At 71.8% G+C, this 166,229-nt stretch carries 151 protein-coding genes and 8 pseudogenes; 87 read left to right on the forward strand and 72 right to left on the reverse strand.

Going from position 1 to position 166,229, the window contains the following annotated elements; genetic code table 11:
* Nucleotides 1-92: 92 nt before the first annotated feature.
* The 3 genes and pseudogenes from ACWC21_RS18440 to ACWC21_RS18450 all read left to right on the forward strand — a co-directional run.
* Nucleotides 93-779 (forward strand): annotated as a pseudogene (locus ACWC21_RS18440) (universal stress protein); the annotation flags it as partial.
* Nucleotides 780-810: 31 nt separating this feature from the next.
* Nucleotides 811-2,169, forward strand: a complete 1,359-nt coding sequence (locus ACWC21_RS18445) for a nicotinate phosphoribosyltransferase (protein ID WP_450882988.1) — start codon at nt 811-813, stop codon at nt 2,167-2,169.
* Nucleotides 2,153-2,440, forward strand: a complete 288-nt coding sequence (locus ACWC21_RS18450) for a DUF1876 domain-containing protein (RefSeq protein WP_450882990.1) — start codon at nt 2,153-2,155, stop codon at nt 2,438-2,440. The genes ACWC21_RS18445 and ACWC21_RS18450 overlap by 17 nt, the downstream gene beginning before the upstream one ends.
* Nucleotides 2,441-2,555: 115 nt before the next feature.
* Here the strand turns inward: ACWC21_RS18450 and ACWC21_RS18455 are convergent, their stop codons facing one another.
* Nucleotides 2,556-3,182 carry a CBS domain-containing protein gene (locus ACWC21_RS18455; RefSeq protein WP_450882992.1) on the reverse strand — a complete coding sequence of 209 codons (627 nt, stop codon included), beginning with the start codon at nt 3,180-3,182 and terminating at the stop codon, nt 2,556-2,558.
* Between the two features lie 149 nt (nt 3,183-3,331).
* Between ACWC21_RS18455 and ACWC21_RS18460 the strand changes: the two genes are divergently transcribed.
* Nucleotides 3,332-4,207, forward strand: coding sequence for a universal stress protein (locus ACWC21_RS18460; protein ID WP_450882994.1), 876 nt, complete (start codon nt 3,332-3,334; stop codon nt 4,205-4,207).
* A gap of 3 nt (nt 4,208-4,210) precedes the next feature.
* Complete coding sequence (locus ACWC21_RS18465) at nt 4,211-6,610, forward strand: glycoside hydrolase family 65 protein (protein WP_450882996.1); 2,400 nt, start codon at nt 4,211-4,213, stop codon at nt 6,608-6,610.
* An 11-nt stretch (nt 6,611-6,621) separates the two neighbouring features.
* Here the strand turns inward: ACWC21_RS18465 and fdhF are convergent, their stop codons facing one another.
* The 3 genes from fdhF to ACWC21_RS18480 form a co-directional block, all read right to left on the reverse strand.
* A complete protein-coding gene (fdhF, locus tag ACWC21_RS18470; protein ID WP_450882998.1) occupies nt 6,622-9,309 on the reverse strand; it encodes a formate dehydrogenase subunit alpha in 2,688 nt (895 codons plus the stop codon).
* Nucleotides 9,306-10,991 (reverse strand): NAD(P)H-dependent oxidoreductase subunit E, encoded by a 1,686-nt coding sequence (locus tag ACWC21_RS18475; RefSeq protein WP_450883000.1) that lies wholly within the window; start codon nt 10,989-10,991, stop codon nt 9,306-9,308. Before ACWC21_RS18475 ends, fdhF begins: the two co-directional genes overlap by 4 nt.
* A gap of 192 nt (nt 10,992-11,183) precedes the next feature.
* Nucleotides 11,184-11,939 (reverse strand): dienelactone hydrolase family protein, encoded by a 756-nt coding sequence (locus ACWC21_RS18480; RefSeq protein WP_450883001.1) that lies wholly within the window; start codon nt 11,937-11,939, stop codon nt 11,184-11,186.
* A gap of 270 nt (nt 11,940-12,209) precedes the next feature.
* On the opposite strand from ACWC21_RS18480, the gene ACWC21_RS18485 reads away from it, so the two are divergent.
* A complete protein-coding gene (locus ACWC21_RS18485) occupies nt 12,210-13,175 on the forward strand; it encodes a D-2-hydroxyacid dehydrogenase family protein (protein WP_450883003.1) in 966 nt (321 codons plus the stop codon).
* Nucleotides 13,176-13,355: 180 nt separating this feature from the next.
* Complete coding sequence (locus ACWC21_RS18490) at nt 13,356-14,432, forward strand: NAD(+)/NADH kinase (protein WP_450883005.1); 1,077 nt, start codon at nt 13,356-13,358, stop codon at nt 14,430-14,432.
* A gap of 51 nt (nt 14,433-14,483) precedes the next feature.
* Here the strand turns inward: ACWC21_RS18490 and ACWC21_RS18495 are convergent, their stop codons facing one another.
* Nucleotides 14,484-15,143: a YceI family protein gene (locus ACWC21_RS18495; protein WP_450883007.1), complete on the reverse strand. Its 660-nt coding sequence runs from the start codon at nt 15,141-15,143 to the stop codon at nt 14,484-14,486.
* A gap of 345 nt (nt 15,144-15,488) precedes the next feature.
* Here ACWC21_RS18495 and ACWC21_RS18500 point away from each other — a divergent pair, with 345 nt between their 5' ends.
* Complete coding sequence (locus tag ACWC21_RS18500; protein WP_450883271.1) at nt 15,489-17,573, forward strand: molybdopterin cofactor-binding domain-containing protein; 2,085 nt, start codon at nt 15,489-15,491, stop codon at nt 17,571-17,573.
* 19 nt (nt 17,574-17,592) lie between these two features.
* Entirely contained in the window at nt 17,593-18,048 is a 456-nt protein-coding gene (locus ACWC21_RS18505) for a (2Fe-2S)-binding protein (protein ID WP_450883009.1), read from the forward strand.
* Nucleotides 18,049-18,169: 121 nt separating this feature from the next.
* On the opposite strand, the gene ACWC21_RS18510 is transcribed toward ACWC21_RS18505, so the two are convergent.
* Both ACWC21_RS18510 and ACWC21_RS18515 read right to left on the reverse strand, forming a co-directional pair.
* Nucleotides 18,170-19,078 carry a serine hydrolase gene (locus ACWC21_RS18510; RefSeq protein ID WP_450883011.1) on the reverse strand — a complete coding sequence of 303 codons (909 nt, stop codon included), beginning with the start codon at nt 19,076-19,078 and terminating at the stop codon, nt 18,170-18,172.
* Nucleotides 19,079-19,101: 23 nt separating this feature from the next.
* On the reverse strand, nt 19,102-20,100 hold the full coding sequence (locus ACWC21_RS18515) for a LysR family transcriptional regulator (RefSeq protein WP_450883013.1): 999 nt from the start codon (nt 20,098-20,100) through the stop codon (nt 19,102-19,104).
* 81 nt (nt 20,101-20,181) lie between these two features.
* Between ACWC21_RS18515 and bla the strand changes: the two genes are divergently transcribed.
* Nucleotides 20,182-21,102: a class A beta-lactamase gene (gene bla / locus ACWC21_RS18520; protein ID WP_450883015.1), complete on the forward strand. Its 921-nt coding sequence runs from the start codon at nt 20,182-20,184 to the stop codon at nt 21,100-21,102.
* Between the two features lie 74 nt (nt 21,103-21,176).
* Here the strand turns inward: bla and ACWC21_RS18525 are convergent, their stop codons facing one another.
* Nucleotides 21,177-21,371: a DUF2795 domain-containing protein gene (locus tag ACWC21_RS18525; RefSeq protein WP_450883017.1), complete on the reverse strand. Its 195-nt coding sequence runs from the start codon at nt 21,369-21,371 to the stop codon at nt 21,177-21,179.
* A 312-nt stretch (nt 21,372-21,683) separates the two neighbouring features.
* On the opposite strand from ACWC21_RS18525, the gene ACWC21_RS18530 reads away from it, so the two are divergent.
* From ACWC21_RS18530 to ACWC21_RS18550, 5 genes are all read left to right on the forward strand, one after another.
* Complete coding sequence (locus ACWC21_RS18530) at nt 21,684-22,229, forward strand: hypothetical protein (protein WP_450883019.1); 546 nt, start codon at nt 21,684-21,686, stop codon at nt 22,227-22,229.
* A gap of 92 nt (nt 22,230-22,321) precedes the next feature.
* Nucleotides 22,322-22,486 (forward strand): hypothetical protein, encoded by a 165-nt coding sequence (locus tag ACWC21_RS18535; protein ID WP_450883021.1) that lies wholly within the window; start codon nt 22,322-22,324, stop codon nt 22,484-22,486.
* Nucleotides 22,487-22,671: 185 nt separating this feature from the next.
* Entirely contained in the window at nt 22,672-23,148 is a 477-nt protein-coding gene (locus ACWC21_RS18540) for an SRPBCC family protein (protein ID WP_450883023.1), read from the forward strand.
* A 155-nt stretch (nt 23,149-23,303) separates the two neighbouring features.
* Nucleotides 23,304-24,272 carry a pyridoxal-phosphate dependent enzyme gene (locus tag ACWC21_RS18545; protein WP_450883025.1) on the forward strand — a complete coding sequence of 323 codons (969 nt, stop codon included), beginning with the start codon at nt 23,304-23,306 and terminating at the stop codon, nt 24,270-24,272.
* 262 nt (nt 24,273-24,534) lie between these two features.
* A complete protein-coding gene (locus ACWC21_RS18550) occupies nt 24,535-24,939 on the forward strand; it encodes an SseB family protein (protein ID WP_450883027.1) in 405 nt (134 codons plus the stop codon).
* A gap of 38 nt (nt 24,940-24,977) precedes the next feature.
* Here ACWC21_RS18550 and ACWC21_RS18555 read toward each other — a convergent pair whose 3' ends face one another.
* The 4 genes from ACWC21_RS18555 to ACWC21_RS18570 form a co-directional block, all read right to left on the reverse strand.
* Nucleotides 24,978-25,376, reverse strand: a complete 399-nt coding sequence (locus ACWC21_RS18555) for a MarR family winged helix-turn-helix transcriptional regulator (protein WP_450883029.1) — start codon at nt 25,374-25,376, stop codon at nt 24,978-24,980.
* A gap of 74 nt (nt 25,377-25,450) precedes the next feature.
* A complete protein-coding gene (locus tag ACWC21_RS18560; RefSeq protein WP_450883031.1) occupies nt 25,451-25,801 on the reverse strand; it encodes a VOC family protein in 351 nt (116 codons plus the stop codon).
* Between the two features lie 116 nt (nt 25,802-25,917).
* Nucleotides 25,918-28,230: an ABC transporter permease gene (locus tag ACWC21_RS18565; protein ID WP_450883033.1), complete on the reverse strand. Its 2,313-nt coding sequence runs from the start codon at nt 28,228-28,230 to the stop codon at nt 25,918-25,920.
* Entirely contained in the window at nt 28,227-28,934 is a 708-nt protein-coding gene (locus tag ACWC21_RS18570) for an ABC transporter ATP-binding protein (RefSeq protein WP_450883034.1), read from the reverse strand. The genes ACWC21_RS18565 and ACWC21_RS18570 overlap by 4 nt, the downstream gene beginning before the upstream one ends.
* Nucleotides 28,935-29,073: 139 nt before the next feature.
* Here ACWC21_RS18570 and ACWC21_RS18575 point away from each other — a divergent pair, with 139 nt between their 5' ends.
* On the forward strand, nt 29,074-29,922 hold the full coding sequence (locus ACWC21_RS18575) for a sensor histidine kinase (RefSeq protein ID WP_450883036.1): 849 nt from the start codon (nt 29,074-29,076) through the stop codon (nt 29,920-29,922).
* Nucleotides 29,919-30,599, forward strand: coding sequence for a response regulator (locus ACWC21_RS18580; protein WP_450883038.1), 681 nt, complete (start codon nt 29,919-29,921; stop codon nt 30,597-30,599). The genes ACWC21_RS18575 and ACWC21_RS18580 overlap by 4 nt, the downstream gene beginning before the upstream one ends.
* Before the next feature lie 33 nt (nt 30,600-30,632).
* Here the strand turns inward: ACWC21_RS18580 and ACWC21_RS18585 are convergent, their stop codons facing one another.
* From ACWC21_RS18585 to ACWC21_RS18600, 4 genes are read right to left on the reverse strand one after another with little or no spacing between them, the layout of a single operon-like run.
* Nucleotides 30,633-31,667: a LacI family DNA-binding transcriptional regulator gene (locus ACWC21_RS18585; protein WP_450883040.1), complete on the reverse strand. Its 1,035-nt coding sequence runs from the start codon at nt 31,665-31,667 to the stop codon at nt 30,633-30,635.
* Nucleotides 31,664-32,569, reverse strand: coding sequence for a carbohydrate ABC transporter permease (locus tag ACWC21_RS18590; protein WP_450883042.1), 906 nt, complete (start codon nt 32,567-32,569; stop codon nt 31,664-31,666). The genes ACWC21_RS18585 and ACWC21_RS18590 overlap by 4 nt, the downstream gene beginning before the upstream one ends.
* Nucleotides 32,566-33,540, reverse strand: a complete 975-nt coding sequence (locus ACWC21_RS18595) for a carbohydrate ABC transporter permease (protein ID WP_450883044.1) — start codon at nt 33,538-33,540, stop codon at nt 32,566-32,568. Before ACWC21_RS18595 ends, ACWC21_RS18590 begins: the two co-directional genes overlap by 4 nt.
* Nucleotides 33,537-34,853 carry a sugar ABC transporter substrate-binding protein gene (locus tag ACWC21_RS18600; protein ID WP_450883046.1) on the reverse strand — a complete coding sequence of 439 codons (1,317 nt, stop codon included), beginning with the start codon at nt 34,851-34,853 and terminating at the stop codon, nt 33,537-33,539. Before ACWC21_RS18600 ends, ACWC21_RS18595 begins: the two co-directional genes overlap by 4 nt.
* 230 nt (nt 34,854-35,083) lie before the next feature.
* On the opposite strand from ACWC21_RS18600, the gene ACWC21_RS18605 reads away from it, so the two are divergent.
* From ACWC21_RS18605 to ACWC21_RS18675, 15 genes are all read left to right on the forward strand, one after another.
* Entirely contained in the window at nt 35,084-37,111 is a 2,028-nt protein-coding gene (locus tag ACWC21_RS18605; RefSeq protein ID WP_450883048.1) for a beta-galactosidase, read from the forward strand.
* A 139-nt stretch (nt 37,112-37,250) separates the two neighbouring features.
* Nucleotides 37,251-38,810, forward strand: a complete 1,560-nt coding sequence (locus ACWC21_RS18610; RefSeq protein ID WP_450883050.1) for a glycosyl hydrolase 53 family protein — start codon at nt 37,251-37,253, stop codon at nt 38,808-38,810.
* A 193-nt stretch (nt 38,811-39,003) separates the two neighbouring features.
* Nucleotides 39,004-39,291, forward strand: a complete 288-nt coding sequence (locus tag ACWC21_RS18615) for an ArsR family transcriptional regulator (protein ID WP_450883052.1) — start codon at nt 39,004-39,006, stop codon at nt 39,289-39,291.
* Between the two features lie 61 nt (nt 39,292-39,352).
* Nucleotides 39,353-40,384, forward strand: a complete 1,032-nt coding sequence (locus ACWC21_RS18620; RefSeq protein WP_450883054.1) for an SMP-30/gluconolactonase/LRE family protein — start codon at nt 39,353-39,355, stop codon at nt 40,382-40,384.
* Nucleotides 40,385-40,461: 77 nt separating this feature from the next.
* Complete coding sequence (gene crcB / locus ACWC21_RS18625; RefSeq protein ID WP_450883056.1) at nt 40,462-40,923, forward strand: fluoride efflux transporter CrcB; 462 nt, start codon at nt 40,462-40,464, stop codon at nt 40,921-40,923.
* Nucleotides 40,920-41,300: a DUF190 domain-containing protein gene (locus ACWC21_RS18630; protein ID WP_450883058.1), complete on the forward strand. Its 381-nt coding sequence runs from the start codon at nt 40,920-40,922 to the stop codon at nt 41,298-41,300. The genes crcB (ACWC21_RS18625) and ACWC21_RS18630 overlap by 4 nt, the downstream gene beginning before the upstream one ends.
* Nucleotides 41,297-41,662, forward strand: coding sequence for a fluoride efflux transporter CrcB (crcB, locus tag ACWC21_RS18635; protein WP_450883060.1), 366 nt, complete (start codon nt 41,297-41,299; stop codon nt 41,660-41,662). The genes ACWC21_RS18630 and crcB (ACWC21_RS18635) overlap by 4 nt, the downstream gene beginning before the upstream one ends.
* A 75-nt stretch (nt 41,663-41,737) precedes the next feature.
* The gene (locus ACWC21_RS18640) at nt 41,738-42,574 is read left to right on the forward strand and encodes an undecaprenyl-diphosphate phosphatase (RefSeq protein ID WP_450883062.1); all 837 of its coding nucleotides are present in this window, start codon (nt 41,738-41,740) and stop codon (nt 42,572-42,574) included.
* 131 nt (nt 42,575-42,705) lie between these two features.
* Nucleotides 42,706-43,437, forward strand: coding sequence for a FadR/GntR family transcriptional regulator (locus tag ACWC21_RS18645; protein ID WP_450883064.1), 732 nt, complete (start codon nt 42,706-42,708; stop codon nt 43,435-43,437).
* Nucleotides 43,434-44,870, forward strand: a complete 1,437-nt coding sequence (locus tag ACWC21_RS18650; protein WP_450883066.1) for an amino acid permease — start codon at nt 43,434-43,436, stop codon at nt 44,868-44,870. Before ACWC21_RS18645 ends, ACWC21_RS18650 begins: the two co-directional genes overlap by 4 nt.
* Before the next feature lie 46 nt (nt 44,871-44,916).
* Nucleotides 44,917-45,936, forward strand: coding sequence for an asparaginase (locus ACWC21_RS18655; protein ID WP_450883273.1), 1,020 nt, complete (start codon nt 44,917-44,919; stop codon nt 45,934-45,936).
* A gap of 767 nt (nt 45,937-46,703) precedes the next feature.
* Nucleotides 46,704-48,116 (forward strand): aspartate ammonia-lyase, encoded by a 1,413-nt coding sequence (aspA, locus tag ACWC21_RS18660; RefSeq protein WP_450883068.1) that lies wholly within the window; start codon nt 46,704-46,706, stop codon nt 48,114-48,116.
* A 49-nt stretch (nt 48,117-48,165) separates the two neighbouring features.
* Nucleotides 48,166-49,104, forward strand: a complete 939-nt coding sequence (locus ACWC21_RS18665; protein ID WP_450883070.1) for a glutaminase — start codon at nt 48,166-48,168, stop codon at nt 49,102-49,104.
* Between the two features lie 114 nt (nt 49,105-49,218).
* On the forward strand, nt 49,219-50,625 hold the full coding sequence (mptB, locus tag ACWC21_RS18670) for a polyprenol phosphomannose-dependent alpha 1,6 mannosyltransferase MptB (protein ID WP_450883072.1): 1,407 nt from the start codon (nt 49,219-49,221) through the stop codon (nt 50,623-50,625).
* Nucleotides 50,622-52,004 carry a glycosyltransferase 87 family protein gene (locus tag ACWC21_RS18675; RefSeq protein ID WP_450883074.1) on the forward strand — a complete coding sequence of 461 codons (1,383 nt, stop codon included), beginning with the start codon at nt 50,622-50,624 and terminating at the stop codon, nt 52,002-52,004. The genes mptB and ACWC21_RS18675 overlap by 4 nt, the downstream gene beginning before the upstream one ends.
* 59 nt (nt 52,005-52,063) lie before the next feature.
* Here ACWC21_RS18675 and ACWC21_RS18680 read toward each other — a convergent pair.
* Nucleotides 52,064-52,882 (reverse strand): annotated as a pseudogene (locus tag ACWC21_RS18680) (D-alanyl-D-alanine carboxypeptidase family protein); the annotation flags it as partial.
* A gap of 86 nt (nt 52,883-52,968) precedes the next feature.
* On the reverse strand, nt 52,969-54,117 hold the full coding sequence (rho, locus tag ACWC21_RS18685; RefSeq protein ID WP_450883076.1) for a transcription termination factor Rho: 1,149 nt from the start codon (nt 54,115-54,117) through the stop codon (nt 52,969-52,971).
* A gap of 471 nt (nt 54,118-54,588) precedes the next feature.
* Between rho and ACWC21_RS18690 the strand changes: the two genes are divergently transcribed.
* Nucleotides 54,589-55,488 (forward strand): hypothetical protein, encoded by a 900-nt coding sequence (locus tag ACWC21_RS18690; protein ID WP_450883078.1) that lies wholly within the window; start codon nt 54,589-54,591, stop codon nt 55,486-55,488.
* Nucleotides 55,489-55,534: 46 nt separating this feature from the next.
* On the opposite strand, the gene ACWC21_RS18695 is transcribed toward ACWC21_RS18690, so the two are convergent.
* Nucleotides 55,535-55,942, reverse strand: a complete 408-nt coding sequence (locus ACWC21_RS18695) for a nuclear transport factor 2 family protein (RefSeq protein ID WP_450883080.1) — start codon at nt 55,940-55,942, stop codon at nt 55,535-55,537.
* Between the two features lie 70 nt (nt 55,943-56,012).
* Here ACWC21_RS18695 and ACWC21_RS18700 point away from each other — a divergent pair, with 70 nt between their 5' ends.
* Nucleotides 56,013-56,576, forward strand: a complete 564-nt coding sequence (locus ACWC21_RS18700) for a PadR family transcriptional regulator (protein WP_450883082.1) — start codon at nt 56,013-56,015, stop codon at nt 56,574-56,576.
* Nucleotides 56,577-56,581: 5 nt separating this feature from the next.
* Entirely contained in the window at nt 56,582-57,316 is a 735-nt protein-coding gene (locus ACWC21_RS18705; RefSeq protein WP_450883084.1) for a class I SAM-dependent methyltransferase, read from the forward strand.
* Nucleotides 57,317-57,578: 262 nt separating this feature from the next.
* Here ACWC21_RS18705 and ACWC21_RS18710 read toward each other — a convergent pair whose 3' ends face one another.
* From ACWC21_RS18710 to ACWC21_RS18740, 7 genes are all read right to left on the reverse strand, one after another.
* Nucleotides 57,579-58,253: a nuclear transport factor 2 family protein gene (locus ACWC21_RS18710; RefSeq protein WP_450883086.1), complete on the reverse strand. Its 675-nt coding sequence runs from the start codon at nt 58,251-58,253 to the stop codon at nt 57,579-57,581.
* A 91-nt stretch (nt 58,254-58,344) separates the two neighbouring features.
* Complete coding sequence (locus ACWC21_RS18715) at nt 58,345-59,313, reverse strand: acetylxylan esterase (protein ID WP_450883088.1); 969 nt, start codon at nt 59,311-59,313, stop codon at nt 58,345-58,347.
* A gap of 96 nt (nt 59,314-59,409) precedes the next feature.
* A complete protein-coding gene (locus ACWC21_RS18720) occupies nt 59,410-59,988 on the reverse strand; it encodes an Rv1733c family protein (RefSeq protein ID WP_450883090.1) in 579 nt (192 codons plus the stop codon).
* A 327-nt stretch (nt 59,989-60,315) separates the two neighbouring features.
* A complete protein-coding gene (locus tag ACWC21_RS18725; RefSeq protein WP_450883092.1) occupies nt 60,316-60,786 on the reverse strand; it encodes a MarR family winged helix-turn-helix transcriptional regulator in 471 nt (156 codons plus the stop codon).
* A gap of 31 nt (nt 60,787-60,817) precedes the next feature.
* Complete coding sequence (locus ACWC21_RS18730; RefSeq protein WP_450883094.1) at nt 60,818-62,107, reverse strand: vWA domain-containing protein; 1,290 nt, start codon at nt 62,105-62,107, stop codon at nt 60,818-60,820.
* Complete coding sequence (locus tag ACWC21_RS18735; protein ID WP_450883096.1) at nt 62,104-63,372, reverse strand: AAA family ATPase; 1,269 nt, start codon at nt 63,370-63,372, stop codon at nt 62,104-62,106. Before ACWC21_RS18735 ends, ACWC21_RS18730 begins: the two co-directional genes overlap by 4 nt.
* Nucleotides 63,373-63,433: 61 nt before the next feature.
* On the reverse strand, nt 63,434-64,828 hold the full coding sequence (locus ACWC21_RS18740; protein ID WP_450883098.1) for a hypothetical protein: 1,395 nt from the start codon (nt 64,826-64,828) through the stop codon (nt 63,434-63,436).
* A gap of 327 nt (nt 64,829-65,155) precedes the next feature.
* Between ACWC21_RS18740 and ACWC21_RS18745 the strand changes: the two genes are divergently transcribed.
* Nucleotides 65,156-65,977: a putative protein N(5)-glutamine methyltransferase gene (locus ACWC21_RS18745; protein ID WP_450883100.1), complete on the forward strand. Its 822-nt coding sequence runs from the start codon at nt 65,156-65,158 to the stop codon at nt 65,975-65,977.
* Here ACWC21_RS18745 and ACWC21_RS18750 read toward each other — a convergent pair.
* Complete coding sequence (locus ACWC21_RS18750) at nt 65,949-68,027, reverse strand: SpoIIE family protein phosphatase (RefSeq protein WP_450883102.1); 2,079 nt, start codon at nt 68,025-68,027, stop codon at nt 65,949-65,951. The two genes, ACWC21_RS18745 and ACWC21_RS18750, sit on opposite strands and share 29 nt — an antisense overlap.
* Nucleotides 68,028-68,230: 203 nt before the next feature.
* On the opposite strand from ACWC21_RS18750, the gene ACWC21_RS18755 reads away from it, so the two are divergent.
* A complete protein-coding gene (locus tag ACWC21_RS18755; RefSeq protein WP_450883275.1) occupies nt 68,231-68,602 on the forward strand; it encodes a hypothetical protein in 372 nt (123 codons plus the stop codon).
* An 18-nt stretch (nt 68,603-68,620) separates the two neighbouring features.
* Here ACWC21_RS18755 and ACWC21_RS18760 read toward each other — a convergent pair whose 3' ends face one another.
* The gene (locus tag ACWC21_RS18760) at nt 68,621-69,031 is read right to left on the reverse strand and encodes a tautomerase family protein (RefSeq protein WP_450883104.1); all 411 of its coding nucleotides are present in this window, start codon (nt 69,029-69,031) and stop codon (nt 68,621-68,623) included.
* 167 nt (nt 69,032-69,198) lie between these two features.
* Here ACWC21_RS18760 and ACWC21_RS18765 point away from each other — a divergent pair, with 167 nt between their 5' ends.
* Together ACWC21_RS18765 and ACWC21_RS18770 are read left to right on the forward strand one after the other, a co-directional pair.
* Entirely contained in the window at nt 69,199-71,214 is a 2,016-nt protein-coding gene (locus tag ACWC21_RS18765) for an FAD-dependent oxidoreductase (protein ID WP_450883106.1), read from the forward strand.
* 42 nt (nt 71,215-71,256) lie between these two features.
* Nucleotides 71,257-71,817, forward strand: coding sequence for a PadR family transcriptional regulator (locus ACWC21_RS18770; RefSeq protein ID WP_450883108.1), 561 nt, complete (start codon nt 71,257-71,259; stop codon nt 71,815-71,817).
* 12 nt (nt 71,818-71,829) lie between these two features.
* On the opposite strand, the gene ACWC21_RS18775 is transcribed toward ACWC21_RS18770, so the two are convergent.
* Nucleotides 71,830-72,369, reverse strand: a complete 540-nt coding sequence (locus tag ACWC21_RS18775) for a hypothetical protein (RefSeq protein WP_450883110.1) — start codon at nt 72,367-72,369, stop codon at nt 71,830-71,832.
* Nucleotides 72,370-72,873: 504 nt separating this feature from the next.
* On the opposite strand from ACWC21_RS18775, the gene ACWC21_RS18780 reads away from it, so the two are divergent.
* Nucleotides 72,874-73,578, forward strand: a complete 705-nt coding sequence (locus ACWC21_RS18780; RefSeq protein WP_450883277.1) for a glycoside hydrolase family 75 protein — start codon at nt 72,874-72,876, stop codon at nt 73,576-73,578.
* 56 nt (nt 73,579-73,634) lie between these two features.
* Here ACWC21_RS18780 and ACWC21_RS18785 read toward each other — a convergent pair whose 3' ends face one another.
* From ACWC21_RS18785 to ACWC21_RS18835, 11 genes and pseudogenes are all read right to left on the reverse strand, one after another.
* Entirely contained in the window at nt 73,635-74,045 is a 411-nt protein-coding gene (locus ACWC21_RS18785) for a PTS-dependent dihydroxyacetone kinase phosphotransferase subunit DhaM (RefSeq protein ID WP_450883112.1), read from the reverse strand.
* Entirely contained in the window at nt 74,038-74,646 is a 609-nt protein-coding gene (gene dhaL, locus ACWC21_RS18790; RefSeq protein ID WP_450883114.1) for a dihydroxyacetone kinase subunit DhaL, read from the reverse strand. The genes ACWC21_RS18785 and dhaL overlap by 8 nt, the downstream gene beginning before the upstream one ends.
* A 44-nt stretch (nt 74,647-74,690) precedes the next feature.
* The gene (gene dhaK, locus ACWC21_RS18795) at nt 74,691-75,683 is read right to left on the reverse strand and encodes a dihydroxyacetone kinase subunit DhaK (RefSeq protein ID WP_450883116.1); all 993 of its coding nucleotides are present in this window, start codon (nt 75,681-75,683) and stop codon (nt 74,691-74,693) included.
* A gap of 319 nt (nt 75,684-76,002) precedes the next feature.
* A complete protein-coding gene (locus tag ACWC21_RS18800) occupies nt 76,003-76,941 on the reverse strand; it encodes an extracellular catalytic domain type 1 short-chain-length polyhydroxyalkanoate depolymerase (RefSeq protein WP_450883118.1) in 939 nt (312 codons plus the stop codon).
* 58 nt (nt 76,942-76,999) lie between these two features.
* Nucleotides 77,000-78,418, reverse strand: a complete 1,419-nt coding sequence (locus tag ACWC21_RS18805; protein ID WP_450883120.1) for a glycoside hydrolase family 30 beta sandwich domain-containing protein — start codon at nt 78,416-78,418, stop codon at nt 77,000-77,002.
* 14 nt (nt 78,419-78,432) lie between these two features.
* Nucleotides 78,433-79,506, reverse strand: a pseudogene (locus tag ACWC21_RS18810) (arabinofuranosidase catalytic domain-containing protein); the annotation flags it as partial.
* Between the two features lie 57 nt (nt 79,507-79,563).
* The gene (locus ACWC21_RS18815) at nt 79,564-80,493 is read right to left on the reverse strand and encodes an alpha/beta hydrolase family esterase (RefSeq protein ID WP_450883122.1); all 930 of its coding nucleotides are present in this window, start codon (nt 80,491-80,493) and stop codon (nt 79,564-79,566) included.
* Nucleotides 80,494-80,547: 54 nt separating this feature from the next.
* Nucleotides 80,548-81,501, reverse strand: a pseudogene (locus ACWC21_RS18820) (arabinofuranosidase catalytic domain-containing protein); the annotation flags it as partial.
* Nucleotides 81,502-82,140: 639 nt separating this feature from the next.
* The gene (locus tag ACWC21_RS18825; protein WP_450883124.1) at nt 82,141-82,317 is read right to left on the reverse strand and encodes a hypothetical protein; all 177 of its coding nucleotides are present in this window, start codon (nt 82,315-82,317) and stop codon (nt 82,141-82,143) included.
* Nucleotides 82,318-82,386: 69 nt separating this feature from the next.
* Nucleotides 82,387-82,749: a hypothetical protein gene (locus ACWC21_RS18830; RefSeq protein WP_450883126.1), complete on the reverse strand. Its 363-nt coding sequence runs from the start codon at nt 82,747-82,749 to the stop codon at nt 82,387-82,389.
* Nucleotides 82,750-82,982: 233 nt separating this feature from the next.
* Nucleotides 82,983-83,672: a WHG domain-containing protein gene (locus ACWC21_RS18835; protein WP_450883128.1), complete on the reverse strand. Its 690-nt coding sequence runs from the start codon at nt 83,670-83,672 to the stop codon at nt 82,983-82,985.
* Between the two features lie 166 nt (nt 83,673-83,838).
* On the opposite strand from ACWC21_RS18835, the gene ACWC21_RS18840 reads away from it, so the two are divergent.
* The gene (locus ACWC21_RS18840) at nt 83,839-84,294 is read left to right on the forward strand and encodes an RpiB/LacA/LacB family sugar-phosphate isomerase (RefSeq protein WP_450883130.1); all 456 of its coding nucleotides are present in this window, start codon (nt 83,839-83,841) and stop codon (nt 84,292-84,294) included.
* A 233-nt stretch (nt 84,295-84,527) separates the two neighbouring features.
* Here the strand turns inward: ACWC21_RS18840 and ACWC21_RS18845 are convergent.
* Both ACWC21_RS18845 and ACWC21_RS18850 read right to left on the reverse strand, forming a co-directional pair.
* Nucleotides 84,528-85,235: pseudogene (locus ACWC21_RS18845) on the reverse strand (cytochrome b); the annotation flags it as partial.
* 71 nt (nt 85,236-85,306) lie between these two features.
* Nucleotides 85,307-85,672, reverse strand: a complete 366-nt coding sequence (locus ACWC21_RS18850) for a DUF6479 family protein (protein ID WP_450883132.1) — start codon at nt 85,670-85,672, stop codon at nt 85,307-85,309.
* 85 nt (nt 85,673-85,757) lie between these two features.
* On the opposite strand from ACWC21_RS18850, the gene ACWC21_RS18855 reads away from it, so the two are divergent.
* Together ACWC21_RS18855 and ACWC21_RS18860 are read left to right on the forward strand one after the other, a co-directional pair.
* Complete coding sequence (locus ACWC21_RS18855; RefSeq protein ID WP_450883134.1) at nt 85,758-86,135, forward strand: four-helix bundle copper-binding protein; 378 nt, start codon at nt 85,758-85,760, stop codon at nt 86,133-86,135.
* A 204-nt stretch (nt 86,136-86,339) separates the two neighbouring features.
* Nucleotides 86,340-87,518, forward strand: coding sequence for an acyl-CoA dehydrogenase family protein (locus ACWC21_RS18860; protein ID WP_450883136.1), 1,179 nt, complete (start codon nt 86,340-86,342; stop codon nt 87,516-87,518).
* A gap of 171 nt (nt 87,519-87,689) precedes the next feature.
* Here ACWC21_RS18860 and ACWC21_RS18865 read toward each other — a convergent pair whose 3' ends face one another.
* The 7 genes from ACWC21_RS18865 to ACWC21_RS18895 form a co-directional block, all read right to left on the reverse strand.
* Nucleotides 87,690-89,024: a phosphoribosyltransferase family protein gene (locus tag ACWC21_RS18865; RefSeq protein WP_450883138.1), complete on the reverse strand. Its 1,335-nt coding sequence runs from the start codon at nt 89,022-89,024 to the stop codon at nt 87,690-87,692.
* A gap of 100 nt (nt 89,025-89,124) precedes the next feature.
* Nucleotides 89,125-89,421 carry a hypothetical protein gene (locus ACWC21_RS18870; RefSeq protein WP_450883140.1) on the reverse strand — a complete coding sequence of 99 codons (297 nt, stop codon included), beginning with the start codon at nt 89,419-89,421 and terminating at the stop codon, nt 89,125-89,127.
* A 458-nt stretch (nt 89,422-89,879) separates the two neighbouring features.
* Entirely contained in the window at nt 89,880-90,065 is a 186-nt protein-coding gene (locus ACWC21_RS18875; protein ID WP_450883142.1) for a hypothetical protein, read from the reverse strand.
* Between the two features lie 73 nt (nt 90,066-90,138).
* Nucleotides 90,139-90,558, reverse strand: coding sequence for an avidin/streptavidin family protein (locus tag ACWC21_RS18880; RefSeq protein WP_450883144.1), 420 nt, complete (start codon nt 90,556-90,558; stop codon nt 90,139-90,141).
* 13 nt (nt 90,559-90,571) lie between these two features.
* Nucleotides 90,572-91,414: a universal stress protein gene (locus ACWC21_RS18885; RefSeq protein ID WP_450883146.1), complete on the reverse strand. Its 843-nt coding sequence runs from the start codon at nt 91,412-91,414 to the stop codon at nt 90,572-90,574.
* 185 nt (nt 91,415-91,599) lie between these two features.
* Complete coding sequence (locus tag ACWC21_RS18890; RefSeq protein WP_450883148.1) at nt 91,600-92,448, reverse strand: STAS/SEC14 domain-containing protein; 849 nt, start codon at nt 92,446-92,448, stop codon at nt 91,600-91,602.
* 103 nt (nt 92,449-92,551) lie between these two features.
* Nucleotides 92,552-93,181, reverse strand: a complete 630-nt coding sequence (locus tag ACWC21_RS18895) for a protein-L-isoaspartate(D-aspartate) O-methyltransferase (protein ID WP_450883150.1) — start codon at nt 93,179-93,181, stop codon at nt 92,552-92,554.
* Between the two features lie 376 nt (nt 93,182-93,557).
* Between ACWC21_RS18895 and ACWC21_RS18900 the strand changes: the two genes are divergently transcribed.
* From ACWC21_RS18900 to ACWC21_RS18920, 5 genes are all read left to right on the forward strand, one after another.
* The gene (locus ACWC21_RS18900; protein WP_450883152.1) at nt 93,558-94,439 is read left to right on the forward strand and encodes an oxygenase MpaB family protein; all 882 of its coding nucleotides are present in this window, start codon (nt 93,558-93,560) and stop codon (nt 94,437-94,439) included.
* Between the two features lie 177 nt (nt 94,440-94,616).
* Nucleotides 94,617-96,179, forward strand: a complete 1,563-nt coding sequence (locus ACWC21_RS18905; RefSeq protein ID WP_450883154.1) for a phytoene desaturase family protein — start codon at nt 94,617-94,619, stop codon at nt 96,177-96,179.
* A 66-nt stretch (nt 96,180-96,245) separates the two neighbouring features.
* Nucleotides 96,246-97,358 (forward strand): NAD(P)H-dependent flavin oxidoreductase, encoded by a 1,113-nt coding sequence (locus ACWC21_RS18910; RefSeq protein WP_450883155.1) that lies wholly within the window; start codon nt 96,246-96,248, stop codon nt 97,356-97,358.
* Nucleotides 97,355-98,905 (forward strand): acyl-CoA synthetase, encoded by a 1,551-nt coding sequence (locus ACWC21_RS18915; protein WP_450883156.1) that lies wholly within the window; start codon nt 97,355-97,357, stop codon nt 98,903-98,905. Before ACWC21_RS18910 ends, ACWC21_RS18915 begins: the two co-directional genes overlap by 4 nt.
* Nucleotides 98,906-98,974: 69 nt before the next feature.
* Nucleotides 98,975-100,471 carry an acyl-CoA synthetase gene (locus ACWC21_RS18920; protein WP_450883158.1) on the forward strand — a complete coding sequence of 499 codons (1,497 nt, stop codon included), beginning with the start codon at nt 98,975-98,977 and terminating at the stop codon, nt 100,469-100,471.
* A gap of 32 nt (nt 100,472-100,503) precedes the next feature.
* Here the strand turns inward: ACWC21_RS18920 and paaK are convergent, their stop codons facing one another.
* Nucleotides 100,504-101,799: a phenylacetate--CoA ligase PaaK gene (paaK, locus tag ACWC21_RS18925; RefSeq protein ID WP_450883160.1), complete on the reverse strand. Its 1,296-nt coding sequence runs from the start codon at nt 101,797-101,799 to the stop codon at nt 100,504-100,506.
* A 155-nt stretch (nt 101,800-101,954) separates the two neighbouring features.
* On the opposite strand from paaK, the gene ACWC21_RS18930 reads away from it, so the two are divergent.
* Complete coding sequence (locus ACWC21_RS18930; RefSeq protein WP_450883162.1) at nt 101,955-102,797, forward strand: alpha/beta fold hydrolase; 843 nt, start codon at nt 101,955-101,957, stop codon at nt 102,795-102,797.
* A 6-nt stretch (nt 102,798-102,803) separates the two neighbouring features.
* On the opposite strand, the gene ACWC21_RS18935 is transcribed toward ACWC21_RS18930, so the two are convergent.
* Complete coding sequence (locus ACWC21_RS18935; protein WP_450883164.1) at nt 102,804-104,414, reverse strand: acyl-CoA synthetase; 1,611 nt, start codon at nt 104,412-104,414, stop codon at nt 102,804-102,806.
* 180 nt (nt 104,415-104,594) lie between these two features.
* On the opposite strand from ACWC21_RS18935, the gene ACWC21_RS18940 reads away from it, so the two are divergent.
* From ACWC21_RS18940 to ACWC21_RS18965, 6 genes are all read left to right on the forward strand, one after another.
* The gene (locus ACWC21_RS18940; RefSeq protein ID WP_450883166.1) at nt 104,595-105,395 is read left to right on the forward strand and encodes a crotonase/enoyl-CoA hydratase family protein; all 801 of its coding nucleotides are present in this window, start codon (nt 104,595-104,597) and stop codon (nt 105,393-105,395) included.
* 19 nt (nt 105,396-105,414) lie between these two features.
* Complete coding sequence (locus ACWC21_RS18945) at nt 105,415-106,356, forward strand: Zn-ribbon domain-containing OB-fold protein (RefSeq protein ID WP_450883168.1); 942 nt, start codon at nt 105,415-105,417, stop codon at nt 106,354-106,356.
* Nucleotides 106,353-107,402, forward strand: a complete 1,050-nt coding sequence (locus ACWC21_RS18950; protein WP_450883170.1) for a thiolase domain-containing protein — start codon at nt 106,353-106,355, stop codon at nt 107,400-107,402. The genes ACWC21_RS18945 and ACWC21_RS18950 overlap by 4 nt, the downstream gene beginning before the upstream one ends.
* Nucleotides 107,399-108,565, forward strand: coding sequence for a thiolase domain-containing protein (locus ACWC21_RS18955; protein WP_450883172.1), 1,167 nt, complete (start codon nt 107,399-107,401; stop codon nt 108,563-108,565). The genes ACWC21_RS18950 and ACWC21_RS18955 overlap by 4 nt, the downstream gene beginning before the upstream one ends.
* 81 nt (nt 108,566-108,646) lie before the next feature.
* The gene (locus ACWC21_RS18960) at nt 108,647-108,889 is read left to right on the forward strand and encodes a DUF397 domain-containing protein (RefSeq protein WP_388790984.1); all 243 of its coding nucleotides are present in this window, start codon (nt 108,647-108,649) and stop codon (nt 108,887-108,889) included.
* A gap of 113 nt (nt 108,890-109,002) precedes the next feature.
* On the forward strand, nt 109,003-109,500 hold the full coding sequence (locus ACWC21_RS18965; protein WP_450883175.1) for a hypothetical protein: 498 nt from the start codon (nt 109,003-109,005) through the stop codon (nt 109,498-109,500).
* A 5-nt stretch (nt 109,501-109,505) separates the two neighbouring features.
* Here ACWC21_RS18965 and ACWC21_RS18970 read toward each other — a convergent pair whose 3' ends face one another.
* Both ACWC21_RS18970 and ACWC21_RS18975 read right to left on the reverse strand, forming a co-directional pair.
* Nucleotides 109,506-111,479, reverse strand: a complete 1,974-nt coding sequence (locus ACWC21_RS18970) for an N-acetylmuramoyl-L-alanine amidase (RefSeq protein WP_450883177.1) — start codon at nt 111,477-111,479, stop codon at nt 109,506-109,508.
* A 253-nt stretch (nt 111,480-111,732) separates the two neighbouring features.
* Nucleotides 111,733-112,890 (reverse strand): aminoglycoside phosphotransferase family protein, encoded by a 1,158-nt coding sequence (locus ACWC21_RS18975; protein ID WP_450883179.1) that lies wholly within the window; start codon nt 112,888-112,890, stop codon nt 111,733-111,735.
* Between the two features lie 262 nt (nt 112,891-113,152).
* Between ACWC21_RS18975 and ACWC21_RS18980 the strand changes: the two genes are divergently transcribed.
* Complete coding sequence (locus tag ACWC21_RS18980; protein WP_450883181.1) at nt 113,153-114,646, forward strand: DNA-binding protein NsdB; 1,494 nt, start codon at nt 113,153-113,155, stop codon at nt 114,644-114,646.
* Between the two features lie 12 nt (nt 114,647-114,658).
* Here the strand turns inward: ACWC21_RS18980 and ACWC21_RS18985 are convergent, their stop codons facing one another.
* Complete coding sequence (locus tag ACWC21_RS18985; RefSeq protein ID WP_450883183.1) at nt 114,659-116,098, reverse strand: PP2C family protein-serine/threonine phosphatase; 1,440 nt, start codon at nt 116,096-116,098, stop codon at nt 114,659-114,661.
* Nucleotides 116,099-116,604: 506 nt separating this feature from the next.
* Here ACWC21_RS18985 and ACWC21_RS18990 point away from each other — a divergent pair.
* Entirely contained in the window at nt 116,605-117,018 is a 414-nt protein-coding gene (locus ACWC21_RS18990) for an SsgA family sporulation/cell division regulator (RefSeq protein ID WP_450883185.1), read from the forward strand.
* Nucleotides 117,019-117,107: 89 nt separating this feature from the next.
* Here ACWC21_RS18990 and ACWC21_RS18995 read toward each other — a convergent pair whose 3' ends face one another.
* Nucleotides 117,108-118,133, reverse strand: coding sequence for a Gfo/Idh/MocA family protein (locus ACWC21_RS18995; protein WP_450883187.1), 1,026 nt, complete (start codon nt 118,131-118,133; stop codon nt 117,108-117,110).
* 74 nt (nt 118,134-118,207) lie between these two features.
* Nucleotides 118,208-119,302: a baeRF3 domain-containing protein gene (locus ACWC21_RS19000; protein ID WP_450883189.1), complete on the reverse strand. Its 1,095-nt coding sequence runs from the start codon at nt 119,300-119,302 to the stop codon at nt 118,208-118,210.
* Nucleotides 119,303-119,485: 183 nt separating this feature from the next.
* Here ACWC21_RS19000 and ACWC21_RS19005 point away from each other — a divergent pair, with 183 nt between their 5' ends.
* The gene (locus ACWC21_RS19005; protein WP_450883191.1) at nt 119,486-120,265 is read left to right on the forward strand and encodes an alpha/beta hydrolase; all 780 of its coding nucleotides are present in this window, start codon (nt 119,486-119,488) and stop codon (nt 120,263-120,265) included.
* A gap of 55 nt (nt 120,266-120,320) precedes the next feature.
* On the opposite strand, the gene ACWC21_RS19010 is transcribed toward ACWC21_RS19005, so the two are convergent.
* A complete protein-coding gene (locus ACWC21_RS19010; RefSeq protein ID WP_450883193.1) occupies nt 120,321-121,904 on the reverse strand; it encodes an alpha/beta hydrolase in 1,584 nt (527 codons plus the stop codon).
* 270 nt (nt 121,905-122,174) lie between these two features.
* Between ACWC21_RS19010 and ACWC21_RS19015 the strand changes: the two genes are divergently transcribed.
* The 3 genes and pseudogenes from ACWC21_RS19015 to ACWC21_RS19025 all read left to right on the forward strand — a co-directional run.
* Entirely contained in the window at nt 122,175-122,876 is a 702-nt protein-coding gene (locus ACWC21_RS19015) for a chaplin (protein ID WP_450883194.1), read from the forward strand.
* Nucleotides 122,877-123,127: 251 nt separating this feature from the next.
* Complete coding sequence (locus tag ACWC21_RS19020; protein WP_450883196.1) at nt 123,128-123,982, forward strand: GNAT family N-acetyltransferase; 855 nt, start codon at nt 123,128-123,130, stop codon at nt 123,980-123,982.
* A 65-nt stretch (nt 123,983-124,047) separates the two neighbouring features.
* Nucleotides 124,048-124,392, forward strand: a pseudogene (locus ACWC21_RS19025) (GNAT family N-acetyltransferase); the annotation flags it as partial.
* Between the two features lie 88 nt (nt 124,393-124,480).
* On the opposite strand, the gene ACWC21_RS19030 reads toward ACWC21_RS19025, so the two are convergent.
* Nucleotides 124,481-124,744 carry a GlsB/YeaQ/YmgE family stress response membrane protein gene (locus tag ACWC21_RS19030; RefSeq protein ID WP_450883198.1) on the reverse strand — a complete coding sequence of 88 codons (264 nt, stop codon included), beginning with the start codon at nt 124,742-124,744 and terminating at the stop codon, nt 124,481-124,483.
* 223 nt (nt 124,745-124,967) lie between these two features.
* Here ACWC21_RS19030 and ACWC21_RS19035 point away from each other — a divergent pair, with 223 nt between their 5' ends.
* A complete protein-coding gene (locus ACWC21_RS19035) occupies nt 124,968-126,416 on the forward strand; it encodes a hydrolase (RefSeq protein WP_450883200.1) in 1,449 nt (482 codons plus the stop codon).
* Nucleotides 126,417-126,455: 39 nt separating this feature from the next.
* Here the strand turns inward: ACWC21_RS19035 and ACWC21_RS19040 are convergent, their stop codons facing one another.
* A complete protein-coding gene (locus ACWC21_RS19040; protein WP_450883202.1) occupies nt 126,456-129,179 on the reverse strand; it encodes a glycoside hydrolase family 2 protein in 2,724 nt (907 codons plus the stop codon).
* Between the two features lie 149 nt (nt 129,180-129,328).
* On the reverse strand, nt 129,329-130,513 hold the full coding sequence (locus ACWC21_RS19045; RefSeq protein ID WP_450883204.1) for an ROK family transcriptional regulator: 1,185 nt from the start codon (nt 130,511-130,513) through the stop codon (nt 129,329-129,331).
* A 129-nt stretch (nt 130,514-130,642) separates the two neighbouring features.
* Here ACWC21_RS19045 and ACWC21_RS19050 point away from each other — a divergent pair, with 129 nt between their 5' ends.
* Complete coding sequence (locus tag ACWC21_RS19050) at nt 130,643-132,097, forward strand: APC family permease (RefSeq protein ID WP_450883206.1); 1,455 nt, start codon at nt 130,643-130,645, stop codon at nt 132,095-132,097.
* A gap of 72 nt (nt 132,098-132,169) precedes the next feature.
* On the opposite strand, the gene ACWC21_RS19055 is transcribed toward ACWC21_RS19050, so the two are convergent.
* Both ACWC21_RS19055 and ACWC21_RS19060 read right to left on the reverse strand, forming a co-directional pair.
* The gene (locus tag ACWC21_RS19055; protein WP_450883208.1) at nt 132,170-132,607 is read right to left on the reverse strand and encodes an SPW repeat protein; all 438 of its coding nucleotides are present in this window, start codon (nt 132,605-132,607) and stop codon (nt 132,170-132,172) included.
* Between the two features lie 61 nt (nt 132,608-132,668).
* A complete protein-coding gene (locus tag ACWC21_RS19060) occupies nt 132,669-133,280 on the reverse strand; it encodes a sigma-70 family RNA polymerase sigma factor (protein ID WP_450883210.1) in 612 nt (203 codons plus the stop codon).
* A gap of 105 nt (nt 133,281-133,385) precedes the next feature.
* Here ACWC21_RS19060 and ACWC21_RS19065 point away from each other — a divergent pair, with 105 nt between their 5' ends.
* On the forward strand, nt 133,386-134,426 hold the full coding sequence (locus tag ACWC21_RS19065; protein ID WP_450883212.1) for a MerR family transcriptional regulator: 1,041 nt from the start codon (nt 133,386-133,388) through the stop codon (nt 134,424-134,426).
* A gap of 32 nt (nt 134,427-134,458) precedes the next feature.
* Here the strand turns inward: ACWC21_RS19065 and ACWC21_RS19070 are convergent, their stop codons facing one another.
* Both ACWC21_RS19070 and ACWC21_RS19075 read right to left on the reverse strand, forming a co-directional pair.
* On the reverse strand, nt 134,459-135,832 hold the full coding sequence (locus ACWC21_RS19070) for a cryptochrome/photolyase family protein (RefSeq protein WP_450883213.1): 1,374 nt from the start codon (nt 135,830-135,832) through the stop codon (nt 134,459-134,461).
* 70 nt (nt 135,833-135,902) lie between these two features.
* Nucleotides 135,903-137,432 carry an SDR family oxidoreductase gene (locus ACWC21_RS19075; RefSeq protein WP_450883215.1) on the reverse strand — a complete coding sequence of 510 codons (1,530 nt, stop codon included), beginning with the start codon at nt 137,430-137,432 and terminating at the stop codon, nt 135,903-135,905.
* Nucleotides 137,433-137,618: 186 nt separating this feature from the next.
* On the opposite strand from ACWC21_RS19075, the gene ACWC21_RS19080 reads away from it, so the two are divergent.
* Nucleotides 137,619-137,795, forward strand: a complete 177-nt coding sequence (locus ACWC21_RS19080) for a hypothetical protein (RefSeq protein WP_450883217.1) — start codon at nt 137,619-137,621, stop codon at nt 137,793-137,795.
* 301 nt (nt 137,796-138,096) lie between these two features.
* Here the strand turns inward: ACWC21_RS19080 and ACWC21_RS19085 are convergent, their stop codons facing one another.
* Nucleotides 138,097-139,155 (reverse strand): acyl-CoA dehydrogenase family protein, encoded by a 1,059-nt coding sequence (locus ACWC21_RS19085; protein WP_450883219.1) that lies wholly within the window; start codon nt 139,153-139,155, stop codon nt 138,097-138,099.
* A 129-nt stretch (nt 139,156-139,284) separates the two neighbouring features.
* Here ACWC21_RS19085 and ACWC21_RS19090 point away from each other — a divergent pair, with 129 nt between their 5' ends.
* From ACWC21_RS19090 to ACWC21_RS19120, 7 genes are all read left to right on the forward strand, one after another.
* Entirely contained in the window at nt 139,285-139,635 is a 351-nt protein-coding gene (locus ACWC21_RS19090; RefSeq protein ID WP_450883221.1) for a YciI family protein, read from the forward strand.
* Nucleotides 139,635-140,825, forward strand: a complete 1,191-nt coding sequence (locus tag ACWC21_RS19095) for an RNA polymerase sigma factor (RefSeq protein ID WP_450883223.1) — start codon at nt 139,635-139,637, stop codon at nt 140,823-140,825. Before ACWC21_RS19090 ends, ACWC21_RS19095 begins: the two co-directional genes overlap by 1 nt.
* Before the next feature lie 32 nt (nt 140,826-140,857).
* Nucleotides 140,858-141,115 carry a hypothetical protein gene (locus ACWC21_RS19100; RefSeq protein ID WP_450883225.1) on the forward strand — a complete coding sequence of 86 codons (258 nt, stop codon included), beginning with the start codon at nt 140,858-140,860 and terminating at the stop codon, nt 141,113-141,115.
* Between the two features lie 73 nt (nt 141,116-141,188).
* Nucleotides 141,189-141,563 (forward strand): BlaI/MecI/CopY family transcriptional regulator, encoded by a 375-nt coding sequence (locus ACWC21_RS19105; RefSeq protein WP_450883226.1) that lies wholly within the window; start codon nt 141,189-141,191, stop codon nt 141,561-141,563.
* A complete protein-coding gene (locus ACWC21_RS19110) occupies nt 141,560-142,480 on the forward strand; it encodes a M48 family metalloprotease (RefSeq protein ID WP_450883227.1) in 921 nt (306 codons plus the stop codon). Before ACWC21_RS19105 ends, ACWC21_RS19110 begins: the two co-directional genes overlap by 4 nt.
* Before the next feature lie 121 nt (nt 142,481-142,601).
* Nucleotides 142,602-142,994: a VOC family protein gene (locus ACWC21_RS19115; RefSeq protein WP_450883229.1), complete on the forward strand. Its 393-nt coding sequence runs from the start codon at nt 142,602-142,604 to the stop codon at nt 142,992-142,994.
* 71 nt (nt 142,995-143,065) lie between these two features.
* A complete protein-coding gene (locus ACWC21_RS19120; RefSeq protein WP_450883231.1) occupies nt 143,066-144,136 on the forward strand; it encodes an adenosine deaminase in 1,071 nt (356 codons plus the stop codon).
* Here ACWC21_RS19120 and ACWC21_RS19125 read toward each other — a convergent pair.
* Together ACWC21_RS19125 and ACWC21_RS19130 are read right to left on the reverse strand one after the other, a co-directional pair.
* On the reverse strand, nt 144,118-144,633 hold the full coding sequence (locus ACWC21_RS19125) for a mycothiol transferase (protein WP_450883233.1): 516 nt from the start codon (nt 144,631-144,633) through the stop codon (nt 144,118-144,120). The two genes, ACWC21_RS19120 and ACWC21_RS19125, sit on opposite strands and share 19 nt — an antisense overlap.
* Before the next feature lie 102 nt (nt 144,634-144,735).
* A complete protein-coding gene (locus ACWC21_RS19130; RefSeq protein WP_450883235.1) occupies nt 144,736-145,650 on the reverse strand; it encodes a LysR family transcriptional regulator in 915 nt (304 codons plus the stop codon).
* Nucleotides 145,651-145,761: 111 nt separating this feature from the next.
* Between ACWC21_RS19130 and mgrA the strand changes: the two genes are divergently transcribed.
* Both mgrA and ACWC21_RS19140 read left to right on the forward strand, forming a co-directional pair.
* Nucleotides 145,762-146,751, forward strand: coding sequence for an L-glyceraldehyde 3-phosphate reductase (gene mgrA, locus ACWC21_RS19135; RefSeq protein ID WP_450883237.1), 990 nt, complete (start codon nt 145,762-145,764; stop codon nt 146,749-146,751).
* 124 nt (nt 146,752-146,875) lie between these two features.
* The gene (locus tag ACWC21_RS19140) at nt 146,876-149,557 is read left to right on the forward strand and encodes a LuxR C-terminal-related transcriptional regulator (protein ID WP_450883239.1); all 2,682 of its coding nucleotides are present in this window, start codon (nt 146,876-146,878) and stop codon (nt 149,555-149,557) included.
* Nucleotides 149,558-149,644: 87 nt separating this feature from the next.
* Here the strand turns inward: ACWC21_RS19140 and ACWC21_RS19145 are convergent, their stop codons facing one another.
* A complete protein-coding gene (locus ACWC21_RS19145; protein ID WP_450883241.1) occupies nt 149,645-150,865 on the reverse strand; it encodes a metallophosphoesterase in 1,221 nt (406 codons plus the stop codon).
* A gap of 268 nt (nt 150,866-151,133) precedes the next feature.
* Here ACWC21_RS19145 and ACWC21_RS19150 point away from each other — a divergent pair, with 268 nt between their 5' ends.
* On the forward strand, nt 151,134-151,685 hold the full coding sequence (locus ACWC21_RS19150; protein ID WP_450883243.1) for a hypothetical protein: 552 nt from the start codon (nt 151,134-151,136) through the stop codon (nt 151,683-151,685).
* A 2-nt stretch (nt 151,686-151,687) separates the two neighbouring features.
* On the opposite strand, the gene ACWC21_RS19155 is transcribed toward ACWC21_RS19150, so the two are convergent.
* Entirely contained in the window at nt 151,688-152,464 is a 777-nt protein-coding gene (locus ACWC21_RS19155) for an alpha/beta fold hydrolase (RefSeq protein ID WP_450883245.1), read from the reverse strand.
* 111 nt (nt 152,465-152,575) lie between these two features.
* Between ACWC21_RS19155 and ACWC21_RS19160 the strand changes: the two genes are divergently transcribed.
* Nucleotides 152,576-153,406, forward strand: a complete 831-nt coding sequence (locus ACWC21_RS19160) for a helix-turn-helix domain-containing protein (RefSeq protein ID WP_450883247.1) — start codon at nt 152,576-152,578, stop codon at nt 153,404-153,406.
* A 147-nt stretch (nt 153,407-153,553) separates the two neighbouring features.
* On the opposite strand, the pseudogene ACWC21_RS19165 reads toward ACWC21_RS19160, so the two are convergent.
* Nucleotides 153,554-153,673: pseudogene (locus ACWC21_RS19165) on the reverse strand (site-specific integrase); the annotation flags it as partial.
* Between the two features lie 140 nt (nt 153,674-153,813).
* Here ACWC21_RS19165 and ACWC21_RS19170 point away from each other — a divergent pair.
* The 9 genes and pseudogenes from ACWC21_RS19170 (at nt 153,814) to pflA (ending at nt 162,709) form a co-directional block, all read left to right on the forward strand.
* Nucleotides 153,814-154,212, forward strand: coding sequence for a nuclear transport factor 2 family protein (locus ACWC21_RS19170; protein ID WP_450883249.1), 399 nt, complete (start codon nt 153,814-153,816; stop codon nt 154,210-154,212).
* 106 nt (nt 154,213-154,318) lie between these two features.
* Nucleotides 154,319-155,200 carry an alpha/beta fold hydrolase gene (locus ACWC21_RS19175; RefSeq protein WP_450883251.1) on the forward strand — a complete coding sequence of 294 codons (882 nt, stop codon included), beginning with the start codon at nt 154,319-154,321 and terminating at the stop codon, nt 155,198-155,200.
* 411 nt (nt 155,201-155,611) lie between these two features.
* The gene (locus ACWC21_RS19180; protein WP_450883253.1) at nt 155,612-156,817 is read left to right on the forward strand and encodes a COG4705 family protein; all 1,206 of its coding nucleotides are present in this window, start codon (nt 155,612-155,614) and stop codon (nt 156,815-156,817) included.
* Between the two features lie 260 nt (nt 156,818-157,077).
* Nucleotides 157,078-158,016: an ABC transporter ATP-binding protein gene (locus tag ACWC21_RS19185; RefSeq protein ID WP_450883255.1), complete on the forward strand. Its 939-nt coding sequence runs from the start codon at nt 157,078-157,080 to the stop codon at nt 158,014-158,016.
* Nucleotides 158,013-158,852 (forward strand): ABC transporter permease, encoded by an 840-nt coding sequence (locus tag ACWC21_RS19190; protein ID WP_450883257.1) that lies wholly within the window; start codon nt 158,013-158,015, stop codon nt 158,850-158,852. The genes ACWC21_RS19185 and ACWC21_RS19190 overlap by 4 nt, the downstream gene beginning before the upstream one ends.
* A gap of 27 nt (nt 158,853-158,879) precedes the next feature.
* Complete coding sequence (locus ACWC21_RS19195) at nt 158,880-160,154, forward strand: sensor histidine kinase (RefSeq protein WP_450883259.1); 1,275 nt, start codon at nt 158,880-158,882, stop codon at nt 160,152-160,154.
* On the forward strand, nt 160,154-160,822 hold the full coding sequence (locus tag ACWC21_RS19200) for a response regulator (protein ID WP_450883261.1): 669 nt from the start codon (nt 160,154-160,156) through the stop codon (nt 160,820-160,822). Before ACWC21_RS19195 ends, ACWC21_RS19200 begins: the two co-directional genes overlap by 1 nt.
* A gap of 40 nt (nt 160,823-160,862) precedes the next feature.
* Nucleotides 160,863-162,002, forward strand: a pseudogene (locus ACWC21_RS19205) (pyruvate formate lyase family protein); the annotation flags it as partial.
* Nucleotides 161,999-162,709, forward strand: a complete 711-nt coding sequence (pflA, locus tag ACWC21_RS19210; RefSeq protein WP_450883263.1) for a pyruvate formate-lyase-activating protein — start codon at nt 161,999-162,001, stop codon at nt 162,707-162,709. The pseudogene ACWC21_RS19205 and the gene pflA, both read left to right, overlap by 4 nt.
* A gap of 22 nt (nt 162,710-162,731) precedes the next feature.
* On the opposite strand, the gene ACWC21_RS19215 is transcribed toward pflA, so the two are convergent.
* Both ACWC21_RS19215 and ACWC21_RS19220 read right to left on the reverse strand, forming a co-directional pair.
* Nucleotides 162,732-163,037: a hypothetical protein gene (locus tag ACWC21_RS19215; protein ID WP_450883265.1), complete on the reverse strand. Its 306-nt coding sequence runs from the start codon at nt 163,035-163,037 to the stop codon at nt 162,732-162,734.
* Nucleotides 163,038-163,128: 91 nt separating this feature from the next.
* Entirely contained in the window at nt 163,129-163,524 is a 396-nt protein-coding gene (locus ACWC21_RS19220; RefSeq protein WP_450883267.1) for a VOC family protein, read from the reverse strand.
* Nucleotides 163,525-163,784: 260 nt separating this feature from the next.
* On the opposite strand from ACWC21_RS19220, the gene ACWC21_RS19225 reads away from it, so the two are divergent.
* Nucleotides 163,785-165,068, forward strand: a complete 1,284-nt coding sequence (locus ACWC21_RS19225) for an MFS transporter (RefSeq protein WP_450883279.1) — start codon at nt 163,785-163,787, stop codon at nt 165,066-165,068.
* A gap of 97 nt (nt 165,069-165,165) precedes the next feature.
* Nucleotides 165,166-165,642: a hemerythrin domain-containing protein gene (locus ACWC21_RS19230; protein ID WP_450883269.1), complete on the forward strand. Its 477-nt coding sequence runs from the start codon at nt 165,166-165,168 to the stop codon at nt 165,640-165,642.
* The last annotated feature ends 587 nt before the right edge of the window (nt 165,643-166,229 follow it).

The raw sequence follows: 166,229 nt of genomic DNA on the forward strand, positions 1-166,229 counted from the left end.
GCGACAGGGCGGTGGCCGAGAAGTGGGCCCGCGCGGCCAGTTGCCGGTAGCTGGGAGTCCCCGCCTTGTGCCGCAGGGCGCGTAAGTCATGGGCGTCCGGCCTGGTCGCCGCCGCCGCGGAGCGTGCCAGGAAGAGTGCTCCCACGGTGCCGCTGTCGAGCGAGGTGCTGCCTGCGGACGCGGCCTCCGCCCTGGTCGACGAGGGACGCAACGCCTTCGCGCTGGTGCTCGGGTCGCGAGGGCTCGGAGACCTCGCCGGAATGCTCCTGGGATCGGTCAGTCTGGCCGTGGCGGCGCGAGCGGACTGCCCCGTCGTCGTGGTGCGCGGCGCGACGGAGCACCGGCACGACCGGTTCGGGAGCGTCGTCGTCGGTGTGGAGGACGGAGCGGGCAGTGGCACGGCGGTGCAGTTCGCCTTCCGTGAGGCCCATGTGCGGCAGTGCCGGCTGGTGGCGGTGCACGCCTGGAGCGCACCGATCGGCACGCTCGCCGCACCTCGGGCACCGGCGTGGGCCCTGGAGGCCCCCAAGCGCCCGCCGGCGCAGGTGCTCGACGACGCGCTGCGCGGCCCGGCGGAGCGGTACGGCGGCACTCGGGTGACCCGAGAGGTGACCGAGGGACCGGCACGCCGGGCACTGCTGGAAGCCGCGTCCGGAGCGGACCTGCTGATCGTCGGCGCCCGCAGACGACAGGGCCACCCGGGCCTGCAACTGGGCCTGATCAATCACGCGGCCCTCCACCACGCACCGTGTCCGGTCGCGGTCGTTCCACAGATATGACGCCGTTCCACGTGGCAGGGAGGCGACACCGGTGTCCGATGCGACGACCACCGATCTGTACGAGGTGACGATGGCCATGTCCTACCTGCGGGAGGGCATGACCGGTCCGGCGACGTTCAGCCTCTTCGTCCGCGACCTGCCCCCCGAGCGGGGCTTCCTGGTCGCCGCGGGCCTGGAGTCGGCCCTGGACCACCTGTCCGCCCTTCGTGTCGGCGCCGAGGACGTCGCCGCCTTCGCCGCCGCGCTGCACCGGCCGCCGGGGGATCTGGAACCGCTGCGCGGCCTGGAGTTCACCGGCCGGGTGCGGGCCGTACCCGAGGGCCGGATCGTGCTCGCGGGGGAGCCCCTGCTGGAGGTGACGGCGCCTCTTCCGCAGGCACAGTTGGCCGAGACGTATGTGCTCAACCTGCTCAGCCACCAGACCCTGATCGCGTCCAAGGCGGTGCGCTGTGTGCTCGCGGCGGCCGGGCACCCGGTCGTGGACTTCTCCCTGCGGCGCACCCATGGCCCGCAGGCCGGTTTCCAGGCCGCCCGGCTCGGTGCGATGGCCGGTTTCGCCGGGACCAGCAACGTGGCCGCGGCCACTGCTCTCGGCATACCCGCCGTGGGCACCATGGCCCACTCCTTCGTGGAGGCGTTCGCCACGGAGGAGGACGGGTTCCGCGCCTTCGCACGGGCCCATCCCGGCCCGGTGACCCTGCTGGTGGACACCTACGACACCGAGGCGGGCGTCCGCGTCGCGGCGCGTGTCCTGCGGGACCTGGACCGCGGGCCCGGCTCGGCCGTACGACTGGACAGCGGCGACCTGGGAGCCCTGGCGGTCCGCGCCCGGGCCGTCCTCGACGACGCCGGCCTGCCGGACGTACGGATCACCGTCAGCGGTGGTCTCGACGAGTACGCCGTGGACGACCTGGTCCGCTCCGGAGCACCGATCGACACCTATGCCGTCGGTACCCGCGTCGGGGTCTCGGCCGACGCACCGTACCTCGACTCCGCGTACAAGATGGTGTCGTACGAGGGCCGGCCCGTGATGAAGCTCTCCTCGGCGAAGGTCACAGCACCGGGCCCGAAGCAGGTGTTCCGCCGCCCCGGGTACAGCGATGTGATCGGGCTCGCCGACGAGGAACCGCCCGACGAGGGCATGCCCCTGCTGGAGACCGTGATGCGCGGCGGGCGGCGCACCGGCCGGAGGTCCACGCTCGACGAGTGCCGGGGGAGGCTCGCCGCGGACCTGGGCGGGCTGCCGCCGGCGGCCCGTCGGATCCGGGCGCCGGTCGCGCCCCGCGCGACGGTCTCCGAACGGCTCGGCCTGCTCGCGGCCGATGTCCGGCGGCGCATCGAGAGCACAGGCAGCCAGACGGAGGAGAGAAGCGATGTCGCACACGGCTGAGTGGAAGGTTCGCCTCCACCTCTTCGAGGACGACGAGGGAACGACGAAGGCACACGTGGTCCTGGACACCGGCACCACGGCACTCACCGGCCACGGATCCGCGCACTGCCACCCGGCGGACGCGAACGTGCCCGAGATCGGTGACGAACTGGCGGCGGGCCGGGCGATGGTGGATCTCGCGCACCAGTTGCTGAACGCCGCGGAGCGGGACATGGAGGGCACGGGGGCGCCCCGGAGGAGTCCCCGGCAGGCCGCCGGATGGCCCCTGTGACATCAGAGCGGAGCCGACCGCCGGGTGCCGTAGCCCTGGTCCGTGCACCATTCTGACGGCCGGTCCGGCCCGGGCCGGCGCTCCGGCGAGCCGGATTCGGCGGGGACCGCGCGGATCACCGGGTGGTTGCGGGCCCGCCCGGTTCGGTGTCCTTGCCGACGAGCCGTGCCTCGACGCCCACCACGCCCTCCACCGCGCGGACGAGGCGCTCCGCGACCCAGACCAGCGAGGTGTCCTGGACCTGCCCGCGGAGCATCACGACCCCGTCGTGCACGGACACGTGAATGGTGTGACCGAGGGCCGGGAACAGGTAGGACACCACGGTGCGGCGCACCTCCTCCTCGATCTCCTCGTCCGGCCGCAGGAACACCTTCAGCAGGTCACCGCGGCTGACGATGCCCTGCAGCCGGTCCTCGTCGTCGACCACGGGAAGCCGCTGCACGTGCCTGGCCGCCATGATCCGCGCCGCCTGGGCCAGGGTGGTGCCGGGGCGGACCGTGACAGCGGGGGCGCTCATCAGTTCCTCGGCGCGGCTGAGACCGCGGCCGGGGGGCTCCTCCACGGGCAGCAGGTCGGCCTCGGAGACCACACCGACGACCCGCCCGTCGCCCTCCACGACGGGCACGGCACTGATCTTCCACTGCCCCATCGCCCGCACGATCTCCCTGAAGCGCGCATCACGTCCGACGGCCACCACGGGCAGCGTCATCACATCGCTCACGATGTGCGGAGTGTCGGGCATGTCTCCAGCATCACCGCGGCCGCGCGTACCGCAATCGGGCAGAAGACCCCCGTCCGGGGGCCGGCCCGTATGTCGCGGCGGTTCGTCGGCGGTGCGACGGTATTCACAGGGGGCGCTCGGCAACCGGACGGACAAGGGTGGTGGCGACGATGGAACTCCCGCTGGTCGTGGGTGTCGACGGATCGGACTCCAGTCTGCGGGCGGTCGACTGGGCGGTGGACGAGGCGGCACGGCACGGGGTGCCGCTGCGCCTGGTCCACGCCTCCCTCTGGGAGCGGTACGAGGAAGCCCTGCCGTCCTTCGGCACCGACCGCCCGGCTGAGGAAGTCATGGCCCAGCACATCATCGCCTCCTGCACGGAACGCGTCGGACTCCGCGATCCCGAGGTGAAGGCGTCGGGCGAGGTGGTGCCCGAGGACGCCGTCACCGCGTTGCTGAGGACGGCACCCGAGTCGTTCGCCCTGGTCACCGGCTCTCGTGGGCGCGGCAGGATCGCCGGGCTGCTCCTGGGGTCGGTCAGCCTCGCGGTCGCGGCTCGTGCCGTGTGCCCGGTCATCGTGGTCCGTGGCGCGGAGGCCGGCACACGGGGAACCCTCGGCCGGATCGTGGTCGGCACCGGCGACCCGGCCAAGGGCGTGGAGGCCGTGCGGTTCGCCGTCCGCGAGGCCGAGGCGCGCGGCTGCGCCCTGACGGCCGTGCGGGCCTGGCGCATTCCCGCCGACGCGCCCCTGAACCACATGCTGATCGCCGACGCCGCCGCCCGGTCGCACGAGGAGCAGGCCTCCGCCGTCCTCGACGACGCCCTGCGAGAGGCCCTGCCGGAGCACCCCCGGGTGGATGTCCACCGCCACCCGGTGGAGGGCCCCGCCCATCGGGTCCTGCTGGAGGCGTCCGCCGACGCCGACCTCGTCGTCGTCGGCGCCCGGCGGCGCCGCGGTGACTTCGGGCTGCAACTGGGCAGGGTCGCCCACACGCTGCTGCACCACTCGCAGTGCCCGGTCGCCGTCGTCCCTCAGCAGGTCTGAGGGATGTCGGAGTGGACATGGGAGTGGGCGGGCTACGACCCCGCCGCGGAGCGGCTGCGTGAGTCGCTGTGCACGCTCGGCAACGGCTACTTCGCCACGCGGGGAGCGGTACCGGAGAGCCGGGCGAGCCTCGTGCACTGCCCGGGCACCTACGTGGCCGGGTGCTACAACCGCCTGGAGTCGACCGTGGCGGGGCGGCGGGTGGTGAACGAGGACCTGGTCAACCTCCCGAACTGGCTGCTCCTCCGTTTTCGCCTGCGCCGCGCCGGGGGAGCGTGGGGCCAGTGGTTCTCCCCGGACCGGCACGTCCTCCTCGACCACCGGCACACGCTGGACCTGCGCCGTGGCACGCTGACCAGGGCCTTCCGCCACCGGGACGACGACACGGGTGTGCTGCGTGTCGAGCAGACCCGCCTGGTGCACATGGGGGACCCGCACCTCGCCGCGCTGCGGACGGTGTTCACGGCCGAGGACTGGTCGGGGGAGATCGAGATCGAGTCCTGCCTCGACGGAGACGTGATCAACGGCAACGTGCACCGCTACCGCGCCCTCGAACGCCGCCATGTGGACCGTGTGCGGACGGCGGCGCGGGAACCCCACACCGTCTGGCTGAAGTGCCGGACCAGCGCCTCGGACATCGGTGTCGCCCTGGTCGCCCGGACGGTCGTGGCCGGCGCCGCCGTGGTGGCTTCGGAGCTCCGTCCCGGCCGCCGTCGCGCCGTCCACCGCCTGGTGGTCCCGGTCACTCCCGGCCGGCCCGTCGCCGTGGAGAAGACCGTGGCGCTGCACACCTCACGCGACACGGCGATCAGCGACCCGCTCGCGGAAGCCGCCGACCGGGTGTCCACGGCGGCCGGCTTCCCAGCCCTGCTGGAGTCCCACGTCGCGGCCTGGGAGCGCTTGTGGCGGCGCGCGGACATCCAGGTACCCGGCCAGGCCGGCCGCGTCCTGCGCTTCCACCTCTTCCACGTCCTGCAGACGCTGTCACCGCACACCGCGGACCTGGACGTGGGTGTTCCGGCCCGGGGACTGCACGGCGAGGCGTACCGCGGTCATGTCTTCTGGGACGAGCTGTTCGTCCTGCCGTATCTCAACCTGCACTTCCCGGAGGTCTCCCGGGCGCTGCTGGACTACCGCTACCGGCGCCTGCCGCGGGCCTGCCGGGCGGCCGCCGTGATCGGGCGGGCCGGGGCGATGTACCCGTGGCAGAGCGGCAGCGACGGTCGCGAGGAGACCCAGGAGTGGCATCTCAACCCGCACTCGGGGCGCTGGCTGCCCGACCGTTCGCGGCTCCAGCACCACGTGGGTTCGGCGGTCGCCTACAACGTGTGGCAGTACTGCGAGGCCACCGGGGACACCGAGTTCCTGCACACCAAGGGGGCGGAGACGCTGCTGCAGATCGCCCGTTTCTGGGCGGACCTCGCGTTCTTCGACCCCGCCACGGACCGCTACCGCATCCGGGGCGTCGTCGGCCCGGACGAATACCACGACGCCTACCCGGGTGCCGCCCTGCCGGGACTGGACGACAACGCGTACACCAACGTGATGGCCGCCTGGGTCCTCGCCCGCGCCCTGGACCTCCTGCGGCGTCTTCCCGTCTGGCGCCGGGAGGAACTGTTCGACCGGGTGCGCCTGGACGGCGACGAACTCCCGAAGTGGGACGAGGTCTCCAGGCGGCTGCGGGTGCCCTTCCACCGGGGCGTCATCAGCCAGTTCGAGGGCTACGACGACCTCGCCGAGCTCGACTGGGAGGCCTACCGGGCACGCTACGACAGCATTCGGCGGCTGGACCGGATCCTCGAGGCCGAGGGTGACACGGTCAACCGCTACAAGGCGTCCAAACAGGCCGACGTACTCATGCTCGGCTACCTTTTCTCCCCCGCCGAGCTGCGGCGCCTGTTCCGGCGACTGGGGTACGACCTGGACGACGACATGTGGCGCGGAACCGTCGACTACTACCTCCGGCGCACCAGCCACGGCTCCACGCTCAGCGGACTCGTCCACGGCCTGGTACTCGCCAGGGCCAGACGAGCCGAGGCGTGGCAGTACGTCCAGGAGGCCCTGGAGGCCGACATCGCCGACATCCAGGGCGGCACGACCGGTGAGGGCATCCATCTGGGGGCCATGGGCGGGACCCTCGACCTCGTCCAGCGCGGTCTCACGGGACTGGAGACCCGCGAGGACGCGCTGTGGCTGGACCCGGTGCCGCTCCCCGCCCTCTCCGAGTACGGCTTCTCGCTGCGCTACCGCGGTCACTGGGGGGTCGGCGTCCGGCGCCGGAGCGGGCAGCTGGAGATCGGAGTGCCCGACTCGGAGGAGTCACCGATCCGCGTGGTACTGGCCGACCGGGCCGTCACGGTCGCACCCGGGGAAACCTGCACCCTCTCGCTGCCGGAGCACTGACCGGCACCCGGTCACCGGGCCGTCACGCGCACCGCCGTGACCTTGTACTCGGGGCAGGACGTGACGGTGTCCGCGTGGCCGGAGGTGAGGCGGTTCACCCCGCTCGTGGGGAAGTGGAAGGAGCAGAAGACCTGGCCGGGGGCCATCTGCTCACTGACGTGTGCGGTGAGCCGGGCTCGGCCGTGCCGGCTCTCGACGCTGACCCGCGCGCCCTCCCGCACGCCGTACCGGAGGGCGTCGTCGGGGTGGAGGTCGAGGAGGTCGACCGGGTCGAGCGCGAGGTTGCCGCCTCGCCGGGTCATGCTGCCGGAGTTGTAGTGGGCCCAGCGCCGCCCGGTGACCAGGAGCAGTGGGTAGTCGTCGTCGGGTTGTTCACCGGGCGGGAGGTAGGGGGCCGCGGTGAGGTGAGCCCTGCCGTCCGGGGTGGCGAACCGTTCCACGTACAGTTTGGCCTCACCCGGGCGGCCGGGGTGGGTACAGGGCCACGGCACGGCGCCTTCCCGGTCCAGCCGTTCGTGGGAGAGGCCGGCGAAGAGGGGTGCGACCCGTCCGCACTCGGCCAGGGCGTCCGCGGGAGTGGGGCAGCCGAGGTCGGCGCCCATGGCCGCGGCCATGGCACGCACGGCGTCGAAGTCGCTCCTGGCCTCCCCGGGCGGGGGTACGGTGGATCGGACCCGCTGGAAGCGGCGGTCGAAGTTGACGAACGTGCCGTCCTTCTCCAGCCAGGACGCGACCGGCAGGACCACGTCGGCACGGCGGGCGGTCTCGGACAGGAACAGTTCGCTGCACACCACGAGGGGGCAGGCGGCCAGGGCTTCGGCCACCTTGTTCGTGTCGGGGTCCGTGGCGCAGACGTCCTCACCGATGACCCACAGAGCCCGCAGCCGCCCCGCCCGCGCGGCGGCGAACATGCCGGGGATACGCAGTCCGGGCCGCTGTGGAACCGGAGCGCCCCACACCGACCCGGCCCGGGACCTGGCGGCGGGGTCGGCCACCCTCCCGTAGCCGGGCAGCAGGTCGGGCAGCGCGCCCATGTCGGAGGCGCCCTGGACGTTGTTCTGGCCGCGCAACGGGTTGACGCCGTACCCGCGTCCTGTGCCCACGGCGCCGCGCAGGATCGCCAGATTGGCCAGCGACCGGACGCCGTCCGTACCGTGCAGATGTTCGGTGACGCCCAGACCGTAGACGATCGCGGGCTGCCGGGCCCGCCCGTACAGCCGGGCCGCGGCGACCAGGTCCGGGGCGGGCACGTCGGTGATGTCCGCGACCCGGTCGGGCGGGTAGTCCCGGAGCAACTCGGTGAGCTCCGGCAGGCCGGTGGCCCGGTCGCGCAGGAACTCGTCGTCGGCCAGCCCTTCGGCGAGCAGGACATGGGCGAGTCCGTGGAACAGCGCGACGTTGGTCCCGGGCCGGGGCCGCAGGTGAACGTCGGCGTGCCGGGCGAGGCCGACGGCGCGGGGGTCGGCGACGACGAGCCCGGCTCCGTGCAGGACGCGCCGGAGCAGCCGCGCCCCGACCACCGGGTGGGCTTCCACCGGGTTGGCGCCTACCACGAGCAGGCAGTCGGCCCGTTCGACGTCGTCGAAGGTGTCGGTGCCGCCGGAGAAGCCGAAGGAGGCGGTCAGTCCGGCGGCGGACGGGGAGTGACACAGGCGTGAGCAGTTGTCGACGTTGTTCGTGCCGATGACGACCCGCATGAACTTCTGGACGAGGTAGTTCTCCTCGTTGGTGGCACGCGCCGAGGAGATCGCCGCCACGGCGTCCGGGCCGGCGGTCTCGACGGCCGCGCGCAGTCCGCGCGCGGCATGGGTGAGCGCCTCCTCCCAGCCCACCGGTTCCAGGCGGCCGTCACGGCGCAGCAAGGGCCGGGTGAGCCGTTCGGGAGAAGTGAGGTATCCGTGGGCGAAGCGGCCCTTGACACAGGCATGCCCTTGGTTGACCGGGCCGTCCCGGGCGGGCAGTACGGCCGTGACCCGGCCGCCCGAGGTGACGACGTCCAGGGCACAGCCGACACCGCAGTATCCGCACGTCGTACGGGTCGCAGCGGGCCGGTGGGCGGAGGTGAGCCCGCGCCCCGGCCCCGGTGCGGTGATCGCACCGGTGGGGCAGGTGTCGATGCAGCCGCCGCAGGCCACGCAGTCCGACTCGGCCCAGGGGCCGCCGGTGCCGGGCGCGACCACGGTGTCGGCGCCCCGGCCCACCAGGGTCAGGGCGAAGGTGCCCTGCACCTCGGCGCACATGCGGACACATCGTCCGCAGGCGATGCACAGGTCCCGGTCCAGCTGGACGTACGGATGGGAGTCGTCCCCGCCGCGGCCTCCGGCGCCTTGTGCCGCGTCCGGTGCGATGCCCAACGACTTGCAGACGTGAGCCAGTTCACTGGAACTGTGCTCGGTGAGCGCCCGGCGTGGCAGGGCGGAGAGGATGAGTTCCACGGCGTCCCGGCGCAGCTGCCGGAGACCGCCCGTGGCGGTTTCGACGCACGCACCGGACCGGGCCGGTGTCACGCAGGCCGCCACGACCGTGCCCTCGACCCGCACCAGACAGGTCCGGCACGACCCGGCCGCGCTCAGCCGGGCGTCCGAACAGAGCGAGGGCAGTTCGATCCCGGCCGCCCGCACGGCGGAGAGGAGCGAGGCTCCCTCGGGAACGGCGACGTCCGTGCCGTCGACCTTGAGCTCGATCTCGCGCATGGTCATGGATCCCATCCCGCCGGCCGGTCTCCATAGGCGCGGGCGAGGCTGCGCACCGCGGCCGGGATGCGCCGCCCGAAGGCACACAGGCTCGCCTCGGCCAGAACATGTGCGAGCCGCCCCCATTCGGGGCCGGGCGGGGTGTCCCCGGACGCCAGTTGAAGGCCGCGGCGAGAGCCCACACGACAGGGGGAGCAGGCGCCGCAGCTCTCGGCCACGGCGAAACGCCAGATGTGGCGCAGCACTTCTTCGGGTGCCACCCGCTGGTCGAAGGCGACCAGTCCGGCATGCCCGAGCGCGGCGCCCCGGGCCGCGAGGCCGGCGGTCGTCAGCGGCACGTCCAGGGCACCGGGACCGAGGAATCCGCCCAGCGGCCCGCCTACCTGCAGCGCGGTCAGCTCGCCGCCGTCCTTCAGACCGCCGCCCAACTCGGTGACGACATGCAGCAGCGGAGTGCCCAGCTCCACCTCGTACACCCCCGGCCGGGCGAACCTCTCCGACAAGCAGACCAGCTTCGTCCCGGTCTCGCTCCGAGCGCCGCGTCGGGCGTACGCCGCACCGCCCCGGGAGACGATCCACGGCACGGACGCGAGGGTCTCGACGTTGTTCACCACCGTCGGCGCGCCCCACAGCCCGCGCTGGGTCGGGTAGGGCGGGCGGGGCCGGGCGCACCCGCGGTCCCCTTCCAGGCTCGCGATCAGAGCGGTCTCCTCACCCGCGACATAGGATCCCGCGCCCCGTACCACGTCCACGTCCACGGAGATGTCCGTACCGTGCACGGACCGGCCCAGGTGTCCTTCGGCGTACGCCTGCCCGACCGCCTCCCGCAGTCGTGCCAATGCCCGCGGGTACTCCGAACGCACCAGCACCACACCCCGGCCTGCCCCGCAGGCGAAGCAGGCCAGGGCCAGGCCCTCCAGCACCCGTTCGGGTTCCGCCTCCATCAGCAGCCGGTCGGCGAAAGAGCCCGGGTCCCCCTCGTCCCCGTTGGCGACGACCACGGTGCCGGGTGCCCGGCCGGCCGCCGCCCACTTCCCGGCCACCCCGAACCCCGCGCCGCCGCGTCCGCGCAGCCCCGACACGGCCACCTCCGACTGGACGTCGTCACAAGTGCCGGACGTCACGACCCGAGGCCACACCTGCCATCCGGGCTCGCCGGCCAGTACTCCGCCGAGCAGCACCGGATCGCCGGTGTCGTCCGCCGCCGGAATCTCCGGGGCCCGGGGAGGCTCACGCCCCGCGAGCTGACCGGACAGTGTCGGACCGGTGCGAGGTGCGGCACCGTCGAGCGCCGCGGGACCCGCATAGCAGTACCCGAGGCAACGAACGGTCTGCAGCGACGTCTCCCCGTCTGCCGACACCGTGCCCGTAGTGACACCCAGCTCCTGCTCGACGTCGGCGAGATGCCGTCCGCCCTGCGCCGCGAAGCACGCCGTCGCCTCGCACACCCGGACGTGGCGGCGGCCGTGCGGGGCGGCCAGGTCCGCGTAGTAGTCGGCCGGTCCGAGCCCGGCGGCCGCGGGTAGACCCATACGGGCGGCGACGGCCGGCGCCCAGGCTTCGGGACCGTCCGCCGTTCGGGCCCGGGTCTCGGCCAGCGACTCGATCAGCCGGGCTCCTGGCCGTCCACGTCGGTCGGCCAGGGCCCGGAACGCGTCGAAGCGGTCCGCGGGGCCGGCGGGAACCATGCCCTCATCGTGGAGTCGGTCACCGAAGGTCGCAATCGCGGCCCCAGGCGCCCGGACCCGCCGCACGTCACTCTCGGTAGCCGACCGTGAAACGGCGGTCGAGGTGCCGCGGGTGACCGATCCCGTCCATCAGGGCGCCGGCGCCTTCGGGCCCGGTACCACGCCAGGCACGTCTCACCCACGTCCGGGGAGTCAGAGGGTGCGGCCGAACAGGTCCAGCAGCACGGTCCAGTGGAGTTCGGCGGCCTCGGCGTCGAAGCGGTCGGTGTCGGCCATGGTGTAGCCGTGTGCGGCACCGGCGTAGACGTCGCTGTGATGCCGGACGCCCGCCTCGGTGAGGGCCTTGTCGAGGCGTTCGATCTGCTCGGGCGGCATGGAGGGGTCCTGGTCGGCGTGGCCGAAGTACACCTCCGCGGTGATCCGGCCGGCGAGCAGGTGGGGGCTGTCGGGAGCGTCGGTGGCCAGGCCCGCGCCGTGGAAGCCGGCCGCGGCGGCGACCCTCTCCGGGTGGGTGCCCGCGGTGAGCAGGGCCAGCCGGGCGCCCAAGCAGTAGCCGGACACGCCGACCGGTCCGGCGGCGGCCTCGGGACGCGCGGCCAGCCAGTCGAGATACGCGGCGGCGTCGCGGGCCACCATGTCCCCGGTCAGCGCACCCGCGACCGGGACGATCTGCTCGAACAGAGCCGGCCGGTCGGCATCGCTGATGAACTCGGGCAGGGCGAACACCGGCGCCCGCCCGTGCCGGTGGAAGACATTGGGGACCAGCACCGTGTAGCCCGCTCCGGCGAGCCGGTCGGCCATCGCCCTGAGCTGCGGGCGCAGACCGAAGGCGTCCATGTACAGCAGTACGGCGGGGTGGGCGGCGCCGTCGTCGGGGTATGCGAAGTAGGCGTCGGCGGTGCCGTCCCGGGTGGGGACGTCGACGGCGGTGCCACGTACGGCGGTCATGTGGATCTCTCTTTCCGGTGTGCTGGTTCGGTGGTTCGGCCGGTGTGGACGCTCGGTGCGGTGACGGCGTCGAAGACGTGGGGGGACGTTCCACCGATGGTGCTCGGTCGGATGGTACGACCTTCGGGAAAGCGCTGGGTCAAGAGCGGCCGCCCGGGGGACCGACCGGACCGCAGCGTGGGAGGTGGCCGCCGAACCGCTCGCCGGCCCGGCCGCCGACCGCGTGCGACGCGAGCCGAACGGGTACGCGTGCCCCGGCAGAATGATCGTATGACCATCAAATGTGCTGTGCTGGACGACTACCAGGGCGTCGCCCTGTCCCTGGCGGACTGGAGCGCCCTCGCCGACGAGGTCGAGGTGCGCACGCTCCGCGAACACATCACCGACCGGGACGAGCTCGTGGCCGAACTCGCCGACTGCGAGGTCATCGTGGCCATGCGGGAGCGCACCCCCTTCGGCGCCGACCTCCTGCGCCGCCTGCCCCGGCTGCGTCTGCTGGTGACCACCGGTATGCGCAACGCCTCCATCGACCTCGCCGCGGCGGCGGCACAGGGCGTGACCGTCTGCGGGACGGCGAGCAGTTCCACCCCGCCCGTCGAACTGACCTGGGCGCTGCTCCTCGGTCTCGCCCGGCACGTCACCGACGAGAACCGGGCCCTGCGCGCGGGCGGCCCCTGGCAGTCCACCGTGGGCCAGGACCTCGACGGCCGGACCCTGGGCCTGCTCGGACTCGGCAAGATCGGCACCCGGGTCGCCCGCGTCGCCACCGCGTTCGGCATGGAGGTCCTCGCCTGGAGCGAGAACCTCACCGCGGAACGGGCGGCCGACGCCGGCGCCCGACTCGCCTCCGGCAAGGAGGACCTGCTCCGCCGCAGCGACTTCGTGTCCGTCCACCTCGTCCTGTCCGACCGCACCCGCGGCCTGCTCGGCGAGCCGGAGCTGCGCGCCATGCGCCCGCACGCCTTCCTGGTCAACACCTCCCGCGCACCCATCGTCGACCGAGCGGCACTCCTGCGCGCGTTGCGGGAGGGCTGGATCGCCGGGGCGGGACTCGACGTCTTCGAGTCGGAGCCGCTGCCCGCCGACGACCCCCTGCGTTCCCTGCCGAACGTGCTGGCCACCCCGCACCTCGGCTACGTCACCGACCGGAACTACCGCACCTTCTACACGCAGGCCGTGGAAGACATCACCGCCTTCCTCGCCGGTACTCCCGTCCGGCTGCTGACGGGCGGCTGAGCGGCCCGTTCCAGGGGGCCGGCGCCGCCGCGGTCCAGCTCGTCCCGGCAGCCGGTGCGCCGGGCGGTGGGTCGTCCCACGGCAGTGCCAAGACCCCCGGGCACACCGGCGGCGTGGCATCCGCGGCGGTGCGCCGCCTACGGTGTACTGAAGGCCGTTCCTGGGTTTCGGGAGGCAGACGTGACGGTGAGCCGACTCGGGTTGGTCGTGCACGGTGGGCGTGAGAGGGCCGCGGAGGCCGCCCGTACCGTACGCGAGTGGTGTGCCGAACACGGCGTGCCGTGCGCGGACATCGACGTGTGGCGGGACGGCGGGCGGCACAGCGCCCGGGAGGAGGTCGACGCCGCCGGTGATCCCGACCTCATCGTCACGCTGGGCGGCGACGGCACCTTCCTGCGCGGCGCACGGCTGGCCGCCGAGCACGACGCCATGGTCCTCGGCGTCGACCTGGGACGGGTGGGCTTCCTCACGGAGGTGCCGCTCGCGGAGGTGCGCGAGGCCCTGGACGCCGTACGGGAGGACCGGGTCGACGTGGAGAGCCGCATGCTGCTGACCCTGCGCGCCTCGTGCCGGCTGAAGGTGCCGGCGGATATGGAGGCGCTGCTGCGGTACGGTCGTGGGCCGCTTCTGCCGCCTCCCCGGGTGCGCACCGACTGCCGGGTGGACGACGAGTGGGGCATCCCCCTGGACGTCTTCGCGCTGAACGACGTCGTCGTGGAGAAGCTGTCGAGGGACCGTCAGGTGTCGGTCGGGGTCTATGTGTCCGGCCGGCTCCTGGCGTCCTACTCCGCCGACGCCCTGCTGGTGGCCACCCCGACCGGCTCCACCGCCTACAGCTTCGCCGCCGGCGGACCCGTGGTCTCGCCGCGCGCCGAGGGGCTGGTGTTCACGCCGGTCGCCCCGCACATGGCGTTCGACAGGTCGGTCGTGACCGCCCCGGACGAGCCCGTCGGGCTGCGTGTGCTGGAGCGGTCGGGGCGGGCCGCGGTCAGCATCGACGGCCAGCTGCGCGGCGTACTGGACCCGGGGGACTGGATCGGCGTGTACGCGGCGCCGCGGCGGCTGCGGGCGGTCCGGCTGGGCCCGATGGACTTCTACGGCCGTCTGCGCGAACGGATGAACCTGACCGACGCCCCGGCCGCGGTGGCCGACGGCAGCCCTCCACCGCTGTGGTCGGTGACGACCCCGCCGCCCGGGGACCTGGCCCATCTGACGTTGCTCACCGATCCGGGCGCCCACGGCCCGGACCCGTGGTGATCCTCGGGTCCGGGCCGCCCAGGGCGCCCGTCGACGGGCGCCGGCCCTCCGTCAGCCGACCGGCGTGGAGCGGATGGCGGCGATGTCGAACTGCAGGCGTACCTTCTCGCTGACCATGGCTCCGCCCTCGGCCAGTCTGGCGTTGTACGTCAGGCCCCATTCGGAGCGGTTGATGGTGGTCGTGCCGTCGAATCCGACCCGCTCGTAGCCGAAGGGGTCGGTGACCCGTCCGATGTAGGTGAGTTCCAGGACGACGGGACGGGTGGCGTCCCTGATGGTGAGGTCGCCGGTCATGCGGTAGACGTCGGTGCCCGCGAGTTCGACGGCGGTGCTGGCGAAACGCATACGCGGATAGGCCGCGGCGTCCAGGAAGTCACGGCCCACCAGGTGGGCGTCGCGTTGTTCCACGCCGGTGTCGACACTGCCGGTGGACAGTACGATCTCCGCCTTCGAACGCGCGGGATTCCGCCCGTCGAAGTAGAGCCGGCTCTGGTACTCCGTGAATGCCCCGCGCACCGTCGTCACCATGGCGTGCCGCACGGAGAAGCCGATCCGGCTGTGCGCCGGGTCGATCATCCACTCTCCGGTCAGCGCCGCCAACGTCGGATCCGGCAGCCCGGAAGCGGCGAAACCCTCTGGTTCGGCGGTGAGTTGGGAGGCCGTGGCGGAAGCCGAGCGGCGCAGGGACGCACCGCGGTTGAACAGGTTCATGATTCACCTAGTTACTGCACCGAAGATATCCCCGCAAGCCATTCCCGGGGTCATCGGCGGTCAGAATCCGTACCGACAGGCTTATACGCCAACACATCACGGCCGATTACCACGGCATCCACACATGCCCGCCACCAAATCGCCAAGGGGCGTGTGGTGTGAATTTCCCGCATTTCGTCGGTGACGTCTTTTCCCGGCGCCCACCCGGCCCTCCCGAGGATCCGCAGACCGGCGCAGGCAACCCCGAACGGTCCGGAGACCTCATACCAGTCGACGAAAGCGCCGCACCGAAACGGAACCTGTAAGGAGCGCCTGTTGGCCCGTCAGTTGTCCCGTCGCAGGTTCATGGTCTACTCGCTCGCCGCGTCCACGCTGACCGTCGCGGCCCCCCTCGCCTGCGACGCGTCACCCGCGGAAGGCGCCGAGCCCGTCCGCGGGCGGTCCGACGTCCTCGTGACCGGTACCGACGAGGAGATGCTGGTCCTCGAGGTCACCGAAGCCAACAAGGTCGTCGTACGGCTGCCCCGCGTCGAGGTCGGCCAGGGCGTCACCACCGCCGTCGCCATGATGATCGCCGAGGAGCTGGACGCCCGGCTCGACGACGTCGATGTACCGCTCGCCGACGCCCGGGCCAAGGGCAACCAGTACACCGGCGGTTCCAGCTCGGTCAGTTCGCTGTACGGCCCGGCCCGCGAGCTCGCGGCCACGGCGCGCGCCAAACTGGTGACCGCGGCGGCCAGGCGCTGGCACCTCCCCGCGTGGTCGCTGCACACCGAGGACACCACGGTGGTCGCGCCGGACGGGCGTTCGGCCACCTTCGGGTCCCTGACCGCGAGCGCCGCCCGGATCCACCGCCCGGCCGTCTCCAGCAAACCCAAGCCGGCCTCGCGGCACCGGGTGATCGGCCGGCCCACCACCCGTATCGACGCGCGGGACATCGTCACCGGCAGGGCGAAGTACGCCGGAGACCTGACGGTGGCCGGAGCGAAACCGACCGTGGTGGCCCGGCCGCCCACGCTCGGCGGCAAGGTGGTGTCCGTCGACGACCGGGTGGCCCGCGCGATGCCCGGTGTGCACGCGGTCGTCAGGGCCGCCGGTGGGGTCGCCGTGGTGGCGGAGACCTTCCATCACGCCTTCCAGGCCAGGGACGCCCTGCGGATCACCTGGGCCCCGGGTCCGCTCGTGGCGCTGTCGGACGCCGGCATCCGCTCGCGGCTGCGGGCCGCCGTGCCCCGGCAGGGCACCCCGCCGCGCGGTTCGACGCAGGTCGAAGGGGAGTTCGAGTTCGCCTTCGTCAGTCATGCGCCGATGGAGGTGCTGACGGCGGTGGCGGACGTGCGTGCCGACCGCGCCGAGATCTGGTTCTCCTCCCAGACACCGATGGACGCCCGGGAGAGCATCGCCTCGGCGGTCGGGCTGCCCAAGGGGAAAGTGCGGGTCCATGTGATCCGCGGCGGCGGTTCGTTCGGCCGGCGGCTGAACTACGACGCGGCGATCGAGGCGGCCCTCGTCTCCAAGGCGGCACGCCGACCGGTGAAGCTGATGTGGAGCCGTGCCGACGACATCCGGCACGGCAGGATGCGCCCGGCCAGCCACCACCGGATCCGGGCCAGCCACGCCGGGGGCAGGGTGGTGGCGTTCACCCACGACATGGCTTCGGTGAGCGAGGCGTACGAGGGGCGGGGACTGTCGGCCCAGGGCGGGAGGGCCCCGGTCGGAGCCCGCACAGCCGGCCCGCTGCCCAGCGAGAGCGGCCTGTACCACTTCGGCCGCGTCTCCGGGAACTCGGGCTCGGTCGAACTGGCGATGCCGCTCGGCGCGTGGCGGTCGGTGGACTCCGGGACGATGCGCACCGCGGAGGAGGTCCTCGTCGACGAGGTGGCCGCGAGCCTGGGCAAGGACCCGGTCGCCTTCCGGCGGGCCACGCTCCGGAACAAGGCCGTCGAAGCCGTACTCGACAAGGTCGCCGCCGCCGGGGACTGGGGGCGGACCATGCCGGCCGGGCGGGCGCAGGGTGTCGCCGTCCACGAGGAGTACGGCTCGTGCGTCGCCTGCCTGGCCGAGATCGACGCCACGGACCCGAAGAACCCCCGGGTGACCAAGGTGGTGATGGCGGCCGACGTCGGAATCGCCGTCAACCCACGGGGACTTCAGGCCCAGCTCATGGGCACCGCGATCGACGGCATCTCCACCGTCCTCCAGGCCGGCCTCCACATCGACCGCGGCGCCGTCCGGGAGAGCAGCTACGCGGACTTCCACTACGCCCGCCAGCGGCACTCCCCGCCGCACTTCGAGGCGCACGTCATGCCCTCCCGGCGGGAACCGGGTGGTGCGGGGGAGCTCGGCGTTCCGGCCGCGGCCGGTGCCGTGGCCAACGCCTACGCCCGGGCCACCGGTACCAAGCCCCGCCGCTTCCCCCTGAACTTCTGACACTTGCGAGAAGGTGCCGATGCCCTCCTACTCCTTCGTCCTCAACGGCGAGCCCGTCACCGTCGAGGCACCCGCCGGCATGCCCCTGCTGTGGGTGCTGCGGGACCTGCTGCACGTCACCGGACCCAAGTACGGCTGCGGTGTGGGCGTCTGCCGCGCCTGCACCAGTCATCTCGACGGCGAGGAGGTCCAGCCCTGCGTCGTGCCGGTCGCCGACTGCGCGGACCGCGAGGTCACCACGATCGAGGGCCTGGCCGTCGGCGACACCCTGCACCCCGTGCAGCAGGCCTGGCTCGACCGCGACGTCGCCCAGTGCGGTTTCTGCCAGCCGGGCCAGATCATGGCCGCGGCTGCCCTGCTGAAGAGGACGGCCGACCCGACCGACGCCGACATCGACCGGATCGAGAACGTCTGCCGCTGCGGTACGTACTCCAGGATCCGCGAAGCGATCAAGAAGGCCGCGGCGGGCAGCTGACAGCTGTCGGCCATCACACCCGCGACGAGCTGGGCGTGCCACCACGCGCAGTTCGTCGCGCCGTGGGTGGCCGCGCGGGCCGAGGACCGGGACGATGGCCCGCCCGTCGACCGGTGACGCCTCAGCGGCGCAACGCCTCGAAGGCCTGCCGGGTGGCGACGCCGATCGCAAGGTCGATGTCGGGTGCCAGGTTGGCCCGCCGGTCGGAGCGGGTGAGGGCGGCGACGGCCACCCGGTCACCGGATTCGGCCTCCACCACGCCCGTCTCGTGCCGCAGATGCAGGAACGTACCCGTCTTGCCGCTCACCCGGACGGTGTCCGCGCGCAGTTCGCTCGCCATCCGGTGCGCGAAGACCTGCAGCCCCATCAGCCGGCGCAGTTCCGCGGCCGCGTCGCCATGGGCGATCTCGTCCCGCCAGACGCGCTGCAGGAGGGTGACGAGCGCCGCGGCGGAGCCCAGATTGGCGTGCGCCGGGTCCAGCGTCTCGATGGTGTACCGCCCGGAGCGCTCGTCGCGGATGGCGAGCTCCAAAGCGAGTGAGAAGTCGTTGCCCGCGGCTCCCGCGGCGCATCGGTACATGTGGTCGAACCGGTGCCGCAGCCGAATGCCGCCGCATCCCCAGGCGTCCAGCCGGGCGTCGACGTCAGCCACCGGGACCAGGTCGAGCAGCGCGTCGGCGGCGGCGTTGTCGCTCACCGAGAGCATGAGGAAGACCAGGTCGGCGACGGCCACGGTGGCCGGGTGCCGGAAGGCCGCGAGCCCGGTGGGCCCGACGCTGCTCGTGGCGGGGTCGACGGTCACCTGCCGGGCCGCGTCGAGTTCCCCGGCCGCGATCCGGTCCAGCACGACCAGCGCCAGCGGGACCTTGGCGACCGAGGCGAGGGGCACCGGCTCGTCGACGTCGAAGCCGAGTTGCTCACCGGTGTCGACATGGCGGGCGAGGAACGAGCCGCGCACACCGATCTCCGCCCAGTCCGCGGCGATCGCCTCGGCGACCGCGAGGAGGGCCGCGTCGTTCCCGACGGGCACCGGACGGTGGGGTGGCCCGGCGGTCATCCGCGTGCCGCCAGATGTGCCGAGGCGCCCTCCGCGGACGCGCCGAACGACGCCTGCCCGCCTACGGCACCGACCGCGGCCGCCAGCAGTGCCACCAGCCAGTGCGGCACGGCCGCCGCGTCCTGACGCCGGGTCGACGCCGGCCGATAGCCGCGGTGCAGCGACGCGTCACCCAGCGGCGCCCAGTCCGCCCCGTGCCGGCGGGCGAACGGCTCCGCGCACAGCAGCGTCACCCGTCCTGCGAGCGTCTCGGCGAGCGCGGTGGCGGCCGGCCCGGCCGGACGGATCACCCCCTCCGGGAGTCCGGCCCTGGCCGCCGCACGACGCAACCGGTCCTCCGCGTAGGGAACCTGCTCCTCGGCCATGGTGAGGACCGGCATCGCGGCCCGCCTCTCCCGTGCCCCGCCACGACCGCGTGGAGGCCGCAGATCCTCCAGGTGGACCGAGCGCGGCCGGGGCCGTTGCCGGGCCTCGGCTCCCTCAGGACGCGTTCCCTCCGGCGCGTTCGGCGGTGCGGACGCCAGACCGAGCGGCACTCGGAGGGTGGCGTTCTCCGGGGGAACGCGCAGCAGCGCATACGCCAGGGACCCGGCGGCCAGGCCGGCCGCCCGCTCGTCCGGGGCCAGTTCCAGCACGCCCAGCGGAATGCCGTGCTGCGTACCGGCTCGGATGACCCGCGCCAGCGCCGCCGGACCGCAGTCCGCGGGCACACCCACGGCGCGTACCGCCGACTGCCGGGCGGATTCCGCGACGTGGCGCAAACGCTGCGCCCGGTCCAGGACGTCCCGCGCGTACGGCAGGAGGAGCCGACCGAACTCGGTGACCGTGACCTGGCGCCGGGAACGGTCGAACAGCAGACCGCCGAAGTGCTCCTCCAGCGTCCTGACGCGCCGGCTCAGCAGCGGCTGCGCGATGCCGAGCCGGTCGGCCGCCCGGGAGAAGCCGGCCTCGTCGACGGCCGCCACATACGCCTCGAGATGAGCGAGCAGGTCCACCCTGCATTCATATCAACTAGTTATGGAGCGTTGAAAGTTCACTCTTGGACATGGAAGGGGTCCGGCTGTTTCGCTGTGCGCATGACCAATGCCACCCCTTTTCCACGACGTGGCCTGCTCAAAGCCGGCTTCGCCGTGTCGACGGCCGTACTCGCCTCCGCCGCGTCGGCGCCGACCGCCTCGGCCGCACGGGGGCCCGGAGCGCGCGGCCCCGAGAGAGAGCTGGTCGACCTCGAGCAGAAGTACGCGGCGCGCCTCGGCGTCTACGCGCACAATCTCCGTACCGGGCAGATGGTGTCCCACCGGGCCCGGGAGCGGTTCGCGATGTGCTCCATGTTCAAGGCGTTCGCCGCGTCGGCGATCCTCCGCGATCATGATCGCTGTGCGCCGCTGGACAAGGTGATCCACTACCCGCCGGCCGACGTCGAGCTCAGCAACTGCCCGGTCACCGAGAAGCACGTCGAGACCGGCATGACGGTCGGTGACCTGTGCGCCGCCGCGATCCAGTACAGCGACAACGCGGCGGGAAACCTCCTGCTGCGCGAGATCGGCGGTCCGGCCGGGCTCACGCGGTTCTTCCGCTCGATCGGCGATCCGGTCAGCCGGCTCGACCGCTGGGAGCCCGACCTGAACGCCGCCGTCCCGGGTGACCTGCGCGACAGCACCACACCGGAGGCGATCGGCGGCGGCTTCGCGCGGCTGACGTTGGGTCGGTCCCTGCCGGACTCCGCCCGCGAACAGTTGCTGACCTGGCTGAAGGGCAACCGCACCAGCGACGAACGATTCCGTGCCGGGCTGCCGCGGAACTGGGTCATCGGCGACAAGACGGGTACCGGTGACTACGCCACCGCCAACGACATCGGCGTCGCCTGGACCACCAGGCAGACACCTCTCGTGCTGGTCGTGCTGTCGTCGAGGGCCACAGCGGACGCGGCGGTGGACAACGCGCTGATCGCCGATACGGCGCGCGTGCTCGCCCGCACGCTCGCCCCCGGGGAGTGAGGTCCGGGAACTGAGGCCAGGCAGCACACGGCGGCCGGAGACCGAGGCCCCGGCCGCCGTGTCCCCAGGTGCTGTCATTCGTTTTCGAACACGGCCTTGCTGACTTCGGCCGGGTTCTGGAACTCCTTCTTCCCGAGGTGGGAGATGCGCTCGGTGATCTCCTTCGGTGCGTGGTTCTTCTCCGCCACCTTCCGGAGCTGGTCCCGGTCGGCCGGGTACTCCGCTCCGGACAGGGCTTTCTGCAGATCAGGGGGCCTGACAGCCGCCATGGTTCCTCCAGGCGGTGCGATGTGCAGCCTGTGCCGACTGTTGTGCGACACCGGCGTCGGAGGGGACACCGGACTGCCCAAGTACTCACCCCGCACGGAGGCGATTCGGGCTTTTCGGGTCGCGGGAAGACAGCGGGTGCTGGGCGACGCCTTATGGCGCGCCCGGGGCGGCGCAGGCCGCAGCCGGCGGGTCGGCGACCGTGCTGCTGCCTCAGGGCTTCCCGCACATCGGGCACCGACCGGGATTCCGGCACCGGATGGGTACCCGGGGCGTCGGCCGGAGAAGTCACCCGGTCGGAAAAGGAGGCTGCGGTGAGCACCAGCGACATCCCCGGCGGGAGCGCGACGAGTGCGGGGCGGTCCGGTTCGCTACGGGTGGACCTGCTCGGCATCTACCTCAACGACCATCTGGCGGGGGCGACCATCGGCACCCGCCGCGCCCATTACGTGGCCCGGGCCCACCACGGCATGCCGCTGGGACGGGTGCTGCAACCGCTCGCGAACGAGATCGCGGAGGACCGCAGGGACCTGCTGGCCATCATGGGCCGGCTCGGGGTGCCGGCGCGCCGGTACAAGGTCCTGGCGGGGGCCGCGGCCGAATGGGCGGGGCGGCTCAAGCCCAATGGACGCGTCGTGCGCCGTTCACCGCTCACGACGGTCGTCGAGCTCGAGTTCCTCCTGCTGGGAGTCGAGGGCAAGGCGGCCTGCTGGCGGATGCTGCGTCCGCTGGCGGACACGGAGGAGCGCCTCGACCCGCGGCAGCTGGACGAGCTGCTCGAACGCGCCGAACGGCAGCTGCGCACGCTGGAGGAGCTGCGCTTCACCGCAACGCAGGAGGTCTTCCGGGGCCGCGGGTGATCCGGTGTCCCCCGTCGGGTCCCGGGTACTCACCGCACCGCAGGCAACACGAAGGCGCACAGAGCGCAGGTACGAGTGAGGAGATCCCCGGCATGACCGTTCCCGAGGAGAACCGCCCGAAGACGGACGCCACGGACGAGGTGGTCACGGAGTCGGCGCAGGACGAGCGGCGTCGCACCTCCGGACCGTCCAGCCGCACCATGCGGGAGGCGCTGGACGAGGCGGGAGTCGACCGGGACGACTTCGCGGACAAGTAGGACAAGTAGTAGCTCAAGGAGGCTCTCCCATGGCGCACACCAGCGTTTCACCGATCCAGGAGGAACTGGACCGCTGACGGCCCCACGGACAGCTGTGATCGGAGCGGTCACAGGGGTACTCGAACGCCGGCCGACGAAAGGCGGCCCCTGGTCGTCATGACCGACCGACGAAGGAGGTAGCACCCATGAGCACGGTGAAGGAAACGGTGGAGGTAGAGGTCCCTCTCCACACCGCCTACAACCAGTGGACGCAGTTCGAGCAGTTCCCGCAGTTCATGGAGGGGGTGGAGGAAGTCAGGCAACTCGACGACCGCCACAACCACTGGACCACCAAGATCGGCGGAATGAAGCGCGAGTTCGACACCGAGATCGTCGACCAGCTTCCCGACGAGCGGATCACCTGGCGCACCACCACCGGTGACACGCGGCAGAAGGGAATGGTCCGCTTCGAGCGCCTGGACGATACGCACACGCGCGTGGAGCTCGTCATGGACATCGAGCCCAGTGGCATGGTGGAGAAGGGCGCGGACGCGCTGGGCATGATCGACCGGCGGATCAAGGGAGACATGCGCCGTTTCAAGGACTACATCGAGCACCGTGGCGGCGAGAGCGGATCCTGGCGCGGGCGCATCAAGCCCGGCGACCCCGGCCAGACGCACTGAGGCCGGGCAGGAAGCACTCACGGCTGGGCGCTGCCGGATCCCCGCGCGAGGAACGGCTGGACTTTCCGTCTAGATGCTGGACAATGATTCCAGTCCGGCGTGGCCGGGCATCCGCCGGCCACAGTGGCCGGCAGCGCCCAGAACGGAGTACCTCCATGCCCGACACCCCGCCCGTCACCCTGTACGACGTCCAGGACGCCGCCGCACGGATCAAGGGCGTCGCCCACCGGACACCCGTGCTGCGCTCACGGACCCTGGACCGGCTGGCGGGCGCCGAGGTCTTCGTCAAGTGCGAGAACCTCCAGCGGGTGGGCGCCTTCAAGTTCCGCGGCGCCTACAACGCCGCCTCCCGGCTCGCTCCCGAGCATCTGGCCAAGGGCATCGCCGCCTACTCCTCCGGCAACCACGCCCAGGCCGTCGCCCTGGCCGCCCGTGAGCTCGGCACCACCGCGGTCATCGTGATGCCCGAGGACACGCCCCGCGCCAAGCTCGAGGCGACCGCCGGATACGGCGCGGAGATCGTCACCTACGACCGCTACACCGGTGACCGGGTCGCGATCGGGGAGGCCCTCGCCGCCGACCGCGGGCTGGCCCTGATCCCGCCGTACGAGCACCCCCACGTCATCGCCGGGCAGGGAACGGCGGCCCTGGAGCTGATCGAGGAGGCCGGCGAGCTGGACGCACTGGTCGTGCCGGTCGGCGGCGGCGGACTGATCGCCGGCAGCGCGACCGCCGCCAAGGGACTCCTGCCGGGCATCCGGGTGATCGGCGTGGAGCCGGAGGCCGGTGACGACACCAAGCGGTCCCTGGAGGCCGGGCGGCGGGTATCCATTCCCGTGCCGCGCACCATCGCCGACGGCCAGGCCGCGGACATCCCCGGCGAACTCACCTTCTCCATCAACCGGCGTCTGCTCGAAGGCATCACGCTGGTCGGCGACGACCAGATCCGCGAGGCGATGAGGTTCGCCTTCGAGCGTCTGAAGACCGTCGTGGAACCGAGCGGCGCGAGCGCCCTGGCCGCCCTTCTGTCCCACCGCGTGGATCCGCTGCCCCGCCGGATCGGTGTCATCCTCTCCGGCGGCAACATCGGCGCCCAGCGGTTCGCCGAACTCCTCGGCGGCTGAGCGCCCCGAAAAGGAGCGGGCGGGGCGCCCGTGCGGGGAAAACGTCGGAGGAAGCACTCCAGGGCTTGCCGTCCGCGTCGCCGACCACCGCGCCGGCCTCCCGGGCACGGTCTTGATCGCGGGACACGGTTCACCATCCCGTCACCCACTCGGCGCCGTCCGTCCGGCATGCGGCGCGGCCGACTGGGTACGCGCCCAGGACCGCGCCCGGGGCCGAGCGGCTCCGGGCGGCCGTAAGACCGCCGCTAGCAGGGGATCTGCCATGGAGACACCCGCGTACGACGACATGCCGACACCGGCCCAGCGGGCACTGGACGCGCTGGCCGAGAACGCCGAGGACTCGGTCGCGCTGCACACGCTCGCCAGCAGCGACGTGCTGCTCCCCGTGCCGGACGACGCCGCCGCCGAGGACGCCACCGACCCCTCCGCGGTGGCGCTGCCGGTCCTGGAGCGGCCGGGGGACAACCCGGTCGTCCCGGTGTTCACCTCGGAGACGACGATGGCCGAACTGCTGCCCTTCGTCTCCCGCTACCGTCTGGTGCCGCTGGGCGCGCTCGCGTCCCAGTGGCCGGCCGACGACATCTCGCTGACCATAGACGGCAGCTCGGAGCACAGCCTGACCCTCACCTCCGAGGGGGTGCGCACCCTGCTCGCCCGGTCCGCGTAGCGGACTGCTTCGGCGGCCGGGACGATCCCGGCCGCCCGTCAGTCCGGCCGCTCCTCCAGCATCCGTGCCAGCACCGCCCGCTGCAGCGGCAGCACGTCCGTGTGCAGTTCGCGACCCTTGCGGGTGAGCGCGACCCGGACGCCGCGCCGGTCCTCCGCGCACACCGAGCGTTCGACCAGGCCGTCCCTCTCCAGCCGCGCGATCAGGCGGGACAGCGCGCTCTGACTGAGATGGACCCGCCCGACCAGGTTCTGCACCCTGCACTGGTCGCCCTGCCGGCCCGACTCCGAGGCGAGGAGGTCCAGCACCTCGAAGTCGCTGGCGCCCAGCCCGTGCGGATGCAGGGCCCGGTCGATCTCGCACATCGTGCGCGCATGGACGGAGAGGATGTCCCGCCAGCGCTCCTCGAGTCGAGCCTCGGCCGTCTTGACTGCCATGACTGCACGGTAACACCGGTCCGACCGATTATTGAGTGTGCAACTAGTGCGGGTGCCATGCAGTCGTACGCCACTCAGGCGGCAGGATCCTGGAGGAGCCCGACGAGGTTGCCGTCGGTGTCCTTGACGGAGGCGATCAGCCTGCCGCCGCCCACGTCCTGGGCGTCCTGCAGCAGCTCGGCGCCCGTCTCCAGCAGGGCGGCGAGCCGCTCCCGCAGATCGGTGACGTGCCAGTACGGCACCGGCCCGGTCATGCCCTTGGCGTGCCCGTTCGGGTCGAGGCCGACGTCCTGTCCGGCGGCCTTGAAACCGACGTAGTAGGGCTCGTCTGCGTAGGGCTCGACGCCCAGCAGGGCCGAGAACAGGGCCTTGGCCCGGGCGAGGTCCTTGACGGGGTAGATGATCGTCTGCAGGCCGGCGGTCATGGGACTCACTCCTCTGGGTGGGCGGTCCGACGGGGTCCCCGTCGGTCCTCCCACGCTAGGGCCGGGGAGCCCGCCCCGGCTTCTTCGATCCTGACCGGTTGCGGGCTCCCGTGCGCCTACTCGTTGTGCAGTACCTCCGCGATCGTCAGCCGGGCCGCGCGCAGGGCAGGGAGAAAGGCGCCGAGGAGGGCGATGAACAGGCCCGCGAGAGCAGGCCCGGCCAGGGCCCGGGCCTGCCAGACATCCGTCACGTAGGAGGGCAGGGTGATGTCCATGGCGTTCGCCATCCGCGGGATCACGATCTCGTAGCCCAGCACTCCCAACGGGATGCCGCACAGCGAACCGGCCGCTCCGAGCACCGCCATCGAGGTCACCGTCATCACCGTCACCTGGCGGGGCGTCATGCCGATCGACTTGAGCATGCCCAGGTCGCGGCGGCGGTCGTGGGTGTTGAGGACGACCGTGTTGAAGACGCCGAGCGACGAGACCACGGCGAGCATCAGGGTCAGCGCCGCGGCAGAGCCGACGACGGTCCGGGTGACGTTGTTCGGACCGTTCGGCTCCGGGCTGATGCCACGGTCGGCGGCCCGGGCCGCACGGGCGTACGCTGCCGGGTCGGTGCCGCCGCGCAACCGGACGTGGTAGGCGACGGGACGCTCCTGCGGCGCCAGGGCGGCGAAGGCCGACCAGTCGGCGGCCACCACGTTGTCGTTGTCCATCATGTACTCGCCGACGACGGTCACCTTCTCCCGGCGGTCACCCCTCTGCAGGACCAGACGGTCGCCGACCCGCAGGCCGTTCTGGCGCAGGAAGGCGGATCCGGCCGCTATCTCGCCCGGGCGTCGCGACCACCTCCCCTCGGTGAGCACGCTGTCCAGTCCCGGGTCGCCGCGCCGGCCCTCCAGGAAGACCTTCAGCGAGGTTCCCCGGACGGTGGCCTCCAAGATCCCTCGCGCGCTGACGCGGGTCGCGCCCGGCAGCGACCGCAGCAGCGACTCCAGTTCGCGGTCGCCGTGTTCCGGCTGGATCTCCTTGCCGTGCCTGAAGCTGCTCGCGTACACCGTGACGTCGTAGCGGACCTTGTCGGGGGTGCTGCCGAACCTGGTCATCGTGGTGGCCAGACCGGTGGCGAACGTCACGGTCGTCACCCCCACGACCACGGCGGCGAGCGTGAGGGCGCTGCGCCCCGGCCGGGCGAACGGCAGACCCAGCCCCAGGCTCACGGACCGGGGCAACCGGGTGCCTGACAGCCACCGCTGCAGGCCCAGCGCCCGGCCGGCGCGTGGCGCGCTGCCCGCGCTGATCGCCCGCGCCGCCGGCAGCCGCTGCGCCCGCAGCGAGGGGGCGAGAGCGGCGAGGGCACAGACGAGCGGCATGCCGAGCAGCGCCAGCACGTTCACCCAGGGCGCGATGCCGGCGGTGTCGTGGAAGACCCCTGCGTCCGGACCCGAGAACACGAACTGGAAGAACGGGCGCGCCAGCAGGTTGCCCACCAGGGTGCCGAGCGAACACCCGAGGACGGCGGGCACGGACATCATGGTGAGGTAGACGGTCAGCACCTGCCCCGGTGTGAACCCGAGGGCCTTGAGGATGCCGATGTGCCGGAAGCCGGAGACGACGGCACCGCCGACCACGTTCGCGACGATCAGGACCGCGACCAGGATTCCCAGGATCCCGAAGGCCATCAGGTATGGTGCGTACGCCCGGGCGCTCCTGCCGATCCGGTGCTTGAGCGCCAGGTACGACTGGGTTCCGGTCACCGCGCCCTTCGGCATCCCGTCGGTCACCCGGGCCAGCCCGGCCCGCAGCCGTGCCTCCGAGGACGCGTCGTGGAACCGGAACAGCATCTGTTCGGCGGTCGGGTGCATCGCCCTCATCTGGCGGGGGGCGACCCAGGCGTCCGCCGTGCGGCTCAGGTCGAAGGCGAACCCCACGATGGTGAGCGTCGGCCCGGACGGCACCCGGAGCCTCTTGCCCAGGTCGTCCGCCGTCCAGTCCGACTGCCGGTTCACCACCACCTCGCCGGGCCGGGTGGCCCACCGGCCCGCCCACAGATCCACCGTGTCCACCGGGCCGCCCGGCCCCGGGCGGCCGACGACGGTGAGTTCCCCGCCGAGGCCGAAGTTCTGGGCGCCCCGCGGGATCGTGACGTTCGCCTGGGGGAACGGACCCGACACCGCCTCGACCCCCGGGTCCCGGGCGGCGTGCGCGAGCCGGGCGTCCGACACCTTTGCCGGATCGAACGCGGCGACGACATGCGGTCCGTGCTGCTTGGCGAAGGCCTGGTCGAAGGGCGCCGAAGCCGCGTCCACCAGCCCGAGCGCCACCACGATCGAGCCCGTCGACACCATCGTCACCAGCCAGATGACCAGCGTCTGCAACTTGCGCCGCCGCACGGCCGCCCGTGCGGTCCGCCACACCGCCCTCATGCGGACGGCTCCAGGGTGTGCTCGCCGGTCACCCGGCCGTCGGCGAGTTCCACCAGGCGGCTCGCGCACCGCCGGGCCAGGTGGTCGTCGTGGGTGACCAGGACCAGGGTCTGGCCGATCTGGTTGAGGTCCAGAAGCAGGTCCATCACCTGCTCACCGGACCGGCTGTCCAGGGCGCCGGTCGGCTCATCGGCCAGCAGCAGCGCCGGACGGTTCATCAACGACCGTGCCACGGCAACACGTTGCCGCTCGCCGCCGCTGAGCACCGCCGGGTAGGAGTTGCGCCGGTCCGCGATGCCGAGTTCCTCGAACAGCTCCAGCGCCCGGCGCCGGGCCTGCCTGGCCGGTGTGCCGGTCAACTGGGCGGCCAGGGCCACGTTGTCCAGCGCGGACAGGTCGTCGATGAGGTTGAAGAACTGGAAGACCATGCCGATCCTGCGTCGCCGGTACAGCGCGAGCCCCTTCTCGCTCAACTCACCGACGTCCTCGCCGTGCACGACGACCGAGCCGCCCGTGGGGCGGTCCAGCCCGGCGATCATGTTGAGCAGTGTGGACTTGCCGCACCCCGAGGGCCCCATCACCGCGACCGCCTCCCCGGCCCGGATCTCCAGCGACACACCGCCCAACGCGACCGTCTCGCCGTACTCCTTGCGTACACCGTCGAGTCGTACGACGGCCTCTCCCGTTTGCACCTCAGTGATCATGGACAGGACGCTAAGGGTGCGGCCGGCCGGTCGGCATCCCTCCCCGGACCGCATGCCGGCACACGCCTCATCCCACAGATGCAGGCAGCTGGATCCACAGGCCGATGCGGATGTCGGTGGAGTCTGCGACAGTGATCGCATGGGGGAAAGTGAGTGGTTGGCGGCAGCGCTGGGGGTGGCGTGCGCGGCCGTCGTATGCCTGGGCGTGGCGCTGCTGCGGACCCGACGCCGCTGGCAGGCGGCCGTGGGGGAGCGGGGCTGGTTGCTGGAGCGGGAGCGGGAGAGCGCCGCGCACGTCGCCGTCGCGGCCGAACGGGACCGTATCGCCCGCGAGTTGCACGACATCGTGAGCCACAACGTCAGCCTCATGGTCGTACAGGCGAGCGCGGCCAGGGAGGTGCTGGGCATCATGCCGGACGAGGCCGCCGTCGCCCTGCGGGCCGTCGAGGACGCCGGGCGCGGCGCGATGACCGAGCTACGGCACCTGCTCGGGCTGCTGGCACCGTCGGCGAGCGGTGAGGACGAGGACCCGGGGCCGGCCGACGCCCACCCGGACCTCACCCCGCAACCCGGCCTCGACCGCCTGGGCCCCCTCGTCGACCGGATATCGTTCGCCGGACTGCCCGTCGAGGTACGGATATCCGGCGATCCGCGTCCCCTGCCCCAGGGCGTCGACGTGACCGCGTACCGCATCGTCCAGGAGGCCCTCACCAATGCGCTGCGGCACGGCGACGGCGGAAAGGCGGAGGTGACCGTGCGCTACGCCGACCACGCACTGCGCGTGGAGGTCCTCAACACCGGCCCCAGCGTGCTGACCGGCACCGTCGCCGGCGACGTGCCCGAGCGGTCGGGGCGCCATCAGGGCACCGGCCGTGGCCTGCTGGGGCTGCGCGAACGGGTCGCCGTGTACGGCGGTGACCTGGACGCCCGCCGCAGACTCGGCGGGGGTTACCGGGTGCGGGCCCGCATACCGCTGGACCACCCGTGATTCCGGCCGCCGCCGAGCGGGCGCCCAGGGTGCTGATCGTCGACGACCAGACGTTGATCAGGACCGGCTTCCGGCTGATCCTCATCGCCCGGGGCATCGAGGTCGTGGGGGAGGCGGCGGACGGCGCCGAGGCGGTGGTGGCCGCGCGCGAGTTGCGGCCGGACGTCGTGCTGATGGACATCCGGATGCCGGCCATGGACGGTCTGGAGGCGACCCGGCGCATCCTGGAACGGGCCCCGGAGTGCCGGGTGCTGATCCTGACCACCTTCGACCTCGACCGGTACGTGTACACCGCGCTGTCGCTCGGTGCCAGCGGGTTCCTGCTGAAGGACGTCACGCCGGAGCACCTTGCCGCCGCCGTGCGGCTGGTGGACACCGGCGACGCCCTGCTGGCCCCGGCGATCACCCGGCGCCTCGTCGAGCGGTACGCGGCGGAGGCCGACCGGGCCCCCGTCGTGCACGCCGACCTCGCCGCCCTCACCCCCCGGGAGCGCGAGGTCCTGGCCCTGCTGGGCCGCGGTCTGTCCAACACCGAACTGGCCGCCGAGCTGACCCTGAGCGAGGCGACCGTCAAATCCCACGTCGCCCGCATCTTCGCCAAGCTCGGGCTGCGCGACCGTGCCCAGGCGGTCGTGCTCGCGTACGAGACGGGGCTGGTCAGACCGGGGGAGCGGTGAGGAACCGGTACAGGGGCACGGGGCTGTGTCCGCTCAAGCGGAATCGCGGCGCACCAGTTCCGTCGGCAGGATCACCGCCGCCGGGTCCTCGCCGCCGATCTGGGCGAGCAGCACACGGACCATCTCCGCGCTGATCCGGTCCCAGGGCTGGCGGATGGTGGTGAGCGCCGGGGTGACCGCGGTCGCCGCGGGCGAGTCGTCGAAACCGCCGACGGCGATGTCGTCCGGCACCCGCCTGCCCGCCCGCTGCAACGCCGTGAGCACACCCTGCGCCATCAGGTCGGAGGCGACGAAGACGGCGTCCAGATCCGGGACCTGCGCCAGCAGCCGCTCCGCGCCCGTCTCGCCGCTGGCCCGGCTGTAGTCACCGGAGACGACGAGGTCGTCGTCCAGTCCGACGCCTGCCTCGGCGAGCACCTCCTTGTAGCCGGCGAGACGCTCGACACCGCCGGGGGTGTCGAGCGGGCCGGTGACCACACCGATCCGGCGGCGGCCGATCGACAGCAGATGGCGCACCATGTCGCGGGCGCCGTCGCGGTCGTCGGCGGCCACGTAACTCACCTTCGAGCCCAGACCGATCGGCTTGCCGCAGGCGACCAGCGGCACGCCGGCCTCGCGGAGTTCCTGGGCCACCGGGTCGCCGGAATGGCTCGAGACCAGCAGCACCCCGTCGACGTGCCCGGCGGTGATGTACCGCGCGATGCGCCGCCGTTCGTCCTCCGTACCCGCCAGCATCAGCAGCAGCGGGATGTCGTGTGCGGCCAGCGCCTGGGTGCAGCCGCGCAGCAGGACGTTGAAGTTGGGATCCTCGAAGAACCGCTCCTGCGGCTCGGTCAGCAGGAAGCCGATCGAGTCGGAGCGCCCGGTGATCAGGGAGCGGGCGTGCCGGTTGACGACGTACCCGGTCCTGCGGATCGCGGCGTTCACCGCTTCCTGTGCGGCGGGGCTGACGTAGTGCCCGCCGTTGAGCACCCGGGAGACGGTGCCCCTGGAGACCCCCGCCTCGCGCGCCACGTCGTGGATCGTCGGCGGTCTGCGCCGGCCCGCCGCATTGCTGCTCATGGTCATGACTTTACGGCCCCGGACAGCAGGTCCAGGCTCCAGAACCGCTGGATGACCAGGAAGAGGGCGATCAGCGGCAGGACGGCCAGTCCGGCGCCGGTGATCACCAGCGTGTACAGCGCCGGGGTGTTGGAGCCCTGTTCCAGCAGCGTGTACAGGCCGAGCGGGATCGGGAACTTCTCGTCGTCGCTGAGCATGATGAACGGCAGCAGGAAGTTGTTCCACACGGCGACGAACTGGAACAGGAACACCGTCACCAGGCCGGGCACCATCATCGGCAGGGCGATGCGGGTGAAGATCCGCCACTCGCCCGCGCCGTCCATCCGCCCGGCCTCCACCACGTCACCGGGGACGGCGGCGGCCGAGTAGATACGCGAGAGGTAGACGCCGTAGGGGGAGAGGATCTGCGGGAGCAGCACGGACAGGTAGGAGTCCGTGAGGTTCGCCTTGGCGAGCAGCAGGTACTGCGGGACGGCGAGGATCACCGGCGGCATCAGCACGCCCGCGAGGAGGACGTTGAAGAGCGACTCGCGGCCCCGGAAACGGTAGGTCGCCAGGGCGTAGCCGCTGATCGCGGACACGATCGTCGACAGCAGGGCGCCGAGACCGGCGTACAGGGCGGAGTTGCCCAGCCACCTCCAGTAGATGCCCCCGCGGTAGGCGGTCAGGTCCTTGAGGTTGTCGGCGAGACCGGTGCCCGGCAGGAACGTGAACGTCGAGAACAGCTCGTGCCCGGACTTGGTGGCCGCGATCACCACCCAGGCGACCGGCAGCAGCATGTAGACGGCGCCGAGCAGCAGGGTGACCGTCGGGACCAGCGCGACCCGGCGGCGCAGCGGCGGGCCCTGGGCGGTGCCGGGGGCGGTGCCGGCGGCCTGGGCGGCCTTACGGAGCGCAAGAGAACTCATGCTGCTTCCTCCTGCTTGTTCCGGCGGTTCGCGGCCCGCAGAAAACCGAACGACAGGACCAGCGTGACCACGGCGATCAGCGTCGCCTCGGCGGCCGCCGAGTAGATGTCGTTCCGGCCGAAGGCGTCCACGTACACCTTCATCAGCGGGCTCCAGGCCGTGTTGAGGGAGTTGGTGAGCGGTTTGAGGGTGGTCGGCTCGTTGTACACCTGGAGCGTCGCGATGATCGAGAAGAAGAAGGTCAGCACCAGCGACGGCGCCACCATCGGGATCTTGATCTTCACGGCGATCTGCAGCGGGGTGGCGCCGTCCAGCTTCGCCGCCTCGTACACCTCGGCAGGGATGGCCTGCAGTGCGGTGTAGATGACGATCATGTTGAAACCGGTGCCGCCCCAGACCGCGATGTTCGACAGGGCGAAGTAGAGCGGGCCGCCGTCCAGCAGGTTCGGCTGCGGCAGGTGCAGCTTGTCGAGCACGAAGTAGAAGGGGCTGACGTCCGGCAGGTACAGGAAGCCCCACAGCAGCGCCGCCACGACGCCGGGGATGGCGTACGGCAGGAAGATCGCGAGCCGGGTGAACGGGGCGAGGCGGACCTTGTCGGAGTCGAGCATCAAAGCGAAGAGCAGGGCGAGGCCCAGCATCACCGGGACGACGATGCAGCCGTAACCGAGCACGCGCAGGGCGCCGTCGAGGAGTTCATGGTCGCGCAGGGCGTCGGAGTAGTTCTCCAGCCCGGCCCAGACCTCCTTGCGCGCCCCCGACCCCAGGCCGAGCCCGGAGACGTGCACCTTGCGGAAGCTGAGCCAGACCGCGTACCCGATGGGCAGCGCGAAGAACAGGGCGAAGAGGACCGACGCGGGGAAGAGGAAAAAGTAGGGGGCGCTTCGCGCTCGTTTGAGGGTGGTGGTGGGAGACGGGTGGGCGTACGGGGCCCCCTTGACCCCGTACGCCTTCCGGCTCGTGCTGGTCACTGAACAACCTCGAAGCCCTGCTTCTTCATGTCGGCGACCGTGTCGCCCTGCATCTTGTCCAGGGCGGCGGCGAAGTCCGACTTGTTCTTCGCGGCGGCCCCGAAGGCGTCGTTGAAGGACGAGTAGGCGACGTTCACGTTCGGGCCCCACGCGGACGGCGCCGTGGTGTTCGCGATCTTGGCGGCCTCGGTGTAGAAGTCCGCCTGGTCGGAGAAGTACGCCGGCGGGTTGGTGAAGGCGCCGGAGAGCTGGGCGGAGGTCGAGGCCGGGTAGATGCCGCTGTCCTTCGCCAGCGCGTTGAGCGCCTCGTGGTCGGTGTTCAGCCACTCGGCGAACTTGGCGGCCGCCTCCTGGTGCGCCGAGTCGGTGGTGACGGCCGTGGAGGAGCCGCCCCAGCTCCCGGTGACGTTCTCGCTGTCGGACCACTGGGGGAGCGGGGCCATGGCCCACTTGCCCTTGGTGTCGGGCGCGGCCGTGGTCAGCGTGCCCGGCGCCCACACGGCGCTGACCCAGGCGATCTGCTTGCCGGTGTCGAGCGCCTTGTTCCAGGCGGGGGTGTACATGGGCTGGTTGTCGATGGCGCCCTCCTTGACCAGGCCTCCCCAGAACCTGGCGACCTTCTGGGTGGCCGCGTCGTTGATCGCGACCTTCCACTTGTCACCGGAGGTGGTCCACCACTTGGCGCCGGCCTGCTGGGCGAGACCGGCGAAGAGACCGGAGTCGTTGGCGGAGAACGTGGTCAGGTCCTTGTCGGGAGCGGCCTTCTTCAACGCGCGGGCGGTCGCGGCGAACTGTTCCCAGGTCGCGGGGACCTTCAGCCTGTACTTCTTGAACAGGTCCGCGCGGTAGTAGAACATCATCGGCCCGATGTCCTGGGGGACCGCGTAGACGGAGTCCGTGCCGAGTGTGGTCTGCTGCCACACACCGTCGGCGAACTTGCCCTTGACGTCGCCGACCTCCTTGGAGATGTCGGCCAGCGCGTCGTTGCTCACCAGTGTCGGCAGCGCCTGGTACTCGGCCTGCACCAGGTCCGGCGCCTTCTTCGCCTTGTGCGCGGTGAGGATCTTGGTGATCAGAGTGTCGCCGGACGCCTGCTTCTTCACGGTGACCGTGATCTTGTCCTGCTTCCCCGGACCCTTGTTCCACAGGTCGACGACCTTGTCCATACCGGGCGTCCAGGTCCAGTACGTCAGTGAGACCGGGCCCGACTCGGCCTTGCTGCCGTCTTCGGAGCCGCAGGCGGCGAGGGCGGTGGCGCCGAGCGAGACGGCTACGGCGGTTGTCACGAGGCGACGGCGCTTCGTGTGCGGCATGGAACTCTCCCCTGACCTGGGTTCCCGCCCGCTGCGGGAACCTGCCCTGCAGAAGCCCGCTGACCCGGGTCCCCGCCCGTCGCGAGGCCCTGTCCTGCTTCTGTGAGCGTTCACAGTAGAGAAACATCCCGGACACTTGTCAATGGTTGTTGCTGTGCGGTTATGTTGGCCTCGCATCGCCGTTGATGTGTGTGCACGTTCCCAAATGATCGACATCCCGGGAGACATCCATGCCGGAGACCACCCCCAGCGGCCTCACCGGGCTCGCCTTCGGTGGGGACTACAACCCCGAGCAGTGGCCGGAGAGCGTCTGGCTCGAGGACGTCCGGCTGATGCGGGAGGCCGGCGTCACGATGGTGAGTGCCGGGATCTTCTCCTGGGTCCTGCTGGAGCCCTCACCCGGCGAGTACGACTTCGGCTGGCTGGACCGGATCCTGGGGCTGCTGAACGAGAACGGCATCCGCGTCGACCTGGGCACGCCCACCGTCGCACCGCCCGCCTGGTTCTACCGGGCACACCCCGAGGCCCTGCCGGTGACCGCCGAGGGAGTGCGCTACGAGTTCGGCTCGCGCGGCGCGATCTGCCACAGCAACGCCGACTACCGTGCCGCAGCCGCGAACATCACGACGAAGCTGGCCGAGCGCTACGGCGACCATCCGGCCCTCGCCATGTGGCACGTCCACAACGAGTACGGCGTCCCCGTCTCCGCCTGCTACTGCGACTCCTGCGCCGCCCACTTCCGCCGCTGGCTCGCCGACACCTACGGCGATGTGGAGGCGGTCAACGAGGCCTGGGGCACCGCCTTCTGGGGGCAGCGCTACACCGCCCTCGACCAGATCAACCCGCCGCGCGCCACCCCCACGGTCGGCAATCCGGGCCAGGCGCTGGACTACAAACGGTTCGCCGACGCCACCGTCCGGGAGAACTTCCGCACCGAGCGGGACATCCTGCACCGTCTCTCGCCGGGGATCCCGGTCACCACCAACTTCATGACCGCGCTCAGCCAGTGCGACTCGATGGACTACTGGGCGTGGGGCCGCGAGGTCGACCTCGTCACCAACGACCACTACCTGATCACCGACGGCCGCCGCACCCACGTCAACCTCGCGATGGCCGCCGACATCACCCGTTCGGTCGCGGGCGGCGCACCCTGGCTGCTCCTGGAGCACTCCACGTCGGGCGTCAACTGGCAGCCCCGCAACCCCGCCAAGGCCCCCGGCCAGATGGCCCGCAACTCCCTCGCGCACGTCGCACGGGGCTCCGACGGCGCCCTGTTCTTCCAGTGGCGGCAGTCCAGGCGCGGCGCCGAGAAGTTCCACTCGGCGATGCTGCCGCACGGCGGCACGGAGACCCGCGTGTGGCGCGAGGTCGTCGAACTCGGCGCGAGCATCGACTCGTTGAGCCGGATCCGAGGCACGCGCACCCAGGCGGACGTGGCGGTCCTCTGGGACTGGCACTCCTGGTGGGCGCAGAACCTCCAGTGGCGCCCCAGTGAGGACCACGACCCGCGGGAGCGCGCCGACTCCTTCTACGAGGCCCTGTACGACCGCCACCTCACCGTCGACTTCGCCCACCCCGAAGCCGACCTGTCGGGGTATCCGCTCGTCGTCGTACCGGCGTTGTACCTGATGACCGAGGCCGCCGGGAACAACCTCCAGGAGTACGTGGCGAACGGCGGCACGCTCGTCGTGTCGTACTTCTCCGGCATCGTCGACGAGCACGACGCCGTGCACGACGGCGCCTACCCGGGTCCGCTGCGCGACGTCCTCGGCCTGACCGTGGAGGAGTTCTCGCCCCTGCTCGAGAACCAGCGGGTGCGCGTCACCGGCCCCGAGGGCTCGGAGCTCACCGGCGACGTGTGGACGGAGTTCGTCGTGCCGCACGGCGCCGAGACCGTCTGGGCGTACGCCGACGGCCTCACCGCCGGCCGCCCCGCCGTCACCCGGCACCGGCTCGGGGAGGGCACCGCCTGGTACGTCTCCACCCGCCTCGACATCCGGGGCCTGGACGAGGTGCTGGCCCGGGCCGCCGCGGACGCCCGGATCGCGCCGCGCACCGACCTGCCCCGGGACGTGGAAGTCGTGCTCCGCGCCGGCGAGCCGGGCAGCCCCGCCTTCCTCTTCGCGATCAACCACACGGCCACCGACGCCAAGGTGCCCCTGGAGACACCCGGCACCGAACTGCTGACGGGCGAACGTGCCGCGGGCCGCCTGGTGGTCCCCGCGGGCGCCGTCCGGGTCGTACGACTCGACGGCTGAGGACTACCCGACGACCCCCTGGGGCCCACCGGCTCCCCTCCGCCCGCGTGAGCCGTACGAGCCGCGGGCGGAGGGGCTCTCCTCCCATCCCTGGGAGGGCACCCCCCGACCCACCACGTCGAAGGGACGACGGACGACGATGTTCCATCCCAGACGCACCCTGAGAGCCCTGCTGCTGCCGCTCGCGGCGGGGCTCGCCCTCACCGCCCTGCCCGCCCAGACCGCCCGGGCGGCGAGCACGCTCACCAACGGCGGCTTCGAGTCCGACGGCACGGGCGTGGCCACGCCCCGCGGCTGGTCGGAGTACGGCGACACCGGCGCCTCGTACACCGAGTCCGGCGGCCACGCCGGCGGTTACCGGCTGAGCCACTACGCGTCCTCCGCCTACAAGGTGGAGACGTACCAGTACCTGTCCGGGCTGACCGACGGCACCTACACCCTCACCGCCTGGGTCCGCTCCAGCGGCGGGCAGAACTCCGCCTACCTGGCACTGAAGAACTGCGGGAGCCCGACCCAGCGCACCGACCTTCCGGTGTCCACCAGCGGCTGGGTCCGCATCGTCACCTCCATAGCGGTGACGAACAACCAGTGCACGATCAGCGTCAACTCCGATGCCAACGCGGGCAACTGGATCAACGTCGACGACCTGAGCTTCACCCCGGGCAGGACAGGCCTGACCATCAAGGGCGCCGACATCTCCTCCCTCGCCAAGAGCGAGGCCAAGGGCGGGGTGTACAAGTACGGCTCCGGCAGCACCGGCGACGCGGTCACCATCCTGAAGGACGCCGGCATGAACTACGCCCGCCTGAAGGTCTGGGTGAACCCGGCCGACGGCTACAACAACAAGACGCGCGTGCTGGCCATGGCCAAGCGCATCAAGGCGGCCGGCATGAAGCTGCTGGTCGACTTCCACTACTCCGACACCTGGGCCGACCCGGGCAAGCAGACCAAGCCCGCCGCCTGGGCCTCGCACTCCTACAGCCAGTTGAAGACCGACGTCTACAACCACACGTACGACGTCCTGAACGCGCTGAAGGCGCAGGGCACCACCGCCGACATGGTGCAGATCGGCAACGAGATCAACGGCGGCATGCTGTGGTCCGAGGGCTCCACGGACAACTGGCCGCAGCTCGCCGGCCTGATCAACTCCGGCTACAGCGCCGCCAAAGCGGTCTCCTCCGGCACCCGGGTCGCGCTGCACCTGGCCAACGCCGGTGACGACGCCACCGTCCGCTGGTGGTTCGACAACGCCAGGACTTACGGAATCAACTACGACGTGATCGGCCTGTCCTACTACGGCTACTGGCACGGCTCGCTGGCCGCCGCGCAGACCACCCTCGACGACGCCGCCTCCCGCTACGGCAAACCGGTGTTCATCGCCGAGACCGCCTACCCCTTCCGGCTGGACAGCGACGACTCGCTCACCAACCAGATCGACACCACGGGAGAACTCGTCACCGGCTACCCGGCGACGGTGGCCGGGCAGACCCGGTGGATGAACGACGTGGCGAGCATCGTGGAGGCCGTCCCGAACGGCCGCGGCCTCGGCGTCTTCTACTGGGAGGCCACCTGGACCGCGGTCACCGGCAACGGCTGGGACCCGGCCGACGCCGGCTCCGGCAACGGCTGGGAGAACCAGGCCCTGTTCGGCTACGACGACAAGGCGCTGTCGTCCATGTCGTGGTTCAGCCACCGCTGAACCACCGCGACGGGGCCCGGCCGTGTGGGGGCGGCTGGGCCCTTCGGCGTCTTGCCTGCGCCGGAAGCGGAATTCCCCTGGCGGGAAGGGCCGTTCGGTACCGGACAAGGGCCGGCGAGTCCCGTACGCGACGGTAAGGGCCGCGGGACAGTGGGAAGACGGAACATGAGGAGGCGCGGACGGAGGCGACGCGATGCTGAGGACTCCCGCGGGCGATCGGCGCCTGGACATCCTCGAGTGGCTCAAGGACCCGGCCGCGCACTTCCCAGTCGAGCGCCACGCCGACCCGGTCGAGGACGGCGTCACCGCACGCGCCGTCGCCGCCAAGCTCGGCGTCTCCCGCCGGGTCGCCGACACCCACCTCGGCCTGCTGACCCGCCTCGGCCTGCTGCGGGCCAAACGGATCCGGCGCCGCACGTACTACCGGCGGGACGAGGTCCGGATCGCCGAGGTGGCCCGGATGTTCGAGAAGGGCTGGTAGGGGCACCTGCCACGACGACCACCCCGCCACCGCACCCCGGATCACGAAGGACAGGGCGCACATGGACCGAGCCACGGCACCCGCACCCCTGCGCCCCCTCCACTACGTGGCGATCGGCGGCCGGGGGCCCGAGGACGTGGTGGCCGACGACCGGGGCCGTGTCCTGACCGGCGTCGAGGACGGCCGCATCCTGCGCCTCGACGGCCTCGACGGCCTCGACGGCCTCGACGGCCTCGACGACCCGGGCACGGCCCGCGTCGAGGTGCTCGCCGAGACCGGCGGCCGGCCCCTCGGCCTGGAACTCCTCCCGGACGGCGACCTGCTCGTGTGCGACGCCGAACGCGGTCTGCTCCGCGTCGGCCTCGGCGACCGTGCCGGCGGCTCCGTGTCCGACCGTGCCGGCGGCTCCGTGGAGGTACTCGCCGGCTCGGTGGCGGGGGAGCCGCTGCGGTGCTGCAGCAACGTGGTGGCCCTGTCCGACGGCAGCGTGTACTTCACCGTCTCCAGCCGCCGTCACCCCCTGCGTCACTGGATGGCCGACCTCGTCGAACACACCGGCACGGGACGCCTGCTGCGCCTCCCGCCCGGCGGCGGCAGCCCCGAGGTGCTGCTGGAAGGGCTGCGGTTCGCCAACGGCCTCGCCCCGAGCGCGGACGAGTCCAGCCTGGTGGTGGCCGAGTCCGGTGCCCGCCGGCTGACCCGCTACAGGCTCACCGGCCCGCGGGCGGGCACCGCCGAGCCCCTCGCCGACGGCCTTCCGGGCATGCCCGACAACATCTGGCGCGCCGGACGGTCCGGTCCGATCTGGGTGGCTCTGGCCGGGCCGCCCGTCCCCCCGCTGGACCTGCTGCACCGCGCTCCGCCCGCAGTGCGCCGCGCCGCCGCACGCGCGGCCGCGCACGCGCCCTTCCGCCCGACGGGCTACGCCGGCGTCCTGGCCGTCGACGACGACGGAACCACCGTCCACCACCTCACCCGCCGCCGATCCGGCTTCCGCATGGTCACCAGCGTCTGCCGCACCGGCGGCCACCTGGTCCTGGGCAGCCTCTGGGAGCGCGGGATCGCGGTCTGCGAGGCACCCACCGCGACGTGACCCCCGCCGCCGCCCGGCGGTACCCTGATGCCCGGCCGTGATCGAGACGACGGGGCCGAACCAGGAGACGTACCACCATGACAGCCCCGGAAGCCGAGAGCCTCCGCGTCCAGCCCGGCCCCGTGCGGCCGCCGGCCTGGCGTGCGCAGGTACCCGTGGTCGCCGTGGTCGCCCTCGGCGGTGCCCTCGGCGCGACGGCCCGCTACGCACTGTCCCTCGCCTGGCCGACCGCCCCGGACGGTTTCCCCTGGGCGACCTTCTGGACCAACGTCAGCGGCTGCGCCGTGATCGGCGTGTTCATGGTGATCATCACCGATGTGTGGGCCGCCCACCGCCTCGTCCGCCCCTTCTTCGGCACGGGTGTGCTCGGCGGGTTCACCACCTTCTCCACGTACGCCGTCGACATCCAGAAGCTTCTCGACGGCGGTCACCCCCGTACGGCGCTCGCCGATCTCGCCGCGACCCTGTTCGCGGCCCTCGCGGCGGTCTGGGCCGCCGCGGCGGCGACCCGCCGTGTACTGAAGCGGAGGCAGCCATGACCCGGCTGACCGGCAGCGCGCTGCGCGTCACCGTCTTCGTCGGCGAGCACGACACCTGGCACCACAAGCCCCTGTACAGCGAGATCGTGCACCGGGCCCATGCGGCCGGTCTCGCGGGAGCCAGCGTCTTCCGGGGCATCGAGGGCTTCGGCGCCTCCTCCCTGATCCACACCTCACGGCTGCTGTCCCTGAGCGAGGACCTGCCCGTGGCGATCGTCATCGTCGACACCGAGGAGCGGGTACGGGCCTTCCTGCCGCAGCTCGACGAACTGGTCACCGAGGGCCTGGTGATCCTCGACGACTGCGAGGTCATCAGGTACGCGGCCCGCGACACCGGTCCGGGCGGCACGGACGGAAAGGGTAAGAAGTCGTTGTGAACTGGCTGCTGGTCGCCCTGGGCGCCATGGTCGGTGCTCCGCTGCGCTACCTGACCGACCGCGCGGTGCAGTCCCGGCACGACTCGCTCTTCCCCTGGGGCACGTTCGTGGTGAATGTCACCGGCTGCCTGATCCTCGGCCTGCTGGCCGGGGCGTCCTCCGCCGACCCGCACCTGAGGCTGCTGCTGGGCACCGGCCTGTGCGGGGCGCTGACGACGTACTCGACCTTCTCGTACGAGACCCTGAGGCTGACCGAGACCGGTGCGGGGCTCTACGCTGCCGCCAATGCCGTCGCGAGTGTGGCGGTGGGCCTCGGTGCGGCCTTCGCCGGCGTGTCGCTCGCCCAGGCGGTAGGGGCGTAGGCACGGGACTCACACCCGGGCATAGTAAGACTGTCTACAGCACTGTCGACCAACTCCTCAGCAGAACTGGATCCCATGAGCGCCATCTCCGTCGGTCAGGCCGTCGTCCTCGGAGTCGTCGAGGGGGTGACCGAATTCCTCCCCGTGTCCTCGACCGGCCACCTCAAGATCACCGAGGGGCTCATGAACATCCCCGTCGACGACAAGTCCGTCGTCGGGTTCTCCGCCGTCATCCAGGTCGGCGCCATCGCGGCCGTGCTCGTGTACTTCTTCAAGGACATCGTGCGCATCGTCTCGGCCTGGGGCCGTGGCATCCGCAACAAGCAGGAGCGCTACCACCACGACTACAAGTTCGCCTGGTGGGTGATCTACGCGACCATTCCGATCGTCGCGGTGGGTCTGGCCGCCAAGCCGCTGATCGAGGGCCCCCTCGCCTCGCTGTGGGTGGTCGCGGGCTCGCTGATCGTCGGTTCCGGTGTGATGTGGGCGGCGGACCAGATGGGCCGGCACAAGCGCGGCGAGGACGACACCTCGTTCAAGGACGCGATGCTCGTCGGCTGCTCCCAGATCCTCGCCCTGCTCTTCCCCGGTTTCTCCCGTTCCGGCGCCACCATGTCCACCGCGCTCATCCTCGACCTGGACCGCGTCGCCGCCACCCGTCTGTCCTTCTTCCTGGGCATCCCGGCCCTGACCGGCGCCGGTCTGTACGAGCTGAAGGACGCCCTGGGCGCGGGCGTGGGCGCCGCCCCGCTGGCCGTCGGCACCATCGTCTCCTTCGTGGTCGCCTACGCCTCCATCGCCTGGCTGCTGAAGTTCGTCGCCAAGCACTCCTTCAACGCCTTCGTGCTGTACCGGATCGTCGTCGGCCTCGCGCTCTTCGGTCTGCTGGGCAGCGGGGTGCTCGACAGCTGACCGGTGTCCGGTCGCCGGTCGTCCGTGATCTCCCACGGGGTGTGATGCAGAGATTCATGCATCACACCCCGTGAATGTTTCCTTTCCAGGTGTCTTGACAGCGTCGTTCCGTAACCCCCAGGATCGAGCCCGTGAACCTGTCAGACAGCCAGACAGGTGGTCCGGGACCGCGGCGCGTCAGCGCGATGGAAGCGGTACTCGCCCACCTCCGCGGTGCCATCGAGCGCGGTCAGTACGCCATCGGGGAGAAGCTCCCGTCCGAGGCGGAACTCTGCCGCACACTCGAGGTCTCCCGGCCCGTGCTCCGCGAGGCCCTGCGGGCCCTGCAGACCATGGGCCTGACCGTCTCCAAGACGGGCAAGGGCACCTTCGTCGTGGCGCAGGCCGTCGAGGACCCCACCTTCGGCGACTACGCGGCAAGTGACCTGCTCGAGGTGCGCCGGCACATCGAGATCCCGGTCGCCGGCTACGCGGCCGCGCGCCGCACCCCGGAGAACCTCGACCACCTCGCCCACCTGCTGGACCGCATGGAGCGGGAGACGGACACCACCGCCTGGGTCGCGATGGACACCCTCTTCCACCTCGCCGTGGCCGAGGCCGCCCAGAACCCGGTCTTCCGCCGGGTCATCGAGGAGATCCGCGACGCACTGGCGCGTCAGTCGGCCTTCCTCAACGAGCTGGGCGGCCGCCGGGAGCAGTCCAACCGCGAGCACCGGGCGATCGTCGAGGCGCTGGTCGACGGCAGCGAGCACGACGCGGTGGAGGCCATGTCCCACCACCTCGACCGCGTCGAGACGACCCTCACCGACATCGTGCGCTCCCCGCGCACGGACACCTCCACGGAAGGCGGACCCGAGGCGTGAGCGAGCACCTCAAAGAAGAGACGCGCCCATCGTCCCGTCACGTCGACGCCGGCGACTCGGGCTACAGCAAGTCCCTGAAGTCCCGGCACGTGAACATGATCGCCATCGGCGGCGCCATCGGCACCGGCCTCTTCCTCGGCGCCGGCGGCCGTCTGGCCGACGCCGGACCGTCCCTGTTCATCGCCTACGCGGTCTGCGGCGTCTTCGCGTTCCTCGTCGTACGTGCCCTCGGCGAACTGGTGCTGCACCGGCCGTCCTCCGGCGCCTTCGTCTCGTACGCCCGGGAGTTCCTCGGGGAGAAGGGCGCGTACACCGCGGGCTGGATGTACTTCCTCAACTGGGCGACCACCGGTATCGCCGACATCACCGCGGTGGCCACCTACACCCACTACTGGGGCATGTTCTCCGACATCCCGCAGTGGGTCATCGCGCTGGTCGCGCTGGCCGTCGTCCTGACCGTGAACCTGATATCCGTGAAGATGTTCGGTGAACTGGAGTTCTGGTTCGCGATCGTCAAGGTCGGGGCACTCGTGGTCTTCATGTGCATCGGCATCTTCCTGTTGGTCACCCAGCACCCGGTGGACGGCCACCACCCCGGCCCGTCCCTGATCACCGGCAACGGCGGAGTCTTCCCCAACGGCCTGATGCCGATGCTGCTGATCATCCAGGGCGTCGTCTTCGCCTACGCCTCCGTCGAGTTGGTCGGCGTCGCGGCAGGTGAGACCGAGAACCCCGAGAAGATCATGCCGAAGGCGATCAACTCGATCATGTGGCGCGTGGGCGTGTTCTACGTCGGTTCGGTCGTCCTGCTGTCGATGCTGCTGCCCTGGAACAAGTACTCGGCAGGGGAGAGCCCCTTCGTCACCGTGCTGTCCAACATCGGCGTCCCGGCGGCCGGCGGTGTGATGAACCTGGTGGTCCTCACCGCGGCGATGTCCTCGCTCAACTCCGGCCTGTACTCCACCGGCCGCATCCTGCGCTCGATGGCGGTCAGCGGCTCGGCCCCGAAGTTCACCGCGCGGATGAGCCGCAGTCAGGTGCCGTACGGCGGGATCCTGCTGACCAGCGGTATCTGTGTGCTGGGCGTCGGCCTCAACTTCGTCGTCCCCGCCGACGCCTTCGAGATCGTGCTCAACTTCGCGGCGATCGGTATCCTTGCCACCTGGGGCATGATCATGATCTGTCACCTGTTCTTCTGGCGGAAGACCCAGAAGGGCGAACTGACCCGGCCCGGTTACCGGCTGCCGGGTTCCCCCTGGACCGAACTCGTGACGCTGGCGTTCCTCGCCTCCGTCCTGGTCCTGATGTACGCCGACGGCGGCGCCGGACGCACCACCGTGCTGTGCCTGCCGCTGATCGTCGCGGCGCTGGTCGCGGGCTGGTACGCCGTCCGCGGCCGAACGGCGCGCCAGTCCACGGGGGCCGACGCGTGAACCGGGCGCCGGTCCACCACACCACCCACCAGTGATTCAGGCAATGATGTACAGCAGCTCACCCCTGGCAGCACCCATCGCCCGCGAGCCGCTCCATGCTCCCGTGGCCCACCTCGTACGGGGCGGGATCGTCGAGGGCGTCCACTACGGCTCCGTCGTCGTCCTCGGTACCGACGGGGAGGTCCGCCTCCAACTCGGTGACATCGAGGTCGCCTTCTACCCCCGCTCGGCGCTCAAGCCCGTCCAGGCCGTGGCCATGGTGCGGCTCGGGCTGCCGCTCGACGGGGCCCTGCTCTCCCTCGCCGCGGCCAGCCACTCGGGCGAGGAGTACCACCTCGCCGGGACCCGGCAGATCCTCGAGCTCGCCGGGCTGACCGAGGACGACCTGCGCAACGTCCCCGACCTGCCCTTCGACCCCGTGGTGCGGGACGTCTGGGTCCGGGAGGGCCGCCTGCCCTCCCGGCTCGCCCAGAACTGCTCCGGCAAGCACGCGGCGATGCTGTGGACCGCCAAACTCAACGGCTGGTCCCTGGACGACTACCTGGACCCGGGACACCCCCTCCAGCAGGCGATCGCGGAGACCGTCGAGGACCTCACGGGCCAGCGCATCGCCCGCGTGACCGTCGACGGGTGCGGCGCCCCGCTGTTCTCCGTCTCCCTGAACGGCCTCGCCCGTGCCGCCGCCCGCATCACCACCGGGGCGCCCAGCACGGCCGAGGGCCAGGTCGCCGATGCCATGCGCGAGCACGCCGAGATGGCCTCCGGCTCCGGCCGCGACGTCGCCGCCCTGATGCGGGCCGTTCCCGGACTGCTGGCCAAGGACGGCTTCGAGGGTGTCGAGGTCGCCGCCCTCCCGGACGGCCGGGCCGTCGCCGTCAAGATCGCCGACGGCGCCAACCGGGCCCGCGTCCCCGTCACCGCCGCCGCCCTCGTCCGCGCCGGCGTCGACCCCGCCCTGCTCACCGAGTTCGCGGGCGAGCCGCTGCTCGGCGGCGGGGAGCCCGTGGGCTGCGTACAGCCGGTCCGGACACTGGACCCGGTCGCGCTCCTGTCCGCCTGCGCGTAGCCGCGACACCGGGTTTCGACGGGGTCTGCCGTGCGGGTGTCCGCGACGCCTAAGGGGTCCTTGCACTATGGGCGCCCGATGAGGTCGCGTGGTCTGGTGCCGTGCATCGCAAGGCGCCGGAGAGCCCTCGATGGGGGTCCCCCCGCTCGAGTGAAGCCGAGAGTGGGGGAGGAGCTACCAGGGCTTTTCGGCAACGCGGCGAGGTGCGGTGCCAGGCCGCGCGACCCGGGCGGGCATAGTGCAAGGACCCCTAAGCGGCCGGCTCCGCGGGCGGTGCCCGTGGGACTGGCCCGGTTCGACCGCCGGGTGGTTGCCCGACGTACCGGCCGGGCCCCGGCGCGAGACGCTGCCCGGGGTGCCGCTCGGCACCGCTCGTGGCCACCGGCGGTGGACATGTGCGCGTGCTGGCGGCCGGTTCGGCCGGGGGCGCGCCCGGCACGGCGCCCGGTCGTGCCGACGGTGCGCGGAGCCGGACGGCCGACCGCCGTTCGACGGCGTCAGGGCGCGGGCCCCGGCCGGGCCGTGTCGCAGGCCGGGCCCCGAGGCCGAGGCGGTGTCCGTCGTACCGCTTCCGCCGGGCGGACGGGTGCGCCGGTCCAGGGCGCCGCGGACGCTGCCCGGGGAAGCCGGCACCCCCGCAGCGCCGGATCCGTCGGGGCTCCGTTTCCCTCACCAGAGCCGGCCTGCCTGGGAGAGCCGCCCGCCCACCCCGTCCCCACCGATCCACCCCACCACCACTCCGTACCTCCGAAAGAGGCCCGCACCGCATGACTGCCGCCGCCACCCGCATCGAACACGACCTGCTCGGCGACCGTGACGTCCCCGCCGACGCGTACTGGGGTGTCCACACCCTGCGCGCCACGGAGAACTTCCCCATCACCGGCACTCCCATCTCCGCCTACCCGCACCTGGTCGACGCCCTGGCCGCCGTGAAGGAGGCCGCCGCGCTGGCCAACGAGGAACTGGGGCTGCTGGAGCCGGCGAAGGCGGCCGCCATCGTCGCCGCCTGCCGTGAGATCCGCGACGGCAAGCTGCACGACCAGTTCGTCGTGGACGTCATCCAGGGCGGCGCGGGCACGTCCACCAACATGAACGCCAACGAGGTCGTGGCGAACCGGGCACTGGAGCTGCTGGGCCACGCCAAGGGCGAGTACCGGTACCTGCACCCCAACGAGGACGTGAACCGGGGGCAGTCCACCAACGACGTCTACCCGACCGCGGTCAAGATCGCCACGGTCTTCGCGGTACGCGGACTGCTCAAGGCGATGGCCGTCCTGCAGGACTCCTTCGCACGCAAGGCGGTGGAGTTCCGGGACGTGCTGAAGATGGGCCGCACCCAGCTGCAGGACGCCGTCCCCATGACGCTCGGGCAGGAGTTCTCGGCGTACGCGGTGATGCTGGACGAGGACCGCAGCAGGCTGGCGGAGGCCGTCGAGCTGATCCACGAGATCAACCTGGGCGCGACCGCGATCGGTACCGGCCTCAACGCCCCCGCCGGATACGCCGAGTCCGCCCGCCGCCACCTCGCCGGGATAACCGGCCTGCACCTGGTGACCGCCGCCAACCTCGTCGAGGCCACCCAGGACTGCGGCGCGTTCGTGCAGATGTCCGGGGTGCTGAAGCGGATCGCGGTCAAGCTGTCCAAGAGCTGCAACGACCTGCGGCTGCTCTCCTCCGGGCCGCGCGCGGGCCTGGGCGAGATCAACCTGCCGCCGGTGCAGGCCGGCTCGTCCATCATGCCGGGCAAGGTCAACCCGGTGATCCCCGAGGTCGTCAACCAGGTCGCCTTCGAGGTGATCGGCAACGACGTCGCCATCACCATGGCCGCCGAGGCCGGACAGCTCCAGCTCAACGCCTTCGAACCGATCATCCTGCACTCCCTGTCGGAGAGCATCACGCATCTGCAGAGCGCCTGCGTCACCCTCGCCGAGCGGTGCGTGAACGGCATCACCGCCAACACCGAGGCGCTGCGCGCCACCGTCGAGAACTCCATCGGCCTGGTCACCGCCCTCAACCCGCACATCGGGTACACGGCCGCCACCGACATCGCCAAGGAGGCCCTCGCCACCGGCCGTGGCGTGGCCGAACTGGTGCTGGAGAAGGGCCTGTTGCCCGCCGACACGCTGGCCGGCCTGCTGCGCCCGGAGATCCTCGCCGGCAACGGGGCATCCCTCGCCTGACCTGCGTCGAAGCAAGCACGTTCGGATCCCGGGACCGGCCGGAGGCACAATGGTGATCATGACAACGACGTCGTCCCCCACCTTCCTGCCGGTCCTGGAGCGCATCGCCGAGGAGATGGCACGGACGCCCGGCCGAGGGCGTCCCGCCGACTACATCCCGGCGCTCGCGGCCTGCGACCCCCGCAGCTTCGGTATGGCCGTAGCCGAGCTCGACGGCACCGTCTACGGGGTGGGGGACTGGCGGCAGCCGTTCTCGGCGCAGTCCATCACCAAGGTCTTCACACTCGCCCTCGACCTCGCCCGTGAGGGCGACGAACTCTGGGAGCACGTGGGCCGGGAGCCCTCCGGCAACCCGTTCAACTCCCTGGTGCAGCTGGAGTACGAGAACGGCATCCCGCGCAATCCCTTCATCAACGCGGGCGCGCTGGTCGTCACCGACCGACTGCAGACCCGTACCGGCGACGCGGCCGGAGAACTGCTGGCCTTCCTGCGCGCCGAGAGCGGCAACGCGGACCTGGACTTCGACAAGGAGGTAGCCGCCTCCGAGACCGCGCACGGTGACCGCAACGCGGCCCTCGCCCACTTCATGGCGTCCTACCGCAACATCGACAACCCGGTGCCGGTCCTGCTCGACCAGTACTTCCGGCAGTGCTCCGTCGCCGCCTCCTGCGCCGACCTGGCGCTCGCCACCACGTTCCTGGCCCGGCACGGCGTCCGTGCCGACGGCACCCGCCTGCTCACCCGCAGCCAGGCCAAGCAGGTCAACGCGGTGATGCTGACCTGCGGGACGTACGACGCGGCCGGGGAGTTCGCCTACCGTGTCGGGCTGCCCGGCAAGAGCGGGGTCGGCGGCGGGATCATCGCGGTGGTGCCGGGCCGCTGCACCCTGTGCGTGTGGAGCCCCGGACTCGACGAGCGCGGCAACTCGGTGGCGGGTCTGGCCGCCCTCGACAGGTTCACGACCCTCACCGGACTCTCGGTGTTCTGATCCCGTACAGGACGCGGGGCGCCATCACACCCCGGTCACGAGCAGGCCGCCCACCGGAGGGAGGAGCGTCGTTTTCCGGCCATCCGGCGTTGACATTCTGCCCCGGTGTTGGCCATGGCTTCCCCCGTCGATCTCCGCCGCTGTCAGATACTGGGCCTGGCAGGTACCACCTGCCTGGCGCTGGGCGGTGAGACGGCCGGCGCCCTGCCCGTCCGGGACCTCCTCGCCCCCGCCTCCGCCCGCGCCGCCCTCGGCCTGGTGGGCGTGTACTTCGGTGTCGTGCTGCTCATCGCGGCCTGGCTGCTGCTGGGCCGTCTGGTGCGCGGCGACCGTCCGCCCACCCCGCGCGCCCTGCTGCTGGTCCTCGCCGTGTGGGCGGCCCCGCTGCTGCTGGCGCCGCCGCTGTTCAGCCGGGACGTGTACAGCTATCTCGCGCAGGGGGCCATGGTCGACGCCCACATCGACGTGTACGCGCACGGTCCGGACCGCCTCGGGGGGCCGCTGGCCGACGAGGTCGCTCCGGTGTGGCGGAACACGGCGGCCCCCTACGGCCCGGCCTTCATGGCAGCGGCCTCCGCCCTGGCCGGGCTGACCCGGGGCGAGCTGCCCGCCGGGTTGTTCGGGATGCGGCTCCTGGCCCTGACCGGAGTGGCGCTGATGGCTGCCGCGCTGCCCCGTCTGGCCCGGTACAGCGGCGCAGATCCGGCCGCCGCCCTGTGGCTCGGTGCCCTGAACCCGCTGGTCCTGCTGCACCTGGTGGCCGGGGCCCACAACGACGCCATCATGCTCGGCCTGCTCGGACTGGGCCTGGTGGCGGCGCTGCGCCGCCCGTCGGGCCGGTGGCCCGTCCTGGGCGCCGTCCTCGTCACACTCGCCGCCCTCGTCAAGGCGCCCGCCGCGCTCGGCCTGCTGGCGGTCGTCGTCGTACGGGTGCGCGGCGGATGCCGGCCGCTGCGAGCCGCCCTGACGACCGCGCTCACGGCGGGCGCGACCACTGCCGCGGCAACCGCCGTGGCCGGAACCGGGTACGGCTGGATCACCGCGCTCGACACACCCGTCTCCCCGCAGAACTGGGCGCTCACCAGTCTGCTCGGCCGTGCCACCGGCGCACTGCTCGCGCGCCTCGGCAGCGACCTTGCCCCGCTGGCCGTCCCGGCGTGGCACGTGCTCGGCCTCGCGGTCACCGCCGCCGCCGTCCTGCTCATCTGGCTGCGGCTGCGGCCCGCCCCGGTGTACGCGCTCGGCCTGAGCCTCGCGGTGGTGGCGGCCCTCGGCCCGGCCATCCGCCCGTGGTACGCCCTGTGGGGACTGTTCCTGATCGCGGCGGCGGCCCCCAGCACCTCGGTACGGCGGCGGGTGGCCGCCGTCACGGGTGTGCTCGCGCTGGCGGCCCTGCCGAGCGGCGGCCCGGCGGACTCCGGACAACTGGTGCTGGCGGTCTCCGGCGGCGTTCTCGCGGTGGTCGTCCTGGCGCAGGCCCATCAGGCCGCCCGGACGCCGGTCCTGGGGCGTACGGCGTGAGGGGGCCGGACACCGACCGGGGGCGGCTGCTGCTCGTCCTGGCCCTCGCCGCCGCGGTCACCGTCTTCACCGCGACCGTGCCGCTGCTGCGCGGCTGGTTCGACCTGCGCGTCTACTACGGCACCGTGGACGGCTGGATCCACCACGGCGGCCGGATCTACGACTACCGGATGCCGGGCACGCCGTACGGCTTCACCTACCCCCCGTTCGCCGCCCTGGTCATGCTGCCGATGGCGCTGATCGGCCTGCGCGCCACGATCGCCGCCTCCGTGCTGCTGAACCTGGCCGCGCTGGCGGTCGTGCTGCGCATCCTGGCCGGAGCCGACTGGCGACGACACGGCTGGTACCGCTGGTCCCTGGCCGCCTGTCTGCTCGCGCTGTTCGAGCCGCTGCGCGACACCTTCGGCTTCGGCCAGGTCAACCTCCTGCTGCTGGCCCTGGTGCTCGGCGACGGGTGGCTGCTCGCGAACGGGCGGGGCCGCTGGGCGGGCGCCGGGGTGGGGCTGGCCGCCGCGGTCAAACTCACCCCCGCCCTCTTCATCGGCCTGATGCTGGTCGCCCGCCGGTGGCGGGCCGCCGCGCTGGCGACGGTGGTCGCCGCCGGGGCGAGCGCGCTCGCGGTCTGGGCGGATCCGGGCGCCTCCCGCTTCTACTGGACCGAGGCACTCTGGGACACCGGCAGGGTCGGCCGACCGGACTACGTCTCGAACCAGTCCCTCCAGGGCGTACTGGCCCGGCTCGGTGAACCGGGCCGCCCGGTGTGGGCGACGGCCGTACTGCTCGTGCTGTGCGTGTGGGCGTGGCGGGCACGCCGGGCGGTCGCGGCAGATGACTGGCCGGCCGCCTTCGCCCTCACCGGCCTCACCGCGTGCCTGGTCAGCCCGATCACCTGGGTGCACCACCTGGTGTGGCTGCTGCCGTCCTTCGCCGTGCTGGTCCGCGCCGGACGCCGCCGCCTGGCAGGCGCCCTGTACGCCGTGATGTGCACCAGCGTGGTGTGGCTCTGGTACGACGACGCCTCGGGCCTCGACGGGTTCCTGGGCAGCAACACCTACACGTGGATCACCCTCGGTCTGCTGCTGGGGCTGCCCGTCGGTCAGCCGCTCGCCCTCCGTCTGACCCTGGCGCGCAGCGCGAACGCCACGGCCGTCGTGCCGAGACCGGCCGCGCCCGCGATGACGCCGGCGGCCGGCCAGTCGGACCCGGTGTCCGCGGGGGACGGCGTCGGCGCCGCCAGGGGCGGTACGGACGCGGCCGGGTGCGGCCGCGGGGCCAGGGCGTCCAGCGAGCCCACCGGATCGACCCGGCCGGACGCGGCGAAGCCCCAGTCCAGCAGGGCTCGCGCCTCCTCGTACACGGCGAAGCCGCCGCCCTCCTGAGGGTTCATCACCGTCACCACGAGCGTGCGTCCGCCCCGGCGTGCCGCGGCGACGAGCGTGTTGCCCGCATTGCTGGTGTAGCCGTTCTTGATGCCGATCAGGCCGGGGTACGGCGCCACGCCGTCCTCGCCGGTCAGCAGCCGGTTGGTGTTCTCGATGCCGTACGACCCGCCGTCGTCACCGGGGAACCGGGCCTCGGCGGTGGAGCAGTACCGGGCGAAGTCGCGGTTGCGCAGTCCGGCGCGGCCGAACACCGCCAGGTCGTACGCCGACGACACCTGGCCGGGCATGTCGTAGCCGTCCGGTGAGACGACCTTGGTGTCCAGGGCGCCGAGCGCACGGGCCCTGGTCTGCATCCGCGCCGCGGTGGCCTCCCAGCCGCCGCCGAGCGAGGCGAGGACGTGCACGGCGTCGTTGCCGGAGCTGAGGAAGACCCCCCGCCACAGGTCGGCCACCCGGTAGGTGTGGCCCTCGACGACTCCGACGAGGCTGCTGCCCTCGCCGACGTCCGCCAGTTCCCTGGCGTCGACGGTGTGCCGCGTGCCGCCGGGCAGGGACGGCAGCACGGTCAGGGCGAACAGGGTCTTCAGCGTGCTGGCGGGCGGCAGTGGGCGGTGCGCGTCGGACGCGGCCAGCACCTCGCCGCTGCCGGCGTCGGCCACCAGCCACGACAGCGCGGAGACGTACGGCACCCCGGGCGCCCCGGGATGCGGCCGGACCTGGGTGCCGGAGCGGTACAGGAGCGACGGCTGCGGGACCGCCGCCCTCGGCCGCCCGGGCGGGGCGGGGTCCGCCACCGCCGGCATCAGCGCGAGCACGCCCGCCGCACACAGGGCGCAGGTCGTGGCGGCCACCCGGGAAGAGAGTCCGATCATCATATGAATCAACGTAGGAACGGACAGGCCGTGGACCGCGTTGCCCGGGCCGGAGGACGGCGCGGAGCAACCCGGATGCCGCACGCAGGTCAGTCCGCCGGCAGTGTCGGAAGGACCCGCCGCAGGAACGCCGCGTTGTCGGGGGTCTCACGCAGCCGCCGCAGCAGGGTCTCCAGGTTCGCCGGGCCGCCGTCCCGCGACCGCAGTGCGCGACGCAGGCCCCGTACCACGGTCAATTCGGCCGGGGACAGCAGGAGTTCCTCGCGGCGGGTGCCGGACTGATCCAGGTCGACGGCCGGGAACAGGCGGTGGGAGGCCAGTTCCCGGTCCAGACGGAGCTCCATGTTGCCGGTGCTCTTCAGCTCCTCGAAGAACAGGCCGTCGGCGCGGGAGCCGGTGTCCACCAGCGCGGTGGCGAGGATGGTGAGCGAGCCGCCCTCCTCGGCGTGCCGCGCCGCGCCGAAGAACCGCTTGGGGCCGAGCAGCGCGCCCGCGTCGACGCCGCCGCTGAGGGTGCGTCCGCCGGCGGAGGCCGCGTTGTTGTGGGCCCGGCACAGCCGGGTCAGGGAGTCGAGCAGGATGACGACGTCCTCACCGTCCTCGACGAGCCGCTTGGCGCGTTCGACGACGAGTTCCGCGAGCGCGATGTGGTCCTTGGCCGGCCGGTCGAAGGTCGAGGCGTACACCTCGCCGCGCACGGAGCGCCGCATGTCGGTGACCTCCTCGGGTCGCTCGTCGAGCAGCAGCACCATCAGCCGGCACTCGGGGTGGTTGCCCGCGACGGCGGCGGCGATCTGCTGGAGCAGCACGGTCTTGCCGGCCTTGGGCGGGGCCACGATCAGCCCCCGCTGGCCCTTGCCGACGGGTGTGAACAGGTCGGCGACGCGTCCGGCGAGCCCGGAGGCCGGGTGTTCGAGCCGGATGCGCTCGCGCGGGTGCAGCGGAGTCAGATCACGGAAGTGGCGTCGTCCGCGCAGCGCCTGGGGCGTGCGTCCGCCCACCCGGGCGATGTCGGTCAGTGCGCGCCGTTCACCGCGGACGCCCTCGACGAGGTCCCCCCGGCGCAGGCCGTGACGCCGGATCAGAGCGGGGGAGACCTGGGGGTCGGCGGGCGAGGGAAGGCAGCTCTCGGCGCGCAGGTGCCCCTTCCCCTGGGTGTCGATGTCGAGGACACCGGTGACGAGCTGGTCGGCCGGGGGCTGCTGACGTGCGGGAGGGTGTTCGAGTGTGGTGGTCATGGGGGTCCTTCCGGACGATCGGGAAAAGGAATGGAGGGGGAGCGGACCGCGCGGGAGGGCGTGGGAACGCGCCTCGGCGGTGGGAGCAGCACCTCGGGTGATCCGGGGGACGTCGCGGCCGCGGCGCGGACGTCCTGCTCGCGAGGTGGTGCGGGAAGCCGCCCCCGCCGGCCGGAAAGCGGCGGGCTGGGCGACTGGGTGAGGTGGAAAGGGCATCGGCGCCGAACACAGGGCGCGTCTCGATGCTGATCGCACTGTAGCAGTGGTCCGGCATTCGTCAACACGGCGTCGGCGGGATCCATTCCCCGTGCCGGCCGCGGCCCGCGCCCGGAAACCGTGCCGGCGGTACGACCCCGGCCCCGGCCGCAAGGGCTGCCGGTTTTCCGTCACGGGTCAGCAGCAGATGTCCCCAGACCATAACGATCCCGTACGGGGCGGGACTTGACCGCCCACATGCCTTATCTTCACGTCATGTCCACGCCGCCGCAGCCCGACCAGCCGTCGGACGCACCCGCTCAGCCGACCGCCTATCCCTACCCGGCGCCGCAGTCGCCGCCGCCCGGCGGGCCGACCGGATTCCCGCCCCCGGCGTCCCCGACGCTCCCGGCCCAGAACTTCTACGCCCAGCCGACCGTGGTCGGCCAGCCGGGCCAGCCGGGCCAGCCGGGCCAGCCGCAGCCGGGCAATCCGTATGCGCAGCAGGGCCCTTACGGTCCCGTGCCGGTCCCAGCGGCCGGTGGCGGAAGCGGCGGCGTCGGGCGGGCGGTCCTGTGGGCCGCGGTGGGTGCCGTGGTGGCGTCCGCGGCGTGGGGGGTCGGGGTGTTCGTGATCGGAGCCAAGGACAAGGCGGACCTGCGCGGTTACTCCGCACCCTCGAACCTCTGCTCGAGTTCGGACTACTCCTCGTTCAAGGACGAGTACCCGGAGAACGACACGTCCCCGACCCACAACTCACTGAAGGCCACCGCCCTCGACGAGGGGTCCTGCAGCATCGGCCTGAAGAAGACCGGTTCGAGCTACGCGGACGCCTACCTGTCCATCCAGATGGACCTGCACAGAAAGACCGATCCGGGACCGGAGTTCACGGCCACCTGGAAGAACTACGACAACAGCCACTCCGGTTACGACGTGCAGACCGTGAGCGGCATCGGTGACGAGGCCTATCTCGTCACCGAGGACACCACCAGCGGATCCTCCAGCGGCTCGCGGTACGCCACGCTGGCCGTGCGGGACGGCTGGATGACGTACACCATGAGCTACAGCGCCTATCTGTCCTCGTACGACCAGGACAAGAACCCGCCGCGGCTCGACGAGGTGACCGACTGGCTGAAGACGGACACGAAGGCGACCCTGGAGAACCTCAAGGACTGACCGACGGTGATCCCGGCGCCGTCGACCCGGCTGCCGGCATCCGACGTCAGGAGGCGGAGGCCGTACGTGCCTCCGCCTCCTTCGCGATCCTCTCGAACTGCGCGCCCATGGCCGCCGCCAGAGCCTGCGCGCCCGACAACGGCCGCACCATGACCGTCAGTTCGTCGATCAGGCCGTCCTCGTTCAGATGGATGAAGTCGCAGCCGGTCAGCTCTCGGTCGCCCACCCGGGTGGCGAAGACCAGTGCGTGGTCGCGCCCACCGTCGCCGGTGAGCTCCCGCTCGTACCGGAAGTCCTCGAAGACCCGTGCCACCCCGCGCAGGATCGCCGCGGTGATCGCCTTGCCCGGGTACGCCTTGAACGCGACCGGGCTGGTGAAGACGACGTCCTCGGCCAGGAGCGCCTCCACGGCGTCCATGTCGCCCGCCTCGACCGCCTCACGGAACGCACGCATCGGACCACCTCATAGTCAATTAATTGAATAGGTGCCGATGAGAATAATCACCTGCTGTTACCGTGTCCACATGTCGCTGAAGTACGCCGTCCTGGCCGCGCTCCTGGAGGGCGAGGCCTCGGGCTACGAGCTGTCCAAGGTCTTCGACGTCTCCCTGGCCAACTTCTGGCCGGCGACCCCGCAGCAGCTCTACCGCGAGCTGGAGCGTCTCGCCCAGGACGGGCTGATCGAGGCCCGGGTCGTGCGGCAGGAACGCCGGCCCGACAAGCGGATGTTCACCCTCACCGAAGCCGGCCGCGCGGACCTGAGCGCCTTCGCCGCCGAACCGCCGAAGCGGCCCACGGCCGTCCGCGACGAACTCCTCGTCAAGGTCCAGGCGATGGACGGCGTGGACCCCGCCGTCACCCGTGAGCTGATCGAGGAGCGCATGACATGGGCGCGTGGCAAGCTCGACCGCTATCTGCGCACCCGTGACCGCCTCCTCGACGGGCGCACGGAGGACGCGTACCTGAGCGGGGGCGACCGTATCGGGCCGTATCTGACGCTGATGGCCGGCATCGCCTTCGAGGAGGAGAACGTCCGCTGGTGCGAGCGGGTTCTGGCGGTCCTGAAGCAGCGTGTGGCCCAGGGCTGACCCGGATGTTCAGCCCCGAAGGCCCCACCCTGCGCGAACTCGCCGTCCAGGCGCTTTCGTCGGTCGAGCACGGCTACGACCTGCTCGCCCCGAAGTTCGACCACACCCCCTTTCGTACTCCCGGCCCGGTACTCGACGCGGTGGCCGCCGCGCTGCGCCGGACCGCCCCGTACGAGGACGGACTGGACCTGTGCTGCGGCACGGGCGCCGGGCTCGACGTCCTCGCCGAGGTGTGCCGGGGGAGCGTCACCGGCGTCGACTTCAGCGCGGGCATGCTCGCCGAGGCTCGCGGGCGGACCGGCGCACCCGTCCGGCTGGTCCGCGCCGACGCCCGCGCCCTGCCCTTCGGTCCCGCCTTCGACCTGGTCGTCAGCTTCGGGGCGCTCGGCCACTTCCTGCCCCGCGAGCTGCCCGGTCTGTTCGCCCAGGTGCACTCGGTGCTGCGCCCGGGCGGCCGGTTCGCGTTCCCCGTCATGGCTCCGCCCCGGCCGTCGTCCCCGGGATACTGGATGCTGCTCGGCTTCGACGCGGTGATGCGGGTGCGCAACGCCGTGTGGCGTCCGCCGTTCGTCATGTACTACCGCGCCGTCCGGTTCGGGGACCTGCTGGGGGAACTGGAGCGCGCCGGGTTCGTGGTGGACCTGCACGTCCTGCCCGGTTTCGGACGGCGCCCGGACGGCGGTCCCCGAGCCCGGCTCGTGGTGGCGCGCAGCGGTCCTCACCCCGCCGCCCGCCCGTAGCACACTGACGGGTGCTCCGAGCGCCCCGGTCGCGGAAGAACGCGCGAGGCACCTTGAGGCAACCGGACTTCGACTCAGGCGTGGCGCCGCTCTCCCTTCCCCGCCGTGGCCCGTCGAGGTCACCGACGACGAGCGGGGCACCGTCCTGACCACCGCGGACGGCAGGGCCCTGCGCTCGCACCGCGTCCTGGACCCCACCGCACCCGACACCCGCCCCGAGACGGCGGCCGGCCACGTCAGCGGCGCCTGGGGGGGTGAACCTCTAGAACATGCCGTTGTCGTTGGCGGAGGTCTCCGGGACCGCCTGGATGATGTCCCAGTGCTCGACGATCTTGCCGTTCCGCACCCGGAACAGGTCCAGGATCGCCGAGCCCCGGTCTCCCGGGTAGTTGACGTAGTGGCTGTGGACGGCCACCAGGTCGCCCTCGGCGATGATCCGCTTCGGGGTGACCGTCAGTTGCGGTGCCGAGGCGAAGTAACCGCCGAGGCCGGCCTTCGCGGCGGGCACGCCGTTCAGCATCTGCGGGTTGTGCTGGAGGTAGCCGGGATCCCAGTAGCGGTCGAGGGCACTCAGGTCCTTGTGGACCATGAGCTCGTCGAAGGCCTTGGTGACCAGTGCCTGGTTGGCCTGGGTGAGCCGGTGGTCCAGGGGCTGCGAGACCTGCGGTGAACTCAGCGTGGAGAACATGTCGTTGCCGCTGGCCGTGGTGTCCGGCACGTTCTGGATCACGTCCCAGTGCTCGGCGAGCTTGCCACCCTGGAACCGGAAGATGTCGATGACGGACGCGCCCTTGGTGCCCGGGACCAGCACCACGTTGGAGTGGAGCAGCACGAGGTCGCCCTGGGAGATGGCCCGCTTGACGTCGTACCGGGCGCCGGGGAACTGCTGACCGCCTGGAGCTCGGCCTGCGCACCACGACGACGTCCTCGCGGCCATCGCCGATCCCAAGTACGGGCGCCGCCGGGCCGAACTCCTCAGCCGGCTGAAAGGCTCGCGCGACTGGCTTCCTGGCATCGCCGACGAGTTCTCAGGCGTACGAGCGCAACCAGTGCAGCTTGGCCGCCTCCTGGTACGGGCCGCCACCCTCGTGGTCGTTGAAGTCGTAGACCTCGATCCTCTTGTCGTCGTCCGCCCACGCGTTGAAGGCCGCGAAGATCGTCGACGGCGGGCAGGTCTGGTCCTCCAGGGCCGTCGAGAACAGGGCGGGCGCCCGGCCGCGGGCCGCGAAGTGAACACCGTCGAAGTAGGACAGCGTGCGCAGGACGTCCTCGGTGCGGCCCCGGTGCGTCTTGAGGTAGAGGCCGATCTCCCGGTACGGGTGGCGGTCGGTCACGGTCACCGCGCGCGGGAAGTCGCACAGGAACGGCACGTCCGGGGCGACCGCCACCAGGTCCGGGACCAGCCCGCCCACCGCGAGGGTGATGCCGCCGCCCTGGCTGCCGCCGGTCGCCACGGTCCGCGCCGCGTCGGTCAGCGGGTGCGAGCGGGCCGCCTCGACCGCGCGTACCGCGTCCGTGAAGACCCGCCGGTAGTAGTAGTTCTCGGGGGCGTCGACGCCGCGCGTCATGAAGCCCGGGTACGCGGGCGAGCCGCCCACCGGGTCGGGCGTGCCGCCTCCGCCGCCCCAGGCGCTGCCCTGGCCGCGGGTGTCCATCACGAAGTGCGCCCGGCCCGTCGACGCCCACAGCAGGTGCTCGTGGGCCAGACCGCGCCCGCCGCCGTAGCCCACGAACTCCACCACCAGCGGCAGCGGCTCCTCGGCGCCGGCGGGCAGGGTCAGCCAGCCCTTCACCGGGTGGCCGCCGAACCCGGCGAACGTCACGTCGTACACCGACACCGTCGACAGGCCGGTGTCGACCGGTTCGAAGCGGGCGTCCAGGTCGTGCTCGCGAGCCTCCTGCAGAGTCTTGGACCAGAAGGCGTCGAAGTCCTCGGGCTCGGCGGACTCACTGCGGTAGGCGCGGAGTTCGTCGAGTGGAAGGTCGAACAGGGCCATCAGCAACCGCCTTTGAGTGAGAGCGTGCGGATGATCACACGGTACGTGGACGGCGGAGACCCCGCCAGGCCCACGCGGCAGTGCCCGATCCCTTGTTCAGGCCTTCCGCCGACTCCAGTCCGGCCCTGTACGGGCCCACTCCCGCTCCCACTCGTCCATGCGGTGCCGCAGCGACACGCGGCGGGTGATGCCGTGACCGAGGAGGACGAGGACCGCCGTGCCGCCCGCCGCGCACAGGCCGATGCCGACGGTGTGCTGCCAGATCGCGACGTCGTTCGGCGGGGGTGCCACGCTGCGGCCCCGGGAGTCGAACCACACGTCCACCACGTCTCCCTGCCCTGCCCCCGCCGGGACCCGCGCCGACACCGTACGGGTCCCGCCACCGGGCTCCGCCCAGCGCACCGTGGTCCGGTACGCGTGCCGGTCGCCCACCGAGGGCAGCTGCTCGGGCGCCACGCCGATCACCTCGGCACGGACGCGGTGGCGTTCGGCCCGCTGCGCCGTGGCGACCGCCACCGCCTCGGCATGGGCCCACAGGCCCGCCAGGGCCCCGGCCAGCGGTGCGCCCACGAGCAGCAGGACGGCGACGGCCAGCGCCGTCCACGCCTCCACGACGTCCGACCGGCGTCGTAGCGGATTGCGCCGCCAGCGCCATCCGCGCACCCGGGTCCGCATCTCGACCTCCTCGCCGTCACCCGAGCGGGAGGGACGGGCCGGCCCTCACCGGAGCCGGTCCGTCCTCCCGGCGCACGTCGCACGCATGCGAGTGTCCACACCGCTCTCGTACCCCGTACGGCGTAACTCGCTCACCTCACCGACCCACCACTTGAGCCCGCACACCCGAGTGAGCATGGCGAACGTGCCCACAGCGGCGCCGGACGCCCACTGGACCCGCCCCCGGTCATCGCGGCCGTACGAACCCTGCACGGGCCCGGGAGCAACCCGCCCGCGCCGCTCCTCGCCGCTGAGCGCCGGCGCCGGTGGCCCGACCCGGAGATCCGCTCACCCGGTGCCGTCGGTCTCCGGGGGCTGCGCGTTGTACCGCTCCAGGTAGGCGGCGAAGCGCCTCAGGTCCTCCTCCGGCCAGCCCGCCAGCCGTTCCCGGAAGGCCGTCCGGCGACGCCGGGTGACCTGGGCGAGGATCTCCTGTCCCGCCCCGGTCAGGTGCAACAGGCTGACCCGGTGGTCCTCCGGGTCCCGGCGCCGCTCGATGAGACGGGCCCGTTCCAGCGCGGCCACCTGACGGCTGACCGTGGACTTGTCCAGGGCGTAGTGCGCGGCCAGGTCGGTGGCGCGGCAGCCGCCGACCTCCTCCAGATGGCCGAGCAGTGTGTACGACACCAGTGACAGCTCCGGATGCATGCGCCCCGCCGAGGCCCGGGCCCGGCGGGCGAAGATGGTCATCTCGCGCTGGATGGTCTCGACGGCCGTCTCGGCTGCTGTCACGGGTGTACCTCCTCCGCCTGGTTGCATACTACAACTAGCGACGGAGGCGGGTCCCGGTTCAGGGCGCGGCGGATCCGATGACCACCACGCGAGCCCACCGAGGGGGAGCGGACGGGACGTGATCGGGATCGTCCTCGTCCCACGATCCGGCCGCTCCCCGGCGCGGGAACAGCCCCACCACCGTCCGGCAGGACGGGCGAGCGTCCGGCCAGGGTGTGTGGCCGTCCGTCAGGACCACGACCACGTCGGGCCGGGGCCGCGCCCGCAGCGCCCGGACGAACCCCGCGCGGAGATTCGTACCGCCACCGCCCACCAGCGGTATGGACTCGGCCCGGCACAGCGGGAGCACGGCCTGGGCCGCCGCGTCGCACGACAGCACGGTGACCAGGTCACGCCGGCCGCCCACGGCACGGGCGATCGCGGCGACCTCCAGCAGAGCACTGCCCAGTTCGGCGTCACTGACCGACCCGGAGGTGTCGACGATCACCGACACCCGGGGCGGCCTGCGTCGCAGGCTCGGCAGGACGGCGCCGGGAACTCCGGCCGAGCGCCGTGACGGGCGGCCGTAGCTGTAGTCCTCGCCGGCACCCGGGGCGGAGGCGGCCGAGCGGACCGCCGCGCCCAGCAACTCCCGCCACGGCTGCGGCGGATGGAACACCTCCTCCGCCCACCGCCGCCATCCCTTCGGGGCGCTTCCCGGGCGGCCGCTGATGCCGCGCGCCACCCGGAACCGGACCGCGTCCCGTTCCTGTTCGTCGAGACCGTGCGCGCCGTCGGGCCCCAGGTCCCACTCCCGCTCCAGCCCGTCGGCGCCGCTGCCGCAGTCCAGCCAGGCCAGCTCCCCCAGGATCGGCCCCAGCCCGAACCGCCGCAGGTAGTCCTCCATCAGCTCGTCCGGAGGCAGCCGCAACCGCCGGGGATCGACGGCGCCTTCGGGACGGACCAGCCCGTCACCGTACACGTCGTCGTTGATCTCGCAGTCCGCGGCGATGTTCATCCGCAGCCGTTCCGCGCGGCCGGTCAGCCCGCGCTCCCGCGCGACCCGGTCGCTGCGCCCGTGGTGGTCCCGCAGCAGGTGCGACACCTCGTGCACCCACACCCCGGCCAGCTCCTCCACCGGCGTACGGTCCACGAACGCCGGCGAGACATAGCACCGCCAGTGCCGGTCGACGGCCATCGTCGGCACCCGCCGCGACTCCACGGCGTGCAGCGCGAACAGAGCCGTCGCCAGGTACGGCCGCACCCGGGCCGCGTGCAGCCGGGCGGCGAAGAGCTTCTCACGGTCCAGCGCCCCCGGCGCGTTCGCCGTCTTCGGTGCGTCCGCCGTCCCCGGCCCGTCCGCGCTCACCGGCCCGCCCGCACGGCGGTCTCGGCCCGGGCCGCGGCGGCGTCGGCCCGCCGGGACAGGGACACCGCTCCGGCCAGCCGCTCGATCGACGCCGGGACGTCCCAGCCCTCCCTGCGCAGGGCGGCCAGCGTGGTCGCGGGGACGACCACCACATCAGGCGCCCCGGTCTCCAGCGCGCGGACCAGCAGCGCCCAGGCCGCGTCCCAGCGGGCCCGCTCCGGGCGCCCCCGGACCGCGGCCACCACCCCGTCCAGCGCCGCCTGCCGCAGGTCCCCGCGCTCGGGCAGCACCGCCGCCGCCGGGTCGGCCAGGAGCGCCTCGGGGTCGGGGAGGTCCATCCGGTCCACGCTCGCCAGCAGCTCGAAGGCCGGACCGTCCCCCACGGTGCCTCGCACCAGCACGGACAACACGTCCCGCGGGGAGTCCGCGGCGGTCGCGAAGGCGATCAGCCGAAGGGCCGCCTCCCAGCTGCGGGGCGAGGGCCAGGCGCCGCCCCGGCCTGTCTCGCTCGTGGGCAGCCGGTGCACGAGCCCCGGGCGGGCGGAGAGGAACCCGCACACCGCGCGCCGGGCGAAGGACACGGCCTCCGGCAGCCTCTCCGGGGCGAGCCGGGGCAGGGTCGCCCGTGGCCAGGTCCCGCCGAGCCCGCGTACCACGACGTCGTGGTCATGGGTCCACTGCAGATGCACGAACCGGTTGGCCAGCGGAGGACTCAGTTCCCAGCCGTCGGCCGCCGACGACCGCGGATTGGCGGCGGCCACGATCCGCACACCGGGCGGCAGCCGCAGCGCGCCGACCCGCCGTTCCAGTACGAGACGGAGCAGCGCGGCCTGCACGGCCGGGGGCGCGGTGGACAGCTCGTCCAGGAACAACAGCCCGCGCCCCGCCCGGACCAGACGCACCGCCCAGTCCGGCGGGGCCATCGGGACACCCTGTTCGGCCGGGTCGTCGCCCACCACGGGCAGCCCCGAGAAGTCGGACGGCTCATGGACGCTGGCGATCACCGTGGTCAGCGGCAGGTCCAGGGCCGCGGCCAGCTGGGTCAGCGCCGCGGTCTTGCCGATCCCCGGCTCACCCCACAGGAGCACCGGCAGGTCGGCGCAGACGGCAAGTGTCAGGGCCGCCAGCTGGGTGTCGGCGCGCGGCTCGGTGGTCGTGTTGCGCAGCAGAGCCAACAGTTCGCCGGCGACGTCCAGTCGGGAGACGGAGGCGGAAGAGGGGCGGGTCGTCGAAGCAGGGGAAGCGGCGGGCAGGTGTGCGGGCATGTGTGATCACCTTTGGTGTGTGGTGGCGTGACGGCGGCCCAGGGGGGACGGCGGCGAGGGGTCAGTCGAAGGTCGCGAGACGCGGACGGCTGCGGTGCGCGGGCGTACGGCGGCGGTCTCCATGGGTGGGGGCCCGCCCGGGGCCGATGAGACCCGCCCGGTAGAGCCCGTAGGTGATACGGCGCTGCGCGGCCGCCCGCAGGGCGTCCCGCAGCTCGCCGCCGCGCAGCAGCACCTCGGGACCGAGGAGTCCCTCGACGACGGCGAGCGCCCCGGCGGTGTCGCCGTGGTCCAGGCGTTCGCGTACGCCGGTGAGGCAGTCGGGGCGGCGGTGCGCCTCGTCGATGAACTGCAGACAGGGCAGCGGAGGCCCGCCGAGCGCGGCCAGGAGTTCCTCCCGCCGGAGCTCGGCCGGGTCGTGGTCCAGAGCCGCCAGCACGCCGTCGACCAGACCGATGCGGTGCCGGGCGCCCCGGCACTCCACCATGCGTGGCCCGTCCGGCGCGGCGCGCGGAGGGGCGGAGCCGGACGGTGCGCGATCGGGTGCCAGTGCGGAGGCGACCAGCGGGTGCAGCCGGTCGGCTTCGAGGAGTCCGGCACGGAGCAGCGCCAGGTCGGGCAGGACCCAGGTCGCCGCGTCCGGCAGGACGGGCAGCGCGGCGAACCCGCCGTCCGGGGGTGCGGTCGCGACCACGCCCGGCGTCGCACCGTCCTCGTCCGCGGCCGGCCCCAGGACGAGCCGCCGCCGCGCGCCGAACCGTACGGCGACGGTGCCGGAGGAGCGCCCTTCGCTGCGGAGCAGGATCGCCGCCTCCGCCGCCCACCGGTCGACGGCGAGGCCGAGCCCCGGCGGCACGCCGTCCGGCGGGGCCGGAGCCCCGGGCGGACCGCCGTCGGCGTGCGGCGGCCGGTCGGCGCCGGAGCGGACCCGTAGCTCGTCCGACCTGCGCGCGTCCCACAGGTGGCGGTGCAGGTCGAGCCGGAAGCGCCGGTCGGGACGCGGATGCGGATGCCGGCCGGCGCCGGATCCGGATCCGTCCCACAGCGTCAGGCTGATCCGCTGACCGGCGTCCGCCCAGGCCGGCGGGGTCCGGGCCACCAGCTGCGGCGCGTCGGCCGCGGCACGCCCGGCGCCGTCGTACCGGGCCAGCGTCAGGGTCACCCCCGGGCGCAGCAGCCCGTCGGGGGCGACCCTCGGCATGTGCCAGCGCAGCAGGTCGGGCGCCAGGTGGCGGAGGTCGGCCCGGAGCCGGGCCGCGAGTTCACGGCCATGGACCCGAGCGACGGAACGCAGATCGAGGTCGACATCGACACCGGCGGCGGCGCACGCCCCCGCCCAGTCCCCGGCGCGGCGGCGGGCGGACGCGGTCTCGATCATGGACGGCGGCACGGCGAACTCGCGCACGCGCAGCCACAGGGAAAGCCGGGAATCCCCGTACACGGTCGCAGTGAGCATCAGCACTCACCTTGCGTGTACGGGACCCCCAATCCGGAAGCGGAGTGAGTTGTCATCGCGGCGAGCGTAGCGGGCCCCTCCGGCACGCGCCACGCAGTTTCGCACGGGCGTGAACTCGGTGCGGCCGAGGGGCCGTCCGGGGCGCTGAGGTAAGGTTGCCGTCCGGCCGAGGACAGTCCCGGCCGCAGGCTGTCGAGGAGGTGGGACCCATTACCGCTGTGTCAGCGCGGGTGCTCTCTCCCGATGACGGCACGGGTCACCGGCACCGGTGACCGCGTCGCGAGAGCGCCCCACGGCCCCAGGCCCGTCGAAAGGCTCTCTGCTTCCATGCCCCCTCTTTCTCCTCTTTCCCCTGCCGCCGTCGTCACCGCGCTGCGCTCCGCAGGCTGCGTCTTCGCCGAGGACGAGGCGGAGTTGATCCTCGCCACCGCCCGAGACCCGCAGCAGCTCGCCACCATGGTGGACCGGCGCGTCGCCGGGCTGCCCCTCGAACACGTCCTCGGCTGGGCCGAGTTCAGCGGTCTGCGGGTCACCGTGGAGCCGGGCGTCTTCGTACCCCGCCGGCGCACCGAGTTCCTCGTCGAACAGGCCCTCGCTCAGGCCCCGGAGACGGCCGTCGTCGTCGACCTGTGCTGTGGTTCGGGCGCGGTCGGCGCGGCCCTGGCCGCCGCCCTGGGACAGGTCGAGCTGCACGCCGCCGACATCGACCCCGCCGCGGTGCGCTGCGCCCGCCGCAACGTCGCCCCCTACGGCGGTCACGTCCACGAGGGCGACCTGTTCGCGGCGCTGCCCGGCGACCTGCGCGGCCGGATCGGCATCCTCGCCGCCAACGTGCCGTACGTCCCCACCGCGGATGTCGGGCTCCTGCCCACGGAAGCACGCGAGCACGAACCGCTGGTCGCCCTCGACGGCGGCCCGGACGGCCTGGACGTCCTGCGCCGGGTCGCCGCGGCGGCCCCGGACTGGCTCGCCCCCGGCGGCTGTCTGCTCGTCGAGACGAGCGAACGCCAGTCCCCGACGGCCGTCGAGGCCTTCACCCGCGCCGGCCTGACCACGCGTCTGGCCGTGTCGGACGAAATGTACGCCCATGTGGTGATCGGCGTGCACGTCGGACACGGGCCTACGCCGGCTCCTGCGCCCGTGCGATGAGGAGTGCCACGTCGTCGTGGTTGTCGGGGTGGTGCATCGTCCGCAGCAGGAGGTCGCAGACCTCCTCCAGCGGACGGGCGGGCCCGTCGAGCAGGGTCAGGAGGGCGTCCAGCCGCTCGTCGAGCGAGTGGCGGCGCGTCTCCACCAGACCGTCGGTGTAGAACACGAGCTCGTCCCCCGGGGCGAAGTCGACGGTGACCGTGGAGAAGCCCACGCCCCCGACACCCAGCGGCACACCCGTCGGCAGTTCCAGCAGTTCGGGCGAACGGCCGGCCCGCACGCGCACCGGGGGAAGGTGCCCCGCGTTGGCGATCCGGCACTGGCGCAGACCGGGGTCGTGGACGGCGTACACGCAGGTCGCGATGGAGTGGTCGAGTCCCGAGGTGGTCTTGTCGAGGTGCTCGAGCAGGGCCGCGGGATCCAGGTCGAGCGCGGCCAGGGTGGTCGTCGCGGTGCGTAGCCGGCCCATGGTCGCGGCGGCGCTGATGCCGCTGCCCATCACGTCCCCCACGACCAGTGCGGTCTTGCCGTCCTCCAGGGGGATGACGTCGAACCAGTCGCCGCCGACCTCGCTGGTGGCCCCGGCCGGCTGGTAGCGGGAGGCCACCTCGAGGCCGGTGGTCACCGGCGGATGGCTGGGCAGCAGACTGCGCTGCAGGGTGAGCGCGGTGTCGCGGGCGTTCTGGTACCAGCGGGCGTTGTCGATCTGCACGGCCGCACGGGCGGCCAGTTCCCGGGCGAGCAGCAGATCGTCCTCGCCGAAGGGTTCCGGGTTCCGCGTGCGCTTGAGATCGAGCGCACCGAGCACCTCGCCGCGCGCGATCAGCGGTACGGCCAGATACGAGTGCAGGCCGGCCCGGCCGAGCAGGGCGGCCGCCTCGGCGGAGCGGGCGATGCGGGGCAGGTCCTCGTCCTTGACCTGAGCCACCAGGACCGGACTGCCGGTCCTGACGCACTCGGTGACCAGGCGGTCGGGTGCGTACCGGGCGATCTGCCCGGGCGGGTCGGCGGCGCTCAGGACGTCCGGCCCGCCCTCGGCACGGACGGCCAGGGCGCGGATCAGCGCCGGCTCGGACGGCCCGAGCGTGCTGCGGCGTCCCTCGACGACCGCGTCCAGGAGGTCCACGGCGGCCACGTCGGCGAGTTCCGGCACGGCGACGTCGGCCAGTTCCCGGGCGGTGCGGTCGAGATCCAGCGTGGTGCCGATCCGGGCCGAGGCGTCGGCGATTACGGCGAGGCGGCGTCGCGCGGCCTCGGCCTCGACGCCCGCCCGGTACTGCTCGGTGGTGTCCACCATCGACGCCGCCACACCCAGCACCGTGCCCGTGGCGTCCTCCAGCCGGTACAGCGAAACGGACCAGGCGTGGTCGTCGTCCGGGTCGGCCGGGGTGCGGCCCACGGTGGACCGGTCGACGACCGGCGTCCCGGTGTCCAGGACCCTGCGGGCCGCGGACTCCAGTGCGTCGGCGTCCAGCCGCGGCACCACCTCGCGCATGGTCCGTCCGGTGTGCTCCGCGGCGGGCACACCGTTGATCCGCTCCAGCGCCGGGTTGACCGAGACGTACCGCAGCCGCGTGTCCAGCACGGCCAGGCCGATCGGCGACTGCCGCACCATGCGCTGGGACAGCGCCAGGTCCTGCTCCAGCCGGCGGACCGTCGACTGGTCGGCGGCCAGCCCCAGCGCGTACGCGTTGCCCCGGTCGTCGAGCAGTCGCATGTTGCGGAACTCCACCAGGCGGGTGCCGCCGTCCTTGTGCCGGACGGGGAAACCCCCGGCCCAGCTCTGGCCCGTCCGCAGCACGTCGGCGAACAGTTCGCCGACCAGTTCGATGTGCTGTTCGTGCACCATCAGGCGGGCCGCGTAATGCCCGAGCGCCTCCCCAGCCGAGTAGCCGAACAGCTCCTCCGCCTGGGGACTCCACAGCACGACGCGCCCACGGAGGTCCAGCACCACCGAGGCCACCCCCAGCACGTCGAGGAGGCCGCTCGGCCGCACCGGCCCGCGCGGGGTCTCCCCGCTCCCGTTCCTGGGAGCCTCGGCTGCACTCATGCCACGCACCGCCTCCTGCCGGTCGCACGGCACCCGTTCCCCAGTGCCGCCTCTCCTTGTTCTACCGCGCTCACACGTTCCACCGCGCCCACACCGGCTCTCCGGCGTAGTGCTCCAGCGGGAGTAATGCTTTCCTGAGGATGGACGCGGTTCGGCGGGGTACCCCGTTCCACCGCAGCGCGGCCACGAAAGGAGCGATCATGATGAACGCGGAGCGGTCGCATCCGGAAACCGTCTCGGTGGAGATCAGTGGGTGCTCCAAGGAGGACGCCCGGGTCGTCTTTGATGCCCTGGGCCACTGTTTCACCTCCGACCGAGGCCCCGAGGAGGTGCCGCAGCAGCTCCATGAGACCCGTCCCATGGTGTGGCTCGGCACCTACGACGTCGCGGACTCCCACGCCGGGTCCTGCTCGCCGGTCCGGCTCTCGTCACCGGTTCTCGCCGACGTGCAGGGCGGCTACTGGGCCGTCGACCGGTTCCGGCACACGCTGGACTCGATGTTCACCGTCCACGAGACCTGCACGGCCTCCGGCGACCAGGAGAGGGATCTCCACCTCCGGCTCGAAAGCCGCTGACCGGGTTCCGGCCCGCCGTCACGACGCCCCGACCGCCCCACCGGCGGCCGGGGCGTACTGCGTCTCGCCGAAGCCGAGGGACCAGTCGACCGACTCGTTCTCGGTGACGGTGACCAGTACGTTGCGCGGTTCGGTGCCCGCGTAGGCGTGTGCGAGCGCGGCGATCCGCCGGTACAGCGCCCGCTTCTGCCCCGGGGTGCGCCCGGAGCGCATGGTGATCGCGACGAAGACGACGCCGTCGTCCCGGTGGATGCCGAGGTAGTCGTCGTAGCGCAGGGTGCCGGTCGCGCCGTCATGGCAGGTCAGCACCTGGAACAAGTCGTCGGGCGGGACGCCGAGCGCCTCCACGAGGGCGTCCTGCACGGCCCGGCCGAGGGACTGCAGGCGGTCGCGGTCGGTGCCGAGCGCGTCGATGCGGACGAAGGGCATGGCAGTTCCTTCCGGAATGCGGGCGGGCGGCGTGAGCGGAACCGAGTGTACATACTAGTAGTTACAGAGTGGCGGGATTCACTGCCGAGCGATTGTGCAACTAGTTGCAAAAAGCTGGGTCCCTCCTCTACAACTACAGGCGACGACACCGCGTACGGAGGGCCCCGATGAGCCGTTACCCGCATCTGCTGACCCCGCTGGACCTGGGATTCACCACGCTGCCCAACCGGGTGCTCATGGGCTCGATGCATGTGGGACTGGAGGAGGCCGAGCGCGGGTTCGAGCGGATGGCGGAGTTCTACGCGGCCCGCGCGCGCGGGGGAGTGGGGCTCATCGTCACCGGCGGCATCGCCCCGAACGAGGAGGGGCGCCCCTACGAGGGCGGCGCCAAGCTCACCAGCGAGGCCGAGGCCGAGCAGCACGCCGCGGTCACCGCCGCAGTGCACCGCGAGGGCGGCCGTATCGCGATGCAGATCCTGCACTTCGGCCGGTACGCCTACCACAAGGACCTCGTCGCGCCGAGCCCGGTCCAGGCGCCGATCAGCCCCTTCCCGCCCCGCGCGCTCACCGACGACGAGGTCGAGCGCACGATCGACGACTACACCCGCGCCGCCCGCCTGGCCCGGCAGGCAGGCTACGACGGCGTCGAGATCATGGGCTCCGAGGGCTATCTCATCAACGAGTTCATCGCCGCGCGGACCAACCACCGCACCGACCGCTGGGGCGGCTCCTACGAGAACCGCATGCGCTTCCCGGTCGAGATCGTCCGGCGGGTGCGCGAGGCCGTCGGCGAGGACTTCATCATCGTCTACCGGCTGTCCATGCTGGACCTGGTTCCGGGCGGCTCCTCCCTGGAGGAGGTCGTCACCCTCGCCAAGGCCGTCGAGGCCGCCGGGGCGACGATCATCAACACCGGCATCGGCTGGCACGAGGCACGCATCCCCACCATCGCCACCTCGGTGCCGCGCGGCGCCTACACCTGGGTGACCGAGAAGCTCATGGGCGAGGTGTCCGTCCCGCTGGTCACCACCAACCGCATCAACACCCCCGAACTCGCCGAGCAACTGCTCGCCGAAGGCCGCGCCGACATGGTCTCCATGGCCCGCCCGATGCTCGCCGACCCGGACTTCGTCGCCAAGGCCGCCGCCGGGAAGCCCGAGGCCATCAACACCTGCATCGGCTGCAACCAGGCCTGCCTGGACCACACGTTCAGCGGGCAGATCACCTCCTGCCTGGTCAACCCGCGCGCCTGTCACGAGACCGAGCTGGTCCTCTCGCCGACCCGTCTCGCGAAGCACGTGGCCGTCGTGGGCGCCGGCCCCGCCGGCCTCGCCTGCGCGGTCAGCGCCGCCGAACGCGGCCACCGGGTCACCCTCTTCGACGCCGCCGGCGAGATCGGTGGCCAGCTGAACGTGGCCCGCAAGGTCCCGGGCAAGCAGGAGTTCGACGAGACCCTGCGGTACTTCGGCCACCAGCTCCAGGAGCACGGAGTGGACGTACGGCTGAACACCCCGGTGGCGGCCGAGGACCTGGCCGACTACGACGAGGTCGTCGTCGCCACCGGTGTCACCCCGCGCACCCCGGACATCCCCGGCGTGGACCACCCCCGCGTCGTGGGCTACCTCGACGTGCTGCGGGGCGCCGCCCCCGTCGGCGACCGGGTGGCGATCCTCGGCGCGGGCGGCATCGGCTTCGACGTCGCCGAGTTCCTCACCGACGGCGATGACAAGGCGAGCGAGGACCCGGCGACGTACTTCCGCGCCTGGGGCGTCGACATGGACTACCGCACACCCGGCGGCCTCACCGCCCCCGAGCGGCCCGCGCCGCCGCGCACCGTGCACCTGCTGCAGCGCAAGGCCACCAAGGTCGGTGCCGGGCTCGGCAAGACCACCGGCTGGATCCACCGCACCGAGCTCAAGCACCGCGGAGTCACCATGGTCCCCGGCGTGCGTTACGACCGCATCGACGACGCCGGACTGCACATCACCGTCGGCGAGCGGAGCACCGTCCTCGAAGTCGACACGATCGTGCTGTGCACCGGCCAGGAGCCGCGCCGCGACCTGTACGAGGAGCTGGTCGCCGCCGGACGCCCGGCGCACCTCATCGGAGGGGCCGACGTCGCAGCCGAACTGGACGCCAAGCGCGCCATCAAGCAGGGCACGGAGCTGGCGGCGGCCCTGTAGACGACGCCGGAACGACACCACGCCGTCCCTAGGATGGAGGGCATGTCACTCCCGCACGCGATCCTCACCGCCCTACTGGAGAAGCCGTCGTCGGGGCTGGAGCTGACCCGCCGCTTCGACAAGTCGATCGGCTACTTCTGGTCGGCGACGCACCAGCAGATCTATCGCGAGCTGGGAAAGCTGGAGGCCGAGGGGTACATCCGCGCCCTTCCGGCCGAGCAGCCGGCCCGCGGGCAGAAGAAGAGCTACGAGGTTCTGCCCGCGGGGCGCGCCGAACTGACCCGCTGGACCTCCGCGTCCCAGGACCCCAAGCCGCACCGTGACGCCCTGCTGCTGCGGCTGCGCGCGGCGGCGGTGGTCGGCACGGCGGGGCTGGAGGCCGACATCCGCCGCCATCTGGAGCTGCACCGGCGGCAACTGGCCGAGTACCAGCAGATCGAGCGGCGCGACTTCCCGCCGGACCGCGACAGCACCCAGGACCGGTTGCGCCATCTGGTGCTGCGCGCGGGCATCGACCTGGAGACCTTCTGGACCCAGTGGCTGGCCCACGCCCTGACCGAGTTCGCCGAGCTGCCCGAAGACGCCGCCGAGGACAGAACCTGACGGCGGGCCGGATCAGAGCCGGTACGGCCTCGAGCGGCGGCGCAGGACCCAGCCCGTGGCGATGAGACCGACGCCCACCAGCGCCCCGCCCACGGCGATCGTGACCGGGCCGTAGTCGTGCGCGGTGCCGCCCGTGCCGCCCATGACGCCGCGCGACGGAGAGGGGGCGGACGTGGCGGAGATCGTCGGCCTCGAGGGCGGCGCGACGATGACCGCCTGGGTGCCGGCGGTGATGCCGTTGGAGCAGACGACCACGACGGTGTACGTCCCCGGACTCACCCCCGACCAGGCGGCGGACTGGGTGGCGGACGTGCCGGACAGAGCCACCTGGCGGCCCTGCGCGAAGCTGCCCTGACTGCTCGTGAGCAGTGAGGCGGTACCCCAGCTGCCGTTCACCTGGGTGCAGGTGCTGGTCGTGACCGACACCGTGGAGCCGGTGGTGCTGACGGAGATCCCCGAGACCGCGCCGGCCGGCCCGGCGAGCCAGATCGGGAGCGCGGCGGCGGACGCCACGGTGAGGCCGGAGCGGAGGAGAAGTCGAGTAGTGCGCATTGGCTGCCCTCCGGCGGCACGGTTGGCGGTACGTCCCATGCGCCGCCGGGGGTCGGAAACGTCCGTGCTGCCTCAGGGTCAGCAAACGTGCGTCCGCGCCGTCCCGCATGCGGACCGCACCCGGCTGGGTGATGCGTTGCCGTGTCGGGGCGGGGCGCCGTCCCGGGGGCCCGGCCGGATCCGACCGGGCCGCACGGTCCGTGGCGCCGTTGGTGTGATCACCTCAATCCTGCTCGACAGATGTGATGGTCCTATTTGGCGACCGGTGATGGGCTTTACGTATGCTGAGTCACCTCACGGCTGAACTCCCTTGCAGTACAGGTCAGTTCACGCCTGGGGCGCGGAACGCTGTCGTCGCCGATCCCGCGCCCGTGCGGGCGGCCGGGGCGGCCTGGGCCGACACGGGCTCGGGTCCCCGGTCTCCCGGCATCTCATGGGGTGTCCGATATGTCAGATTTGGCCGGGTTACTGTCCTCGTCCCCCCATGAGAGGGTCCTCATAGTGTTGCGTGCCCAGGCACTGACGCTGGCCGCGGCCGGCGCCGCCGCCCTGCTCGTCCCCACGCCGCAGCCCGGCCCCGCCTTCGCCGTACGCCACCGCGCGGCGCCCGAGCCGCGGAGCGAGGGCCGGATCCAGGCCGCGGACCTGCTGGCCAAGGCACACGACTGCGTTCCGGTCTCCCACGGCCGCTACCGCTCCGACGCCTCGGGCTCCGCGAAGATCCGGGTCTGCGCCACCCGCGACGCGGTGTTCTGGAAGGCCGACATGGACATCGACTGCGACGGCCGGCCCACCGCCCACTGCAACCGCCGCACCGACCCGCTGTTCTGCGCCGCCACCGCGTACCGGCAGTCCGACGGCCGTCATCTGAGCGCCGAACGCCTGCCCTACATCGTCGTGCCGGCCCGCAGCCCCATCTGGGACCCCCGCGCGCAGGGCGTGCGCGGGGGCTCGGTGGCCGCAGTCGTCTACCGGGACACGGTGCGGTACGCGGTCGTCGGCGACACCGGGCCGCGCGACATCATCGGCGAGGCCTCGTACGCCACCGCCCGGGACCTCGGCATCCCCGCCGATCCGCGCACCGGCGGGGTGCCGTCCGGCGTCACGTACATCGTCTTCAAGCACTCGCGGGTGAAGACGATCGAGGACCACGCGGCGGCGGTGGCGACCGGTGAGCGGCTGGCCCGGCGGTTCCTCGGCGGCGCCTGAGCGGGGACCGGACACGACGGCCCGCTCCCCGTGCACGGCAGGGGCCGCCTTCCGCGTCATGTCTTGCGGTACGTGTACGCCTCCACGGCCGCCGCCTCCACCGCGTCCAGGTCGGCGCCGGTCGCCGCCGTGACCACCGCGGCCACCGCGCCCTCCAGGAAGGGGGCGTCCACCAGCCGGGAGTGCCGCGGCAGTTCGTCCCCCTCCGCGAGCAGTGCTTTCACGGTGAGCACCGCGCTCCCCAGGTCGGTGAGCACGGCGACCCCGGCGCCCCGGTCCACGGCCGCCGCCGCGGCCGCGATCAGCTCGGCGCTGGTCCCGAGCCCGCCGGCCTCGGTGCCGCCCGCCGAGGCGACCGGAACCGCCGTACCGCCGGCGGCCAGTCCTCTGGCCAGCTCCGCGACGGAAGCGGCCACGTCCGCGCTGTGCGACACCAGCACGATCCCGACCAGCGCGCCGTCACTCACCTGCGGCCTCCGCCGCCTGTTGGAGCGCCGCCATCAGCAACGCCGACGAGGTGGCGCCCGGGTCCTGGTGGCCGATGCTGCGTTCTCCGAGATAACTCGCCCTGCCCTTGCGGGCCTGCAGCGGGATGGTGGCCTCGGCCCCCGCCTCGGCGGCGGACCGGGCCGCCGGGAAACCGTCGCCGAGCGCGTCGACGGCCGGAACCAGGGCGTCGATCATGGTCTTGTCCCCGGGCGCGGCACCGCCGAGCGCCATCACTCCGTCCACGCCCGCCCGCAGCGCCTCGGCGAGCTGCTCCTCGCTCACCTCGGCGGTGTCCCCGAGCGCCTTGCCCGTACGGCGCAGCAGAGTGCCGTACAGCGGCCCGGACGCGCCCCCGACCGTGGAGATCAGTTGGCGCCCGGCCAGGGTCAGGACGGCGCCCGGCGTGTCCGGCGCCTCCTTCTCCAGGGCGGCCCGCACGGCCGTGAACCCGCGCTGCAGATTGCTGCCGTGGTCCGCGTCCCCGATCGGCGAGTCGAGGGCGGTGAGCCGTTCCGCCTCACGGTCCACGGATGCGGCGGTCGCCGTCATCCAACGGCGGAAGAAGTCGGCGTCGAGCACTGGGTCTCCTTGCGTGGTGGGTGGGTCGGTCGCTCCGGTGCGCCTCACATGCCCCAGCGCAGGGCCGGAGTCCGCACCGGCGCGTCCCACAGCCGGAGCAGTTCCTCGTCGACCTGGCACAGGGTGACCGAGGCGCCCGCCATGTCCAGTGAGGTGACGTAGTTGCCGACGAGCGTGCGGGCCACGGCGACACCGCGCTCGCCGAGCACCCGCTGCACCTCGGCGTTGAAGCCGTACAGCTCCAGCAGGGGGGTGGCGCCCATGCCGTTGACCAGTACGAGGACCGGGTTGCGCGGCGTGAGGTCCTCCAGGATCGCGTGGACCGCGAAGTCCGCGATCTCGCCGGAGGTCATCATCGCCCGTCGCTCCCGGCCCGGCTCGCCGTGAATCCCGATGCCCAGTTCCAGCTCGCCCGACGGCAGGTCGAACGTGGGACTGCCCTTCGCCGGGGTGGTGCAGGCGCTGAGCGCGACACCGAAGGTGCGGGAGTTCTCGTTCACCTGGCGGCCGATGGACTCCACCCGCTCCAGCGGCTGTCCCTCGGCCGCGGCGGCGCCCGCGATCTTCTCCACGAACAGTGTGGCGCCGGTGCCGCGCCGGCCTGCGGTGTAGAGGCTGTCGGTGACCGCCACGTCATCGTTGACCAGCACCTTCGCCACCTGAATGCCCTCGTCCTCGGCGAGCTCGGCGGCCATGTCGAAGTTGAGCACGTCGCCGGTGTAGTTCTTCACGACGAACAGCACGCCCGCCCCGCTGTCCACCGCGGCGGCCGCCCGCGCCATCTGGTCCGGCACCGGGGAGGTGAACACCTCACCGGGACAGGCCGCGGTCAGCATGCCGTGTCCCACGAACCCGCCGTGCAGCGGCTCGTGCCCCGATCCTCCGCCCGAGACCAGCGCCACCTGCCCGGACACGGGGGCGTCCCGCCGTACGATCACCCGGTTCTCCACGTCGACGGTCAGCTCGGGATGAGCGGCCGCCATACCCCGCAGCGCGTCCGCGACCACGGTCTCCGGGACGTTGATCAGCATCCTCATGGTGTCTCCTCGTGAGCTTGACACTTGCGCCCGGAACCTGTGTCTCAGCAGGTCACCGGCATGAAGGGCGATTTTTGATCTTGACGCTTCGTTGTGGTCGGGGGTGGGTGGCCGGTCCGGTCGGGGCATCACCCGTTCCGTCTATTGGCAGTATCGACCTTGCATCGGCGAAGGACACCCGCGACCGTCAGGTTTCACTTTCCGTGACCCCATGTCGCCGAGTGTGACGTTCGGCGGTCGCCGCGGACCGAGTGCGCGAAGAGCGCCGCTCACCCGCACGTGTGCGGATGGCGGCGCCCGTGGTCCGTCGCGGTGCCCGTCAGGTCAGGCCCATGAACTGCAGGGCCAGCGGTACCATGCCGCTCTGCGGCAGGCCGTGCCCCACACCCTGGACGCTGATCGCCTCGACCGGGGCGCTGGTACCGGTGCCGCCGTACCGGGTGCGCGTCCAGGCCGACTTGGGATGATCGGTGAAGGCCGGCGTCTGGCTGACGCCGAGCACGTTGGTCCACTGCTTGATCTCTTCACCGAAGTCGACGTAGCTCAGTGTGGTGTCCTGCGTGCCGTGCCACACCTGCATGCGAGGCCGGGACCCGCTGTACCCCGGATACGCGGCCCGCACCAGGTCGCCCCACTGCTGCGGCGTCTTGGTGATCCTCCCGCCGGAGCAGTCGCTGTTCCACTCCGAGCCGTTCGTGGTGGCGAAACAGCCGAAGGGCACTCCGGAGAACGCCGCGCCGGCCTTGAACACGTCGGGGTAGTCCCCGAGCAGCACGTTCGTCTCCATCGCGCCCGAGGAGAAGCCGGTGGCGTAGACACGGTTCGGGTCGGCGCCCCGGTGCTGCTCCTCCCACCGCACCATCGACACGATACCGGCCGGGTCGCTGCTGCCGTTGTGGGTCAGTGCGCGCGGTGACGACACGTCGAAGCACTTGCTGCTGCGGGTGACCGACGGATAGACGACGATGAACCCGTGCTGGTTGGCCAGCGAAGCGAACTCGCTGCCCGAGTACATGGCCGGTCCGGAGCCCCCGCAGTAGTGGTTGGCCACCAGTATCGCCGGGTGGGAGCCGGCGTTCTGCGGAACGTATTCGTACATCCGCAGGTTGGACGGGTTGTAGCCGAAGCCGGTGACTTCGGTCAGCGTCGCCGCTGCCGGCGTTGCCGCCGAGGCCGGCAGCGGCGCCGTCAGCGTGACCGTGGCAGCCGTCAGGCACGCGGCACCGAGTGCGGCCAGTGCGGAAAGTACCCTCTTCATGGGTGTGTTGCCTCCTTTGGGTCTCTTGGGAGCCGTCGGCGCGACACGGCGCGGGCGGTCAGGAGGTGCCGGTGATCCGGTAGGTGGTCAGCGATCGTGGGGGCACGGTGGCGCTGAAGGTCCCATCGGACAGCGTGAGGGAGGACTGAGCGGCGGTGCTGTGGCCGGAGTCGGTCAGATACGGCGTGACCGTACCCCTGGACAGTCCGGCATTGCTCACCGTGCAGCTCGTCGACGTGGCAGTGGTGGCGGTGTTGAGGACCACGAGCACCACCGAGCCGTCGGTGTTGCGGTACGCACTGACCTTGAGGTTGCCGTCACCGCTGGTGGCGGCGATCCGCACGGCGCGCGGGCGGATGAACCGGCTGTAGTTGGCGAGTGCGTAGTAACGCTTGGACGGGGTCAGAGTGGTGCCGTTCAGCCCGATCAGCGAGCTGTTGTGGCTGGTGCTGCTGATTCCCCACCAGTACAGGAACGCGTTGAGGTTGGCGGCACTCATGCCCGTCTGGATGCGCTGGGCCCACGTGAACCCGGAAGCCTCGGTGCCGTCGTCCCAGGCCGTGTCCCAGTTGTTCCCGTTCACCGACCATTCGGACTCCCACACCGACCGGCCGGCGCTGTTGACCGGTGCGGTGGGCGCACCTGAGTATCCGTGGCTGGAGAACAGGCCGACGTCGGAGTTCGCCGAGGAGTTGGCCGAGACCGCGCTGACGTAGCCGGGGAGTTGGGTGAAGCCGAGCGTGTCACAGCAGGCGACCTTCGTGGCCAGACCGGAGGCCTTCATGGCGGGGCTGAAGACCGACAGGAAACTGACCGCCTGCGACGCGTTCACCAGCATGCTCGAGTAACTGGTGGTGAGCGACGGCTCGTTCACGAAGCCGACGTAGGACGGGGTGAGTCCCACCGAAGCCCAGTTCTTGGCGTGCTGTACGAGGTAGTTGGCGTAGGCCTGCCGCCAGTCTCCCGAACCGCACGACGCCCCCGTGGTGCCGCACAGCGAGCCGCCGTTGGAGTCGCTGTTGTTGGTCTTCATGAAGCCCGGAGCGCTCCACGCGTCGTTGTAGAAGTTCGCCACGCCGTAGGTCCGGGCCTGCTTGGCCAGCCACAGCTGCCCTTCGTCGGTGGCGTCGCTGTTGCCGTTCCACACGTAGGTCGGCGGCGACGACGGGCCGGCCGGCGCGTGCGGCTCCATCGTGTTGCCCGGGTCGGACGGGATGATGCTGCGCAGGATGCTGAACCCGGCACCATCGGACGTGCTGAACAGAAGGTCCAACGCCTTCCGTTGCGCCGCGCCACCCAGGTTCCGGATCGAGTCGGCCTGGCCGAAGGCCTCGGAGACACCGAACCCGTCGATCGTCTGGTACGTGCTCGCGCCGTTCACGGCCACCGCCGACGCGGCATCGGCCGGCACCTGGCCAACGGCCAGCAGTGCGCCGACGCAGGCCAGCACGCTCGCCGTGGTGGTCAACTGTCGCAAGGCTCCTACCTTCCGTAGCCGGCCGCGGTGACGTTGGCCTGTACCGCGTTCTCGGTGGTGTCCGACGGGTAGCCGGACGTCATCACGCCTTCGTAGAAGGTGCCGGCGGCGCCGTGGCTGTTGTCACCGCCGATGCCGAGGATGATGGCTCCCTCCTTCCTCATCGGGTTGTAGCCCGCCACATTGGGACGGACCCCGTTGTAGAAGGTGGACAGGCCGCCGGACTGGGCGTTGCCGCCGCGGATGGCCCAGCGGTTGGGCCCGCCCTTGACGACGGCGGTCAGATAGCGGTGGCTGATCGAGGGGTCGCCCGCGTTGTAGTGCTGGTTGACGCCGGAGAACAGGCCGTTCTCCAGGTCTGCCATGATCCAGGGACCGTTGCCGCTGCCGTAGCCCCACACCTTGATGTTGCCGAAGTAGATGGCTTCCATGGTGCCGTTGCCGTTGTCCCGGCTGTTGGTCTCGGCGTTGCCGTAGTCGAAGCAGCAGCCGCCGTTGTAGTGCGTGCCGTCGAGGACGGCGTACATGCCCTCCGGCTGGTCGCCCCGGGCGACGCCGTTGGTGTTGTTGTTGCGGTAACCGGTGCCGGGGGCCACGTAGACGCCGTACGCCTTGTGACCGCCGACCGTGATCGGCGCCGCGGTCGCGTTAACGAGGTTGTCGTAACCGCCCGCGGCCGGCCCCGAGAATCCGCCGGGCGGTGCCTGGGTGAGGCGGTTGCCCCGGCCGGACTGGTCGTAGACGACGGTGATCAGGCAGCTCGTGCGGGCGCAGAAGGAATCCTGCGCCGCGGCGTTGGCGACCCCGCCCGGGCTGAGGACGCCGATGTCCCGGGTGGCGTTGTCCGAGGCGCGGCGCACCTGGTACAGCGGGCCGTTGTAGGAGGCGTACAGTGCGCGGGTCGTGCTGTGCGCCGCCACGCAAGGGGTGCCGCCCGCGGCGTAGAGGTCGCACGGCAGCGAGGCGGCGGCCGCGGCGGCGGGGGCGGCCGGTGCGGTGCCGGCGAGCACGCCGGCGCTGAGCGCGGCGGCCGCTCCGGTGGCCAGCAGGGCACGCTGCAGGGGCCGTAGCCCCGGTCGGATGGGCATGAACGGGCTCCTTCGATGGTGGGGGGTGGCTGTCGGGCCCGGTGCCGGAGGGGAGTCTCAGAACTGCGTGAAGAACTTCCAGACCTCGGCCGGCACCCAGGTCCTGGATCCGCTGTCACCGCCGGCGCCATCCTGTGGTGCGGCGATGTGCCCCTCGTCGAAGGCGGCCCATTCCACGGGATGTCCGGCCGAGCACCCGGAGTAGGTGGTGATGCGGTGGCTACGGCTGCCCTGCGCGGGCTCGGGCGGGTTCTGGGCGGTGCAGCCGTTGTTCCTGACGAACCTGTCGCGCAGGGCTCGTCCGCCGGAGATGCCCAGAACGTTGTCCCGGATGCCGTGCACACCGAGGTAGGCGATCGGCTGGGCGCCGCCGTTGCATCCGCTGAGCTGTCCACCGGACTGGACCGCGACCGCGCGGAACACCGTCGCCCGGGCACAAGCGATGGCGTAGGTCATGGCCGCGCCGTAACTGAAGCCCACGGAGAACAGCCGGGTGGTGTCGACGCAGAGCGCACCCTCGATCTGGCTGACCACGGCGTCGGTCAGTTTCAGGTCCTCGTCACCGGAGTTGGCCCAGCCGTTGTTCAGACCCTGCGGAGCGACGAAGATGGCGCTGTTGTTCGCCAGCCGCTGGAGTCCGTAGTACGCCCAGGTGCCGTTCTCCACGGTGCGGCCCGTGGCGACGTCCGTGGCGGTGCCGCCCAGCCAGTGGAAGCCGAAGACCAGCCGATAGGCGTGGTTGCGGTCGTAGTTGTCCGGCACCTTCAGGATGTAGCTGCGGCTCTTGCCGTTGACCTGCAGAGTATGCGTGCCGCTCGCGAGCCCCGGGGCCTTGCCGCACCCGGCGGTCGCCGTGGCGGTCTGGGCGGCCGCGAGGGCCGCGTGCCGGCCGCCGGCGCCGCCGCGCAGCGCCGTCCCGCCGGTGACCATGGCCAGGGCGAGCAGAGTCGCGACCAGGGCGGGCCATAATCTGACTTTGGGCATCATTCACTCCTTCGTCTGTCCGACCGGACTCCCGAAGGGGAGTTCACCGCTTCACGATCAGCGGTAGCCGGCCGCTGTGATGTTGGCCTGTACGGCGTTCTCCGTTGCGTCGGAGGGGTAGCCGGAGACGACGGCGCCCTCATAGAACGTGCCGATGCTGAGGTTGGTGTTGCCGTTGCAGCAGTCCCCGCCGCTACCGAGGATGATCGCGCCCTGCTTCTTCATGGGGCTGTATCCACGGGGGAGAGCACCGGCGTACAGGGTGGTCAGGCCGCCGGACTGGGCGTTGCTGCCCTTGATCGCAAACTGGGACGTGCCGTTGTTCTTCAGGGTCGCGGTGACGAACTTGCTGGTGAAGGCACGCTGATTGGGGTTCCAGGTGGTGCTGCCGCCGGGGAAGAGACCGTATTCCAGGTCTGCCTGCACCCAGGGCCCGGATCCGGAGCACCCGCCGAACCAGCACGATTTGCTGAAGTTGATCGCGTCCATCGCGCCCGGGCCGTCGGCCTTGCGGGTCGTCTCGCTGTTGCCGTAGTCGAAGCAGCAGCCACTGTTGACGTGGGTGCCGCTCGTCACCATGTACATCCCTTCGGGCGCACTGCCGGTGGGTACGCCCGTCAGATGGCCGTCACGCCAGTAGCTGTTCTTGGCGTTGATGTAGAGGGAGTACGCCTTCTTGCCCCCGACCGTCAGCGACTCGCTGGTGGCCTTCGCCGCGGTGTCGGACCCGCCGACACCTCCCGGCCCCTGGTAGCCGACACTGTTGCCGTGGCCGGACTGGTCGTACACCCAGGTGACGACACACGTGGTGCCCGCGCAGAAGGAGTCCTGGGCCGCGGCGTCCGCCACCCCGCCGGCGGCCACGACCCCGATGTTCCTGGTCGCGTTGTCCGAGGAGCGCCTGACCTGGTACAGAGCGCCGTTGTACGAGGCGTACAGGGCGCGCACGGTGCTGTGTGCCGCGACGCAGGGCGTTCCACCGGCAGCGTAGAGGTCACAGGGGCCCCCGGCGGCGGCGGCCGCCGGAACCGGCGAGATCAGCGCGGCGAGCAGGGTGACCGAGAGCGCCGCCACGTACGCGGCTGCCTTCGCCACGAGGTGCCGTGCGCCGCCTGTGCGCCGCGGTGGCCGAACGGGGGAGGGGGGCCGCGCCGAACGTCGTGGGGCTGGGGGCATACCGAACTCCAAGGGGTGAACGGCTTCGCCCCCACGCCAGGACAGGCTGGTCGTACTCGCCGACGGGAAGCAAAAGGCCATACCGGTAGGGACGGTGCTGGTGCCGTAAGGAGCCGTCGCGCTGGTGTCGCCGTAAGGGAGTCAGAGCCGATGCCGCCCGACTCCCCGCCCAACTGTCTGAAATATCGAACGTTGCTCGGTTTTTCGGACCCTCTGGATGATAGACATCCCATCCCGGTCGTCAATGCCTGTCGCTTGATTCCGTGAAAGCACAGTGATCGACACCAACCACGGTGGTGGTGCTCCCGCCGCGGACCAGGACGCGGCAGCACCTTCCGGGGAGTCCGGCTGCATCGGCAGAGCGGAACCCGGGCTTCACGGACCTCGCCGGTCCACCCGACAGGGCTCGGCTCGTGTACGAGGAGTGGCGGAAACCTGGTCGCTCCTCGTGCGTGCCGGACGGCCCGGTCGCAGTCAGCTTCCGCTGTTCCGTGGCCGGGTGCCGGCCGGCACCCCGGCCGTCAGCAGCTCCGCCGCCCGGTGCTGCGTGTGCTCGGCGGCCGTCTGGGCCTCCGCCACGGCGTCACCCAGTTCACGCACCAGCTCTTCGTAGATCGGTGCCTGTTCTGTCGTGCCCGGAGTGAGTGTCACCGCGTTTCTCCTTCCGTCGTCCTGCTCTCGCGGTTTCCGCCGGACGCGAACGAGCGTCCGGGAATTCGGTCAGGCCCGGTTGATCCGGGCGGCGATCCCATGACCGATCAGCAAATAGATGACGGCGGGGAGGCCGTAATTCAGGACGACTCGCAGGCCTTCCGTGTCCATCGTGAAAATGTCCTGTGCCCATCCGGACAGCCAGCCCGCCGTTTCGTGAACGAAACCGACGAAGGGATTGGCCCGGTTCGCGTCGAGCAGGTAGAGCACGATCCACAGGCCCAGCAAGCCGGCGGCGATGTCCGCGACCGTGCAGATCGTGACGGCTGTCCTTCGTGTGGCGGCCTGGTTGCCCGCGGCGCGGCCGGGACCGGGAGGCTGGTCGTAAGGGTCGTATGCCGGGTATCCGGAGGCCGGGTCGGTGCTGTTCACAAGAAATCCCGTCTGGCGCGTTGTCCTGGTGGCCGGATCGCCGGAGGCGGCGGGTTTCCGCCTCGGAAAGTGGCCTGTTTCCGCCTACGTCAGCGTCTGGGAAACGTCGCGGTGTTACACGCCGATCCATAGCGGCGCACATATGGCAGCCTGTCGGTCGTGTACGTAAAAGTGCGCGTGACGGGTATATTTCGGACGGCTTGGCGGAGATTACGCAGCAGGGTGGCCCGGGTTCACTCGGAGTCCTCGCCGACGGGAACCACGAGCCCGATGCCCTCGGCCGCCACGGCGACGGCGAAGTCGAAGAACGCGGACTGGTCCCGGACACTGTCGTGGGTGCGGCTGAAGACCTGGAAGACCAGCAGCCCGACCAGATTGCTCCACAGCACGATGCCGCGCTCGACGATGTCCGAGAACGGAGCCTCGGGCACACCGCCGAAGAGCTCCACGGCCGCCGGCAGCAGCAGCGGCGGGCCGGGTACCGTCCGCCGGGGCGGCGTGAGTTCGCCGGCCTCCAGCGCCGAACGCACGATGGCCGCCAGCACCGCGGGAGTGCGCGACGCGGGCGGCACCGTGTCCTGTGGGGCGTGGTAGTCCGGCACCGGCGAGCCGTAGATCAGCGCGAACTCGGCCGGATGGGCGAAGGACCACCGCCGCAGCGCGCGCGTGACCGCGAGCAGCCGCGCGCCCGCCGGCGCACCCGAGTCGCTCGCGGCCCGGTCGGCCTGCTCCATCACGGCGGCGGACGCGTTGTAGGCGTCGATGACCAGTGCGGTGAGCAGGTCGTCCCGACGCGGGAAGACGGCTTCCACGTCGGCGGCGGTCAGACCGCCCTCACGGGCCACGGCGTCCAGGGACAGTCCGCCGGCGCCCAGCTTCTCCAGCAGGCGGCGCGCGGTGGTCTTGATCTCGGAATCCTCCATGGCCCGAACCGTATCGGCCGGTCGGACGGGCCGAGGAGGGCGATCGTCCGGACGCCCAGGGGATGCGCCGGTATCCGGCCACCCCGGCCCGGCGGCCGTCGCGCCCTGGCGGCCGTACCGCCCCGGAGGTGGGCCCACCCGGGCGTCGGCGCGTTAGCCTCGGAGCATGCGGATCTCCGTCTCCTCGGACATGGACGAACCCGTCGCCCGCCTGCTCGTGAAGGAGCTGCGCCGGCGCGGGCACGAGGTGCGTGCGTACGGCGCCCTCGCCCCCGGCGCGGACGCGCAGTGGGCGGTCTGCTCGCAGGCCGCGGCCCGTGACGTGGCCGCCGGGGCGGCGGAGCAGGCGGTGGTGTGCTGCTGGACGGGGACGGGCGCGTCGATCGCCGCCAACAAGGTGCCCGGCGTGCGCGCCGCCCTGTGCACGGACGCGTACACCGCGGACGGCGCCCGCCGCTGGAACGACGCCAACGTGCTGGCCCTCGGTCTGCGCCTGACCTCCGGGGCGGTGCTGACGGAGATCCTCGACGCCTGGTTCGCGGCGCGGCCCAGCGAGGAAGCCGAGGACCGGGAGAACGTCGCCCACGTGACGCGGATGGACGGGGCCCGCACCACCGTCTGACCGGACCACATGGGTGTGCCGCACCCGGGTACACCCGGCGGCGCATGGTGGTGCACAGCACATCGGTCAGGACGCTTCCCGTGCCGCCGCGGCCGACGCGGCGTTCGCCGCTGGGCCGCGCGCTGCTCCGCTGGACGACCACGACCGATCACAAGGTCATCGGCAACCTGTACCTGACGACCGCGTTCTCCTTCTCCCTCTTCGCCGGCGTCCTGGCCCTGCTGATGCGGGCCATTGCGCTCGGTGCGGCCCCGGCCCGCCCACTGCGTGACCAGGATCAGGTGGAGACTGACCAGCGCGAGCAGCACCCCGGGCAGCAGCAGGATGTGCAGCGCGTACAGCCGGGGGATCAGGTCGTGCCCGGGGAACTCGGCGCCGAACGCGAACACGCTGACGTACGTGCCCACCACCGGGATCGACAGCATGACGCCCTGGGCGATCCTGAGCCCCGTCCCGGACAGCAGGTCGTCCGGCAGCGAGTAGCCGGCGAAGCCTTCGGCGAGCGCCAGCAGGAACAGCGTCACGCCGATCATCCAGTTGAGCTCACGGGGGCGGCGGAACGCGCCGGTGAAGAAGATCCGCAGCAGATGCGCGCCGATGGCGGCGACGAAGACCAGCGCCGCCCGGTGGTGCAGCTGCCGGATCAGCAGTCCGCCCCGCACGTCGAAGCTGATGTGCAGCGTCGACCGGTACGCCTCCGACATCCGTACCCCGTCCAGCGGACGGTACGTACCGTTGTGGACGACCTCCGTCATCGACGGGGGGAAGAACAGGGTGAGCCAGACGCCGGTCAGCAGCAGGACGACGAAGCTGTAGAGGGCGAGCTCGCCCAGGAAGAACCACCAGTGGTGGGGGAAGGCCTTGTGCAGCAGGCTGCCCCCCTCGTACCGAGGGAGGCGGGCGTCCAGACCGTCGGCGACGCGCCGGCCCGCGGCCTCGATCTCCTCAGCAGCGCTGCGCCCGAGTGCCCGCCGCCCAGCGGCGGAAACCGGCCCTCGGGCGTTCCGCGCCGTCAGTGGGCGCCGAGACCGCCACCGCCGAACGAACCGCTCGACCCCTTGCTCCAGCGGGGCCGGTCCTTCGACTCGCTGGGCTTGGTGTCCTGGTTTCTGAGCTCGTAAGGGGTGATGGGGCGTTCGCCCTTGGTCACCACGGGCACCTCCTCCGACTGCCGGTTCTCCCGGACCTCGCGCACCGCGCCGCCCGGTGGCAGGTGCGGTTGCTCCTCCGGGCGGGGGCGCGGCGACTCGTTGTACCGGACGCGGGAGGTCAGCCAGAAACCCCCGGCCAGAATCGCGAGCACGGCGACGGCCACAAGGAAGAGGAACAGGCTCATCAGGCCACTCGCGGCGGCCAGCTCCATCGATGCGGTACTCATACGGGCTGCATACCCACACAGAACAGAGCGAACCGGACATTCATGGGGATGGTTTGACCGTTCGTGTCGCGGCAACCCGCCCGGTGTGACACCGACGACGATTTCCCAACAGGAGCTGTACCGGTTCCTGGAGGACCGCTTCGCGTGTGCGCAGGCGTGTACGGAGTGCGCCCGGGCGTGCGCGCTGCGCGCGAGCCTCCTGGATCCCGGTGGAAGCGAGCAGCAGGAGCGGGCGCGGCGGCGGGGCATCATGTGCGCCGAGGTGTGCGACGCCACCTGCCGTGTGCTGTCCGAGCAGAACTGCCTGGACGAGGAGGGCATCCGCGCCCAGCTGGAGCTGTGCCGGACGATCTGTCTCGAGTGCGCGCACGCCTTCGACGCGCAGCCCGGCGCCGAGGAGAGCGCGGCCGCCTGCCGGGCCTGTGCGCGGGCCTGCACCGAGTTCATCGCGACGCTGCGCTGACGGTCACCGCGCGCCGCGCCGACGGTCACCGCGCGCCGCGCCGACGGTCATCGCGGCGCTGCGCTGAGGGTCGCGGTCCATCGTGTCGCCGCGCCGGCGGTCGCGTCGACGCCGGACGGGGCCCGATGTCGCTTCCCAATTACTGAAACACGTTCTACCGTGTGCGCCGACAGGACCGACCCGCCCCGGGAGCCTGGAGGCGCCGTGCACCTCGACCACACGCCCGATCAGCAGCGGCTGCGCACCGAACTGCGCACCTACTTCGCCGGCCTGGTACCGGACAACGCCTACGCCCGGTACACCGACCCGGCCGCCCGGAAGCGGTTCTACCGTGCGACCATCCGCCGGCTCGGCACCGACGGCTGGCTCGGCGTGGGCTGGCCGAAGGAGTACGGCGGGCGCGGTCTGACGCCCATGGAGCAGTTCATCTTCTTCGACGAGGCCGCGCAGGCCGGCGTCCCGCTGCCCCTGATGGCGCTGAACACGGTCGGCCCGACGATCATGCAGTTCGGCAGCGACGAACAGAAGGCCTACTTCCTGCCGCGCGTCCTCTCCGGAGAGATCGACTTCGCCATCGGCTACAGCGAACCGGGGGCGGGCACGGACCTGGCGTCGCTGAGGACGCGGGCCGTGCGAGACGGCGACGAGTACGTGGTGAACGGGCAGAAGATCTGGACGACCAACGGCGACACGGCCGACTGGGTGTGGCTGGCCACCCGCACCGACCCCGACGCCCCGCCGCACAAGGGCATCACCATGCTGCTGGTGCCGACCACCGACCCCGGCTATTCCTGCACCGTCATCAACACCCTCGCCTCGCACGACACCACCGCCAGCTACTACGAGAACGTCCGTGTCCCCGTCTCCCGCCGGGTCGGCGCCGAGAACCAGGGCTGGCGGCTGATCACCAACCAGCTCAACCACGAACGCGTCACCCTCGCCGCCCACGGCACCATGGCGATCCGCGCCCTGCACGACGTCCAGCGCTGGGCCATGGAGACCAAGCTCGCCGACGGCCGCCGCGTCGTCGACCTGCCCTGGGTGCGCCGCCTGCTGGCCAGGACGCACACCCGCCTCGACGCCATGAAGCTCATGAACTGGCAGATGGTCACCGCCGTCCAGGACGGCACGCTCACCCCCCAGGACGCCTCCGCGGTCAAGGTCTACGGCTCCGAGGCCCGCCGCGACGCCTACGCCGCCCTCATGGAGATCCTCGCCGCCGCCGGCCCGCTGAAGGAGGGCTCCGCGGGCGCGGTCCTGCACGGCGAACTGGAACGCGGCTACCGGTCCGCGGTGATCTTCACCTTCGGCGGCGGCAACAACGAGATCCAGCGCGAGATCATCTCCTGGATCGGGCTGGGGATGCCGCGGGTACGGCGTTAGCCCGCCTGTGACGAGGCTTTTCAGTCGACACAAAGGCGGGATGGTCGGCACTGTGTCAGGCGGCGGTGGCCGACGTAGTGAAGAACGTGGCCAACGCCGACGAAAAACGTACGGACGACGGTCGTACTGCTCCTGGTCGGACTCGTCGCCGTCCTGTGGCGCCCCGGGCGTTCAGAATCGGGCCGCCCCGTGGTGCGCCGGGGCCATGTGGCCGCTGAACCAGTCACGGGCGAGGCGGGCGACCTGCTCCAGGGCGCCGGGTTCCTCGAAGAGGTGGGTGGCGCCGGAGACGACCGCGAGCTCGTTCTCGCACCGCAGCCGGGCCTGTGCGTCGCGGTTGAGACCGAGGACGAGTCGGTCGTGGCCGCCGACGATGAGGAGGGTGGGGGCGGTCACGGCCGGCAGCCGCCGTCCGGCCAGGTCGGGCCTGCCGCCGCGGGAGACGACCGCGGCGATCCGCGCGTCGGGCTCGGCGGCTGCCCAGAGCGCGGCGGCGGCGCCGGTGCTGGCGCCGAAGTAGCCGACGGCCAGCCCCTGTGCCTCGGGCTGCTCGCGCAGCCAGCCGGTGGCGTCCGTGAGCCGCCGGGCGAGGAGACCCGTGTCGAAGACATTGGCCCGGTCCCTCTCCTCTTCCTCGGTGAGCAGGTCGAACAGCAGGGAGCCCAGTCCGGCCCGGTTCAGGCCGGTGGCGACGAACTGGTTGCGCGGGCTGTGCCGACTGCTGCCACTGCCGTGCGCGAACACCACGATCCCGGGCGCGCCCTCGGGCACCGTCAGGTGTCCCCGCAGCTCCAGCGGACCCGCGCGCACATCCACCTCCCTGTCCCCGGGCAGGGCCTGCCCCGGCGGAGCACGGCGGGCACTCACCGGGCGGGCGAACGCCTCCTCCAGGCAGGCGACGACCTCGTCGTCGTCGGTCTGTGAGAAGTCGGCGTAGAACTGCCCGATCGCATAGAAGTGCGACGGCGTGTGCGAGCACACCAGTTCGTCGGCATCCGCACCCAGTCGCGCGCTCCAGTCGTGCGGTGCCACGGGAACCGCGAGCACGACCCGTGCGGCCCCGCGAGCACGGGCGATCTGACAGGCGGCACGCGCCGTCGAACCGGTGGCGACCCCGTCGTCGACGACCAGGACCGTGCGGCCCGCCAGGGCCGCCGGTTCGCGTCTGCCCCGGTATCGCCGCGCACGGCTCTCGAGCACCTCGAACTCGCGTGCCTCGGCCTCGGCCAGATCCTGCGGGGTGACACGCGTGGTGCGGACGACCTCGTCGTTGATCACGCGGACGCCGCCTTCGCCGATGGCCCCCATGCCCAGCTCCGGCTGGAACGGCACACCCAGTTTGCGCACCAGGCAGACGTCGAGCGGCGCGCCCAGAGCCTTGGCGACCTCCGCGGCGACCGGGACGCCTCCGCGAGGAAGCCCCAGCACCACGACGTCGGCACCTTGGAACTGCTTCAACAGGGCCGCCAGCCGTCGGCCGGCGTCTCGACGATCCAGGAAGAACACGATCCGACCTCCTTGCCCCGGGGCGACGCGGCGGGCCACGTGGTACGCATGCGCCCCGTCTTCCATCCTCACTCGGCGGAGAACGGATGCGCGCCGATCCTCACGGATATCCCCCGAGCCGGTCGGGCTGCGGAACCATCGCCCCGCCGCCGGCCCGCACTGCCTCCACCACCGCCTGGTGCAGGCGCCGGCTGTCCTGCCGAGAAGGGCACGGCACCGGGCTCCCGGTCAACGTGAACCACTGGGAGGTGCCGCTGTACTGGACCTTGACATCGGCCTGCTTGCCGTTCCAGGTGGTGTGCACGGTCAGGTCCCCGGTGACGCTCCCCGCCTCGTCGGTGCGAACACCTTCCCGCCCCGTGAACACCCCCGCAGTCGTCCATGACGCCCGGACCATGGTGATCAGCCTTCCTTCGCGAATGCGGCCTGTACGCCCTGGGTTCCGGCAGGGACACGGCGGTCCCTCCGGTTTCGTTCGCCACGAATCGGGTCAGGGCGCGGACCCTTTCGAGGAACTGTGCGGGGAAGGCGATGGTGCCTGGGGGCCATGGCTGGCTGTATGGCGACCGGCAGCTCGATGTCCTTCAGCTCCACCAACAGGACGTGGACGCCCCATCGCTGAGTGCGTCCGTCGAAGATGGAAACGGATTCCCAGGTTCCGGACATTGCGCAGTTTCCCTAAGCGGAACACGGCACCGCGCTGATATCTCCGGACGATCGCGACTCCGAGGTTCGGCACGGCACCCACCTCCTTGGGGCTCTCGCCTACATCGTGGCCCGGGCGCGTGCGGCGGGGCCCGTGCCATCCGGCCCGTCGGCAAGGGCCGAACGGCCCCTGTACACCGGGTCCGGGGTTCAGCGCCCGGTGCGGAGCACCGGTGCACCGAGCCGCCGGGCAGCGGTGCGCCAGGCCCGGGTCAGCGCGCTGTGCGTCATGGCGAGAGCCTGGCCCTGGGGCTGTTCGCTGCCCAGGCGCAGAGGTGCGCCGACGTGCACGTGGAATCGTGGGCGGCGCAGCGGAGCGGTGAGCAATCGGACCACTTGTTCGATCGGGCCGCCGGACGCCAGTACGCGGGCTCCGGCCTGTCCCTGTGAGGCGACTGAGCATCGGCCTTCAGGACGGCATCGGGTGCGAGACCGGTCGGCCGCTGCGAAGAGCGCGATCGACGTCCTCGCCGGTCGGCTTCCGCCGAGTGAATACGTCCTGCCCGACCACAGTGGACTCCCAGGCCTCCGCCGTGGCGGAGCGGGTCAGCAGCCAGGTGGTGAGAATACGGTCAGGATCGGCGAAGAACTGGCCGCTCCAGCTCGTGACGGATCCCACGTTGCCGTGCTCGTTGCGCCAGGCGATGGTCCAGCCGACAGCGATGCCGTTTCCCGGGCTCGTCGGTCCGTCGTGGCGTCCGGTGAGGAGGTACGTCCCCGGCGTGTGTCCCACGGCGGTGACGTACCGTCCGGTGACGGTACCCTCCGGGTGCGACTCGAGGTTCATGTGCGAACCGAACTCGTTGTACCACTCTCCGTCAATGGGCATGATCTCTCCCTGTTCAGGCCCGTGGGCGAATGACTGCCAGGGGGCACTGGGAGAACTGCAGGAGATGGTGGCTGACGGATCCCAGGGCCAGACCGCGGAAGCCGCCGAGGCCACGAGAGCCGACGACCAGGAGGTCGGCCCGGTCCGAGGCGCGGGCCAGCGCGATGACCGGTGACTCGTCGGGCAGCTCTTCCACCACCTCGACATCGGGATACTCCTCGCGCAGCGGAGCCAGCCACTTCTCCAGCGCCTGCCGCTGCTCCTCGGCCATGGCGTCCTGGGCCGCGCTGACATGGGCGTGCTGCCCTGGATGGCTCCAGGCGTGCACGGCCTGCAGCCGGCTGCCGCGGAGTGACGCCTGCTCGAAGGCATACGCCAGAGCGGCCCGGGAGTGCATCGACCCGTCGGCGCCGACCACGATGCGGCCGTGGCCGGTGGTGGCGTGGTTGACGATGACCACCGGGCAGGCCGCGTGACCGACCACCTGCAAGGCGACCGAACCGAGCAACAGACTTCCGAAGCCGCCCATGCCCTTCGCCCCGAGTACCACGGTGTGGGCGTGCTCGGCTTCGGCCAGCAGTACCGCTGCCGGGGTGCCCGAGGGGAGAGCGGATGTGACCTCCAGGTCCGGATGGGCTTCCCGCACGATGGCGGTGGCCTCGTCCACGACGCCCTGGTCCCAGTTGCGCGCCTCCTGGGCGCGCCCCTCTTCGGTGGTCGCGTAGGAGTGGAACAGGGGTAGGACGTGGATGATGCGCAAGGGGTACTGGCGCACAGTCGCCTCATGGGCGGCCCACACCAGAGCTCGCAGACTCCGCCCCGAGCCGTCGACTCCGACCACGATCGCACCAGTCATGAACCCTCCCGGGTGTACGGACGTCGGTGTTCGCCGCCGTTCGGTCTGTGGCTGGGTGACCGTGGCCATCGGCCTTGCCGCGCGAGCGACTCGGCCGCCGGCCGGTCAGGGAGTCGCACCGGTCTGCATGATCGCTCGGGCGATGGTCATGGTCCTCTGCCTCGTTGTGCGCGCTGAAGAGCCTGTCAACCCGCACCGCCGGGTGCGCGGTCGGGCGGAGTCGAGGCCCAGGCGACGGCGTCGTCGCGTTCTCCGTATCCGAACTGCCGTACTTCGGCTTGGACGAAGTGCTTCGCAAGGTGGGGCACGAGGCCGGCGAGCTTGCTGTCGGCCGCCAGCGCGATCCTCCTGACCTTGCGATGATGGTCACGGACGAAACGTATGTGCCTGAGCAGGCTTCCGATGTTCTCCCATCCCGGGAAGGCGCGAACGTGCACCACGACACCGGCCAGTTCGTCGTGGATTTCGAGCCAGCTGTCGGCTGTCTCTGCAAGCGCGTCGAAGTCCTGCACGCGCAAGGGCTGTTCGACCTCGATCACAAGAACCTTGGACTCGGCCAGGAGCTGGTGGGAGACCCCGGGCCCTTCGGGCAGGGAGACGAGCCAGCGCAGGGCCTCTTCGCGGTCCTGGCAGGCGAAGACGCGCACCGGACAGGGCATCAGGAAGCCCGCGAGCCGGGTCGACTGCCGGATCCAGCCGATGTCGCTGACGACGGCACACCCTTCGAACAGGCGCATCGCGCCGATCCCGACCTTGAGGTCCTCCCAGCCGGCCGCTGGGCTGAGCGACTGGAATTCCGGGCCGAACTCGTACAGGAGCCGGATACGGCGGTCTTCACTGCGCGCGTCGTCGACGAGCGGCTCGATCACCGCTTCGTAGTCGTCCTTCGACACCGTGCCGATCGCCCTGACGGCGTCGATCCCCGAGGGCACGTCCTGGACTCTGTCAAGCATGCCGTTCCTCTCAGCAGAGACCCACCCCTCCCGCCAGGCCGCCAGAATCGCCTCATACCACGATTTTTCTTGCTGTTCCATCATCGCAAGATGCCAAGATCTTCGCGACCGCGTTCCGGGTGTCCGTCCTGCTCGCCCCGCACCCCCGCAGGAATGCCGCCGGTGCGGCGCGGTCCGCAGGCTTTCAGGAGGGAAAGCCGTACCGTCCTTGGAGGCGGACGAAATGCGCGAGCGTGAGGATCCCCCGGCGTTCCAGCCCCGCCGCGGTGCGCAGGAAGGACACCACCTGCTCACGGCCTCCCGGCCCGACGGGCTGTACGAGGCGGCCGCCGAAGCGCAGCTGCTCGGTCAGCGGTGCCGGCACCTCCGGGAACGCGGCGGACACGATGACCGCGTCGTACGGAGCACGGTCCGCAACGCCGCCGCTGCCGTCCCCGATGCGCAGCTCGAGATTGCGAACACCCTGTCGGGCGAGATTGTGCCGTGCCTCCCGGCCGATCTGCGGCGACATCTCGATGGTCACCACGTCGGCGGCCAACCGGGCGAGCAGTGCGGTCTGGAAGCCGAACCCGGTGCCGATCTCAAGAACGTGCTCGTCCCCGCTCAGATCGAGGCCCTCGATCATCATGGCCGAGAGCGAGGGCTGGGTGGTCACCTGTCCGTGCCCGATCGGAATGGGCACGTCGTCGTAGGCGCGCGCTCGGTGGCCGGCGGGGACGAATGCCGCTCGGGGCGTCGCCCCTACGGCCTGGAGCAGGCGCTCGTCTCTGATGCCGGCAGCTCGAACGGCCCGTACGAGATCCTCGGGTGTCATGGCTTCCAGTACACCCTCGGGCCCCTGGGCCTCGCGCGTCGGCGGGGCCCGGTGACAACGCCGAGGTGCGACGCGGCTCCGTCCTGTCGTGGTGCCACCGGTCAGCCGCCTCACTGGCATGCCGGACGGGTCGGTTCCCAGACTTCCCCCAGCTCGCGTACCTCCGCTACGGCATCGGCACGGCACAGCGCGGCCGGCCCACCCCGGGACGACGTGATCAACACATGGCCGCTCCGGCGGCTGCGCCGGTTCCTGCGCAAGCCTTTCGAGTGAATGATCCAGAGACAATCTGGGCAGTTACTGATCGCACAGCGGTGCCTCATGCGTGCGCCGGTAGGTAAAAAGCAGGTCAGCGGGCGACAAGAGGTGACGACCAATGGCTGTGGTCCCATCTGCCGGCGTGGAGATCACATGGTCGGGCGATCCGGGGCTGTTCACGCCCTCCTCCGTGACCTGGCAGATGCACGGCGACCCCATGATGTGGGTCGCCGGGATCCGCGCGCTCTACCTGCAGGCCCTGCACCCGCGAGCGGTGCGCGGAGTCATGCAGAACTCCGACTTCCGGCAGGACGCCTGGGGACGGCTGATGCGCACCGCGAACTTCGTCGGGACGACGACTTACGGGACCACCGAGGCCGCCGAACGCGCCGGCGCCCGGGTGCGGAAGATCCACGCGATGCTGAAGGCGACTGATCCGGAGACGGGGGAGCGGTACGGCGTCGACGAACCCGAACTGCTGCTGTGGGTGCACTGCGCGGAGATCGACTCCTATCTGCACGTGCTGCGCCGATCCGGCTTCCCCCTCACCGACACCCAGGCCGACCGCTACATAGCCGAGCACCGGGTCAGCGCCCGCCTCGTAGGCCTCGACCCCGCCACCGTGCCCGGCGACACAGCCGCGCTGGCCGCCTACTTCGAGAAGGTACGGCCGCACCTGGCCGCGGGGGCCGAGGCACGCGAGGTGGACGACTTCCTGCTCCGCCCGCCGACGCACCCCCTGCTGGTGCCTGTGCGTGCGGTGCTGTGGCGGCGGGTGACGCACCTGGCGTACGCCGCGCTGCCGACGTACGCCCACGAGCTGTACGGCAGACCGGCCCCGGCCCCCGCCACAGTCACCCGGCGGCTGCGGGCCACGGGCGCCCTGCTGCGCGGCATTCCCGCACGTCTGCGCTGGCAACTGCCGCCCAAACACATCCTGCGCGCCATGGCGAGGCTCGGACCGGACGCACGTCCGGCACCGTACAAAGCCGGGCGCTAGGCCGCCTCACCGGACGAGAAGGGGGCCACATCGCCGAGCAGGCCGCCGCCGGGGTACGCAGGCCGTCGAGCTGTACCGGCGGTTGGGGACTCACGCCGGCAGCGGGCGTCCGGCGGACACCGGGCCGACACCGGCACGCCTCTGGCCGCCGTAGATCATCACGTGTTACGAAGAACCATGCCCCCACGCGAGCCATCCCGGAGCTACGACGTCGTCATCGTCGGCGGCGGCCACAACGGCCTCGTCGCCGCCGCCTACCTGGCCCGGGCCGGCCGGTCCGTGCTGGTGCTCGAACGGCTGGACCACACCGGCGGCGCCGCCGTCTCCACCCGCCCGTTCGCCGGGGTCGACGCCCGGCTGTCCCGCTACTCCTACCTGGTCAGCCTGCTGCCCAGGAAGGTCGTCCGAGACCTCGGCCTGAACTTCCGCGTCCGAGGACGCACCATCTCCTCGTACACCCCCGCGGAGCGGGCCGGACGGCCCACCGGGCTGCTGGTCGGCGGCGGCGAGCGGCGCACCCGGGAGGCCTTCGTCCGGCTGACCGGCGGCACCCGGGAGTACGAGGCGTGGCAGCGCTTCTACGGCATGACCGGTCGGGTCGCCCAGCGGGTGTTCCCGACGCTCACCGAGCCGCTGCCCACCCGCGACGAACTGCGCCGCCGCATCGACGACGAGACCGCCTGGCGCGCCCTGTTCGAGGAGCCGATCGGCGTCACGATCGAGGAGAGATTCGGCGACGACCTGGTGCGGGGCGTGGTCCTCACCGACGCGCTCATCGGCACCTTCGCCGACGCCCACGACACCTCCCTGGCACAGAACCGCTGCTTCCTCTACCACGTCATCGGCGGCGGCACCGGCGCCTGGGACGTCCCTGTCGGTGGCATGGGCGCCCTGACCGACGCCCTGGCCACCGCCGCCCGCCAGGCCGGCGCGGTGTTCGCGACCGGGCACGAGGCGGTACGCATCGACACCGACGGGCGCTCCGCCGAGGTCGGCTACCGCACGGCCGACGCCGAGGGGACCGTCACCGCCCGGCACGTCCTCGTGGGCGCGTCCCCGCGGGAACTCGCGGCACTGACCGGCGACCCCGCCCCGGTGTCCGCCGAAGGCGCCCAGCTCAAGGTGAACATGCTGCTCAAGCGGCTGCCGCGGCTGCGGGACCGCGACGTGGACCCGCGCGAGGCCTTCGCCGGTACCTTCCACATCGCCGAGGGCTACGCGCAACTGGCCACCGCACACGCCCAGGCCGCGTCCGGCGAACTCCCCGCAGCGCCCCCCTCGGAGATCTACTGCCACTCCCTGACCGACCCCACCATCCTCGGCCCCGAACTGGTGGAGCGCGGCTACCAGACCCTCACCCTCTTCGGTCTGCACACCCCCGCCCGGCTCTTCGCCCGCGACAACGACGCCGTCCGAGAGGAGCTGCTGAAGTCGACCCTCGCCCAGCTCGACGCCCACCTGGCCGAGCCGCTCGCCGACTGCCTGGCCACCGACGCGGAAGGCCGCCCCTGCATCGAGGCCAGGAGCCCGCTGGACCTGGAACGCGACCTGCGCCTGCCCGGCGGCAACATCTTCCACCGCGCCCTCGCCTGGCCCTACGCCCAGGAGGACACCGGCCGCTGGGGCGTGGAGACCCGGCACGCCAACGTCCTGCTGTGCGGGGCGGGCGCGGTGCGCGGGGGAGGGGTGAGCGGCGTACCCGGGCACAACGCGGCGATGGCGGTGCTCGAGTCCGTCTGAGGAAAATCTGACGGACTATCAGAAAGAGCCTTCCGTCCTCCGGGGGACTGCGGCATCCTGCGCCCCATGCAGACGGAGCTGAGCAAGAAACTGGGAGTCGAGCACGCCGTCTTCGGCTTCACGCCGTTCCCCGCCGTCGCCGCGGCCATCAGCCGGGCCGGCGGCTTCGGAGTGCTCGGCGCGGTCCGCTACACGGCCCCCGACGATCTCAAAGGCGACCTGGACTGGATCGAGGCGCACGTCGAGGGCAGGCCCTACGGGCTCGACGTCGTCATGCCCGCGAAGAAGGTGGAGGGGGTGACCGAGGCCGACGTCGAGGCGATGATCCCCGAGGGGCACCGCCAGTTCGTCAGGGACACCCTCGCCAAGTACGGCGTGCCCGAACTCGCCGAGGGCGAGCCGTCCGGGTGGCGCATCACCGGCTGGATGGAGCAGGTCGCCCGCACCCAGCTCGACGTGGCCTTCGACTACCCGATCAAGCTGCTCGCCAACGCCCTCGGCTCGCCGCCCGCGGACGTCGTCGACCGCGCCCACGACCAGGACGTGCTGGTGGCCGCGCTCGCCGGCAGCGCCCGGCACGCCCGCAAGCACCAGGAGGCGGGCATCGACATCGTCGTGGCCCAGGGTTACGAGGCGGGCGGCCACACCGGTGAGATCGCCTCCATGGTGCTGACCCCGGAAGTGGTCGAGGCCGTCGACCCGCTGCCCGTGCTGGCCGCGGGCGGCATCGGCAGCGGCCGGCAGGTGGCGGCCGCACTGACCCTCGGCGCCCAGGGCGTGTGGCTGGGCTCCCTGTGGCTGACCACCACGGAAGCGGACCTCCACTCGCCCGCCCTGACCCGCAAACTGCTCGCCGCGGGGTCCGGCGACACCGTCCGCTCCCGCGCGCTGACCGGGAAACCCGCACGCCAGCTCCGCACCGAATGGACCGACGCCTGGGACGACCCGGCGGGCCCCGGCACCCTGCCCATGCCGCTGCAGGGCCTGCTGGTCGCCGATGCGGTCTCCCGCATCCAGAAGTACGAGGTGGACCCGCTGCTCGGCACCCCCGTCGGCCAGATCGTCGGCCGGATGAACAGCGAACGCAGTGTGCGTGCCGTCTTCGACGACCTCACCCGCGGTTTCGAGCTGGCCGTCGACCGTCTGAACCGTATCGCCGGAAGGAGCGGCCAGTCGTGAGCACACCCCCAGCGGGCTTCTGGGCCCAGGCCACCGCCGACCCCGACCGCACGGTCCTCGTCGCCCCCGACGGCGAGGAGTGGACCGCCGGACGTCTGCACACGGCCGCCAACCGTCTCGTCCACGGCCTGCGCGCGGCCGGCCTGGAACGCGGCGATGCCTTCGCGGTCGTCCTGCCCAACGGCGTCGAGTTCCTCACCGCCTACCTGGCCGCCACCCAGGCCGGGTTCTACCTCGTCCCGGTCAACCACCACCTCGTCGGCCCCGAGATCGCCTGGATCGTCTCCGACTCCGGCGCCAAGGTCCTCGTCGCCCACGAGCGGTTCCAGGCCCCCGCCCGGCACGCCGCCGACGAGGCAGGCCTGCCCGTCACCCACCGGTACGCGGTCGGCACCGTCGAGGGATTCCGCCCCTACGCCGAACTCCTCGCCGGGCAACCGGAGTCGGCGCCCGCCGACCGCGAGCTCGGCTGGGTCATGAACTACACCTCGGGCACGACCGGACGACCGCGCGGCATCCGCCGCCCGCTGCCCGGCAAACGGCCCGAGGAGTCCTACCTCGGCGGCTTCCTCGGAATCTTCGGCATCAAGCCGTTCGACGGCAACGTGCACCTGGTCTGCTCGCCGCTCTACCACACCGCCGTCCTGCAGTTCGCGGGCGCGTCCCTGCACATCGGCCACCGCCTTGTGCTGATGGACAAGTGGACGCCCGAGGAGATGCTCCGCCTCATCGACGCGCACGGGTGCACCCACACCCACATGGTCCCCACCCAGTTCCACCGGCTGCTCGCCCTCCCCGAGGAGGTGCGCGCCCGGTACGACGTCTCCAGCATGCGGCACGCCATCCACGGCGCCGCCCCCTGCCCCGACCACGTCAAACGGGCCATGATCGACTGGTGGGGCCACTGCGTGGAGGAGTACTACGCGGCCAGCGAGGGCGGCGGTGCCTTCGCCACCGCCGAGGACTGGCTGAAGAAGCCCGGCACCGTCGGCAAGGCCTGGCCGATCAGCGAACTGGCCGTCTTCGACGACGACGGCAACCGGCTCCCGCCCGGTGAACTCGGCACGGTGTACATGAAGATGACCACCGGCGGCTTCGCCTACCACAAGGACGAGGCGAAGACGCGGAAGAACCGCATCGGCGACTTCTTCACCGTCGGCGACCTCGGCTGCCTCGACGAGGACGGCTACCTCTTCCTCCGCGACCGCAAGATCGACATGATCATCTCCGGTGGCGTGAACATCTACCCCGCCGAGATCGAGTCGGTGCTGCTCGCCCACCCCGCCGTCGCAGACGCCGCCGCCTTCGGCATCCCGCACGACGACTGGGGCGAGGAGGTCAAGGCGGTCGTGGAACCGGCCCCCGGCCACGAGCCGGGCCCCGCCCTCGCCGCCGCCCTCCTCGACCACTGCGCGGGGCAACTGGCCGGCTACAAACGCCCGAAGAGCGTCGACTTCATCACCGAGATGCCCCGCGACCCCAACGGCAAGCTGTACAAGCGGCGGCTGCGCGACCCGTACTGGGAGGGCCGCACCCGGCCGGTGTGACCCGCGTCCCGGCCCGTACTCCGCCCGTCTCCTTGACCTGCCTCGCGAGCGGCCCGAAGATCAGGTGGCATGACGCAGGTTCAGGGCAGCACGGTCGACGGGGTGCTGCGGCGCAGCGCCCGCCGCACCCCGGCACGTGTCGCGGTCGAGTACGGCGAGCGCGCGTGGACGTACGAGGAACTCGACGACGCCGTCTCCCGCGCGGCATCCGTACTCCTCGGCGAGGGCCTCGCCCCCGGTGACCGGGTCGGCGTCTACGGCCACAACTCCGACGCCTGTCTGATCGCCTTCCTGGCCTGCTCCCGCGCGGGCCTCGTCCACGTGCCGGTCAACCAGAACCTGACCGGCGACGACCTGGCGTACGTCATCCGTCAGTCGGGCAGCGGCCTGGTGCTCGCCGACCCGGACATCGCCGGCCGGCTGCCGGACGGCGTACGGGTGTTGCCGCTGCGCGACGCCGGCGACTCCCTGCTGGCGCGGCTGGTGGACACGGCGCTGTACGACGGTCCGGAACCGCGCACCGAGGACCTGGTGCAACTGCTGTACACCTCGGGTACCACCGCCCTGCCCAAGGGCGCGATGATGACCCACCGGGCGCTGGTGCACGAGTACCTGAGCGCCATCGCCGCGCTGGACCTGAGCGCCGGGGACCGGCCGGCGCACGCTCTGCCGCTGTACCACTCGGCCCAGCTGCACGTCTTCCTGCTGCCCTACCTCGCCGTGGGGGCGACGAACATCATCCTCGACGCGCCGGACGGGGACCGCCTGTTCGACCTGATCGAGACGGGCCGCGTGGACAGCCTGTTCGCCCCGCCCACCGTGTGGATCGGGCTGACGAACCGTCCCGACTTCGCCACCCGCGACCTCGGCGGCCTGCGCAAGGCGTACTACGGGGCGTCGATCATGCCCGTCCCCGTCCTGGAGCGGATGCGTGAACGGCTGCCGGAACTGGCCCTGTACAACTGCTTCGGCCAGAGCGAGATCGGCCCCCTGGCCACCGTCCTCTCACCCGACGAGCACAAGGGCCGGCTGGACTCCTGCGGGCGGACCGTGCTGTTCGTGGACGCGCGGGTGGTCGACGAGAACGGCGAGGAGGTGCCCGACGGCTCGCCCGGCGAAATCGTCTACCGCTCACCGCAGTTGTGCGAGGGCTACTGGGACAAGCCGGAGGAGACGGCCGAGGCCTTCCGTGACGGCTGGTTCCACTCGGGGGACCTGGCGGTGCGGGACGCGCACGGCTACTTCAGAATCGTCGACCGGGTGAAGGACGCCATCAACTCCGGTGGTGTGCTGGTCGCCTCCCGGCAGGTGGAGGACGCGCTGTACACGCACGAGGCCGTGGCCGAGGCGGCCGTGATCGGCCTGCCCGACGAACGGTGGGTGGAGGCCGTCACGGCGGTCGTCGTCCGGCGCGCAGAGGTCACCGAGGAGGAACTGATCGCCCACACGCGGGAGAAGCTCTCCTCCTTCAAGGCGCCCAAGCGCGTGCTGTTCGTGGACGAACTGCCGCGCAACGCCAGCGGCAAGATCCTCAAGCGGGAGCTGCGGGACCGGTTCGGCGGCTGACCGTCACCGCCCTCTCGGCCGGTTCCGGAGACCTACCGGGGGCGCAGGTCCACGATGCGGCGGATCTTGCCCACCGAGCGCTCCAGCGACTCCGGTTCGACGATCTCGACGGCGACGGACACACCGATGCCGTCCTTCACCGCCGCCGCGATGTCCCGGGCCGCCGCGTCCCGCGCCTCCGGCGTCGCGCCGGGCCGGGCCTCGGCCCGTACGGTGAGCGAGTCCAGGCGGCCCTCGCGGGTGAGCCGCAACTGGAAGTGCGGGGCGACACCCGGGACGCGCAGCACGATCTCCTCGATCTGCGTCGGGAACAGGTTCACCCCGCGCAGGATCACCATGTCGTCACTGCGGCCGGTGACCTTGGCCATCCGCCGGAACACCCGGGCGGTACCCGGCAGCAGCCGGGTCAGGTCACGGGTGCGGTACCGGATCACCGGCATCGCCTCCTTGGTCAGCGAGGTGAGGACCAGTTCGCCCTCCTCGCCCTCCGGCAGCACCTCGCCCGTGACGGGGTCGACGACCTCCGGGAAGAAGTGGTCCTCCCAGATGTGCAGACCGTCCTTGGTCTCCACGCACTCCTGGGCCACCCCGGGGCCGATCACCTCGGACAGCCCGTAGATGTCGACGGCGTCGATCGCGAACCGTTCCTCGATCTCCCTCCGCATCTCCTCGGTCCAGGGCTCGGCACCGAACACACCGACCCGCAGTGAGGTGGAACGGGGGTCCACGCCCTGCCGTTCGAACTCGTCGAGCAGCGTGAGCATGTAGGACGGCGTGACCATGATGACCCCGGGCCGCAGGTCCTGGATCAGCCGGACCTGCCGGGCCGTCATACCGCCGGACGCCGGGACGACCGTACAGCCCAGCCGCTCGGCACCGTAGTGGGCGCCCAGCCCGCCGGTGAACAGCCCGTACCCGTAGGCCACATGGATCGTGTCTCCGGGCCGGCCGCCCGCCGCCCGGATGGAGCGGGCCACCATGTCGGCCCACATCGACAAGTCGTTCTCCGTGTAACCCACCACCGTGGGGTGCCCGGTGGTGCCGCTGGAGGCGTGGATACGGCGGATCCGCTCCCGGGGCACGGCGAACATCCCGTACGGGTAGTTCTCCCGCAGGTCGGACTTGGTGGTGAAGGGGAAACCGTGCAGATCGGCAAGCGAGCGGCAGTCCTCCGGGCGGACCCCTGCCTTGTCGAAGGACTCCCGGTAGAAGGGCACGTGGGCGTAGGCGTGCCGCAGGGACGCCTGGAGCCGCTCCAGCTGCAACGCCCGCAGCGCCGGCGCGTCCAGCCGTTCACCCGCGTCGAGCAGGTCCCTCGCCTCCACCATGGTCTTCTCCCTCAGCCGCGCCGCCCTCTCGACCGATCGTTCGGTCGAGCCCTCGGGATCAGTCAACGCCGCCCGGCCCGCCCCCGGCAAGAGGTCCGGCCGCACCCGGGAGAACTCCGTTGCGGCCGGCCGGGCCGCGGCCCATGATCGGCACCATGCCGACCTTCACCGCGCCCGACGGTACCGAGCTCGCCTATCACCTCCGTGGTGAGGGGGAGCCGCTCGTCGTCCTGCCGGGCGGGCCGATGCGAGCCTCCGTCTACCTCGGCGACCTGGGCGGCCTGACCGCCCGCCGCCGGCTCGTCCTCCTGGACCTGCGGGGGACCGGCGACTCCGCGCCGCCCGTGGACCCGGCGACGTACCGGTGCGACCGCATGGTCGACGACGTGGAGGCGTTGCGCGCCCATCTGGGGCTGGAGCGCATGGACCTGCTCGCGCACTCGGCGGCCGGCAGTCTGGCGATGCTGTACGCGGCGCGGTGTCCGACCCGGGTGCGGCGGCTCGCACTGGTCACCCCCAACCCGACGGCCCTCGGCATGCGGGCCACCGTCGAGGAACGGCTCGCGGCCGCCCGGTCCCGGGCGGAGGAGCCGTGGTTCGAGAGGGCGCTCCCGGCGCTGGAGGCCCTGCTGGCGGGGGACGGCGAGTTCGATCTCGCGTGCGTGCCCTTCTTCTACGGGCGCTGGGACGAGGCGGCACGGGGCCACGACGCGGCCACCGAGGAGCAGACCAACGAGGAAGCGGCCGACGTCTACTTCTCCGACGGCGCCTTCGCCCCCGACGCGACCCGCGCCGCGCTCGCCGCCCTGACCGCCCCGGTCCTCGTCCTCGCCGGCGAGCTGGACGGCAACCCCCACCCCGAGCTCGCCCGCCGCACCGCCGAGGCCTTCCCGCACGGCGCACTCGCGGTCCAGCCCGGCGCCGCCCACTATCCGTGGCTCGACGACCCGGAGTGGTTCGTCCGCCGGGTCGCCGCCTTCCTCCGCACACCGGCGTAGCCCGGGTTACCGGTCCGCCGCCACCGCCGTCTCCCGCGCCCACCGGTAGTCGGCCTTGCCGCTCGGTGACCGCTGGATGGACTCCGTGATCACCAGCTGGCGGGGGACCTTGTACCCGGCCAGCCGGGTACGGCAGTGGGCCTGGATCTCGGCCAGGGACGGCCGGACGGAGCCCTCGCGCAACTGCACCACCGCCGCGACGTGATGGCCCCAGGTGGCGTCCGGCACACCGGCCACCAGGGCGTCGTACACGTCCGGATGCGACTTCAGCGCCTGCTCGACCTCCTCCGGGTACACCTTCTCGCCGCCCGTGTTGATGCACTGGGAGCCGCGCCCGAGGACGGTGACGACGCCCTGCTCGTCGACGGTCGCCATGTCACCGAGCAGCACCCAGCGCCGGCCGTCCCGCTCGAAGAAGGTCTCGGCGGTTTTCCGCGGGTCGTTGTAGTAACCGAGCGGCACGTGACCGCATTGCGCGACACGCCCGATCTCACCGGCGGCCACCGGCTCGTACGTGGCCGGGTCCACCACCGTGGTACGGGAGTTGACCCGGATACGGAAACCGCGCTCGGGGCCGGAGTCGTCCGTCGCCGTTCCGTTGAACCCGGATTCGGAGGAGCCGAAGTTGTTCAGCAGCATGGCGTTCGGGACGAGCTCCCGGAACTGGAGGCGCACGGTCTCCGACATGACCGCCCCCGACGAGGAGACGCTGAACATGGAGGAGCAGTCCGTGCCCTTCATGGGCCCGCTCAGCGCGTCGATGAGGGGGCGCAGCATCGCGTCGCCCACCAGGGACATGCTGGTGACCCGCTCCTTCTCGATGGTGCGTAGAACCTCCTCGGGGACGAACTTGCGGTGGATGACGACCCGTTGCCCGAAGTTGAAACCGATGAACGCGGTGAGGGTGGAGGTGCCGTGCATCAGCGGGGGAGTGGGGAAGAACGTGATCCCCGAGCCGCCCGCCGCCACCCGCTCGGCAAGTTCCTCCGGCCTCTTCACCGGTTCGCCGGTCGGTGCCCCGCCGCCCAGACCGGCGAAGAACAGGTCTTCCTGACGCCACATCACCCCCTTGGGCATCCCGGTGGTCCCGCCGGTGTAGATGATGAACTGGTCGTCGCCCGAACGCTCCGGGAAGCCCCGCTCGGGCGACCCCCCGGCCTCGGCCTCGGGGAACGGGACGGCGCCGGGCACCTCGGCCGGCCCGCCCACCACCAGCAGGTGCCGCAGCTTCGGCGCACGCGGCAGCGCCGCCGCGACGCGGCCGCCGAACTCCGCGTCGAAGACCAGCGCGACCAGATCGGCGTCCCGGTACAGGTAGACCAGTTCCTCCTCGACATAGCGGTAGTTGACGTTCACCGGCACGATCCGGGCCTTGAGGCAGCCCAGTACCGTCTGCAGGTACTCGACGCCGTTGTAGAGATGAAGGCCCAGGTGCTCACCCGGCCGTATCCCGCGGTCGATCAGATGGTGGGCGATCCGGTTGGCGGCGGCGTCCAGTTCCGCGTACGTCAGACGGTGCTCCGCGCCCGTGCCGGGGTGGTCGATGTACACGAGCGCCTCACGGTCGGGAACCGCGTCGACGACGGACTCGAACAGATCGGCAAGGTTGTACTCCACCGCTCCTCCTGACCCCGGGCAGTCGTACCTGGCATCTGTCGGCTCGCCGGTCATCAGAGCAAAGGGCGCGGCAAGTGTGAAGAGCTCCCGACGAGAAATCTGACTGCCTGTCAGAAAACCCTTGAAGTGCCCCCTCCACTACTGCAACCTGTTCTCGTTCTGTCAGAGGGGAGATGGGCGATGGGTGGAACCGAACACCTCACCGTGCGGCGCGAAGGCGCCACACTGGTGCTCACGCTCAACCGGCCCGAGGCCAGGAACGCGCTCTCGTTGTCGATGCTCGTCGGCCTGTACGACGGCTGGCTCGCGGCCGACGAGGACGACGCGGTCCGCTCCATCGTGCTCACCGGAGCAGGCGGCGCCTTCTGCGCCGGGATGGACCTCAAGGCACTGGCCGGCCAGGGCATGGAAGGACAGCACCACCGGGACCGGCTCAAGGCCGACCCCGACCTGCACTGGAAGGCGATGCTGCGCCACCACCGACCGCGCAAGCCGGTGATCGCCGCCGTGGAGGGCCACTGTGTCGCGGGCGGCACGGAGATCCTGCAGGGCACCGACATCCGGGTCGCGGGCGAGTCCGCCACCTTCGGCCTGTTCGAGGTCAGGCGCGGCCTGTTCCCGATCGGCGGCTCCACGGTCCGGCTGCAACGCCAGATCCCGCGCACCCACGCCCTGGAGATGCTGCTCACCGGACGGCCGTACACCGCCCGGGAGGCCGCCGCCATCGGACTCGTCGGGCACGTCGTCCCCGACGGCACGGCACTCGGGAAGGCGCTGGAGATCGCCGAACAGGTCAACGCCTGCGGCCCGCTGGCCGTGGAGGCCGTCAAGGCGTCGGTGTACGAGACCGCCGACATGACCGAAACCGACGCTCTGGCCGCCGAACTGAAGCGCGGCTGGCCCGTCTTCGACACCGCCGACGCCAAGGAAGGCGCCCGCGCCTTCGCGGAGAAACGGCCCCCCGTATACAAGCGCGCCTGACCCCTGAGGAGAGCCTTCCATGCCAGACGTCCTCAAAGCGCCCCTCGTCGTGGAGTTCCCCTTCACCCGCTCCCTCGGCCCCGTCCAGAGCGCCTTCCTGACCGGACTGCGCGAACGCCTCGTCCTGGGGGTGCGCACCGGTGACGGACGCGTCCTCGTCCCGCCCGTCGAGTACGACCCGGTGACCGCTGAAGAGATCCGCGACCTCGTCCATGTGGCCTCCACCGGCACGGTCACCACCTGGGCCTGGAACCACGAACCCCGCCGCGGCCAGCCCCTCACCACCCCCTTCGCCTGGGTGCTGGTCCGCCTCGACGGCACCGACACCGCCCTGCTGCACGCCCTCGACGCCCCCGGCCCCGACGCCGTGCACACCGGCATGCGGGTCCGGATCCGCTGGGCCGAGGAGCGCTCCGGCGCCATCACCGACATCGCCTGCTTCGAGCCGTACGACGGCGACGACACCGAAGTCACCGTTCACGCGGGCGACTTCGAGGAGCCGGTCACCGGCATCGTCGCCCACGCCCGCCTCGACTACACCTACTCGCCGGGCCGCGCCCAGTCCGCCTACATCAACGCCCTCTCCGGCCGGCGCACCTTCGGGGAGCGCTGCCCGTCCTGCCGCAAGGTGTACGTCCCGCCGAGGGGCGCCTGCCCCACCTGCGGGGTCGCCACCACCGAACAGGTCGAGGTCGGCCCCCGCGGCACGGTCACCACCTTCTGCATCGTCAACATCAAGGCGAAGAACCTCGACATCGAAGTGCCCTACGTCTACGCGCACATCGCCCTCGACGGCGCCGGCCTCCCCCTGCACGGCCGCATCGGCGGAATCCCCTACGACCAGGTGCGGATGGGCCTGCGGGTCGAACCGGTGTGGACCGAGGGGGCCCGCTACCCCGACCACTACCGGCCGACCGGCGAACCCGACGCGGACTACGAGACGTACAAGGAGCTGATATGACGCGGGACATCGCGGTCGTCGCCTTCGCACAGACCGACCACCGGCGCACCAGCGACGAGCTCTCCGAGGTGGAGATGCTCATGCCCGTGCTGCACGAGGTCCTGGACCGGACCGGGCTGAAGACCGCCGACATCGACTTCACCTGCTCCGGCTCCAGCGACTACCTCGCCGGCCGCGCCTTCTCCTTCACCCTCGCCCTCGACGGTGTGGGTGCCTGGCCGCCGATCTCCGAGTCCCACGTCGAGATGGACGGCGCGTGGGCGCTGTACGAGGCGTGGACCAAACTGCTCACCGGCGACGCCGACACCGCCCTCGTCTACTCGTACGGCAAGTCCTCGCCCGGCTCCGTGCGCGACGTGCTCACCCGGCAGCTCGACCCCTACTACGTCGCCCCGCTCTGGCCCGACTCCGTCGCCCTGGCCGCACTCCAGGCGCAGGCGCTCATCGACGCCGGGCAGACCGACGAGCCGGCGCTCGCCGCGATCGGGGCGCGCAGCCGGGCCGACGCCACCGCCAACCCGCACGCCCAGCTGAGGGGTTCGCTGCCGCAGGGCGACTACCTGGTACGGCCGCTGCGCACCGGCGACTGCCCGCCCATCGGGGACGGGGCAGCCGCCGTGATCCTGGCGGCCGGGGACCGGGCCCGCGAACTGTGTGCTCGGCCCGCCTGGATCCGGGGCATCGACCACCGCATCGAGGCCCACGCCCTCGGGGTGCGCGACCTGACCGACTCGCCGTCCGCCCGGCAGGCCGCCGAGAAGGCGGGGGCCTTCGAACGGCCCGTGGACACCGCGGAGTTGCACGCACCGTTCAGTTCCCAGGAAGTCGTACTGCGCAGGGCGCTGCGGCTCGACGACAGCGTCACCGTGAACCCCTCCGGAGGAGCCCTCGCCGCCAACCCGATCATGGCCGCCGGACTGATCCGCATCGGCGAGGCCGCCGCCCGCATCCACCGCGGCGCCAGTGACCGGGCGCTCGCCCACGCCACCTCCGGCCCCTGCCTGCAACAGAACCTGGTCGCCGTCCTCGAGGGGGATCCCCGATGAGCAAGGAGCCCGTGGCCGTCACAGGGATCGGCCAGACCAAGCACGTGGCGGCCCGCCGGGACGTGTCGATCGCCGGACTCGTCCGGGAGGCCGCCGGACGAGCCCTGGAGGACGCCGAGTTGACGTGGGCCGACATCGACGCCGTGGTCATCGGCAAGGCGCCCGACTTCTTCGAGGGCGTCATGATGCCCGAGCTGTACCTCGCCGACGCGCTCGGCGCGGTCGGCAAGCCGATGCTGCGGGTGCACACGGCCGGTTCCGTCGGCGGGTCGACCGCCCTGGTCGCCGCGAACCTGGTCGCCGCCCGGGTCCACGGCACCGTGCTCACCCTCGCCTTCGAGAAGCAGTCCGAGTCCAACGCCATGTGGGGGCTGTCCCTGCCCATCCCCTTCCAGCAGCCGCTGCTCGCGGGCGCGGGCGGCTTCTTCGCCCCGCACGTACGCGCCTACATGCGGCGCAGCGGAGCCCCCGACACGGTCGGCTCCCTGGTCGCCTACAAGGACCGGCGCAACGCGCTGAAGAACCCCTACGCCCACCTCCACGAGCACGACATCACCCTGCAGAAGGTCCAGGCCTCACCCATGCTGTGGGACCCGATCCGCTACTCCGAGACCTGCCCGTCCTCCGACGGCGCCTGCGCGATGGTGCTCACCGACCGGGCCGGCGCGGCCCGCGCGCCCCGGCCGCCCGCCTGGCTGCTCGGCGGCGCGATGCGCAGCGAGCCCACCCTGTTCGCCGGAAAGGACTTCGTCTCCCCGCAGGCCGGCAAGGACTGCGCCGCCGACGTCTACCGGCAGGCCGGCATCGCCGACCCGCGACGGGACATCGACGCCGTCGAGATGTACGTGCCGTTCTCCTGGTACGAGCCCATGTGGCTGGAGAACCTCGGCTTCGCCGACGAGGGCGAGGGCTGGAAACTCACCGAGTCCGGCGTGACCGAACTCGACGGGGACCTGCCCGTCAACATGTCGGGCGGCGTGCTGTCCACCAACCCGATCGGCGCCTCCGGGATGATCCGTTTCGCCGAGGCCGCCCTCCAGGTCCGCGGACAGGCCGGGGAACACCAGGTGGAGCGGGCCCGGAAGGTGCTCGGGCACGCCTACGGCGGCGGATCGCAGTTCTTCTCCATGTGGCTCGTGGGTTCCCGGCCGCCCGACTCCTGAAAGTCCCGCTCACGTGGCCTGTCGGCGGTCGTGACCGATCGATAGGCTGGCCGCGGACGACGAACCGGGAGGAGCACGGACGTGGCCGAGAGCACCACCCAGCAGAAGCCGCTCATGGGCTGGGACAAGCCGGAACTGGACCTCAGCAGCGCCGAGTGGCGGTCCAGCAGCCGAGGCCTGGGAGATGTCCAGATCGCCTTTGTCGAGGGATTCATCGCGATGCGCAACAGTGACCGCCCGGAGAGCCCTTCCCTGATCTTCACCCCCGCGGAGTGGGGCGCCTTCGTCTCCGGCGCCCGGGAGGGGGAGTTCGATCTCACCTAGGCCTGTCCTCGGGACAGGCCCAGTCGGCCGAACGGGACAGGCGGCGGCCGGAGGGGACGTATGAGACGCCGCCCACACGGCGCCGAACGCGTCCGGGCACGTACCATGGCCGCATGTCGTTCCTCCGCCGCCGCAGCGCCACTCCCGCCGGGCCCGACTTCGACGTACTGGCCATGGACCCGGGCGACTGGCCCGGCAACCTGGGCGCCGGACTGCTGCCCGCCCCCGACGGCAGCTGCCAGGGCGTCTTCCTGCGCTACGACCTGTTCGGCGGCCGAGGCCCGGCCATGATCATCGGCAACCTTCCGGAGGGCTCCCCGGCCCGTGAGGTCGCCGACGGCGAGATCCCCTTCGAGGTGGCCCAGCTGCTGCTGGCGCTGGAGAACGACGACGAGGTCACCGTCACCGGCACCGAGGACATGCCGGTGCTCCAGGGCGACAACCTGCTGATCGTGCGTCGGCTGAAGCTCTCCGAGAGCCGGATCTCCTGCGTGCAGTTCGACCGCAGCGACGGCGTCCTGGTCACCATCGCCGCCTGGGACCGCCCCATCACGGACGACCTGTACGCCCTGCTGAAGCCGCTCCCGGCGGAGCTGTTCCAGCAGGGCTGAACCGGCTATCCGGCGGACGGCTCCACCTTGACGTCGGCGGCGCGCACGAATTCCACCCGGTGGCCGAACTGGATCTCGTAGTACAGGTCCTTGCCGACCACGACCCGGTGCGAGTCCGTGGTGAAGGTGACCGAGTAGAAGTACTCGCCGGGCAGCACGTCACCGACCACGTACCGCTGCCCCGCCGGCAGGGTGTACGGCAGCGGTGACACCGACTGGACCGGCACCCCCGCCGGGTACGCCTCCTTCTCCGGGTACGCGCGGCCGTACACCGGCACGCTCTCCACACCCTCCTTCGGCGTGACGACCAGACCGGCGGCGTTCACCGCCGTCGGCTCGTACCGCGGGTTGCGGAACCAGGCCTTCTGCCCCAGGTACCAGATCGCCGTCCAGTCGCCCCAGCTGTCGGCCACCGCGAACTGCTGGCCGGTCGACACCCGCGAGGACAGGTCGTTCACCCCGGTGGTCGGCTGCGTACCCAGGCCGACGTCCTTGATCAGGGCGGAGTTCTCGTCATGGTCGGAGTACAGCCGCACCTCGCTCGAGCCGTGCGCCGGGCACGGCTCGCCCTTGGTGACGCAGCCCGTGTACACCGGCTGGTTCGCCGTGTAGTCCGGCCGGATCGTCACCAGTCCGCCCCTCTTGCCCGCGGTGCGGTGGAGGGGGCGTCCGAGCAGCTCGAAGTAGTGCCGCCAGTCCCAGTAAGGTCCCGGGTCGGTGTGCATGCCGGGGATGTAGGACGCGGTCGGACCCGGCACGGTGTCGTGGCCGAGGATGTGCTGCCGGTCCAGGGGGATGCCGTACCGCTTCGACAGGTACCTCACCAGCCGGGCCGAGGACCGGTACATCGCCTCCGTGTACCAGGCGTCCGGCGCGGCGAGGAAGCCCTCGTGCTCGATGCCGACCGACTTGGCGTTCACGTACCAGTTGCCCGCGTGCCAGGCCACGTCCTTCGCCTTCACGTGCTGGGCGATCAGACCGTCGGTGGAGCGGATGGTGTAGTTCCAGGACACGTAGGTGGGATCCTGGACCAGGTTCAGGACCCCGTCCCATGCGCCCTCGGTGTCATGGATGACGATGTACCTGATGCTCTGCGACCCCGGGCGGTCGCCCAGGTCGTGGTTGCCGTAGTCGTTGTCCCCGAACTCGGCGTACGGCGCCGGGACCCACTCGCACGACACCTTCCTCGGACACTCCGTGCCGTCGTCGGGGACCGTGCGCAGCCCCGTCCGCTCCAGTTGGGCGGTGTCCGGGTTCAGCCGCGGCCGGGCGGCCAGGGCGACCGACTCGCCCGTGTCGGTGGTGCGCCGCTCACCGGTGCGCAGCACGTCGTAGACGTCGTTCGCGTACGCCGCCGCCGTCGCGTGGTCGTCGGCTCCGGAGAAACGGGCCACCGCGCCGTACCAGTCGGCCGGATCCGGGCTCAGCGGCTCGCCCAGGTCCTTCTGGGCGGCGGCGAGCAGGGCGGCACCGCCGGCCACGTTGGCCGCCGGGTCGGTGCGCAGCTTCCCGGCGGGGATGCCGGTCAGACGGGCCGCCTTCGGCAGCGTCTCCAGACGGGCGGGCGGCGAAGCGGAGCCTGCCGGGCCCCGCGGCGTGGGGTGCAGGGCCGCGCGGGCGGCGTCGCCGCGGGGGTCCTCGGTGCCCTGGGCGAGGTGCTCGGTCGTGGCCAGCGCGGTGCGCGCGTCGGTGAGGTGCATCGGGCCGTAGCCGCCGGTGACGCTCGGCGCTCCGGCGTGCGCGTCCCAGCGGGACTGCAGATAGGAGACGGCCAGCAGGACGCTCTGCGGAACCTGGTACTCGGTCGCGGCGGAGGCGAACGCGCGCTGCAACACACCGGTGGCGGACTGCGTGGCGCTCTGCGACGGGGCCGCGCCCAGCAACGGGATCAGAAGGGCGGCGGAGGAGGCGGCCACGGCCGTCCTTCGCCTGTGTCTGCTGCCGGCGGTGGGCGTCTGGTCGGGGGCGGATCCTCGCAAAGCGGCCTCCTGGGACGGACGGGCGTGCGGGGCCGAACGGTGGGTCAGTGGTACCCGCTGGCCGACGATCCGTCAATCATGCCCGGGAAAGGGGAATTTCCCATGTCAGGCAGGCTCGCGAGGGTTTCGTGGCGGAGGCCCGCGGGCCTGCGTGGCGTCAGTGGAGTACACCAATGCCCGTCTCGCGGGTCCCGGCACGGCAAGGTCCGCGGTGCGCCGCCGCTCATGGCGCACCGCGGAGCCCGTGCCCCCGTCAGCGAGTGCCGACCGCCGCGCGTACCGCCCTGCGGGCGAGCTGGCAGTCGTCGTGCAGCCGCCTGAGCAGCAGCCGCTGTTCCTCGCCGGACGGCGCGGCGCCCGGGTGGACCGCGCCCGGGTGGGCCATGCCCGGTGCCGCCGGGGGCGTGTCGTGCATCGAGCGCTGTACGGCCGTCTCGTACGTACGGATCTCACGCGTCAGGACCAGCATCAGGTTCACCAGGAAGGCGTCCCGCGAGGCGGGACCCGCCGACTGGGCGAGCTGGCTGATCTGCCGCCGGGCCGCCGGCGCGTCACCGAGGACCGACCACAGCACCGCCAGGTCGTACCCCGGCAGGTACCAGCCGGCGTGGTCCCAGTCCACCAGCACTGGACCGGCCGGTGACAGGAGGATGTTCGACAGCAGCGCGTCGCCGTGGCAGAACTGCCACATGCCCTGGCGGCCCGCCGCGTGCGCGATGCCGTGCATGAGCTTCTGCAGGTCGCCCAGGTCGCGGTCGGTGAGCAGCCCCAGCTCGTGGTACCGGGTGATGCGAGCCGCGTACTCCAGGGGCCGGTCGAAGGTGCCCGCCGGGGGCCGCCAGGCGTTCAGCCGGCAGATCGCGGCGAGCGCCGCCCGGATGTCCGCCCGGGGCGGGGCCTCCACCGGGTGCCGCTGGAGGGCCGCCACCCGGCCGGGCATCCGCTCGATGACCAGGGTGCAGTTGTCCGGATCCGCCGCGATCAGTCTCGGCACCCGGATCGGCGGCCGATGCCGGACGAACGAGCGGTATGCGGCTATTTCGTGCTTGCTCCGCTCCGCCCAGGCGGGGGAGTGGTCCAGGAGGCACTTGGCGACGGCCGTGCTCCGCCCCGTCGTGCCGACGAGGAGCACGGACCGACCGCTGCGGCGCAGCACCTGCACCGGAGCGAACTCCGGGCAGATCCGGTGCACCGAGGCGATCGCGGTGCGCAACTGTGCCCCCTGGGGGCCGGACAAGTCGAGTCTCCCGCTGAGCGGTTGAGTGCCGGGCCCGCCGGCGCGCCGCGGCCGGCCGACACCGAGCACGGGTGGCCCTGGTCGCGCCGCGGGGTCCAGATAGGGGCCGCTGCCCGCCGGGCGGGCACGCAGCGGCCTGGGCGGGGCGGACACGGAGGACGATGCTGCGTACATGGGCGGAAACAGATCCCTTCGTGTGCCTGCGGTGCCTGCCTTGGTGACGCCTCGCGCACAACCCGGCCCGGTCGCCCGGGTGCATCCTGGGGAATGCTCCCGTCATATGAACCGGCGAACCGGGTCGGGGTGGCGCGTTCCTACCTGACACCCGGTGACCAGTGGCACACCATCTGGCGCACCCTGGCGAACCCTGGCGAATAGTCGCCCGGCAACCACCACGGGGCTACTGTCAAGTCAGCCGAGAACCTGGGGGCTTGACGTGAGCGGAGTACCCAACACCCGCCTGGCGGACCTGTTCGGCCTGGCCGGCTGGTCCAAGGGCGAACTCGCGAGGCTGGTCAACAAGCAGGCGGCGGCCATGGGCCACCCCCAGCTGGCGACCGACACCTCCCGGGTGCGGCGGTGGATCGACACGGGGGAGATCCCGCGCGATCCGGTGCCGCGGGTGCTGGCGGCTCTGTTCACCGAGCGTCTCGGCCGTGTCGTGACCATCGAGGACCTCGGTCTGGTACGGCACGGGCGTGCGGGGAAACGGCAGGGCGGCGGGAATGTGGAACATCCCGACGGTGTGCCGTGGGCGCCCGAACGGACCGCCGCGGTCCTCACCGAATTCACGGGAATGGACCTCATGCTCAACCGACGCGGCTTGGTGGGCGCGGGTGCCGCGCTCGCCGCCGGATCCGCACTCAGCAGCGCCATGCACGACTGGCTGCACACCGATCCGACCCTGAGGGCCGACGCCCCTGTCCTCGACGACCCCCTGCACGCCGATCCCGCCGGGTTCGACCGCTACGAGGCCGCCCCCATCGGGTCTCAGGAGATCGAGGAACTGGAGCGCTCGGTGGAAGTGTTCCGGGCCTGGGACGCGGCCCGCGGCGGCGGGCTGCAGCGGAAGGCGGTGGTCGGCCAGCTCAACGAGGTGGGCGGCATGCTCGCCTACCGGCACCCCGACCACCTCCAGCGGCGCCTGTGGGGCGTCGCCGCCAACCTCGCCGTACTCGCCGGCTGGATGTCCCACGACGTCGGCCTGGAACCCACGGCCCAGAAGTACTTCGTCATCGCCGCCCACGCCGCGAGAGAGGGCGGTGACCGGCCGCGCGCCGGGGAGGCGCTCTCCCGGGCGGCTCGCCAGATGGTGCACCTCGGCCGGCCCGACGACGCACTCGACCTGATGAAACTCGCCCGGTCCGGCTCCGGCGACGAGGTGCTGCCCCGTACCAGGGCGATGCTCTACACGATCGAGGCCTGGGCCCAGGCGTCCATGGGCAGGGGCCAGGCGATGCGCCGCACCCTCGGCCAGGCGGAGGACCTCTTCGTCTCCGACAAGGGCGACGTGCCGCCGCCGAGCTGGATGCAGATGTTCAAGGAGGAGGACCTGTACGGCATGCAGGCCCTGGCCTACCGCACCCTGGCCGAGCACGACCCGAACGCGGCCGGGCACGCCCAGCACTACGCGGAGAAGGCCCTGGCCCTCAGGGTCGACGGACGCCAGCGGTCGAAGATCTTCGACTTTCTGTCCATGGCCTCCGCCTGCTTCATCGCCGACGACCCCGAACAGGCGGACCGCTACGCACGCCTGGCCCTGATGTCGATGGGGTCGAACTCGTCCCACCGAACCTGGGACCGGCTGCGTCAGATGTACCGGCTGACCGCCGAGTACGCGAGCTATCCGAAGATCAACGAGCTGCGGGAGGAGATCAGGCTGGCCCTGCCGAAGACCAAGGGCCAGAGCGTCCGCACCGCACCGGCCTAGGCCTGCCTTCCCTTACCCGCTCACCTTGGCGATGAGCACGCAGGCGTCGTTCTGCCGCTCGGTCTCGCCGAACTCCTCCACCACCGTGCGCAGGCATTCCTGGGCGGTCCGCGCCGTGCCGAAGCGCGGGCCCAGGTCCAGGAGGCGTTCCACGGCTGTCGCCTCCTCCCACCGGCCGGGCACGAGTCCGTCCGTGTGCAACAGAAGCAGGTCGCCGGGCTCCAGGATCACTTCGGCCTGCCCGTAGTCGGCTCCGCCGGTCGCGCCGAGCAGGACCCCGTCGGGCGGATCCAGTTCGCGCCCCGTCCCGCCGCGGAACAGCAGCGGGGCGGGGTGGCCTGCCTGCGCCCACACCAGGGTGCGGGTGGCGGGCCGGTAGCGGCAGCAGACGGCGCTGCCGAGGGCCGGTTGCACCGTGGCGTCCAGTAACTGGTTCAGCAAGGCCATCAGTTGTCCGGGCTGGGCACCTGCCATCGCCATGCCGCGCACTGCCCCCAGCAGCATCGTCATCCCGGAGGTGACGGCGACGCCGTGCCCGGTCAGGCCGCCGACGCTGAGCAACGTCTCGCCGTCGGCGAGTTCGAGCGCGTCGTACCAGTCGCCGCCGATCAGCGAGCCCGTCGCGGAGGCCAGGTGGCGCGCCGCGAGGTCGAGTGTCTCCGGCCCGCCGCGCGGGAGCCGCAGGGAGTCGCGCCACGGCGGCAGCACCGCCTCCTGCAGTTCGGTCGCGAGCCGGCGCTCGACCCGTGCCCTTTCCTGGTGGCGGTGCAGGGAGTCGCGGGTCTCGCACACCTCCCGCTGGCTGCGGCGCAGTGAACTGACGTCCCGCAGCACGGCCCACATCGAGGCGGTACCGCCGTCGGCGTCGAGCACGGGCTCACCCATCATGTGCACGGTCCGGACGGATCCGTCGGGGCGTAGGACGCGGAACTCCCCGTCGATCGGTTTGGCGTCGACGAGGCAGTCCGTCACCATCGCCGTCAGTTTCCGGCGGTCCTCGTCGAGGACCAGCGACGGCAGTTCGTCCAGCGTGAGTGCGGGGGCGGCGGGGTCGCGGCCGAGGATCTGGTAGAGCTCTCCCGACCAACTGGCCTCGTCCGTCAGCAGGTCCCACTCGGCACTGCCGACCCGGCTCAGCAGCGAGCCGCTCGGGGTGCCGTCCGCGGTCACGGGAGGGGCGGTGGAACCGGCCGGGCCGGGCGCGGCCGGAGCGGGCGCCGGGCCGTCCCGGAGCTGTGCCAAGTGCCCGTCGAGGTCGCTCAGTTGGTGCAGTGCGAGGTCGCAGAGGGCGCGGTGCCACCGCTCCTGCGGGTCCGAACCGTCCGCCGGAGCGTTCCGTCGCACCGCGTCCATGTCGCCCTTGAGCCGCCGGGCCTGCGAGATGAGCGCGTCGACCGAGCCACGGCCGGGCGGCTGGGCGGCTGGACGGTCCGCGGAGAGAGGGGACGGCATGACGCACTCCGATGCGGGGATGGTACGGCCAGGGCCGGCGGAAGGACCGTTACGACTGTTGCACAGCCCGCGACGCGCTGTAAGGGATTTGGCAACACACGATACGGTGGTGCTTCTGGCATATGCCAGAGTCTTTGAAGTGTGGCTGACCGGCCCGGATGGCGTAGGCGGGCGGTTGCTCAAGTCGTAGAGTGCGTACGTGACTTGACCGACCGAAGGGGCTCTTGGCGTAGCGCTCCGGGTGAGTGTTCGACGTGTCTGTGTTCTATGGTGCCGCGTCGACGGGGCCGTACCCGGCCAAGGGCATCGGGTGCGAATGGGGCGCGCGGGGGCGGCCGTGGCGTGCAGGGGTGGTGACGGCGGCTGGAACCGCCGGTCGCGGAAGGGCCCGCGCCCCCGGAGGGTGTGGCGGGAATTCTCCCGCTCCCCCGCGCGGCGTGATGCAGGTCACACGAAATCGGCCCCGGATTCCCGTAATGCGAGAGGCTCCTCGGAGTCCTAAGAGCATGGACCTCACCTTCACGCAGCCCGTCCGCGCGCGTCTGATCACCGCCGGGGACCGCACGGTCCCCGTGACCGCCACGCTCCGGTACACCACCGAGGATCCCCTCGCCGTGTTCATCGACTTTCCGCCCGGGGCCACCCTGGACGGGGAAGGCGCCACCTGGACCTTCGCACGCTCCCTGCTGGACGAGGGGCTGACCGCACCCGCCGGACGCGGGGACGTGCGGGTGTGGCCCTGCGGCCGGGGGAGCACGGTCCTGGAGCTGCACTCGCCGTACGGCGCCGCCCTGCTGCAGTTCGGCACGTCGGCGCTGCGTCGGTTCCTGCTGCGCAGCTATGCCGCGGTGGCGGCCGGAGGGGAGGACGTCGAGGCAGTCGTCGACCGCGGGCTGAGCGCCCTGTTCGGCGGCGTCTGACCGTACGCGGGCGGGGGTGCGGACGCGGGCCACCTTGGCGGGTGGTCACCTCCGCCGCGTCACGCCGGTGAAGTTCACGACCGCCTCCGTCAGCGGCCGGCCTCCGGGTACAGATCCGGGCGCGGGGCCGGCTCCACGGTCACCCGACGGCCACTGCGCAGGGCGTCGACCCCCGCCTCGGCGACTACCGAGGCGGCGTAGCCGTCCCAGGCGCTCGGGCCGGTGACCCGGCCCCGCCGGGTGGCGTCCACCCAGGTCTGCACCTCGCGGTCGTAGGCCTCCGCGAACCGTACGAGGTAGTCCTGCGCCACGTCCTCGCGGGCGCCGCCCCGCGTGGTGACGGCCATGGTGCGCTCCTCGCCGATCCGCGCACTGCCCGACTCGCAGACCGCCTCGCAGCGCACCTGGTAGCCGAAGCCGCAGTTGACGAAGACCTCCACGTCGATCAGGGCGCCGCCGTCGGTCTCGAAGAGCACGAACTGCGGATCGGCCAGCCCCTCGGGGGCGCCCGCCGAGGGCGCCGGCCGCAGCACGGTCACCGCGGTCGGCTCCTGGCCGAGCAGCCAGCGGGCCGCGTCGATCTCGTGCGACACGGAGCTGTTGATCAGCATGGCGCTGGTGAAGCCCGGCGGGGAGGAGACGTTGCGGTGCGTGCAGTGCAGCATCAGCGGCCGGCCCAGACGCCCGCTGTCCAGCAGGGCCTTCAGTCGCCGGTACTCGGCGTCGTAGCGCCGCATGAAGCCGATCTGTGCCAGCCGCCGCCCGAGCCGCGCCTCCGCCTCCACCACGCGCAGCGCCCCCGCGGAGTCCGGCACCATGGGCTTCTCGCACAGCACGGGCAGGCCACGGGCGAACGCCGCGAGCAGCGCCTCCTCGTGGGCGGGGCCGGGAGAGGCGATCAGCGCGGCCTCCACTCCGGGTGCGTCGAGCGCGGCCACCACGTCCGTGTGCACGGAGACCTCGTCCAGGCCGGCCGCCGCCGACTCGGCCCGTCCGCTGTCCGGGTCGGCCACGGCGGCGACCCCGGCCCCGCTGATCACACGATCGAGGCGCCGTACGTGGTCGGCGCCCATGTGCCCCGCACCCAGTACGGCCACGCCCAGCAGGTCACCCACGTGCGCTCTCCCTGTTCGCCGACGATCACGCCGTAGCGTAGACGCGGGCGCGGGCGCAGGGCGGGCCCGGCCGGTCAGTAGCGCAGCACTCCCGCGATGCCGCTCGCGTCGCCCAGGGCGCCGTCCGGGACGAAGCGGACGTCGGCGCCGGTCTCCAGGCACTGCTCGACGATCTCGTCCACGATGTCCTCGCGGGCCCCGGCCTCGCCGCTCACGGCCGGCACGAGGTGGTCGCCGGGCTCGTCGCGGACCGCCACACGGTAGTTCTCCTCCACGGCCAGCAGGCGTACGCGGCCCTCCCGGGCGCTGTGCCAGACCTCGTCGACGCCGGCCGCGAAGGTGCGGTGACCGCGTGCCGAGTCCAGCTCCCGGGCCACCGCGGCGGTTTCCCGTCTCGCCTGGGCGTCGTGCACCGGCTTCACCGCCTGCCACACCGCCTCCGCGCCGGCGTGCCCGAGGCCGCCGTGCCGCACGTGGACCGCGCCCCTGGCGCCGCCGACCTCGTCCAGCAGGGACAGTGCCGCCTGCTCACCGGCGACGTACAGCGGGCGGGGCTGTTCGCGCAGGACCTCGGCCATCGCGGTGGCCGCCTCGCGCACGAAGTGGCGGGTGCCCTCGTCGCGGAAGGTGCTCGGCATGTCGCCGATCCGCTCCTGCCGCTCCGCGTCGAAGTTCTCGCGGCCACGGGTCAGGGGGAACCCGTCGGAGTGGTCCTCCACGACCCGGTCGCCGCCGCCGCTCCACAGCCTGACGCTGTCCGCGGCGACCGACAGCACCCAGAAGGGCCGCTCGGCGGCCCGGGCGGAGACGAGGTTGCGGGTCAGGAAGGTGTCCGAGAGCACCACCCGCTCGGGCACCTCCCGGGCGAGCGACCACACCTGGTGCTCACCCGGCGCGGCGAAGATCACCAGGCCGTCCTCGGCGTGCGACAGGTCGACCTCGGCGAGGGCGCGGTCGAGCTGCGCGACGACCTCGGTCCGCCGCTCACGGGTGACCTCCGGGTCCGTCTCCAGTTGCTTCTTGGCCTCGGCCATCACATTGCGCAGCCTGACCGGATCCTGGGCGTTGTAGGGCTCGCGCCGGTGGGTCGGCGTCAGCACGGAGACCGCCGGGTAAGGGCGTGGACGGCGCAGTTCGGCGAGGGTCGCGGGACTGAGTGCGTGCTCCATGACGACACCATAGGACTGAATCGCTTGTCGGGCATTCGGGGTAATCGGCGCGATCGGGGCGTGATGCGCGGTCGGGTGAGCGGTGGTACACCCGGACCGGATCTCCTCGCCGGCAGCGGTGACGCCGGACCCGGCGGCCCGTTACCGTACCGGTCAGTAACCGACCGCACCCCAGGAGACGCCATGCCACAGCTCGAGGTCGACGGCGCAGCGCTGACGTACGACGACGAAGGCCCCCGCGACGGCGACGGCGTACCCCTGGTGTTCGTGCACGGCTGGACCGCCGACCGGCACCGCTGGGACCACCAGATCGCGCACTTCGCCGAGAAGCGGCGGGTCGTCCGCCTCGATCTGCGCGGGCACGGGGAGAGCACCGGGGCCGGGGTGCCCACGATCGAGGAACTGGCCCGTGACGTCCTCGCCCTCCTCGACCATCTGGAGGTCGAGAGCTGTGTGCTGGTCGGTCACTCGATGGGCGGGATGATCTCGCAGACCATCGCCCTCTCCCACCCCGAACGGGTCGAGCGCCTGGTCCTGGTCGGTTCCATCAGCCGGATGGCCTTCAGCAGGGGGCGGGGCCTGCTGATGGCCGCCTCGACCCTCGTGCCGTTCAAGCTGTTCGTCGCCGCCAACATCCAGCGGGCCTTCGCCCCCGGGTACCCGCGAGAGCGGATCAGGGAGTACGTCCGGGCCTCGGCGGCGACCCCGCGCGAAGTGGTCATGACGCTCTACGGCGCCATGCGCGCCTTCGACGTACTCGACCGGGTCGGCGAGATCCGTACACCCACCCTGCTGGTGCACGGCTACCACGACATCCAGCTGCCGGTGAAGCAGATGCTGCGGATGGCGACGGCCTACCCGGACGCGGTGATCCGCATCATCGACGCGGGCCACGAACTGCCGGTGGAGAAGCCGGCCGAACTGACCGCCGCACTGGACCGGTTCGTCAGTCCCGCGGCCTGAGGGCCTGGGGCTGAGGGCCTGAGTGTCTGAGTGTCTGAGGGCCTGGGGGCAACGCTCAGCCGACCCCCGGCTCCCGGTCCGCCCCGCAGGAGCTGCCGCTGGCCGGCAGGTCGCCGTACAGCAGGAAGTCGTCGACCTTGCGGTGCACGCACGTGGAGGAGGAGTAACCGGTGTGCCCCTCGCCCTTGTTGTCCAGCACGACGGCCGACGGGCCGAGCCGCGCGGCCGTCTCCACGGTCCAGCGGTACGGCGTCGCGGGATCGCCCCGGGTCCCGACCAGGAGCATCTTCGACGTGTGGACGTCCTTGACCCGGTCGCGGACGAAGTCGGTGCCCCTGGGCCGTCCGTAACACATCACCAGTTGGGTGAGCCGGTACCGGCCGAAGACCGGCGACGCCTGCTCGTACTGCTCCCGCAGCTCCCGCAGTTGCCTGGCGAGTTGCCCGGCGGCGGGACGGTCGGGGTCGTCCGCGCAGTTGACCGCCATCAGGGCGGCCGGGAGGTTGTCCGGCGGGACCTCGTCCTCGTCGACGAGCCCGCCGTCCCCGGTGCGTACGGAGGAGGGCGCCATGCCCCCGGCGGCGAAACTCTCGACCCCGCGTGTGTCTCCGTCCTCCACCAGCGAGGCGAGGGACCGCTCCAGCAGGGGCCACAGCTGTCTGCTGTACAGCGCCTGCCCGATCGCGCCGACGAGGTCCTGGCCGGAGAACCGGTCTCCGAAGTCCGTGGGCACCGGGTCCTCGTCCAGTGAGTGCACCAGTTGGACGGTCCGCTCCCCGGCCGCGCGACGGTCGTCACCGAAGGGGCAGGCTATGTCGGTGACGCACCAGTCCAGGAAGTCGTCCAGCGCCGTCTGCTGCCCCACGGCCCCCGCCAGGCCCTGCTCGGCCAGCGGTTCGGTGAGTGTGTCCACGCCGTCCAGCGCCAGCCGGCCCACCTTGCCGGGGAACTGCGCGGCGTACACGGCGCCAAGCCGGGTCCCGTAGGAGAACCCCAGGTAGTTGAGCTTTTCGTCGCCGAGTGCCTGCCGCATGACGTCGAGGTCCCGGGCGACGTTGACGGTGCCGATGTACGGCAGGACCGGGCCGGAGTGCGCGGTGCACTCGGCGGCGGCCTTGCGCACCTGCTCGAGAACGGCCTTCGGGTCGCCGGCATCCGCGCCGTCCTCGGTGGCGGCGGCGACCCGGTCGGTTCCGTCGCCGCAGCTGACGGGGGAGGACCGGCCGACACCGCGCGGATCGAAGGTGACCACGTCGTATCCGTTGGTCAGGCCCATGAAATCCTTGCCGTCGAGGGCGAGTTCGCGTATGCCCGCGCCGCCGGGCCCGCCGAAGTTGAGCAGCACGGAGCCGCGCGAGCGGCCCGTGGCCCGGTAGCGGGCCAGCGCCACGTCCAGGGTCCCCGCGCCGGGGCGGGCGTAGTCGAGCGGAACGGTGACCTTGCCGCACTGCAGGTCCTCGGGCATCTCCGAGCCTTTGCATGCCGACCATGTGATCTTCTGACGGTAGAAGGGGGACAGGTCGGGCTGAGGCCGGGAGGTGTCGGCGGCGGGCAGCCCCGCCCCCAGCAGGGCCAGCGCGACGGCTCCGACGCCGGTGCAGCGCCGGACGGCGGGCCGGGTGGACAGCTTCGCCAGCATCGATGCCTCCAGGGACCCCCGTTGTGGACCGGGACGGCGTCTCCCGCTCACCATAAGCGGGCCCCGGAAGGTACGCCTCCGGGCGGGCGTGACGACCTGCGGTGACGTATCCTGCGCACTCTGTGTTGGCTTTGCGTCACTTTGTGTACGGTCCGATGATGTGCCACTCGATGGGGTGAATGGCCGATAAGCCATAACTCGCACTGGTTCACCTGCGTTTAGTCCGGTGCGGGCGAGTGCTCGCGAGCATGTCTGGAAGGCAGGCAACCTATGAGACGGGTAACCCGAAACGGTGTGATCGCCATCGCCGCCGTATCCGGTGCGATGGCCGTGACGATGCCGGTGTGCGCCGCCTTCGCGGCGGACGGCGCTTCCGCCGACGGTTCATCGGCCGACTCGCCGGGGCTGGTCTCCGGCAACACCGTCCAAGTGCCGGTGCACGTGCCGGTCAACGTGTGCGGGAACACCGTGAACGTGGTGGGGCTGCTCAATCGTGCCGTCGGCGGCACCTGTGCCAACACCGGTCACACCGAGGGGTCCGGAACCGCGGCGTCCGGCACCGCGGCCTCGGGTGGCGCCTCCGCACGAGGCGGCGGGCAGGACTCCGAGGGCGCACTGTCCGGCAACGGGGTCCAGGTCCCCGTCGACCTCCCGGTGAACGTCAGCGGCAACAGCGTGAACGGTGTCGGCGTCGGCAACTCGACCGAGGACAACGGGTCGGTGAACGACCCCGGCGACCAGTCCACGCAGTCGGCGAACCCCACCACGCCGAGGACCGCGGCCCCCCGGCCGACCACACAGGCCAAGGCCCACCCCGGCACCACCGCGCCCCGCTCCGAGGCGTCGCAGGGGCTGTCCAGTCTGGCCCACACGGGAACGGACGAGATCGCGCCCGCCGCCGCCGCGAGCGCCGCGCTCGTGGTGGCCGGCGCGGTCCTCTACCGCCGCTTCCGCTCCGGCCCGGTGCGCTGACCACGGTCGCGTCTCCCGCCGGGTGCCCCACCGGATTCCGGCCGGTGGGGCCTGGTCGTCCGTGGCGGCAGGAACTCCCCTGCCGCCACGGCGGCCATGCACCGCGGGGTGTCGGGACGGGCCAACGGCTCGATCCGTCGTAGCGGATCCACGGATGATCGGGAAGGATGCTGCGGACGTGATCGATCACCGCGCCGCCCGGCACCGACCACGGCCACGACACTCCCGACGCCACGGAATGGAGCGCACCGATGACCCCTCCGGCCTCCCAGGACCTCGTCATCACGCAGGCCACCCTCGAGGACTGGCCGGTGATCAGCGGGTGGGCGGCGGACGAGGGCTGGAACCCCGGGCTGTCCGACGGGCCGGCGTTCTTCGCGCAGGACCCCGAGGGCTTCTTCCTGGGCCGGATCGACGGCGAACCGGTGTCGGCCGTCTCGGTCGTCAACCACGGCGCCGACTACGCGTTCCTGGGCTGCTATCTGGTCCGCCCGGACCTGCGCGGCCGCGGCCACGGCATCACCACCTGGAAGACCGCCCTGGCGCATGCCGGGAACCGTACCGTCGGCCTGGACGGAGTGGTCGCCCAGCAGGACAACTACCGCCAGTCCGGCTTCGAACTCGCCCACCGCACCATACGGTTCGCCGGCCCCGCGCCCGAGGCCGAAGTACCCGCGGGCGTCCGCCCGGCCGGCCCCGCGGACCTGGCGGCCATCACCGCCTACGACAGCGCCTGCCACCCGGCGGACCGCCCCCGCTTCCTGGCCCCATGGGTCACCGCTCCCGGGCACCGGACCATGGTCCGTCACGACGGCGACCGCCTCACCGGCTACGGCGTGATCCGCCCGGCGCACGACGGCCTGCGCATCGGCCCCCTCTTCGCCGACGCCCCCGCCGACGCCCGCGCCCTGTTCACCGCCCTCATCGCGGAGGCGGCGGGCACCGGGATCGCCCTCGACGTGCCGGAGACGAACGCGGCGGGCGTCGCCCTGGCCGAGTCGGCGGGCCTCGCCCCGTCCTTCGAGACGGCTCGCATGTACACGGGCCCGGTACGGGAGTACGCCCATGAGCGGGTGTTCGGGGTCACCACGCTCGAACTGGGCTGACTTCACGGGGGTGCCGCCGCGTCATCCTGTTGCGCCGACCCTGGACGGATGTTGCAGTGAGGTGTATGGATCACGCCGCGGTCCTCACCCTCTGCGACCGGGACACGCGGGCGGGCGCACAGCCGGACGACCCCGGCGCCCGCATCGAGTGCACCGGCACCGTGACGCGCCAGGTCGCCGACGCCCACGGCTGGAACGGTGTCCTGTGGTCCGGTCTCGACGACACGACCGCGAACACGCTGATCGCCGACCAGATCGCGTACTTCACCGGCCTGGGCCGCGGCTTCGAGCGGAAGCTCCACGGCCACGACCTCCCGGCGGGCCTCGGCTCCCGGCTCACGGCCGCCGGGTTCACGCGCGAGCCCGAGGAGACCTTGACGGTCGCCGGAACGGCGGAGCCGACGCTCGAGCGTACGGGTTTCCGTCCGCTGACCAGGACGACCCCCTATGTGTACGGGGTACGGAACCGCTCTCTCACGCCCCGGCGGCCGGCCGCCGTCAGTGGCGCACCCTCGACCGGTCGAGCGCGGCGACGCCCAGTGCCGCCAGGCCGATCTGGATGAGCCACTCGATCCAGTCGACCCCCTTGGTGTCGGCCACGCCGAACCCGGCGGCGATCGCCGAACCCAGCAGGGCGGCCACGATGCCGACCAGGATCGTCCAGAGGATGCCTATGTGCTGCCGTCCCGGGACGGCCAGGCGGCCCAGCACTCCGATGATGATGCCGATGACGATGGCGCTGATGACTCCTGAGATCTCCATCTCCGCCCTCTTCCTCGAGGTCCCGCTGTGGCCAGTCTGCCCGCTTCCCGCGGAAAGCAGTCCGCTGCTCCCGTTGCCTGTGAATCCCGGGACTTTCTGTTCACAGGCTTGTCATGCCATGTACCTTTCAATCGATCGACGCGTGTAGAACCCTCGAGCCGGATCTACGCGCGCAGACATGGCGCCGCACCGCCTCTACCCCACCCACACGGAGGTTCGCCGGATGCTTGGACCGAGGAAATTCCGCCGCAGAGTCACCACCGCACTGGCCGGATTCGGGCTGCTCGTCACGGGAGCCGCCCTCCAGCTGGGCACCAGTGCCACCGCCGCCCACGCGGCAACCACGCACCGCATCCTGTTCGACAACGCCCACGCCGAGACGGCCGGCAACGCCGACTGGATCATCTCCACCAGCCAGCCCGATCCGCTCGGCCAGGACTCCTCCCCGTCCGCCGAGACGGACTGGACCGGCGCCCTCTCCTCCTGGGGCGTCGCCCTGCAGAAGACCGGCGGCTACAGCCTGAAGACGCTGCCCTCGGGATCCAGCCTCAGCTACGGCGGCTCGTCGGCGACCGACCTGTCGAACTTCGACACCCTGGTCCTGCCGGAGCCGAACACCCTCTTCACCACCGCCGAGAAGACGGCGATCATGAACTTCGTCAAGAACGGCGGCGGACTCTTCATGATCTCCGACCACACCGGCGCCGACCGCAACAACGACGGTGAGGACGCGGTCGAGATCCTCAACGACCTGATGACCAACAACAGCGTCGACTCCACCGACCCGTTCGGCTTCTCCATCGACTCCCTCGACGTGAAATCCGGCTACCCGGCCGCGATCAGCGACTCCGCCGACCCGGTGCTGCACGGCTCCTTCGGCACCGTCACCAAGAGTCTGATCGCCGACGGCACGACCGCCACGCTCAAGCCCTCCGACAACTCCGCCGTCAAGGGCCTGGTCTACCGCAGCGGCTACTCCGGCAACACCGGTGCCTTCTTCCTCACCAGCACCTTCGGCAGCGGCCGCGTCGCCTTCTGGGGCGACAGCTCACCCGTCGACGACGGCACCGGCCAGTCCGGCAACACCCTCTACGACGGCTGGAACGACTCCGGCGCCACCGACGCGGCCCTCGCCCTCAACGCCACGTCCTGGCTGGCCGGTTCGGGCAGCAGCAGCGGCGGAGGCGGGGGTTCCGGCTCCTGCACCGCCGCCCAGCTCCTCAAGAACAACGGCTTCGAGTCGGGCAGCACCACCTGGAGCGCGTCCAGCGGCGTCATCACCAACTCGAGCGGCGAGTCGGCCCGTACGGGCTCGTACTACGCGTGGCTCGACGGAAACGGCGCCGCCACCACCGACACCCTGTCCCAGTCGGTGACCATCCCTTCCGGCTGCTCCGCGACCCTCAGCCTCTACCTGCACGTCGACACCGCCGAGACCACCACCAGCACCGCCTACGACACGCTCCAAGTGCAGATGCTGAACAGCTCCGGGTCGGTGCTCGGCACCCTGGCGACGTACTCCAACCTCGACGCCGCCTCCGGCTACACCCAGCACAGCTTCAACCTCGGCGGCTACGCCGGGCAGACCGTCACCCTCAAGTTCACCGGCACGGAGGGCTCGAAGCTCCAGACGTCGTTCGTCGTCGACGACACGGCGCTCAATGTGAGCTGACCCCCGGGGCCCGGCCCGCCCGGGACCGGGCCCCGCCGATCACCGGCCCGAGGCCGTCTGCTGTGCGGTGTTCCAGCCGGAGACCCGCACCCGCGGTACGGCACCATGCAGATCGGCCGTGCGGTAGGTGGCGGTCAGCGTCACCGAATCGCCCGGCCACAGGCTCACCTCGTTGTCCGACCAGCGCACCGGCAGCACCGGCTTGCCCGCCGCGTCGACGACATGCACGTCCGTCAACAGGGACGGCGTCTTCCCGTCGCCCGTGGCGCGCAGGGTCACCGTCGTGGTCGACGTGCCGTCCGACGAGACGGTGGACGCCGTCGCCGACACCGGTGCCTGCGCCATCGAGGCGAGCCCCTTCAGGTCGGCGTAGCTCGTGGTCGGTGTGTGGTACCAGTCGGTGCTGTCCCAGTCGAGGGTGTCCGGCCGGGTGGACAGCCAGTACACGTTCCGGCTCACCTCCTTGCCGGCGGAGTCCGTGAGCGTCAGCCGGGCCAGGTACGTCGTCGCCAATCCGCTCACCGACGTGGGCAGGGTGAGCACGGTGCTGTGGGCGCCGTCCCCGTTGACCGACACCCCGGTGACGGTCTTGCCGTACTTCTGAGTGCCGTCGGGGTTGAACAGGGTGGCCCGCACGGTGAGGCCGGAGGCGGCGGCGTGCCGGTTGCCGACCACGACGACCGAGCGGTCGTCGTAGGAGTACTGCACGTGCAGCGGCTCGTTCGCCTTCTTCGCCCCGAAATAGGCTCCGCCCTGGTCCAGGTAACGGTCCATCAACTGCCAGTGCAGGGACGTCCAGCCGCTGTTGAACATCCAGTACACGACCCCGGTGGCGGGCTTCGAGGCGTCGGTGGCGTTCCGCTGGTACGCCTCGAACTGGGCGCGGACCGCCTCGTACTGTGCGAGCTGTGCCTTGCGCACATAGTCGGTGAGGCCTGTGGGGGCGCCGTAGCGGCCGGTGAGGGCGTTGTCGTAGATCTTGAGCGTGCCGAAGACGGGTGACGGGGAGCGGTGGTACTGCTTGGCGCCCGGGTTCTTCCACAGCGTGTCCAGCTCGTCCGGAGTCATCATCCGGCGCAGTGTGTCGAGCGTGGGGACGTCGGGGCCCGCGCTGGTCTCGGAGTTGAAGCCGGTGGCTCCGCCCTCGCGCTTGGCGTACCAGTAGCCCGGTGGGACCCAGTCGTACGGGCCGGTCATCTTCATGCCCGAACTGCCGAGCTGTGGCGAGGACTTGTCGGAGGCGGCGGCGACCACCGGGGTCTGCCAGTCGGCCGCCTTCAGGGCGTCCAGGTAGTTCTTCTCGATCGTCGCGTCGGGGGCGAAGTCGCTGCCGATCAGGAACGAGATCACACTTGGATGGTCGCGCAGCCGCGCGGCCTCGGCGGCCATCGAGGCCTTGGCCACGGGGTAGTCGGCGTCGCTCCATGTGTCGCCGGACTCGCCGCTGCCGTTGACCTGCCCCTCCCACTTGTCGCAGCACTCCCAGCCCGGCAGCGTGAGGATGCCGTACCGGTCGGCGAGGTCGAAGAACTCGTCCGGCTCGATGTGGCCCTCCAGCCGAATGGTGTTGAGGCCGAGATCGAGGGCGTACTTGAGCCGGTCCTCGACGTAGGTGCCGTCCCAGCGCAGGAACTCGTCCGGGGACCAGCCGCCGCCCTTGACGAGCAGCCGGCGGCCGTTGATCCGGTACTGGCGGGCGCCGTCGGAGTTCAGCGGCGCCTGCACGTCCCGGATGCCGAAGGACTGGTGCGCGGTGTCCGACACGGTGCCGGAGACGGAGGCGGTGAGGGACAGGTCGTACAGAGGCTGCCCGCCCATGCCGGCCGGCCACCACACCCTGGGGGAGTCGAGGTGCAGTCCGGGGGTGTCGACGGGGGTGAACGTCACGGTCTTCGTCTCGTGCGCGGCGAGGGGTACGGCCCTGGTGAAGGTGGTTTTCCCGACGCTCCCGGTGACCTCCGCGGTGACGGCCGTGTCCGAGTCGTTGCGGGCCCGCGCCTTCACCGTCAGGTCCGCCGAGGCCAGGGACGGCACGTCCAGGTCGGTCACCACGTGCGCGTCGCGCAGCGCGACCGGGCCGCCGCGACGGACCAGGACGTCCCGCACGATGCCCATGTTCTGGTCCGGCGGCGGCTGCAGCCAGTCGATCCAGCCCATGGTCAGGTTCTTGTTCGGCTCGTTGGGCCGGATGCGGAAGGCGACCGTGTTCGTGCCCGCCCGCACGAGCGAGGTGACGTCCAGTTCGTGGAAGGTGTAGGCGCCGGTGACGTCCGCGGCCCCGGCGACCTGCTTGCCGTTGACGTACACGTCCGCCGCCGAGACGACCCCGCTGAAGTCGAGGTAGGTGCGCTGCCCGGTGTCGGCCACCGTGAAGTCGGAGCGGTACCACCAGGGAACCTGGAAGTCGGCCTTCGGGATCTTCTGCTGGTTGGTGGAGTAGAAGGGGTCGGCGTAGACACCGTCGGCGAGGAGGGCCGCGAGGACGGTGGAGCGCGGGCCCGCCGGATACCAGCCGGTGGTCGGATAGCCGGGGGAGGAGACGGCCGACGGGGAGTCGTCCACCTTCGCCGTGGACTGGATCGCATAGCCGGAAAGGGCGGTGTCGGTCCCGGCGGCGGAGGGCACGCGGGTGACCCGGGCCCTTCCGTGCGGCTCAGCCGGGTTCCGGGATCCTGCCCAGGCGCCGGTGTTGAGCGAGCAGAGCAGGCCCAGGGTCACGGCGGCCGTGGCGAGGCGGCGGTGAGCGGCGGGGCGAGGGAACACGGCGGTCTCCAGCCTCGGTAAAGTTAGGAAACTTTACTAACCCGGCCCAAGCTAGGGCGCCGCGTGGACCGTGTCAATCACCGTGGCCGGGGCGCGAACGGCTCACGGCCCGGACGGTCCGGGGGGAACGCATGTGCGGTACGGCCTCTTCATGTCCCGGACGACCTGCGCTCGAACACCGTCTCCCGCGCTGTGCCCAGCGCCGTTGCGACCGCCCCGAGGAGCACCGCGTCCTCGCCCAGCCGGCTCGGGGCGAGCTTCGGCCGCAACGGGGTGAGCGCGCGCAGGTGTTCCCGGACCGGGCCCAGCAGCAGGTCCACGCTGTGGCCGACACCCCCGCCCAGCACCACCAGGTCCGGGTCCAGTACGGCGGCCGCCGCGGCCACGGTGTGTGCTATCCGCTCGCCCTCCAGCTGCACGGCCCGGCGTGCCGCCGCGTTGCCCTGCCGCGCCGCGTCGAAGACGGCCTTCGCGGTCAGCTGCCCGCTCATCCCGAACCGGCGTGCCGCCTCCACGACGGCCACTCCGGACACCGCGTCCTCCAGCCGCTCCGGCTTCTGCTGTCCGGGCCACGGCAGGAACCCGATCTCCCCGGCCAGACCGTGCGCCCCCGTGAACAGCCGTCCCTCGCTGACCACTCCCATGCCCAGACCGGTGCCGATCAGGATGTACGCGAACAGCCTGCTGCCCCCGCCGACGCCGTAGGTGTACTCGCCCAGGGCGGCCAGATTGGCGTCGTTGTGCACCTCCAGCGGAACGCCGAGTTCATCGCGCAGCCGGTCCAGCAGGCCGGCGCGGCCCCATCCCGGCAGGTGCATCGCGTACCGCACCCGTCGCTGCTTCTCGTCGTACACGCCGGGGGTGCCCACCACCCCGTGCACCACCTCGGCCGGGTCCACGCCGGAGCCCGCGACCACCTGCCGGGCCGTGGAGACGACCAGTTCGGCCAGTGCCTCGGAGCCGCGGGCCCGGTTGCGCACATCGGCCCGGGCGACCAGCGTGCCGTCCAGGTCGGCGACGGCCACTCGCAGCCAGCCGCGACCCACGTCCACACCGAGCGCGTACCCGGCAGCCGGGTCGGGTGCGTAGAGGACCGCCGTCCGGCCGCGCTGCGGGGCGTGGGTGCCGACCTCGCGGACCAGCCCGGCGGCCTCCAGGGAGGCGAGCGCGCTGGACACCGTCGGCTTGGACAGGCCGGTGTCGCGGGCGAGTTGGGCACGCGAGGCGGCACCGGTTCCGCGCAGCCGGTCGAGCAGCAGCCGTTCGTTGGTACTGCGCAGGCGTTGCCGGTTCCAGGGCTGGTCCTGCTGGTCCACGGCGTCGCTGGCGGGCATCAGACCATTCTCGTGCATGACCGGCGCATACTTGACGCATCTAGTAAGTCTCCTTAACTATATCGGCCACTCGGTGCCACTCGGTCCCGCCGGGCGAGCCCCTCTCCCTGCCGCGCGTCAGGAGTCCCCATGTCCGGTAGCCCGCCACCCTCGGGTGGTTTCGTCCGCCGCGTCGGCCTGTTCCAGGCCACCGCCATCAACATGAGCCAGATGTGCGGGATCGGTCCCTTCGTGACCATCCCGCTGATGGTCGCCGCGTTCGGCGGCCCCCAGGCGGTCATCGGGTTCGTCGCGGGCGCGGTGCTGGCCCTGTGCGACGGACTCGTCTGGGCCGAGCTCGGCGCCGCGATGCCCGGCTCGGGAGGCAGTTACGTCTACCTCCGCCAGGCCTTCCAGTACCGCACCGGCCGGCTGATGCCGTTCCTGTTCGTGTGGACCGCGATGCTCTTCATCCCGCTGATCATGTCCACGGGCGTGGTCGGCTTCGTCCAGTACCTGGGCTACCTCGCCCCGGACCTGACCGGCAACCAGGGCGACATGGTCGGCCTGGGCGTCATCGCCCTGGTGGTGATCCTGCTCTGGCGGGGCATCGAGCACATCGCCCGCATCACCGCCGTGATGTGGACGGTGATGATCGCCTCGGTGCTCCTGGAGATCGTCGCGGCCGCCACGGACTTCAGCCCGCACCTCGCCTTCACCTACCCCGCCGGCGCCTTCGACCTGACGAGCAACCACTTCTGGCTCGGCTTCGCCGCGGGCCTGACCATCGGCATCTACGACTACCTCGGCTACAACACCACGGCCTACATGGGGGCCGAGATCAAGGACCCCGGCCGCACGCTGCCGCGCTCCATCATCTTCTCGATCCTCGGCATCATGGCGATCTACCTGCTGCTGCAGATCGGCACCCTCGGCGTGATCGACTGGAACCGGATGACCAACCCCCACGACATCGCCTCCACCTCGGTGGCGTCGGCGGTGCTGGAGAAGACATGGGGCAAGGGCGCCGCCGACACGGTGACCGTGCTGATCCTGATCACGGCCTTCGCCTCGGTGTTCACCGGCCTCCTCGGCGGCTCACGGGTGCCCTACGACGCGGCCCGGGACCGGGTGTTCTTCCGCCCCTACGAGCGGCTGCACCCCCGGCACCGCTTCCCGACGCTGGGTCTGGCCACCATGGGCGTGATCACCGCGGTCGGCTTCCTGATCGGCCGCCACACCGATCTGGCGACGCTGATCCAGCTGCTCACCACGGTGATGGTGATCGTCCAGGCGCTGGCCCAGATCGTGGCGCTGAGCGTGCTGCGCAGACGCCGGCCGACGCTCGTGCGTCCCTACCGGATGTGGCTCTACCCCCTGCCGAGCATCGTGGCCTTCGCCGGATGGTGCGTGATCTACGGCTACGCCGACAAGAACTCCCCAGGCCGGCACCCCATCGAATGGTCCCTGGCCTGGCTCGCCCTGGGGTGTGTGGCGTATCTGGTCTGGGCGCGGCTGGAGAAAGTGTGGCCGTTCGGGGAGAAGGAGATCACCGAGGACTACGTCACGCCGGCGGCACCGGAGGCGGAGCCCGCCGGGACCTGACCGCCGCGTGCGCGGCGGGGCCGGTCCGCCTCCAGGACCGGCCCCGCCTCTCCCTTCCTCGAGGCTCTTCGATCAGGGCACAGGGGCGCTCTTCGCCGCCGTACCGGCGCACATCAGTCCGAGGAGCACGGCCAGCGCACCGATGACGACGTTGTTGACGATCACTCCGGCGTCCGGGCCACTGCCCACGATCCAGGGCGCGATGACCATCCAGACGCCCATGGCGCACATGGCCCAGCTCAGGCCGTACATCCGTGCCGGGGCCGTGGTGAATCCGAGGGCCAGCAGGCCGATCGCGATGCCCATGATCAGGTTGTGGGTCGCGAGAGCGGGCTGGCTCGTCGTGTAGTGGAGGATCCACGGGGACGCGGCGCAGTACAGACCGAGCAGGAAGACCGGTCCGTCCACGAGCGCCACATCACGACCGCCGAGCATGCGGGCATAGCGTGCCCGCATTTCGGACACATCGGGGTGGCTCGTTATGTCACCTCTGTGCGAGACGTTGGCCATGATCGTCTCCTTCATGGGTTGCAGGCCTGACCGCGTCAGCGCGGTATGCGGTAAGCGCCGCTTAAACCAATTCTGCTCTTATTTCTTCTTTATGTGTAGGCTCGCGCAGCAGGTCCCGCAGCCGGTGCAGTCCGCGCCGCGCATGGCTCTTCACGGTGCCGAGCGGCAGCCCCGTACGCGCCGCGATCTGCGTCTGCGTCAGGTCCTCGTAGAACGCGAGCGCCAGAACCCGCCGCTGGGGCGCCGGGAGCCTGGCCAGTTCCCGCCGCACGAGCACCCGGTCGAGCACGGCTTCCGGCCGACCGTCCCGGACCTCGGTGTCCTTGAGCATGTGGAGTGTCCCCGCGGCCGCCACCAGTTCACCGCGCCGTGTCCGCGCCGACAGCGCGTCGGCGATCCTGCGCCGGGTGATGCCGACGATCCAGCCGCCGAGCGGCCCCCGCTCGGGCCGGTAGCGGCGGCGTCCGCGCCAGACGCCGAGGAAGACCTGCTGGGTGACGTCCTCCGCCTCTCCGGCATCGCCCAGCGAGCGCCGGGCCAGCGAGTACACCAGGGCCGACCAGCGGCGGTAGACCGCGGCGAGACAGCCGGCGTCGTCCGCGGCCAGGCCGTGCGCCAGTTCCTCGTCGGTCAGTGGTTCGGCGGGGCGCCGCTCGTCGCCGTATGCGGTCATCTCCACGGCTCCTCACCTGGTACGAGAGCTGCATCCGTGGGTCATCGTGGGAGCACCCGGCTCGGCGGGACAAGTCGCATCGGTTGTGCGTCGTACAGTCATGGCATGGGCGATTTCGACGCACGGCGCCGACCGGAGAGGGCCGCGGTCCCGCCGGCCGCCGGTGCCGCGATGACCACCGGCGCGCTGGCCCGCAGGCTCGGCGTGTCACCGACCACCCTCCGCTCCTGGGACCGCCGGTACGGCATCGGTCCCGCGGTGCATCCGGAGGGCCGGCACCGCCGCTGGACACCGCGGGACGTGGCACTGCTGGAGGCGATGTGCCGGCTGACCTCGGCCGGTGTCCCGCCCGCCGAGGCGGCCCGCGCGGCGAAGGAGGCGGCGGGCGCGGGCGAGCGCACGGCCGCCGCGCCGCCCCGCGACCGGGAACCGGCTCCCGCTGCCGGGCGTTCACGGGCCGCCGGCGCACTGCCGCTGGGCGATGTGCGCCAGGAATGCCGGGGGCTGGCCCGCGCCGCGGTGCGTCTCGACGCCGCGGCCGTCGAGTCCCTGCTCGCCTCGGCCGTGGCGGAGCACGGACTCACCGTCGCCTGGCAGGAGGTGATGGTGCCGACCCTGCACGCCGTGGGACGCAAGTGGGCGTCGTCGGAGGACAGCTACGTCGAGGTGGAGCACCTGCTGTCCTGGCACGTCTCCACCGCTCTGCGCCGCCACACCCGGCCACCCGCCCCGGCCGGCGGCGACCCCGCCGCCGGACCGGTGCTGCTGGCCTGCGTCCCCGGCGAGGAGCACACCCTGCCGCTGGAGGCGCTCAACGCCGCGCTCAGCGAAATCGGGCTTCCCGCAAGGATGTTCGGCGCTGCCGTTCCCGCCTCCGCGCTGGCGGCGGCGGTACGGCGGCTGGGGCCTGCCGCCGTGGTCCTGTGGGCCCAGTCACGCTCCACGGCGAGCCCGTCGCTGGCCCGGGACGTCGCCGCCACGGAGTGGGGCGTGAAGGGGGCGCGCCGCAGCCCGCTGGTGGTGCTGGGCGGGCCGGGCTGGGCCGGTCGCCGGGCACGGGGCATGCCACGTCCGACAGGGCTCCGGGATGCCCTCGACCTGCTGGCCCACGGCTACGGGGCGGCCGGGCCCGGTGCGGCACGGTGACCGGCCGGGCAGGACCCGGGTCCCGGCCGGTCTCACTCGCGCGCCCGTGCCCGCCGGAAGCGGGCCAGCCCTTCGGACAGCTCGACGATCGGGTCCGGATAGTCGACGGCGGCCCGGTCCAGGCCCCGCAGTTTCCACGGCTCGTGCACCGACGGGCCCTCCAGAGACGCCAGTTCGGGCACCCACCGCCGTACGTACGCGCCCTCGGGGTCGTACCGCCTGGCCTGGGTGACCGGGTTCAGCACACGGTTCGGACGGGTGTCCGTGCCGGTCCCGGCCACCCACTGCCAGTTGAGCTGGTTGTTGGCGAGGTCACCGTCGACCAGCAACCCCAGGAAGTGCCGGGCTCCCACACGCCAGTCGACATACAGCGTCTTGGTCAGGAAACTCGCGGTCAGCAGGCGGCCGCGGTTGTGCATCCAGCCCTCGTGGCGCAACTGGCGCATGGCCGCGTCGACGATCGGGTAGCCGGTGCGGCCCTCCCGCCAGGCCTCGATGTCGTCCCGGGCCGTGCGCTCGGACCGCCAGCGGTCGTGCTTGGTGCGGTAGTCGGCGTGGGCGGCCGCCGGGCGTGCGGCCAGCAGCTGGCGGTGGAAGTCGCGCCAGGCGAGCTGCCGTACGAAGGCCTCGGCGCCCGGGCCGCCCGCCGCGCGGGCCCGGTGGACGAGTTCGACGGGGGAGAGGGTGCCGAAGTGCAGGTGCGGCGAGAGACGGGAGGTCGCGTCGCCGGCCAGGTCGTCGCGGCGGTCCTCGTACGCGGCGACACCCCCGCGCAGCCAGGCGGCGAGCCGCCTCCGGCCCTCCGTCTCACCGCCCCCGGCCAGCCCCTCCGACACCCCCGACAGCGCTGTCCGGGACGGCAGTTCCTCGGACCCGACGCCGTCCGGTACGTGCACCGCGCGGGGTGCGCCGAGCGGGTCGCGCGGTCTCTGCGCCGACCACTGACGGTAGTACGGGGTGAACACCGCGAAATGGTCGGAGGAGGCCGGGGTCAGCGCGCCGGGCACCACCGCCGTGGTCACCGTGTCGTGCACGTGCAGCCGGCGTCCGTCCGCCTCGAGGGCGTGCCGCAGTCGCTGCTCCCGGCGCCGCGCGTACGCGCTGACGTCGGCCGCCATGTGCACCTCGTCGGCGTCCGCCTCGGCCACCACCTTGCACACCTCGTCGACGACGTCACCCGACCGGACGACGAGCCGGCCGCCGCGTCCCCGCAGCCCCGCGTCCAGGTCCCGCAGGCAGTCGGCGAGGAACGCCAGCCGGTTGGGCGCGGCGAAGCCGGCCCCGGCCACGCCCCGGTCGCGTACGAAGAGCGGGACCACCTGGCGCGATCCGTCCAGGGCGGCCCGCAGCGGCGGGTGGTCGTGCAGGCGCAGATCGGCGGTGAACAGGACGACCGAGACGTTCATGGCGCGGCTCCGGGTGAGACGGTGGGACGAGAAGGTGCTTCCGGCCCGGGGAGCCCGTCGGATGCGGGGGTCAGCCGACGGGCGCGCTTTCCTCCGTCCGGGTGAGCGGGCTCCGCCGCGCGGCCCGTGCGATGTTGCGGGCCATGCCGCCGAACACGACGGCGTGGAAGGGGGAGACGCCCCACCAGTAGGCCTGGCCGAGCAGCCCGCGCGGATGGAACAGGGCCCGCTGGCGATAACGGCTGCGGCCGGGGCCGTCCGGTTCGGCGTACATCTCCAGCCATGCCAGACCCGGCAGCCGCATCTCGGCCCGCAGTCGCAGCAGGTGTCCCGGCTCGATCTCCTCCACCCGCCAGAAGTCCAGCGGGTCGCCCGCCCGCAGCCGCTGCGCGTCCCGACGGCCCCGGCGCAGGCCCACCCCGCCGGCCAGCCGGTCCAGCCATCCGCGCAGGGCCCAGGCGAGCGGGAAGGAGTACCAGCCGTTGTCACCGCCGACGCCCTCGATCACCCGCCACAGCGCGTCCACGGGGGCGTCCACGCGCACCTCACGGCAGTCGGTGTACAGGCTGCCACCCGCCCAGTCGGGGTCGGTGGGCAGCGGATCGCTCGGCGCGCCGGGCACCGAGGCGGAGGACCAGCGCGTGGCGACATCGGCCTCGCGCACGCGTCGCAGGGGCAGCCGCACCGCCTCGTCGAAGCCGACCGGGTGTCCGGGAGGGGCGGGCACGTACCGGGTGATGTCCTGTTCCCGGCAGACCACCTCGTGCCGTAGCGACTCGGTGAGCGGCCGGGCGATGGACGCGGGCACGGGGGTGACCAGACCCACCCAGTGGCTGGACAGCCCGGGCGTGAGCACCGGCACGGAAAGAACGATCCGGCGCGGGAGCCCCGCCACCTGCGCGTACCGGGTCATCATCTCCCGGTACGTGAGGACGTCCGGTCCTCCGATGTCGAAGGCCCGGTTCACCTGGTGGGGCATCCGCGCGCTCCCGACGAGGAGACGCAGCACGTCCCGTACCGCGATGGGCTGGATACGGGTGTGCACCCACCGCGGCGTGACCATCACGGGCAGCCGCTCGGTGAGGTGGCGGAGCATCTCGAAGGAGGCGGACCCGGAGCCGATGATCATCGCTGCACGCAGGACGGTCGTCGGCACGCCCGAGTCCAGCAGGATGCGGCCCACCTCCGCCCGTGACCGCAGGTGCGGAGAGAGTTCGTGCTCCGGCACGCCTGCCGGGGTGAGGCCGCCGAGGTAGACGATGCGGCGCACACCGGCCGCCCGGGCGGCCGCCCCGAAGATGCGTGCCGCCCGGCTGTCCGTCGCCTCGAAGCCACTGCCCGTGCCCAGCGCGTGCACCAGGTAGTAGGCCACGTCGACGTCCCGCATAGCCGCCGCCATCGAGTCGGCGTCGGTGACGTCCCCCCGCACCACCTCCACCTCACCGCTCCACGGATGGTCGCGCAGCCTGCCGGGGGAGCGGGCCAGGCAGCGCACCCGGTAACCGGCGGCCAGCAGCTCGGGCACGAGCCGACCCCCGATGTACCCGGTGGCGCCCGTCACCAGGCAGAGCGGTCCCGCTCCGGCGTCGTCGTCGCTCATCGGCCGTCCGTCCTTCCCTCGGCACGTTCCGGCCCCCGACACCACTTCCATACTGACGGGACGGCCGGATGCGCGCTACGGACATCCGCCCCATGAGGGACATGTCCACGTCGATCCGGGGCAGGCGGAGAAGTACGCACGGTGAATATCCCGTACCCCTGTCGATACTGGAGGTGACCTGCCGCTATGGGCTCGAAGGTGTTGGAGCGGTTCCCTGCGGGGGCTCCGCGCGGATCGTGGCCGGCGGAGGAGTTCGCGGCGGCGCGCCGCGCCGAGGGCGAACCCGCCACCGTGGTGATGGACCTGCAGTCGGACGCGTTCCTCGTGGTGGTCGAGCGAGGGGACGACGACGGAAGGCCCTGACCCGTCCCCGGCGTCCTGCCGACGGCCCGTGAGTTCGCGCGCCCGGCGCACGCAGGCCCGTACACATCACGCGCTGCCTGCGGCACGCACTTCGCGCGGCGGCGTCGGCGCATCGGCGGCACCCCGTGTGGTGTCCTGGGCCGGCGGCCGGTGGACGACCGCCCCGCACTGCTCCGGCGGATCCCCGACCACACTGAGTCGGGCGCGGCGTCGCCCCCAGCCCTCGGCGGCCATCGGCCTGCCGGCTCCACGCCGAGCAGGTCCTCCACCGGGACCCCCTCAGCGAGGCCGTGCCTGCAGTTCAGCTGCCGGCCGCAGGCCCCGGTCCACGACCCGTCAGGGCGTCGAGGTGAGCCCCGCGCGACTGGGCCGTCTGCCCCTGCACCAGGAGGAACAGACCTTCCCGGGCCAGGCGTTGGGCCTTGCTGTCCAGGGTCAGCGCCCGGCCGCCGCCGGCCACCACCGCCGCGGTGGTGGCCGTCCTCATGACGTCGTACGACTGTGTCCTCAGCGCCAGTCGTTCCGCCGGGTGCCCGGCTGCCGCCGGGTCGTCGGCCAGGGCGTAGGCCCGGCGGCGGACCTCCTCCAGACGGGCACGGAGCGGGCCGGACGTCTCCTCGTCCAGGAGGGCCAGGGCCGCCTCCGTGACGCCGAACACCGCCGGGGAGGCGTTCACCGTTCGGTCGCGGTCGGTCGCCGCCCAGTGCTCGTACGGCATCCGGAGGGCCACCGCGTCCTCGGGCAGCCACAGTCCGTCCAGCTCCAGTGACACGGTCCGGGCCGCGGTGAGGGCCGCCAGACGCATGGGCGGTGACGCACGCAGGCCGGGCTGCTCACGGGCCTCGGCGAAGGCGAAGACCACCTCGTCGGAATCGGTGAACCCGGCCAGCAGCAGCACGTCGTTCAGACCCCAGCCGGTGTACCAGGGGACGGTGCCGTCGAAGCGCCGGCCGCCCCGGTCCCGGGTCACCCGGACCCAGGCACGAGGATGAGACCGCAGATGCGCGTACGCCACGCCCGACATCAGTTCACCGCGCGCCAGCGGTCCCAGCAGACGCTCCCGCACGGGCGCTTCTCCCTTGGCCAGGACCTGCACCGGCGTGTGGTGCTGTGTCTGCACGAACCACGTGGAACAGCACGCCCCGGCCAGGATCTCGGCCGTCTCCCGCGCCACCGGGGCGGGCGCCGCCGAGCCGCCGTAGGCCGACGGCGCGCTCACCCCGAGCAGACCCGACCGCTTGACCGCGTCGATGTGACTCACCGGCACCTCCCCCTGGTCGACGCGCTCCGCGTTCGGGGCGAGCAGCTCGTCCGCGAGCCGGCGGGCGCGGACGACGAGAGGGTGTGCTGCGATGGTCATGCGGAGAATTCTCCCGGTCCCGTCGGCCGGGGTGTCGATCCGGGGGTGCGCCGTTCGTGTAGGAGGTGGACGCCCCCCACCGGGGAGTCCCCGTGGGGAGCACTCCCCGGTGACGCCAAGGAGGACATCATGAAGCACTACCTGCTCAGCGTGGTCCAGCCGACCGGTGCCCAGCCGCCCGAGCCCGACGCGCTCGCCGCGATCATGCGTGACGTCGAGGCCTTCAACGACGAACTGCGCGAGGCCGGGGCCTGGGTCTTCGCCGGCGGACTGCACGGCCCGGAGACGGCCACCGTGCTGCGGCCCAAGGACGGCGACGTCCTCATCACCGACGGGCCGTACGCCGAGGGCAAGGAGTACCTGGGCGGCCTGTGCCTGATCCAGGCGCCCGACCTGGACGCGGCCCTGGAGTGGGGCCGCAAGGCGGCCCTCGCCACCACGCTCCCCATCGAGGTGCGCCCCTTCGCGGACCGGCACTGATGCCGGACGCCCCCGACGTCGAGGCCGTCTTCCGCGCCGAGTACGGGCGCGCGGTCTCCGTCCTCGTCCGCTTCCTCGGCGACATCGACCTCGCCGAGGAAGCGGTCCAGGACGCCTTCGCCACCGCCGTGCGGAAGTGGCCGGACACGGGGGTGCCGCCGAGCCCGGCCGGCTGGATCATCACCACGGCTCGTAACCGTGCGGTCGACCGGCTGCGCCGCGAGTCCACCAGGGACGCCCGGCACACCGAGGCCGCCCGGCTGTACGCGCCCGACGCACCGGCCGAGGAGGGCCCCGTGCGCGACGACCGGCTCCGTCTGATCTTCACCTGCTGCCACCCCGCCCTCGCCCCGCAGGCCCGGGTCGCGCTCACCCTGCGCCTGCTCGGCGGCCTCAGCACCGCGCAGATCGCCCACGCCTTCCTGGTGCCGGAGCCGACCCTGGCCCAGAGGCTCGTCCGGGCGAAGGCGAAGATCCGCGACGCGGGCATCCCGTACCGGGTGCCACGGGACGCCGACCTGCCCGACCGGCTCGGCGGCGTCCTGGCCGTCGTCTACCTGATCTTCAACGAGGGGTACACGGGCGCGCCCGCACTGTGCGCCGAAGCCGTACGGCTGGGCCGGCTGCTGTCCGCGCTGATGCCGGACGAACCCGAGGTCACCGGTCTGCTCGCGCTCATGCTGCTGATCGAGGCGCGACGCCCCGCCCGGCAGGACCAGGACGGCGCCCTGGTTCCGCTGCCGGAGCAGGACCGCGCCCGCTGGGACCGCGACCTGATCGCCGAGGGCCAGGACCTGGTCCGCCGCTGCCTGCGCCGGAACCGGCCCGGGCCCTACCAGATCCAGGCCGCGATCAACGCCGTCCACAGCGACGCGAGCACGGCGTCCGCCACCGACTGGGGGCAGGTCCGGTGCCTCTACGACCAGCTGATGGCCGTCGCCCCGAGCCCCGTCGTCGCCCTCAACCGGGCCGTCGCCGTGGCCGAGACCGAGGGCCCGGAGAAGGCCCTCGCCCTGGTCGACGCGCTCGACCTGCCGGGCTACCACGTCCGCCACGCCGTCCGGGCCGAGCTGCTGCGCCGCCTGGGCCGGCCCACCGAGGCCGCACGGGAGTACGAGACGGCCGTGGCACTCGCGCGGAGCCCGGCCGAGCGGGCCCACCTCGAACGGCGCCGACGACAGGGTCCGTGACACCCGCCCGCCCGGGTGCGGGGACCGACGCCGTGCTCGCGTCGCTGCCGGAGCAGGACCGCGCCCAGGACCGCGCCGTCCACCGCATAGGCTTCGGCGCCATGCGGCTGACCGGCAGCGGGCCCTTCCACCACGGCACGCCGAGCGACCGGGAGTGCTCCGTCGCCGTGCTGCGCGGGGCGGCCGAACCGGGCGTCGACCACATCGACACGGCCGCCTTCCGCTTCTGCTCGCAACGCGCCGCACACCGGCCGGTCCCTCCCATAATGGGGGTGCGGGTACAGCCGTAGGACGGCGTCCGACCGACCGCGACACGCAGACGGTCCACCGGGGGTGGACGAGGACGGGGTGAGGAACGTTCCCATGAGCGACGCGAAGGACGAGCGCCGCCCGGCCGGCGAGCTGGAAGCGAGCGTCATGGCCGCGCTCTGGGCCGCCGGTGCGCCCCAGACGCCCGGTCAGGTCCAGCACAGCCTCGGCGCCGGCCTGGCGCGCACCACGGTCACCACGATCCTGTCCCGCCTGCACGACAAGGGTGTCGTCGACCGGCGGCGGCAGGGGCGCGGGTACGCCTACTTCCCGGTGCAGGACGCCCAGGGCCTCACCGCCCGCAGGATGCACACCGAACTCGACCGCGACAGTGACCGCGAGACCGTGCTCGCCCGCTTCGTCGCCCAGCTCAGCCCCGACGACGAGCGGATCCTGCGGGACCTGCTCGAACCCCCCGCCGAGCGATGACCGTCCTGCTGCTCCTGCCGCTGGTGCTGCCGCTCGCCCTGCCGGCACTGGCCCGCCGGGCCGTCGACCGGCTCGTGCCCGTGGCCGCGCTCTGGGCGATCACCGTCTCGGCGGTCGTGTGCGCCGGTTGCTCGCTCGTCGCGCTCGGCGCCTTCGTGCTCACCGGGCTGCTGAAGCTGTCCGTCTTCGCCGCGCTCGGTGAACTCGTCCACCCGCTGCGCACCGCCTCCGACGTCTTCGTGGTCCCGGCGGCCGCCACCTCCGTCGGCGCGCTGGCCGTGTGCGCCTGGGCCCTCGTCCGCTCGGTGCTGCGTCAGGCCCGCGCCTTGCGCGCGGCCCGCTCGGCGGTCGGACGCGGACCCGCCGTGGGCGACCTGTGCGTGGTGGACTCGCCGCACCCCGACGCGTACGCGCTGCCCGGGCGACCGCACCGGATCGTCGTCACCACCGGGATGCTGCGCAGCCTGGACGCCGCCGAGAGGGAGGTCCTCTTCGCCCACGAACGGGCCCACAACCAGGGCGGCCACCACTACTTCCTCGCCGCCGCGGAACTCGCCGCGCAACTCCACCCCGCGCTGCGCCCGGTCCGGGAGACCATCCGGCTCGCGGCCGAGCGCGCGGCCGACGAGGCCGCGGCCGGCGCCGTCGGCGACCGGCGCCTGACCGCCCGCGCCATCGCTCGGGCCGCCCTCGTGGGCCAGGCCGCCCGCGGTGCCCGCCCGGACCTCGCCCCAGGTGTGACCACCGGGCCCGTCCCCCAGCGCGTACAGGCCCTCTTGGCCGCGCCGCGCCGCGCCACCCCTTGGATCGCGCTCGTGCTCGTCGCTTGCACCACCCTGTCCTTCGCCGCCTCCGCCACCGGGATGATCGACTTCCACCACCGGGTGGAGGTCGCCCAGGGTGAGGAGCGCGGCTAGGGGTCCGGCCGCCGGATCACCACCGAGGGAACCTGGCACCCCGGGCGAGACTGGCGCCCACGAAGTTTTACGTATAACCTCCCGTCGACCACCCCCTCCGGTCCCTCGCTGAAAGGCCCCGATGAGACGCGTCGCCCTGGTCACCCTCGTCGTGGACGACTACGACGAGGCGATCCGCTTCTACACCGAGGCCCTCGGGTTCCGGCTCGCCGAGGACGCCCCGCGCCCCGACGGCTCCCGCTGGGTCGTCGTGGAGCCCGGCCCGGAAGGGGCGGGTACCGGTCTGCTGCTCGCCCGGGCCAAGGGGGAGGCCCAGCGGGCCCGGGTCGGCGACCAGACCGGCGGGCGGGTCGGGTTCTTCCTGCACACCGACGACTTCGCCCGCGACCACGCCCGGATGGCCGCCGCCGGCGTGACCTTCCTGGAAGAGCCGCGCCACGAGCCGTACGGCACGGTCGCCGTCTTCCAGGACCTGTACGGCAACCGCTGGGACCTGCTCCAACCCGCCGACTGAGCGCCCGCCCGCCGCCCGTTCCGCCCGCCCCCACCTCCGCACAGAACCGCCGCTCGAGGAAAAGACCCGCCATGACTGCTACGCGCGTAGACGCCGAAGTGATCCGCCGCCTGCCCAAGGCCGTCCTGCACGACCACCTAGACGGCGGCCTGCGTCCCGCCACCGTCGTGGAACTCGCGGCCGCGGTCGGCCACACCCTGCCCACCACCGACCCCGAGGAACTGGCCGCCTGGTACTTCGAGGCCGCCAACTCCGGCGACCTGGTCCGCTACATCGCCACCTTCGAGCACACCCTCGCCGTCATGCAGAACCGCGAGGGTCTGCTGCGCGTCGCCGAGGAGTACGTCCTGGACCTCGCCGCCGACGGCGTCGTCTACGCCGAGGTGCGCTACGCCCCCGAGCTGAACACGAAGGGCGGGCTGGCGCCGAGCGAGGTCGTGGAGACCGTGCAGGAGGGGCTCGCGGCCGGCATGGCCAAGGCGGCAGCCGCCGGCACCCCGGTCCGGGTCGGCACCCTGCTGTGCGGCATGCGGATGTTCGACCGCGTCCGCGAGGCCGCCGACCTGGCCGTGGCCTACCGCGACGCCGGTGTGGTCGGCTTCGACATCGCCGGCGCCGAGGACGGCTTCCCGCCCGCCGACCACCTGGCCGCCTTCGAGCACCTGCGCCGGGAGAGCGTGCCGTTCACCATCCACGCCGGCGAGGCGCACGGCCTGCCCAGCATCCACCAGGCCGTGCAGGTGTGCGGGGCCCAGCGCCTCGGCCACGGCGTGCGCATCACCGAGGACATCGTCGACGGCAAGCTCGGCCGGCTGGCCGGCTGGGTGCGCGACCGCCGCATCGCCCTGGAGATGTGCCCCACCTCCAACCTGCAGACCGGCGCCGCCACCTCGATGGCCGAGCACCCGATCACCGCCCTGAAGGACATGGGCTTCCGGGTCACCCTCAACACCGACAACCGGCTGGTCTCCGGTACGACGATGACCCGGGAGATGTCCCTGCTGATCGAGGAGGCGGGCTGGACGGTGGAGGACCTGCGCACGGTCACGGTGAACGCCCTCAAGAGCGCTTTCATCCCGTTCGACGAGCGCAGGGCCCTCATCGAGGACGTGGTCCTGCCCGGCTACGCTGCCGCGCTCTGAAGCAGCCCCCGCAGGTAGGCGGCCTGTCCGACGTGCTGCAGATCGTCGGACAGGACGCTCACCAGACGCACGCCCATGCTGACCGGGGGGTCCCAGCGGTCGTCGACGATGCGTTCGAGGTCCTTGGCGGGCAGGTCGCGCAGCACTCCGAGGGTCTGCTCGTGCACGGCGTCGTAGTACCCGGTCAGCAGGTCGGCCGACTCGACCCGCACCTTGGCGACCTTGGCGGGACTGTGCCCGTACCCCGTGTCCTGACGCGGCAGATCGAGGCCGAAGCGCTTCTCCCAGCCCTGTGACAGCCACACCTGGTCCAGCTCGAAGGCGTCGGCGACGTGGTCGTCCTGGACCCGGGTGAGATGCCACACCAGCCAGGCGACGGAGTTGCTGTCGGGGGCCGGGCGGGCGTGCAGATCGTCCGGCCCGAGGCCGTCGAGGACGGCATGGACTTCTTCTTGGATGCGGCCGTAGCCGTCTATGAGGATGTCCCTTGCATGCATAGGTCCACCATGGCGCACAACGCTTCGTCATGCGTCCGGTATCCAGCAGCTGCCGTACCGCAAATTGACGGCCGCGGTTCTGCCCTCGCGGAGGGAGCGGGGTCAGCGGGGGTGCGACCCGTCCCGGGGTGCCGCCGGACCGCCGGTTTCCAGCAGGCCGACCAGCGCGCGGGCGGCCGGGCTGGTGCCCGTGTGCGGCGGCAGGAGGGCGACGGTCTCGTACTCCGCCTCGCCCGTGCCCTTCAGCGGCAGCGCCGTGAGCGCCGGCCGCTTGTGCCGGAAGTGCCGGGGCACGACCGCGACCCCGAGGTTCTCGTCCACCAGGTCCAGGAGGCTGTGCACGTCGTTGACCTCCAGGGCGACCGTGCGCCGCACGCCCGCGGCGGCGAAGGCCACGTCCGTGGTGCGTCGCGGCCCCCAGTCGGGATGGAAGTCGACGAAGACCTCGCCGCCGATGTCGCCCGGGGTCAGCGCCGCACCCGCCGCGGCGAGGCGGTGGCTGGGATGGCACAGCACCGTCATCGGTTCGCTGGCCAGCGACACCGACCGCAACTGGTCGGAGTCCTCCTGGGTCCGGTAGGCGAACGCCAGGTCCAGCCGCCCCGCCGCGACCTCCTCCGCCAGGGCGCCCGAGCCCGCCTGCCGCAGCCGGATCTCCACATCCGGATGACGCCGCCGGAAAGCGGCCAGCAGCCCGGCCACATGCACTCCGGCGATGCACTGCTCGGTGCCCAGAGCCAGCGTCCCGCGCAGCACGCCCTGCACCGCCGCGACCGCCTCGTGCGCCGCCCGTACCTGCGCCAGGATCCGCTCCGCCTCGGCGAGCAGCGCGCGCCCCGCCTCGGTCAGGGTGACCCGTCGGGTGGTCCGCACGAACAACGGGGCCCGGAGCTCCCGCTCCAGCGCCCGGATCGACGCGGACAGGCCCGACTGGGACACCATGAGCCGCTCCGCCGCCCGGGTGAAGTGCTGGTCCTCGGCGACGGCGACGAAGTGCTGGAGGTGGCGCAGTTCCATGATTCAGAAGCCTATCCGCTGAATCGCATCGGATTCTTCTGTTGGACCGCTGTACGCGGCCCGGGGAAGAGTGGTCACCGGTAGACCGTGTGCCAACCCTCTGGAGTCGCGTTGTACACCGCACACCCCGACCGCTACGCCGACATGCCCTACCGGCGCACCGGACGCAGCGGCCTGAAGCTCCCGGCGCTGTCGCTCGGCCTGTGGCACAACTTCGGTCCCGACCGGCCCGTCGAGACCCAGCGAGCCATCCTGCGCCGTGCCTTCGACCTCGGTGTCACCCACTTCGACCTGGCCAACAACTACGGCCCGCCGCCCGGCGCCGCCGAGTCCGCGCTCGGCGACGCCCTCCGCGCCGACTTCGCAGCCCACCGGGACGAGCTGGTCATCTCGACCAAGGCGGGCTACCTGATGTGGCCCGGCCCGTACGGCGAATGGGGCTCGCGCAAGTACCTGCTGTCCTCGCTGGACCAGAGTCTGAAGCGGATGGGCCTGGAGTACGTCGACATCTTCTACTCGCACCGCCCGGACCCCGAGACTCCGCTCGAGGAGACGATGGGCGCCCTGCACTCGGCGGTCCAGCAGGGCAAGGCGCTCTACGCAGGCGTCTCCAACTACTCTCCGGAGCAGACCCGCGAGGCCGCCCGGATCCTCGGCGAGCTGGGCACCCCGCTCCTCATCCACCAGCCGCGCTACTCCATGCTCGACCGCCGCCCCGAGGAAGGCCTCCTCGACGTCCTCGACGAGCTCCAGATCGGCTCCATCGTCTTCTCGCCGCTGGAGCAGGGACTGCTGACCGCCCGCTACCTCGACGGCATCCCCGAGGACTCCCGGGCAGCCGGCGCCAGCCCCTTCCTCGACTCCGACGCGGTGACCCCGGAACTGGTCGGCAAGCTGCGCGCCCTCGACGAGATCGCCAAGTCGCGCGGCCAGAGCCTGGCGCAGCTCGCCCTGGCCTGGGTGCTGCGCGGCGGCCGGGTGACCTCCGCCCTGGTCGGCGCGAGCAGCCCCCAGCAGCTCGCCGACAGCGTCGCCGCCATCGGAAACCTGGACTTCGACGCGGAGGAGCTGGCCCGGATCGACGCGGTGCTCGCAGGCTAGACGGGTCCCTCCGGGCGCGGCGGCCGTGTGTCCCGGCCGCCCGCCCGAGCCGCCGCGCGGATCTCCGGGAAGACTGAGAAGCTGATCGAAGGAGCACTGTTCCCAGCCCCGACGAACAGCGGCGGTGAGCGCAGTGGCCGTTGCCGACGAAGACACCGGGGGGCCCGTCGCCGCGCGCGTGGATCCCCTGGGCGACCCGATCCTGCACACCCGGTTCGCGCTGCCGACGAGGCCCGCCACGTTCCTGCGGCGGGAACGGCTGACCCAGCACCTCCAGCAGGCCCTGCGCACCCCGCTGACCATGGTCAACGGCTCCGCGGGGGCGGGCAAGACCCTGCTGGTCGCCGACTGGGCGGCGGGGCTGGCCGAGCCGGTCGCCTGGCTCACCGTCGAGACGGGGGACCAGCGCCCGGGGATCTTCTGGGCCTATCTGCTGCACGCCCTGCGGAACTGCGGCGCCCCTGTCCCGGACGACGTCGCCGGCCCGGCCGAGGCCACCCGCGTCGACCGCGGACTGCTGGCCGCGCTCGCCGCCGGGCTGAGCGGGCACGACCGGGTCGTCACCGTCGTCCTCGACGAGTACGACCGGGTGCCCGCCCCGGAGATCGCGGAGCAGCTGGAATTCGTGCTGCGCCACGCCGGGCGGGCCATGCGCCTGATCCTCGTCACCCGGACCGAGCCGATGCTTCCGCTGCACCGGTACCGGGCGGCCGGCGAACTGACGGAGATCCGCGACGCGGAGCTGGCCTTCACCCCGGAGGAGGCCGTCACCCTGCTGGAGCTGCACGGTCTGCGACTGCCCGTCGACTCCGCGCGTGCTCTGGTGGAACGCACCCGGGGCTGGGCCGCCGGCCTGCGGCTGTGCGCCCTCGCCGCACAGGAGAGCGCCGACCCGGAGACGTATCTGAAGGAGTTCGAGGCGGACCGGAGCACGGTCGCCGACTTCCTGCTGGCCGAGGTGCTCAAGCGGCAGCCGCAGCAGACGCAGGACCTGCTGCTCCGGATGAGTGTGCTGGAGCGCTTCTGCCCCGACCTCGCCAACGCGATGACCGGGCGGTCCGACGCCGAGCCCATCCTGGCCGGCCTGCACCGGGAGAACGCCTTCGTCGAGCACCTCGGGCACGGCTGGTACCGGCTGCACCCGCTGTTCGGGGAGATACTCAGGGCCCATCTGCGGGTACGCCTGCCCGGACTGGAACCCGAACTGCACCGTCGGGCCGCCCAGTGGCTGCGAGGCTCCGGATCCCTGCCCGAGACCCTCGCGCACGGCGCCGCCGCGGGCGACTGGGACTTCACCGCCGGTGCGCTCGTCGACGATCTGGCGATCGGGCAGCTACTGACCGGCCTGCGCTCCGACGCGCTGGCCGACCTCTTCTCCCGGATGGGCACCGAGGCCGAGACTCCCGCGACGGACCTGGTACGGGCCGCCCGCGAGCTGTCCAGCAGCGATCTCGACCATGGTCTGGCCCATCTGCACCGAGCCGAGGAACGGCTGTCCGGCGATGCGCCCGACCGGGCCGCGGGCCGGCTGACCTGCGCCCTGTTGGAGACCCTGGCGGCCCGGCTCACCGGATCTCCCGAACGGGCGGAGAAGGCCGCCGCGGCCGCCGGGGACCTGCTGCAGGAGGTCCCCGCCCACCTCCTGGAGAAGCACCCCGAGCTCCCTGCCCTGCTGCTGACCCATCTGGGCGCCACCCGCCTGTGGGCCGGTCACTTCGAGGACGCGCGTGCCGCCCTGGCGGAGGTGGCCGGCTCGGCGGGCGGAGCCGCGACCGTGCTGCCCCGCGAGGAGTCGCTGGGGCATCTGGCCCTGCTCGACCATCTGAACGGCTGGCCGGGCCGGGCGGAGCGCAAGGCCCTGGCCGCGGTCACCGAGACGGAGCGGTACAGCCTTCCCCGGCCGGCCGGTTCCGGCATCGAACGGCTGGTCCTGGCAGCCGTGGCCGTCGACCGCGACGAACTGGACCGCGCCCAGGCACTCCTCGACGAGCTGGCCGCGCTGCCCTCCGCGGTGCAGGACCCGGTGACGGTGGCTGGACGGGCCATCGTGACCGCACGCCTGCTGCTCGCCCGGGGCAGGACACGGGCGGCGCTCGAGGCGGCCGGCCCGGACGTGTCGGCGGAGGTGGCCTCTCCCTGGGCAGGGAGCCACGGGACGCTGCTCGTCAGTGCCGCCCACCTGGCCGAAGGGCGGCCCGAGAGCGCCGCCGAGCTGCTCCACGGGATGCCCGACGATCATCCGGCGTGCGCCGTGGAGGCCGCACGGATACGCCTCGCCGCGGGCGATACCGGCGGCGCGCTGGACCTCCTGGCCCACGTGCACGGTGAGGGACGGACCGGGCCGGCGGTGGCCGTCCGGGCGGCACTGGTGCGGGCCCAGGCCGCACTGCGGGCTGGAGACGCCTCCACCGCCCGCCGGCTCCTCGCGCAGGCACTCCGCGACGCCCGCCGCGACCGGCTGCGCCGCCCGTTCCGTGACGCCGGGGCCTGGATCCGCCCTCTCCTGGCCGAGCCGGCGCTCCGGCAGCTGACCGCGGGCTGGCTCGTACCCGGCCCGCCGCCGAACACCGGGTCACCGCCCCGCTCCGTTCCCCAGCCACCGCCGCTCGTCGTGGAGGAGCTGAGCGGACGCGAGCGCGACGTGCTGGAGCGGGCGGCCCGCATGATGTCCACCGAGGAGATCGCCGCCGACCTGCACGTGTCGGTGAACACGGTGAAGACCCACCTCAAGAGCGCCTACCGGAAGCTGGCGGTGAACCGGCGCAGCGACGCGGTCCACCGCGCCCGCGACCTGCGGCTGCTGTGAGCCCACGACGGGGCGAGCCCGGCCGTCCGGCGCCGCCGCGCCCTCGGCTCATGGACAGCTCCGAGCGGAGGCGTCGGCCCGCCCGTGCTACGGCGAGGTCGGCAGGTTCGGGGAGCGGAGCACGAGCAGGGTGATCTCGCTGGGGGCGAAGACGCGGAACGGCGGTCCCCAGAAGCCGGTACCCCGACTGGTGTAGAGGAGGGTGCGGGCGCCGTGGTGGCTCAGACCGGCGACGGCGGGCTGGTCGATGCGGACCAGGTGGTGGAAGGGCCAGATCTGGCCGCCGTGGGTGTGGCCGGAGAGCTGGAGGTCGATGCCGGCGGCTGCCGCCCGGTCGACGAACTTGGGCTGGTGCGCCAGGAGCAGTACGGGCAGGTCGGGGTCGGCCCCGTTCAGGGCTCCGGCGAGATGGGCGCGGTGGCCCGCCAGACCGGAGGACTCGGCGGTGACGTCGTCCACACCGGCGACCACCAGGGTGTCGCCCCCGCGTTCGAGCAGCAGATGGCGGTTGCGCAGCGGCTCCCAGCCCAGCTCGTCCATCAGGTCGACCCAGCCCTGCGCCTCGCTGTAGTACTCGTGGTTCCCGGTGACGTACAACCGGGCCCGGGTGGCCCGCACGGTACCGAGCGGTACGGCCTGGGCGCGGCGGCGTTCGGCCGTGCCGTCCGCGATGTCGCCGGTGTGGCAGACCAGGTCGGCTTCCAGGGTGTTCACCGTCTCGCACACCCGGGCCGACCAGCGGGCGCGATCGAGCGGGCCGTAGTGGGTGTCGGTGATGAGCACGACCCGCAGACCGTCCAACCCCGCGCCGAGCCGCGGGAGTTGCACGTCGAGTCGGCGCACGCGTGGCACGCGGCGGGCCTCGGCGTATCCCCAGGCGAGCAGTACGGCGGTTATGCCGAGGACGGTCCAAGTGACGACTCGGGCCCGGTCCTGGCTCTCGCCGACACCGGCCACGGTCAGGGCGAGCCGCAAGAGGATCCCGCCCAGAACGGACCAGGTGAACAGGACCCAGCTGGTGCCCAGCAGGGTGTCGCCGACGATCGCCGCCCGGTCCCGCTGGCGCCGGCCGTGCCCGCGCACCATCGCGAGCGGCATCCCGACGAGGCCGAGGACGGACAGAGCGGTGCCGACCAGCGTGACGGGCAGCGGCCAGTGCTGGCCGCTGTAGAGGAGCACCCAGCAGGGCACCGTCCACAGCAGGACGGGGGCGATGAGGGGGATGTAGCGCATCAGGCGGCGCAGTCGCCCCCGCCGTGGCGCTCGCGCCTCATCCTCTGCGGGCCGGGTGCTGCTGGTGTCGGTCATGTTCCCCTCCCGGACCGGGCTGCCGTCCCGCGCACTGTATCCGGTCGCCCGGCCCGGCCGGACCGGTTCATGGGCGCGGCCCCGCGGGACGGCCGGCCGCCGGCACGGCCCGTCGTGGGGAGCGGTCGCTGCTGCCGCCCGTGGGCACCCTGCTGGCCGCCGCGGCGGGCGATCAGGAAGCCAGCGAGCAGGTCGGCAAGGAGGTGCTCGCCCTGTTCGCACACAAGCTGGCCGGACTGCTGCCGGCCGGGAGCTGAGCCTCACCCAGGTGCCCGAGGCCCGCAAGGTGCTGCGCCAGTGGGCCCGGGCCAAGGAGTCCGAGCAGGTCCAGGATGTGCTGCGGTGGCGGCAGCGGCTGGGCTGCCGGGACGGCTGGACGGTCAGCAACGAGGACGACCGGCGCACCGTTCTGCAACGGCTGCTGTGCTGCATGTGGAACGGCCAGGTCGACGTGGTCGACGGGGGCCCCGCCTCACCGGACGTGATCGGGCTGCGGCTGTTCCCCGGGACCGGCCCGCACGTCCCCGGCGTCCGGCTCCGGCTCGGCTACTTCCCCGCCGGCGTGTCCAGCTGGGTGGGGCTGCTGGTTTTGTACGAGCGATGGACCGTCCTGGAGGACGAGCGGGTCGTCGAGGACTACTGCCGCGAGCTGATGGCGACCCAGCCGCTGGGCCTCGCCCGCGCCGGCAGCGAACCGCACCGGCTCTTCACCGACATCGTCGAGAAGGTCGCCCCGCGTCAGCTGGAGATGCTCGCCGAGCGCCGGGAGCGGAGCGACGAGCAGGCCGAGCACTGGGGATCTGTCGTCAAGTCCGCATAGGGTCAGGCTGCTGGTGCGAAGGCCGTGATGGCGTCGACGAGGTCGGCCGGAGCTTCCAGCGGGATCAGGTGACCGGTGGTCGGTATCACCGTGAACTCGGCCTGGGAGAGGTAGGGCACAAGGTTGTCGCGGAGCACGTCGACGGGCTCGACCTGGTCGTTCTCTCCGGCGACGACGAGGGCGGGAACGCTGACCCTGCGGGTGTGCTCGGTGATGTCCTCCGCGATACCGCGTAGCGGCCACTCGGTGCGGCCGACCTCGACGCCGGCTCGCGAATCGGTCGCGACCTGTGCCTTGATCGAGGCGTGCAGCTCGGTCGCGGTGAGGATGTGGTCCCGTGCCCTGGCTGTGGACTCGTCGGAGTCGTAGGCGTGGGAGAGGGCTTCCTGGTACTCGGGAGTGATCTGTGCGGCGGGCTTCGCCGGGCCGGAGCCGACGAGGACGATGCCACGCAGGCCGGCGGGCCGGGTCGCCGCGACGAGTTGCGCGACCTTGCCCCCCATCGAATGCCCGACGAGGACGTAGTCGGTGACGCCCGCGTCGGCGAGTACGGCGAGCGTGTCGTCGGCGAGCTGACCGAGCGTGTAGGGGCCGGGCAGACCGCTCGACCGGCTCCACCCTCGGAAGTCGATCGTGAGCACGTCACGCCCCGGGAGCCGGTCGACGACGAGGTCCCACGTCCGGGCGGAACCACCCCAGTAGTGCAGGAACAACAGGGTAGGTCCGGTCCCCGTCCGATGGTCGTAAACGGGCAGTGGCGTCGGCTGCGTCGCAGTCATCGTGGCCCTCCTGGTCACTTTTCTGGGCGATTTCCCCAGGCATTCATTGAAACTTCCGCACCCAGGTGGGGCATCGGCGTGACTGGTCTCCTGATAGTGGAAACTGGACACGTGACCGTGATCCGGCAGATGGCCTACCGGCCCGCAGAGCGCCGTGCCGCCACGGTCGAGACGATGACGTTCGGCCGCCTTCGCGATCTGAACGACGGCGGCACGCAGCGTGCCGACTTCCACGTCCTCGCCGTCGTCGACGCCGGGCACGGCTCCGTCACGGTGGACTTCCTCCAGCACCCGCTCAAGGAGCGGTCCGCGGTGTGGATCCCTCCCGGCGCGGTGCACCGATGGGATGACATCGCAGACGTGACGGGACACCTCGTGCTGTTCGTGCCGACTGCTCCGGTCACCGACGCCACCCGCGAACTCGTCGCATCCCCGGACCTGGTCCCGCAGTGGAGCATTCCTGACGCCGACTGGCCTTTCGTGGACGCCGCACGCAACCACCTCCTCCTTGAGGCGTCCGCCCCACCTGGGGACATCTCGAGGGAGCTGCCCGACATCCTGCTCTCCGCGCTGATCGCCCGGCTCCGGCCACCGCACGCCCAACCACCAATTTCGCATCCGGTGTTCCGGCTGTTCCGGTCCAGCGTCGAAGCACATTTCCGGGAACATCACGACGCCGGCTACTACGCCCGTGCGCTGGGATACGCGCCCCGCACCCTTTCACGAGCGGTGCAGCAGGTCAGTGGCCGCACGGCAAAGGGGTACATCGTCGACCGGATCGTCCTGGAAGCCAAACGGCTCCTCGCGCACGACCGCCTCACCGCGGCCCGCTGCGCCAACATGCTCGGCTTCTCCGACGCGTCCAACTTCTCAGTGTTCTTCCGGAAGGCGACAGGCATGAGTCCGGGCGTGTGGCAGGCGACGCTGCCGTCAATTGAGTAGGTGCACTGATGAAGGGCACCCGCATCCGTGATCACAGAGGGTCGTGACTCCATGAGCGTCACGACACTGTTCCCGCCTCGCTGCTTCGGCACCACCGTGCCATCCGCGCGACCTCCAAGTCCCCATAGAGTCCACATCCCCAGGGCTGGACGACCGTCCCCCACCCTTGCGGATCATGGCGCCGAGCCGGTCGGCGATGGCCCGGTCACGATCACTGGTCATGTGCCGGCAGATCAGCGCAGCCCGCGAGCTGCTGTGGCCCACGCGGTGGCCGTCTTGTTCTCTTCCCTCGTCGCAGGGATGGCCTTTTGACGTGCCCGCCGGATGGCGGCGTTCGGATCGGCGGGGGTGGGGAAGACGTGGCGGGCAAAGGTCGTGCGCCGTAGTCCGATCAGGAAGTCCACACCATGGCTCACACCGCACAAGCGACAGCCGTCCCCGGCTGGGTCCTGAAGTTCATGGACGCCATCGACACCCTGGAGTTCGGCCAGGGCTTCGCGCCACTGACCGACAACACCGACATGTACTTCGGCGCCGCGCACCTCCACGGCGTCGAGGCCATCAAGGAGTTCTTCGTCAAGATCGACGCACCGCTGGTCATCAGCCATGAGGTCCTGGAGTTCTGGACCGCGGGCGACGGCGTCCGTCTGCTGCGCGGTGAGGCGGTCATGGCCAAGAAGAGCGAACCGGAGCGGGTGGTGCGCGCCCCCTTCGTGCACATCTTCTACCTCGACCAGGAAGAGCCGGTGCGCATCCGGACGCTCCGGGTCACCGCGGGCCCACTGCAGACCGACGCCGTGATGTGACCCAGAGCCAGGCCCCCGCGAGGTCACGGCTTTTTGACGGGTTGACCCACATCCGTGCTCGCAGGGCCAGGAACCAACCAGAGTACGCGTTTCAAAGAGGTCAGATATGAACTCGGTGCACCACCGGACCGCCGCTGTCGACGGCCACGAGATCTTCTACCGCGAGGCCGGCCCCGCCGAGGCCCCGGTGATCGTCCTGCTGCACGGCTACCCGACCAGCTCGTTCATGTTCCGCGAACTCATCCCGCTGCTGGCCGACGACTACCACGTCATCGCCCCGGACCACCTCGGCTTCGGCCACTCCGACGCCCCCCTCGCAGGGGAGTTCACCTACACCTTCGACGCCCTCACCGAACTCACCTCCCAACTGCTCGACCAACTGGGCCTGGACCGCTACGCCCTGTACGTCCAGGACTACGGCGCCCCCATCGGATGGCGCCTCGCGCTCCGGCACCCCGAACGGGTCTCCGCCCTCGTCACCCAGAACGGCAACGGCTACGAGGACGGTTTCGTCGAGTCGTTCTGGACCGACGTGTGGGCCTACGGGGCGAACCCCGGCCCCGACACCGAACCCGGCGTCCGCGCCGCGCTGGGCGTCGACGCCATCCGCTGGCAGTACCTGCACGGCGTGCCCGACTCGAGCCTGGTCAGCCCCGACACCTGGGAGCACGACTTCGCCCTCGTCTCTCGCGAGGGCAACGACGAGATCCAGCTGGCGTTGTTCCGCGACTACCAGAACAACCGCCCGCCCTACCCGCTGCTGCACGAATTCCTGTGCACCAGCGGGGTCCCGGTGCTCGCCGTGTGGGGCCGCAACGACGAGATCTTCGGCCCGGCGGGCGCGCGGGCCTTCGCCCGCGACGCCAAGGACGCGGAGGTGCACCTGATCAACGGCGGTCACTTCCTGCTGGAGAGCCACCTGGACATCGTCGCGGGTTACCTGCGCGGCTTCCCCGGGCGGGTGCTGGAACAAGCAGGGTCCTGCTGATGCGGATGGTCGCTGCGCGGAGATGCAGTCCGGCGAGGACCAAAAGCCCAGATGCCGGCCTGACCCAGCTCGAGCGGGGGACCCCCTCGCGTCGACGCCCTCCCCCGCCTTGCGGCTGGATGTACCGAGCCTCACTCACCAGGCCGATGAGGCACCGTCCGTTTCCTGCGACCTGATCCGCCGGACTGGCCCTGGCGGGAAACCCGGTGAGCAAACCCTCGGGCGAGTGACAGTGGCAGTCAGGATGCGTTCAGGCACCCGATGCCACAGTCGGACAACATGACCTATGAAACGTCTGAGAGTCAGGTGGCTCCAGGGACAGGCACCGACGAGCGGCGATCCGGCGAGCGGTCGGCCGGGGCGGCTTCCCGCCCTCGCTCCTCCGAGAGTCCTCGGACGCCTGCCAGGCAGATGCTGAACAAGGTACCCGAGGTCACGATCTGGTTTTGGATCATCAAGATCTTGTGCACCACGGTCGGCGAAAGCTTCGCTGACTGGATCGACATGAACCTCGGTGTCGGCCTGATCAACACCGCATTGATCTTCACCGTCGTTCTGGCTGCCGTCCTGGGATGGCAACTCGGTACCAAGCGCTACGTCCCGTTCGTCTACTGGCTCACCGTGGTGGTGGTGAGTGTGACCGGCACGCTCTACACCGACATCCTCACCGACAGCCAGGGCGTTCCCCTCGCACTGAGCAGTAGCGTGTTCGCCGGTGTCCTCGCCGTTGTCTTCGGCATCTGGTACACGCGCGAACGGACCCTGTCGGTCCACAGCATCACCACACGCCCCCGTGAACTGTTCTACTGGCTCGCGGTTCTGGTCACCTTCGCCCTCGGCACCGCCACCGGAGACTGGACCCTGGACCTGACGGGCTGGACCCCGGGCGTCTCCGTGCTCCTGCCGCTCGGGTTGATCGTCGCGATCGTTCTGGGTTGGCGCCTCGGTGCCAACGCGGTGCTCTCCTTCTGGCTGGCCTACATCCTGACCCGCCCGCTCGGCGCCAACCTGGGCGACTGGCTCGGCTCGCCCGGCGGTGACGGTGGTCTGGGCCTCGGAACCGCGCTGACCAGCGTGGTCTTCCTGGGCGCCATCCTTGCTACGGTCCTGTACCTCACGCTCAGCCGGAGCGATGTGATCGAGACCCAGGAAGCGACCGACACCCCGCGAACGCCGAATCCGGCGCGTGAGCGGATCATGCTCGGTTACTTCGCCGTCGTGGCGGTCGCGACTGCGGCACTTCTCGTCTGGGCGCACAACCAGCCCCATGCTTCCGCGGCCGGTGAGGACGACGCTCCCGCACCTGTGACCACTCACCTCACCCCGGAGGAGGCGACGTCACCGTTCCCTGCGACTGAGATCGCGAAGTTCCGCACGATCACAGCGGACACCCTGGCGCAGCTGAATTCTGGAAAGCAGCGAGCCGCAACCACCCGAGTGGCCGACCTGGAGACCGCTTGGGACGCCGACCAGCCCACCCTCGAGCCCAGGAGCGAGAAGGCGTGGCACTTCCTCGACAGCGAAATCGACCAGGTCCTGAAGGCACTGCGCGTCCCGAACCCCGACAAGGCCACCGAGACCAAGGCACTCGACACGCTCCTCGCCTCACTCGGCTGACGTGCCGAGAACTTCGGCGCGGGACGACCAAGCCACGCGGGAGTTCACGCGTCCCGATGCGCCCGGGCGGATCGTGGTGTCCCGGGGGACGCTGCGCTGCCTCGGTGCCGCGATGCGCGCGGCAGCTCTGTAGTACCGCGGTACTACGTGCCGATGGTGGATCGGTCTCCCGGTACCACGTCGTCGGGCGGATCGGATCCTAGCGTTGTCGGTGAGGCGCCGGAAGCGACGGACGCCGCAGGCCGACAGGAAGAGCGCTCATGATCGACGCACGGCAGTTGACCAAGAGGTACGGCGAGAAGACGGCCGTGGACAGGCTGGAGTTCGTCGTGAAGCCGGGTACGGTCACCGGATTCCTGGGGCCCAACGGCGCGGGCAAGTCCACGACGATGCGCATGATCGTCGGCCTTGACGCCCCGACGAGCGGCTCCGTCACCGTGAACGGCCGCCACTACGCCCAGCACCGGGCACCGCTCCAGGAGGTCGGCGCCCTGCTGGAGGCGAAGTCGATCCATCCGGGCCGCTCGGCCTACAACCACCTCAGGGCCCTGGCGCTGACCCACGGCATTCCGCGTCGCAGGGTCGACGAGGTGATCGACCTCGCCGGACTGGGCAGCGTGGCGAGGAAGCGGGCCGGCGCCTTCTCCCTCGGCATGGGCCAGCGGCTCGGTATCGCGGCGGCGCTGCTCGGCGATCCGCAGACGGTGATGCTCGACGAGCCGGTCAACGGGCTGGACCCGGAGGGTGTGCTCTGGATCCGGAACCTGCTGAAGACGCTCGCCGACGAGGGGCGGACCGTGTTCGTCTCATCGCACCTGATGAGCGAGATGGCCCTGGTCGCCGACCACCTGATCATCGTGGGCCGCGGGCGGCTGCTCGCCGACACCACGGTGGGAGACCTGATCCGCGAGGCGGGCGGCGACATCGTGAACGTGGCGACCCAGGATCCGGCGCGGCTGCGGGACGTACTGGCCGGACCCGGAGTCGAGGTCACCGGCCGCATCGGCTCCGAGGAGCTGCAGGTGACCGGTCTGAGCGCCCGGGAGATCGGGCTTAAGGCGGCCGAGCACGGGATCGCACTGTTCGAGCTGAGCACACGGACCGTGTCACTGGAGGAGGCGTTCATGGACCTGACCAGGGACGCCGTGGAGTACCACGGCTCCACGACCGGGCTCGAGACCCTCGGGAGGCCGGCATGAGCACCCTCACGGCAACCGCGGAGGAACCCAGGACCGCGCCCTCCCGCCCCGCCTACCGGGTGACCGGACGGCGCGTGCTCGCCTCGGAGTGGGCCAAGCTGTGGTCCCTGCGCTCGACGTGGATCACCCTGGGCCTCGGTCTGCTGTTCCTGGTGGCCTTCGGCGTGATCGCCGCGAGCCGCTACCGGTCGGGGATCCACTCGGGCCACATCGATCGGGACTTCGCCTCGTCCACGGCCGTGAGCCTGTCCCTCTTCGGTACGAACTTCGCCCAGCTGGCCCTGGGCGTGCTCGGTGTGCTGGTCACTGCGGGCGAGTACTCGACCGGCATGATCCGTTCCACGCTCGCCGCGGTGCCCCGCAGACTGCCCGTGCTGTGGTCCAAGGCCGCCGTGTTCGGACTGGTCGCGCTGGTGGTCGGGACGGTTGGTGCGTTCGTCGCCTTCCTGATCGGCAGCGGAATCGTCTCCGGCACACCCGCGTCCATGCACCTCTCGCACGCGGGGGTGGTACGGAGCCTGCTCGGCGCCGGGCTCTACCTCGGCCTGGTCGGTGTGATCGGCGCCGCGCTGGGTGCGCTGCTCCGATCGGTGGCCGGCGGGATCTCGGTGCTGGTCGCCACACTGATGCTGATCCCGGGCCTGATCTCGCTGCTGCCCAGCTCCTGGCAGGACGACATCAGCCCCTATCTGCCGTCCAACGCGGGCGAGTCGGTGTTCGCCCTCACCCACGACTCGACAACCCTTTCGCCGGGCACCGGACTGCTGGTCTTCCTCTGCTGGACGGCACTGGCACTGGGCGGCGCGGCGTACCGGCTCGCGCGCAGCGACGTCTGACACCCGCACCATGGACAGGTGACGTCCGTGACCATCGATGACATCAGCGGGATGGGTCCGCTGGTCGCCCGGCTCTCCCGGGGCGGCCAGCGGTTGCGGCAGGCCGACCGGAGCCATCCCTGGGTGCTGGACACCGCGGTCGTGGCCCTGGTCTTCCTGATGTTCTGCCTGCCCGACCTGCTGCACGGCGGTGCCGGCGACGGCGACGGCCCACGCCGCTTCCGGCTCGTCTTCACCCAGCTTCCCGTCGCGGGCATGCTGGCGCTGCAGGCCGGTCTGGTACTGCCTCTGCTGTGGCGGCGGCGCAGGCCCCTGGCGGCCTTCGGCGCCGTCGCTGCGGTGTTCGTCCTGCAGTGGTCCCTGGGTGTGGCGCTCCGTGCGGACGTCGCCCTCTTCGTCGCTCTGTACAGCCTGGCCCTGCACGGCCGGCTGAGGCAGCTGCCGTGGGCATGCGCCGCCATGGCGGGTGCCATGGTGCTGGTCGCCGTACGCGTATCCGCGGCCGTGTCCGTCTGGGACGCGCTGTTCTTCCTGCTGAGCACGACGACCGCGGCCCTCGCGCTCGGTCTGGTGGTCCGCATCCGCCGGGCCCAGCTCGCCGGACTGCGAGACCGGGCCGCCCGGCTGGAGGTCGAGCGCGACCAGCGAAGCAGGCTGGCCGCCGTCACCGAACGCACCCGCGTCGCCCGCGAGATGCATGACATCGTCGGCCACAACCTCTCCGTCATCATCACGCTCGCCGACGCGGGCGCCTACGCGACCGACAGTGCACCGGAACGCGGCAAGGAGGCCCTCCAGCTCATCGGTGACACCGGCCGGCAGGCCCTCAGCGAGCTGCGGCGCGTGCTCGGTGTGCTGCGCGATACGGCGGACGGCCCTTCCGCCGGCCCCGAACTCAGCCCACAGCCCGGCATCGCGGACATCGACGCCCTGTGCGCCAACGTACGGGCCGCCGGACTGGAGGTCGTCTACCGGACCTCCGGCGAGGTGGACGCTCTGGACAGCGGGGTGCAGCTGACCGCGTACCGCATCGTCCAGGAGGCTCTCACCAACACCCTGAAGCACGCGGACACCGACACCCGGGTGCAACTGACGATCATCGAGTCGGACACCCGGCTGACCATCCGGGTCCAGGACACCGGCCCGGCCGTACCGCCTGGGCCGCACGAGGAGGGGCATGGGCTGGTGGGTATGCGGGAACGGGCGGCGCTCTACGGCGGGACCGTCAGCGCCGGGCCGGTGAACGGTGCAGGATGGAGTGTCGAGGCCGTCCTCGACCTCACGCCCCAAGGCGGTGTGTGATGACCACCGTGCTCATCGTGGACGACCAGCCCCTGCAACGCTACGGTTTCCGCCTCCTCCTGGACTCCGTCCCCGAGACCACCGTCCTCGGTGAGGCCGCCCACGGCGCCGACGCCGTCCGCAAGGCCGCCGAACTGCGTCCGGACGTCGTCCTGATGGACATCCGCATGCCCGGCATGGACGGCATCGAGGCCACCCGCCGTATCGTCGCCGCCGGGGAGCGTTCGCGTGTCCTGGTGCTCACCACCTTCGACCTCGACGAGTACGTCCACGCCGCCCTCCGGGCCGGTGCCAGTGGCTTCCTCCTCAAGGACGCGCGCCCCGAGGACCTTCTCGCGGGCATCCGGGCCGTCGCCCTCGGAGACGCGGTCATCGCGCCCGCGCTCACCCGGCGCATCCTCGACGAGTTCGCGCGCTACGTCCCCGCCCACTGCGCGGAAACCGCGGAGGACCCGAGGCTGAGCTCCCTCACCGACCGGGAACGCGAGATCCTCGTCGCCGTCGGCAAGGGCTGGACCAACGGCGAGATCGCCTCCCGGTTCCACCTGTCCGAGTCCACCGTCAAGACCCATGTGGGCCGAGTCCTGGCCAAGATCGGCGCCCGTGACCGCATCCAGGCCGTGATCTTCGCCTACGACCACGGCCTCGCCCGGCCCAACGCGGACTGAGCCCTCGAGCCGCGGCAGACGGTCCTGCTGCGGCACCGAGATCACCTCGCACGCGCCCGGCTACATCGACCGCGACCGCGAGCTGATCGTCGGTCTGCAGACCGACGCCCCGCTGAAGCGCGCGATCATGCCCAACGGCGGGCTGCGGATGGTCGAGAACGGACTCAAGGCGTACGGCTACGCGCCCGACCCGTTCGTCACCAAGGTCTTCGGTACCTATCGCAAGACCCACAACGACGGCGTCTTCGACGCCTACACCCCCGCGATGCGGGCCGCCCGCAGGGCGGGCATCATCACCGGGCTGCCGGACGCGTACGGCCGCGGCCGGATCATCGGCGACTACCGGCGCGTCGCGCTGTACGGCACCGACCGCCTGATCGACGCCAAGCGCGCCGAACGCGCCCTGCTGGACGCCCGCCCCTCGACCGAGCACGTCATCCGCGACCGTGAGGAACTCGCCGAACAGACCAGGGCCTTGGGCGAGCTCACCCGGATGGCGGTCACCTACGGCTGCGACGTCCCGCGCCCCGCAGCCACCGCCCACGAAGCCGTGCAGTGGCTCTACCTCGGCTACCTCGCCGCCGTGAAGGAACAGAACGGCGCCGTGATGTCGCTGGGCCGCACCTCGACCTTCCTGGACGTCTATCTCCAACGGGACCTGGAAGAAGGCGTCATCGACGAGACACGCGCCCAGGAGCTGGTCGACGACTTCGTCATCAAGCTGCGGATCGTGCGCTTCCTGCGCACCCCCGAGTACGACGCCCTGTTCTCCGGAGACCCGACCTGGGTGACGGAGTCCATCGGCGGCATCGGCACGGACGGCCGCCCGCTGGTCACCCGGACCTCCTTCCGCTTCCTGCAGTCCCTGTACAACCTCGGCCCGGCCCCCGAACCCAACCTGACCGTGCTGACCACGACGATCACTCCGGAGGGGCTGGGGCACGTCCCCGGGGACCGCGCGGCCCACCTGGTCGGCATCCTCGACGCCTACATGGCCTCCGGTGGCTTCTACATGAACGTCAATGTGCTGAACCGGGCCACCCTGGAGGACGCGATGGAACACCCGGAGAAGTAACCGGAGTTGACGATCCGGGTCTCGGGTTACGCCGTGAACTTCGTCCGGCTCACGCGTGAGCAGCAGCTCGACGTGATCAGCCGCACCTTCCACGGATCGCTGTGAACACCGCGACCGACGCGACGGTGGGCCCTGCCCCGGCCACGGGCCGGATCTTCGTGAGCGGCTGCCCGCTGCGCTGTCTGTACTGCGCCAACCCCGACACCTGGCACATGCGCGACGGACGGGAGGCCACCGTCGACGAGGTGATGGCGGAGATCGACAAGTACCGGTCCTTCATCACCACGGCCGGGGGAGGGGTGACCCTCACCGGCGGTGAGGCGCTCCTCCAGCCCGCGTTCACGGCCGCCGTGCTCCGCCGTTGCAAGGAGGCCGGACTGCACACCGCCCTGGACACGTCCGGCTGCCTGGGCGCCCGCGCCGGTGACGAACTCCTCGCCGACACCGACCTGGTTTTGCAGGACATCAAGTCCTTCGACGCCGGTACCTATCGGGAACTGACCGGCGGTGAACTCGCCCCCACGCTGGACTTCGCCAGGCGTCTGGACCGGCTCGGCAACCGGGTGTGGATCCGGTACGTACTGGTGCCCGGCTGGACCGACTCACCGGGTGCCGTGTCCGGCCTCGCCCGCTTCCTCGCCGACCTCGGCAACGTCGACCGCGTCGACGTCCTGCCCTTCCACAAGCTCGGCGCCGCGAAGTACGAGGCACTCGGCGTGCCCTTCCGCCTGCGGAACACGCCGATCCCGGGGCCCGAACTGGTCGGGCGGGTCCGGGACCAGTTCCGTGAGCTGGGCCTGAACGCCTCCTGAGCGGCTCAAGTGCCCGAACCGGTCAGGCCTGCCTCACCCGCACTTCCCCGCTGGACCGGTCCGCCTGCACCGCGAACCCGGCCCGCGTGAGGGTCTCCAGCAGAGCGTGCCGTAAGGCGGCACGCATGCCCTCGTACTCCGTGTCGGCCCTACCGGCGGGGTCCAACTCGTCCGCCGGCGCCCAGCCCACTATCACCGCGTCCAGCTCCCGGCGAACCCGCAGCCCCGTCCCCTCCGTCGCACTCGCCGACGCGATATCGAACCCGGCCCGAGCAAGCGTGCGGCAGACATCCGAGAACAGTGCCCGCAGAAGAGCTTCATCACTCATGCACGAAACCTACACAAGGAGGGGCTGCGAAACGGAAGCGGTTGCGAGTGCCCCGGCTGATCGGCCGGGGCAGGACCACACGAGACGCCCCCTAGTCCTGCGGTGCCAAGCTGCGCAAGACGTCGAACTCGTTGCCCTCGGGGTCAGCCATGACCACCCAGTTCCGGTCCGGGCCCTGGCCCACGTCCACCCTGACGGCGCCGAGACCGAGCAATCTGGTCACCTCGTCCTCGGTGCTGCGGTCGATCGGGCTGACGTCGAGGTGAAGCCGGTTCTTGACGGTCTTGCCCTCAGGCACGCGGATGAACATCAGGGTGGGCGGCATCTGACGGGCCCGGACTTCCTCGACGGTTGGCACCCAAGAGCCGATCTCGACCTTGTCCCCGCTCCGGTCGATCACCTTGAAGTCCAGGACCTCGCACCAGAAGGCCGCGAGCCTCTCCGGATCATGGCAGTCAACGGTCAACTCGGTGAACCTGCTCGTCATGCTTCTCCCAGATAGTACGGACGGGGCACAGCGTAGGCCTGTCATGAGCGGCCCTCTCCCACGGCACCACCCTCTGCGCGGGCCCCGAGGGGACGGCACGACCCGACCGCGGGACCGTCCGCCCGGTGGCAGGGACTCATGGCCCATGCCCCGCAAGTTTCCGGAAGCCGAGAGTGGTTGAGGGCGTCGATCTTCGCGTGCGAGATCCGCGTGGGCTGCCCATGTCACAGGACAACCGCAAGAGGGAAGGGACGGACACCATGGTCCAGTCGTCGACGATGGAGAGTGACAGGACGGGCTCGGGCGCACCGGTGCCCGGTCGGGCCTGGCTGATGCTGGCCCTGGCGACCGTCGGGTTCGCCGTCAACTTCTGGGCCTGGGCGCTGCTCAGTCCGCTCGGCCCGCGCTTCAAGGACAACCTGGCGCTGTCCTCCTTCCAACAGTCGCTGCTGGTGGCGGTACCCGTCGTGGTCGGCTCGCTGGGGCGCATCCCGGTCGGCGCTCTGACCGACCGGTTCGGCGGCCGGGTGATGTTCCCGATCGTGTCGGCGGCCACCATCGTGCCGGTGCTCTACCTCGGCCTGGCCGGGCACTCCTCGCTCACCGCGCTGCTGGTCGGCGGGTTCTTCCTCGGCGTCGGCGGTACCGCCTTCGCGGTCGGAGTGCCGCTGGTCAATGCCTGGTTCCCGCCCGAGCGGCGCGGACTGGCGATCGGTGTCTTCGGCGCGGGCATGGGCGGCACCGCCCTCAGTGCCCTGACCACCGTGAAGCTGGTCGACGCGCACAGCACGTCCACCCCGTTCCTGATCACCGCCGCGGTGCTCGCCGTCTACGCGGCCCTCGCTGCGCTGCTGCTGCGTGACGCGCCGGGACGCACCGTGCCGACCGAGCCGCTGGCCCGCCGTCTCGCGGCCACCGCCCGGCTCGGCATCACCTGGCAGGCGTCCGCGCTGTACGCGGTGGCGTTCGGGGGGTACGTCGCCTTCTCCGTCTACCTGCCCACCTACCTCAAGACCGGCTACGGCCTCACTCAGGCCGACGCGGCCAACCGGATGGCCGGCTTCGTCCTGCTGGCCGTCGCGATGCGGCCGGTCGGCGGCTGGCTGTCGGACCGGATTGGACCGGTGCGGGTGCTGACCGGTGCGCTGAGTGTGGTGGTGGCGGGTGCTGTGGCACAGTCGTTCACCCCGGCCCTGGCACCGGTGGGCACCGCCGCCTTCCTGGCCATGGCCGCCGCGCTCGGCGCCGGAAGCGGGGCGACCTTCGCTCTGGTGGCCCTGCGGACCCCGGCCGACCGGGTCGGCTCGGTCACCGGTGTGGTCGGCGCCGCGGGCGGCCTGGGCGGCTTCCTGCCGCCGCTGGTGATGGGCTCGCTCTACGGCGAGTACGGGACGTACGCGGCCGGCCTGATCCTGCTGGCGATAGTGGCCGCAGCGGCGCTGGCCTACACCCTTACGGGTGTCCGTGCCGCCGCCGAAGGCGGGGACCGCAAGTCGCGCGCGGGTCGGCACGGGCACCACACCACGGCCGGGACCACCGCGTAGGCGCGGCCGGGGCGAAGAGGAACGAAGGCCGAGATGGCTGAGCCGGCCGACAAGGCCGGCAAGGCCGACAAGACCGACAAGGACAGGGAGAAGGCCGGTGTGTGAGTACTGCGGCTGCCAGTCGCTGGTGTCGATCGACGAGTTGACCCGGGAACACGACGAGGTCGTCCGTCTGATCAGTCACCTCCGGCTGGCACACCGGCAAGGTGACGTGGCCCGTATGGCGCGGGTCGCCGGCGAGATCGCGGCTGTGCTCGGCCCGCACACCCAGGTGGAGGAGCACGGGCTGTTCCCCGCGATGGCCGGGGACTTCCCCGAACAGATCGCCGCACTGGAGGCCGAGCACCGCCGCATCGAGGCGGTGCTGGCCGAGGCCGCCGACGGCGCCACGCCTTCGGATCCGGCCTGGCCGGACCGGCTGCTGGATGCCATGGCCCTGCTGCGTGATCACATCCTCAAGGAACAGGACGGCGTCTTTCCGGCCGCCCTCGCCAACCTCACCACCGAGGAGTGGGAAGCGGTCGAGGCCGTCCGTGCCAAGGCGGGCGGCGCCCTGTCCCGGTCGTCCACCTGACCGGCCGCACTCCGGCCTGACGGGCGCAATCCACATCGGCCCCGTGCCCCCGCTCCGTCCGAGCGGGGGCATGGGGCCGGCCGCTGCAAGCCCGGGCCCGCCGTGGAACGGACGGGCTCGTAGCGGCGCCTGGCTCACCGAGCGCGGGTGCCCCGCGGTCGCTCCCGCCGGGGCCTCCGCGTAGTCCGACGAGCATGTGGCCGACGGTGCCTGCCCGTTCCGGCCGCCCTGCCCGGCGGTGGTGTCTTCCGCACAGACGTGAGTTCCGTAGGTGTCGGTCTTCCGTCCGCCCGGGGAGAGGCACGGTCCAGTCCACGCGGTGCCGGTGGGACCGTTCGGCGTGACGCGGCGGGGGAAGGTGCCGATGACGATGTCAGGGCCTGGTAAGCACCTGTCCGTGGCACCCGGTCAGGTGCCACGGACGGATGTGATGAGGTCACCGGAACGGGACCGGAGTTCTCACGCCTTGGCGGTTCGGTCCCTGCCTGCGTCCGGTCGGCCCTGCGTGCCCCAGGAGTAGGCCGTGCGCATGATCTCCTGCATGTCGTCGAGCATCGGCATGCGCGGGTTCGCCGGTGCGCACTGGT

This window comes from Streptomyces sp. NPDC001348 (assembly GCF_053597535.1).

Bases quoted from the DNA above. Each gene is read 5' to 3' on its own strand.
- ACWC21_RS18450 (WP_450882990.1), top strand. From the start codon at position 2,153: ATGTCGCACACGGCTGAGTGGAAGGTTCGCCTCCACCTCTTCGAGGAC.
- ACWC21_RS18455 (WP_450882992.1), bottom strand. From the start codon at position 3,182: ATGCCCGACACTCCGCACATCGTGAGCGATGTGATGACGCTGCCCGTG.
- ACWC21_RS18460 (WP_450882994.1), top strand. From the start codon at position 3,332: ATGGAACTCCCGCTGGTCGTGGGTGTCGACGGATCGGACTCCAGTCTG.
- ACWC21_RS18465 (WP_450882996.1), top strand. From the start codon at position 4,211: ATGTCGGAGTGGACATGGGAGTGGGCGGGCTACGACCCCGCCGCGGAG.
- fdhF (WP_450882998.1), bottom strand. From the start codon at position 9,309: ATGACCATGCGCGAGATCGAGCTCAAGGTCGACGGCACGGACGTCGCC.
- ACWC21_RS18475 (WP_450883000.1), bottom strand. From the start codon at position 10,991: ATGGTTCCCGCCGGCCCCGCGGACCGCTTCGACGCGTTCCGGGCCCTG.
- ACWC21_RS18480 (WP_450883001.1), bottom strand. From the start codon at position 11,939: ATGACCGCCGTACGTGGCACCGCCGTCGACGTCCCCACCCGGGACGGC.
- ACWC21_RS18485 (WP_450883003.1), top strand. From the start codon at position 12,210: ATGACCATCAAATGTGCTGTGCTGGACGACTACCAGGGCGTCGCCCTG.
- ACWC21_RS18495 (WP_450883007.1), bottom strand. From the start codon at position 15,143: ATGAACCTGTTCAACCGCGGTGCGTCCCTGCGCCGCTCGGCTTCCGCC.
- ACWC21_RS18500 (WP_450883271.1), top strand. From the start codon at position 15,489: ATGGTCTACTCGCTCGCCGCGTCCACGCTGACCGTCGCGGCCCCCCTC.
- ACWC21_RS18505 (WP_450883009.1), top strand. From the start codon at position 17,593: ATGCCCTCCTACTCCTTCGTCCTCAACGGCGAGCCCGTCACCGTCGAG.
- bla (WP_450883015.1), top strand. From the start codon at position 20,182: ATGACCAATGCCACCCCTTTTCCACGACGTGGCCTGCTCAAAGCCGGC.
- ACWC21_RS18525 (WP_450883017.1), bottom strand. From the start codon at position 21,371: ATGGCGGCTGTCAGGCCCCCTGATCTGCAGAAAGCCCTGTCCGGAGCG.
- ACWC21_RS18535 (WP_450883021.1), top strand. From the start codon at position 22,322: ATGACCGTTCCCGAGGAGAACCGCCCGAAGACGGACGCCACGGACGAG.
- ACWC21_RS18540 (WP_450883023.1), top strand. From the start codon at position 22,672: ATGAGCACGGTGAAGGAAACGGTGGAGGTAGAGGTCCCTCTCCACACC.
- ACWC21_RS18545 (WP_450883025.1), top strand. From the start codon at position 23,304: ATGCCCGACACCCCGCCCGTCACCCTGTACGACGTCCAGGACGCCGCC.
- ACWC21_RS18550 (WP_450883027.1), top strand. From the start codon at position 24,535: ATGGAGACACCCGCGTACGACGACATGCCGACACCGGCCCAGCGGGCA.
- ACWC21_RS18555 (WP_450883029.1), bottom strand. From the start codon at position 25,376: ATGGCAGTCAAGACGGCCGAGGCTCGACTCGAGGAGCGCTGGCGGGAC.
- ACWC21_RS18560 (WP_450883031.1), bottom strand. From the start codon at position 25,801: ATGACCGCCGGCCTGCAGACGATCATCTACCCCGTCAAGGACCTCGCC.
- ACWC21_RS18565 (WP_450883033.1), bottom strand. From the start codon at position 28,230: ATGAGGGCGGTGTGGCGGACCGCACGGGCGGCCGTGCGGCGGCGCAAG.
- ACWC21_RS18570 (WP_450883034.1), bottom strand. From the start codon at position 28,934: ATGATCACTGAGGTGCAAACGGGAGAGGCCGTCGTACGACTCGACGGT.
- ACWC21_RS18575 (WP_450883036.1), top strand. From the start codon at position 29,074: ATGGGGGAAAGTGAGTGGTTGGCGGCAGCGCTGGGGGTGGCGTGCGCG.
- ACWC21_RS18585 (WP_450883040.1), bottom strand. From the start codon at position 31,667: ATGACCATGAGCAGCAATGCGGCGGGCCGGCGCAGACCGCCGACGATC.
- ACWC21_RS18590 (WP_450883042.1), bottom strand. From the start codon at position 32,569: ATGAGTTCTCTTGCGCTCCGTAAGGCCGCCCAGGCCGCCGGCACCGCC.
- ACWC21_RS18600 (WP_450883046.1), bottom strand. From the start codon at position 34,853: ATGCCGCACACGAAGCGCCGTCGCCTCGTGACAACCGCCGTAGCCGTC.
- ACWC21_RS18605 (WP_450883048.1), top strand. From the start codon at position 35,084: ATGCCGGAGACCACCCCCAGCGGCCTCACCGGGCTCGCCTTCGGTGGG.
- ACWC21_RS18610 (WP_450883050.1), top strand. From the start codon at position 37,251: ATGTTCCATCCCAGACGCACCCTGAGAGCCCTGCTGCTGCCGCTCGCG.
- ACWC21_RS18615 (WP_450883052.1), top strand. From the start codon at position 39,004: ATGCTGAGGACTCCCGCGGGCGATCGGCGCCTGGACATCCTCGAGTGG.
- ACWC21_RS18620 (WP_450883054.1), top strand. From the start codon at position 39,353: ATGGACCGAGCCACGGCACCCGCACCCCTGCGCCCCCTCCACTACGTG.
- crcB (WP_450883056.1), top strand. From the start codon at position 40,462: ATGACAGCCCCGGAAGCCGAGAGCCTCCGCGTCCAGCCCGGCCCCGTG.
- ACWC21_RS18630 (WP_450883058.1), top strand. From the start codon at position 40,920: ATGACCCGGCTGACCGGCAGCGCGCTGCGCGTCACCGTCTTCGTCGGC.
- ACWC21_RS18640 (WP_450883062.1), top strand. From the start codon at position 41,738: ATGAGCGCCATCTCCGTCGGTCAGGCCGTCGTCCTCGGAGTCGTCGAG.
- ACWC21_RS18655 (WP_450883273.1), top strand. From the start codon at position 44,917: ATGTACAGCAGCTCACCCCTGGCAGCACCCATCGCCCGCGAGCCGCTC.
- aspA (WP_450883068.1), top strand. From the start codon at position 46,704: ATGACTGCCGCCGCCACCCGCATCGAACACGACCTGCTCGGCGACCGT.
- ACWC21_RS18665 (WP_450883070.1), top strand. From the start codon at position 48,166: ATGGTGATCATGACAACGACGTCGTCCCCCACCTTCCTGCCGGTCCTG.
- mptB (WP_450883072.1), top strand. From the start codon at position 49,219: ATGGCTTCCCCCGTCGATCTCCGCCGCTGTCAGATACTGGGCCTGGCA.
- rho (WP_450883076.1), bottom strand. From the start codon at position 54,117: ATGACCACCACACTCGAACACCCTCCCGCACGTCAGCAGCCCCCGGCC.
- ACWC21_RS18690 (WP_450883078.1), top strand. From the start codon at position 54,589: ATGTCCACGCCGCCGCAGCCCGACCAGCCGTCGGACGCACCCGCTCAG.
- ACWC21_RS18695 (WP_450883080.1), bottom strand. From the start codon at position 55,942: ATGCGTGCGTTCCGTGAGGCGGTCGAGGCGGGCGACATGGACGCCGTG.
- ACWC21_RS18700 (WP_450883082.1), top strand. From the start codon at position 56,013: ATGTCGCTGAAGTACGCCGTCCTGGCCGCGCTCCTGGAGGGCGAGGCC.
- ACWC21_RS18705 (WP_450883084.1), top strand. From the start codon at position 56,582: ATGTTCAGCCCCGAAGGCCCCACCCTGCGCGAACTCGCCGTCCAGGCG.
- ACWC21_RS18710 (WP_450883086.1), bottom strand. From the start codon at position 58,253: ATGGCCGCGAGGACGTCGTCGTGGTGCGCAGGCCGAGCTCCAGGCGGT.
- ACWC21_RS18715 (WP_450883088.1), bottom strand. From the start codon at position 59,313: ATGGCCCTGTTCGACCTTCCACTCGACGAACTCCGCGCCTACCGCAGT.
- ACWC21_RS18720 (WP_450883090.1), bottom strand. From the start codon at position 59,988: ATGCGGACCCGGGTGCGCGGATGGCGCTGGCGGCGCAATCCGCTACGA.
- ACWC21_RS18725 (WP_450883092.1), bottom strand. From the start codon at position 60,786: ATGCAACCAGGCGGAGGAGGTACACCCGTGACAGCAGCCGAGACGGCC.
- ACWC21_RS18735 (WP_450883096.1), bottom strand. From the start codon at position 63,372: ATGCCCGCACACCTGCCCGCCGCTTCCCCTGCTTCGACGACCCGCCCC.
- ACWC21_RS18740 (WP_450883098.1), bottom strand. From the start codon at position 64,828: ATGCTCACTGCGACCGTGTACGGGGATTCCCGGCTTTCCCTGTGGCTG.
- ACWC21_RS18745 (WP_450883100.1), top strand. From the start codon at position 65,156: ATGCCCCCTCTTTCTCCTCTTTCCCCTGCCGCCGTCGTCACCGCGCTG.
- ACWC21_RS18750 (WP_450883102.1), bottom strand. From the start codon at position 68,027: ATGAGTGCAGCCGAGGCTCCCAGGAACGGGAGCGGGGAGACCCCGCGC.
- ACWC21_RS18755 (WP_450883275.1), top strand. From the start codon at position 68,231: ATGAACGCGGAGCGGTCGCATCCGGAAACCGTCTCGGTGGAGATCAGT.
- ACWC21_RS18760 (WP_450883104.1), bottom strand. From the start codon at position 69,031: ATGCCCTTCGTCCGCATCGACGCGCTCGGCACCGACCGCGACCGCCTG.
- ACWC21_RS18765 (WP_450883106.1), top strand. From the start codon at position 69,199: ATGAGCCGTTACCCGCATCTGCTGACCCCGCTGGACCTGGGATTCACC.
- ACWC21_RS18770 (WP_450883108.1), top strand. From the start codon at position 71,257: ATGTCACTCCCGCACGCGATCCTCACCGCCCTACTGGAGAAGCCGTCG.
- ACWC21_RS18775 (WP_450883110.1), bottom strand. From the start codon at position 72,369: ATGCGCACTACTCGACTTCTCCTCCGCTCCGGCCTCACCGTGGCGTCC.
- dhaK (WP_450883116.1), bottom strand. From the start codon at position 75,683: ATGAGGATGCTGATCAACGTCCCGGAGACCGTGGTCGCGGACGCGCTG.
- ACWC21_RS18800 (WP_450883118.1), bottom strand. From the start codon at position 76,941: ATGAAGAGGGTACTTTCCGCACTGGCCGCACTCGGTGCCGCGTGCCTG.
- ACWC21_RS18815 (WP_450883122.1), bottom strand. From the start codon at position 80,493: ATGATGCCCAAAGTCAGATTATGGCCCGCCCTGGTCGCGACTCTGCTC.
- ACWC21_RS18835 (WP_450883128.1), bottom strand. From the start codon at position 83,672: ATGGAGGATTCCGAGATCAAGACCACCGCGCGCCGCCTGCTGGAGAAG.
- ACWC21_RS18840 (WP_450883130.1), top strand. From the start codon at position 83,839: ATGCGGATCTCCGTCTCCTCGGACATGGACGAACCCGTCGCCCGCCTG.
- ACWC21_RS18850 (WP_450883132.1), bottom strand. From the start codon at position 85,672: ATGAGTACCGCATCGATGGAGCTGGCCGCCGCGAGTGGCCTGATGAGC.
- ACWC21_RS18870 (WP_450883140.1), bottom strand. From the start codon at position 89,421: ATGGTCCGGGCGTCATGGACGACTGCGGGGGTGTTCACGGGGCGGGAA.
- ACWC21_RS18880 (WP_450883144.1), bottom strand. From the start codon at position 90,558: ATGCCCATTGACGGAGAGTGGTACAACGAGTTCGGTTCGCACATGAAC.
- ACWC21_RS18885 (WP_450883146.1), bottom strand. From the start codon at position 91,414: ATGACTGGTGCGATCGTGGTCGGAGTCGACGGCTCGGGGCGGAGTCTG.
- ACWC21_RS18890 (WP_450883148.1), bottom strand. From the start codon at position 92,448: ATGGAACAGCAAGAAAAATCGTGGTATGAGGCGATTCTGGCGGCCTGG.
- ACWC21_RS18895 (WP_450883150.1), bottom strand. From the start codon at position 93,181: ATGACACCCGAGGATCTCGTACGGGCCGTTCGAGCTGCCGGCATCAGA.
- ACWC21_RS18900 (WP_450883152.1), top strand. From the start codon at position 93,558: ATGGCTGTGGTCCCATCTGCCGGCGTGGAGATCACATGGTCGGGCGAT.
- ACWC21_RS18905 (WP_450883154.1), top strand. From the start codon at position 94,617: ATGCCCCCACGCGAGCCATCCCGGAGCTACGACGTCGTCATCGTCGGC.
- ACWC21_RS18910 (WP_450883155.1), top strand. From the start codon at position 96,246: ATGCAGACGGAGCTGAGCAAGAAACTGGGAGTCGAGCACGCCGTCTTC.
- ACWC21_RS18920 (WP_450883158.1), top strand. From the start codon at position 98,975: ATGACGCAGGTTCAGGGCAGCACGGTCGACGGGGTGCTGCGGCGCAGC.
- paaK (WP_450883160.1), bottom strand. From the start codon at position 101,799: ATGGTGGAGGCGAGGGACCTGCTCGACGCGGGTGAACGGCTGGACGCG.
- ACWC21_RS18930 (WP_450883162.1), top strand. From the start codon at position 101,955: ATGCCGACCTTCACCGCGCCCGACGGTACCGAGCTCGCCTATCACCTC.
- ACWC21_RS18940 (WP_450883166.1), top strand. From the start codon at position 104,595: ATGGGTGGAACCGAACACCTCACCGTGCGGCGCGAAGGCGCCACACTG.
- ACWC21_RS18945 (WP_450883168.1), top strand. From the start codon at position 105,415: ATGCCAGACGTCCTCAAAGCGCCCCTCGTCGTGGAGTTCCCCTTCACC.
- ACWC21_RS18950 (WP_450883170.1), top strand. From the start codon at position 106,353: ATGACGCGGGACATCGCGGTCGTCGCCTTCGCACAGACCGACCACCGG.
- ACWC21_RS18955 (WP_450883172.1), top strand. From the start codon at position 107,399: ATGAGCAAGGAGCCCGTGGCCGTCACAGGGATCGGCCAGACCAAGCAC.
- ACWC21_RS18965 (WP_450883175.1), top strand. From the start codon at position 109,003: ATGTCGTTCCTCCGCCGCCGCAGCGCCACTCCCGCCGGGCCCGACTTC.
- ACWC21_RS18975 (WP_450883179.1), bottom strand. From the start codon at position 112,890: ATGTACGCAGCATCGTCCTCCGTGTCCGCCCCGCCCAGGCCGCTGCGT.
- ACWC21_RS18985 (WP_450883183.1), bottom strand. From the start codon at position 116,098: ATGCCGTCCCCTCTCTCCGCGGACCGTCCAGCCGCCCAGCCGCCCGGC.
- ACWC21_RS18990 (WP_450883185.1), top strand. From the start codon at position 116,605: ATGGACCTCACCTTCACGCAGCCCGTCCGCGCGCGTCTGATCACCGCC.
- ACWC21_RS19000 (WP_450883189.1), bottom strand. From the start codon at position 119,302: ATGGAGCACGCACTCAGTCCCGCGACCCTCGCCGAACTGCGCCGTCCA.
- ACWC21_RS19005 (WP_450883191.1), top strand. From the start codon at position 119,486: ATGCCACAGCTCGAGGTCGACGGCGCAGCGCTGACGTACGACGACGAA.
- ACWC21_RS19010 (WP_450883193.1), bottom strand. From the start codon at position 121,904: ATGCTGGCGAAGCTGTCCACCCGGCCCGCCGTCCGGCGCTGCACCGGC.
- ACWC21_RS19015 (WP_450883194.1), top strand. From the start codon at position 122,175: ATGAGACGGGTAACCCGAAACGGTGTGATCGCCATCGCCGCCGTATCC.
- ACWC21_RS19020 (WP_450883196.1), top strand. From the start codon at position 123,128: ATGACCCCTCCGGCCTCCCAGGACCTCGTCATCACGCAGGCCACCCTC.
- ACWC21_RS19030 (WP_450883198.1), bottom strand. From the start codon at position 124,744: ATGGAGATCTCAGGAGTCATCAGCGCCATCGTCATCGGCATCATCATC.
- ACWC21_RS19035 (WP_450883200.1), top strand. From the start codon at position 124,968: ATGCTTGGACCGAGGAAATTCCGCCGCAGAGTCACCACCGCACTGGCC.
- ACWC21_RS19045 (WP_450883204.1), bottom strand. From the start codon at position 130,513: ATGCCCGCCAGCGACGCCGTGGACCAGCAGGACCAGCCCTGGAACCGG.
- ACWC21_RS19050 (WP_450883206.1), top strand. From the start codon at position 130,643: ATGTCCGGTAGCCCGCCACCCTCGGGTGGTTTCGTCCGCCGCGTCGGC.
- ACWC21_RS19055 (WP_450883208.1), bottom strand. From the start codon at position 132,607: ATGGCCAACGTCTCGCACAGAGGTGACATAACGAGCCACCCCGATGTG.
- ACWC21_RS19060 (WP_450883210.1), bottom strand. From the start codon at position 133,280: ATGACCGCATACGGCGACGAGCGGCGCCCCGCCGAACCACTGACCGAC.
- ACWC21_RS19065 (WP_450883212.1), top strand. From the start codon at position 133,386: ATGGGCGATTTCGACGCACGGCGCCGACCGGAGAGGGCCGCGGTCCCG.
- ACWC21_RS19070 (WP_450883213.1), bottom strand. From the start codon at position 135,832: ATGAACGTCTCGGTCGTCCTGTTCACCGCCGATCTGCGCCTGCACGAC.
- ACWC21_RS19075 (WP_450883215.1), bottom strand. From the start codon at position 137,432: ATGAGCGACGACGACGCCGGAGCGGGACCGCTCTGCCTGGTGACGGGC.
- ACWC21_RS19080 (WP_450883217.1), top strand. From the start codon at position 137,619: ATGGGCTCGAAGGTGTTGGAGCGGTTCCCTGCGGGGGCTCCGCGCGGA.
- ACWC21_RS19085 (WP_450883219.1), bottom strand. From the start codon at position 139,155: ATGACCATCGCAGCACACCCTCTCGTCGTCCGCGCCCGCCGGCTCGCG.
- ACWC21_RS19090 (WP_450883221.1), top strand. From the start codon at position 139,285: ATGAAGCACTACCTGCTCAGCGTGGTCCAGCCGACCGGTGCCCAGCCG.
- ACWC21_RS19095 (WP_450883223.1), top strand. From the start codon at position 139,635: ATGCCGGACGCCCCCGACGTCGAGGCCGTCTTCCGCGCCGAGTACGGG.
- ACWC21_RS19105 (WP_450883226.1), top strand. From the start codon at position 141,189: ATGAGCGACGCGAAGGACGAGCGCCGCCCGGCCGGCGAGCTGGAAGCG.
- ACWC21_RS19110 (WP_450883227.1), top strand. From the start codon at position 141,560: ATGACCGTCCTGCTGCTCCTGCCGCTGGTGCTGCCGCTCGCCCTGCCG.
- ACWC21_RS19115 (WP_450883229.1), top strand. From the start codon at position 142,602: ATGAGACGCGTCGCCCTGGTCACCCTCGTCGTGGACGACTACGACGAG.
- ACWC21_RS19120 (WP_450883231.1), top strand. From the start codon at position 143,066: ATGACTGCTACGCGCGTAGACGCCGAAGTGATCCGCCGCCTGCCCAAG.
- ACWC21_RS19125 (WP_450883233.1), bottom strand. From the start codon at position 144,633: ATGCATGCAAGGGACATCCTCATAGACGGCTACGGCCGCATCCAAGAA.
- ACWC21_RS19130 (WP_450883235.1), bottom strand. From the start codon at position 145,650: ATGGAACTGCGCCACCTCCAGCACTTCGTCGCCGTCGCCGAGGACCAG.
- ACWC21_RS19145 (WP_450883241.1), bottom strand. From the start codon at position 150,865: ATGACCGACACCAGCAGCACCCGGCCCGCAGAGGATGAGGCGCGAGCG.
- ACWC21_RS19155 (WP_450883245.1), bottom strand. From the start codon at position 152,464: ATGACTGCGACGCAGCCGACGCCACTGCCCGTTTACGACCATCGGACG.
- ACWC21_RS19170 (WP_450883249.1), top strand. From the start codon at position 153,814: ATGGCTCACACCGCACAAGCGACAGCCGTCCCCGGCTGGGTCCTGAAG.
- ACWC21_RS19175 (WP_450883251.1), top strand. From the start codon at position 154,319: ATGAACTCGGTGCACCACCGGACCGCCGCTGTCGACGGCCACGAGATC.
- ACWC21_RS19180 (WP_450883253.1), top strand. From the start codon at position 155,612: ATGCTGAACAAGGTACCCGAGGTCACGATCTGGTTTTGGATCATCAAG.
- ACWC21_RS19185 (WP_450883255.1), top strand. From the start codon at position 157,078: ATGATCGACGCACGGCAGTTGACCAAGAGGTACGGCGAGAAGACGGCC.
- ACWC21_RS19190 (WP_450883257.1), top strand. From the start codon at position 158,013: ATGAGCACCCTCACGGCAACCGCGGAGGAACCCAGGACCGCGCCCTCC.
- ACWC21_RS19200 (WP_450883261.1), top strand. From the start codon at position 160,154: ATGACCACCGTGCTCATCGTGGACGACCAGCCCCTGCAACGCTACGGT.
- ACWC21_RS19215 (WP_450883265.1), bottom strand. From the start codon at position 163,037: ATGAGTGATGAAGCTCTTCTGCGGGCACTGTTCTCGGATGTCTGCCGC.
- ACWC21_RS19220 (WP_450883267.1), bottom strand. From the start codon at position 163,524: ATGACGAGCAGGTTCACCGAGTTGACCGTTGACTGCCATGATCCGGAG.
- ACWC21_RS19225 (WP_450883279.1), top strand. From the start codon at position 163,785: ATGGTCCAGTCGTCGACGATGGAGAGTGACAGGACGGGCTCGGGCGCA.